The sequence below is a fragment of the Microbacterium sp. GQ128 genome (assembly GCF_059758615.1).
In genome coordinates this window covers 56279-280335 of record NZ_JCAXDY010000005.1, presented here as the reverse complement: position 1 = coordinate 280335, position 224057 = coordinate 56279, and the positions used below count along the sequence as shown (strand labels likewise).

227 protein-coding genes, 2 tRNA genes and 1 pseudogene (2 of these 230 running past the window's edge) are annotated in these 224057 nt (G+C 69.2%); 87 read left to right on the top strand and 143 right to left on the bottom strand.

Annotated features, from left to right (window positions below; all coding sequences use genetic code 11):
- Positions 1–239: the 5' portion of a TadE family protein gene (locus AC6CHX_RS17285; protein ID WP_498273814.1), read on the bottom strand. It extends 217 nt beyond the left edge of the window; only the first 239 of its 456 coding nucleotides appear in the window; its start codon is at positions 237–239; its stop codon lies off the left edge, out of view.
- On the bottom strand, positions 208–609 hold the full coding sequence (locus AC6CHX_RS17280; protein ID WP_136041712.1) for a TadE/TadG family type IV pilus assembly protein: 402 nt from the start codon (positions 607–609) through the stop codon (positions 208–210). The genes AC6CHX_RS17285 and AC6CHX_RS17280 overlap by 32 nt, the downstream gene beginning before the upstream one ends.
- Positions 610–728: 119 nt before the next feature.
- Here AC6CHX_RS17280 and AC6CHX_RS17275 point away from each other — a divergent pair, with 119 nt between their 5' ends.
- The 13 genes from AC6CHX_RS17275 (at position 729) to AC6CHX_RS17215 (ending at position 7912) form a co-directional block, all read left to right on the top strand.
- Positions 729–2198 carry a recombinase family protein gene (locus tag AC6CHX_RS17275; protein WP_498273813.1) on the top strand — a complete coding sequence of 490 codons (1470 nt, stop codon included), beginning with the start codon at positions 729–731 and terminating at the stop codon, positions 2196–2198.
- Between the two features lie 170 nt (positions 2199–2368).
- On the top strand, positions 2369–2587 hold the full coding sequence (locus AC6CHX_RS17270; RefSeq protein ID WP_498273812.1) for a hypothetical protein: 219 nt from the start codon (positions 2369–2371) through the stop codon (positions 2585–2587).
- A 119-nt stretch (positions 2588–2706) separates the two neighbouring features.
- A complete protein-coding gene (locus tag AC6CHX_RS17265; RefSeq protein ID WP_498273811.1) occupies positions 2707–3399 on the top strand; it encodes a helix-turn-helix domain-containing protein in 693 nt (230 codons plus the stop codon).
- Positions 3396–3584: a hypothetical protein gene (locus AC6CHX_RS17260; protein ID WP_498273810.1), complete on the top strand. Its 189-nt coding sequence runs from the start codon at positions 3396–3398 to the stop codon at positions 3582–3584. Before AC6CHX_RS17265 ends, AC6CHX_RS17260 begins: the two co-directional genes overlap by 4 nt.
- Entirely contained in the window at positions 3581–4690 is a 1110-nt protein-coding gene (locus AC6CHX_RS17255; protein WP_498273809.1) for an arsenate reductase/protein-tyrosine-phosphatase family protein, read from the top strand. The genes AC6CHX_RS17260 and AC6CHX_RS17255 overlap by 4 nt, the downstream gene beginning before the upstream one ends.
- A gap of 109 nt (positions 4691–4799) precedes the next feature.
- Complete coding sequence (locus AC6CHX_RS17250; protein WP_498273808.1) at positions 4800–5048, top strand: helix-turn-helix domain-containing protein; 249 nt, start codon at positions 4800–4802, stop codon at positions 5046–5048.
- On the top strand, positions 5045–5431 hold the full coding sequence (locus AC6CHX_RS17245; protein WP_498273807.1) for a hypothetical protein: 387 nt from the start codon (positions 5045–5047) through the stop codon (positions 5429–5431). The genes AC6CHX_RS17250 and AC6CHX_RS17245 overlap by 4 nt, the downstream gene beginning before the upstream one ends.
- Positions 5432–5544: 113 nt before the next feature.
- The gene (locus AC6CHX_RS17240; protein WP_498273806.1) at positions 5545–5808 is read left to right on the top strand and encodes a hypothetical protein; all 264 of its coding nucleotides are present in this window, start codon (positions 5545–5547) and stop codon (positions 5806–5808) included.
- Positions 5805–6050, top strand: coding sequence for a hypothetical protein (locus AC6CHX_RS17235; protein ID WP_498273805.1), 246 nt, complete (start codon positions 5805–5807; stop codon positions 6048–6050). Before AC6CHX_RS17240 ends, AC6CHX_RS17235 begins: the two co-directional genes overlap by 4 nt.
- A complete protein-coding gene (locus AC6CHX_RS17230) occupies positions 6047–6376 on the top strand; it encodes a hypothetical protein (protein WP_498273804.1) in 330 nt (109 codons plus the stop codon). Before AC6CHX_RS17235 ends, AC6CHX_RS17230 begins: the two co-directional genes overlap by 4 nt.
- On the top strand, positions 6373–6687 hold the full coding sequence (locus AC6CHX_RS17225) for a hypothetical protein (RefSeq protein ID WP_498273803.1): 315 nt from the start codon (positions 6373–6375) through the stop codon (positions 6685–6687). Before AC6CHX_RS17230 ends, AC6CHX_RS17225 begins: the two co-directional genes overlap by 4 nt.
- An 11-nt stretch (positions 6688–6698) precedes the next feature.
- Complete coding sequence (locus AC6CHX_RS17220) at positions 6699–6980, top strand: hypothetical protein (RefSeq protein WP_498273802.1); 282 nt, start codon at positions 6699–6701, stop codon at positions 6978–6980.
- A gap of 11 nt (positions 6981–6991) precedes the next feature.
- A complete protein-coding gene (locus AC6CHX_RS17215) occupies positions 6992–7912 on the top strand; it encodes a hypothetical protein (protein ID WP_498273801.1) in 921 nt (306 codons plus the stop codon).
- Positions 7913–7915: 3 nt separating this feature from the next.
- Here the strand turns inward: AC6CHX_RS17215 and AC6CHX_RS17210 are convergent, their stop codons facing one another.
- On the bottom strand, positions 7916–8089 hold the full coding sequence (locus AC6CHX_RS17210) for a hypothetical protein (RefSeq protein ID WP_490095783.1): 174 nt from the start codon (positions 8087–8089) through the stop codon (positions 7916–7918).
- A 32-nt stretch (positions 8090–8121) separates the two neighbouring features.
- Here AC6CHX_RS17210 and AC6CHX_RS17205 point away from each other — a divergent pair, with 32 nt between their 5' ends.
- Positions 8122–8373, top strand: coding sequence for a helix-turn-helix domain-containing protein (locus AC6CHX_RS17205; RefSeq protein ID WP_498273800.1), 252 nt, complete (start codon positions 8122–8124; stop codon positions 8371–8373).
- 1 nt (position 8374) lies between these two features.
- Here AC6CHX_RS17205 and AC6CHX_RS17200 read toward each other — a convergent pair whose 3' ends face one another.
- Entirely contained in the window at positions 8375–9232 is an 858-nt protein-coding gene (locus AC6CHX_RS17200) for a hypothetical protein (protein WP_498273799.1), read from the bottom strand.
- Positions 9233–9368: 136 nt separating this feature from the next.
- Here AC6CHX_RS17200 and AC6CHX_RS17195 point away from each other — a divergent pair, with 136 nt between their 5' ends.
- The 4 genes from AC6CHX_RS17195 (at position 9369) to AC6CHX_RS17180 (ending at position 12657) form a co-directional block, all read left to right on the top strand.
- On the top strand, positions 9369–10643 hold the full coding sequence (locus tag AC6CHX_RS17195; RefSeq protein ID WP_498273798.1) for a hypothetical protein: 1275 nt from the start codon (positions 9369–9371) through the stop codon (positions 10641–10643).
- A 352-nt stretch (positions 10644–10995) separates the two neighbouring features.
- Positions 10996–11682: a hypothetical protein gene (locus AC6CHX_RS17190; RefSeq protein ID WP_498273797.1), complete on the top strand. Its 687-nt coding sequence runs from the start codon at positions 10996–10998 to the stop codon at positions 11680–11682.
- A gap of 90 nt (positions 11683–11772) precedes the next feature.
- On the top strand, positions 11773–12090 hold the full coding sequence (locus AC6CHX_RS17185; protein WP_498273796.1) for a hypothetical protein: 318 nt from the start codon (positions 11773–11775) through the stop codon (positions 12088–12090).
- 291 nt (positions 12091–12381) lie between these two features.
- Entirely contained in the window at positions 12382–12657 is a 276-nt protein-coding gene (locus AC6CHX_RS17180) for a DUF4177 domain-containing protein (RefSeq protein ID WP_498273795.1), read from the top strand.
- 85 nt (positions 12658–12742) lie between these two features.
- Here the strand turns inward: AC6CHX_RS17180 and AC6CHX_RS17175 are convergent, their stop codons facing one another.
- The 48 genes from AC6CHX_RS17175 to AC6CHX_RS16940 form a co-directional block, all read right to left on the bottom strand.
- Complete coding sequence (locus tag AC6CHX_RS17175; protein ID WP_498273794.1) at positions 12743–13051, bottom strand: hypothetical protein; 309 nt, start codon at positions 13049–13051, stop codon at positions 12743–12745.
- The gene (locus tag AC6CHX_RS17170; RefSeq protein WP_498273793.1) at positions 13051–13314 is read right to left on the bottom strand and encodes a hypothetical protein; all 264 of its coding nucleotides are present in this window, start codon (positions 13312–13314) and stop codon (positions 13051–13053) included. Before AC6CHX_RS17170 ends, AC6CHX_RS17175 begins: the two co-directional genes overlap by 1 nt.
- Positions 13315–13440: 126 nt before the next feature.
- Positions 13441–13860, bottom strand: a complete 420-nt coding sequence (locus AC6CHX_RS17165; RefSeq protein ID WP_498273792.1) for a hypothetical protein — start codon at positions 13858–13860, stop codon at positions 13441–13443.
- Positions 13857–14507, bottom strand: a complete 651-nt coding sequence (locus tag AC6CHX_RS17160; protein ID WP_498273791.1) for a hypothetical protein — start codon at positions 14505–14507, stop codon at positions 13857–13859. Before AC6CHX_RS17160 ends, AC6CHX_RS17165 begins: the two co-directional genes overlap by 4 nt.
- The gene (locus AC6CHX_RS17155) at positions 14500–14817 is read right to left on the bottom strand and encodes a hypothetical protein (RefSeq protein WP_498273790.1); all 318 of its coding nucleotides are present in this window, start codon (positions 14815–14817) and stop codon (positions 14500–14502) included. The genes AC6CHX_RS17160 and AC6CHX_RS17155 overlap by 8 nt, the downstream gene beginning before the upstream one ends.
- A gap of 3 nt (positions 14818–14820) precedes the next feature.
- Positions 14821–15486, bottom strand: coding sequence for a hypothetical protein (locus AC6CHX_RS17150; protein ID WP_498273789.1), 666 nt, complete (start codon positions 15484–15486; stop codon positions 14821–14823).
- 13 nt (positions 15487–15499) lie between these two features.
- On the bottom strand, positions 15500–15715 hold the full coding sequence (locus AC6CHX_RS17145) for a hypothetical protein (RefSeq protein ID WP_498273788.1): 216 nt from the start codon (positions 15713–15715) through the stop codon (positions 15500–15502).
- Positions 15715–16407 (bottom strand): hypothetical protein, encoded by a 693-nt coding sequence (locus AC6CHX_RS17140; RefSeq protein WP_498273787.1) that lies wholly within the window; start codon positions 16405–16407, stop codon positions 15715–15717. Before AC6CHX_RS17140 ends, AC6CHX_RS17145 begins: the two co-directional genes overlap by 1 nt.
- Positions 16407–17423 carry a hypothetical protein gene (locus AC6CHX_RS17135; protein WP_498273786.1) on the bottom strand — a complete coding sequence of 339 codons (1017 nt, stop codon included), beginning with the start codon at positions 17421–17423 and terminating at the stop codon, positions 16407–16409. The genes AC6CHX_RS17140 and AC6CHX_RS17135 overlap by 1 nt, the downstream gene beginning before the upstream one ends.
- Positions 17420–20605 carry a fibronectin type III domain-containing protein gene (locus AC6CHX_RS17130; RefSeq protein WP_498273785.1) on the bottom strand — a complete coding sequence of 1062 codons (3186 nt, stop codon included), beginning with the start codon at positions 20603–20605 and terminating at the stop codon, positions 17420–17422. Before AC6CHX_RS17130 ends, AC6CHX_RS17135 begins: the two co-directional genes overlap by 4 nt.
- 55 nt (positions 20606–20660) lie before the next feature.
- Positions 20661–24044 carry a tape measure protein gene (locus AC6CHX_RS17125; protein ID WP_498273784.1) on the bottom strand — a complete coding sequence of 1128 codons (3384 nt, stop codon included), beginning with the start codon at positions 24042–24044 and terminating at the stop codon, positions 20661–20663.
- Between the two features lie 74 nt (positions 24045–24118).
- Positions 24119–24265 carry a hypothetical protein gene (locus AC6CHX_RS17120; RefSeq protein WP_167635032.1) on the bottom strand — a complete coding sequence of 49 codons (147 nt, stop codon included), beginning with the start codon at positions 24263–24265 and terminating at the stop codon, positions 24119–24121.
- A gap of 242 nt (positions 24266–24507) precedes the next feature.
- Entirely contained in the window at positions 24508–24885 is a 378-nt protein-coding gene (locus AC6CHX_RS17115; protein WP_167635033.1) for a hypothetical protein, read from the bottom strand.
- 80 nt (positions 24886–24965) lie between these two features.
- Positions 24966–25778 (bottom strand): phage tail tube protein, encoded by an 813-nt coding sequence (locus AC6CHX_RS17110; RefSeq protein ID WP_498273783.1) that lies wholly within the window; start codon positions 25776–25778, stop codon positions 24966–24968.
- An 81-nt stretch (positions 25779–25859) separates the two neighbouring features.
- Positions 25860–26231 (bottom strand): phage tail termination protein, encoded by a 372-nt coding sequence (locus AC6CHX_RS17105; RefSeq protein ID WP_498273782.1) that lies wholly within the window; start codon positions 26229–26231, stop codon positions 25860–25862.
- Positions 26232–26256: 25 nt separating this feature from the next.
- Positions 26257–26514 (bottom strand): hypothetical protein, encoded by a 258-nt coding sequence (locus tag AC6CHX_RS17100; protein WP_498273781.1) that lies wholly within the window; start codon positions 26512–26514, stop codon positions 26257–26259.
- Positions 26515–26523: 9 nt separating this feature from the next.
- Entirely contained in the window at positions 26524–26859 is a 336-nt protein-coding gene (locus AC6CHX_RS17095) for a hypothetical protein (RefSeq protein ID WP_498273780.1), read from the bottom strand.
- Positions 26856–27299, bottom strand: a complete 444-nt coding sequence (locus AC6CHX_RS17090; protein WP_498273779.1) for a hypothetical protein — start codon at positions 27297–27299, stop codon at positions 26856–26858. The genes AC6CHX_RS17095 and AC6CHX_RS17090 overlap by 4 nt, the downstream gene beginning before the upstream one ends.
- Positions 27300–27317: 18 nt before the next feature.
- Positions 27318–27758 carry a hypothetical protein gene (locus AC6CHX_RS17085; RefSeq protein WP_498273778.1) on the bottom strand — a complete coding sequence of 147 codons (441 nt, stop codon included), beginning with the start codon at positions 27756–27758 and terminating at the stop codon, positions 27318–27320.
- The gene (locus AC6CHX_RS17080; protein WP_167635039.1) at positions 27758–28672 is read right to left on the bottom strand and encodes a phage major capsid family protein; all 915 of its coding nucleotides are present in this window, start codon (positions 28670–28672) and stop codon (positions 27758–27760) included. Before AC6CHX_RS17080 ends, AC6CHX_RS17085 begins: the two co-directional genes overlap by 1 nt.
- Positions 28673–28695: 23 nt before the next feature.
- Entirely contained in the window at positions 28696–29136 is a 441-nt protein-coding gene (locus AC6CHX_RS17075) for a hypothetical protein (RefSeq protein ID WP_498273777.1), read from the bottom strand.
- Between the two features lie 66 nt (positions 29137–29202).
- The gene (locus tag AC6CHX_RS17070; protein WP_498273776.1) at positions 29203–29934 is read right to left on the bottom strand and encodes a VG15 protein; all 732 of its coding nucleotides are present in this window, start codon (positions 29932–29934) and stop codon (positions 29203–29205) included.
- A gap of 2 nt (positions 29935–29936) precedes the next feature.
- Positions 29937–31556 carry a hypothetical protein gene (locus AC6CHX_RS17065; RefSeq protein ID WP_498273775.1) on the bottom strand — a complete coding sequence of 540 codons (1620 nt, stop codon included), beginning with the start codon at positions 31554–31556 and terminating at the stop codon, positions 29937–29939.
- A complete protein-coding gene (locus tag AC6CHX_RS17060; RefSeq protein WP_498273774.1) occupies positions 31557–33080 on the bottom strand; it encodes a terminase large subunit domain-containing protein in 1524 nt (507 codons plus the stop codon). It lies immediately after the preceding gene.
- Positions 33034–33471 carry a transposase gene (locus AC6CHX_RS17055; RefSeq protein ID WP_167635044.1) on the bottom strand — a complete coding sequence of 146 codons (438 nt, stop codon included), beginning with the start codon at positions 33469–33471 and terminating at the stop codon, positions 33034–33036. The genes AC6CHX_RS17060 and AC6CHX_RS17055 overlap by 47 nt, the downstream gene beginning before the upstream one ends.
- Positions 33472–33577: 106 nt before the next feature.
- A complete protein-coding gene (locus AC6CHX_RS17050) occupies positions 33578–33784 on the bottom strand; it encodes a hypothetical protein (RefSeq protein WP_498273773.1) in 207 nt (68 codons plus the stop codon).
- A gap of 606 nt (positions 33785–34390) precedes the next feature.
- Positions 34391–34957, bottom strand: a complete 567-nt coding sequence (locus tag AC6CHX_RS17045) for a hypothetical protein (RefSeq protein WP_498273772.1) — start codon at positions 34955–34957, stop codon at positions 34391–34393.
- Between the two features lie 217 nt (positions 34958–35174).
- Entirely contained in the window at positions 35175–35450 is a 276-nt protein-coding gene (locus tag AC6CHX_RS17040; protein WP_498273771.1) for a hypothetical protein, read from the bottom strand.
- A gap of 23 nt (positions 35451–35473) precedes the next feature.
- Entirely contained in the window at positions 35474–35683 is a 210-nt protein-coding gene (locus AC6CHX_RS17035; protein ID WP_498273770.1) for a hypothetical protein, read from the bottom strand.
- Positions 35684–35700: 17 nt separating this feature from the next.
- The gene (locus tag AC6CHX_RS17030) at positions 35701–36261 is read right to left on the bottom strand and encodes a hypothetical protein (protein WP_498273769.1); all 561 of its coding nucleotides are present in this window, start codon (positions 36259–36261) and stop codon (positions 35701–35703) included.
- Positions 36239–36715: a single-stranded DNA-binding protein gene (locus AC6CHX_RS17025; protein ID WP_498273768.1), complete on the bottom strand. Its 477-nt coding sequence runs from the start codon at positions 36713–36715 to the stop codon at positions 36239–36241. The genes AC6CHX_RS17030 and AC6CHX_RS17025 overlap by 23 nt, the downstream gene beginning before the upstream one ends.
- Entirely contained in the window at positions 36715–36981 is a 267-nt protein-coding gene (locus tag AC6CHX_RS17020; protein ID WP_498273767.1) for a hypothetical protein, read from the bottom strand. The genes AC6CHX_RS17025 and AC6CHX_RS17020 overlap by 1 nt, the downstream gene beginning before the upstream one ends.
- A gap of 156 nt (positions 36982–37137) precedes the next feature.
- Positions 37138–37806 (bottom strand): hypothetical protein, encoded by a 669-nt coding sequence (locus AC6CHX_RS17015; protein ID WP_498273766.1) that lies wholly within the window; start codon positions 37804–37806, stop codon positions 37138–37140.
- Between the two features lie 336 nt (positions 37807–38142).
- The gene (locus AC6CHX_RS17010) at positions 38143–38466 is read right to left on the bottom strand and encodes a hypothetical protein (protein WP_498273765.1); all 324 of its coding nucleotides are present in this window, start codon (positions 38464–38466) and stop codon (positions 38143–38145) included.
- Complete coding sequence (locus AC6CHX_RS17005) at positions 38463–38861, bottom strand: HNH endonuclease (protein WP_498273764.1); 399 nt, start codon at positions 38859–38861, stop codon at positions 38463–38465. Before AC6CHX_RS17005 ends, AC6CHX_RS17010 begins: the two co-directional genes overlap by 4 nt.
- Positions 38862–39021: 160 nt before the next feature.
- Positions 39022–40470: a DNA methyltransferase gene (locus AC6CHX_RS17000; protein ID WP_498273763.1), complete on the bottom strand. Its 1449-nt coding sequence runs from the start codon at positions 40468–40470 to the stop codon at positions 39022–39024.
- A complete protein-coding gene (locus AC6CHX_RS16995) occupies positions 40467–40928 on the bottom strand; it encodes a hypothetical protein (RefSeq protein ID WP_498273762.1) in 462 nt (153 codons plus the stop codon). Before AC6CHX_RS16995 ends, AC6CHX_RS17000 begins: the two co-directional genes overlap by 4 nt.
- Positions 40925–41116, bottom strand: a complete 192-nt coding sequence (locus tag AC6CHX_RS16990) for a hypothetical protein (protein ID WP_498273761.1) — start codon at positions 41114–41116, stop codon at positions 40925–40927. Before AC6CHX_RS16990 ends, AC6CHX_RS16995 begins: the two co-directional genes overlap by 4 nt.
- Positions 41113–41577: a hypothetical protein gene (locus AC6CHX_RS16985; protein ID WP_498273760.1), complete on the bottom strand. Its 465-nt coding sequence runs from the start codon at positions 41575–41577 to the stop codon at positions 41113–41115. Before AC6CHX_RS16985 ends, AC6CHX_RS16990 begins: the two co-directional genes overlap by 4 nt.
- Positions 41574–42284 carry a hypothetical protein gene (locus tag AC6CHX_RS16980; protein ID WP_498273759.1) on the bottom strand — a complete coding sequence of 237 codons (711 nt, stop codon included), beginning with the start codon at positions 42282–42284 and terminating at the stop codon, positions 41574–41576. The genes AC6CHX_RS16985 and AC6CHX_RS16980 overlap by 4 nt, the downstream gene beginning before the upstream one ends.
- Positions 42281–43270, bottom strand: a complete 990-nt coding sequence (locus AC6CHX_RS16975; RefSeq protein WP_498273758.1) for a YqaJ viral recombinase family protein — start codon at positions 43268–43270, stop codon at positions 42281–42283. The genes AC6CHX_RS16980 and AC6CHX_RS16975 overlap by 4 nt, the downstream gene beginning before the upstream one ends.
- Complete coding sequence (locus AC6CHX_RS16970; RefSeq protein ID WP_498273757.1) at positions 43267–43626, bottom strand: DUF6085 family protein; 360 nt, start codon at positions 43624–43626, stop codon at positions 43267–43269. The genes AC6CHX_RS16975 and AC6CHX_RS16970 overlap by 4 nt, the downstream gene beginning before the upstream one ends.
- A 70-nt stretch (positions 43627–43696) precedes the next feature.
- Positions 43697–44590 (bottom strand): DUF2303 family protein, encoded by an 894-nt coding sequence (locus tag AC6CHX_RS16965; RefSeq protein ID WP_498273756.1) that lies wholly within the window; start codon positions 44588–44590, stop codon positions 43697–43699.
- The gene (locus AC6CHX_RS16960; RefSeq protein ID WP_498273755.1) at positions 44587–44976 is read right to left on the bottom strand and encodes a YfdP family phage-associated protein; all 390 of its coding nucleotides are present in this window, start codon (positions 44974–44976) and stop codon (positions 44587–44589) included. The genes AC6CHX_RS16965 and AC6CHX_RS16960 overlap by 4 nt, the downstream gene beginning before the upstream one ends.
- On the bottom strand, positions 44973–45296 hold the full coding sequence (locus AC6CHX_RS16955; RefSeq protein ID WP_498273754.1) for a hypothetical protein: 324 nt from the start codon (positions 45294–45296) through the stop codon (positions 44973–44975). Before AC6CHX_RS16955 ends, AC6CHX_RS16960 begins: the two co-directional genes overlap by 4 nt.
- Positions 45297–45361: 65 nt before the next feature.
- Positions 45362–46108, bottom strand: coding sequence for a phage antirepressor KilAC domain-containing protein (locus AC6CHX_RS16950; RefSeq protein ID WP_498273753.1), 747 nt, complete (start codon positions 46106–46108; stop codon positions 45362–45364).
- Positions 46105–46311, bottom strand: a complete 207-nt coding sequence (locus AC6CHX_RS16945) for a hypothetical protein (RefSeq protein WP_498273752.1) — start codon at positions 46309–46311, stop codon at positions 46105–46107. The genes AC6CHX_RS16950 and AC6CHX_RS16945 overlap by 4 nt, the downstream gene beginning before the upstream one ends.
- Positions 46308–46565, bottom strand: coding sequence for a helix-turn-helix domain-containing protein (locus AC6CHX_RS16940; RefSeq protein WP_498273751.1), 258 nt, complete (start codon positions 46563–46565; stop codon positions 46308–46310). The genes AC6CHX_RS16945 and AC6CHX_RS16940 overlap by 4 nt, the downstream gene beginning before the upstream one ends.
- A 56-nt stretch (positions 46566–46621) precedes the next feature.
- Here AC6CHX_RS16940 and AC6CHX_RS16935 point away from each other — a divergent pair, with 56 nt between their 5' ends.
- Genes AC6CHX_RS16935 through AC6CHX_RS16925 form a run of 3 tightly spaced genes read left to right on the top strand, consistent with a single transcriptional unit; the run spans position 46622 to position 48903 of the window.
- The gene (locus AC6CHX_RS16935; RefSeq protein WP_498273750.1) at positions 46622–46999 is read left to right on the top strand and encodes a helix-turn-helix domain-containing protein; all 378 of its coding nucleotides are present in this window, start codon (positions 46622–46624) and stop codon (positions 46997–46999) included.
- The gene (locus tag AC6CHX_RS16930) at positions 47000–47458 is read left to right on the top strand and encodes an ImmA/IrrE family metallo-endopeptidase (protein ID WP_498273749.1); all 459 of its coding nucleotides are present in this window, start codon (positions 47000–47002) and stop codon (positions 47456–47458) included.
- Positions 47458–48903, top strand: a complete 1446-nt coding sequence (locus AC6CHX_RS16925) for a recombinase family protein (protein ID WP_498273748.1) — start codon at positions 47458–47460, stop codon at positions 48901–48903. Before AC6CHX_RS16930 ends, AC6CHX_RS16925 begins: the two co-directional genes overlap by 1 nt.
- Positions 48904–48991: 88 nt before the next feature.
- Here AC6CHX_RS16925 and AC6CHX_RS16920 read toward each other — a convergent pair whose 3' ends face one another.
- The 4 genes from AC6CHX_RS16920 to AC6CHX_RS16905 form a co-directional block, all read right to left on the bottom strand.
- The gene (locus AC6CHX_RS16920) at positions 48992–49768 is read right to left on the bottom strand and encodes a toll/interleukin-1 receptor domain-containing protein (protein WP_498273747.1); all 777 of its coding nucleotides are present in this window, start codon (positions 49766–49768) and stop codon (positions 48992–48994) included.
- A gap of 277 nt (positions 49769–50045) precedes the next feature.
- Positions 50046–50984 (bottom strand): type II secretion system F family protein, encoded by a 939-nt coding sequence (locus tag AC6CHX_RS16915; RefSeq protein ID WP_498273746.1) that lies wholly within the window; start codon positions 50982–50984, stop codon positions 50046–50048.
- On the bottom strand, positions 50981–51838 hold the full coding sequence (locus AC6CHX_RS16910; RefSeq protein ID WP_498273745.1) for a type II secretion system F family protein: 858 nt from the start codon (positions 51836–51838) through the stop codon (positions 50981–50983). The genes AC6CHX_RS16915 and AC6CHX_RS16910 overlap by 4 nt, the downstream gene beginning before the upstream one ends.
- A complete protein-coding gene (locus AC6CHX_RS16905; RefSeq protein ID WP_498273744.1) occupies positions 51835–52977 on the bottom strand; it encodes a TadA family conjugal transfer-associated ATPase in 1143 nt (380 codons plus the stop codon). Before AC6CHX_RS16905 ends, AC6CHX_RS16910 begins: the two co-directional genes overlap by 4 nt.
- A 179-nt stretch (positions 52978–53156) precedes the next feature.
- Between AC6CHX_RS16905 and AC6CHX_RS16900 the strand changes: the two genes are divergently transcribed.
- From AC6CHX_RS16900 to AC6CHX_RS16890, 3 genes are all read left to right on the top strand, one after another.
- Positions 53157–53372 carry a hypothetical protein gene (locus tag AC6CHX_RS16900; RefSeq protein WP_498273743.1) on the top strand — a complete coding sequence of 72 codons (216 nt, stop codon included), beginning with the start codon at positions 53157–53159 and terminating at the stop codon, positions 53370–53372.
- Between the two features lie 85 nt (positions 53373–53457).
- Positions 53458–53539 (top strand) — tRNA-Leu (locus tag AC6CHX_RS16895).
- Between the two features lie 93 nt (positions 53540–53632).
- Positions 53633–54397 (top strand): DedA family protein, encoded by a 765-nt coding sequence (locus tag AC6CHX_RS16890; RefSeq protein ID WP_498273852.1) that lies wholly within the window; start codon positions 53633–53635, stop codon positions 54395–54397.
- A gap of 34 nt (positions 54398–54431) precedes the next feature.
- Here the strand turns inward: AC6CHX_RS16890 and ku are convergent, their stop codons facing one another.
- A complete protein-coding gene (gene ku / locus AC6CHX_RS16885; RefSeq protein WP_029262512.1) occupies positions 54432–55241 on the bottom strand; it encodes a non-homologous end joining protein Ku in 810 nt (269 codons plus the stop codon).
- Positions 55242–55299: 58 nt separating this feature from the next.
- Between ku and ligD the strand changes: the two genes are divergently transcribed.
- The gene (ligD, locus tag AC6CHX_RS16880) at positions 55300–57264 is read left to right on the top strand and encodes a non-homologous end-joining DNA ligase (protein ID WP_498273742.1); all 1965 of its coding nucleotides are present in this window, start codon (positions 55300–55302) and stop codon (positions 57262–57264) included.
- A gap of 22 nt (positions 57265–57286) precedes the next feature.
- Here ligD and AC6CHX_RS16875 read toward each other — a convergent pair whose 3' ends face one another.
- The 4 genes from AC6CHX_RS16875 to murI all read right to left on the bottom strand — a co-directional run bounded on the left by AC6CHX_RS16875 (position 57287) and on the right by murI (position 60530).
- Complete coding sequence (locus AC6CHX_RS16875; protein ID WP_498273741.1) at positions 57287–58207, bottom strand: cation diffusion facilitator family transporter; 921 nt, start codon at positions 58205–58207, stop codon at positions 57287–57289.
- Between the two features lie 106 nt (positions 58208–58313).
- Complete coding sequence (gene rdgB, locus AC6CHX_RS16870) at positions 58314–58907, bottom strand: RdgB/HAM1 family non-canonical purine NTP pyrophosphatase (RefSeq protein WP_498273740.1); 594 nt, start codon at positions 58905–58907, stop codon at positions 58314–58316.
- Positions 58908–58909: 2 nt separating this feature from the next.
- On the bottom strand, positions 58910–59647 hold the full coding sequence (gene rph, locus AC6CHX_RS16865; protein ID WP_091030304.1) for a ribonuclease PH: 738 nt from the start codon (positions 59645–59647) through the stop codon (positions 58910–58912).
- 52 nt (positions 59648–59699) lie between these two features.
- A complete protein-coding gene (murI, locus tag AC6CHX_RS16860; protein WP_498273739.1) occupies positions 59700–60530 on the bottom strand; it encodes a glutamate racemase in 831 nt (276 codons plus the stop codon).
- Between murI and AC6CHX_RS16855 the strand changes: the two are divergent.
- Positions 60528–61919: pseudogene (locus tag AC6CHX_RS16855) on the top strand (nicotinate phosphoribosyltransferase); the annotation flags it as partial. The gene murI and the pseudogene AC6CHX_RS16855 overlap by 3 nt on opposite strands.
- Positions 61920–61921: 2 nt before the next feature.
- On the opposite strand, the gene AC6CHX_RS16850 reads toward AC6CHX_RS16855, so the two are convergent.
- The 3 genes from AC6CHX_RS16850 to AC6CHX_RS16840 are packed head-to-tail and all read right to left on the bottom strand — an operon-like array spanning position 61922 to position 65560.
- A complete protein-coding gene (locus tag AC6CHX_RS16850) occupies positions 61922–62188 on the bottom strand; it encodes a DUF3039 domain-containing protein (protein ID WP_046013003.1) in 267 nt (88 codons plus the stop codon).
- A 40-nt stretch (positions 62189–62228) separates the two neighbouring features.
- The gene (locus AC6CHX_RS16845) at positions 62229–63794 is read right to left on the bottom strand and encodes a hypothetical protein (RefSeq protein WP_136041554.1); all 1566 of its coding nucleotides are present in this window, start codon (positions 63792–63794) and stop codon (positions 62229–62231) included.
- Positions 63770–65560: an ABC transporter ATP-binding protein gene (locus AC6CHX_RS16840; RefSeq protein WP_498273738.1), complete on the bottom strand. Its 1791-nt coding sequence runs from the start codon at positions 65558–65560 to the stop codon at positions 63770–63772. The genes AC6CHX_RS16845 and AC6CHX_RS16840 overlap by 25 nt, the downstream gene beginning before the upstream one ends.
- Positions 65561–65806: 246 nt before the next feature.
- On the opposite strand from AC6CHX_RS16840, the gene AC6CHX_RS16835 reads away from it, so the two are divergent.
- From AC6CHX_RS16835 to AC6CHX_RS16820, 4 genes are all read left to right on the top strand, one after another.
- The gene (locus AC6CHX_RS16835) at positions 65807–66499 is read left to right on the top strand and encodes a phosphocholine cytidylyltransferase family protein (RefSeq protein WP_091030288.1); all 693 of its coding nucleotides are present in this window, start codon (positions 65807–65809) and stop codon (positions 66497–66499) included.
- An 80-nt stretch (positions 66500–66579) separates the two neighbouring features.
- Positions 66580–67578 carry a hypothetical protein gene (locus tag AC6CHX_RS16830; protein ID WP_498273737.1) on the top strand — a complete coding sequence of 333 codons (999 nt, stop codon included), beginning with the start codon at positions 66580–66582 and terminating at the stop codon, positions 67576–67578.
- 88 nt (positions 67579–67666) lie between these two features.
- Positions 67667–69256 (top strand): acyl-CoA carboxylase subunit beta, encoded by a 1590-nt coding sequence (locus tag AC6CHX_RS16825; RefSeq protein ID WP_446724439.1) that lies wholly within the window; start codon positions 67667–67669, stop codon positions 69254–69256.
- Positions 69253–69495 carry an acyl-CoA carboxylase subunit epsilon gene (locus tag AC6CHX_RS16820; RefSeq protein ID WP_342589072.1) on the top strand — a complete coding sequence of 81 codons (243 nt, stop codon included), beginning with the start codon at positions 69253–69255 and terminating at the stop codon, positions 69493–69495. Before AC6CHX_RS16825 ends, AC6CHX_RS16820 begins: the two co-directional genes overlap by 4 nt.
- Positions 69496–69501: 6 nt before the next feature.
- Here AC6CHX_RS16820 and AC6CHX_RS16815 read toward each other — a convergent pair whose 3' ends face one another.
- The 5 genes from AC6CHX_RS16815 to AC6CHX_RS16795 form a co-directional block, all read right to left on the bottom strand.
- Complete coding sequence (locus AC6CHX_RS16815; protein WP_136041567.1) at positions 69502–70701, bottom strand: ROK family transcriptional regulator; 1200 nt, start codon at positions 70699–70701, stop codon at positions 69502–69504.
- A gap of 296 nt (positions 70702–70997) precedes the next feature.
- Positions 70998–72005 carry a hypothetical protein gene (locus AC6CHX_RS16810; RefSeq protein ID WP_240745029.1) on the bottom strand — a complete coding sequence of 336 codons (1008 nt, stop codon included), beginning with the start codon at positions 72003–72005 and terminating at the stop codon, positions 70998–71000.
- Positions 72002–73237: a sensor histidine kinase gene (locus AC6CHX_RS16805; protein WP_498273736.1), complete on the bottom strand. Its 1236-nt coding sequence runs from the start codon at positions 73235–73237 to the stop codon at positions 72002–72004. Before AC6CHX_RS16805 ends, AC6CHX_RS16810 begins: the two co-directional genes overlap by 4 nt.
- Positions 73227–73886 (bottom strand): response regulator transcription factor, encoded by a 660-nt coding sequence (locus AC6CHX_RS16800; RefSeq protein ID WP_136041549.1) that lies wholly within the window; start codon positions 73884–73886, stop codon positions 73227–73229. Before AC6CHX_RS16800 ends, AC6CHX_RS16805 begins: the two co-directional genes overlap by 11 nt.
- A 40-nt stretch (positions 73887–73926) precedes the next feature.
- On the bottom strand, positions 73927–75174 hold the full coding sequence (locus AC6CHX_RS16795) for a class I SAM-dependent RNA methyltransferase (RefSeq protein WP_498273735.1): 1248 nt from the start codon (positions 75172–75174) through the stop codon (positions 73927–73929).
- 23 nt (positions 75175–75197) lie between these two features.
- On the opposite strand from AC6CHX_RS16795, the gene AC6CHX_RS16790 reads away from it, so the two are divergent.
- Positions 75198–75836: a Maf family protein gene (locus AC6CHX_RS16790; RefSeq protein ID WP_498273851.1), complete on the top strand. Its 639-nt coding sequence runs from the start codon at positions 75198–75200 to the stop codon at positions 75834–75836.
- A gap of 78 nt (positions 75837–75914) precedes the next feature.
- Positions 75915–77681, top strand: a complete 1767-nt coding sequence (locus AC6CHX_RS16785) for an acetyl/propionyl/methylcrotonyl-CoA carboxylase subunit alpha (RefSeq protein WP_498273734.1) — start codon at positions 75915–75917, stop codon at positions 77679–77681.
- A gap of 114 nt (positions 77682–77795) precedes the next feature.
- Here AC6CHX_RS16785 and AC6CHX_RS16780 read toward each other — a convergent pair whose 3' ends face one another.
- Positions 77796–79244 (bottom strand): NAD(P)H-quinone dehydrogenase, encoded by a 1449-nt coding sequence (locus AC6CHX_RS16780; protein ID WP_029262532.1) that lies wholly within the window; start codon positions 79242–79244, stop codon positions 77796–77798.
- Positions 79245–79292: 48 nt separating this feature from the next.
- Here AC6CHX_RS16780 and AC6CHX_RS16775 point away from each other — a divergent pair, with 48 nt between their 5' ends.
- The 3 genes from AC6CHX_RS16775 to AC6CHX_RS16765 are packed head-to-tail and all read left to right on the top strand — an operon-like array spanning position 79293 to position 82062.
- Positions 79293–80126, top strand: coding sequence for a purine-nucleoside phosphorylase (locus AC6CHX_RS16775; RefSeq protein WP_452326949.1), 834 nt, complete (start codon positions 79293–79295; stop codon positions 80124–80126).
- Positions 80123–81796: a phospho-sugar mutase gene (locus tag AC6CHX_RS16770; protein ID WP_498273733.1), complete on the top strand. Its 1674-nt coding sequence runs from the start codon at positions 80123–80125 to the stop codon at positions 81794–81796. Before AC6CHX_RS16775 ends, AC6CHX_RS16770 begins: the two co-directional genes overlap by 4 nt.
- A gap of 2 nt (positions 81797–81798) precedes the next feature.
- Positions 81799–82062 carry an HPr family phosphocarrier protein gene (locus tag AC6CHX_RS16765; RefSeq protein ID WP_498273732.1) on the top strand — a complete coding sequence of 88 codons (264 nt, stop codon included), beginning with the start codon at positions 81799–81801 and terminating at the stop codon, positions 82060–82062.
- Positions 82063–82072: 10 nt separating this feature from the next.
- On the opposite strand, the gene AC6CHX_RS16760 is transcribed toward AC6CHX_RS16765, so the two are convergent.
- Positions 82073–83995 carry a BglG family transcription antiterminator gene (locus AC6CHX_RS16760; RefSeq protein WP_498273731.1) on the bottom strand — a complete coding sequence of 641 codons (1923 nt, stop codon included), beginning with the start codon at positions 83993–83995 and terminating at the stop codon, positions 82073–82075.
- 166 nt (positions 83996–84161) lie between these two features.
- Here AC6CHX_RS16760 and AC6CHX_RS16755 point away from each other — a divergent pair, with 166 nt between their 5' ends.
- The 10 genes from AC6CHX_RS16755 (at position 84162) to AC6CHX_RS16710 (ending at position 93702) form a co-directional block, all read left to right on the top strand.
- Positions 84162–84479, top strand: coding sequence for a PTS sugar transporter subunit IIB (locus tag AC6CHX_RS16755; protein WP_498273730.1), 318 nt, complete (start codon positions 84162–84164; stop codon positions 84477–84479).
- Complete coding sequence (locus AC6CHX_RS16750; RefSeq protein ID WP_136041541.1) at positions 84476–84757, top strand: HPr family phosphocarrier protein; 282 nt, start codon at positions 84476–84478, stop codon at positions 84755–84757. The genes AC6CHX_RS16755 and AC6CHX_RS16750 overlap by 4 nt, the downstream gene beginning before the upstream one ends.
- The gene (gene ptsP / locus AC6CHX_RS16745; RefSeq protein WP_498273729.1) at positions 84754–86439 is read left to right on the top strand and encodes a phosphoenolpyruvate--protein phosphotransferase; all 1686 of its coding nucleotides are present in this window, start codon (positions 84754–84756) and stop codon (positions 86437–86439) included. The genes AC6CHX_RS16750 and ptsP overlap by 4 nt, the downstream gene beginning before the upstream one ends.
- Complete coding sequence (locus AC6CHX_RS16740) at positions 86436–88070, top strand: PTS mannitol transporter subunit IIBC (RefSeq protein ID WP_498273728.1); 1635 nt, start codon at positions 86436–86438, stop codon at positions 88068–88070. The genes ptsP and AC6CHX_RS16740 overlap by 4 nt, the downstream gene beginning before the upstream one ends.
- Entirely contained in the window at positions 88067–88501 is a 435-nt protein-coding gene (locus tag AC6CHX_RS16735; protein ID WP_376107695.1) for a PTS mannitol transporter subunit IIA, read from the top strand. The genes AC6CHX_RS16740 and AC6CHX_RS16735 overlap by 4 nt, the downstream gene beginning before the upstream one ends.
- Positions 88498–89655, top strand: coding sequence for a mannitol-1-phosphate 5-dehydrogenase (locus tag AC6CHX_RS16730; protein ID WP_498273727.1), 1158 nt, complete (start codon positions 88498–88500; stop codon positions 89653–89655). Before AC6CHX_RS16735 ends, AC6CHX_RS16730 begins: the two co-directional genes overlap by 4 nt.
- An 86-nt stretch (positions 89656–89741) precedes the next feature.
- Positions 89742–91034: a flavin-containing monooxygenase gene (locus tag AC6CHX_RS16725; RefSeq protein WP_498273726.1), complete on the top strand. Its 1293-nt coding sequence runs from the start codon at positions 89742–89744 to the stop codon at positions 91032–91034.
- The gene (locus tag AC6CHX_RS16720; RefSeq protein WP_498273725.1) at positions 91031–91981 is read left to right on the top strand and encodes a bile acid:sodium symporter family protein; all 951 of its coding nucleotides are present in this window, start codon (positions 91031–91033) and stop codon (positions 91979–91981) included. The genes AC6CHX_RS16725 and AC6CHX_RS16720 overlap by 4 nt, the downstream gene beginning before the upstream one ends.
- Positions 91981–92946: an SDR family oxidoreductase gene (locus tag AC6CHX_RS16715; RefSeq protein WP_498273724.1), complete on the top strand. Its 966-nt coding sequence runs from the start codon at positions 91981–91983 to the stop codon at positions 92944–92946. Before AC6CHX_RS16720 ends, AC6CHX_RS16715 begins: the two co-directional genes overlap by 1 nt.
- A gap of 9 nt (positions 92947–92955) precedes the next feature.
- Positions 92956–93702 carry an alpha/beta hydrolase gene (locus AC6CHX_RS16710; protein WP_498273723.1) on the top strand — a complete coding sequence of 249 codons (747 nt, stop codon included), beginning with the start codon at positions 92956–92958 and terminating at the stop codon, positions 93700–93702.
- Between the two features lie 3 nt (positions 93703–93705).
- Here the strand turns inward: AC6CHX_RS16710 and AC6CHX_RS16705 are convergent, their stop codons facing one another.
- The 10 genes from AC6CHX_RS16705 to AC6CHX_RS16660 form a co-directional block, all read right to left on the bottom strand.
- Entirely contained in the window at positions 93706–94569 is an 864-nt protein-coding gene (locus tag AC6CHX_RS16705; RefSeq protein ID WP_498273722.1) for a carbohydrate kinase family protein, read from the bottom strand.
- Between the two features lie 27 nt (positions 94570–94596).
- Positions 94597–95664 carry a polysaccharide deacetylase family protein gene (locus AC6CHX_RS16700; RefSeq protein ID WP_498273721.1) on the bottom strand — a complete coding sequence of 356 codons (1068 nt, stop codon included), beginning with the start codon at positions 95662–95664 and terminating at the stop codon, positions 94597–94599.
- Positions 95665–95720: 56 nt separating this feature from the next.
- On the bottom strand, positions 95721–96836 hold the full coding sequence (locus AC6CHX_RS16695; RefSeq protein WP_498273720.1) for an adenosine deaminase: 1116 nt from the start codon (positions 96834–96836) through the stop codon (positions 95721–95723).
- Positions 96837–96886: 50 nt separating this feature from the next.
- Positions 96887–98179, bottom strand: a complete 1293-nt coding sequence (locus tag AC6CHX_RS16690) for a thymidine phosphorylase (protein WP_498273719.1) — start codon at positions 98177–98179, stop codon at positions 96887–96889.
- The gene (locus AC6CHX_RS16685; protein ID WP_029262551.1) at positions 98176–98574 is read right to left on the bottom strand and encodes a cytidine deaminase; all 399 of its coding nucleotides are present in this window, start codon (positions 98572–98574) and stop codon (positions 98176–98178) included. Before AC6CHX_RS16685 ends, AC6CHX_RS16690 begins: the two co-directional genes overlap by 4 nt.
- Positions 98575–98601: 27 nt before the next feature.
- Positions 98602–99885, bottom strand: coding sequence for an ABC transporter permease (locus AC6CHX_RS16680; protein WP_446724443.1), 1284 nt, complete (start codon positions 99883–99885; stop codon positions 98602–98604).
- Positions 99885–101204: an ABC transporter permease gene (locus tag AC6CHX_RS16675; protein WP_136041528.1), complete on the bottom strand. Its 1320-nt coding sequence runs from the start codon at positions 101202–101204 to the stop codon at positions 99885–99887. Before AC6CHX_RS16675 ends, AC6CHX_RS16680 begins: the two co-directional genes overlap by 1 nt.
- A complete protein-coding gene (locus AC6CHX_RS16670; RefSeq protein WP_498273718.1) occupies positions 101201–102715 on the bottom strand; it encodes an ABC transporter ATP-binding protein in 1515 nt (504 codons plus the stop codon). The genes AC6CHX_RS16675 and AC6CHX_RS16670 overlap by 4 nt, the downstream gene beginning before the upstream one ends.
- Before the next feature lie 107 nt (positions 102716–102822).
- A complete protein-coding gene (locus AC6CHX_RS16665) occupies positions 102823–103935 on the bottom strand; it encodes a BMP family lipoprotein (RefSeq protein WP_136041526.1) in 1113 nt (370 codons plus the stop codon).
- 160 nt (positions 103936–104095) lie between these two features.
- Positions 104096–105211, bottom strand: coding sequence for a mannose-1-phosphate guanylyltransferase (locus tag AC6CHX_RS16660; protein WP_029262556.1), 1116 nt, complete (start codon positions 105209–105211; stop codon positions 104096–104098).
- 177 nt (positions 105212–105388) lie between these two features.
- Here AC6CHX_RS16660 and sdhC point away from each other — a divergent pair, with 177 nt between their 5' ends.
- The 6 genes from sdhC (at position 105389) to AC6CHX_RS16630 (ending at position 111088) form a co-directional block, all read left to right on the top strand.
- A complete protein-coding gene (sdhC, locus tag AC6CHX_RS16655; RefSeq protein WP_074731658.1) occupies positions 105389–105823 on the top strand; it encodes a succinate dehydrogenase, cytochrome b556 subunit in 435 nt (144 codons plus the stop codon).
- Positions 105823–106269, top strand: coding sequence for a succinate dehydrogenase hydrophobic membrane anchor subunit (locus AC6CHX_RS16650; protein ID WP_136041524.1), 447 nt, complete (start codon positions 105823–105825; stop codon positions 106267–106269). The genes sdhC and AC6CHX_RS16650 overlap by 1 nt, the downstream gene beginning before the upstream one ends.
- A gap of 18 nt (positions 106270–106287) precedes the next feature.
- Complete coding sequence (gene sdhA, locus AC6CHX_RS16645; protein WP_136041523.1) at positions 106288–108114, top strand: succinate dehydrogenase flavoprotein subunit; 1827 nt, start codon at positions 106288–106290, stop codon at positions 108112–108114.
- Between the two features lie 2 nt (positions 108115–108116).
- Complete coding sequence (locus AC6CHX_RS16640) at positions 108117–108884, top strand: succinate dehydrogenase iron-sulfur subunit (RefSeq protein ID WP_105710885.1); 768 nt, start codon at positions 108117–108119, stop codon at positions 108882–108884.
- 145 nt (positions 108885–109029) lie between these two features.
- On the top strand, positions 109030–110238 hold the full coding sequence (locus AC6CHX_RS16635) for a YihY/virulence factor BrkB family protein (RefSeq protein WP_498273717.1): 1209 nt from the start codon (positions 109030–109032) through the stop codon (positions 110236–110238).
- Between the two features lie 10 nt (positions 110239–110248).
- Positions 110249–111088 (top strand): exodeoxyribonuclease III, encoded by an 840-nt coding sequence (locus tag AC6CHX_RS16630; RefSeq protein ID WP_498273716.1) that lies wholly within the window; start codon positions 110249–110251, stop codon positions 111086–111088.
- On the opposite strand, the gene AC6CHX_RS16625 is transcribed toward AC6CHX_RS16630, so the two are convergent.
- Positions 111076–111744 carry a DUF4166 domain-containing protein gene (locus AC6CHX_RS16625; protein ID WP_498273715.1) on the bottom strand — a complete coding sequence of 223 codons (669 nt, stop codon included), beginning with the start codon at positions 111742–111744 and terminating at the stop codon, positions 111076–111078. The genes AC6CHX_RS16630 and AC6CHX_RS16625 overlap by 13 nt on opposite strands.
- A 45-nt stretch (positions 111745–111789) precedes the next feature.
- Here AC6CHX_RS16625 and trpS point away from each other — a divergent pair, with 45 nt between their 5' ends.
- Both trpS and AC6CHX_RS16615 read left to right on the top strand, forming a co-directional pair.
- Positions 111790–112794 carry a tryptophan--tRNA ligase gene (gene trpS / locus AC6CHX_RS16620; protein ID WP_081859884.1) on the top strand — a complete coding sequence of 335 codons (1005 nt, stop codon included), beginning with the start codon at positions 111790–111792 and terminating at the stop codon, positions 112792–112794.
- A 22-nt stretch (positions 112795–112816) separates the two neighbouring features.
- Entirely contained in the window at positions 112817–113491 is a 675-nt protein-coding gene (locus tag AC6CHX_RS16615) for a hypothetical protein (protein WP_498273714.1), read from the top strand.
- Between the two features lie 37 nt (positions 113492–113528).
- Here the strand turns inward: AC6CHX_RS16615 and pth are convergent, their stop codons facing one another.
- Both pth and AC6CHX_RS16605 read right to left on the bottom strand, forming a co-directional pair.
- Positions 113529–114110, bottom strand: a complete 582-nt coding sequence (gene pth / locus AC6CHX_RS16610) for an aminoacyl-tRNA hydrolase (RefSeq protein WP_136041519.1) — start codon at positions 114108–114110, stop codon at positions 113529–113531.
- Between the two features lie 100 nt (positions 114111–114210).
- On the bottom strand, positions 114211–114822 hold the full coding sequence (locus tag AC6CHX_RS16605) for a 50S ribosomal protein L25/general stress protein Ctc (RefSeq protein ID WP_136041518.1): 612 nt from the start codon (positions 114820–114822) through the stop codon (positions 114211–114213).
- A gap of 223 nt (positions 114823–115045) precedes the next feature.
- Here AC6CHX_RS16605 and AC6CHX_RS16600 point away from each other — a divergent pair, with 223 nt between their 5' ends.
- Complete coding sequence (locus AC6CHX_RS16600) at positions 115046–115171, top strand: hypothetical protein (RefSeq protein ID WP_275087537.1); 126 nt, start codon at positions 115046–115048, stop codon at positions 115169–115171.
- A 43-nt stretch (positions 115172–115214) separates the two neighbouring features.
- On the opposite strand, the gene AC6CHX_RS16595 is transcribed toward AC6CHX_RS16600, so the two are convergent.
- From AC6CHX_RS16595 to AC6CHX_RS16565, 7 genes are all read right to left on the bottom strand, one after another.
- Positions 115215–115712, bottom strand: coding sequence for a gluconokinase (locus tag AC6CHX_RS16595; RefSeq protein WP_498273713.1), 498 nt, complete (start codon positions 115710–115712; stop codon positions 115215–115217).
- On the bottom strand, positions 115709–116749 hold the full coding sequence (locus AC6CHX_RS16590; RefSeq protein WP_498273712.1) for an alcohol dehydrogenase catalytic domain-containing protein: 1041 nt from the start codon (positions 116747–116749) through the stop codon (positions 115709–115711). The genes AC6CHX_RS16595 and AC6CHX_RS16590 overlap by 4 nt, the downstream gene beginning before the upstream one ends.
- A gap of 13 nt (positions 116750–116762) precedes the next feature.
- Positions 116763–117494, bottom strand: coding sequence for a fumarylacetoacetate hydrolase family protein (locus tag AC6CHX_RS16585; RefSeq protein ID WP_498273711.1), 732 nt, complete (start codon positions 117492–117494; stop codon positions 116763–116765).
- Positions 117494–118279, bottom strand: coding sequence for an SDR family oxidoreductase (locus tag AC6CHX_RS16580; protein ID WP_498273710.1), 786 nt, complete (start codon positions 118277–118279; stop codon positions 117494–117496). Before AC6CHX_RS16580 ends, AC6CHX_RS16585 begins: the two co-directional genes overlap by 1 nt.
- Positions 118276–119694 (bottom strand): MFS transporter, encoded by a 1419-nt coding sequence (locus tag AC6CHX_RS16575; protein WP_498273709.1) that lies wholly within the window; start codon positions 119692–119694, stop codon positions 118276–118278. Before AC6CHX_RS16575 ends, AC6CHX_RS16580 begins: the two co-directional genes overlap by 4 nt.
- Before the next feature lie 131 nt (positions 119695–119825).
- Positions 119826–120614: an IclR family transcriptional regulator gene (locus AC6CHX_RS16570; RefSeq protein ID WP_498273708.1), complete on the bottom strand. Its 789-nt coding sequence runs from the start codon at positions 120612–120614 to the stop codon at positions 119826–119828.
- 55 nt (positions 120615–120669) lie between these two features.
- On the bottom strand, positions 120670–121728 hold the full coding sequence (locus AC6CHX_RS16565; RefSeq protein ID WP_498273707.1) for a D-2-hydroxyacid dehydrogenase: 1059 nt from the start codon (positions 121726–121728) through the stop codon (positions 120670–120672).
- A gap of 99 nt (positions 121729–121827) precedes the next feature.
- Between AC6CHX_RS16565 and AC6CHX_RS16560 the strand changes: the two genes are divergently transcribed.
- A complete protein-coding gene (locus AC6CHX_RS16560; RefSeq protein WP_498273706.1) occupies positions 121828–122718 on the top strand; it encodes an NAD(P)-dependent oxidoreductase in 891 nt (296 codons plus the stop codon).
- Positions 122719–122774: 56 nt separating this feature from the next.
- On the top strand, positions 122775–124223 hold the full coding sequence (gnd, locus tag AC6CHX_RS16555) for an NADP-dependent phosphogluconate dehydrogenase (protein WP_376107606.1): 1449 nt from the start codon (positions 122775–122777) through the stop codon (positions 124221–124223).
- Positions 124224–124274: 51 nt separating this feature from the next.
- On the opposite strand, the gene AC6CHX_RS16550 is transcribed toward gnd, so the two are convergent.
- From AC6CHX_RS16550 to AC6CHX_RS16540, 3 genes are all read right to left on the bottom strand, one after another.
- Positions 124275–125525: an FAD-binding oxidoreductase gene (locus AC6CHX_RS16550; protein ID WP_498273705.1), complete on the bottom strand. Its 1251-nt coding sequence runs from the start codon at positions 125523–125525 to the stop codon at positions 124275–124277.
- Between the two features lie 68 nt (positions 125526–125593).
- A complete protein-coding gene (locus tag AC6CHX_RS16545; protein WP_498273704.1) occupies positions 125594–126238 on the bottom strand; it encodes a bifunctional 4-hydroxy-2-oxoglutarate aldolase/2-dehydro-3-deoxy-phosphogluconate aldolase in 645 nt (214 codons plus the stop codon).
- Positions 126235–127152, bottom strand: coding sequence for an SMP-30/gluconolactonase/LRE family protein (locus AC6CHX_RS16540; RefSeq protein ID WP_498273703.1), 918 nt, complete (start codon positions 127150–127152; stop codon positions 126235–126237). Before AC6CHX_RS16540 ends, AC6CHX_RS16545 begins: the two co-directional genes overlap by 4 nt.
- A 112-nt stretch (positions 127153–127264) precedes the next feature.
- On the opposite strand from AC6CHX_RS16540, the gene AC6CHX_RS16535 reads away from it, so the two are divergent.
- Together AC6CHX_RS16535 and AC6CHX_RS16530 are read left to right on the top strand one after the other, a co-directional pair.
- On the top strand, positions 127265–128182 hold the full coding sequence (locus AC6CHX_RS16535; protein WP_498273702.1) for a dihydrodipicolinate synthase family protein: 918 nt from the start codon (positions 127265–127267) through the stop codon (positions 128180–128182).
- Positions 128179–128898 (top strand): SDR family NAD(P)-dependent oxidoreductase, encoded by a 720-nt coding sequence (locus AC6CHX_RS16530; RefSeq protein WP_498273701.1) that lies wholly within the window; start codon positions 128179–128181, stop codon positions 128896–128898. The genes AC6CHX_RS16535 and AC6CHX_RS16530 overlap by 4 nt, the downstream gene beginning before the upstream one ends.
- Positions 128899–128967: 69 nt before the next feature.
- Here AC6CHX_RS16530 and AC6CHX_RS16525 read toward each other — a convergent pair whose 3' ends face one another.
- Genes AC6CHX_RS16525 through AC6CHX_RS16515 form a run of 3 tightly spaced genes read right to left on the bottom strand, consistent with a single transcriptional unit; the run spans position 128968 to position 132132 of the window.
- A complete protein-coding gene (locus AC6CHX_RS16525) occupies positions 128968–130284 on the bottom strand; it encodes a hypothetical protein (RefSeq protein ID WP_498273700.1) in 1317 nt (438 codons plus the stop codon).
- Between the two features lie 52 nt (positions 130285–130336).
- A complete protein-coding gene (locus tag AC6CHX_RS16520; RefSeq protein ID WP_051251218.1) occupies positions 130337–131194 on the bottom strand; it encodes a carbohydrate ABC transporter permease in 858 nt (285 codons plus the stop codon).
- Positions 131194–132132: a carbohydrate ABC transporter permease gene (locus AC6CHX_RS16515; protein ID WP_136041503.1), complete on the bottom strand. Its 939-nt coding sequence runs from the start codon at positions 132130–132132 to the stop codon at positions 131194–131196. Before AC6CHX_RS16515 ends, AC6CHX_RS16520 begins: the two co-directional genes overlap by 1 nt.
- Positions 132133–132359: 227 nt before the next feature.
- Between AC6CHX_RS16515 and AC6CHX_RS16510 the strand changes: the two genes are divergently transcribed.
- Complete coding sequence (locus tag AC6CHX_RS16510; RefSeq protein WP_136041502.1) at positions 132360–133163, top strand: IclR family transcriptional regulator; 804 nt, start codon at positions 132360–132362, stop codon at positions 133161–133163.
- An 82-nt stretch (positions 133164–133245) separates the two neighbouring features.
- Complete coding sequence (locus tag AC6CHX_RS16505; protein ID WP_498273699.1) at positions 133246–134406, top strand: mandelate racemase/muconate lactonizing enzyme family protein; 1161 nt, start codon at positions 133246–133248, stop codon at positions 134404–134406.
- A 72-nt stretch (positions 134407–134478) separates the two neighbouring features.
- On the opposite strand, the gene AC6CHX_RS16500 is transcribed toward AC6CHX_RS16505, so the two are convergent.
- Positions 134479–138489 carry a golvesin C-terminal-like domain-containing protein gene (locus AC6CHX_RS16500; protein WP_498273698.1) on the bottom strand — a complete coding sequence of 1337 codons (4011 nt, stop codon included), beginning with the start codon at positions 138487–138489 and terminating at the stop codon, positions 134479–134481.
- 123 nt (positions 138490–138612) lie between these two features.
- Between AC6CHX_RS16500 and AC6CHX_RS16495 the strand changes: the two genes are divergently transcribed.
- The 3 genes from AC6CHX_RS16495 (at position 138613) to AC6CHX_RS16485 (ending at position 141917) form a co-directional block, all read left to right on the top strand.
- A complete protein-coding gene (locus AC6CHX_RS16495) occupies positions 138613–139578 on the top strand; it encodes an acetylxylan esterase (RefSeq protein ID WP_498273697.1) in 966 nt (321 codons plus the stop codon).
- 75 nt (positions 139579–139653) lie between these two features.
- Entirely contained in the window at positions 139654–140382 is a 729-nt protein-coding gene (locus AC6CHX_RS16490; protein WP_136041498.1) for a response regulator transcription factor, read from the top strand.
- A 26-nt stretch (positions 140383–140408) separates the two neighbouring features.
- Positions 140409–141917 carry a sensor histidine kinase gene (locus AC6CHX_RS16485; protein WP_498273696.1) on the top strand — a complete coding sequence of 503 codons (1509 nt, stop codon included), beginning with the start codon at positions 140409–140411 and terminating at the stop codon, positions 141915–141917.
- A gap of 163 nt (positions 141918–142080) precedes the next feature.
- On the opposite strand, the gene AC6CHX_RS16480 is transcribed toward AC6CHX_RS16485, so the two are convergent.
- From AC6CHX_RS16480 to AC6CHX_RS16450, 7 genes are all read right to left on the bottom strand, one after another.
- On the bottom strand, positions 142081–142914 hold the full coding sequence (locus AC6CHX_RS16480) for an endonuclease domain-containing protein (protein ID WP_498273695.1): 834 nt from the start codon (positions 142912–142914) through the stop codon (positions 142081–142083).
- Between the two features lie 241 nt (positions 142915–143155).
- On the bottom strand, positions 143156–144730 hold the full coding sequence (locus AC6CHX_RS16475; RefSeq protein WP_498273694.1) for an FAD-dependent oxidoreductase: 1575 nt from the start codon (positions 144728–144730) through the stop codon (positions 143156–143158).
- Between the two features lie 15 nt (positions 144731–144745).
- Positions 144746–145627 carry an FAD:protein FMN transferase gene (locus AC6CHX_RS16470; RefSeq protein WP_498273693.1) on the bottom strand — a complete coding sequence of 294 codons (882 nt, stop codon included), beginning with the start codon at positions 145625–145627 and terminating at the stop codon, positions 144746–144748.
- 14 nt (positions 145628–145641) lie between these two features.
- Entirely contained in the window at positions 145642–146115 is a 474-nt protein-coding gene (locus tag AC6CHX_RS16465) for an FMN-binding protein (protein ID WP_136041492.1), read from the bottom strand.
- Positions 146116–146208: 93 nt separating this feature from the next.
- Positions 146209–147243 (bottom strand): ribose-phosphate diphosphokinase, encoded by a 1035-nt coding sequence (locus AC6CHX_RS16460; protein ID WP_136041490.1) that lies wholly within the window; start codon positions 147241–147243, stop codon positions 146209–146211.
- A gap of 7 nt (positions 147244–147250) precedes the next feature.
- Entirely contained in the window at positions 147251–148681 is a 1431-nt protein-coding gene (glmU, locus tag AC6CHX_RS16455) for a bifunctional UDP-N-acetylglucosamine diphosphorylase/glucosamine-1-phosphate N-acetyltransferase GlmU (protein WP_498273692.1), read from the bottom strand.
- A gap of 1 nt (position 148682) precedes the next feature.
- A tRNA-Gln gene (locus AC6CHX_RS16450) sits at positions 148683–148754 on the bottom strand.
- Positions 148755–148879: 125 nt separating this feature from the next.
- On the opposite strand from AC6CHX_RS16450, the gene AC6CHX_RS16445 reads away from it, so the two are divergent.
- Positions 148880–149377 carry a GNAT family N-acetyltransferase gene (locus AC6CHX_RS16445; RefSeq protein WP_498273691.1) on the top strand — a complete coding sequence of 166 codons (498 nt, stop codon included), beginning with the start codon at positions 148880–148882 and terminating at the stop codon, positions 149375–149377.
- A 7-nt stretch (positions 149378–149384) separates the two neighbouring features.
- Positions 149385–149879: a MarR family winged helix-turn-helix transcriptional regulator gene (locus tag AC6CHX_RS16440; protein ID WP_105710911.1), complete on the top strand. Its 495-nt coding sequence runs from the start codon at positions 149385–149387 to the stop codon at positions 149877–149879.
- 65 nt (positions 149880–149944) lie between these two features.
- Here the strand turns inward: AC6CHX_RS16440 and AC6CHX_RS16435 are convergent, their stop codons facing one another.
- The gene (locus AC6CHX_RS16435; RefSeq protein ID WP_498273690.1) at positions 149945–150421 is read right to left on the bottom strand and encodes an RrF2 family transcriptional regulator; all 477 of its coding nucleotides are present in this window, start codon (positions 150419–150421) and stop codon (positions 149945–149947) included.
- A 62-nt stretch (positions 150422–150483) separates the two neighbouring features.
- On the opposite strand from AC6CHX_RS16435, the gene AC6CHX_RS16430 reads away from it, so the two are divergent.
- Positions 150484–151233, top strand: coding sequence for an SDR family oxidoreductase (locus AC6CHX_RS16430; RefSeq protein WP_498273689.1), 750 nt, complete (start codon positions 150484–150486; stop codon positions 151231–151233).
- Positions 151234–151321: 88 nt separating this feature from the next.
- Entirely contained in the window at positions 151322–152260 is a 939-nt protein-coding gene (locus AC6CHX_RS16425; RefSeq protein ID WP_498273688.1) for a pseudouridine synthase, read from the top strand.
- Here AC6CHX_RS16425 and AC6CHX_RS16420 read toward each other — a convergent pair.
- The 5 genes from AC6CHX_RS16420 to AC6CHX_RS16400 all read right to left on the bottom strand — a co-directional run bounded on the left by AC6CHX_RS16420 (position 152247) and on the right by AC6CHX_RS16400 (position 158691).
- Positions 152247–152906 carry a methionine ABC transporter permease gene (locus tag AC6CHX_RS16420; RefSeq protein ID WP_136041480.1) on the bottom strand — a complete coding sequence of 220 codons (660 nt, stop codon included), beginning with the start codon at positions 152904–152906 and terminating at the stop codon, positions 152247–152249. The two genes, AC6CHX_RS16425 and AC6CHX_RS16420, sit on opposite strands and share 14 nt — an antisense overlap.
- A complete protein-coding gene (locus AC6CHX_RS16415) occupies positions 152906–153949 on the bottom strand; it encodes a methionine ABC transporter ATP-binding protein (protein WP_498273687.1) in 1044 nt (347 codons plus the stop codon). Before AC6CHX_RS16415 ends, AC6CHX_RS16420 begins: the two co-directional genes overlap by 1 nt.
- Positions 153950–154047: 98 nt before the next feature.
- The gene (locus AC6CHX_RS16410; protein ID WP_498273686.1) at positions 154048–154959 is read right to left on the bottom strand and encodes a MetQ/NlpA family ABC transporter substrate-binding protein; all 912 of its coding nucleotides are present in this window, start codon (positions 154957–154959) and stop codon (positions 154048–154050) included.
- Between the two features lie 104 nt (positions 154960–155063).
- Entirely contained in the window at positions 155064–156833 is a 1770-nt protein-coding gene (locus AC6CHX_RS16405; protein ID WP_498273685.1) for a Na+/H+ antiporter, read from the bottom strand.
- Between the two features lie 40 nt (positions 156834–156873).
- Positions 156874–158691 (bottom strand): ABC-F family ATP-binding cassette domain-containing protein, encoded by a 1818-nt coding sequence (locus AC6CHX_RS16400; RefSeq protein ID WP_498273684.1) that lies wholly within the window; start codon positions 158689–158691, stop codon positions 156874–156876.
- A gap of 59 nt (positions 158692–158750) precedes the next feature.
- Between AC6CHX_RS16400 and AC6CHX_RS16395 the strand changes: the two genes are divergently transcribed.
- Together AC6CHX_RS16395 and AC6CHX_RS16390 are read left to right on the top strand one after the other, a co-directional pair.
- The gene (locus AC6CHX_RS16395) at positions 158751–159599 is read left to right on the top strand and encodes a spermidine synthase (RefSeq protein WP_498273683.1); all 849 of its coding nucleotides are present in this window, start codon (positions 158751–158753) and stop codon (positions 159597–159599) included.
- A 78-nt stretch (positions 159600–159677) separates the two neighbouring features.
- The gene (locus tag AC6CHX_RS16390; protein ID WP_498273682.1) at positions 159678–161087 is read left to right on the top strand and encodes an HNH endonuclease signature motif containing protein; all 1410 of its coding nucleotides are present in this window, start codon (positions 159678–159680) and stop codon (positions 161085–161087) included.
- Between the two features lie 109 nt (positions 161088–161196).
- On the opposite strand, the gene AC6CHX_RS16385 is transcribed toward AC6CHX_RS16390, so the two are convergent.
- From AC6CHX_RS16385 to AC6CHX_RS16370, 4 genes are all read right to left on the bottom strand, one after another.
- The gene (locus tag AC6CHX_RS16385) at positions 161197–162315 is read right to left on the bottom strand and encodes a substrate-binding domain-containing protein (RefSeq protein WP_136041469.1); all 1119 of its coding nucleotides are present in this window, start codon (positions 162313–162315) and stop codon (positions 161197–161199) included.
- Positions 162316–162377: 62 nt separating this feature from the next.
- Positions 162378–163745, bottom strand: a complete 1368-nt coding sequence (mmsB, locus tag AC6CHX_RS16380) for a multiple monosaccharide ABC transporter permease (protein ID WP_136041467.1) — start codon at positions 163743–163745, stop codon at positions 162378–162380.
- Positions 163742–165283, bottom strand: a complete 1542-nt coding sequence (gene mmsA / locus AC6CHX_RS16375; protein ID WP_136041563.1) for a multiple monosaccharide ABC transporter ATP-binding protein — start codon at positions 165281–165283, stop codon at positions 163742–163744. Before mmsA ends, mmsB begins: the two co-directional genes overlap by 4 nt.
- A 132-nt stretch (positions 165284–165415) precedes the next feature.
- Positions 165416–166429 carry a LacI family DNA-binding transcriptional regulator gene (locus AC6CHX_RS16370; protein WP_136041465.1) on the bottom strand — a complete coding sequence of 338 codons (1014 nt, stop codon included), beginning with the start codon at positions 166427–166429 and terminating at the stop codon, positions 165416–165418.
- Between the two features lie 182 nt (positions 166430–166611).
- Here AC6CHX_RS16370 and AC6CHX_RS16365 point away from each other — a divergent pair, with 182 nt between their 5' ends.
- From AC6CHX_RS16365 to AC6CHX_RS16305, 13 genes are all read left to right on the top strand, one after another.
- Positions 166612–168096 carry an amidohydrolase family protein gene (locus AC6CHX_RS16365; RefSeq protein ID WP_498273681.1) on the top strand — a complete coding sequence of 495 codons (1485 nt, stop codon included), beginning with the start codon at positions 166612–166614 and terminating at the stop codon, positions 168094–168096.
- Between the two features lie 143 nt (positions 168097–168239).
- Complete coding sequence (locus AC6CHX_RS16360; protein WP_136041462.1) at positions 168240–169628, top strand: serine hydrolase domain-containing protein; 1389 nt, start codon at positions 168240–168242, stop codon at positions 169626–169628.
- The gene (locus AC6CHX_RS16355; protein WP_498273680.1) at positions 169625–170536 is read left to right on the top strand and encodes a serine hydrolase; all 912 of its coding nucleotides are present in this window, start codon (positions 169625–169627) and stop codon (positions 170534–170536) included. Before AC6CHX_RS16360 ends, AC6CHX_RS16355 begins: the two co-directional genes overlap by 4 nt.
- A gap of 65 nt (positions 170537–170601) precedes the next feature.
- Entirely contained in the window at positions 170602–172197 is a 1596-nt protein-coding gene (locus AC6CHX_RS16350) for an ABC transporter substrate-binding protein (protein ID WP_205820265.1), read from the top strand.
- Positions 172198–172218: 21 nt separating this feature from the next.
- The gene (locus tag AC6CHX_RS16345) at positions 172219–173217 is read left to right on the top strand and encodes an ABC transporter permease (protein WP_498273679.1); all 999 of its coding nucleotides are present in this window, start codon (positions 172219–172221) and stop codon (positions 173215–173217) included.
- Positions 173214–175160 carry a dipeptide/oligopeptide/nickel ABC transporter permease/ATP-binding protein gene (locus AC6CHX_RS16340; protein WP_498273678.1) on the top strand — a complete coding sequence of 649 codons (1947 nt, stop codon included), beginning with the start codon at positions 173214–173216 and terminating at the stop codon, positions 175158–175160. The genes AC6CHX_RS16345 and AC6CHX_RS16340 overlap by 4 nt, the downstream gene beginning before the upstream one ends.
- Positions 175157–176200 carry an ABC transporter ATP-binding protein gene (locus AC6CHX_RS16335; RefSeq protein WP_498273677.1) on the top strand — a complete coding sequence of 348 codons (1044 nt, stop codon included), beginning with the start codon at positions 175157–175159 and terminating at the stop codon, positions 176198–176200. The genes AC6CHX_RS16340 and AC6CHX_RS16335 overlap by 4 nt, the downstream gene beginning before the upstream one ends.
- A 19-nt stretch (positions 176201–176219) precedes the next feature.
- Positions 176220–179552: a serine hydrolase gene (locus AC6CHX_RS16330; protein ID WP_498273676.1), complete on the top strand. Its 3333-nt coding sequence runs from the start codon at positions 176220–176222 to the stop codon at positions 179550–179552.
- Complete coding sequence (locus AC6CHX_RS16325) at positions 179552–180667, top strand: M20 family metallopeptidase (protein WP_498273675.1); 1116 nt, start codon at positions 179552–179554, stop codon at positions 180665–180667. The genes AC6CHX_RS16330 and AC6CHX_RS16325 overlap by 1 nt, the downstream gene beginning before the upstream one ends.
- Complete coding sequence (locus tag AC6CHX_RS16320) at positions 180664–181539, top strand: GNAT family N-acetyltransferase (protein ID WP_498273674.1); 876 nt, start codon at positions 180664–180666, stop codon at positions 181537–181539. Before AC6CHX_RS16325 ends, AC6CHX_RS16320 begins: the two co-directional genes overlap by 4 nt.
- Positions 181536–182642 (top strand): o-succinylbenzoate synthase, encoded by a 1107-nt coding sequence (gene menC, locus AC6CHX_RS16315; RefSeq protein ID WP_498273673.1) that lies wholly within the window; start codon positions 181536–181538, stop codon positions 182640–182642. The genes AC6CHX_RS16320 and menC overlap by 4 nt, the downstream gene beginning before the upstream one ends.
- A gap of 116 nt (positions 182643–182758) precedes the next feature.
- Positions 182759–184429, top strand: coding sequence for a helix-turn-helix domain-containing protein (locus tag AC6CHX_RS16310; protein ID WP_498273672.1), 1671 nt, complete (start codon positions 182759–182761; stop codon positions 184427–184429).
- Positions 184430–184646: 217 nt separating this feature from the next.
- Positions 184647–185108, top strand: coding sequence for an Lrp/AsnC family transcriptional regulator (locus AC6CHX_RS16305; protein WP_136040833.1), 462 nt, complete (start codon positions 184647–184649; stop codon positions 185106–185108).
- Positions 185109–185118: 10 nt separating this feature from the next.
- Here AC6CHX_RS16305 and AC6CHX_RS16300 read toward each other — a convergent pair whose 3' ends face one another.
- Genes AC6CHX_RS16300 through rsmA form a run of 3 tightly spaced genes read right to left on the bottom strand, consistent with a single transcriptional unit; the run spans position 185119 to position 187983 of the window.
- On the bottom strand, positions 185119–186051 hold the full coding sequence (locus AC6CHX_RS16300) for a 4-(cytidine 5'-diphospho)-2-C-methyl-D-erythritol kinase (RefSeq protein ID WP_498273671.1): 933 nt from the start codon (positions 186049–186051) through the stop codon (positions 185119–185121).
- A 7-nt stretch (positions 186052–186058) separates the two neighbouring features.
- Positions 186059–187126 (bottom strand): L-glyceraldehyde 3-phosphate reductase, encoded by a 1068-nt coding sequence (gene mgrA, locus AC6CHX_RS16295; protein WP_498273670.1) that lies wholly within the window; start codon positions 187124–187126, stop codon positions 186059–186061.
- Positions 187123–187983 (bottom strand): 16S rRNA (adenine(1518)-N(6)/adenine(1519)-N(6))-dimethyltransferase RsmA, encoded by an 861-nt coding sequence (gene rsmA / locus AC6CHX_RS16290; protein ID WP_498273669.1) that lies wholly within the window; start codon positions 187981–187983, stop codon positions 187123–187125. Before rsmA ends, mgrA begins: the two co-directional genes overlap by 4 nt.
- Before the next feature lie 71 nt (positions 187984–188054).
- Here rsmA and AC6CHX_RS16285 point away from each other — a divergent pair, with 71 nt between their 5' ends.
- Positions 188055–189320 (top strand): MFS transporter, encoded by a 1266-nt coding sequence (locus AC6CHX_RS16285; RefSeq protein ID WP_498273668.1) that lies wholly within the window; start codon positions 188055–188057, stop codon positions 189318–189320.
- Here AC6CHX_RS16285 and AC6CHX_RS16280 read toward each other — a convergent pair.
- From AC6CHX_RS16280 to rsmI, 10 genes are all read right to left on the bottom strand, one after another.
- The gene (locus tag AC6CHX_RS16280) at positions 189299–190183 is read right to left on the bottom strand and encodes a TatD family hydrolase (RefSeq protein ID WP_498273667.1); all 885 of its coding nucleotides are present in this window, start codon (positions 190181–190183) and stop codon (positions 189299–189301) included. The genes AC6CHX_RS16285 and AC6CHX_RS16280 overlap by 22 nt on opposite strands.
- A 27-nt stretch (positions 190184–190210) precedes the next feature.
- Positions 190211–191803 (bottom strand): methionine--tRNA ligase, encoded by a 1593-nt coding sequence (gene metG / locus AC6CHX_RS16275; RefSeq protein WP_498273666.1) that lies wholly within the window; start codon positions 191801–191803, stop codon positions 190211–190213.
- A gap of 39 nt (positions 191804–191842) precedes the next feature.
- Positions 191843–193384 carry a molybdopterin-dependent oxidoreductase gene (locus AC6CHX_RS16270; RefSeq protein WP_498273665.1) on the bottom strand — a complete coding sequence of 514 codons (1542 nt, stop codon included), beginning with the start codon at positions 193382–193384 and terminating at the stop codon, positions 191843–191845.
- Positions 193385–193405: 21 nt separating this feature from the next.
- Entirely contained in the window at positions 193406–194575 is a 1170-nt protein-coding gene (locus AC6CHX_RS16265) for a glycoside hydrolase family 1 protein (protein ID WP_498273664.1), read from the bottom strand.
- A gap of 35 nt (positions 194576–194610) precedes the next feature.
- Complete coding sequence (locus tag AC6CHX_RS16260) at positions 194611–196338, bottom strand: ABC transporter ATP-binding protein (protein ID WP_498273663.1); 1728 nt, start codon at positions 196336–196338, stop codon at positions 194611–194613.
- On the bottom strand, positions 196335–197249 hold the full coding sequence (locus AC6CHX_RS16255) for an ABC transporter permease (protein WP_498273662.1): 915 nt from the start codon (positions 197247–197249) through the stop codon (positions 196335–196337). The genes AC6CHX_RS16260 and AC6CHX_RS16255 overlap by 4 nt, the downstream gene beginning before the upstream one ends.
- Positions 197246–198226, bottom strand: a complete 981-nt coding sequence (locus AC6CHX_RS16250; protein WP_021199908.1) for an ABC transporter permease — start codon at positions 198224–198226, stop codon at positions 197246–197248. Before AC6CHX_RS16250 ends, AC6CHX_RS16255 begins: the two co-directional genes overlap by 4 nt.
- Positions 198223–199872, bottom strand: a complete 1650-nt coding sequence (locus AC6CHX_RS16245; protein ID WP_498273661.1) for an ABC transporter substrate-binding protein — start codon at positions 199870–199872, stop codon at positions 198223–198225. The genes AC6CHX_RS16250 and AC6CHX_RS16245 overlap by 4 nt, the downstream gene beginning before the upstream one ends.
- A gap of 148 nt (positions 199873–200020) precedes the next feature.
- A complete protein-coding gene (locus AC6CHX_RS16240) occupies positions 200021–201127 on the bottom strand; it encodes a LacI family DNA-binding transcriptional regulator (protein ID WP_452326999.1) in 1107 nt (368 codons plus the stop codon).
- On the bottom strand, positions 201124–201951 hold the full coding sequence (rsmI, locus tag AC6CHX_RS16235; protein WP_498273660.1) for a 16S rRNA (cytidine(1402)-2'-O)-methyltransferase: 828 nt from the start codon (positions 201949–201951) through the stop codon (positions 201124–201126). Before rsmI ends, AC6CHX_RS16240 begins: the two co-directional genes overlap by 4 nt.
- 35 nt (positions 201952–201986) lie before the next feature.
- On the opposite strand from rsmI, the gene AC6CHX_RS16230 reads away from it, so the two are divergent.
- Entirely contained in the window at positions 201987–203540 is a 1554-nt protein-coding gene (locus AC6CHX_RS16230; protein ID WP_498273659.1) for a dolichyl-phosphate-mannose--protein mannosyltransferase, read from the top strand.
- A 4-nt stretch (positions 203541–203544) separates the two neighbouring features.
- On the opposite strand, the gene AC6CHX_RS16225 is transcribed toward AC6CHX_RS16230, so the two are convergent.
- Genes AC6CHX_RS16225 through hisC form a run of 3 tightly spaced genes read right to left on the bottom strand, consistent with a single transcriptional unit; the run spans position 203545 to position 206498 of the window.
- Positions 203545–204027: an Lrp/AsnC family transcriptional regulator gene (locus AC6CHX_RS16225; RefSeq protein WP_498273658.1), complete on the bottom strand. Its 483-nt coding sequence runs from the start codon at positions 204025–204027 to the stop codon at positions 203545–203547.
- A gap of 3 nt (positions 204028–204030) precedes the next feature.
- Positions 204031–205434, bottom strand: a complete 1404-nt coding sequence (locus AC6CHX_RS16220; protein WP_498273657.1) for an amino acid permease — start codon at positions 205432–205434, stop codon at positions 204031–204033.
- Complete coding sequence (gene hisC, locus AC6CHX_RS16215) at positions 205431–206498, bottom strand: histidinol-phosphate transaminase (protein ID WP_498273656.1); 1068 nt, start codon at positions 206496–206498, stop codon at positions 205431–205433. Before hisC ends, AC6CHX_RS16220 begins: the two co-directional genes overlap by 4 nt.
- Before the next feature lie 191 nt (positions 206499–206689).
- On the opposite strand from hisC, the gene AC6CHX_RS16210 reads away from it, so the two are divergent.
- Positions 206690–206908: a hypothetical protein gene (locus AC6CHX_RS16210; RefSeq protein ID WP_498273655.1), complete on the top strand. Its 219-nt coding sequence runs from the start codon at positions 206690–206692 to the stop codon at positions 206906–206908.
- Positions 206909–206910: 2 nt separating this feature from the next.
- Here the strand turns inward: AC6CHX_RS16210 and AC6CHX_RS16205 are convergent, their stop codons facing one another.
- The 4 genes from AC6CHX_RS16205 to AC6CHX_RS16190 form a co-directional block, all read right to left on the bottom strand.
- The gene (locus AC6CHX_RS16205; RefSeq protein WP_498273654.1) at positions 206911–208713 is read right to left on the bottom strand and encodes a thioredoxin domain-containing protein; all 1803 of its coding nucleotides are present in this window, start codon (positions 208711–208713) and stop codon (positions 206911–206913) included.
- 33 nt (positions 208714–208746) lie between these two features.
- Positions 208747–209316 carry an FMN reductase gene (msuE, locus tag AC6CHX_RS16200; RefSeq protein WP_136040848.1) on the bottom strand — a complete coding sequence of 190 codons (570 nt, stop codon included), beginning with the start codon at positions 209314–209316 and terminating at the stop codon, positions 208747–208749.
- An 89-nt stretch (positions 209317–209405) separates the two neighbouring features.
- Positions 209406–210242: an aldo/keto reductase gene (locus AC6CHX_RS16195; protein WP_498273653.1), complete on the bottom strand. Its 837-nt coding sequence runs from the start codon at positions 210240–210242 to the stop codon at positions 209406–209408.
- Positions 210243–210309: 67 nt separating this feature from the next.
- Complete coding sequence (locus tag AC6CHX_RS16190; protein ID WP_498273652.1) at positions 210310–211536, bottom strand: heparan-alpha-glucosaminide N-acetyltransferase domain-containing protein; 1227 nt, start codon at positions 211534–211536, stop codon at positions 210310–210312.
- A gap of 28 nt (positions 211537–211564) precedes the next feature.
- Here AC6CHX_RS16190 and hrpA point away from each other — a divergent pair, with 28 nt between their 5' ends.
- Together hrpA and AC6CHX_RS16180 are read left to right on the top strand one after the other, a co-directional pair.
- Entirely contained in the window at positions 211565–215527 is a 3963-nt protein-coding gene (gene hrpA / locus AC6CHX_RS16185; protein ID WP_498273850.1) for an ATP-dependent RNA helicase HrpA, read from the top strand.
- A 44-nt stretch (positions 215528–215571) separates the two neighbouring features.
- Positions 215572–216516 carry a quinone oxidoreductase family protein gene (locus AC6CHX_RS16180; protein ID WP_498273651.1) on the top strand — a complete coding sequence of 315 codons (945 nt, stop codon included), beginning with the start codon at positions 215572–215574 and terminating at the stop codon, positions 216514–216516.
- Positions 216517–216537: 21 nt separating this feature from the next.
- On the opposite strand, the gene AC6CHX_RS16175 is transcribed toward AC6CHX_RS16180, so the two are convergent.
- The 8 genes from AC6CHX_RS16175 to AC6CHX_RS16140 form a co-directional block, all read right to left on the bottom strand.
- Positions 216538–217146, bottom strand: a complete 609-nt coding sequence (locus AC6CHX_RS16175; protein ID WP_498273650.1) for an alkylhydroperoxidase domain protein — start codon at positions 217144–217146, stop codon at positions 216538–216540.
- A complete protein-coding gene (locus tag AC6CHX_RS16170; protein WP_498273649.1) occupies positions 217143–217760 on the bottom strand; it encodes a CMD domain protein in 618 nt (205 codons plus the stop codon). Before AC6CHX_RS16170 ends, AC6CHX_RS16175 begins: the two co-directional genes overlap by 4 nt.
- On the bottom strand, positions 217757–218809 hold the full coding sequence (locus AC6CHX_RS16165; protein ID WP_498273648.1) for a putative FMN-dependent luciferase-like monooxygenase: 1053 nt from the start codon (positions 218807–218809) through the stop codon (positions 217757–217759). The genes AC6CHX_RS16170 and AC6CHX_RS16165 overlap by 4 nt, the downstream gene beginning before the upstream one ends.
- Positions 218806–220443 carry a dipeptide ABC transporter ATP-binding protein gene (locus AC6CHX_RS16160; RefSeq protein ID WP_498273647.1) on the bottom strand — a complete coding sequence of 546 codons (1638 nt, stop codon included), beginning with the start codon at positions 220441–220443 and terminating at the stop codon, positions 218806–218808. Before AC6CHX_RS16160 ends, AC6CHX_RS16165 begins: the two co-directional genes overlap by 4 nt.
- Positions 220440–221333, bottom strand: a complete 894-nt coding sequence (locus tag AC6CHX_RS16155) for an ABC transporter permease (protein WP_498273646.1) — start codon at positions 221331–221333, stop codon at positions 220440–220442. Before AC6CHX_RS16155 ends, AC6CHX_RS16160 begins: the two co-directional genes overlap by 4 nt.
- Positions 221330–222298 carry an ABC transporter permease gene (locus AC6CHX_RS16150; protein ID WP_136040858.1) on the bottom strand — a complete coding sequence of 323 codons (969 nt, stop codon included), beginning with the start codon at positions 222296–222298 and terminating at the stop codon, positions 221330–221332. Before AC6CHX_RS16150 ends, AC6CHX_RS16155 begins: the two co-directional genes overlap by 4 nt.
- A gap of 16 nt (positions 222299–222314) precedes the next feature.
- Positions 222315–223949 carry a TIGR04028 family ABC transporter substrate-binding protein gene (locus AC6CHX_RS16145; protein ID WP_498273645.1) on the bottom strand — a complete coding sequence of 545 codons (1635 nt, stop codon included), beginning with the start codon at positions 223947–223949 and terminating at the stop codon, positions 222315–222317.
- A 107-nt stretch (positions 223950–224056) separates the two neighbouring features.
- Position 224057, bottom strand: partial view of an NtaA/DmoA family FMN-dependent monooxygenase gene (locus AC6CHX_RS16140; RefSeq protein WP_498273644.1) — a 1-nt sliver only. The gene runs 1397 nt beyond the window's last position; only 1 of the gene's 1398 nt is visible here; its start codon lies off the right edge, out of view; its stop codon straddles the right edge of the window (only 1 of its three bases is visible, at position 224057).

Sequence of the window (224057 nt, the reverse complement as noted above, 5' to 3'; positions counted from 1 at the left end):
TCGATCACGTCGGCGAGCACGACGTCGCCGCGTGCCGCCGCGGACGCGACGTCGGGAGCCTGCGCGATGGCACGGGCGATGTGGCGGGAGGCAGCCTCCGCGCCGAGCATCTGCTCCTGGATGGTGCCGAGTGCGACGACGAGGTAGATCAGCGGCACCAGCAGGATCACACCGACGGTGATGAACTCGAGTGCCGCGGAACCGGCGTCATCGCCCGCCGAACGCCTCCACCGGTGCATGTGCCTCCACCTCCATCGCGAAGGGCACGCCGATCAGCCCGAGCAGAGGAAAGGTCGAGCGCACTCGCACGTCGACGGTCTCCTGACCCCGAGCGCCCGAGGAGCCGATCCGGATGTCCTCGGAATACGACGCGCCGACCGCGCGGGTGATGACTTCCCTCGTGCGCTCGATCCCCTCCTCCTGCGTCGTGTCGGCGAGAGCCGCGTGATACGCACCCTCCACCGCCGCGTCGTGGACGACGTTGCGCACGTAGACCGCGAGTGCGAGCTGGAGGACTCCGAGCGTCAGTGCCGTCAGGAGCGTCCCGACCAGCAGGAACTCGACCGGGCTGGACCCTCGGTCGTCGGCGAGTGACCGCGCGAGGCGCATGTCAGAGCCCGGAGACGCGTTGGATCGCCTGCTCGAACAGCGCGGTCAGTGCGGGGCCGGCGACAGCCCAGATCAGCACGACCAGCCCGGTAGTATCCATACGAGGGTATTATTTGGACATGGCGACACGACGCAAGCGGCTGAACCCCCTCGACTCTCTCGGCCCCGAGACGGCGGTGATCTACTGCCGCATCTCGCAGGACCGCACCGGGGAGATGTTGGGAGTCGAACGGCAGGAGCCGAAGTGCCGCGAACTCGCCGCCCGGCTGGGGCTCCGCGTGGAGCGCGTGTACGTGGACAACGACATCAGCGCGACGAACGGCAAGGCCCGGCCTGAGTTCGAGGCGATGATCGCCGCCCGCCCCGAGGTCATCATCGCCTGGCACCAGGACCGGCTACTCCGCCTGACGAGCGATCTGGAGAAGGTGATCGACCTCGGCATCGATGTGCACTTCGTGGAGTCGTACAAGGGCGGGCTGGACCTCGCCACGCCCGCCGGGCGAGCCGTTGCCCGTACCGTCGCCGCGTGGTCGCAGTACGAGGGCGAGCAGAAGGCGATCCGGCAGTGGGAAGCGAACGAGCAACGAGCCCGCATGGGGCACTGGCAGTTCAGCCGCCGCCCGTACGGCTACGACCGCATCGGCGGCGAGATCGTGATCGTGGAGGACGAGGCCGAGATCGTGCGCGAGTGCTTCCGCCGGTACAACGCCGGAGAGTCGCTGTACGCCATCGCGAACGACCTCAACGAGCGAGGCGTGCCGCTCCACAGCGCCGAGGCCGACTGGTCGATGCGGCGCGTACAGCAGATGCTCCGAAACGAGCACTACGCGGGCATCGTGACGTACCTCGGCGAACGCATCGACGCCGAGCCGACGTGGGAGCCGCTGATCGACTCGCGGACGTGGAGCGACTACCTCGCCATGCGCGACGGACGCACCCGAGAGGGCGCGTGGAGCACGGCGACGAAGCACCTCCTCAGCGGCATGATCTTCTGCGGCGTGTGCGGTGCGCGGATGCTTGCCCGCCCCGATTACCGGCGCAACGCCGACGGCACCCGGCGGACGTTCCAGGCGTATGCCTGCCAGGAGCGGTGGTGCGTGCAGATCAAGGCCGAGGAGGTCGAGCCCGTGGTCAACGGGATCGTGCTCGCCCGGCTCGCCGACAAGCGCGTGCTGAAAGGGCTCCGCGACGAGCCCGACACGGCGCCGGTCGTGGCGGAGATCGCGGCCCTGCGCGACCGGCAGAAGGCGCTCATCGATCTTGTGGCGGACGGGGCGCTCCCGAAGGCAGAGGCACGCCAGCGCGGGCGGCAACTCGCCGAGAAGGTAGACGCGCTGGAGAAGCGGCTGAGCACGATGCGGCGTGAGTCGCCGCTGACCGACCTGGCGCTGTCGCGGGCGATCCCGACGAAGTGGAACCGGAAGATGCCGCTGCTGGAGAAGCGGCGCGTGATCGAGGACTTGGGGCTGGTCGTGACGATCGACAAGGCACGCCGCGGGCGCCGCCCGAACGGCCCCGACGGTAAACCCCTGCCGGACCTCGACCGCATCCGGTTCGAGTGGCGCGACGCCGAGGCCGACGCGCGCTAACTACGGTTAGGAAAGGGCCGGTCAGACCGTCTTTCTATTACTACCGGAACTAGGTAGGCTAGAAGCGCCAGACACCGGACAACTGAACAGACCAATCACGGCCAGAAAGCGAAATCGAAAGGATCGGCGGGCGCCCCCGATGCCACGCGGGCGCAGACAAGGCCGATCCCGTGTCTGGCACAGCACCGACCCCCACCCCGACGAAGGCGAGATCACTCCTCGCGACCGCGCACCGGCGCCACGACCCGCCCGAGGTCATCGAAGAACACCAGCGGAACCTCGCCGAGGCGAACATCAACGCCGCCATCGAGCGCGCGCTGGCGACCGCTCCCCCGCTGACCGACGCGCAGTGCGAACGGCTCGCCGCCCGGCTGAGGTCAGCGTCGTGACGGCGCAGAACGGCCCTCGCCGACAGGAGAGCGAGGGCCGAACCGATGACAACCGCCAAGATGTCACGGCCACAGTACCCCGCCCCTCTGACACGCGGTTCGTAAGCGTTCCCGCGTGGGTGTACACCGACGACCGACTGACCGGCATCGCCCGCGCCGTGTACGCGGCTCTGCTCTCGTTCGCCGACTGGCAGACAGGCCAGTGCTGGCCGTCCCACGCCGCACTCGCGCAGAGGTCCGGCTTCGGCGTCTCCTCCGTGCAACGAGCCCTCCGAGCGCTACAGGCGCTCGGCCTCGTCGCCCTGGAGCACCATATCGACGCGCGGGGACAGCGCTCGAACCGGTACACCGTGGGGCGCGCACAGCCCGCCGCCACGCCCGATCCCAGTGTTTCCGCGGTCGGTCAGAGGGACCGACCGGGCCGGTCAGAGGGACCGACCGGGGTAGTCAGAGGGACCGACGGAACGAGAACCAGAGAACAAGAACCAGAGAACGAGAACCACCCTGAAAGGCCCGGCGAGCCGGGCGCTCCAGGCGGTGAGCGGCGAGCATCCGAGAGGCAGAAGCGTTTTCTCCGTGACCTGCACCTCAACGGCGGAGGGCGGAGCCCCGACGAGATCGACACGTGGCTGGACGGGCTGACTGCCGACAGCGCCGACGCCGAGATCAGGGAAGCGCTCAGCGTCCTGCCCCGCGGCTCTGCCTACATCGGCCCCGTCGCGGGCGATCCCGCATACGCCCTCCTGAGCGACGACGGGAAGCGATGGGCCGACGCGCGAGGCGTCCCGAGCGCGATGGAGGCGGCGCGATGAAGTTCCCGGACCCGGCTACGCCCTCGTGGCGGTGGACGGCTGACGAGCACGCCGCGGTCGTCGCCTGCCGAGGTGAGCAGGCGCACGCTGACGCGCTCGCGGCGATCTTCGCACCGGCGGTCATCGTCGGCTTCGAAGCACTGCTCCGCGAGAACCGCGGCCCCTGCGACTGCGACGAACCGTGAGCCACCCCACCCCCGCTGACCTCCTCGGCCTGTACGAGCGAGAGCGCCGCGACCCGACCGCACCCGCAGTCGTCCGCGACCTGTTCGCAGACCCTTGGGGCATGCACCCCGACTACCTCGCCGTGATCCTGACCGCATCGTGGGCGCGCGCAGGCGCCGACGGCTGGCCGCTGATCGACCTCCCCCGAGGCGACTGGACCGCGATGTTCGAGGCCGTCGGCTACCTGCGCAACGGCTTCCGCGCCGAGCAGACACGCCCCCGCGAGCCCGTGTCCCTGTACCGAGGCGCCACGCCCGCCTACCGCGACGGGCTCAGTTGGACCACCCGCGAAGCCGACGCGCGGTTCTACGCCGAACGCCACCCCGGCGGACGCCTGTACACGCTGACCGCCGACCCGGCATGGCTCCTGGCACGCATCAGCGGCAACATGTTCGCCCCCGGCGGCGAGTACGTCGTGAACGCCCCCGAGCACGCCGTGACGCCGCTGGAGACGACCGAGCGAACTGCTCCCGTCCGCGTCCTGTTCGTGTGCCTCGGGAACGTGTGCCGGTCACCGCTGGCCGCGCTGATCCTGCGAGCGCGCGCCGCCGAGGAGCGCGTGCCGGTCACCGTCGCCTCCGCGGGGATGACCGCACGCGACGGCGACCCGATGGACCCAGGAACGCTGGCCCTCGCGGCCCGCCACGGGCTCGACGGCACCGCACACCGCGCCCGGCGCCTCACGCACCGCGACCTGACCCGCTTCGACCGCATCGTGGCGCTGGACACCCGAGCGGGCGCGCACCTCCAGTTCCTCGCGCACCACACGCCCGGACCACCCGAGATCGACGTGCGACCGGTCGTGAACCCGTGGCACCTGCCTGACCGCTACCAGGACCGCGCTCACGAGGAGATCGAGGCGATCTGCCGTGACGTGCTGGCAGGGCTACCGCGCGCGACTCCCGACCCCGAGCCGACGACGCACGGGAGGATCACCGCCGCCGACTTGGACCGCGCCCGCGCATCCCTCCGCCGCGGACGCCCTGCGCCACCGCCTGCGCGTCAGAACCTCCCCGGTGGACCGATTAACCCAGAACGCACCTTCGAGCCCGCAGATCGCCGCTGAGCGCCGCAGTCGAAGAAATGTAGGGCAAACCCGTGCGATCCCGTGCAGACGCGAGTACGCTTGGAGGTGCCGCTGGCGGACTCGGGCCGGGCTCCATCGAAGGAGACCCATGCCCACGCCACCCGCATCCCCAGACGCCGGAACTCACGAAAACCCCGTGCGCGCGCGTGAGGCTCGGCGGTCACCGATCCCCGAGCACGTACCGCTCCGCGAAGCCGCAGGCATGCTCGGCAAGGACGAGAGCACCCTACGCCGCTGGATCAAGCGCGGCGACCTGCCCGCCGCGAAGATCGGCGGACGCCTCGTCATCACGCTCGACGCCCTCGCCGCCGCGGTGAAGCCCGTGGAGCCACGATGAGCACCCCGACGTACGGCGTGATCCACCGCCGCCTACGGCAGGAGCGCGGCCCCGCCCGAGGGCTCCCCTGCGTGGAGTGCGGACGCGCCGCAGCCGCATGGCGATGCCGATGCAACGACTCCTCCGTGATCGCAGGCACGAACTCGTCCGGGCGCCGCGTGACGTACAGCACCGACCTGACCGAATACGAGCCCGCCTGCTGGAAGCACGCGAACGCCTACGACGCCCAACGCGCCCGCGAACGCCGCGACCGCGGGCACCTCGCCGTCACCCCACTGCCACCCAAGCCGCCGGGGCGGCGAGCCACCGGTCCGATACCGGTGGCCGTCTTGCCCGCCGCCCCGGCCCTGTTCGAACTCGACGCGGAAGGACGGATGCGATGAGCACCCCGGCACCCATCGAACCCGGCACCCAGGGAACCCCACACCCGCGCCGGTGCCGAGCACACAAGCGCAACGGCGACCCGTGCGCCCGGTGGGCTATCGCAGGCGGGACCGTGTGCCCCTCGCACGGCGGCAGAGCCCCGCAGGTGAAGGCATCCGCGCAACTGCGGCTCGCTGAACTGGTGAACCCGGCGCTCGCCACCATCGCCCGCGAGATGACGACGAGCCCGTTCAGCGCCGTACGCCTCCGCGCGGCACAGGACGTTCTCGACCGGGCGGGCATCGGACGCCAGGGCGGATTCATCGACGGGCGCGACGGCGCGTTCGAACTCGTCGCGGCGAAACTCGCCATCATCCGAGGGGAGATCAAGCAATGACCGCTGACCACGAGCACGGCGACCTGGCCGCGCTGTTCGCCACGATGACGCCGGAGGAGCAGACCGCGATCATCGCGGAACTGCCGCCACAGATCGTAGAGGCGATCCTGGACGCGCTACCGCCGGTGCCCGAGCCGGAGCCCCTGCCGATGAGCCCGCGAGACGAGTCGTGGGCGTTCCTGCGCACCCTGCACCCGGACGACCTGGCGTGGGCCGTGAGCGCACCCGAGGCCGACCGATGAACCGCGCGAACCGGCGTCCGAAGCGGCGACCGATCCCGACGCTCGCACAGCGCGAGGCGCGGGCCCGAGAGGTGACCGCCGACCGCCGCCGCCGTGAAGCCGCCGAGCAGACCCGAGCCCGCGCCGAACGCGCCCGGCTCCTGCTGTCCGACGCGCACGCGCACCGCCTGGAGCGCGCCGCCGCACGAGCCCGAGCCGACCGCGAACGAGAGGCCCGGCACGCGGCCCTCCAGCCCGTGCACGAACGACTTGTGGCGCTCGCCCGCGCTGACCTCCTCGCGGCCATACACGAGACATCCGACACCTTCGAATGGAGCCCAGCATGAGCGGTCGCAACCTCGACCCCCACCGCATCCACCACGCCCGACACGTCCTCGGAGACGCGGGGGTGAAAGCCTCGATGGCGGCGTACGAAGCCATCGCCCAGGGCGTCTACAAGAGCGACCTCGCGGGCACGACATCGCCCGAGGTGACGGCGGCGATCCGCGAGGCGCTGGAGGCGTCGCGGCTCGTACCGGCGGCGCTGTCGTTCGCGTGCGCACACGCCGCCGCGGACGAACCCTGCTGGACCGATTCGATCGTCCGCGGTGCCTGCGGCGAGCGCATCCATCACGCGATTCAGGCGAACGCGATCTGAGAGGAGCCGAAATGCCGATCCCATCCGGGGCGCGCTACCCCGGCGAATCCGACACGCACCGCGCGGCGCGACGCGCCGAGGAGGAACGTCAGCGAGCCGAAGCCGAACGCGCCGCACTCGCCGAGCGCGCACCGGCGCCGAAGCCGAAGCCTCGCCCCGCGCCGAAGCCTGCACCGAAGCCCGCATTCGCCGCGCCGCCCGCACCCGAGCCCCCGGCACCCGAGCCCCCGGCGCCAGAGCCGCCGCGCCGCACCTGGCGCGACCTCGACGCCACCGAGATCAACCGCTACTGACCGGAGACACCATGACCGCTACGACCAGCCTCCCCCTCGGCATCACACTGTGCCCTGACGGCACCGCCGCGTGCGCACACTGCGGCACACCCGCGACCGGCCCGACCATCCGATTCGACGTGTTCAGCCGAGAGGTGCCCGTCGGCTCCGGCCAAGGCACGCGCGTCCAGGAGATCATCAACGGCGGGATCGTGGACCTCGGGCTGTGCGGCACCTGCCAGGCGACCGCCGAGCACGCCGCCCGACTGCTCGACGCGAACCCCCGCATCGCCCGCGGCATCGGCTCACCAGCCCGGCATCAGGTGACGTGCGCCCTGAACGCCCTCCAGGTGATCGGCGCGGACCTGCCCGAGCAGACGACCGCCGAGGCACTGCGGGAACTGCTCGAACTGGCACCCCTCGGCGCCGCCGCGCGCTGGTCCGCGCGCTTCTCGCCAACGCAACGGCTCGGAAGCCGCGAGGAGCACGCCGCGAGTGAGCCGTGGCTGTTCGTCGGCACCGACCTACGAACCGACATCCGGCGCGGATACGCCCACTGGCTCGCGCGCCGCCTTCCTCCGCGACCTGCGGCGTGCCCGAGCGGCGGATGCCTGCTCTGCGGCGTCGGCGAGGTTATGGCCCGACACGGTGACAAGCCCTGGCGGGAGACGACCGTCAACGCCTCCGTGCTCAGCGGCGTTGGAGGCTCCGTCACCGGCCACCTGTGCCCGCCGTGCCAGGCCGCGCAGGACGACTCCGGGAGCCACATGCTCGACGCGGCGATCCTGGCCGTCGTGGACCCCGACCGAGCGATCCGCCGGAAGCGCCCCTACGCCCCGACCGTGAACGGCGCCCGAGGCTGGGCGGTGACGGGCCGGAAGCCGAATCGGAAGCCGTTCGGACACCTGAACCTCGACGGCCTGCGCAAGTCCCTCGTGAGCGGCGACTGGTGACGACTATCCCTTGAACTTCGGATTCGGGCGGCGCACGATCACCTTCGTGCGCTTGCCAGTGACCCATGTTCCGCTCGACGTGCTGGAGACGACTTCCCAGCCCTTGCGGATGTACTTCTCCGCCTCACGCTCGCTGTTCAGAGTCTTGGTTTCGTACTGATCGCGCTTGCTCGCCATGTGTGACCTCCGGGTGATGTGACTCATAGTCCGTGGACTCATCGTCAGCATACCGAGAACGTGGATCAGTGACCTTCCCGACCCATCGCACCGACTTCGGAGCACGAGTGCGTGCACTCCGGGAGGAGCGCGGCTTGTCACAGGAAAACTTCGCGCACATCGCCGGTCTGGACCGCACCTATGTGAGCGGCATCGAACGAGGACGACGGAATCCGACCCTCGACATCATCGTGCAGTTGGCCGCGGCGCTCGAAGTCCCACCCGCCGACTTGCTCAGCGCCTGAACTACAACTCGTCGCGGATCACAACGCCCGCGGAGAACCAACCCACGAGCGTCGCGGCGAGTTGGACGTGCCCGGTCGCCTCAGCCAACGAGTATCCGTGCCCCGAGTGTCGGTGCTGTTCAGCGAACGCGAGCGTTTCGAGCATGCCGATCAGCACGGCGAGATGGTCAGGGTGACCGTCGTCTCTCCGTGCGAACGCCAGCCCCCATCCCTGCTGTTGTCGGAGCGCGCCGACGATTTTCGAGAGTTGCGGCTTCTTGTCCTTCGGGATGACCTGGCTTCCAGCGGCGGCCTCGACCGCCTGGATACCTTCGCGGAGAATCTTGCTCGCGTCGGGGTCGATGCTCTGCATCTCCTGCCACGCCTTGACGAGATGCCGCCCGGCAGTGCCGTTGGCATCCTGCACCGCCATCTGCGCGGCCTCCTCCACGCCCTCCGGCAGGCGCCGAGCAAGCCTGTAGTGCCGGTCCTCCCCCACGATCATGACCGCCGAGCCGCTCCGTGCCATGTGCACGTTCAGCACCGCGACCTTCTCTGGCATCGACGCGTACGGCATCTCTGGCTCGAAGGTAGACAGGAGCAGGTCGATAACTCGAAGGGTGAACTGGTCGCCGCGGGCCGTGACCGCGGACGCGAGTTCATCTTGGGACGGGTGCGGCTGGTTGAGCCGCGTCCTGAGGGATGTCTCGATGAAGTGGACCATCCCCGGATTCACTTCGCCATACTGTGTCGCCTGATAGAAAAGGCTCCGCAACCACTCGAAGATTGGCCCTTCCAGGCTCTCCGGAATCTGCTCACGGATGACGTAGAGATCAGCGATCTCTTCTTCGGATGCGTCCCACGGTTCCCAAGGCTCCACGTTGTGGAGCATATTGGGTACTAACCGGCGTTAGACGGGGACACGCGAGCCTCCGCGACGGTAACGACGGTCGGGCGGTGCACCGGTTGCGCTATCGTGCGGCCTAAGCCACTTTCACAGACCGGAGCGACGAAGCGTGAAGCAGACCAAAGATGTGTTCGGGATCACGACCGAGGTTCGACCGGAGTCGTATGTCGATCGCGGGAAACTCGACGAGAAACTACGGCAGTATCTCGATCGCAATCTGCACTTGGCTCTCCGTGGATCATCCAAATCCGGTAAGTCCTGGCTCCGCCAACGCATACTGGGCGATGCGATCGTGGTGCAATGCCGCTACGGCCACACCGTTGTGGACCTGTACCGCCTAGCGCTCAATGAACTCGGACTCAGCCTGGAGGTGACCTCCACCAGCACCTCGTCGTTCGAGGGAAAGATCACCGCCGAGGCCGAGGGGGGAATCGGACTGCTCGCCAAGGCACGAGCGGCTTTGGGCCTTTCAGCCGGAAAGACGGAGTCTGTCACGAGCGCGCCTGCGATGACAGCAGTGAACGATCTTCAGGTCATCGCGCAGTTGATCAAGATGTCGGGTCGTCGTCTCGTTATCGAAGACTTCCACTACTTGACCATCCCCGAGCGGAAGTGGCTGGCTTCGGACCTGAAGGCGTTTTGGGAGTACGGCCTGTACATCGTGGTGATCGGAATTTGGAGCCAGAACAACATGCTTCTGCACTTCAACCCGGACCTACGAGGCCGCCTACGGGAGGTGCCGATCGCTTGGAGCGACGACGAACTGCGTGCAGTGTTGGAGAAGGGAAGCGCGGACCTCAATCTGGCTTTCTCGAAGGACATCGCGAGCAGAATCACAAAGGACTGCTATGGCAATGTCGGTATCCTGCAGGCGCTGGCCCTTGAGTATCTAGACGAACTCGGCATAAGCGAAGCCCCGGCGGCACTGACCCAAGTAGACGACCCGGAGGCGCTCGACTACGCCAGCATGGAGTACTCGGAGCAACTCGTCCCCGTGTTCCAAGCGTTCGCGAACAACGTTGCTACCGGAATCCGTAAGCGCAAGAACGCGACTGCGATCTATGCCCATGCGATGGCGGCAGTGATGGAACAGGATGACGAGAGTCTGATCGCCGGGGTGTCCGTCGACGCGATCTACGACATCGCGCACAGCCGCGAGGAACGCATTCAGAAGGGAAACCTCAAGTCCGCCCTCGGCAATCTAGAGAGCCTGCAAGTCGATGAAGCCGAGCGCGGGTTGGTGCTCGCGTTCAACCCAACCAGTTTCGAGGTCACTGTTGTAGACCGAGACCTCCTGTTCTACCGCAAGTACCAGACCGTCTCCTGGCCGTGGGAAGACCTCGTGAAGGAGTCTCGGGCGGGCTCTGACGAGGTCACCCCTTGATGGCGATCGCAGATTGAACCGCGCGCCCGCGCGCGGGGGGAAGAGAAGTCAGGGCCGGGAACCGTCTGGAGAGCAGGCCAGACGGCGCTAAAGCCCCCTCACCGATAGGACGGGTAGCCCGGCGGTCATCAATGTGACTGGTGCCCGATCCTCACGGGGCACGATGCGGGCTATACCGCTGCTCGCGCCGAGCAGCTTGCCTATCGAGGAGTGACGCCGAGCTCGCGGCGGATGCGTTCGTCCCGATCTGACGACGGACACGGGTGGTCGGATTCGAAGGCGAGGAGTCGTTCAGGCGTCACGGTTTCGATCCTCTCTCCCACCTCGGACACCCCTAGGTATAGTCGGCAGCATGAGCACCGTGATCGAACACAAGAGCGCCGACGGCAAGGCCGTCATCACCGATACTCACCTGATCTTCGAGTACAACCTGCTCGGTCGAGTCGGACGGATGACGAAGCGCTCTGAGATCCCGCTCGAGAAGATCACCGCCTACGACATCATCCCCGGCTCAGTCACGTACCTGCGGGTCGCGGCATCCGGCTGGTCAGCCACCCCCGACCCCGCAAAATCCGCGCTGGCTTTCGCACTGCACCCGAGAAACGCGCACGACGAGTTTGTGTCTGCACTCCGAGAGGCCACCGGCGCGGAGCGGCAGAGCATCGCCCCTCCGTCCGCACCTGAGGTCGTCCAGCCGATTCGCCTGCCGTCCGGGGACTTCGGCGGGTACAAGCTGCGCGATGGTGTGCTGAAGGGCGGGGGTAAGTCCGTCAGCGTGCAAGGCGCGGAAGCGGACGCGACGCAGGGCTCGCCTTCGCAGCGCTCGACGCTCACACGCATGGGTGCCGGCGCGCTCATCGCCGGTCCGATCGGGTTCGTCGTCGGAGCGGTCGCACGCAAGAACACGTCGAAGTGCTACGTGACGATCGGGGTTCCCGACGGTGTCGTCGTGATCGAGAGCAAGGCGAAGGACTTCCCCGACGCGGTCCGTTTCGCCGACGCAGTGAACCGCAGCGCACAGCAAATCGCGGCGTCATAGACGCGACCCCTCGGCGGCCGCGCACGACGGCGATGTCCGACGTCGCGACGTAGAATCGAACCTCTCGGCCGGAGGAAGGAATCACCGGTCATGGGGAACCCTGGGGCGACGCTCTCCGCGTACCGCGACATGCAGTCGCAGGCGCGATCGATCCTCGAGGCTGCGAAGCACGGCCCGCTGCAGTCGCTCACCGAGCGCGAGATGGATATCCGCGAGCAGCCGATGACGATCTACCCGCGACCGAAGCGCGTCCGCGCGTGGGTGCGGTTCGGCCCCGAGGCCGTGCGTGTCGATGCGAAGCTCGTCCGCTCCACCCCGCTCGCCGCCGGCATCGAGTTCCGCGCCGAGGATCAGACGTTCCGGTGCTGGGTGTGGGGCAACGCTGTGCAGCTCGACGACCGGACGTAGAAGGTGGTTGGCCTTCCGCTCCGTGCGGCTGTCGTGTGCACTCGGCGGAAGGCCTCAGCTCGGCGAACGGGACCTCCCCCGAACCGCGCTACCGCGTAACCGTGCTGACCTCGCACGATACGACAACGCGGCTCGGGCTGTCTATGGCCCACGTGGCGCCGGGTCCGTCGAGCACGCACGGGACACCTTCACAGTCGTCTCCGCGCGGTGTACGTTGGCCGTGCCGAGAACCCCGGACCTCCCCCTAACGTTCCGGGGTTCTCGCGTGCGTGGGAGGCCTAGGCTGGTCTGATGCTCATCGGACTCATCCGCCCTATCGAGACTCACACGATCACCCTGAAGGGTGAGGAGCTCGCAGACGTCCGGGCGCAGCTCGTCGCACAGGCACCCGAAGGCTGGGAGCTCGTGTCAGCGGTGCCGACCATGACGAACGGAACCCCGGTGCGCTCCGTCGAGGGCAGATTCGAGCGGCGCGACGGAGCCCGCGAGATCGAAGCCGATGATATGGCCGCGCTCGAGGCGCAGGTCCCCGAGGGGTGGCAGATACTCTCGGTTCGACGCGACTGATGCCGCCAACCGCGCTCGGATCGCGCCCAGACAAAAGAGCACCCGCGCGACATTCTCGCGCGGGTGCTCTTCCTTTGAGAGCTCTTTAGACGAACTCCTCGACAGGGCTCTTCAGCATCGTCGGCGGGGCCGCGGGAGCAGCGCCCGAGTCGGCGTCCTCAAACGCCTTTCCTAGGGCGTCCTCAGCAATGTCCTCGACGAAGCTGTCGGATGATGCGAGCGTGCAGTCGATGCCGAGGTGGAAGGAGATCGACAACTCGTCTTCGTTCACGAACATGTCGGCGCTGACGACCGCCATGTTGCGCTGGACGGAAGTGTAGACCGCTTCGAGCCACTCGTCGGTGAATGGCTTGGGCGCCTGGAACTGCGCCGTGATGTGAATGCCATTGATCATCACTTTCCTCCTTCTGGTTGTGCTTCTGGTTGATGGGACTGGATGTGCGCCGAAATTTCTTCGCGGCGGGGCGCATTGGCCGGATATCGAAGGTCGATCGTGAGCTGATGACCACGGCCTCCGTCGGGCCAAAAGCGCACGGATGTGTCTCCCCAACGGGAGCGCATGTACCAACCTGAACCGTGAAGCTCGTCGAACAATTCCGCGTGGCCGTTGGGGAGCGAGTCTTCGTCGATCATCTGACGCCAGTCGTTAGCCCCCACCTGTGCAGTATTGCACACGATCTGGGGCGTCTCATCGGTGCCTGCGGAAAGCACGGAGCGCCCCCGGACCGGTAGAACGACGAAAGGCCCCCACCCGGCCGGAGCCAGGTGGGGGTCGTCTCGGTATCAGAGTCCGATGCGGTCGTTGTGCTGAGAGATCGCGGTGCGGAGCTGCGTCGTGTCGTCGGTGCCGGTGTCTGCGCCGTCCATCATCGCGCGCCACTGGCGTCGGGTCAGTCCCGTGGCCTTGCCGTCGGGACCACGGTAGGCGACCGCCCCTGCCGGAGCGGAGCCGGCGCCGAAGTTGCGGAGCCACTCGTCGACTGCCGGGATGGCCATCACGCGCGCGACCGCAGCGCTGATCGCCGCGAGCGCTGCGATCGCGCCCGTGAGCCACGCCACGAACGGGCCGGGGAGCACGTCCTGGATCGCGGTGAGGATTTGCGGAGCGACGACGACGGTCGTCGCGAGGATTGCTGCAGCGGCGATGATGACCTGCACGGCTGTGCGGATCGCGCGCTGCAGCGGGAACCAGATCTTGTTCATGGTGTTCCTCCGGTTGGGGTCGGGATGCAGACGGTCGCCTGCTGTCTGTGGAAGTTGCCGGACTCGGTTTCGGCGACATCGAGCCACACGCTCGTGGCGGCGGCCCCGTCCGGGCAAGCAGGACCCGCAGGCCCCGCTGGTCCCGTCGGTCCGGCGGGCCCGGGGACGGTGGAGTCGGCACCGGGTGCGCCGTCCGTCCCGTTGGTCCCGTTCGTGCCGTTCTGCCCGGCCGGGCCGACGCACCGTCCGCCTGCGCAGTACGCAGCCACCGCGGCGGCTATCTGCTCGGTGGTGACGTCGCGGCCTGCTGCCCCGTCGCGGCCGTCCTTGCCGCGCTGACCGGTGGCACCGACGGGTCCAGGTGGGCCAGGCTCCCCCGGGTCGGCCGCCGGGGCGTCTTGCGCGACGTCGGAGGGCTCCGGCGCTTCCGGCTCTTCGCCCGTGGAGACCGTGAACTCGTCGTACAAGCTCACGTATTCGTCTTGCCACTGCAGAGCCTGGTCACGCCAGGAGTCCCCGCGTGCGCGTTCGAGCAGCCATGCGGTGGTGAGGATGCCGGCGACGACAACCAGGAGGATGGTGAACAGTGCCGTCAAGCGGCGGCGCTCACGCACAGACGCTTTCAATAGTGCTTCGGTATCAGTCATGCTTCTCCTCCGCGAGGATTCCGGTGCGCGCCGGCCAGGGTGGGTATTCGCCCCGTTCGACGCCGCTCATGAGTTGCGACTCGCGACGCTCCCACGCGACATCGCGGCGCTGATGCCAGACGAGCAACGGTTCGAGACGGTCGACGCGATCCTCGAGGGACTCGATACGTTCCTGCTGCTGGTCGATCATCTGGTGCTCGAGCGAGCCCTTCGTGGGGATGAGCCTCAGCAAGCCGGAGAGGAGCGCTCCGATCGCTATCCCAACGACGCCGAGGATCGCTGCCCCCAACGGTCCGTTGAGAAGCTCCACGGCTCAGACGGTTGCCTTGGAACCCGACAGGAGGTTCGCGTAGACCTGGTCCGAGACAGTCACGAACTGTGCCACGCCCCTGCCCTCGAGTGCCCGGTAGACGGCGTTCTCCGCGGGGGTGATCTCGCGGGTTCGCCCGGACGGGAGAAGCCGCCCCTTGGCGAGCTGCGAGTTCGCGCGCTGGATGATGATGATCATGTCTTCTTCCTCTTCTTCCTTCTTCTGGGGGGCCGGTGCGACGGAAGATCCGCCACCGGATGCAGCTGAGGGGATCGCGATCTGCTGGTCAAAGATCGCCTCCGACCAACCGAGGTAAGGCCGACCGATCTGCGCCTGACGCTGCGCGATCGTGCAGACGCCGACGACGCCGTATCGCGGGTAGTCGGTCGCGACGACCTTTCCGCCGCCGAGGCTGATGACGACGTCGCCGGCGGCGGATCCGGCCTTCGCGCCGAACCACACGGGAACGCCAGCGGGCGGGTTCCGGTCGCCGGGGTGTCGGCGCTCGGTCTTGTTCCACGCCTCGAGCGCGGTTCCCGCGTGGCGGCCGGTCGATGCGCCCTGCGCCTTGTACGCCTGCCAGACGTAGTGAAGGCAGGCGCCGTGGTGCGCGAGAGCGCCCTGCGCGCGCAGCCAAGCGGCCGCGGCAACGCCGTTGATCTTGCCCATCAGCTGTACCTCCTCAAAGAGAAACCCCCGGGAGATCCGGGGGTTCGGTGATGCTGTCCGCGTCGCCGTCGAGATCGGCCGGCGACTGCGGTGGTCGGTAGTCGAGCAGGGCTTGGGCGTGCCCCGGGTAGTGCAGCGCGAGGTGGAACGCGATCTCGTCGGAGGAGTCGGCAGGGAGCCCGGCCGTCGTCATGACGGCGGCGAGCAGCGTGCGCAGTTCTTCGTCCATCAGGCCCACCTCACTGGTCGCAGAGTGATCATCGAGTAGTTGCAGACGTTTGAGCCCGCGCTCGGGACGGCGTTGCGTCGAGCCCAGAAGGTGAACACCGTCTCGACGCCTCCGGGGAGCATCACGCGCTTCGTCGGATTCTCGATCGCAGTGTGCACGGGCGAGAACGAGAACCGGGTCCACTGCGATGCGACAGGCCCCCCGTCGGGCGGGGTGTCCGGTCCCAACGTGAGGCCGCCGGTGATGTTGACGCCGATCATCGTGTACGAGATCGTCGCGCCCGTTCCCCCGGCTACCTCCGCGCTGACTTCGACGTCGACCCAGAGATCTGCGGGTGGGGTGTACGCCAGCGAGAGCCCGACGTTCTGCCAGGAAGACGCGGCCGCGGTCACGGTGAAGCTGCTCGGTCCGATCGCGTACCTCGCGTTGGGCAGCGAACGCACGTCGCGCAGCCCGGCGGCTTGGATGATGGTGATCCGGCGATGCTGCTCCACGCACAGCACGCGATCGCCGACACTCAGCGAGGGCAACGTGCTCTGGGGGCTCAGCGCCAGCGGTTCGAGATCTCCGTCGAGCGTCACGCGAAGCGGGCTGGCCTGCACGACGGTGGCCCAGCGGATCACCGGCATGAGGTCGATGCGTCCCCAGAGTTTCGCGATCTGGTCGAGGACGGGGCGGAGGAGATCGACCATCAGGTGACCTCCCTCCACTCCGCGCGGACATCGGTGTCGAACTCGAAAGAGCACGACATGCGCTGCACCGTGGCTAGCCGCCGGCGTCCGTCCTCGGGGATGAAGGCGACGAGATCGTTCGGGTTCAGCGGCAGCATCGCGTGCGTGACCGCGAGGCGGGATACCGGGCTCATCGCGTCGGCGAGCTTGCGGGCCGCGTACTGGTCGATGATCGTCTGCGTCGTCGCCTCGACGCCTTCCTCGGTCGCCGTGATCCATCGGCCGCCGCGCGCCTGATAGGAGTACGGCGAGTTCGGGTCTTCGTTGGTGGCGACCCCGGCGAGTGGTGCCGCCGTCTCATCCCCTTGGCCAACGGCGACGAAGCGATTCGGAACGGAGGAGAGATCCTGCTCCCGGGCCCAGTCGGGGAAGTGCACGCTGGTTTCGCCGTGTTCGAACTCGAAGCTGACCGGGCGGGATGCGGGGTCGATGTACGGCTCGACTCGGAACAGCCCTGACCCGTCGCACCAGAGGCTCCAGTAGCCGGCGGCCTGCAGGAGGTCGTTGATGATCGTGAGCTTCGAGGTGCCCGCCTCCCAGGTGAGGCCCGAGGTGAGAGCCGCCTCGGATGCGGTGACCGCGATGCGTGTCTCCCCCGTGGACTCAATGAGCGCGACGACTGCCGGGATCACCGTGGTGCCCGCCGGCAGCGTGAACCGCTGCTCGACGGTGTCCTCGTTGATGACGTTCATCTTGGTGAGCAGGCCCACCGAGTACGACACCCCGACCTCGCTGTGGTTCTCGGTCGGAGAGCTCAGCAGGTACGTCCCGACGGCCCACGGTCGGACTCCGTCGGAGAACGTCGCCTGCACGCGGTGCGAGAGCCAGTCGATATCGCGGCGGTGGTCGAGAGTGAGAGACCCTGACCCGCCGAGGGCGCTCTGTGCGACGATCTCGGCCGACCCCCCGGTGACCCCGTCAAGGGCACCGAGGGGCCGGTCCTCGCTGTCGAGCAGCTCGAACGCCCATCCATTCATCGTGTCGCCTCCGTGAGGGTGAAGCTGTACCCCCAGACGCCTTCCCACCCATCCGGGTGTGGAGTGGACGACTGGCGGGGCAGCTGGATCTCGCCGATCGCGCCGTAAATGCGCCGGCCGTCGGGATCACGAAACAGGAACAGGTCCGTCTCGAGCTGCGCGATGCGGGTCAGGCGCTCGACGTCGGCCGTGTCGTCGTCACGGTCGGAGGTCCGCCCGGAGACGGCCACCGATCGCGAGAGCGCAGCGCCCGTCAGCGCGACGGGCAGCGACCGTCCGGCGTACTGCTTGAGCGCGCGCTGACGCCCCGCTGTGATGTTCACGGCGGGGTCTAGCGGCAGCCGTGCAGTCGCACCGAAACCGTCACCTCCGGAGAGCCACAGCGCCCCGGAGCGCGCCTCGACGATCACCTCCGTCGCCGCGGTGGCCCCCTCGGAAGAGAGAGCGGTGGCACGGTAGATGGTCTCGCCGAAGCTCAGCGACTCCCAGTCGATGAGCAACGCCGTGTCAGCGACGTCGGCCACCGACTCCCACGTCTCGCCACCGTCGACCGACCGCTCGACCTTGATGTTCACCGTCTCCGGGAACGCCGTGGTCGACGTCGTCGAAGCGTTGGCCGGACCGTTCCACACAGGGAGGCGAGGGACGTCGCCCACGAGCACAGACTTCGTGTCGCCGTCGAAGTACCCTCCGGTGTACACACCCGCCACGAGGGCGACCTCGTCGAACCAGACCGGCGTCGACAGCGAGCCGTTCATCAGGAACAGCGTCGCGGTCGTCGAAGACCCCAGCGTGAAGGTCACTCGGACCTCGGTTACGCCAGGCTCATTCGGTGCGGCGTTCGACAGCACGTTGTTCACGGGCATCCCCACGGACTGCGCCATGAGTCGCCTGAACCATGAGGCGTGCAGCGCGCCCGTCTGAGCAGCCGCGAGGCGCACCTTCGCGATCGCAGTGTACGTCTGTCCCGCCGTGAGTCCAGCGACGATCACCGACACGTACGAACTGCTGGAAGAGCCGTTCGGTTCGACCTTCACCGACCTCGTGCCCGACGCGGCCCACTCTGTCGATTGATAGACGTAGGCGGCGCTGACCGCGGGGTTCACGCCTGTCGCGCGCGTTCCGCTCAGAACCGACTCGGAGGTGTTGACCGCGCCGACGAATGTCGAGGTCAAGTCCGGGTTACCCGTGCCCTGTCCAGGTGAGAAGAACGGACCACCGATGGATCCCGCCTCGAGCATCGGACGGCCGATGTAGCCGCTGACACCCGCAGGTAGAGCGGATCCGACCATCTCGATGTAGACGCGGTTGAACACGTCCGTCGCGCTCAGGGTGAACTCGTAGCGGCTCACTCCCGAGACGAGAGGCACCTGACCCTGCGCGCGGATCACCGACCCGTTGGTGTCGAGCAGGTAGATCCGAGCGTGCGTGAGCGAGGCGTGCAGCGCCTGCAGGTTCACTGCGAGTCGATACGTTCCCGCCGCCTTCGTCGCGTCGAGCGTCTGGATGACGCCCAGCCGCGTCGCCCCTGCCGCCGTCCCGGTGACCAAGAATCGGTTCCCGGATGCAAGCGCAATCGAGCCGACCATCGACGCCGCCCACTGACTCGTGACCAGGAGGTCAGGGTCGCGGAGCAGGTTGCGCCGGAGCTCGACGCCGGCCGCTGTCGCCTCGAGGCCGGGGTTCGTGAACAGGTTCGTCACGTCGACCACAGGCACGTCCGGATCACCGGAGGCGACCGACAGTGAGACGCCGCCCTCGCTCTCATTCCACTCGCCGCTGATCGACGGCGGGGCGGGAGGATCGAAGACGACCACGAAGGACTGCGCGGCCCAGTCGGACCACACTTCTCCGGTCGCCGCCCGGACACGGACGGTCCAGTCCCCCTCGGTGAGGCGGGTTGTGAGCGTGAACGTCGTGGCCGCGCCAGATCCGGAACGCTCCTCGACGATGTCGCCAGCGCCGTTCAGGAGCTCGATCTGCCATGCCGACTGCGGGCGTCCTTGCGCCTGCAGCCATGACCACTCGACCGGGAGGGTCGATGCGTCCCACTCGGTCTCCGGCTGGGTCACCGCGACGCCGGGGCGATCGATCACCGAAAGCGTCGCCGTCGAGGACCAGGGCGACCAGTCCGGGTGCGAGCCCTTCGTGCGCGCTTCCCACTCCCATGCGCCGACGGCGAGGGCGATGTCCCGGAAGGAGGCGGTGGTTCCTGACTCGGTGGTCCACGTCGCGCTGCCTGCGGTCCGGTAGCGAAGCTCGTAAGCGGTCTGCGTCGAGGAGTCGACGGGGTTGTGAGTCCACGAGAACCGGACCGCCGCATCGTCCGGGCGGACGGCACCGTTCGGTGCGAGACCGGTCGGTGCGTTCGGCGGCGTGAGCAGCTGGACGGTGTTCGAGGGAGCCGAGTAGGCGCTCGCGAGTGAGGTCACCTTCGCGCGGACCGTGTATGTGTGAGGGGTTGCCGGGTTCGGGGACAGGTGCGTCCACGGGAGCGCGACGCTCGTGGCGACGACGGTGTCGCCGTCGCGCACGTCGTAGGAGGATGCGTACGGGGGCACGCCCGACGCGCGGACGACGATGTCGTTCCCGGTGCGCTCGGCAGAGATACCCGTCGGCGCGGCCGGCGTCGTGTAGACCGTCGCCAGGCCCGACCATCCGGACTGCCCCGCCGCGGTCTTCCCCGCGACGCGGTACTCGTACTTCCGGTTCGCTGCCGTGGTCGTGTCGGTGAAGGTGGCGACGTTCCCCGCAGGGTTGCCGATCTGCTGCCACGCTCCGCCGTTGGTTCGCCGCTGCACGACGACACTCGAGTAGGTCGCGTTCCTCGACCAGTTCAGCGCGTGCTGCGTGTCCGAGACTCGCGTCACCGTGAGCCCGGAAGGGGCGGCAGGGAGCGGGCGGTTGATCCCGACCTGCATGGATGCCGCGCCGCCGAGTCCCTGCGTCCCGGTGGCCTGCTGAGACAGGCTCGTCGTGCCGCTCGCGCCGTACGTGCGAGTGCCGAGCAGCTTGGTCCCGAAACCGGACGGGAGGGTCGTGGTGTAGTTCGTCCCGTTAATCGCGTACCGGTACGTGCCGACGGACGTCGCAGGGTCGGTGCAGATCACGTAGTACCGGACGACGGACCCGTCGTCTGAGATCCGCAGTGTTCCCGCGGTGCCTACGCTCTTGTCGACCATCTGCAACTCCTCAACGATGGCGGCCCCGCCACGAGGGCGGGGCCGCGGAAACGGGTCAGCGAGCGAACTCGGAGTGGACTGCCATTGCCGAGGGCACGGACTCCCGCAGCACCCGGCGCACCGTCCCGGTCAGTGGCGTGCCCTCGACGACGATCGTGATCTGGTCGCCGTCCTGCAGGCCGTTGCCGATGCCGTTCTTCAGAACGCCCCATTGGTCGTTCGTCAGCACGGGCTCCGGCTTCCCGGAGCGGTTGACGGCCATGCCGCCGTGCGGCAGCCAGCCGCCGGAGTCGTACAGCTTCGGGACGACGCCGCCGGATGCCATCGCGAGGTGCACATGGTTGTAGTGCTGGCGCTTCACGGCTTCCGACCAGCCCGCGAAGGGCTTGCCGTTTTGCAGCTGTCGACTGCCCGCGGGGGTGTAGATCAGCTCGGAGGCATTCGGGAACAGCTTCGCGATCGCGTTGAACGTCGCCATGCTGGCCGGCACGATATCGATCGCGCGCCCGAGGGCGTGGTACGACTGACCGCCGTTGACGGTCTTCGCGCCCGGCCGGAAGTTCGACGTCATCACTGCGCCGGGAAGTGATCCCCGCACGATGTTCCACATCGCTTCCCAGCCCATGCCCTTCGAACCGACACCCTTCGGCGCCGCCTTCTTGAACAGGTCGACGAAGCCCATCAGGGTCTTCTCGGCCATGCCCCCGACCGTCTTGCCGAAGATGTTCTGATCGCCCATCAGCGGCCGGATGATCCCGTCGATGACGTGCGACTTGATCGCCTGCGCGGGGTTCGTCATGAACTCCCACGCGACCGACGCGGCCTTCGTGATGTTGTCCCACACGTCGCCGAAGAAGTTGCCTTCTCCGTCCCCGAACGGCAGCTTGCCGTTACGAGCTGCGGCGTTCAGGGCATCGACGCCGGCCGACCCGCCCACGAGGCGGGTGAACTCCGGGCGCATGATCGCTTCACCGCCGGAGAGCGCGAGCCCTCCCGCGGTGGGTGACCAGAACTGGTGCACGTCGCGGCCGGGCGTGTAGCCGGGCATGACGCCACCGGATGCGAACTTCACCAGTCCGGCCTTCGGCAGCTTCATGTCCTTCAACCCGAGGGTGCCGACCATGTCGTTCCAGAACGACCGGAGGCCTTTGTTCCAGACGGTGTCGAGCACGAAGTTGATCGGGACCGCGGCGGCCTTCTTGATGCCGTCCCAGGCTGTGCCGATCGCTTTCGCGACGTTGTCGAACGCCTTCCCGATCAGGTCGATGCCGACCTTGAACGGGGCGAACACGTAGGCGTTGATCCAGTTCCAGGCGGCCTTCATCGCGCCGGAGATCCCGTCCCAGACCGGCTTCACGATGTTCTTGTAAAGCCACTCGAAGACCGCGCCGAGCGCCTGAATCGAGCCCGTGATCCAGCCGATGTAGACGCTGATGATGTTCTGCCAGATCCAGGTGAACACCGCAGCGATCGCATCGAACACCGGCTTGATGACGTTGAGCCAGAGCCAGTTGAAGACCGCGCCGATCGCCTCGAAGGCGGGCCTGATCGCGTTCGCCCACAGCCACGCCGCGGCCGCGCCGATGGCAGCAAACGCGGGCTGCAGGGCGTTCGTCCACAGCCATGCCGCGATCGCGCCGACGAGGCGGAACGCGTTGACGATGAGATCGAAGTGCAGTTTGAAAGCTGCCGCGACGAAACCGACGACCACGCCGATGCCGTCAAAGACCGGCTTCAGGATCGTCTCGTAGAGCCACACCGCGACGTCGCCGATCGCCTTGAAGACCGGCTGGATGACGTTCTCCCAGGCCGCTGTGAAGAAGCCCGAGATGTTCGCCCATGCCTCGCCGAGGAACCGCGTGAACTCCTGCCAGATCGCCTTGCCGAGCTCGGTCTGGGTGAAGAACCACACAAGACCCGCCACGAGCGCAGCGATAGCCGTGGCGACGAGCACGATCGGGTTCGCGCTCATCGCGGCCCGGAACAGGTTTGCCGCCCCGGTCGCGATGTTCTGAGCGGTCGTATAAACGGCCAGCCCAGCGGCGAACAACTTCGCCGAGGTGCCCGCCAGGAGCATCGCACCGTTGGCCCCGTAGGTCACTGCTACCGCGATGAGCTGCGCCGCCCGATAGGCGTTGAGAGCAACGACGACACCCGCGATCACCCCGGCCGCGATCGCGAGACCGGAAAGCCAGTCGGCGTTCGCGGCCACGAAACCGACCACAGCGGTGACCGCACCGATGAGCACAGGCGCGAGGAACGACACAGCGCCCGCGAGGCCCTGGATCAGGCCGACCACGATGGGCAGGGCGGCGACCAGGGCCGTGGTCAGCAGCGGCACCAGGGCGTTCATGAGCGACACGAGTGCGGGGAGCACCGGCACGAGCGAGGCTCCGATCGCGCTGCCGATGTCGGAGAACGCCTGCATGACGACGGGCAGGATGGGCTCGAGCGACCGGAAGAGGATCGCGACCGGGGAGAGCGTGGTCCACAGCTCGCCGATCCAGCTCACGTCGACGTCGCCTTGCAAGACGCGCACGAACCACTCGGCGGCCGGTGCGAGCACCTGGCCGATCCTGTCGCCCACCTGCCCGGCGATGACTTCGAGCGGAGCGAAGGCGGCGGTGATGGCCTGCAGTGCGGGGGCGATCTGGGGGAACACCCCGCCGAGGAGTCCGGCGCCGATGCGGCCGAGCGAGGCGATGAAGTTCGCCCACGATCCGCCGACGGTGTTGCCCATTTCGGATGCGACGGTGCCCGCGGCGGCGGTTGCCGCGGCGGCGAACTGGTCGAAGTTGATCTTGCCTTCGGAGGCGAGCTTGAAGACCTCGCCGGCGGTGACGCCCATCTGCTTGCCGAGGGCGGCGTAGATCGGGATGCCCTTGTCGGCGAGCTGGCTCAGCACGTCGTTCTGGATGCCGTTGGCCTGCGACATCGCCTTGGAGAAGATGGAGCCCATCTCGCCGAGATCCGTACCCGCGGCGGCCGCGGTGTTCGCCACCGTCTTGAGCACGCCCTCGAGCGCCTTGCCGGGCTTGATACCAGCGGCGACTGCCTGGGCGGCGACGGTGGCGGCGTCACCGAGTCCGAACGCGGTTCCCCGCACCGAGGTGAGAGCGTTCTTCATGATCTGCTCGACGGAGCCGGCGTCATTGCCGAGGCCGGTGAGCTTGGCGCGGGCGGTGTCGATGGCGTTGAGGCGTGAGAAGCCCTTCCACAGGGCTGTGCCGATTCCGGCGGCGAGGGTCGCGCCGAGAGTCGCGCCTCCGACCTTGAGAACCTTGGAGGCGCTGGCGACGAGCCGATCACCGATGGATCGCCCAGCGTTGTCCGCCGCGCCGGATGCGCTGCCGAGAGCCTTCTCGACCTCGCGCTTGACACCGGGCGCCTTGACGGAGAGGGCGACGTAGGCGTTCGCGATCTCGACAGCAGTTGCCACGGTGACCCCCTCGGGTAGAACGCGACGAGGCACAGCCGGTCGGCGGGTGCCGGGGCTGTGCCTCGTCGGTGCGGTCAGGCGCCGCGGCGGGCGGCGCGCGCTTGGTGGGCGCGCAGCTTCGCGTCCATCTCGGCGGCCTCGGCGCGCGCCTCGTGCGCGGGCTTCGGCAGCTCCAGCGGCTTCGGGGGCGTGCCCTTGCCGCCCGCCTCTTGAAAGGACACCCGGCGGATCGTGAACTCGACTTCTCGGAGCAGCTGTCCTTCGACCGAGAGCGCGCCTTCGCCGCCGAGCTCGCGGCCGAGCGCGCACCCGGATGGGAGGTGCTCGACGTAGTCGCTCAGTTCGGCGATGGACCGGGTGGGGTCAGTGCGGCCCTTCCCGTTCGGGAGGAGACGCAGGTTGTACTCGGATTGGAACGATGCCCGCAGAGCGCCCTCGTGGTGAGCGAGGGCGTTCGCGAGCTTCAGGAGGAAGGGTTGAGGGCCTCGAAGACCGCGAAGACGAACTCCGACGCGCGGCCGGCGGGCACGCGGCCCGTGTTCTTGTCGCGCAGCGCATCGAGGATGCTGCGGTAGTCGTCGCCGACGAGGCGGCGCAGGAGCGACGGCATGCGGGAGACGTCGTTGCTGTCCTGCACGCCGCGAATGTCGTCGAGGATCTCGAAGTCGTCGAGTGCCTCGTCGGGTACACGGACGTCGATGCCGTCGACGGTCACCTGCTTGCCGGGGACGGTGCGGGTGCGCTCAGGCTCCTCGGGCGTCGGGTCGGCGAGTTCGATGTCGACGACGATCGGCTTCTGCTTCTTCGGCTGGTGGTCCTGCGGCTTCTTCGGTGTTGCCATGATGGTTGACCCCTTTTCTGACCCCGGGGTGGATGGTGAGGTGGGCGGCGCTGGGGTCAAGAGCGCCGCCCACCGGTGGGTCACGCCGCGGAGGTGTCCGCGGCGGTGTTCTCGTCTGCCGTGTCGGTCACGGCATCCGCCGTCGGCGCTGCTTCGCCCGTGTCGGCCGCGGCCGGGCCGGACTCGACGGCGGCGAGGATGTCGGCCTTGAGCGATGCGCCCGCGAGGTCGATGTCGTTCTCGCTCGCGTAGCTCTTGAGCTGCGCGAGCGTCCACCTCTCGTCGGGTGCGGACGTCTCATCGGGTGCGGACATCGCGGCGAAGCCCTGCACGCCGGCCCCTTCGACCGCATCGAGATCCGTCTCGAAGTGGTCGTAGTCACCGATGATCTCCCCGAGGAAGGGGTACATGGCGATGTCGGCGTTCGTGGCGACGCGGTCACCGTTGGGGCTGATCTCGAGCACCTCGATGACGTCGCGCTCCTTGATCGTGATGTCATCGCTGTCGAACTTGTCGATCACGCAGGCCCGCTTGCTGACACGCTGGCCGGAGCCGCGCGTGGTCTTGCGGACGCCGGCGGTCGTGGCGGCCGACTTCTCGACGTAGCGCAGCTGGTTGGTCTGCGCCTTGGTCTCGAGCGCGACGAACGCGACGGTTGTGCCCGGCTCGCTGATGCGAGTGCGGACGACGCCGTTGCCCTGGTAGCCGCGGGACTTCTCGACGGAGCCGGTGAGGGACTCTGTGATGCCGTCGCCGTTGAGCCAGCCGACGTCCTCGAACGCGGGGTCGAGGGGTCCGTCGATGGTGGTCGGCAGCGTCGTGCCGATCGGGGCGAGGTAGATCGCGTCGTTGTCGGATCCGAAGATCCGCGCGTTGTTCGCGTTCACGGTCATGAGTGTGTCTCCTTGGGGTTGAGCCGGACATGACCGGCGCTGGTGACGATCGGCCTGGTGGCGGTCGCCGGGTTCTGGGTGTTATGCCCTGCGCGCGCGGACCGTGACTTGCACGGTCAGGCGGTATCGCGGGGTCTCCGTGTCGGGGTCGGGGGTCCAGTAGGGTCCGGTGATCTCCTCGACGCCGCGCACGAGCGGGAGCCGAGCGATGTCGTGGAGCAGCGCCTCGCGGCACCGGCTGAGGAGCTCGGATGCGGCGACGGAGTCAGCCGCCCACGCTTCGACGGTGACGAGCGGGCGATCGACGATCCGGTTCGACGCTGCGCCACCGTTGCGCCATATGCGCACGAAAGTCTCGGGACGCGACGCGGGGACGGTGACGACGACCTTGTGGGGTGCGGCGACCGGGAGCAGGAACTCGCGAAGCATCGCCTCCACATCGGGGAATGACATCGGCTCTCCCTCCGTCGTGGTGGCCTCAGCCGCCGTCCTTGACCTGTGCGAGCGCTCGCTCGAGCGCGGCGGTCTTGGCCTGCTCACGCATCGCGCGGGCGTTCTTGGGCTGGACATACCCTCGGGCGGTCCAGCGGTGGGGCGATGCGACGTACTCGAAGCCGTCACCTGCGGCCGCCGCCATGCGCCGCCCGGTGCTGTCGACGACCGCCTGTATCTCCGGGGACGTCATGATCTTGTTCAGGCCGTTCAGGTCGAGCTGCACGGGGATGCGTTTGGGCATGTCGATCACCTACCCGTCTGCGCGCGTGACCTCGACCGGCATCCACCAGCGGGTGGGGGTGTTGTCGGCGGTGAACGGTTGCGGGTCGCCGATCACCTTGCACGGCGCCTGCCCGCGGACGCGGATCAGCGCGCCACGGAGTGAACCGGTGAAGGTCTTCGGGAAGTGCAGGTTCCACGCGACGACGGTCCCGGCTGGTCGCGCGGTATCGGAGATGTCGGCGCGTGGTCCGGGTGCGACGAGCACGTCGTCGACATCGGTCTCGTCGATGGTGTGGGTCGGCTCGCCATGGGCGTTGTCGGGTCCGTCGATGCGGCGCAGCACGGTGACGGTCTCGCCGATCATCGGTCGACCAGTCCGAGTGCAGCGAGCGGGTCGTAGTCGACCTGGGGCGCCATGCTGACGGTGAATGCCTGCTGGGCGGCGTAGCCCAGGAGGCGGCGCTGCTTCTTGGTGAGGAACAGGTCGCCGGAGGGGTTGATGTACTTCACTGACTGCGAGTACGGCCCGGCGGCCATCTGAGAAGACTCGATGCCGTCGCCTGCCGAGGCGGCCGCGGTCTTAACCATCTCGCAGACGACGTCTGCGGCGAGGTCGGGGTCGATCGCGCCGTCGGCGGTCGGGTCGATGGCCCACAGCTGGATGCGACCATCGATGCCCGGGCACTCTGCGCGGAGGTACCGCGATGCGCGGGCCAGCTCCTTATCGAGCCGGCCCGCGATCGAGGCAGGGGGTGTGCCGAAGTTCTCCTCGTAGTACGCCGTGTCGGCGAACGGTTCGACCATTCGGCCCACCCCCTTCTGTCACTCGCCGGACTCGTCGCCGGCGTCGTCGAGCAGCTGCTCGACCTGTGCGCGAATCTCGTCGCGCTTGGTGGTGTCCTCGACGACGATCCCGAGCCCTGCGGCGAACTTCGCCCACTCGTCTCGGGTTGCGTTCCCCGCCGGGGGCTGGGTCGACTCCTCGGACTCCTCGGACTCGTCGGACTCGTCGGACTCGTCGGACTCGTCGGACTCGTCGGGATCGTCGGGTCCGTCGGAACCGTCAGACTCGTGAGAGCCGTCGGGCCGGTCAGAACCGTCGTCGCCGTCAGGCTCGTCGTCGTCGTTGCCGAGTTCGTTGAGCCACTCTTCGAGCTCCTCGCCCTCCTCGACCCACTCGCGATCGAGGAACGCGCGTGTGCCGGGGTCGACGTTGACGACGACCCCGGTGCGGCGGTTCGTGAGTCGGATCTGGTCAGCCATCAGGCGACCTTGTCCTCGACGACGGCGAAGCGGTCCGTGAAGACGTACCAGCCGTACACGATCTCCAGACGCAGGGCGATCTGGTTCTTCCGCTTCAGGTCGCCCTGGCCGTCCGGGTCACCGTAGCGGATGATCTCGACCGGCAGCTCGCGCTGCACGCCCCAGCGGATGCCGTTGCGGAAGTCGCCGACGATGGCGCGGACGCCGGTGTCGGGAGCCTCCGGGACGCCGGAGACGGTGTCGCCCTGGGCGGTGGGCACGCCCATGAAGTCGGTGACGTTTGTGCCGAAGCCGAGCTGCGGGTAACGCAGGTCCGAGGTGTCCCCCGAGCCGTCGCGACGCTTCAGGTTCGCGAGTGCCCACGCGAACTTCGGGTCGATTGCGGCGCCGTTGACCTGCTTGGACGCGCCGACCAGGAGGCCGACCGCCGCGCGGAAGTCGTCGTCGGCGTCGGCCGTGGCCTGCTCGACGCGCTTCGTGGTCGCGGTGACGTAGTTGTCCCACCCGGTGATGACCGACCCGCTGAGCGGGTTGATGCGGTGGAACAGGCCCAGGTCGAGGCCACGCGAGAGAGCGACCTGGCCAGCGTCCGCGACTTCGCGCAGAACGTTGAGCTGGTAGTCCTCGTCGGCCCATTCCACCTCATTGCTGAAGCGGAGGGTGACCTGGCCCTTGTGGGGCTTGGCGGTGACTGCACCGAAGCCGGTCGACGAGGAGGACTTGTTGCCGCCCTCTTCGACGTATTCCATCTTCGGGAAGTCGTTGAAGGTGATGTAGTCGACCTCGCCGAAGCGCATCGGCTCTCGACCAGAGAGCCGCGCCACGGTCGAAAGCGACTTCGACTCCTTGATCATGCCGTCCGCGATGTTGCGAGGCATGAGAACCTTCGCGTCCGCGGTACCGAATACTGCCATGATGGTGCTCCTTTCAGAAGCGATCAGTCCTCGCCGGAGCCGAAGAGCTGACGCACCGCAGCGCGCTCTGCTTCTTCTCCGCCCGAGGTGTTCTCAGGGGTCTTTCCGGGGTCCGGCAGAACCGGGCCGCGGGATTTGATGAGCGGCTTGATCTCTTCGGCGTGCGCCTCGAGCTCTTCCTTGGTCGTCCCCCGCAGCACGTCCGCGGGCACGCCCTTCGTCTTCGCGACGTCGGCGCGCCAGGTGTCCAGCTGCGTCTTCGACTCGAAGCCGGTGACCTTGGTCTGCAGTTCGCCGACCTCCGTCTGTAGGGCGTCGCGCTCCTGCTCGGCGGCCGTCTTCGCCGTCTCGGCGTCGGTGGCTCGCTGCAGGGCCTCGTCGACCTTGGTCTTCTCCCGCGTAAGGCGGTCCTTGACCAGGTCGTCGAACATGTCCTGGGAGTCGATGGTGATGGGGAATTCCATAGCCGTTCCTCTTTCGCCCCGATTGACCGCTCGGGTCGGCGTAAACCCGCCACGGCGGCGGGTGGTCTAGATGTCGTGCTCGTGCACGCCGTCGGTGAACTCGTCCGGGAACATGCGGCGCATGTAGGCGGCGATCACCTTGGGGTCGCCGCTGTCGGCCGCGGCGCGCGCTTGCGCATATCGGTCGAACAGCTGGCGGGGGTCGTAGCCCTCGATGTGGGCGGCGTCCGCGTCGAACAGCGAGACGATCTGGCAGTCGCATTCGTCGTGGAAGTGGTCGAGTTCTCCGGCCGTCGCCCGGGTCGCGTAGGTGAAGCCGCGCGAGGCGAGCATTGCGCACCAGGCGCAGGTGCGGGTTCCGCTGGGCACGCGGCCGAATCGGGGGCGCAGCGGGTCGCGCATCGAGTTCAGCGCGATCGTGGTGCGACCGGAGTAAGTGATGTGGCGCTGGACCGCGCCGGCGAGGCCACCGAGGACGGCCGAGGGGTCGTCGGTGAACAGCACCCCGGCCAGAGCGCGCGTCGATCCCTGGACCACCTCGGCCGCGACGGGCGGGGCGAGGCGGGCGTTGAATCCTGATCCGGGTCGGATCTGCTCGTACCACTCGGCGGCTGCGATCGAGGCGAGTTCGCCGTACTCGCGGACCAGCAGCGGAACGATCTCGAGGAGCGCGTCGCGGACGGCTTCGGGTCGGGTGAGGTCGAAGGTTGCGAAGTATCCGGTGAGCTCGTTCTGGGCGAGGGTGACCAGACGACGCTGCGCCGTGGACAGTCGAGTCACATCGGCGCGCGTCGTCATGGTCACCTCTCTTCGAGTTGGTCTGCGTCGTCCTTCGGCAGCCGCAGCGCGACGGGCGTAGCTCCGGTGAACCGGATACCGGCCAGGCCGACACGCGTTGCGGCGTCGTCGGGGTCGACGCCGGCGCGGATCGCGGTGCCGAGTGCGTCGAACTTCGCCTTGAGTGCGGCGGGGTCGTCGCCCGTCGCTTGTGGCTGGTCGACCCGGGCCTGCGTCTGTTCGGCCTGCGGCGTCTGCCCGGCGAGAATCCGCTCGAGCACGCCGCTGCCGCCGGCCTTGGCCCGATCGGACTTCATGCGCGCGATCTCGGGCTCCTCGAATCCGGCGTAGCGGAGGGCATCGTCGGTCTCGGCCAGCCAGGGGAACACGCCCACGAGCTGGCCGAGGGCGGCCGCGGCGGTCGTCGGCGAGGTGAACGCGGGGTTGACCCACGTCGGGCGTAGCCCGCGCAGCTCTTCGGTTGGCTCTTCCATCCCGTCGCGGAGCATGACTGCGCGTTGTGCGACCCGGCGGAGCGCGGCGCCGAGCACGCGATTGGATGCGCGGGCGGTGACGATCAGGTCTTTCTCCGCGGCGTACAGGGCCTCCGCGGAAGGCGGGTTGTCCTGGACGATGCCGAGCGCCGAGATCGGGAGGTCTGTCTCGCCCGCGAACTGCGACGCGTACATGCGGTAGTGCTCGATCAGCGGCTGCATGGTCATCTGCGGCAGCTGCTCCACCTTGGGCAGCTCGCCCTCTTCGTCTCGACCGATCGCGAACCACCGGTCGATCGCGGCCTGCCACTTGCCGGACTTGAAGGCGTCCTCGGAAACGCCGAGGGCCATCATGCGCGGGGCGGCGAAGAACTCGGCCGCGCCCTCGCCTCGCACGACGGAGCGGATCGCGTTGTCGGTGATCGCCATGACGGGGCGGGTGATGCGCGAGCGGCCGAACGGGCGGTCGAGCTGCGGGCTCCAGGTGAGTGGCTCTGCGAGTACTTCGCGGAGCGGGTTCTCCTGGCGGGAGGTGACCCATGCTCCGGATGGGCGGCGGCGGCAGATCAGCACGACATCGGGCAGCAGGACGTCCATGCCGGTGGGTCGGCCGTCCTGGTCGACATCGGTGATGGCGAGCATCGCCGAGACGAGGCGGCGCTTCTTGTCCCACGTCCCCGCCGACCACTCGGCCGAACGCGCCATGATCAGCACTTCCGGGTCGCCAGCTGCGGTGTCGCCGAGAGTGGTCGTCATGAATGCGCAGGAGTGCTTGTAGGCGGACTCGATGGCCTGCGGCAGTTCCAGGTCGAACCGGTTGTCGTCGAGGAGTCCGGAGATCTCGAACGGGTCGGTCGTGCTGGCCGGTGCGACGAAGGCGTCGAAGACGCTGCGTTCTGCGAGCTTGGTGACGGCCTTGGCGGGCCATCCGAGGGTGGCCTTGACCTTGCGGAGGATCTGCGGCGGGACGCCGATACCCAGGTCACGGAAGGGCATCTTGCCGTCGAAGTAGACGCTGCGCAGCACGTTGCGGGGGCGCTTCTTGGACCAGACGGCGACGAGGCCGCGGATGATGTCGAGTTCCTGGTCGGTGACGCCCTGCATGAACTGCGGGGTGATGTTGTCCAGGTAGGACGATGATGCGATCACTCAGATCACCTCCTGCTTCTTGCCTGGTCGGCGCTTCGTGGTGCGCACGCCCCAGAGGGCGAGGCTGATCGCTTCGGTCGGTGTCTCGTCGCCGTCGGCGGTGGTCGCCGCCCAGCCCCAGGAGCCGGCGGTGCCGCGGAACTTCTTGTCGCACACGGCGACCGACGCGTCCAGGAGGTCACCCTCCGGCGCCGCCGGGTGTGTGACGGTCTTGCCGCGAACCGCATCGGGGAGCATCGAGCACGCCGCGAAGTACTCCGGCGTGGACGCCACGCGGATCGCCTTCGCCGATACCTTCCGCTCGCGGAGAGCGAGCGCGAGCGCGTCGGCACCTGCCCGGCCGGAGATGGTGATCTGCGCGATCGTGTGGGCGCGCAGCGCGATCCAGTCGGCGAGCGGCCCGATGCCGTCCTCGAGGGAGCCGGTGTTGGCGTCGATGAGTTCGAGGTGGCTGCCGCCTGTGTGCTTGAGCGCTCCGGCGACGGCGACGCGGGTGCCGTCGGCGGAGAACGCGACGCCGAGAGCGCGCAGCCCCTCCTGGGGCACTGCGGTCACCTCGGTGGCCTGCCACTCTTCGGCGGTGATCTCGCGCGAGCCGCCGAGCTCCTCCTCGTCCCAGATGCCCAGGCCCTCGCGGGCCCAGTCGCTCGGGTCGGTGAGGTTCTCCCGCAGGCGCAGGATCGACTCCCACGGCGTGCGGTCGGGGAATGAAGGGTTGGCCTTTTCGAGCGTGGCGCGGTCTTCGATGTCGTCGCCGGCGTCCGCGCCGACCTCGACGTAGAGGGTGTCGTAGTCGACCGGGTCGCCTTTGGCGCGCTGTTCCTTGATGGCGAGCGCCTTCTTGCGGCGTGCCCGGAACACCTCGGCGGGGTCGTCGGGCTTGGGCGGTGTGCCCATGTAGATGATGAGCGGGTTCGTGGCGGTGTTGGCCGCCGGGATCATGTCGGACAGCGCCTTGGCCTTGAGGATCTGCGCCTCGTCGAACACCACGATCGTGACGCCGGGGATGCCTCGGCCGAAGCCGTGCTCGCGCGCGCCGAACATGATTCGGGAGCCGTTGGCGAACTTGATGCGCTGCTTGCCGTTGCCCTGCCGGATGCCGTTGTGGGCGATGTAGGGGGCGATGCGGCGGCGGCGAGCGAGGGCCGACAGGGTCTCGAAGGTCTCGTCGGAGGTCGCGGAGTGGTGCGCAGTCCACAGCACCTTGATGCCGGGGAACAGGATGCACAGCGCGAACACGATCGTGCCGATCGAGAACGTCTTGCCGACCTGGCGGCAGATCGAGATCAGCACGCCTCCGATACCGGCGGCGTAGAGGCCGTTCTCGCGCTTGGCGAGGATTGCCCGGCCGAGGCCCTTCTGCCAGGGATCGTGCTGAACGCCCATCTTCCGGCACTGAGCTTCGACCGCCGGGTACCCGGTGGTCTTGATTCCGGACGGGACGACGAGGTGCTTCGCGACGTCCGACAGCCTGCGCTCAGAGATCTTCCGGGTCGAGGTCTTCGTCTGGGGCGGCCGCGGCATCTGCTGCCTCCTCGGACTCACGCGCCTCGATCTCGTCGAGCTCGCGCATCGTCGCATCCAGGAGGCGCACGTTCGGTGGCAGATCCCGCGGCGCCATACCGGCCGCGATCTGCTCCGCGAGCTCGTCACGCAGCGCCTGCAGGAACGCCTTTCGATTGCCGGAGCGGGCAGCGTCGACGAGCGTCATGGGTGGCGGCGCGGCGGCGTCCATCCACTTCCGCAGCGTCGGCCGGGATACCCCGAGGGCAGTTGCCACTTGTGAAATCGACTTTGCAGCTCGGGCCTTCGCGACGGCGTCACGCTTGAAGGCTTCGGAGTAGGCGGGTTTACCGCGAGATCCCGCGGACTTTGGGGCGCCCACCGCGCGCAGCTGGGCGTTGGATGAGGCCATGTGGTGTCACCCCCTGGAAAGTGGAAAATCCCCGGGGAGAGATCGGCCCTATGCCTCCGGGAGGGCCGGGGACGGCGGGGGGAGGGGGTGGCCCCCGGGGTGGGCGTCAGCGGCGGCGGGTGCCGCCTCGGGTCCACACGCCGAGGGCGAGGTCCCATCGGGCGAGGCGTCGGCGGGCCTTCGTGGCGTGTGCTCGGAACATATCGGCGTGAGGGTGATGGAACGAGTCGAGCTGTCGTGCGGACCGGTCGCGGGCGAGCCACGTGGTCGCTGCGGCGTCTCGGTTACGGATCAGCCAGTCGGTGACGCGCATCAGGTCTCCTCCCCTACGTGAGTGCTACCAGGCCACGAGGTTCGTGATGACCCGGCTTGCTGCGCTCTCGGCGGCCGCGTGCAGCTTCCTGCGGGCCTCGGCGAGCGTCATCGTGCCCTTCCACCTGTTGCACTTGCGATGCATTAGACAGGTGTTCGCACGGTCATACGGTGACCCGCCTCGGGCGCGAGGGATGTCCTCATCGACCTCGGCTCGCATCGGGTGAGGTACGCAGCCGATGCAGCCCGCTCCCCCGCACCGAGGACCATGAGCACCGGCCATCATCGTGAGCGACTTGTCCACGAGCACCCCGCACAGCGCGCACACATGCTCCTCACGGAGGACACGGATGCGCACCTGTCGGCGTCGATGGCCGTTCGCGTTCGCCGGGGTGCTCGCCACTGGATACCCCCGAGCGTCTGGAAGCGGGCACCCCGGGCACCAGAGGTCATCCGAGGCACCCGCCTGGTGCAGTCGATGAGTCTTGGGCGGCGGCGCCCTCACTACCCAGAAACGCCGAAAGCCCCGCCGAGATGGGCGAGGCTTCCGGTCACAGTTCAGGTGCAAGCACAGCTTAACACCGACTGGCGACACACCGCAGAAGAATCACGACGGCGCGTCTACGGGCGCGAAGCGGGATGCCTGCTGCTGCTCCTGCATCAGTGCGGCCGCCGCATCCACCGCGGACGCGTAGACGTACTTCATCACCGAGCCACGCGGTCCCCGATGCTGAGCGACAACCGTCAGGATCTCCTTCTGTACCCACCTCTGCATCTGCCGCTGCGAGACCTTCGCGCGCTTCGCCGCCTGATCGAGCGTGAGCAGCGGGTCGTACCACTCGCGCACTGGAGCACTCTCGGGCTCGTCGTCCTCGTCGTCATCGGGGAACACGAACACGTCCGTACGACGCTCGAGGCCCCACTTCGCCATCGCGTCAGCAACCGACCACCCGTCACGTTCACCCCCGATCTCGGGATGCCGGTCGAGCACGACCTCGCCAAGCCACGTCACGACATCGAGATCGTTCGAGTAGTCGGACAGCGTGACATGCCACCACGGCTCGAGCTTCTCCAAGACGATCAGCGCGTCGACGAGATCCGCATCGATCGGTGCAGGCGGCTCAGACGCCGATCCCCGACCGCCCGGCGCCTTGTCCGTCGGCGTGGCCTTCATCGGGTCCGCCAGAGACCGAACCCGCCCGATCAGGTCCGGGCCGTCAGCGAGCAGCGCACGCATCCGGCCGAAGCAGCGATCGCAGATCAGGGAACCGTCACGGCACAACGTCGGCGCGCAGCCGGTGCACGGGAACGGGCCCGTGTAGTCCTCGCCATGACGGGCGCAGGCTGCGTAGTGCTCGCCGCGACGGACGCACCTACGGACGCAGTAGCGGTCAGACATCGTGTCCCCTCCTCTGGTCGAGCCGCGCCGCGGCGATGCGCTCCGCTGCCGTCCGGGCGACGTTCCCGAGCACGGGAGCACCGTCGGACGTGAAGCCGGAGATGCCGATGCGCATGACGCCTGGCGCGTCGTCCTGGATCATCGGCCGCACTGCGGGCTGCAGGGCGCTCTCCGGCTGCGACCTCGTCCACCCCCGCCGCGTGATCAGGAAGTCGGCGATCGCTTCGAGGTCACCCGGCACGCCGACATAGTGCAGATCTCTCGCCATTGCGCGTCGCGTCGCACGGTCAGTCATCGCTCTACCTGCCCTTCTCGAACGTCCGGCCAGATCTCCTCGACTACCGCCTGCACGAGCACGCGCACGTCGATCACGCCCTCGATCACATACATGTCGCCGTCTGCACCGTGAGGAACAACGTGCGTGACGATCTCGTCCTCGGGAGACTGGACGGCGGCGGGAATGAGGCTCTCGGTCAACGCATCCCAGACGCGGGTCTTCATCGCATCCTGTTCGAGGATCACCGTTCCTCACCCCCAGCAGCACGCAGAGCGCGGACCGTGGCGGCGTGCATCATCGCGGCTTTGAGGTGCGCGGACGAGCGCGTGAAGGGACGCAGCGCCTCGACCTGCTCGGCGTGCCACGCGATGAGATCGCCCTCGGTCGCGCCGGACGGTTCGCCCTGCGGCTCCCGAACGTCACAGCCCTCGCCATGCTGGACGAGATGGAACGGCACACCGCACGCAGAACAGACCATTCCCCGACCAGTCGGGTCGGGGACCTTCGCCGGCTCCGGTACCTCAGAACGACGGAAGCCAGAAGCCAGAATATGTTCAGCCAACGCGGTTGCGAAAACTGGCCCGTTCGCGTCCGCATTTCGAATGATGTGAGCTAGATCCTCCCGCTCGTCGTTGGTCGGGGTGTGTACCTCCTCCACGACCCTCGCCGCCGTCTCCGCAAGAGTGCGCACATAGTCGGTGAATCGCTCCGGCGGCAGAGCGCCGAACCCTCCGTCGTATGCTTCGTCACGGATGGCCTTCTCGAGCTCGTCGATCAGGTCAGAACGGTGTGTCGTCGCCATAGGTCCATCCCCCTTCCGCGGGCGGCTCGGGCGTCGCCCACTGCTCTTCGTTCGACGGCTGCGCCGCTGATCCCTTCGCGTCGGCGTTCTTGGCGGTGCGGGTGACCTGCGCCGTCGCGTAGCGGAGACTCGGGCCGATCTCATCGACTTCCAGCTCGATCGCGGTGCGCTGGTTGCCCTCCCGGTCCTGATACGAGCGCTGCCGGAGGCGACCCTGAGCGACGACACGCATGCCCTTGGTGAGGCTGCCGGCGACGTGCTCGGCGAACTCCCGCCATACCGACGCCCGGAGGAACAGCGCGTCGCCGTCCTTGTACTCGCCCGCCGCACGGTCGAAGATGCGCGGCGTCGAAGCGATCGTGAAGTTCGCCACCGGGAGGCCGTTCTGCGTGTACCTCAGCTCGGGATCGGCGGTCAGGTTACCCACGACGGTGATGATCGTTTCGCCGGCCATCAGTCGTTCACCTCGGCGTGCTCGCGCCCTGCTTCTTCGAGCCGGTCGATATCGAATGCGAATCGCCACCGGATCGATTCTCGAGCCTGCTCGCGCATCGCCTCGTGAAGCGGCAGCGAGGGGTCGAGGGTGAGCAGGAAGTCGCGTTCGGTCGCGAGCGCCAGGCCGTTCGCCATGACGTGCGACAGCAGGTCGACGTAGCGCTCGTACTCCTCGAGCGGCTTGCCGGTCACTGCGGTTACTGGGGTTTCGTTCGGCTCGGTCATGATGCTGTCCTCCTCTGAGCCGCGAGCATCGCGTCGCGGCGCATCTTGTGTGCTGTCTCTCGTGGTGTCTCATCGGCCTCGGCGAGCAACCGGAGCCGGAAGCTGCGGTCTCTCGCGAATCGGGCCGTGGTCAGGTCGATGAAGTCGATGAGTGCGTCAGAACGGTTCACCACCCCACCCCTCTCCTGCCTCTTGGGTCTGCTCGTACTCGGTCATCTGCTCGCCGTAGCGGGCTTCCTGGACCCAGCGATCGTGTCTGCGGCGCGCGGTGCCGCAGGGCCCGCAGTCCTTGAACCTGCCGAAGGGGTGATCGGGGCAGCCGATGGGCGGAGCATCCAGCAGCAGCGGTCGTCGAGGTGGCTGGGGCTTGCTCTCGTGCTCGTCCGACCAGCGCGCCCACTCCGACGTCCGCTCGGCCTGCTCGGCACGCACCCGCTCGCTCGCCCGCACCCCCGCTCCCCCCACAGCCGCGAACCTTCGCGAAGATTCGCGAACGGGCGGATCGGGGCAGTTCGACCACGCGAGCCGGGCGTCTAGCCTCAACGGCCGGCGCAGTGCCAGGTACTCGGTCCCCGCCTCGGTGTAGAAGTCCAGGAACCCGGACTCGTCCAGCATCAGCAGATGCTCGAGCACGAGCTCGGTCGCCGCCTCGCCGGGATAGATCGCGGCCGCGAGCAGTTCCGGCACTACCTCGCGGCGTCCGAGGCCGTCGGTGTGCAGCCACAGCCCGATCGCTGTCGGCTTCGCGGCCACCGGTGCTCGCAGGTAGCCCGCGAACTGCAGATCCTCCGCGCTGATCTTCCGTTGCACGTTCTTCGTTGACACCTTGATCGTTCCCTCTCGCGAATCCCTCGAAACACAGGTCGACGGCGAGCTGCAGGTGGTGCTCGTCGACCTCGAAGCACTCGGTCCACCCGCGGCCCATGAACAGCAGCTCGCGCGCCTCCTCCTCGTTGCGGAACGCCTTCGGGAACCAGCGGCGCAGAGTGCGCAGCGCCTCCGCCTCCCACGTCTTGTCCGTGCCGCGGGCGAGCACGATGATGTGCCCGCCCGAGCGGGTCATCATCTGCACCCGGTGGAAGCGCCACGCGCGCCCCACCTTCAGCACGCCGGCTTCGGGCCAGTAGACGACGTACGTCATCGCGAACTCGGGCATCGCGCTCATGACGTCACGTCCGGATCGGCCTCGTGCACGGCGTAGCGCTCGCCCGATGCCTGTTTCCACTCCACGACCTCGGTCGTCATCGCGGACTCAACGCCGCTCGCGAAGGCCGTTGCGAGGTCGACGATGGCGTTGAGCGCGAAGCCGAGCGCGGCGCCGAGCGCCGAGAACGACTCGCGGGCCTCGCGTGCACGCTCCTCAGCCTCCTCACGCTCCATCGCCTCCACGTCCACGCCGATGCGAATCAGCGCCGCGCGGGCGGATGCGTTAATCTGCTTGCGGATGCGGCGGTTGGCCGCGTCGATCTCTCTCTGCACGTTCATCGTGTTCCTACCTGTCCGCTCGTCATGAGGAGCGTCGCCGTCGACTCCGTGATCTCGGTCCACCACCGGCCGAAGCTGTCCGCCTCGGTGAGGTAGAGCACCCACCCGATGCCCCAGCGGTACGCCGGCCACCACTCGGGGCGTGCCCACCTCGGCACTGCGAAGCCCTCGGCGATCGCCGCTTCGGGGTGCTCCGTCTTCCACAGGTGGCAGATCGGGCACAGGCCCTGCAGGTTCGTGATGACCGTGTTGCCCGACTGGCGGTTCTGACGGTGGTCGCGCTGGATGCCGTACGCGCCGCAGCGGACGCACCGCTCCTTGTCGCGTTCGGTCGCGAGGTCGTAGGCGGCCTTCTCGTCGGTCGCCGACGGCTTTGGTGTCTTCGGGGCGATCATCGCTTCTCCTCTCGGTGGCAGCGGCATGCAGACGGGTCGGCGGTGGGAAGGTGGTCCCGGACGGTCGAGTGTCCGAGGGGTGTCCAGCAGCAGCGTCGCGAGCACGGTGTGCGCCGCTCGTGGGGGCGCGTCTCCGGGGTCGCACCGGAGGGCAGATGCTTCATGCCGCACCGCCTTCCCAGTCGCCGAAGATCGACGGCTGCAGGGGCTTGCGCACGCGGGCGAGGATCAGCGGCAGGTGGTCGTCTTCGAGTTCGATCAGGTCGACCTCCATGCCTTCGAGCAGAGCGGCCTCGCCTGTGGTCCCGGAGCCTGCGTAGAGGTCGAGCACTCGGCCGCCGCTGCGCGTGACGAGTCGGACGAGCCACTGCATCAGGCCAAGGGGCTTCACGGTGGCGTGCTCGACGCCGTCGACCTCGGGCCGCTCCGAGTCCTTCGCCTTCGCCTCGTACCGGAAGGCCGGGTAGAACCGAGCCGTGTCGCCGAGTTCAGCGACTGGGCATCCGTCTACGCATCCGGCGGCGCATGCGTCGCCGAGGATCTGGCCAGTTGCGGGGTCGACCGCGGCCCGGTGGCTGAGCACGATGTTGGTTGGCCACCGACCCCTGGTGCCGTCGTAGTCCTTCATCTCGGTCTGTGAGTAGTCGCCGTAGACCTTGTTCTGTCCGGGCTTCGTGCCGAACTTCGCGTGCTGGTTCTTCTCGGTCGATTCGCGACGGTCCGCGTCGGAGGCGAAAGGAATGCGGCAGGCGTCGACATTGATCGCGCTCGTGCCGTGCGCGAGGAGGTTCGCGGCGACCGTGCCCTTGAAGGGCTTGCGGGCGACGATGATCGGCTCGAGCGCGGGCTTCAGTGCGGTGCCCCACCCCTGCCATGCCTGTGCCTCCGGCGTGAATGCGCGATCGCGCTTCTCGCGCGCGGCCTTCACTTCTCCGCCGACGACGTTCGCGCGCCAGGCGTTCGCCGCTGCGGGCTTGTCGTGCTGGCCGGTGACCTCCCGTGCTGCCCAGTTCGCCGACTCGACGGTCCGCTCGGCGACGAGCTGCTCGATCTCCTCCGGCACTTCGGGAAGGTGCGGACGCAGCAGGTCGAAGAGGTCCGCGGTCGCGACGCTCGGCTGCTCCTTGTTCGTGACGTAGTGCGAGCCCATCGCCGTGCCGGTGAGCTCGTTGATTCGCTGGGCGGTGATGTGCTCGCGCATCCAGGCGGTGAAGGTGAGCGCGCGAGCACGACGTTCGGAGGCCGCGTCGAGCTTGTCGACGGCGGTTGCGACGTCCATCGACTTCGGGAAGCCCTGACCGTAGATCCAACCGATCGAGTCGCGGATCTCGAAGCCGGCGTCCTCGATCGCGACGGCGATGCGGTGGAAGGTACGAGTGCCGCCGAACGACAACAGGTGTCCTCCGGGCTTGAGCACGCGGAAGCACTCGCGCCACACGTCGACGTCGTATGCGATGCCGGTGGAGTCCCATCCTTTGCCCATGAATCCGAGCTCATACGGCGGGTCGGTGACGATCGAGTCGTACGAAGAGTCGGGCAGAGTCGGGAGGATGTCGCGGTTTGAGCCGTGAAACAGTCGGAGGCCGGCGTCCTCGTAATGGAGCGTCACGCCGAGACCTCCGGCTTCTTGATCGCGCGGATCTGGTCGAACGCCACACGATCGACCCACGAATAGCCGCTGTCGACAGACACCGACTTCGCGTTGACGCGGATGACTTTCCGCCACGAGATGCCGTCGTGGATCAGCACCGCGCCGAGTACGTCGTCTCGGGTGAGGCGCACGCGCTCAATCTCCGCGATTCGAGACTCGAGGCGCTTGACGCGATACGACCACTTTTCGATGCGCTCTGAGGCTTCTTTCCATGCTCGGTAGGCCGTCCCGTGCGCAGATCGAACCTGTTGCGCCGCGCGCTGATTGCCGGAGCCACCAAAGCCGAGGATGCCGCCGCCCATTTCGTGTGCGGCCTCGTCCTTGCGTTCTGCGGCTCGCATGGCTGCGTTCGCTGCTTCGAGTCGCTCCCGTGCGTGTGCGAGCTTTGCCTTCAGCTCGTCGAGCTCGGCGCTCATCGGTTCGCTCCCGCGTGCTCGGGGCAGAAGTCGCGGCGGTCGTCGCGCGACGCCACGTCCCATCCGGCTTTCTGCGCTGCGGCGCGCGTGGCGTTGGCTGAGGTGTGGTTGCGGCCGAAGGTAGCGATGCACGTGCCGTGGTTGCACATCAACCGGACGCGATCGGTGGTCCCCATGTGGGCGCTCATCGGTGCTCTCCTCGGAAGTTGGCGTTGATGGATCGGAGGATCTCGATGTCCTCTTTGATGGCGGCGGCGTAGTCCTTCGCGTACTCGAACTCGAGCCATGCGTCGTCCTCGGCGTCGAGGGTGGCGATCACCCGGTCGTCGGCGCCGTAGGCGAGGTCGCGTAGTTCGGTGAGGGTGGCGCGCGGGTAGTCCTCGCGGAGGTCTTTCACGGCGCGGCCGATCGCGATCTTCTTGTCGCGCTGCGCTTTGCGGAGCTTGGTCCGGTAGTCGCTCAGAGCCTTCGGTGCACGGGCGTTCGTCGCGCGGGCCCAGATGAGCGCGCCCGCTGCCTGCACTGGCGTCGGGAACATCGCGAGCAGCGCAGTCTCGTCGAGCGCTGCGAGGTTCAGCGGCACGAGCTCCATCGACTCTGCGACGGCGTCCGTTTCGAGCACCTCGCCCGTCATCGGGTCGGTGTTCACCGGCGGTGTCCCTTCTTGCGGGCGGCGGCGCGGCGGCCGGCGCGGTTCTGGGATGGCAGGTGGTCCTGTGGCTTCGGGCGAGTGGGTCGGTCGGGTTCGACCTCAGTGGTCTCCTCGGCGGCCGGCAGCTCCCACGCCGATGCGGCGGATGCGGTGAGCTCGGCGCGGCGCGCGTCGATCTCCTGCTTCAGCGTCAGCGTCACGGCGCGAGCGGCTCGCGCAGCTGCGCGCACTTCGTTGAGTGCGTCGACGGTCTCCGCGGCAGCGATGCGGGCCGACCAGTCGGTCGTCTCCGTGGACGCCGGCGCGGGTCGCCCGGGTGAGGCCTGGGCGTCGAGGTCATCGGGCTCGCGTCGCTCTCCGAGTACGTCGGCGAACGTCCTTCGCAGCGCCAGGCGCAGGGCGTGAGCCCCAAACAGGACGTGCGGGCGGGCGAACCACAGGTCTCGCCACCCGTCGATGGCGGGCACGACTTCTTCCCACAGCTCGGGTGCGTGGGTGGCTTCGGCCCAACCTTCGCGGTGCACGCGAGCACGCGCGGCGAGGGGGTGCTCGCCCTCGCCGAGGCCGAAGATCAGCGGATGCCATGTCTCGCCGTCGGCCGTGAACTCGACGTTCACGCCGCGCAGCTCGCCGGTCTTCGTCGCGACAGCGAGGTAGCTCTGCAGGGTCTGCTGCACTGCCTCTTCGGTGATCTCAGCGCTCACGCGGACACCACCTTCGGGAGCGCGATGCGCAGTGCGGGCTTCGCGAAGGTGACGTGCGGGTAGAGCTTGAGTGCGCTCTCCTCGGTCTCGTTGACCGCGGTGCGTGTGGCTTCGAACTCGGCGAATCCGGTCGGCTCTGCTGCCGCCCACGCGGTCTCGTCGATGGTGACCTTGCGGGCCGGGCGAGCGAGGATCACGGTCGAGTCGTCGCCGTGCTTCCAACCGGTCTTCGTCGCGTCGGGGAACTCGGCCTCGAGGAGCTTCGAGAACTCTGCGCGGGCGGCCGCCTTCGCCGCCTCTGCGGCCTTCGCCACCCGCTCGGCGGCGATCATCGTGACCTTCGCGGCTTCGAGCTCCGGGCTGATCTCCTCGACAGGGGCCCCGGCATCGATCCACGCGAGGAACGCGTCAGCGGCGGCCACGAGCTCGTCGATGCGGCCCTGGTCGCGCTCGACGACGCGATACTGCGGGTCCTCAGCCGGCGTTGCTCCGCCGTCGCCCATGACCTCCCAGCCATAGAGCCACTCGTCCAAGCCGAGGACCGCCATGCCGAACTGCATCTGGTCGAAGTGGTCCGAGGGGATGACCCGTTTCGGCATCTTCCAGCCGTGCTCGTGACTCTTCACCTCGACGCCGCGGACCCGGCCGTCGGCGAGGATCTGAAAGCCGTCGGGCGTCGCGAGGTGGCGGCGGTTGCGGTTGGACGCCCAGACGTGTCGGTTGGGGATGATCTTCGACTCGGTCACCCATTCGAGGTCGGTGAGGATCTCGGGCTCGCGGTCGTGGCCACGTCGTGTGTGAGCGTTGCCGCCGAAGGTGGAGCCGTTGAGCTTCTCGGAGAGAACGCTGCTCCACGTGGCGGGCGACAGCTTCGGCACTTCGGATGCCGTCGCGCCCTCGGCTCGCGCGTCGAGCCACTCGGTCTCGTTGTCCTGCGAGGCGACGCGCACGGCGGTGACGGCCTCGGCGATGATCTGCGGGGTCATGGCTGGTCCTTCGTGGGGATGAGTTCGAACGTGTCGGAGTCGGTGGCGATGACCTTGTAGCGGCCTGCGTCGATGGGCTCGCCGGCGGCGAGGTGGTCGAGGATTTCGCAGGCGAACAGGTCGTCGGTGAGGCGCTCGATGAGCGGGTGCTGCAGGGTGAAGGTGCCGTCGTCGTAGGCGCGGACGATGTGGTCGTGGCCTCCGGTGACGTCGACGAGCACGGCGAGCGCGACGGCCGCGTTGTCGGCGGCGATGGCCTGGCGCTCGGACGGTGCGAGGTACTTGCGGTGGGTGGTCATGTGCTTGCGCAGCCCCTCGGCGACGAGGGCGGTGATGACGTCGAGCGACTGGCTCACGGTGGGCTCCTGGGAGTCGAGGGGTGGGGGCCGCGGCGGAGGTTGGGGGTGCGCCGCGGCCCCGGTCGGGTTAGGCCGAGGGGCGGCCGTAGAAGATCGGCACGTCTCCGATGCCGTCGTGGATGCGCGTCTCGACGAGCGCCGAGGTGTCGCCGTTCGGGCGCTTGTCGGTCTTGCCGTCGCGGATCTCGGCGACGATGTCGGCGAACGCGGCCTCGAGGATCAGCTCGGGGCGTTCGAGCTTGAAGCCGAGCGACACGGTTCCGCCGCGCAGCCGGTACCGGAAGCTGGCCCAGATCGAGTAGATCGGGCCGCCGACGTACGGGCGGAGAGCGAGCTGGATGCGCGACGGGATCTCGACGTCGCCCTTCTGCCCGGCCTTCGCGGCCGTCTCCTCTTGGTAGGTGAGCTTGACCTCGCCGCTGGTCTCGCGGATCCCCGATTCGAAGTTGACCTTCGTCTTCGCCTGGAAGGTTCGGGCGATGTCGATCATCTGCGCGGGAGTCGGCTCGATGACGTCGAGGTAGCGGTCGTCGAGGAAGTCCGCGAACTCCTCCTGGGTCGCGAGCTTCCCGTCGGCGGCGGCCCAGGCGAGCCACGCCTTCGAGTGCTCCAGATCGAGGCTGACGCGGTGCTTCTGCCACCCGGGCTCGCCACCGGTCGGCTCGTGGGAGTCGATGACGGCGATGACCTTCGAGGTGTTGATGTGCGCGTACACCTCGGTGCCTTCGAGCGCGTGCCGGTTGATGTATTTCACGAACGACTCGGCGTCCGTGACGCTGCGCGCAGCTGCTTCGTGACGAGGGTGCTCGGCATACGCGTCGGTGTCGACGACGCGCGTGCCTCCCTCGTCGTCGGCGATGGCGTAGACGTCGCCGACGGAGAGGATCTCCGCGCCTGCCGCCTGATTGGCGAGGGCTGCGACGACTCCTGCGTCGGTGTGGGTGTCCTGGATGCTGGTCATGCTCCGGGTGCCTCCTTGATCTCGCCGGTTCGGAGGTCGACATGCGCGCCGGCGTCGCGGATGTCCTCGTCGTTGAACAGAGGGGTGGTGGTCGGGTCGTTGCGGTGGAGGGTGTTCCCCTCGCCGACGAATGCGATCGAGGTGGCCCGGCTCTTCTCCGGCCGCTTCGCGGTGATCTTGTCCGCGATCTCGACCGTGACGCCCGACGACCCAGCGGGTTTGACGGTGATCGTGTAGGTCAGCGATCCGGCCTTGCCGGTCGTGTTCACCGCCTCGACCAGCGCGGACAGTTCCTGCCCGAGCTCGGCGTCCGCGTTGGGGCGGACGGTGGCGAGGATCTCGGACAGTCCTTGCGGCCGCCTCGTCTCCTCCTTGTTGTCGTTCACCGTGTGTCCTTTCGTCGTGGTGAGCGGATGGCGAATGCGGCGACGAAGATCGCCAAGCTGATGAGCACCCCGAGGTCGGCTCCGTTGAAGCCCGTCGCGGGGTTGGCTGCGGGCGGCCCGCACACAGCGGCGGTGCCAAGTGCGACGAGCACGAGCACGAAGCGCCAAGGGGCGAGTGGCCAGAAGCGGCGGTCGGTGGCGATCGGTCCGGTGATGGCTGGCTCGGTGCGGTCGGCCACGCTGAGGTGCCGGGATGCTGGGCGCGGGGCGAATTCGCCCACCACGGTCACGGAGGTGTCGGTATCCTGTGCCTGAGGCATGTGCTTGCCTTTCGTTTTCAGTGGGGCGTCCGGTGCAACGGGCGCCCCGCTTTCTTATGTATGGGTCAGGGAGTAAGTGCGCCCGCGCCGAGGCGGACGCGGAGGCGTTCGACGCCCTTCGCGGTTACGCGCACCTGCGGGGCGGAAGGCACGAGGCCTCCTGTGTCGCGGTCGCGATAGGGAGCCATCGCGCGCACCTTGAGGAATCCGGCGTCGACTGCGCGTGCGTACGGCGTCCAGCGACGCTTCTCGCCGCGGTAGATCCAGCCGAGCTCGCGGAGCGTTTCGAACAGTCGCTGCGGGCCGGTCTCGATACCTGCACGGCTCAGCATCGGGGCGACGTCGCGCACGGCGTAGTCCGTGCCGGCGTCGGCGATCTCGTCCCATGCCTCAGCACGAGGCGCGAGCACGGCAATCTGCTCGTCCTTCCGGGCGATGATCTCCTGCGCCTGGACGACGGCGCGCGCCATCAGCTGCTCGGGCGACTCGACGGCGTACGTTCCGGTGCGACGGATCGCGGGGATGACCTCGTGCGTGACCCACCAGCGGAAGCGGCGAGCCTCGGGCTTGTCGGACCGGATGACGACCTCGTACATGCCGGACTCGGAGACGATCGTGACTGCGCGGCGCTGCCCGCCCGAGCTGACGTCCGTCTGGCGGATATCAGCTTCATCCAGGCGTGCGGCGACGTTGCCCACGTTCGAGACGCCAAGCACGACGCAGATGTCCGCGAGCACGAACCACACTTCGCCGTCGACTTGGACAGTGCGCACTTCGCGGTCCGCGTACTGAAAAACGTCGAGCGCGGTCATGCTGCGCTCTCCACCTGCACCGGGGCAACCGTCCCAACGGTGCCCCGGCCGGCGTTGCCGATATCCCCAGTCGGCATGTTCGCAGCAGCGGCGCGCGCGTCGCGCTGAGCGAGGTTTTCAAGGATGCGAGCTGCGATGTCGCCGGATCGCAGCCAGGCAGCATCCGACGGCTCGTTGCGGGCCTCGACGGTGACGGCGCTCACGATGCCGCCGCCAGGACTGGCTGCAGCTGGCGCGCCGCAGTAAGCAGCGAGACGAGGTCGCTCCCCAGCGCCGTTGCGATGACCTCAACCTCATCGAGAGGGAAGCTCGACGGGTTGACCTTGTGCAGTCGGCGAGCGAGTGTCCGCATCGGGATGCCGGTCTCTTCGGATAGCCACTCCTGCGTGAGTCCCCGCTCGTCGAGCGCCATACGAACGACTGCGGTCACCTTCGCGCTGATCGGTTGCGTTGCCATATGGCAATGATGCGATGAACATTGCCAAATGGCAAGTCACCTGCCACAATTGGCAGGTGCCCACCGGAACTCAACCGCTGCCCAGCCCCCTGAGCCAGCACGTCGGCCTGCTGCTCAGCGAGGCAATCTCCGACCGCGGCCTCGCGCAGGCCCGCGTCGCGGACGAGGCCGGGATCTCCCCGTCTCAACTGTCCAGAGCCTTGACCGGCAAGAAGGTCTTCACGCTCGACCAGCTCGACGCCGTGTGCGATGTCATCGGCGTAGACCTGATCGAGGTCATCGCCGCAGCGGACGCCGCTACGAAGGCGCGACCACGACGGAAGTCCGGCGAACTCATCCACGGCCAGTTCGGTGTCGGTGGATCACCAGAGGATATGCGAGCGGTCGCGAAGAAGAAGTCGCGCGACCCCGGAGGGGACGAGGGGGAGTTCTGAGTGGACTCGAAGATTCTTGAGTTGTACGAAATGCTCGACGCGCTTGGCGTGCGGGTCGAGTTCTGCGACCTGCCCGGCGATCGCGACGGCGAGTACCTGCACACCGAGCGCTTGATCCGCATCCAGCATGATCTGCTGCTGCGGCGTTACGTCAGCACGCTCGCGCATGAAACCTGTCACGCTGTCTACGGCGATAGTCCGACACGCTTCGGCCCTGTGAATGCGAAGCGTGAGCGGCGCGCCGATGAGTGGGCGGCGCTTCGCCTGATCGACCCCGACGACTACCGCCGCGAGGAAGCCCGTCACGACGGCCACCTCGAGGCGATGGCAATCGCTCTGCGCGTCACTACTGATCTCGTCGAGGCCTTCCGCCGCGTCCTGCTCCGCGTCGATCGAGACGTCTACGTCGCGCCGAAGATGGGCGCCGGGCAGTGGGCTCACCGCATCGAGGTCGGCTGATGGCCAACCCGCGGCGGCACCTCGCCGCGACTCCCGCGCACAGACGTGGACTCGGGATGATCCGCGTCTCGCGCGAGCGTGACGGCATGACCTCGCCTGACGTCCAGCGCCATGCAATCGAGAGCTACGCAGCTGCGAACGGCATCGACATCGTCGACTGGGTCGAGGGCATCGACGAGACCGGCTCCCGAGCGCGCTCAGCCTGGTGGCCGAGACTCGACCAGTCAATCGAACGGCTCGAAGCTGGCGAGTTCGAGGTGATCGTTGTCTGGAAGTTCTCGCGAACCGCCCGCCACCGCCTTAGGTGGGCGGTCGCTCTCGATCGCGTGGATGCTCTTGGCGGCGGACTACTCTCGGCGACTGAACCGATCGATGACCGCACCTCGCATGGAAGGCTCGCCCGCGGCATGGTCGGAGAGTTCAACGCCTACCAAGCCGACCTGATCGGTGACACCTGGCGAGAGGCACATGCTCGCCGCTTCCGCGAGGGGAAGCCGATCAACGGCAAGCCCCGCTTCGGGTACGCCTACTCCCCCGCCGATGGGTTCACTCCAGACCCAATCACGGGGCCGGTGCTCGCCGACGCCTACCGACGCTACATCGCCGGCGAGAGCGTCTACGCGCTCGTGCGTTGGCTCAACGACGGTCCCACTCGTCCTGTCGGCGGCTACGGCGGTACCGGCGACGGTCTCTGGTCCGAACGGACGCTCCGACGAGTGCTCGACTCGGGCTTCGCAGCGGGACTCATCACCTATCAGGGCGAGCAGAAGCAAGGGATCCACGCTCCGATCCTCACGGCCGCCGAGTGGGATGCCTACTGCGAGGCCCGTGGACGTCGGCGGGTTTACAGGCGATCCGAGCGGTCGACCTACGCCTACTCCGGCATGGTCTGGTGCGCATGCGGGTCGAAGATGCACGGCGGCGCCCACGGCCACGACCGAGCGCAATCGTACCGATGCAAGGACGGCAAGGAGAAGGGCACCCACGACGGCGGCTACGTCGCAGAAGCGCTCATCCACGAAGCGGTCAGGGCCTGGCTGGACGAACGCGAGATCCGGGTTCGAGCCGAAGCCGAGGCGGGCATACAACGCCGACCACGGCGACTTACCGCCGACCCAACAGCCGATCTCAAGCGGCGTCTCGCCGATCTCGCCAACCGCCAGGTGATGCTCGCAGAGCAACGCCTCACGATGGGCATGCCCCAGGCGGCGTATGAAACGCTGCGCGACCGATACGCGAGCGAGGCGGCTGCGCTCGAACAGGAGCTTCGGACAACAGAGGTGCAGCAGGCCGCGCCGATCCGCGTCCTTCCTGTACTGCTCGACCGGTGGGACGACCTCGAAGTGTCAGAACGCCGCGAGTATCTGCGGGCGCTGATTGCTCGCATCGTCGTTACCCCGGGGCGCCCCCGCGCGCAGATCGAGATCGTCGCGCACAGCTCATAGAAGCGCTGCGGGATCAGGACACAGTCACGAGTGTGAATGATGCCTGATCTCATCGTCCCGGACGATCCTTCACACCCAGCCTGCGAGATCAGAACGGAGTGAGATCCGCACTTTCCGCCGACATCCAAATGGGCACCGAGGCCTCTGGGGGGTGGATCAATACTTCGTCAGTATTAGGGTCGTAGTCCAGTACCTGCAGAGAGCGCCCATCAAGGTTGGCGACATCTCCCCCGTGGTGCCTAGTCATGTATGCGATACGGTTCTTCCGTTTTTGCTCGTCCTGCTCGTCAATCACGACGGGGCGCCGCAAGCGTCGCAGCGAGCGCACATGCTCTAGCACCTCTTCGAGCATGGAATCCGTCGACCGACTAGTGGTCGGACTCTCCATGCCCACCGCTCGCTCAATCACGCTTTCTAGCTCGGGCCACTTGACACCGAACAGCGCATCGACGGACTCTGCCGGGATGCCAGGACTCATCGCTGCGAGGTCACGGATGAACTGCCGCATGTCGTCACGGTCCGTCAGCAACGAGTTCTGAAACTGGGAGATGGGCCCTTCAACATCGGCACGCGTGATGTCCAACAGGACCGGAGCAACCTTCCCCACCCCAAGCGACTTGCCGAGCGCGCCGGCTTCGAAATTGATCCACGGTGACGTCATGTTGTCCTTCGTGAGAACAACGATGCCGAAATCACGATCCTGCAGCTCGCCCGCGATAACGTCCATGCCTCGATCACCGCGGCGGATATCCTGACTAGACACAAAGCACTCGACGCTTCCTGCGAGGACAGTAGGGAGCCAGGTGCGCAGCGCCTCAGCGACTTGACGCGACCGCTCTCCGGACCAGCTGATGAAGATCTTCACGCGATCAGCGTATCGATGAAACCGTTGCCCCTTCCCCTACCGGCACCCAGGGTGCAGACCCTGTTATCAGTGTGAATGGTGCTTGATCCCGCCCCGGGATCGGGACACAGTCACGAATGTCACGAGCACCCACCCGGGTACGTCTCCGGTCTCGTCGCGGGCGAACGCATCGAGACGGCTCACCACAGAGCGCCAAAGGCGTCGAAGGGTGCTCTGGCCGCGATGAGTGTCCTGCGGTGGTGCGATCATGGTCGTCCTTTCATAGCCGATCAGCCGATCAGCCGATGCCGAGTCGGAGGATGAACAGTCCCGGATAGACGGCGAACAACACCGACAACGGGAGGATGAGGAAGACGAGCGGCAGCAGCATCAGGATCTCCTTGCGCCCCGCCTGCTCGATCAGCGTTCGCTTCGCGTCTTCCCGTGCGTCTCCCGCCTGCGCGTGCAGCACTGCAGCGAGCGGCGCGCCATGTTCGAGGGCGGCGATCACCTGGTCGACGGCGCGCGACAGCGCGCTCAGGTCGAGGCGTCTCGCCATCTCGCTCAGCGCGTCGGACAGCGGCGACCCGGTGCCGACCGCGAGCACCACCCGGCGAAGCTCACCGGTCAGTTCGCCGGAGCCGACTGCGGCCACACGACGCAGAGCATCCAGGAATCCCTCGCCGGCCGACAGGCACAGGGCCAGGAACTCGAGAGTCGTCGGAAGCTCCTCGGTGAGACGCACGCGGCGCGCCTTGACTCGCGCTGACAGCTGCAGGTCATATGCGGTGGCGGCGGCCGCGCCGCACAGCAACGGCATCACACCGGTGGGAACGGAAAATCGTCCGATCAGGGCGAGCACGATCAGGACGGCCGCACCCGCACCGGTGCCGGCGAGCGCCCAGCCCAACTGCCTGCCGCGGAACGTCGCCGGTTCCAAGATGGCACCCGCTTGGGAGATTCGCTGTCGAAGCGCCTCTCCCCCACCCACCATGCGCGCGAACGCATCTCGCGATCGACCCCACAGCGTTCGGGCGCTCGCGGGCAATGTACCCGCGATCGGAAGAACTCCCCGCGGAAGGTTCTCATCCGCGACCACGTCACGGATGTAGGGCCCGATCCGCACGCTCAGCGAGGCGGCCCTCCAGCGCGGCAGGCCGGTGAGAATGCTCAGCACACCGGCGGCGAAGGCCCCACCGACGAGCACGGCACCGGCGAGTGCAGAGAACCCGCTCACCCGAACCACCGCCGAGGTTCCGGGAGCCGGCCGATACGGACCATGATCTGGAAGGCGATGACCGAGACCCCCGCGCCCATGCAGATGACGATCACGCCTTCCGGTGTGCCATACGCCGAGGCTCCCTCCGGACGCATGACCAGCAGGCCGAGGATGACCCACGGTGCGATGGCGCCGAGGACCGCCGCGCCACGGATCCATGACTGTCGCGCCTCGACCTCGCCCCGCAGCGCGGCGTCCGCGCGTACGGAGGGGGAGAGCGCTCGAAGCACACCGACCAGTTCGGTGCCGCCGACCTGACGTGCCATCCGCAGGGTCTCGACGATGCGATCGCCGATCGGATCCGCCAACGACGACTTCAGCCGGTCAAGGCTCGTCTCGAATCGACCACTCGCCTGCAGATCTCTGGCGAACACCGCGAATGCGGGTCGCAGCATCGAGGGCGCGGACTCGGCCAGGCTCGCCACGGCATCGGGGAGCGAGAGTCCGACACGGATCGACGCGATGAGGAGATCGCAGACGTCGGGCCACAACTGCCGACGCAGGCGGCGCAGTCGCAACCGTCGTCCGCGCAGGAACATCATCGGCGCCATCGCTCCGGCCGACGCGGCGAGCAGCACCAGCACCGGCAGCCCGGTCAGCAGCCATGCCGTGGAGGCGGCGATGAGCGCGGCGGCGGCGATCACGACGATGACCGCGCGGGACGCCACGTCGTCGTACCCCGCCTCGGCGATCAGCCGGACCAATCGCGCCCTGGGGACCGTCGGGGTGGCATCGGGCCGCGGCGGCCACATCCACGGTGACACGCAGAGGAGGACGCCGGCGGCGAAGACCGCCCCGATCAGGAACGTCACGACGCGACCCCGGCAAGGTAGACGCTGTCGGTGAGGATGCGTCCGTTCTCGACATCGCCGGTGGGCGCGACGATCTCGTGCACGCGCCGACCCCCGGCATGGTCGCGAACGCAGTGCACCACGAGATCCACCGATGCCGCGAGCGCGGGTGCGATGAACCCGCGGTCGATGTTGCGGCCGGCCAGCAACGGCAGGATGCTCAGCTTCTCGAGCGCCTCCGTGGCGGAGTTCGCGTGGACGGTGCACGCGCCCGGCACGCCGGTGTTGAGCGCGAGCACCAGGTCGAGGGCCTCGGCGTCACGCACCTCGCCGACGACCAGGCGATCCGGCCGCATACGCAGTGCCTCCTTGACCAGGCGGCGCAGGGTGATCTCTCCCGTGCCTTCCAGGCTGGCCTGACGACCCTGGAGTGCGACGAGGTCCGGGCCGTCCACGGCCAGCTCGAAGGTCTCCTCGACGGTCACGATGCGCTGAGATCCGGCGCACGAGGCCAGCAGCGCACCGAGCACGGTCGTCTTCCCGGCATGCGTCGCTCCAGAGACGATGACGCTGCGGCCGTCGTTCATCGCGATACGCAGCAGCTCCGCCACGTCGGCGGGCATCATGCCCTGCTGGGTCAACGCCTCGAGCGACCGGTACTTCGGCAGGAACTTGCGGATGTTGACTGCCCAGGACCCGCGCACGACATCGGCGATGGCCACGTGCAGGCGAGAGCCGTCGGGCAGCGACGCGTCGACGAACGGCTGGCTGATGTCGACGCGTCGTCCGCTGGACTGCAGCATCCGCTCCACCAGGTCGCGCACCGCGATCTCGTCGAGGCGCAGCCGGGTCCGTTCCGCCACGCCTTCCCGTGCCACGTGCACGTGCCCGGTGCCGTTCAGCCAGATCTCCTCGACCTCGGGATCGTCCAGCAGCGGCTGGAGCGCCCCGAATCCGCTCAGGGATGCCAGCACGTCGCGCACACATGCCGCCTCATCCTCGATCAGCGCCTCCCCACGCGCCAGGGCGAGGTCATCATGACGACGCACCTCCGCATGGGTGATCCGCCACGCCGAGTCCGGCTCGACGGTCGGATCGATCCCCTCGGACCGCAGACGCATCCGCACACGTTCGGCGACGAGGGCGGAAGGATGACTCACCCCGGCATCCTCGCAACAATCCGCAACCCGGGTCCGAAGTTATCCACAGTCGTCTTTAGCGGCAGGCGTGGATGACCCGCCTCACCACATCCCTCACCGCAGCGCAAGGGAGCAGACACCGCGGTCGCGCCCTGCTGAAATCGCCTGCACACGACGTGATTCAGCGAAAGGACACCGACATGACCGACACCTCCCCCTCCCCGTCGAACCCCGACGAGCCCTCACCGCTCTTCCCCGACGAGCCGCTCGCCCCGAACCCGGAGGAGCCGCTCGCCCCGAACCCGGAGGAGCCATTGGCCCCGAACCCGCAAGAGCCATTGGCGCCGAACCCCCAGGAGCCTCTCGCGCCGAACCCGTCGGAGTCCGGTATCCCGCCCTCGACCCCTCAGGCGTGACGGGAGGGCCGCCGGACGGCAGGCAGGAACTGCGGGCTGATCCTCAGATACACCGTTTCGGCGGTCACTAGAATGATTCCACCGCGCGGGAGTGGTGGAATTGGCAGACACGCAGGATTTAGGTTCCTGTGCCCCAGGGCGTGTGGGTTCAAGTCCCACCTTCCGCACGAGAGACGATGGGGCCGTCCTGCGACCGCACGCGTCGCTCAGCTGCACCGCCGACCAATCACGACCGACGGGACTCCCCTGTGCTCGAAACCATGCTGCACGCGCCGACCGCCCTCATCCCCTGGCTCGACCCCCAGACGATCATCGGCGCGGCCGGGCCGTGGGCGCTGCTCGTGGTGTGCTTCATCATCTTCGCGGAGACGGGACTGCTCGTCGGATTCCTGCTGCCCGGAGACACGCTGCTCATCATCGCGGGCCTTCTCACGCACACCAGCAACGTGTTCGGCGTGAACATCTGGGTCGTTTCGCTCCTGATCGCCCTGTCGGCGTTCATCGGCGGCGAGGTCGGCTACCTGATCGGCCACAAGGGCGGTCCGGCGATCTTCGAACGCAAGGAATCGGGACTCTTCAGCAGGAAGAACGTGGAGCGGACCAACGCGTTCTTCGAGCGTTTCGGCGGTCTCACCGTCATCCTGGCGCGCTTCGTCCCGATCGTCCGCACCTTCGCCCCCGTCGCGGCCGGCGTCGGACACATGCCGTGGCGGCGATACTCGCTGTACAACTTCATCGGCGCGATGATCTGGGGCTTCGGTCTCACGATGGTCGGCTACCTCATCGCCTACATCCCTTGGGTGCGTGATCTGGTCGTCGAGTACATCGATGTGATCCTGTTGCTCGCCGTCGGCGGCACGGCGCTCGTCACGCTCTGGCACTACTTCTCCGAGCGCCACAAGGCGAAGAAGGCGGCAGCGGCCGGTGAAGACGTCGTGACGGATGCCGAAGAGGCACAGGAGCTCGTCCTGGACGCCGACGTGTTCGACCGCGCGCCCGACCTCGACGGCGACGGCAAGCACTGATCTCGATCGGCGCCGCCACCGCGACGCCGATCTCTCAGCCGGCGTTCTTGGCGCGCTCCTCCTTGGTACGCGCGACGCTGGCGCGGAGCGCCTCCATCAGGTCGATGACCTCTCCACCCTCGGCGGCCTTCTCGGCCTCGCCGAAGGTCTCGGCCACGTCGAACGTGTCGCCCGCCTCGATCTTCGCGTCGATGAGCGTGCGCAGCTCCTTCTGGTATTCGTCGACGAACTCCTCGGGGTCGAAATCGGCCGAGTAGCTGTCGACGAGAGATGCCGAGAGCTCGAGCTCCTTCTTCGAGATGCGCACGTCCTCGTCCAGCGCGGGGAACTCGGCTTCGCGCACCTCGTCGGCCCACAGCAGCGTCTGCAGCACGAGCACCTTCCCGCGCACGCGGAGCGCGGCGAGTCGCGTCTTCTGCCGCAGTGTGAAGCGCACGATCGCGGTGCGGTCGGTCTGCTCCAGGGTCTTGCGCAGCAGCACGTACGCCTTGGGAGACTTCGAGTCCGGCTCGAGGTAGTACGGCTTGTCGAGCGTGAGCAGATCGACCTGATCCGAGGGGACGAACTCGACCACGTCGATCTCCCTGCTCTTCTCCGCAGGCAGAGCTGCGAGGTCGTCCTTGGTGAGCACGACCGTCTGGCCCTCTTCGACGTAGGCACGGTCGATGTCGGCGTATGCCACGGTCTCGCCGCACACCTCACAGGTGCGCTGATAGCGGATGCGCCCGCCGTCCTTCTCGTGCACCTGATGCAGCGGCACGTCGTGGTCCTCGGTCGCGGAGTACACCTTGACCGGCACGTTCACGAGGCCGAAGGTCAGCGCACCCTTCCAGATCGTTCTCATGTGACCAGTGAACACCAGCCGACGCCGTCGCGGCCAGACCCTTGACTACGCTGGCTGCATGGTCGGACAAGGGCAGGTGGTGCAGGTCGACGGTCGTCGTCTGCGCGTCACCAACCTCGACAAGGTCGTGTATCCCGAAACCGGCACCACCAAGGGCGAGATCATCGCTTACTACAGCGCGATCGCCCCACTCCTCCTCCCTCTGCTGGATCGACGTCCGGTGACCCGCAAACGCTGGGTGGAGGGCGTCGGAACGGCGGATGCGCCGGCCGATGCGTTCTTCACGAAGCAGCTCGAGCCCGGGGCGCCCGACTGGATTCCCCGTCAGGCCATCCAGCATTCGGACGGCCCGAAGGAGTACCCGCTGGTCGAGGACGTGCCGACCCTCGTGTGGCTCGCGCAGGTCGCCGCGATCGAGCTCCACGTGCCGCAGTGGCGCTTCACCGCGGAAGGCCTGCCCGGCCGTCCGGACCGACTCGTCCTCGACCTCGATCCGGGCCCGGGGGTGGGACTCGCGCAGTGCGCCGAGATCGCCCGGTTCGCCCGCGTCATCCTGACCGACATGGGTCTCGATCCGTTCCCCGTCACGAGCGGGAGCAAGGGCATCCACCTCTATGCCGCTCTTCCGGGCGAGCAGACCAGCGACGAGATCTCCGCCGTCGTGAAGGAACTCGCGCGCCTGATCGAGAACGATCACCCCGACCTCGCCACCAGCGTCATGTCGAAGGCGGTGCGCGGGGGCAAGGTCTTCCTCGATTGGAGCCAGAACAACGGCAAGAAGACCACCATCTCGCCGTACTCGCTCCGTGGTCGCGCGCGCCCCTGGGTCGCCGCCCCTCGAACGTGGGAGGAGCTCGATGACCCGTCACTGGCGCAGCTCGAGATCGACCAGGTCCTGGCCAGGGCCGCCTCAGGTACCGACCCCCTTTCGAGTCTTCGACCCCTGGCCGGCGGATCCACGCCGACGCCGCCCGCGGTGACGACGTCGCCCCGTCGGCCGTCACGCCATCCGCGCGGCGGCCCCGCACCGGCGGTCGACAGCACCGCTGCGACCCTCGCACCGATGCTCGCGGAGAACGGCACCCCCGGCGTCGCCCGCGCACTGAGCGATCCCTCGTGGGTCGAGGTGAAGTGGGACGGCATCCGCGCGATGGGCACCTGGACTGACGGGCGGATGCTGCTGCACGCGCGTCGTGGCACCGACATCACGGGCCGTTACCCCGAACTGACAGCCGACGGAGCACCGTTCCTCCCGATCACGGATGCCGTTGTCGACGGGGAGATCGTGGCATTCGACGCCCACGGGCGGCCGAGCTTCTCGCTGCTTCAGAACCGGATGCACCTCACACGACCGCGGGAGATCGAGCGCGAGGTCATCCGCACGCCGATCGTCTACATGCTGTTCGATCTGCTGCGCCTCGACGGCCATGACCTCACGGGTATGCCGCTGCGCGAGCGACGCACGCTGCTCGAGGACGTGATCGCCGACCTCGATGCTCCGGTCCAGCTCCCGCCGGTCTTCGACGACGTCGATGCGGCCCTGGCTGCGAGCCGGGAGTTCGGGCTCGAGGGGGTCGTGGTCAAGGATCCGCAGTCCCGCTACCGTCCGGGGCAGCGGAGCCCCTCCTGGCTGAAGCTCAAGCACACACGGATGCAGGAGGCCGTGATCGTGGGCATCCGCCCGGGAAAGGGCGATCGCGAGAGCACCCTCGGCTCGCTCCTGCTCGCGGTGCCCGATACCACCGGCGGATCGACGCAGCTCCGCTACGTCGGCCGCGTGGGCTCCGGATTCACAGACCGCATCCTGCGCGACCTCCTCGCTCGCCTCGAGCCCCTCCGAGTGAAAACCGCGCCCCTGGACGGCGTCCCGGCCCCGGACGCGTCCGACGCGCTCTGGGTGCGTCCCCAGCTCGTCGGCGAAGTGGAGTTCGCGAACTGGACCCCGGACGGGGTCCTCCGACACGCGCGGTGGCGCGGGCTGCGCCCGGACAAGGAGCCGGACGACATCGTCGTGGAGCTCTGACCTCGGCGCTCGTCGGGCCTGCTCAGGCGTGATGCGGCTCGCAGTCCGATTGCTCGGCCGGCTCGATCTGGAACGTCGAGTGCTCGACATCGAAATGATCCGCGAGACACGCCTGCATCTCGGAGAGCAGCCGCGTCGATCGTCCGTCGGCGAACAACTGCGGATCGACGCTCACGTGAGCCGTGAAGACGGGCGCCCCTCGGGTCAGTTGCCAGACGTGCACGTCATGCACCCCGACGACACCCGCGTACCCGAGCAGGTGAGTCCGGATGTCGCTGACGGTCGTCCCCTTCGGCGCGGACTCGGCGAGGACCGAGAAGACTTCGCGCAGGAGCGTGATGGCCCGCGGGATGATCATCGCCGCGATGAAGAGCGACGCGATGGCATCCGCCGGCATCCATCCGGTGAGGAGGATGACGATCGCCGCGATGATGACGGCCGCGGATCCGATCAGGTCGCCCATCACCTCGAGATAGGCGCCGCGCACGTTGATGCTCGTCCGCTGCGCGCGGCTCAGCAACCACATCGAGATCGCGTTCGCGAACAGTCCCACCACGGCGACGACCAGCATGAGCCCCCCGGCCACCTCGGCCTGTCCCGGGTTCACGAGGCGACCGATGCCCTCGACGGCGACCCAGGCGGCCAGGGCGATCAGGATCAGCGCGTTGATCAGCGCGCCGAACACCTCGGCACGCTGATAGCCGAAGGTGCGCCGGTCGTCGGCCGGGCGCGCGGCCACCGTCGCCGCGATCAGCGCGATCACGAGAGCAGACGCATCCGTGAACATATGGGCGGCGTCCGCGAGCAGCGCCAGCGATCCGGTCAGGATCGCACCGATGACCTGCACGACCATCACGGTCGCGGTGAGCGACAGCGAGATCGTCAGCAGGCGTCGGCTGCCGGCTGAGCGGATGCCGCCGGCGGCGGGTGCGTGATCGTGCATGCCCCCAGGGTAGACCGGGAAACCGGGCCGGAAGCCCGGTTCCGGCTAGTCGGGAAGGGTAACGATTCTCACCGTCATCTGCGATTCAGCGACGGACTCTCCGAGGTCAGAGTGCGCCGAGGAGCGGGAGCAGCTCAGCGAACGCGCGAGCGCGGTGCGACTGCGACTGCTTCTCCTCCGCGGAGAAATCGCCCACGGTCCGCTCCTGCCCCTCCGGCTGGCCGTCCGGGATGAATATCGGGTCGTAGCCGAAGCCGCCGCCCCCGGAAGCCGACGGCGCAAGTCGCCCCGGCCACCGCCCCTCCACGACGTGCTCGCGCCCATCCGGCAGCACGAGGGCGATCGTCGAGGTGAAGTGGGCGGCCCGGTGCGGATCGGCGATATCGTGCAGCTGATCGAGCAGGAGCTCGAGGTTCGCCGTCGCATCCTTCTTCTGTCCGGCCCAGTAGGCGGAGAAGACGCCGGGCGAGCCGCCGAGCACGTCCACGCAGATCCCGGAGTCGTCCGCCAAGGCCGCGAGTCCGGTATGCGCCGCAGCAGCGCGCGCCTTGATGAGCGCGTTCTGGGCGAACGTGACCCCGTCTTCGACCGGCTCAGGGCCGTCATAGCCGACGACCTCGAGATCAGGACGCGCCTGCGCCACGATCTGCTGGAACTCCGCGACCTTGTGCGCGTTGTGGGTCGCGAGGACGACCTGCATCGTCACTCCCCCGCCAGTGCGGCGAGCTGCTTGCCCTTCAGGTCCTCGCAGCCGGCCACACCGAGCTCGAGCAGAGCATCGAGTTCGCGCTTGTCGAACGGCGCGCCCTCCGCAGTGCCCTGCACCTCGACGAAGAGTCCGCGACCCGTGACGACGACGTTCATGTCGGTCTCGGCCCGGACATCCTCGGTGTATGCCAGATCGAGCATGGGCTCGCCGTCGATGATCCCCACCGACACGGCGGCCACGGAGTCGAGCAGCGGCGTGGAGTTCTTGCCGATGAACTTCTTCTCGCGACCCCACTCGATCGCGTCGGCCAGGGCCACATAGGCACCCGTGATGGCCGCGGTGCGCGTGCCGCCGTCTGCCTGCAGCACATCGCAGTCGATCACGATCGTGTTCTCTCCGAGCGCCTTCGTATCGACGACGGCGCGCAGCGCACGACCGATGAGGCGGGAGATCTCGTGGGTGCGACCGCCGATGCGGCCCTTGACGCTCTCGCGGTCGTTGCGGCTGTTCGTGGCGCGAGGAAGCATCGAGTACTCCGCCGTCACCCATCCCTTGCCCTTGCCGGTCAACCAGCGCGGCACCCCGTTGGTGAAGGATGCCGTGCACAGCACCTTCGTGCCGCCGAAGCTGATCAGCGCGGACCCCTCGGCGTGCGCGCTCCAGTTGCGCTCGATGGTGATCTCTCGCAGCTGATCGGTGGAACGGCCGTCGACGCGGACGATTTCGGACATGTGCTTCTCTCGGTCGGGGTGGGACGAATCGACGGACGATTCGAGGAGGGGCTTACTCGGAGACGATGTGAGGAAGAGCGATGACTCCGGTCTGCACGAGCTGCACGTCCCGCACCTCGCGGCCCATCAGTCGGTTGGCCAATGCCGTGAATTCGTCGGCCGAGGCACCGGTGGCCTCATAGACATAGGTCGCCGCCGCATCGGGCGACGCCAGGAGGTCGCCTCTGACCAGCTGGCGGTAGACATCGCCGGCGGTCTCGTCGTCGCTGGAGACGAGGGTGACGCCCTCGCCCATGACGTAACTGATGGCACCACGCAGGAAGGGATAGTGCGTGCATCCGAGCACGAGGGTGTCGACCTCCGCGTTCCGCAGCGGCGCGAGGTACTCCTCGGCGACCGCGAGGACCTCGGGAGTGCCGGTGATCCCCGCTTCGACGAACTCGACGAACCGCGGACAGGCCGCCGTGAAGACCTGCAGCCTCTCGTTCACCTCGAGCATGTCCTGATAGGCCCGGGACCCGATGGTGCCCACCGTGCCGATGACGCCGACCCGTCCGTTGCGCGTCGTGGACACGGCTCGGCGCACGGCCGGGCCGATGACCTCGACGACGGGGATGTCGTAGCGCTCGCGAGCGTCACGGAGCATGGCGGCCGACGCCGTGTTGCACGCGATCACGAGCATCTTGACGCCCTGGTCGACGAGCGTGTCGAGCACCTCGAGGGAGTAGCGGCGGACGTCCGCGATCGGCTTGGGCCCATACGGGGAGTGCGCGGTGTCGCCGATGTAGACGAACGACTCCCGGGGCAGCTGGGCGCGGATGGCCCGCGCCACCGTGAGCCCGCCGACACCGGAGTCGAAGATCCCGATCGGCGCGTCGTTCATGACTCCCCAGCCTACCCGCGTGCGACGCGTCGCGCGCATCAGCGCGCTCAGTATGCTGAGCGCATGACCACGTCGACGGCGCTGCTCACCGACCGCTACGAGCTGACGATGCTCGCCGCTTCCCTCCGGGACGGGACCGCCTTCCGCCCCAGCGTCTTCGAGCTGTTCTCCCGTCGATTGTCCGGAGGTCGTCGATTCGGCGTCGTGGCCGGCACCGGCCGTCTTCTCGGACTGCTGCGCGAGTTCCGCTTCGGCGAGGAGGAGCTGCGCTTCCTCCGCGACGCGCAGGTCGTGGATGCCGAGTCGCTGAAGTACCTCGAGGACTACCGTTTCACCGGCACGATCCGTGGCTACCGCGAGGGCGAGCTCTACTTCCCCGGCTCCCCCATCCTCACCGTCGAGGGAACGTTCGCCGATGCGGTGGTCCTGGAGACCCTGGCGCTCAGCGTGCTCAACCACGACTCGGCCGTCGCGACCGCCGCCGCGCGGATGAGCATCGCGGCGGGCGAGCGTCCGCTGGCGGAGATGGGTTCACGACGTGCGGCTGAGCGCTCAGCCGTGGCCGCCGCCCGCGCCGCCTACATCGCAGGGTTCGGCGCGACGAGCAACCTCGAAGCCGGGCGGAGCTGGGGCATCCCCACGATGGGCACGGCCGCCCACTCGTGGACGCTGCTGCACGACACCGAGGAGGAGGCGTTCCGCGCCCAGGTGGAGAGCATGGGCACCGACACCACGCTGCTCGTCGACACCTACGACATCCGCACCGGCGTAGAGACGGCGATCCGCGTCGCCGGCACGCGTCTCGGGGGTGTGCGAATCGATTCCGGCGACCTTCCGATCGTCGCCGCGGATGTGCGCGCACAGTTGGATGAGCTCGGGGCCGCCGACACGCGCATCACCGTGACCAGCGACCTCGATGAGTACGCCATCGCGGCACTCGCCGCGTCGCCGGTCGATGCCTACGGTGTCGGCACTTCCGTGGTGACCGGATCCGGCTACCCCACCGCGAGCATGGTCTACAAGCTCGTGGCCCGTCAGGATGGCGCCGGCTCGTGGATCGGCGTCGCGAAGGCATCTGCCGACAAGGCGTCGTACGGCGGCCGCAAAGCCGCGTTCCGCACGCTCGTCGACGGGGTGGCGACCGCCGAGACCGTCGTCGTCTCCGACGGCTTCGAGGAGCCCGACACTCCGGACGAGCACCCGGATGGTCGCCCGCTCCAGGTGACCTTCGTCGAAGCCGGCGATATCGACACCGCCCACGAGGGATCCGAGGGGACGGCGTCCGCACGGGCGCATCACCTGCGCGTGCGCGAGGAACTTCCGGTGCGCGCTCTCGCGCTCAGCAAGTCCGACCCGGCGATTCCCACCGTGTACGTCGAAGCCGACTGACGTCAGCTGATCATCGACTCGTAGATCTCCTTGCACGTGGGGCAGATCGGGAACTTCTCCGGGTCGCGACCCGGAGTCCACTTCTTGCCGCACAGTGCGCGTACCGGTTTCCCGGTGATCGCGGATTCGAGGATCTTGTCCTTCTTCACGTAATGCGAGAAGCGCTCGTGGTCGCCCGGTTCGAGATTCTCCTCGCGGAGAAGCTCTTCCAGTTCGCGATCAAGCGTTGCCACGCCGCCCTGATCGGGGCTGTCCAGCGGAGTACTCATCCCGTGAGTCTAGCGGCGTCGACAGCGCTGCGGGCGGTGGTCACGCGGTCTCGACGAACTCCATCAACCGCTCGCCGCTGCGCTCGAAGATGCGTCCGCCGATGACCGCTCCGGCCGCCAGCACGGCGAGCCCGACGAGAAGCCCGACCCAGAACGTCGCCGGTGCATAGGCCGAGCCCTCGAGGAGGGTGGCCGCGAACAGCCAGATCGTGGGGATGCTGACCACGATCGCTCCGAGGAAAGCCGCCGCCGGTCCGTACGTGCCCCGGGAGGTGGGCCGCTGCGGCTGCTGGAAGGGACTGTCGCCGGGACGGGAGACCGCATACGGGGCCACGACCGACACGATGCTGGAGATGCCGAGAGCCGAGAACAGGAGGCTCGCCGCCAGGCCGCCGAGCGGCAGCAGGAGACTCCAGTCGCCGACCAGGAGGAGTGACAGCGGTGTGGCGATCGCGAGGACCGGCACCGCCACCAGCAGCACCGGGATCAGGCGACCGAGGCGATCGGGAAGTCCGCGCACGCCGCTGGCCACATGGGTCCACAGGGCCGTCGAGTCGTAGGCGACGTCGTTGTGCGGCAACCAGCCGAAGAACAGTGCCATCACCGGGACGGGAACCAGCGCGGCGACCTCGACCGGTACTCCGGCGACGATGAGCGGCAGCACCGTCAGCACCCCGGCGACCGGGACGACGATGAGGTTCATGATGTATCGGCGGTCCCGGAGCCAGTAGACGAGACTCCGGGCGGCGATCGCGCCGAACGCGTTGGACGGCAGCAGACCGAACCAGCCGAGCCCGGTGCGCTCGCGCGCGGCGACCGGGCGTTCGGTCGTCGTGAGCAGGCGACGCACGAGCCATGACCACGCGAACCAGAGCAGGCCGACGGTGACGACCGCGACGATACCGCTGACCCATGCCGTCGCCGTCTCCCCCGCGGCCGACGAGAAGAGGAAGGCGGGCGAAGCTGCGAACGGACTGAAGCCGAGCACGGTCGACAAGGTCGCGAGCGAGTGGGGCACGAGGCCGTCCCACCGCAAGGATCCGAAGAACACGGCGACCGGGAAGGCGATGACGAGCAGCGCGAGGGCGAACAGCGCGGTGAGCTCGCGAGAGCGGCGCTCCGGCAGCAGGAGGGCGTTGAGCGCCATGCCGATCCGCGAGATGAGCACGGTCGTGACGACGCCGAGAAGGGTCATCAGGACGGCGAGGGGCCACGGCGTCCCCGCCCCGATCGCGACGATGCAGACGCTGATGTAGACGGCGAGCAGCGCCAAGCTGGGGACGCTGACGAAAGCAGCCAGGAGGAGCACCCACGGCATCTGGCGTTCGTCCACGCCGAAGACGGCGAACCGTCGGGGGTCCAGCTGGTCGATCGCGCCGACGAGGATGGGTCCCACGAGGAAGCCGAGGAGCAGGGCGGCACCACCGAGGACGGTGACAGCGCGTGCGACCGGAACTGGTGCATCCGCGAGGCTGAACACCGCGAAGCAGACGACGACGGTGACGGCGACGACCGCTGCGAGCAGAACGAGCATCCGAACCCGACGGTCGCTGCGCAGCGCTCCGATGAGGAGCGCGAATCTCAGTCGGAGAACGTGTGCAGCCACTCGAGCCCCTCCACCTCTCCGCTGGAACCCGCGAGTTCCACGAAGCGCGCTTCGAGGGTCTGCCCTGCGCGCACCTCGTCGATCGTTCCCTCTGCGAGGACCTCACCGTTGACGATGATGGCCACGCGCGAGCAGACGCGCTCGACCAGGTCCATGCCGTGGCTGGAGAGGATGACGGTGCCACCGTGCGAGACATAGGCGCGCAGGATGTCCAGGATCACGGCGGATGAGACCGGATCGACCGATTCGAACGGCTCGTCGAGCACGAGGACGCGCGGCGAGTGGATCATGGCCCCGGCGAGCATGATCTTCTTCGTCATGCCTGCCGAGTAGTCCGAGACCACCCGACTGAGCGCATCACCGAGATCGAAGGCACGAGCGAGGTCCGCCGCCCGCTTCTCGATGACGTCGGCCGTGAGCCCCCGCAGCAGCCCGTAGTAGTAGAGGAGCTGACGGCCGGTAAGCCGGTCGAACGTACGCAGCCGATCAGGCAGGACGCCCATCATGCGCTTCGCTGCCTGGGGCTTCACCGCCTGATCGATACCGCAGATCACGACGCTGCCCTCATCGGCTCGCAGCAGACCGGCGACGATCGAGAGCGTGGTGGTCTTGCCTGCACCGTTGGGCCCGACGACCCCATAGAACGATCCGGCAGGGACGGTCAGGTCGATCCCGGCGACGGCTCGATTGTCGCCGAACTGCTTCACGAGGCCGCGGATGCTGATGGCCTCGCCGCCCGATGCGCTGTCGATCGCGCCGACGGCGTCCGACGCCGCATCGTCGGAATCGACAGTGGCTTCGACGACCTCGACCGACGTCGCTTCCTGAGCGGGTTCGGCCTCGACGGCGACGGTCGCCACGGTGGCATCGTCATCGACGGTCACTGCGGGCGCGTCGGCCTCACCGAGCTTCGGGGACACGGAGGCGTTCTCGACCGCAGGGTCGGACGCCACGGGCGGCATCTCGGCGACGGCCGGCGATGCCTCGACGACGGGGGCCGCAGGGGTGACGGCACTCGTCTCGACAACGACCGCCTGCTCGGCCGCAGCAGCCTGCTCCGTCGCCGCTTGCTCGGCCGCTGCCTTGTCCGCCACAGCCTGCTCGGCCGCCGCCTCTGCCGCCACAGCCTGCTCGGCCGCCGCCTTTGCCGCCACAGCCTGCTCGGCCGCCGCCTTTGCCGCAGCCGCCTTCGCGGCGGCTGTCTTGGCTGCTGCCGTCTTCGCTGCCGCCGTCTTCGCGGTCGTCGACCGGGCTGTGGACTTGGCTGCCGCCGTCTTCGCCGCCGCGGTCTTGGCCGCCGCCGTCTTCGCCGCCGCGGTCTTGGCCGCCGCAGTCTTGGCTGCCGTAGTCTTGGCTGCCGCCGTCTTCGCCGCGGCCGTCGTCGAAGTCGGCGCTTTCGCCGCGGAGGCCCGTGCGGCGGTGTTCTTCGCTGCAGCAGTGCGAGCCGCCGCCGGGACCCGCCTCGGAGCCGTTTTCGCTGTCGCCCCGTCGAGCATCGCGTTCTTCAGCGGCTCGACGATGACGTCAGCGGTCGGCGCCGCCTTCTCCGCGGCGGACTTCGTGGTCGGCTTCTTCGGAGCGGCACGCTTCGCGGGGGCAGGCTTCGCCGGAGCGCGCTTCGCCGCGGCGGTCGTCTTCGCGGCGGTCGTCTTCGCGGCAGTCGTCTTCGCGGCAGTCGTCTTCGCGGCAGGCTTCGTCGATGCCTTCGGCAGCGCGGTTTCGGTATCGTCCACCTCGGCGGCGCGGTCGTCAGGGGAGGAAGTCACCGTCCTACGGTATCAATGGGGAGCCGCATGCCAAGGCCGCCGCGCAACATTCACCGCTGAACCCTCAGATCGGACACAATGGGCCGGAGGGCGAGCCTGTGCGTCCGGTGTGTACTCGATCACGAAATGACAACGGGAGGGTCCCCGACCCGGGGCTTCCCAGGCTGCCTCGCTACCATGAACTCGGCACGACGAAGTGTCTGGTCGGTGAATCGACCGTGAACACAACTTCCTTTAGGAGCACTCGTGACTCTTCAGACCGTCATCCTCGCCGCCGGCATGGGCTCGCGCCTCGGCCGCGCGCTGCCGAAGCCGCTCACCGAACTCAGCGACGGCCGCACGATCATGGGCCAGCAGCACGACAACATCCGCGCCGCCTTCGGCTCGGACGCGCGCATCACCACGGTGGTCGGCTACCGCGCCGAGACCATCATCGACGCCTTCCCCGCAGTCAACTACGTCCACAACGAGCGGTACGACGAGACGAACACGTCGAAGAGCCTGCTGCGCGCCCTCGGCGCGACCGGCAAGGGCGGCGTGCTGTGGATGAACGGCGACGTGGTGTTCGACCCGATGATCCTCGGACGCGCGGCCGCCTACATCGAGCGCGACCAGTCGTTCGTCACCGTCAACACCTCCAAGGTCAGCGATGAAGAGGTGAAGTACACGGTCACCGCCGAGGGCTTCATCAACGAGCTGTCCAAGACCGTCAAGGGCGGTCTGGGTGAGGCCGTGGGCATCAACTACATCTCGTCCACGCACAAGAAGGCGTTCATGCGCCAGCTGCAGCGCGTCGAGGACCAGGACTACTTCGAGCGGGGCCTCGAGCTCGCCATCGCCGAGGACGGCCTGCTGCTCGAGCCGATGGACGTCTCCGACCTGTACGCGGTCGAGGTCGACTTCGCCGAAGACCTGGAGCGGGCGAACCTCTTCGTCTGATCTCTCATCACGAAAGCCCGGTCCCTTCCGAGGGACCGGGCTTTCGGCGTTTTCGCGGCCGGGCTTCGTAGGATCACTGCATGGCCCCCAAGGTGCACAAGATCCACTCCCTGCCGGATGACGCCCCGTGGGACAAGGGCGTGCCGCCCACCGGTTCCCCGGAGCATCCGATGATGGTGCGCGGACTCGACCGCGTGCTGTCGATCCAGCGACCCCTCGTCCTGGCCCACATCCGCAGCATCCGCCTGCGCAATCCCCACGCATCGCCCGCCGAGATCATCCGCATCCTCGAGCGGCGCTACCTCGCAGCCGTGACCACGGGCGGCGCAGCGGTGGGCGCGACCGCCGTCGTCCCCGGCATCGGCACGGGCGTCACGCTCGCGCTCTCCGGAGTGGAGACCGTGGGCTTCGTGGAGTCGACCGCGCTCTTCGCGCAGTCCGTCGCAGAGGTGCACGGCATCGCGGTCGCGAACCCCGATCGCGCACGCGCCCTCGTGATGACGCTCATGCTGGGCAAGGAGGGCGTCGACCTCGTCGGACAGCTGGCCGGGCAGATAGCCGGACGCGGCGGAAGCAGATCGTCCTACTGGGGCGAGCTGGTCACGAAGTCCCTCCCCCGCGCCGCCGTCGGACCTCTGGTCGACCAGCTGAAGAGCATGTTCGTGAAGCAGTTCGCGGCCAAAGGCGGGGCCTCGGTCATCGGCAAGGCGCTGCCGTTCGGCATCGGCGCCGCGATCGGAGGCGCCGGAAACCACATCCTGGGTCGTCGCGTGCTGACCACATCGCACAAGGCGTTCGGGGCCGCACCGATCGATCTCCCCCGGGAACTCGAGCCCGTCGTCGGCGCGGAGAAACTCGAACTGCGGATGCTGCGCGGCGCGCGCTACGCCGGCTCCGCGGTGGCGGGCGCCGCCGGGACGACCGTACGCGGTGTCGAGTGGGTCGGTCGCAAGGCGCTCTCCCTCGGACGCACCCCGAAGACGGACCCCGCCCTGGAACAGGAGGAGGCCGGGAGCACGAGCGTCCCCGCTCCGCCGGAAGCGGCCTCGTCTTCCGAATCGGACGACGCGCCGCGCTGAAGTCCGCGCGCTCATCGCCAAAGGATCGGCCGACCCGTTGTGCCGAGCATCCAACGGAGCGCGTCGACCCGACGCTAGGGTGGAATCCGTGACGGACAAGCCCGACCTCTTTACCACCGCCGGCAAGATCGCGGATCTGCGCGCTCGCTATTCGGAAGCCGTCGTCGACGCGGAAGCGAAGGCGAAGGAGAAGCAGCACGCGAAGGGCAAGATGACCGCCCGTGAGCGCATCGAGCTGCTCGTCGACCCCGGGAGCTTCGTCGAGTTCGACGAGTACGTGCGCCACCGCACCACCGCGTTCGGCATGGACCGGTCCCGCCCCTACGGCGACTCGGTCGTCACCGGCGTCGGCACGATCAACGGGCGCACCGTCGCGGTGTACTCCCAGGACTTCTCGACCTTCGGCGGATCGCTCGGCGAGGTCGCCGGCGAGAAGATCGTCAAGATCATGGAGTTCGCGCTCTCCGGAGGCATGCCCTGCATCGGCATCCTCGATTCGGGTGGCGCCCGCATCCAGGAGGGCGTCGTGGCGCTCGGCAAGTACGGCGAGATCTTCCGCCTGAACACCCGCGCATCCGGCGTCATCCCGCAGATCTCGATCATCATGGGCCCGGCGGCCGGCGGTGCGGTGTACTCGCCGGCACTCACCGACTTCGTCATCATGGTCGACAAGACCAGCCAGATGTTCGTCACCGGACCCGACGTGATCAAGACGGTCACCGGCGAAGACGTGGGCATGGAGGAGCTCGGCGGCGCGTACACGCACAACACCCGCTCGGGCGTCGCGCACTACCTCGCGGAGGATGAGGACGACGCGATCGACTACGCGCGCACGCTCCTCAGCTTCCTCCCCGACAACAACATGGCAGAACTGCCCTCGTACGAGAGCACGTTCGAGTTCGAGACCACCGACGCCGATCGCACGCTGAACACGATCGTGCCGGACTCGACGAACCAGCCCTACGACATCCACACGGTGATCGAGCACATCGTCGACGAGGGCGACTTCCTCGAGGTCCAGCCGCTGTTCGCCCCCAACATCGTGATCGGATTCGGTCGCATCGAGGGACGATCGGTCGGGGTCATCGCCAACCAGCCGTCCCAGATGGCCGGAACGCTCAACATCGAGGCCGGTGAGAAGGCCAGCCGCTTCGTGCGCTTCTGCGATGCTTTCTCGATCCCGATCGTCACCCTCGTCGATGTGCCCGGGTACCTTCCCGGCACCGACCAGGAGTGGACCGGCGTCATCCGCCGCGGAGCCAAGCTGCTCTACGCATACGCCGAGGCCACCGTGCCGCTGGTGACCGTCATCCTGCGCAAGGCCTACGGCGGCGCGTACATCGTCATGGGCTCGAAGCAGCTCGGCGCGGATGTGAACCTCGCGTGGCCGACGGCGGAGATCGCGGTCATGGGCGGTCAGGGCGCCGTCAACATCCTGTACCGAGGCGAGATCAAGAAGGCCGAGGAAGCCGGCGAAGACGTTGCCGCCGTACGCACCCGTCTCGCCAACGAGTACACGTACAACGTGGCGTCGCCGTTCCTCGCGGCCGAGCGCGGCGAGCTCGACGGCATCATCGAGCCGGCGAACACCCGGGTCTCGATCGCCAAGGCACTGCGCGCATTGCGCGGCAAGCGCGCCGAGCTTCCGCCGAAGAAGCACGGGAACATCCCGCTGTGACCGCGCACGAGACGCCGAGCGGAGTGTCGGGGGATGCCGCCCCGATGCTCGAGATCACCCGCGGGGCGGCCACCGAAGAGGAACTCGCCGCACTCATCGCGGTGATCAGCGAGGCGTACGTCACCGAGGCGGCGGACGCCGTCGTCGAAGAGCCGTCCGTCTCGGCGTGGACCCGCACGCAGCGTCCCCTCCGCCGTCCGCTGCGTCGGGACATCCCCTGGGGAAGATTCTCCGGCTGATGGGGATCAGTGCCCGAGCAGCAGTGCCGACGCGCGCGGGCTGAGGAGCGAATCGAGCACCACGCAGCCGGCTCCCACGGCGCCCACATCGTCGCCGACGACCGTGCCGTCGACAGGCAGCGAGCGCACCGCGCGCGTGGCGCTCGCGGTGTCTAGCCGGCCGGGGATCTCACGCAGATAGACGTCGGACAGTCGCGACCAGAACGGGCCGCCGAAGACCACGCGGTCGACGTCGAGCATGTTCGTCAGCGCGGCCGTCAGCACCGACATGTGCGCCGCGGCCTGCCGCAGCACGCCGTCCGCGAGCGCGTCCCCCTCCGCCGCCCGGTCGCACAGATCCGTGAGACGCGCCTCGACGGCGTCGACATCGCTCACCCCCTGATCGTCGGGGAACACTCCCGCACGCGCCGCCTGCGCCACGATGGCCTGCGGCGTGCAGACGACTTCGACGCAGCCGCGGGATCCACAGGTACACGACGGTCCATCCGGGTCCACGATGATGTGGCCGACCTCTCCGATGTTGCGTGTGCTTCCGCGGACCGCCTCCCCCTGTCTCACCAGCGCCGCACCGATACCCGTACCCAGATACACGAACACGAACGAGTCATCGGCCGACGCCCTGCGCATCCAGAGCTCGCCCACCGCGGCAGCGGTCGTGTCCTTCTCCAGCACCACCGGGAAACCGGTCGCTTCGGCGAGGACTGCGCGCAGCGGCACCCGGTTCCAGCCCCGGAGCTTCGGCGGATCGATCACGGTCCCCTTCTCCGCATCGAGCGGCCCGGGGGCCGCGATCCCCACCCCGGCGATCGATGTCCGGTCGACCCCCGATCCCGTGATGAGCGCGTCGATCGTCGCCGCCATGGCCTCGACGATCCGCCGAGGCTCCATGTCGGGGGTATGCGCGCTCGTACGCCGCACGACCGCACCGGAGAGATCGAGCAGCACGAACGTCATGACGGCGGGGTCCAGGTGCACTCCGACCGCGAACCTGCTGTCCGGGACGAGCCGCAGCGTGACCCGGGGCTTGCCCGGCCCGTTGATCGTGCGCCCGGCCTCGCGGATGAGACCGTCGTCGAGCAGCCGCCGCGTGATGTTCGTGACGGTCTGGGCCGACAGGCCGGTGGCCGCGGCGAGCTCGATCCGGCTCGACCCCTCGCCGGACTGACGGATGGCCTCCAGCACGACGGACTGGTTGAAGTCGCCCATCCGTGGAAGATTCGTGCCCCGGCGCGTTCGCATCGTCCCATGATCCCCCATCGGAGGAGAAAACGTGTCCCCCAAAATACCTACAGACAACGATTGGAAGAACCTTCAGACTGAGTGAGACGCTTCGCGTTCGGCTGGTCTCTCTGTCCCAGGGTAGACAGACGCTGATCGGCCACCAGCGGACGGTTTTCGGGTAACTGTCCGCACGGCGAGGGGCAGGCGGATACGCCGCCCCTCGCCCACTCTCTACCGCCTCGACTCCGGTCCCCTCCCCCACCGGAGCCGAGGGGCGGCGATCAGCCCGCTGCGGAGACCCGCAGGATCTCGTGCCACAGGTCGACGGAATCGTCGTCTCCGGAGGCGCGCGTGCCGGCTCGGCCGACCACCGTCACCACGACGCGGGGATCACGTGCCGAGCGGATGATGAGGCGAGCGCTCTGCGCGCGGGTGAGCACGACGGCCAGTTCGTCGCGGATCTCGACCCGACGCTCCTCCGCGATGCCGTCGAAACCGCCCTCGTCGAACACCGTGACGACCGCGCCGCGCCGACGCGCGGCATCGATCGCGTTGCGCACGGCGTCGTTGAGCAGGTCCGCACCGCGGAGCTCGTCCCGGAGCCGCCCCTCGGCGAGGCGCGCGTCCAAGCGTTCCTTCTCGTTCAGGGCACCGCGAGACGCCACCACACGGCTCAGCACGGGACCCGCGACAGCCAGAGCGAACTGCGTGCGCAGACGCCGCTCGCGCTGACGCACGCGCTGTGTCGCGTGCCAGGCCGAGACCGCCTGCTGGATCTCGGCGAGGCGCTCGGTGTCGCGGACCGCACGATCCCAGAACATCACGAGCAGTCGGGCGACGACCACCCACATGATCGACCCCACCAGACCGAGGCTCAACGCCACCCCGAGGCCCAGATACGCGGATGCCTCCATCACGAGGACCGCGAGCGTCGCCCAGCCGACCAGGAACCGACGACGGACGATGCACACGACCCCGAGCAGGCCGAGCGCACCGATGTACCAGGTCGCGAAAGGCGCCGTACGGTCGGCGGGGTCGAGCGAGAACGTCACGAGCGCGGGGATCGCGGCGCTGGCCAGCAGCGCCAGCACAGCCGACCACAGAGGCATCCTTACCGAAGCGGCGCTGCCGAGGATCGCGATGTTGACCACGGCGAGGTACAGACCGATCGCGACGACCATCAGCAGCGGTGCGGTGGGCTGCTCGATCCACCAGATTCCGCGCGCGACGAAGTACAGCGCGAACCCGACGGCGAGCGAGGTCGCGACGCTGCGGACGGTGCGGTTCACGAGCGCTCCCATCCGAGGACCACGGTCGTGCCCCGCTCGTCCGACCGGATCTCCGCCGTGCCGGCGACACCGGCCATGCGAGCCAGGATCGACGCCCGGATGCCCAGGCGATCCGCGCCGATGCTCTCGACGTCGAAACCCGGTCCGGTGTCGGACACCGTCACGGCGATCCCCTCATCGCCATGGCCCTCGGCGATGATGTGCAGTCCGCGCCCGTTGGCGTGTGCGACGGAATTGCCGATGGCCTGACGCGCGGCGAGCACGAGGGCCCGGGCAGCGCGACCGGGGATGAGCCCGATCCCGCCGCGCTCCTCGACGATCGCATCGGCGCCCAGTTCGGAGAGCGCTCGACGGAGCTCCACCACGATCTGCGCCGTTCCGATCGGCTCGTCGCTGCCCTCCTGCGCCACGGCGGCCTCGGTGTTGGCGAGGCGGGTGAGCGCTTCCCGCGCCATCGCGACCGCCAGCTCCTTCGCCCGATCGCCCTCCGCGCGCTCGGCGGCGATCAGTGCAGCCAGAACGCTGTCGTGCATGAGTGCGGACATGGCCACCCGCTCCTCCTCCGCCGCGGCGGCAGCAGCAGCGGTCGAGTACGACGCGACGGCCTGCCCTCTGGCCTCATCGACGCCCGCCGCGACCGAGCGGAACATCCAGCCGAGCGAGATCATGACCACGCCGAGGATCAGCGTGAACGACACGTCGAAAGCGGTCGTGACCCAGAACTCCCGCGAGAACCCGCCCTGGACGAGCCGGACGTAGCCGTAGACGAACGGCATCCCGGCCGCCCAGGCGAACTGGAGCCGCAGCGGGAACGCGAGCATGGCCGCGACGACCCCGACGTTGACGAGGAAGAAGATCCACGGCTGATCGCCCGCGCTCTTGTCCGTCGGGTCGACGACGGTCGGCCATGCGGCGAGTGCGAGGACGTAGACCACGGCGAAGATGCCCGAGAAGAGGCGCACACCGCGGCCGATCAGACAGGCCGCGAGCATGGCCGCCAGGGGCACGAACACCACGGTCAGGATCATGACGTCCGCCGCGTCGGCCCGTGACGGAGAGCTCAACGCCGCGATCAGAGCCTGCACGCCGAGCGCGGCCGAACCGATCGCCACGACGATCGCGAGGATACGCTCCATGCGCTTGCCGGTGAAGCGCTCGAACTCGGTGTCCGCGCTGCCGGGCGAGGGGATCTTGCTCCAGGCATCGCGGATGCTGAGCGGATCAGCGGGCACTCGGCGCCCCGTCGGCCGCGACGATCCCGTCCTCCATCGCCCGACGGAGGAGGTCGACCTTGGTCGGTGCCGGGCGACCGACCTCGACGTACTTCACCCGGACGCGGGTGATGTTCTCCTTGGCCGTCGAGTACGCGACACCGAGGCGTTCGGCGACGGCCTTCAGCGGCAGCCCCGTGGCGTAGAGCCGGAGCACCTCGCGCTCGCGGGTGGAGAGCTGCGCGTCGGCGAAGGCCCGATCCCCGTCGACGGCACTGGCCCATTCGACGTTGTTGAGCGCTTCGCCCTGCGCGACGGTCCGGATCGCATCCAGGACGTCGTCGAGAGCGGACGACTTGCTGACGACGCCGGCGGCCCCGGCCGCGAGCGCCTCGCGCACCGCTGCGGGACGGTCCGCGACACTGTGGATGACGACGCTCGCCCCGTCGCTGACGAGCGAGGTCACGTTCTCCGTCACGGTCGATCCGTCGCCGAGCGTGAGGTCGAGCACGACCACGTCGGCCGGAGCGGACCCGGAGGCCACTCGCCACTCGAGGTAGGAGACGACCGTGCTGCCGGAGAAGACCACCGTCTGCGAATCACGCGCGCACGCGGCCTCGAGGCCGAGGCGAACGGACTCGTGATCGTCGATGAGTGCGACCCTGCTCATCCACCCAGCCTAGTGAGTACCTGGCCGCAGCCCGGATCGGTCACCTCGTGAGGAGGGCGACGACCTCGAAATGGTGCGAGTGCGGGAAGAGGTCGAAGCCGCGCAGGCGGTCGACCTTCCACCCGAGGGTCCGGAACGTCCCGAGGTCTCGGGCGAGCGCGACCGGATCGCACGCGACGTAGGCGATCGCCTCGGGCGCGAGGGCGTGCACCGCCTCGACGACCTGGCGACCCGCCCCGGCGCGCGGCGGGTCGAGGATGACGGCTCCGGTGCGCCCCGCACCCTTCTGCGTGGAGAGGAAGCGATCCACGCGCGCGGTCACGGCCTTCACGTCGAGCGGGGCGAGGTTCGCGGCGGCGTGCTGGGTGGCCCGGGCGCTCGACTCGACCGTGACGATGTCGGTGCCGCCGAGGTCGGCGAGGGTCGCCGCGAAGAGCCCGACGCCGCCGTAGAGGTCGTAGTGCGTCTTCTCCTCGTCGACGTGCCCCTCGAGCACGCCGTATACGGCGGCATCGAGCACGGATGCAGCCCGCGGGTGCACCTGCCAGAACCCCGTGGAGTCGACCTGGAAGCGGCGGTCGCCGACGACCTCCTCGATCACTTCCGGAGTCGGACGACGACGGAAACCGCGAGCGACCTTCGCCGGCCGCTCGGTCTCCTCCCGCCGGATGACGCGGACCCGGCCGTCTGCGGGCTCGACGAGTTCGATGCGTCCCGGTGCCTCGCCGTGCAGCGCGAGTGCGGCCTCGGCGATGGCGGGGCGCGAGAGCGGGTAGCTGCTGACGGGGATGACGCGGTGGCTGCGCGCGGCGAAGGGACCGACCTCGCCCGACTCGTCCACGTGCAGGGTGACGCGGGTGCGCCAGCCGGTGCCGTCACCGGAATCGACGGCCTCGATCTCCGGAGCGTCGAGCCCCTGACCCGCGAACCGGTCGAGGGCCTCCGTCAGCACCTGGCGCTTGAGCACCCGCTGGTGTCCCAGGTCGATGTGGCCGAGATCGGCTCCGCCCGGACGGTCGGCAGGGTCACGCGAGAGATCGGCTTCGGCCCAGATGTGCGGGCGGCGGTGCTCCGACGCGTCGAGGACATCGATCGTCTCGGCTCGCCAGAAGCTGCGCGTCGACGCGTCCGCCCCCTCCTGCGGGGCGATCACCCTGGCGCGCACGCGCTCCCCGGGGATCGCATCGGAGACGAAGACCACGCGGCCCTCATGGCGGGCGACGAAGGTGCCCCCGTGTGCGATGCCGGTGATGTCGAGCTCGAGCACGTCGGCTGGGGAGGAAGTCATCCTTCGAGGATACGGTGGTGGACATGCGCGTCTGCCTCGCCTCCACGTCTCCCGCCCGACTGATGCTGCTGCGGCAGGCGGGGATCGAGCCGCTCACCCTCTCTCCGGATGTCGACGAGGACGCCGTCGCCGCAGCCGCCGAGACCGAACGCGGCGCCCCGCTCGCCCCCGCCGAGCTGGTGCTGCTCCTCGCCCGCGCCAAGGCCGCTGCGGTCGCCCGGACCCTTGCCGAGGCGGGCGAGTTCGACGGTCTCGTGATCGGAGGCGATTCGATGTTCGCGCTCGGCGGGCGCGTCTACGGCAAGCCCTACACCGCGGAGGAGGCCACCCGGCGCTGGCGGGAGATGCGCGGCGCGACCGGCATCCTGCACTCCGGGCACTCGGTGTTCCGGATCATCCCCGGCGAGGAGCCCATCGAGGCGACGGCCGTCGCCGAGGCGTCGGTGACCTTCGCAGAAGACGTCAGCGATGACGAGATCGCCGCCTACGTCGCCTCGGGCGAGCCGCTGCACGTGGCCGGAGCGTTCACGGTGGACAGCCTCGGCGGCGCCTTCATCACGCGGGTCGACGGCGATCCCTCGACCGTCGTGGGCATGTCCCTCTCGACCGTGCGGCGCCTGGCGGCGGAGCTCGGCGTCCGGTGGACGGATCTGTGGTCGTAGACTCCCCTCCACGTTTCTCCCACTTTCTTGTGGGGAGTCGTCAAAGGGATCGAGGGCCTTCTCGCTAGGCTGGCAACCATGCCTGCTATCGCCAAGGTGCTCATCGCCAACCGCGGCGAGATCGCCGTACGCATCATCCGCGCCGCCCGAGACTCCGGGATCGCGTCGGTCGCCGTCTACGCCGACCAGGATCGTGATGCCCTGCACTCCCGACTCGCCGACGAGGCCTACGCGCTCGGCGGCTCGACCAGCGCCGAGACCTACCTGCAGATCGAGAAGATCCTCTCGATCGCCCGCCGCGCCGGAGCCGACGCCGTGCACCCCGGCTACGGCTTCCTCGCGGAGAACGCCGAGTTCGCCCGCGCCATCATCGATGCGGGGATGACCTGGATCGGCCCGTCGCCCGAGGCGATCGAAGCACTCGGCGACAAGGTGACCGCGCGTCACGTCGCAGAGAAGGTGGGCGCTCCCCTCGCCCCCGGAACGCCGGGTCCCGTGTCCGGAGCCGACGAGGTCATCGCCTTCGCGAAGGAGTTCGGCCTCCCGATCGCCATCAAGGCGGCGTACGGCGGCGGCGGACGCGGCCTCAAGGTCGCCCGCGAGCTCGACGAGGTCGCCGAGTTGTTCGAGTCGGCCACTCGCGAGGCCGTCGCCGCGTTCGGTCGTGGCGAGTGCTTCGTCGAGAAGTACCTCGACAAGCCGCGCCACGTCGAGACCCAGTGCCTGGCCGACTCCGCGGGCAACGTCGTCGTGATCTCGACGCGCGACTGCTCGCTGCAGCGCCGTCACCAGAAGCTCGTCGAAGAGGCTCCTGCTCCGTTCCTGACCGAAGAGCAGAACGACCTGCTCTACTCGGCGTCGAAGGCCATCCTCAAGGAGGTCGGCTACGTCGGCGCGGGCACCTGCGAGTTCCTGATCGGCGCCGACGGCACCGTCTCGTTCCTCGAGGTGAACACCCGTCTGCAGGTCGAGCACCCGGTATCCGAGGAAGTCACCGGCATCGACCTGGTGCGCGAGCAGTTCCGCATCGCGGCCGGCGGCACGATCGACTACGACGACCCGAAGCCGCAGGGCCACTCGATCGAGTTCCGCATCAACGGCGAGGACCCTGGCCGCGGGTTCCTCCCCCAGCCCGGCCCGATCCACGTCTTCAAGACCTTCGGGGGTCCCGGCATCCGTCTCGACTCCGGGGTCACCGCCGGCGACTCGGTCTCGGGAGCGTTCGACTCGCTGCTCGCGAAGATCATCGTCACCGGCAAGGACCGGGCGGAGGCGCTGGAGCGCTCCCGCCGCGCACTCGACGAGTTCGAGGTCGCCGGCCTCCCGACTGTCATCCCGTTCCACCGGAAGGTCGTCCGCGACCCCGCGTTCACCGCCGAGAACGGCGAGTTCGGCATCTTCACCCGCTGGATCGAGACCGAGTTCGTGAACGACATCCCCGCGTGGGACGGCGAGCTCGAGTCGCCGTCCGCCGGCGAGTCGCGCCACACCGTCGTCGTCGAGGTCGCCGGCAAGCGCCTCGAGGTGAGCCTGCCGGATCGCGTGGCGGTCGCACCGGGCACCGCGGGGCGTCCCGCCGTCGTACCGCCGTCGCGTCGCAGCCACGCCACCACGGCGAACGCCGGCGCATCCGGCGATGCCGTGAAGTCGCCCATGCAGGCCACCGTCGTCAAGATCGCCGTCGAAGACGGGCAACAGGTCGTCAAGGGTGACCTCGTCGTTGTGCTCGAGGCCATGAAGATGGAGCAGCCTCTGCAGGCGCACAAGGACGGCGTCATCGGCAACATCAACGCGGATGCCGGCACCACGGTCTCCGCGGGACACCAGCTGCTCACGATCAGCTGACGCCTCGCCTCCTCGCCTCGGCGAGACCCCCGACTACCGCCGAGACCCCGGGTCGCAGACACATGCGACCCGGGGTCTCGGCGTGAAGTCGGGGTTTCGGCGAAGACCCGCCCTTCAGGAGATGTTCACGAGGTGCATCGCGCGGCTCGCGTCGGTGATGCTGCTCGAGAGCGACGGGTATGCGGCGAAGACCCGCGAGACCTGATCGACCGTGAGGCGGCGCTCGACGGCCACGGCGATCGGGTAGATCAGCTCGGAGGCCTTGGGGGCCACGATCACGCCGCCGATGACGGTGCCGGATCCCTTGCGCGCGATGAGCTTGACGAAGCCGTCCTTGATGCCCATCATCTTCGCGCGCGGGTTGGCCGCGAGCGGGAGCTTGTAGACCATGCCGTCCGCGACGCCGTCTTCGACGTCCTTGACCCCGTATCCCACCGTTGCGATCTCCGGAGCGGTGAAGATGTTCGAGGTGATCTTGATGAGCTCCAGCGGGATCACGATGTCGCCGAGCGCGTGGAAGACGGCTGTGCGCCCCTGCATCGAGGCGACCGAGGCGAGCGGGAAGAAGTTCGTGCAGTCCCCCACCGCGTACACGTTGGGCACCGAGGTGCGCGCGACCTTGTTCACCCGCACGTGACCCGAGTCGTCCAGCTCGACGCCGGCCTCCTCCAGGCCGATACCCGCGGTGTTCGGGATCGAGCCCACCGCCATCAGGCAGTGGCTCCCCTCGACCGTGCGACCGTCGGACAGCGTGACGGTCACGCCCTCCTTCGTGGCTTCGACCTTGTCGGCGCGGGACTTCGAGAGCACCTGCATCCCACCGCGCTTGAACACCTTCTCCAGGACGCTCGCCGCGTCCTTGTCCTCGCCGGGAAGCACCTGCTCGCGGCTGGAGATGAGCGTGACCTTGGCGCCGAGGTTCATGTAGGCGGAGGCGAACTCCGCACCCGTCACGCCGGAGCCGACCACGATGAGATGCTCCGGCAGCGCCTTCATGTCGTAGAGCTGCGTCCAGGTGAGGATGCGCTTGCCGTCGGGCTTGGCCGAGTCGAGTTCACGCGGTGAGGCACCAACCGCCACGACGATCGTGTCGGCCTCGACGCGGTCGAAGTCGGTGCCTTTCTCGCCCGTCGACACCACGATCGCGGTGGGCCCCTCGAGGCGCCCGTGCCCGGAGAGGATCCGGACGCCGGCCTCGAGCAGTGTCGCCCGCATGTCCTCGGACTGCTGCCCCGCGAGCGCGATGAGACGCTTGTTGACAGCGGCGAGATTGATCGCGATCTCGGGCTTGAGCGGCTTGCCGTTCTCGCCCTTGGCGTAGAAGTTCACGCCGAGGTCGCTCGCCTCGGAGATGGCCACCGCCGCATCGGCCGTGGCGATCAGGCTCTTGGACGGCACGACGTCGGTGAGGACGGCCGATCCGCCGACCCCCACCCGCTCGACCAGGGTGACCTCGGCCCCGAGCTGAGCGGCCGCGAGAGCCGCCTCGTAACCGCCGGGACCGCCGCCGAGGACGGCGACGCGCTGAGTGCGCTCGAAAGTGGTGGAAGACATGCAACCCATTCTTCCGCAATCCTGGCCCCGGAGCCTGCACCTTCCTAGAGTGGATCCATGCCCGAAACGCACAGCAACCCTCTCGACGACCCGACCGCGAACCCGTTCGAGGTCGCCGCACAGGCCGCCGCCGACATCGCGCGTCTGACCGGAGTCGAGAATCACGACATCGCACTCACCCTCGGCAGCGGCTGGGGCAAGGCCGCCGACATCATCGGCGAGACCGTCGCCACGATCCCCGCCACCGAGGTGACCGGTTTCTCGAAGCCGGCGCTGGAGGGACACGTCGGCACGCTCCGCAGCATCCGCACGCCCGGGGGCAAGAACGTCCTCGTGATCGGCGCGCGCACCCACTACTACGAGGCCCACGGCGTGCGTCGCGTCGTGCACAGCGTCCGCACCGCCGCCGCCACGGGGGCGAAGATCATGGTGCTCACGAACGGTGCAGGAGGCATCCGCGAGACGTGGACGCCCGGCCAGCCCGTGCTGATCAGCGACCACATCAACCTCACCGCCGACTCCCCTCTCGAGGGCGCGACCTTCGTCGACCTCACCGACCTGTATTCGAAGCGACTGCGTGACATCGCGCGCTCCATCGATCCGATGCTCGACGAGGGCGTGTACACCCAGTTCCGCGGCCCGCACTACGAGACCCCGGCCGAGGTGCAGATGGCGAAGCACATCGGCGGACACATCGTCGGCATGTCGACCGCTCTCGAGGCGATCGCCGCCCGCGAGGCCGGCATGGAGATCCTCGGGTTCTCCCTCATCACCAACCTCGCCGCCGGGATCCAGCAGACCCCGCTCAGCCATGCCGAGGTGATCGAGGCGGGCCGTGAGGCCGAACCCGTGATCTCCGCGCTCCTGGCCAGGGTGGTCGAGGCCCTGTGAGCGAGGAGCGGCTCGCGCAGGCACGGGCCTGGCTGCGACAGGACCCGGATCACGAGACGCGCGACGAGCTGGCCGCCCTGATCACGCGGGCATCCGGCGGGGACGACGCGGCCCTGGCCGATCTCGACGACCGCTTCCGTGCACGCCTCGAGTTCGGCACCGCCGGCCTCCGCGGCGAACTCGGCGCGGGAAGCAACCGGATGAATCGGGTGCTCGTGGCACAGGCGGCCGCCGGATTCGCCGCGTACCTCCGCGAGAAGGCGGTTCCCGGGCACACCCCGACCGTCGTGATCGGCTACGACGGGCGACGCAACTCGCGTGTGTTCGCCACGGACTCCGCCGAGCTGTTCGTCGGCGCCGGTCTGCGCGCGATCCTGCTCCCCCGCCTGCTGCCCACGCCCGTGCTCGCCTTCGCCGTCCGCCACTTCGGTGCGGATGCCGGAGTGATGGTCACCGCGAGCCACAACCCCCCGAACGACAACGGCTACAAGGTGTACCTCGGCGGGGCAGACCAGGGCTCGCAGATCGTCGCGCCGGCGGATGCCGAGATCGCGGCGCACATCCAGCGCACGGCCGACTCCGGATCCGTGGCGGCGCTGCCGCGCTCCACGGCCTACGAGACCGCCGACGAGGATGTCGTCGACGCCTATATCGCGGCCACGGCGGCCGTGGCTCCCGCGCCGGCCGGATCTTCCGGGATGCGCTGGGTCTACACGGCCATGCACGGGGTGGGCTGGGAGACGCTGTCGCGCATCGTGCGAGAAGCCGGATACCCGCAGCCGTTCGTCGTCGACGAACAGCTCACGCCCGACGCGACCTTCCGCACGGTCTCGTTCCCGAACCCCGAGGAGCCGGGGGCGATGGATCTCGCCTTCGCACGGGCCCGCCGCGTGAAGGCGGACTTCATCCTCGCCAACGACCCCGACGCCGACCGCCTGGCGGTCGCTGTTCCCGACGACTCCGCCGCGGACGGCTGGCGTCGCCTGACGGGGAACGAGGTCGGACTCCTGCTCGGCGCGCGGGCCGCTCGCGCCGCCGCCGGGACGCCGGGAGCCTCGCTGGCCTGCTCGCTCGTCTCGTCGCCCGGCCTCGGTGCCGTCGCCGCCCACCACGGACTGGACTTCCACGAGACCCTGACCGGATTCAAGTGGATCTCCCGCGCCCCCGGCATCGTCTTCGGATTCGAGGAGGCACTCGGCTACCTCGTGAACCCCGAGACGGTGCGCGACAAGGACGGGGTCTCCGCGGCGATCGCCGTGCTGGGACTCGCGGCCGAGGCGCGCGACCGCGGAGCCACGCTCATCGACCTCCTCGACGAGCTGGGCGAGACGTACGGGCACTACGCGAGCGGCCAGGTGTCGGTGCGCGTCGAGGATCTCTCCATCATCGGCAACGTCATGCTCGCGCTGCGCTCGCTGCCGCCGACCCACATCGCCGGACGGACGATCACCTCGGCAGAGGACCTGCTGCAGGCGGCACCGGGACAGCCCTCCGGCGACGTGCTGCGGTATCGCCTCGGCGACGGCTCGCGCGTCATCGTCCGACCGAGCGGCACCGAACCGAAGCTCAAGGTCTACATCGACGCCCGAGCGGACTCCGCCGACGCGGCACGCGGTGCTGTGGCAGAGCTCGAGGCGGGAGTGCGCGCCCTGCTCGACGAGCGCTCCTGAGCATGCCCACGCGACGCCTGATCGTCAGCGCGCACAACGGCGCGCACGCCCGACCGGTGGCCGAGCTCGTGCGACTCGCGCAGTCGCACGGCTCCCCGGTGACCCTGCGCACGGCAGACGGCACCGCGGTCGACCTGAGCAGCGTGCTGGCGGTCATGGACCTCGGGATCTCGTCCGGCGACGCGGTCGTGCTCGAGACGGCGGCATCCGCCACCGCGGACGACGTGCTGGATCAGCTCGCCGAGGTGCTCGCGCCGCGGGAGTGAGACGCGCGGATCAGCCGTCGATCACCGCGACGAGCTCGTCGAGGAAGGCCTCGAACGTGGTGCCCCTGCGGACGATGCGCTGAACGCTCTCGCGCTCGCTGAACACCTCGACCAGCTGCTCGAACACCGTCTGGAACGCCGCCCGATCGCTCTCGCTGAACGCGGCGAGCGCGACGACCTGCACGCGCCCGTCGCCCCACGCGGCCGACCCGTCCGCCACGCCGATCGCGATGGCCGTGCGCGTCGCCGTCATCTGCAGCGCGTGCGGCACCGCGAGCGCATCCGTGAAGGCGGTCGACGACATCCGCTCGCGCACGATGGTGTTCTCGATGTAGTCCTCGCCGATGAGTCCCGCCTGCACCAGCAGCCCGCCGAGGCGTCTGATGATCGCCTCCTCGCCCTCATCCGGGAGCGGGAAGACGTAGGCGTCGGCCAGGAAGTAGCGTGCGAGCTCGCCGCGCAGACGGGTGAGGCGCCTCCCGCGGCGGACACGCGCCGCGGCCTGCTGGATGCGGTCGACATCGGCATCTGTCAGGAACGGCTGGATGCGGACGAAGCGGTCGCCCGTGTCCCCCGGCTCGATCGTGCTGAGCACCAGATCGGTGTCGAACGACGACCAATCGGGGTCCACGTTCGTGACCACGGTCGTGACCTCGATCGCAGAGCCGAGTGAGCGGTCGACGCTGGAGCGCAGCAGCTCGTGCAGCTCCTGGTAGCCCGGGCAGACGATCGTGGCGGTCAGGATCGACTCCGCCTTGCGACTGCGCTCGAGCCGCCCGCCCACGTGCATGGCGATATAGGCGATCTCGTCATCGTGGATGGGGGTGCCGACGCGATCGTGGAGTCCGCTCGCGATCGACACGGCCACCTCGAAGATCATCGGATACGTCGTCTTCAGCGAGCGCGTGAGCGGGTTGCGCGTGAGTGCGCTCTCCTCGGCGCGCCGCAGCAGGTTCTGCACGTGCAGGGCGAGTCGGAGGACGAACGTCTCGTCAACGAGATCGACCTGGAAGTCGTCGGCGGCTCGAGCGATCTCCGCCCGGACCGCCGCTTCGACGGCCGGCTCCACACCGCTGCGCGCGACCTCCCGCGTCGCATCCTCCCCCGGTGCGACGATGCGGGTCAGGACCAGGGAGGCGAGGTGACCGCTGTCGCCGTCACCGAGGACCACGTCGAAGTGCTCGGCGGCGAGGCGGGCGATGACGGCCCCCACCCGCGGGATCTCCTCCCGGGCACCCGCCGGCGAGGATTCGAGGGCGTGCCCCGCGGCAACCCGCTCGGCGGCGATCGCGATGTGCAGCAGGACGTCGGCGATCGCGAGCTCGTTCACGTAGTAGCCGAGCTCGCCGAGCTCCCGCACGAGCGATGTCTTGAACGGACCGACCGCACTGGCGGCCACGGCCGACCGCGACAGTGCGCGTCGGAACGTCTCGGGGTGGAAGGAGGCGTCATCCATCTCGTCGTGCGCGAGCCTGCTGAGCAGACGCCGCTGCGCTGCCTCATTCCCGCGCAGTCGCACCGTCTCCCGGTCGCGCTCCAGGGTGAGCTCGGTGCCGTCGAGCAGACTGCGCACCCGGACCAGATCCGCCTCGAGCGTCGCCTCGCTGACGTGCAGCTCGTCCGCAGTGTCGAACACGTCGATCCCGGCGGGTTCATCGAGCAGCCGCCGTACCAGGGTGTGCAGGCGGTCGCGGGGCGCGGATTCTCCGATCTGACGCATCCGCAGCGCACCGCGGGCACCGGAGCCCGCGCGATACCCGGCCGAGCCGGACTCGATCACCCCGGCGCCCGGAGTCCGTGCGTTCAGCGCGGCGACGTAGGACCGGATGCTGCGCGGCGTGACCCCGAGCAGATCGGCGAGGCTGGCAGCCGTCGCCCAGCCCTCCTGGCGCAGCAGAGCGGCGAGAAGCTGGTCCTGGCGCTGGCGCGACATGGTCCTCCCCTTCCCGCATGCTGACCGCACTGTCTCGACGTCGTCTCCATGATGTCAGCATGCCGGCATCCGCGGGCGGAAGGAGGTGTTCCGCGGGGGCGGAAAGGAACCTGTTGGTGCGGTGCCCCTCCCGGTTCCCAGACTGTTCTCAGGAAGGTGGGAGTCGATGAGGATCCTCGTGGTGTGCGGCGCCGGGGCGTCGAGCACGTTCGTCGCACTGCGGCTCCGCACTGCGGCAGCCTCGGCCGGTCTCGACTGGGACGCGGTGGCGGGCACCGAGAGCTCCGTCGCCGGCTCCGATCACGACCTCGTCCTCGTCGGTCCGCATCTCGGCGACCGGCTCGAGGCGTTGCGCGGCAGCGTGGAAGCGCCCGTGGCCGTGCTTCCGGATGACGTCTTCTCCGACCGCGACGGCTCCCGCACCCTCGACTTCGCCCGATCGATCCTCGCCGCCACCGGCGACACCCCGAAAGGAACATCATGACCGCCACCCGCACCGTCCGGATCGGCTCCTCCCACGGACTGCACGCCCGCCCGGCGAAGCTCTTCGCGCAGGCGGCGAAGGACTCGGGCATCGCCGTGACGATCGCCAAGGACTCGGGCAAACCGGTCAACGCCGCCAGCATCCTGGGTGTGATCGCGCTCGCGATCGAATACGGCGACTACGTGACCCTGACGGCCGACGGCGACGGAGCCGAGGGCGTGCTGGACACGCTCACCGAGCTCCTCACCACCGACCATGACCAGGACGCCGCCGGATGAGCGAGCTGCGCGGAGTGGGCATCGGTCTGGGCGTGGCCCAGGGACCGGTCGTCCGCATGGCCGAGGCGACGCCCGCTCCGGAGAACACCCCGAGCACGGCGGGCGCCGACGCCGAGCGCGCGCGTGTTCGCGAAGCGGTCGCGACGGTCGCTCGCGAACTGAACGAACGCGGTGCGGCGGCAGGCGGCGCAGCCCGAGAGGTGCTCGAAGCCCAGGCGATGATCGCCGAGGACCCGACGCTCCAGGACGAGGTGGACACCCGGATCGATGCCCGAGCGACGGCCGAATGGGCGGTGCACGATGCGTTCGCGGGGTTCCGCGCCACGCTCGAGGCCGTCGGCGGCTACCTCGGCGAGCGCGCCGCAGACCTCGATGACATCGCGCAGCGGGTCCTCGCGCACCTGCGCGGCGTCGATGCCCCCGGCGTCCCGAACCCCGGGCACCCGTTCGTCCTGGTCGCGCGCGACCTCGCTCCGGCCGACACCGCACTCCTCGACCTGGATCAGGTGCTCGCGCTGATCACGACCGACGGCGGGCCCACCTCCCACACCGCGATCCTCGCGCGGGAGAAGGGCATCGTCGCGATCGTCGGCGTCGGCGACGCCACGCCGCTGGTCACGGGGGAAACGGTGATCGTCGATGCCGCCAGCGGAGTGGTCACCCGCGAGCCCACGGAGGACGAGAAGGACCGCGCGGCTCAACGCGCCGCCGCTCGCCAGTCGGCCGAGGCCGCTCCCCCCACTCCCGGCGCCCTCGCCGACGGCACGCCTGTCGCGCTGCTCGCGAACCTGGGGAAGCCCGCAGACGCGGCCGATGCGGTCGTTCGGGGGGCCGAGGGCGTCGGGCTGTTCCGCACCGAGTTCCTGTTCCTCTCCTCGGCACAGGCACCGACCATCGCCCAGCAGCGGGAGTCGTATCGCGAGCTGCTCGCCGCCTTCCCCGGCAAGAAGGTCGTGGTCCGGATGCTCGATGCGGGAGCCGACAAGCCGCTGGCGTTCCTCAACGACGCGCACGAGGAGAACCCGGCGCTCGGGCTGCGCGGGCTGCGCGCGCTGCGCGCCAGCGAGGACATCCTGCGCGAGCAGCTGACCGCGCTGGCCGAAGCCGATGCCGAGACCGATGCCGATCTCTGGGTCATGGCCCCGATGGTCGCCACGGTCGAGGAGACGATCTACTTCACGGGGCTCGCGCGCGAATACGGGCTGCAGACCGCCGGGGTGATGGTGGAGATCCCGGCGAGCGCCCTGCTCGCCGACCGGGTGCTCGCGCACGCCGACTTCGCCTCGATCGGCACCAACGACCTCACGCAGTACACCATGGCGGCCGACCGCATGCTCGGCTCGGTCGCCGGCTTCCAGGACCCCTGGCATCCCGCCGTGCTGCGCCTCGTGCGCGAGGTCGGCGACGCCGGCGCGCGCCTGGGCAAACCGGTCGGCATCTGCGGCGAGGCCGCCGCCGATCCGCTCCTCGCCGTCGTGCTGGTCGGCCTCGGCGCCACCAGCCTCTCGATGGCTCCCTCGGCGCTCGCCGATGTGCGACACGCGCTCTCCGAACGCACCCTGTCCGAGGCGCGGAGCCTCGCGGAGGCCGCCCTGGCCGCCGACGACGCTCCCTCCGCCCGAACCGCCGCGGCCACTCTCGCCGCGGAACTCCCCCTCCACAAGAAAGAGACGACATCATGACGACGACGTCACCTGCCGCCACGAAACCCGGCGGTCTCCGCGTGGGCGTGCAGCGCTTCGGCACGTTCCTCTCCGGCATGATCATGCCGAACATCGCAGCCTTCATCGCCTGGGGCTTCATCACGATGCTCTTCATCCCGGCCGGATTCTTCGGCGCCAAGAGCCCCTTCGGCTGGCACTGGGCGGGTGTGGCCGAGATCATCGGCGGCGGCGGCGACTCCGCCGTCATCGGCTGGCAGGGCGCCATGACCGCGGTGGCGGAGGGCGATGGCGGCAACATCCTCGCGTACGTCGGCCTGGTCGGCCCGATGGTGACCTACCTGCTGCCGCTGCTGATCGCCAACACCGCCGGCCGCATGGTCTACGGCGAGCGCGGCGGTGTGGTGGCCACGATCGCCACGGTCGGCGTGATCGTCGGCACCAACATCCCGATGTTCCTGGGCGCCATGATCATGGGCCCGATCGCCGCGTGGATCATGAAGAAGGTCGACAGCATCTGGGACGGGAAGATCCGCCCCGGCTTCGAGATGCTGGTCAACAACTTCTCCGCCGGGATCCTGGGCATGCTCCTCGCGATCGTCGGCTTCTTCGCCTTCGGACCGGTCATGCTCGGCATCAGCGCCGCGCTCGGCGCCGCCGTCGACTGGCTCGTCACCCTGCAGCTGCTCCCGCTCGTGTCGATCATCGTCGAGCCGGCGAAGGTGCTGTTCCTCAACAACGCCATCAACCACGGCGTCTTCACCCCGCTCGGCATCGAGCAGGCGGCGGAGACCGGCAAGTCGATCCTGTTCCTCATCGAGGCCAACCCCGGCCCCGGCCTCGGTCTGCTCCTCGCCTTCAGCTTCTTCGGCGTCGGCGCGGCGAAGGGCTCCGCGCCGGGTGCAGCGATCATCCAGTTCTTCGGCGGCATCCACGAGATCTACTTCCCGTATGCGCTGAGCAAGCCCACCACGATCCTCGCCCTCATCGCGGGTGGTGCGGCCGGCGTCACGACGAACATGGTCCTGAACGGCGGTCTGGCTTTCCCGGCGGCGCCCGGCAGCATCATCGCGGTGACCTTCGCCGCCCTCGGCGCGGGTGTGCCGAACCTGCTGGTCGTGTACCTGTCGGTCATCGTCGCCGCCACCGTGACGTTCCTCATCACCGGTGTGATCCTGCGGGCTTCGCGCAAGCGCGACCTCGCCGCCGAGGGGGACGCCTTCGGTGCGGCGATCGCACAGACCGAGGCGAACAAGGGCAAGTCGTCGGCCGCGATGGATGCGCTGCGCACATCGACCGCGACTGCGGCTCCAGAAGCCGCCGCGACCCCGGGCACGACCGCCGTCGCCACGGCACCGATCGAGCGGATCGTGTTCGCGTGCGATGCCGGTATGGGGTCATCGGCGATGGGCGCCAGCGTCCTCCGCAACAAGCTCAAGAAGGCGGGCATCGAGGACATCACGGTCACCAACCAGGCCATCGCGAACCTCGACGGAACGGCCGACGTGGTGATCACGCAGCAGCAGCTCACCGAGCGCGCCGCGGCGAAGTCGCCGAACTCGGTCCACGTGTCGGTCGACAACTTCATGAACTCGCCCAAGTACGAAGAGGTCGTCGAGATGGTGCAATCCCAGCGAAAGGACACAGAATGAGCGTTCTCACCCCCGAGCAGGTCCGCATCCACCCCGGCGGGGCGACCCGCGACGAGGCGCTCCAGGAGGCGACGGACATCCTCGTCGCCGCCGGAGCCGTCACCCCCGCGTACGTCGATGCCATGCGGCAGCGTGAGGAGACCGTGTCGACCTTCATGGGCAACGGTCTCGCGATCCCGCACGGCACCAACGACGCGAAGGACGCCATCCTCGCCTCGGCCCTGTCGGTCGTCCGCTACGACGGCGGCGTCGACTGGTCGGGGGACCCCGCGACCTTCGTGATCGGCATCGCCGGCGTCGGTGACGAGCACTTGGAGATCCTCTCCCGGATCGCGATCCTGTTCTCCGAGGAGGACGACGTGGCACGGCTCTCCGCGGCGCAGACCCCGGAAGAGCTCTACGCCCTGCTGTCGGAGGTGAACGAGGGATGAAGGCGATCCACTTCGGGGCGGGCAACATCGGGCGCGGTTTCGTCGGGCTGCTGCTCCGCGAGGGCGGGTACGAGGTCGTGTTCTCCGACGTCGCCACGCCCCTCGTGGATGCGATCAATGCGGTCGACGCGTACACCGTGCACGAAGCCGGCCCCGGAGGGACCGATCACGTCGTCACCGGCTTCCGTGCTGTCAACAGCCGCACCAATCCCGCCGCCGTGGCGGAGGAGGTCGCGACGGCCGATGTGGTCACGACCGCGGTCGGGCCCACCGTTCTGCGGTTCGTCGCGCCATCGATCGTGGCCGGGCTCGCCCTCCGCTCCCCCGATGCCGCGCCCCTCCAGGTGATGGCGTGTGAGAACGCGATCGGCGCCACCGACCTGCTGCGGAACGAGATCGCGGCGGCGGCGGGGGCGGATGCCGAGACGCTGCTCACCCGCGCGGTGTTCGCGAACACCGCGGTCGACCGCATCGTGCCGGCACAGCCCGCAGACGGCGGCGTCGATGTGACCGTCGAGCCCTACTTCGAGTGGGCGATCGAGTCGGGGCCGTTCGGCGGCTCCCTTCCGAGCATCCCCGGCGCGCACTTCGTCGACGATCTGGCACCGTACATCGAGCGCAAGCTCTTCACGGTGAACACGGGTCACGCCGCCACCGCGTACTTCGGAGCACGCGCCGGCATCGAACGCATCTCGGACGCCCTGGCCGACCCGGGCATCGCCGCGAGCGTGTCGGCCGCGCTCGAGGAGACATCCGCGGTGCTGGTCGCCGAGCACGAGCTCGATCCCGCGGACCTCGCGGACTACCGCGCCACGATCCTCGATCGCTTCCGCAACCCGGCGCTGGTCGACACCGTGCAGCGCGTCGGACGCCAGCCGCTGCGCAAGATTTCGCGGCACGAGCGGTTCGTGGGACCGGCCGCCATCGCCGCGGAGCGCGGACTGCCGACCGAGGCTCTGGTGGCGGCGGTGGCAGCGGCGCTCGAGTTCGACGATCCGGCCGACGAGCAGTCGGTCGAGCTGCAGGAGCTGCTGCGCTCGGAGGAGTCCACCGCCTTCACCGCCCGCACCACGGGCCTGGATCCGGAGCATCCGCTGTTCCCTCGGATCCGGGAGGCCGTCGCGGCGCGTCAGCAGCACCTCGGAGCCGCCTGACCTCGCGGAACTCGACGCCCCCGCCCACCCATTACGATCGGTGAGCGGGGGCGTTTTTTCGAGCACACTGACGTGCGGGGAGCAGCATGAACAGATACGCCGTCATCGGCGCGGGTCCATCGGGGTTGGCTGCGGCGCGCGCGCTGCAGAAGCGCGGAATCCAGGTGGACGGCTATGAGGCGTCGCACGGCGTCGGCGGGCTGTGGGACATCGCCAATCCCCGCAGCACGATGTACGAGTCGGCGCACCTGATCTCCTCACGGACCACGACCGAGTTCGCCGAGTTCCCGATGCGCTCACGCGTCGACTACCCCGGCCACCGCGTGCTGAAGGAGTACTTCGACGACTTCGCCGACCACTTCGGGCTGACGGGCCTGTTCCGGTTCGACACGCGGGTCACGCGCCTCGAACCCCGCGACGATGGTTGGGACCTCACGAGCGCCGGGCCCGACGGCGAACACACCCGCTGGTACGCCGGCGTGGTGCTCGCCAACGGCACCCTCGCCGAGCCGAACGTGCCGGCGTTCCGCGGGGACTTCACGGGCGAGCTCCTGCACACCAGCGCGTACAAGTCCCCGGAGCAGCTGCGTGGCAAGCGCGTGCTGCTCATCGGCGCCGGGAACTCCGGCTGCGACATCGCCGTGGATGCCGTGCATCATGCCGCGTCCGTCGACATGAGCGTGCGGCGCGGGTACTACTTCGTGCCCCGCTACCTGTTCGGCAAGCCCAGCGACACCCTCAACCAGGGCCGTCCGCTGCCGGCGCGCCTCAAGCAGGCCGTCGACAGCCGCGTCCTCCGCGCGTTCACCGGCGACCCCGTGCGGTTCGGCTTTCCGAAGCCCGACTACCGCATCTACGAGTCGCACCCCATCGTGAACACCCTGATCCTCAATCACCTCGGGCAGGGCGACCTGCGCATCCGCCCGGACATCGACCGCTTCGACGGGCGGATGGTGCACTTCCGCGACGGCAGCGCGGACGAGTACGACCTGGTCCTGCTCGCCACCGGCTACACGCTGGACTACCCGTTCGTCGACCGGGAGCATCTGCACTGGCAGGGCGCCTCGCCGCGGCTCTTCCTCAACGTGTTCCCCGCCTCCTTCAACGGGCTCTACGTGATGGGCATGATCGAGGCGTCCGGCATCGGGTGGCAGGGCCGCTACGAACAGGCCGAGCTGCTCGCCGCCTACCTCGACGCGGCCGAGAACGCCCCGGTGCGCGCGGCCCGCTTCCGCGACAGGGTCACCGGCACCGCGTGGCCCGATGTCACGGGCGGCTATCACTACCTGGGCCTGGACCGGATGGCGTACTACGTCAACAAAGACGCCTATCGGGGCGCGGTTCGGCGCGAGAAAGACGCGCTGGAGGCCTCGGCATGAACGTCGACGACGTCGTCCTCTCGTTCACGCCCGGCACGCTCACGATCCTCAACGTGGTGCTCGGACTCATCATGTTCGGCATCGCGCTGGACACCTCGCCGAGCGACTTCCGGGTCGTGGCGAAGCATCCGAAGCCGTTCGCGATCGCGATCCTCGCACAGCTGCTCCTCCTGCCGATCGCGACGTTCCTGCTGACGCTCGTGCTCCCCGTGCCGCCGTCGATGGCGCTCGGGATGCTGCTCGTGGCCTGCTGCCCACCGGGGAACATCTCGCAGGTGCTGACCCATCGCGCCGGTGGCAACGTCGCCCTCTCGGTCTCGCTGACCGCGGTGGGGAACCTCATCTACATCGTCGCGATGCCGTTGAGCATCACTTTCTGGGCCTCGCTGCACCCGACCGCCCGTACGCTGCTGCGCGACATCACCCTCGACCCGTGGCGGATGCTGCTGGAGATCTTCCTCATCGTCGGTCTCCCCTTCGCCCTCGGTCTGCTTCTGCGCGCCAAGGCACCGGGGTTCAGCGCCCGCGTGCAGCCGTTCGTGAAGTGGTTCAGCCTGATCGCCCTGCTCGGCTTCATCATCGCCGCGCTGGTCGGCAACTGGGCGGTGTTCGTGCAGGTACTCGGCATCATCCTGCTGGTGGTCGCGGTGCACGACGCCGTGGCGCTCGCGCTCGGCTACGGCACGGCCGTGGTCGGGGGTCTCGGCACCCGTGAGCGCAAGGCGATGACCTTCGAGGTCGGCATCCGCAACGCCGGCCTCGGCCTCGGGCTGGTGTTCCTGTTCTTCGACGGACTCGGCGGCATGGCCATCGTGGCCGGCTGGTGGGGCATCTGGGACATCATCGCCGGGCTCGTCCTCGCTGGGCTCTGGGCCCGGCACACGAGGAAGCGCACGGGGTCCAGCACCGGCGACGCGAGCGGCCGCACCACCGTCGAGGCGGCCTGATGCCCCGGGTGCTGATCACCGGCGGCAGCGGTTTCCTCGGCTCGCACGTGGCGCTGGCCCTCGCCGCGCGAGACGACGTGGATGTCGTGGTCGCCGCGGATCTGCGAGCGGGTGCCTCCCGCGCAGGCGTCATCGATGCGCTCCTGGACGTGACGGATGCCGCCGCGATCGCTCCTGTGCTGCGGCAGCATCGCATCGACACGGTGGTGCACCTTGCGGCGATCGTGAATCCCGGCCACGACGTCGACCTGGAGTACCGCGTCGATGTGACCGGATCCGCGAACGTCCTCGCCGCGTGCGTCGAGGCGAGCGTGCAGCGCATCGTGGTCTCCAGCTCAGGTGCCGCGTACGGCTATCACTCCGACAACCCGGAGTGGATCGACGAGAGCCGGCCGCTGCGAGGCAACGACGCGTTCCCGTACGCCCGGCACAAGCGGCTGGTGGAGGAGATGCTGGCCGAGCACCGGGAGAGCCATCCGAACCTCGAGCAGGTGGTCTTCCGCATCGGCACGATCCTCGGCCCGACCGTGCGGAATCAGATCACCGCACTCTGGGACGGGCGGCGCATCCTCCGCATCGCGGGATCGGAGTCGCCCTTCGTGTTCGTCTGGGTGGACGATGTGGCGGCCGCGATGGTGCGAGCCGCCACCGACGGCCCGGCCGGCATCTTCAACGTCGCAGGCGATGGACGGATGACCGTGCCCGAGATCGCCGCTCGTCTGGGCAAGCCGCAGCTCGTGCTGCCCGCCTGGGCGCTGTCGGCCGCGCTGCGACTCGGACGGATGCTGCACCTCACCCCGCACGGACCGGAGCAGGTGCCGTTCCTGCGGTACCGACCGGTGCTGGCGAATCGCCGGCTGAAGGAGGACTTCGGCTATTCCCCGCGTCACACGACACGCGAGGCATTCGAGGAGTACCTCCGCACCCATCCCACCGTCGCGCGGACGGGCGGCGACGCGGGGTAGCGTTGAGCCGTGCAGAAGAAGCGTGGCCGCCGGGTCCTGAAACGAGTCCTGTGGAGTGTCGCGATCGTGCTGGTGCTCGCGGTCGTCGGCGTCGTCGCGTACACCCAGATCGGCGTCATGGCCGCGGAGCCGGAGCCCCTCGCGACCGTGCGGGAGAACCCCGCGATCACGGTCACCGACGCGGATGAGGGCATCGTGCTCGCCCCCGCCGACGGCGAATCGGATCTCGGCCTGGTCTTCATCCCCGGGGCCAAGGTGGACCCGTGGGCCTACGCCGCCATCCTCCAGGGGCTCGCCGAGGAAGGAACCACGGTCGTGATCACCCGCCCCTGGCTGAACCTGGCCTTCTTCGACCCACGCGGGCTCGACGCGTTCACCTCGGCCGCACCCGATATCGACGTCTGGGGTGTGGGCGGGCACTCGCTGGGCGGCGTCCGCGCCTGCCAGCTCGCAGCGGATGCCGACGCGCTCGTGCTGTTCGGCTCGTACTGCGCGACCGACGTGTCGGACAGCGGTTTTCCCGTGCTCAGCATCTCCGGCAGCGAAGACGGTCTCTCCACTCCGGAGAAGATCGCCGACGCGCGGGACCTGCTGCCCGCCGACGCCGAGATGGTGGAGATCGACGGGGCATCGCACGCCTCCTTCGGCGACTACGGCCCCCAGGCGGGCGACGGCACGCCGACGATCTCGACGGACGAGATGCACGACGAGGTCACGCGACTCACCGAGGAGTTCCTCGCGCCTCTCGCGCCCTGAGGGTCACTCCCCGGCGTCGATGACCTCGTCCAGCAGCGGATGCAGGTGTCGCGAACGGAGAACGGCCGCCGCCGTCCGCGCACCGGCCTCGAGTGCCGCGCCGACTCCCGCCCCGTCCAGGCGCGCATCGAGCACGCCCGCGAGGAAGGCGTCGCCCGCGCCGTTCGTGTCGATGACCTCGACGGGCACGGCAGCCACCCGATGCTCGATTCCCTCGGCATCCACGGCCACCGCGCCATCGGCCCCGAGCGTGCATACCGCGAGTGAGGCACCGGCGGCGATGCGCGCACGCAGGAACGCGACCGGGTCCGAAAGGCGATCCGCGTTGCAGAACACCGCGTCCGCCGCCGCCAGGAACGGGCGGTGGAACTCGGCCGCACCGTCGTAGTCGTGCACGTCGACCCAGATCGGGATTCCGGTCTCCCGCGCCATCGGCAGGAGCCGCAGCGGCTCGGCGGCGAGGTCGAGCACGATCGCACCCGCCTCTCCCATCCGTTCGCGCACCCAGGTATCGTCCTCGCCTGCGGTGGCGTCCGGCGACGACAGGTACAGCGAGACCCGTTCGCCGGCGCGGGTCATGAGGTTCAGATGCCGCTCGGTCACCCCTTCGCCCCAGTGCACCTGGACTCCCGCGGCGTGCAGGGCTGCTCGCACCCGTTCGCCCTCCGCATCGCGTCCGGCGAGAGCATGGAGCTGCGTCGCACGCCCCAGCCCGGTGAGACTCAGCGCTTTGCCGGCACTCGTTCCGCCGACGGTCGTCCAGGTCTCCTCGGCGAACTGCATGTGGGGCACGGGCTCGGGAAGTCGATCGAGCACGACGATCGTGTTCCAGGACGCTGGGCCGGCGATGAAGACGGAGTCGGGCATGCGACCATCCTGCCGCCTCGACGACGGTCAGCCGATGCGCGACACCAGGGCGTCCAGTCCCATGCCGTAGTCGATGCGCACGACGGGGAGGGCGAGCTTGTCGGTGCCGATCGTCACGAACCCGGGCTCGATCGTCCGTGCCATCTCGTAGCCGGCCTGCGTGACGCCCTGCTTGGCGGTGTCGTCGTAGTGCCCGAAGGGATAGGCGATGACTTCGCGAACGCCCAGGGTGTCGCCGGAGACGTTCACGTCGGCGGCGATCTGATCCGCGGTCCAGTTGACCATCAGGCCGTCGCCGTTGTCGCCCGCCTTGTGCATGTCGTGAGTGTGCGAGCGGCGCAGCACGTGGATCGACGGCGGCGGGTCCGACCGGTAGGCGGTCACCATGAAGGAGGTCGCGAGCAGCTTGTGCGCCGCCACCACGGGCGCCCCGAGGTCGAACCAGGTCTGGTCGGCATCGTCGTCGGTGATGATCACGCTCCGCGCGGGCAGCGAGAGCCGGCCGTCGATGAAGGCGCTCAGCTCGTCCCAGGTGGGCAGGTAGAAGCCCGTCGTCGCGATGTGGTTCATGTGCGCGTCGAAGTCGCCGATGTAGGCGTAGTTGCCGCGCAGCCAGCCGGACTCCCCCTCGGGATCCGCCGTGAACTGGTGGTACATGAGGATCGGGACCTGCACGCCCTCGGCGGTGTTCTGCTCCGGCGTCTTCCATGCGGCGAAGAGCTCGACCTGCTGCTCGTCGCAGACCACGGGGTCCGCGCCGTTCACTCGGACAGCGACCGTGTACGCCGCGGCATCCGCCGCCGTCGGGTACCAGCCGGCGAACACACGGCCGGCGAGGGCCGGGATCGGGAGCGCCTGGTACAGGCCGTCCTGCCGCTGAAGCTGCGGGTCGGCGGGAGCCCCCTCGCCGGTGAACGTCACCGCACAGGCGAGCGGATCGGCGGCATCCGCGATGAGCTGCTCCGCGGGCGTCAGCGGTGGCGGCGTCACCACCGGTGTCGGCGTCCGTGACGGCTTCGCTTCGGCCTCGGCCTCGGCCGGCGCATGGTTCAGCCAGACGTACGCCGTGAAACCGCCACCCACGACGACGATCACCGCAGCGATGATGATTCCTGCGACGCCCCCGCGCCGTCTCCCCCCGGAGGCCACGGTCAGATGTCGAATCCCTCGGCGATCAACTCGACGAGCTCCTCCCGCTCCTCGACGGGGAGGAACGCGGCCGCAGCCGCATTGAACTGGAAGGTCTCGAGATCGTCGAGGTCGTACTCGAAGGTCTCGACGAGCAGGGCGAGCTCGCGGGTGAGCGACGTGGCGCTCATGGTGCGGTTGTCGACGTTCACCGTCACCGAGAACCCGAGCTGATACAGCAGGTCGAACGGGTGGTCGGCCAGGGTGTCACCCCACGCGGCGATCGCGCCGGTCTGCAAGTTCGACGACGGCGAGAGCTCGAGCGGGATCTCGCGATCGCGCACCCAGCGGGCCAGGTCGCCGAACTGCACCTGCACCTCGTCGCCCTCCTGCGTGACGACCTGAAGGTCTTCGGCGATGCGCACGCCGTGGCCGAGACGCAGCGCGCGACCGTCGATGAGCGCGGAGCGGATCGACGCGAGACCCGCGGCCTCGCCCGCGTGCACGGTCACCGGGAAGAAGTTGTCGGCGAGGTAATCGAAAGCGGCGCGGTGGTTCGACGGCGGGAAGCCGTCTTCCGGGCCGGCGATGTCGAAGCCGACGGCACCGCGACCGCGGAAGTCGACCGCGAGCTCCGCGATCTCCCGTGCCCGGTCGGTCTGCCGCATGGCGGTGATGAGCTGGCCGACGCGGATGCTGCGTCCGTCGCGATCCGCCGCATCCTCGCCCTCCTCGATGCCCTGCTGCACGGCTTCGACGGTCTGCTCGAGCGTGAGGCCGCGCGCCTGATGCTGTTCCGGGGCCCAGCGCACCTCGCCGTAGACCACGCCGTCCGCTGCGAGGTCCTGCACGAACTCGCGCGCGACACGGGTGAGCCCCTCCTGGGTCTGCATGACGGCGGTCGTCAGGTCGAACGTCTTGAGGTACTCGACCAGCGAACCGGAATCGCTCTGCTTCGCGAACCACCTGCCGAGGGCGGCGGGGTCGGCCTCCGGGACCTCGAGGCCGATGGAGTCCGCGAGCTCGAGGATCGTCGAGGGGCGCAGAGCGCCGTCGAGGTGGTCGTGCAGCGACACCTTCGGCAGGCTCCGCAGGGAGACGCCCTGCAGCGTGACGTCGCCGTTCGCATCGATCGACATGGTGATCCTCTCGGTCGCGGATGTGCTCAGTTCAGGCTAGCGGTCGCGACTCACGCCGTGATGCGCTCGCGCACGATCGGACCGGTGGCCGGAGCCTCGTCGCCGATCTCCCACGAGCCGTCGAGGGCTTCCAGAGCACGACCGAATCGGGCGTCGTCGGCCGCGGACAGCGTGAACAGCGGCTGCCCCGCGACGACGCGGTCACCGGGCTTGGTGTGCAGGTCGATCCCCGCCTCGAAGATCACCGGATCCTCGGCCCTGGCGCGCCCGGCTCCGAGCCGCCAGGCGGCGATGCCGAACGGGAGTGCATCCATGCGTGTGATCACGCCGTCGGTCGGGGCCGTCACGACATGCGTCTCCCGCGCGGTCGGCAGCGCCGCGTCGGGGTCGCCGTCCTGTGCGCGGATCATCGCCTTCCAGCTGTCCATCGCACGACCGTCGTCGAGCGCGGCCTCCACGTCGGCATCCGGCTGGCCGGCGAGGGCGAGCATCTCCCGCGCCAGAGCGAGGGTCAGCTCCCGGACATCGGCCGGACCACCACCGGCGAGGATCTCGACGGATTCGCGGACCTCGTTGGCGTTGCCGATCGCGAGTCCGAGCGGCACGTTCATGTCGGTGAGCAGCGCGGTGGTCGCCACTCCGGAATCGGTGCCGAGCGCGACCATCGTGCGTGCGAGTTCCCGGGCGCGGTCGATGTCCTGCATGAAGGCACCGGAGCCGAACTTCACGTCGAGCACGAGCGCGTCGGTGCCCTCGGCGATCTTCTTGGACATGATGCTCGACGCGATCAGCGGAATCGCCTCGACCGTGCCGGTGACGTCGCGGAGGGCGTACAGCTTCTTGTCGGCAGGAGCGAGGCCCGAACCCGCGGCGCAGATGACCGCGCCGACGTCGCCCTGCATCTGCGCGAACATCTCCTCGTTGCTGAGCGCTGCTCGCCAGCCGGGGATCGACTCGAGCTTGTCGAGCGTGCCGCCGGTGTGACCGAGTCCGCGGCCGCTGAGCTGCGGGACGGCGACGCCGAACGACGCGACCAGCGGGGCGAGCGGCAGCGTGATCTTGTCGCCGACGCCGCCGGTGGAGTGCTTGTCGACGGTCTTCTTGCCGAGGGAGGCGAAGCTCATCCGCTCCCCCGACGCGATCATCGCGTCGGTCAGCACGCGGATCTCATCGCGCTCCATCCCGCGCTGGAAGATCGCCATCGCGAACGAGGCCATCTGCGCGTCGGAGACGTAACCGCGGGTGTACGCATCGATCATCCAACGCAATGCCGCCTCGGGGACCGCACCGCCGTCGCGCTTGGCGCGGATGACGTCCACCGCGTCGAAGGGCTCAACCGTCATCGTGCTTCCTCCAGGTCGCGTGGCCCGAACGCATCGGGCAGCACCTCGTCGATCGTGCGGATGCCGGAGACCGTCTCCAGGAGCATGCCCGGCATCGCGTGCTCGAACAGCAGCTGCCGGCAGCGACCGCACGGCATGATCGTCTGTCCGTCGTTGTTCACGCACACGAACGCGACGAGCTGGCCGCCGCCGGACATGTGCAGGTCGCCGACGAGGGCGCACTCCGCGCAGAGCGTCACGCCGTAGGAGGCGTTCTCGACGTTGCAGCCGGCGACGATGCGCCCGTCGCCGACGAGAGCGGCCGCCCCCACGCGATAGCGCGAGTACGGCGCGTACGCCTTCGTCATGGCATCCGTGGCGACCTGGCGCAGCTCGTCCCAGTCGATGTCCGTCATTGCGATGCTTCCCTCTTCCTGATCGGGCTAGGACTTGATGTAGGGCTTGCCGTCGGCAGCCGGCGCCTTGATCTGCCCGGCGAATCCGGCGACCGCGAGCAGCGTGACCAGGTACGGCAGCATGAGCATGAACTCGCCGGGGATCGGCGTCTTCAGGATCGACAGCAGATTCTGCAAGTTGGTCGCGAAGCCGAACAGCAGCGCGGCCAGCGTGGCGCGGATCGGGTCCCAGCGGCCGAAGATCACGGCGGCGAGGGCGATGAAGCCGAGCCCAGCCGTCATGTCCTTGCCGAACTGCGGCACCGAGACGAGCGTGAAGTACGCACCACCCATACCGGCGATCGCACCCGCGAGCAGCACGTTCCAGAACCGGGTCGGGTTCACCTTGATGCCGACGGTGTCGGCGGCCTGCGGGTGCTCGCCGACGGCACGAAGCCGCAGACCCCAGCGGGTGCGGTACAGCCCCCACGCCACCACGGCGACGGTGATGAACATCAGGTACCCGATGAACGTCTGGTTGAACAGCACCGGTCCGATGATCGGGATGTCGCTGAGCACCGGGATCTCGACCCGCGGGAACCGGACCGGAGTGTTCAGGGTCGTCTCGTTCGGTGCGAGCAGCGCCCCGTAGAGGAAGCCGGTGAGGCCCGTGACCAGCACGTTGAGCACGACACCGACGATCACCTGCTCGACGAGGTACTTGATGGCGAATGCGGCCAGCACGCTGGCCACCAGCACGCCGCCCACCATCGCGCCGATCAGACCCACGAACGGGTTGCCGGTGATGCTCGAGAGCAGCGCGGCGGAGAAGGCGCCGAGCAGGAGCTGACCCTCGATCGCGACGTTCACGACACCGGCACGCTCGCCGATGACGCCGCCCAGAGCACCGAACACGAGCGGCACCGACAGCGACACCGCTCCGAACAGCAGGCTCGTGACGGGCACGAGTCCCCCGGCGGATGCCCAGACGAGGAACGCGAAGACGGCGAGCACGCCGTAGGCGACCACGAGCCACAGCGAGGGCTTGCGATAGGTCCACGCCCGGAGGAAGGCTCCGACCGTGAGGACCACCAGGATCCCGAACACCACCCAGAAAGTCGAGGCGGTCGGCAGGGCCACGTCGGGCAGCGAGAGCGCCGACGACTGGTCGGAGAGTCGGAAGGTGCTGGTGCCCGTCCGCGGCACCGCGAGGAACAGCAGCGCCAGCAGCGCGGTCGCCGCGGCGAGGACGATCGGCGCCTTGAGGTGCCGCTCCTTGACCGTCGCGAGCTGCACCGTGCCGTCGGCGGCCTGGGTCTGAACGAGGGACATCATGCCATCACCGCCTTCTTCGCGGCCTTGGCTCTGGCCTTGGCCGCCTTCTCCGCATCGGTCTTCGGAAGGAAGAACACCGTGCGCAGCAGCGGCGGCGCCGCGATGAACAGCACCACGAGGGACTGCACGACGAGCACGATGTCGACCGGGATGTCCTGCGCCTGCATCGAGAACGAGCCCGCCTTGAGCGCCCCGAACAGGATGCCGGCCGCGAACGTACCCCAGGCGCGGCTACGTCCGAGGAGCGCGACCGTGATCGCGTCGAAGCCGATGCCGGCGTCGATCGTCTCGGTGACGCCGGTGGTGACGGCGCCCTGGATCTGGTTCATGCCGGCGAGACCCGCCAGTCCCCCGGCGAAGAGCATGGCGTAGACGTAGATGCGCTGCACGCTGATGCCGGCGGCGCGCGCGGCATGCGGGTTCTCACCCACGGCGCGCATCCGCATGCCGAGCGACGAACGCTCGATGAGCCACCAGACGAACAGGGTCGCCACGATCACGATCACGAAGCCGAGATCGAGGAGGGGGAACTGCGGGCCGAGCAGGGTCGGGAACTGCGCGCTCTGCGGCGTCGCCGAGCCGAGGGCCTGGTTGGTGCCCGGCTTCTGCAGCAGGCCCGGCGTGCGGATCATCCACAGCAGCAGGTAGTACGCGATGTAGTTGAGCATGATCGTGAGGATCACCTCGTGCGCACCGGTGCGCGCCTTGATGAGTCCCGCGATGGCGCCCCAGAGCGCACCGCCGGCGATGCCGGCGATCAGCGTGACGGGGATGTGCAGCCAGATCGGCAGATCGAGGGAGAACGTCAGCAGCGCCGCGACCGCGACACCGATGAGCATCTGACCACGGGCACCGATGTTGAACAGGCCGACGCGGAACGCGAGCGCGACGCCGAGACCGGCCGCGATCAGCGGTGCCGCGAAGCCGAGGGTGTTCGTCAGCGGGCGGATCTGAGCTGCGAAGTCCGCGCCGCGGGCGTTGAAGATCGCCCCGCGGAAGAGTGCCTCGTAGCCGTTGTACACCGCGTTCCAGGCGGCGACGAAGGTGTCGCCCGGCTGCGCGAAGAAGTAGACGGAAGCCGTCTGCACGTCTTCGTTCGTGAAGGCGATGAGGATGCCGCCCACGATGAGCGCCAGGACGATCGCGAGGATCGTGGTGACGGCGTTGCCGCGGAGGATCTCCTTGAGGATGACGTTCCCGCGCGGAGGCGGCGGCACGTCGGAGGGGTCGCGCGGGACCGTGCCGGTGCTCGTCGCGAGCTCCTGCGGCGGGATCCCCTTGGTCACATCTCCTGCGCCGGGCGTCGCTCCGCTCACGCGGCCACCTCCCCTTCGGCCGCTCCGGCCATCATGAGTCCGAGTGTCTCCCGAGGCGTGTCGCCGGGGACGATGCCGACGATGGTGCCGCGGTACATGACCGCGATCCGGTCGGCGAGAGCTGCGACCTCGTCGAGCTCCGTGGAGACGACGATCACGGGGATTCCCGCATCGCGCGTCTCGATGATGCGCTTGTGGATGAACTCGATCGAGCCGACGTCCACGCCGCGGGTCGGCTGCGCGGCGACGAGGAGCCGCAGGTCACGGCTCATCTCCCGGGCGATGACGACCTTCTGCTGGTTGCCGCCCGACAGCGTGCCCGCCGGAGTCTCCGGCCCCTGGGTGCGGATGTCGTACTCGGTGATGCGGGCGCGGGCGAACTCGTCGAGTGCCGAACGGCGCAGCGTACCGGCACGGCTGAAAGCCGGATCGTCCGAGCGGTCGAGGATGAGGTTCTCCGCGACGGAGAAGCCGGCGACCAGGCCGTCCTCCGTGCGGTCTTCCGGGACGAAGCCGACACCGGCGACGAGGATGGCGCGCACGCTCTTGCCCACGAGCTCCTTGCCGTCGAGCACGATGCTGCCCTCGACGCGCGCGGCGAGGCCGACGATGGCCTCCACCAGCTCGGTCTGGCCGTTGCCCTGCACACCGGCGATCGCGAGGACCTCGCCCGGTCGGACGGCGAGGTCGACACCATCGACGACGATCGCGCCCGTGGGCGTGAGGACGCGCAGCCCCTTGACCTCGAAGCCGCCCTCGCCGAGACGGGGCGGGTCCTTGTGCACGGTCAGCTCGACCGCACGGCCGACCATGAGGGAGGCGAGCTCGGCGTTGGTCGCGGTGGGAGATGCCTCGCCGACGACCTTGCCGAGGCGGACGATGGTGATCTTGTCGGCCACCTCGCGCACCTCGCGCAGCTTGTGCGTGATGAACACGATCGCCGTGCCCTCGTCGCGCAGCTGACGCATGATGTTCATCAGCTCGTCGGTCTCCTGCGGGGTGAGCACCGCCGTGGGCTCGTCGAACACGAGCACCTTCGCGTCGCGCGACAGAGCCTTGATGATCTCGACCCGCTGCTGCACGCCGACGGGCAGGTCGCCCACGAGCGCATCCGGGTCGATGTCGAAGCCAAACCGTGCCGCCACGGACCGCACGTGCTCTCGCGCCTTCGCGATGTCGAGCGTTCCGAGCGCCTTGGTCTGCTCGTGACCAAGCATCACGTTCTCGGCCACGGTGAAGACCGGGACGAGCATGAAGTGCTGGTGGACCATGCCGATCCCCGCAGCCATCGCGTCGCCGGGACCGCGGAAGCGCTGCACCTCGTCATCGAGGAGGATCTCTCCCTCATCGGCCTGGTACAGGCCGTAGAGGACGTTCATGAGCGTGGACTTGCCCGCGCCGTTCTCACCGAGGAGCGCGTGGATCTCCCCCGGCTCGACCACCAGATCGATGTGGTCGTTGGCCACGAGGCTACCGAATCGCTTGGTGATGCCGCGAAGTTCGAGCTTCATATCTGCACCTTATCCAGAAGAGTCATCCAGGAGAATCATCGTCCGTCCACGGCACGGGGCGAGTGGCCGCCTGCTCACCACTCGCCCCGTGCTGGACCGGTTACGACTTACGGGGAGTTCTCGGACTCCACCGTGATGTCACCGGCGATGATCTGCTTCTGCAGTTCGGCCAGCTCGTCGACCAGGCCCTCGGGCAGGTCGCCCTCGAAGTCGCCGAAGCCGGAGAGCTTGACGCCCTCGTTCTCGAGCGTGCCGACGTACGGCGCTGCGTCGAACTCGCCGCCGGCGGCCGCGACGGTCGCGTCGTGCACGGCGACGTCGATCGCCTTCATGATCGAGACCAGCGTCATGCCTGCCACGTTCGGGTCAGCCACAGCGAGGTCGCTGTCGACGCCGAGCATCAGCGTGTCCTTGCCGCTGTCGGTGATCGCGGCAGCCGCGCTCTGGTAGACGGGGCCGCCGACCGGGAGGATGACGTCGACGCCCTGGTCGAGCACGCCCTGCGCGGTCTGCTTGGCGGTGTCGTTCGCGTCGAAGCCGCCCGTGAACGAGCCCTTCTGCGTCGCGGCGTCCCAGCCGAAGACCTCGACCGCGGCCGACTTGTCCTCGTTGTACTTGTCGACGCCGAGCTGGTAGCCGTCCATGAACACGGCGACCGACGGGATCTGCATTCCGCCGAAGGTGCCGACCTTGTTCACGCCGCTCTGCGCGGACCAGGCTGCTGCGGCGTAGCCGCCGAGGTATGCCGCCTGCGCGGTGTCGAAGACGAGGGGCTTGATGTTCGGAGCATCCGTGGTGCCGTCGAAATCGTTGTCGGCGTAGTCGTCGATGATCGCGTAGTCGATCTCGGGGTTCGCGAGCGCGGACTCGACCGTGGCGGCGGAGAGCTTGAAGCCCACGGCGACGATGAGCGAGCAGCCCTCGGAGACCGCGGTCTCGAGGTTCGGCGCGTAGTCGTTGTCGTTCGCCGACTCGAACTCGAGGGGCTTGATGCCGAGCTCGTCAGCCGCGCTGTCCATGCCCTCCTTGGCCGACTGGTTGAACGACTTGTCGTTCCAGCCGCCCGCGTCGGAGATGAGGCAGGGAAGGAAGTCGGAGTCGACCGGCTTCTCGGAGCCCTCGGGCTTGTCGGTCGGCGCCTGGCCGCAACCGGCGAGCGCGAAGATGACGCCCGCGGCGACGGTCGCGCCGAGCAGCTTCTTGGTGGTGGAGATGGTCAACTGATGCCTCCCTCAACGAAACCGCGGCCATCGCGGATCGATCAAAGTTACCTACTGTTTCGTCTTTTGCGCACGTGCGCAGCGGATGCGCTGGCCAAAGGTTACAAAGCTGAAATCAAGCCACCCGATGAGCGTGACGTCCTGCTCATCGGCGCACTCCTCAGAGCACGTCCCCGCGACCGGTGAGCTTCAGGGACTCGACCACACCCTTCACCCGCTGCGCGTGCTCGACGGTGGTGACCAGGAGTGCGTCGGGGGTGTCGACCACGACGATGTCCTGGACGCCCACCAGACTGATCACCCGCGACGTCTGGCTGACGAGGATCCCGCTCGCGCCGTCGGTCAGGACACGGGCGTTCGGCCCGAGCACGGCGAGGTCGTTCTTGCGGCCGTTGTTGATGAGCTTGGTCAGCGAGGCGAAGTCGCCCACGTCGTCCCAGTCGAAATGGCCGGGGACGACGGCGAGGCGTCCGCGGCGGGCGGCGGGCTCGGCCACGGCGTAGTCGATCGCGATCTTCTTCAGGCGCGGCCAGATGCGATCGACTGCGGGTCCGCGCAGCTCGCGATCGTCCCAGGCCTCCGCGAGTTCGAGCAGACCGGCGTGCAGCTCGGGCTCGTTCGCGGCGAGTTCGTCCAGCAGGACGCTCGCCTTCGCGATGAACATGCCCGCGTTCCACAGATAGTCGCGATCGGCGAGGTACTCCTTCGCCGTCTCCAGGTCGGGCTTCTCGACGAAGCTCTCGACGAGCGCGGCCTCGCGCGCGCCGTCGACGACCAGCTCCGGACCCTTCTTGATGTAGCCGAAGCCGATCGCGGGCTCGGTGGGCGAGATGCCGATCGTGCAGATGTACCCCTCGCGGGCGACCTCCACGGCGTCGCGCACCGCGAACTCGAACACGCGCGTGCTGCGGATCACGTGGTCGGCGCTGAACGAGCCAATGATCACATCGGGCTCGCGCCGGTGCAGGATCGCGGCGGCGAGGCCGATCGCGGCGGCGGACTCCCGCGGCTCCGACTCCAGGAAGACGTTGAGGTCGGCGATGCCCGGCAGCTCGGCCTCGACCGCGGCGCGGTGCGCACGGCCGGTGACCACGGCGATCCGGTCGGATCCGCTGAGCGGCTCCAGCCGGTCCCAGGTGTCGCGGAGCAGCGAATGGCCCGACCCCGTGAGGTCATGCAGGAACTTGGGCGCGTCCGCACGGGAGAGCGGCCAGAGCCGACTGCCGATGCCGCCGGCGGGAATCACTGCGTAGAAATCCTTGATGGGTGCGCTCACCCTGCCAGGGTAGCCCGAGGAGACATCTCGACATCGAGATACTTAGGCTCCCCTTCGTCGCTCCCCGTCTTCGGACAGGAATAGGATGGACACCGATCGGGCGTGCCTGACTTCGACAGGCTCACACTTGCACGAGCAGCGCACGCGACCGACGCACATCGATCAGGGAGGACGACCGTGTCCACGAGCGCTCGCTTGACACCGTCGATTTCGGAAACCACGTCCAAGACCCCCCGCGGCACCCTTTATCGGGGCCGCGAAGGCATGTGGTCGTGGGTGCTTCACCGCATCACCGGAGTCGCCATCTTCTTCTTCCTGTTGGTGCACGTGCTCGACACGGCACTCATCAGGGTCTCGCCGGAGGCGTACAACGCCGTGATCGGCACGTACAAGAACCCCGTCATGGCGCTCGGCGAGGTCGTGCTCGTGGCCGGCATCGTGTTCCACGCGATGAACGGCCTGCGCATCATCGCCGTCGACTTCTGGTCGAAGGGCGCCAAGTATCAGCGGCAGCTCTTCTGGGGCGTGCTGCTGGTGTGGGGCATCATCATGGCCGGCTTCGTGCCCCGCCACCTGATGCTCGCGTTCGCCGGGTTCGGAGGGGGACACTGATGACCGCGCAGACCATCGCAGCTCCGGCTCGCCGCCGACGCGGAGTCAACCTCGAGAAGTGGGGCTGGGTCTTCATGCGCGCGTCGGGCGTCGTGCTCGTCGTGCTGATCTTCGGCCACCTCTTCGTCAACCTCATGGTCGGCGAGGGCATCCACGCCCTCGACTTCGCATTCATCGCCGGCAAGTTCGCCACGCCGTTCTGGCAGTGGTGGGACGTGCTGATGCTGTGGCTTGCCCTGATCCACGGCGCCAACGGCATGCGCACGATCGTGAACGACTACGTCACGAACACCACCGCCCGGAAGGCCCTCACCTGGGCCCTGGGGCTCGCCGCCGGCCTGCTCATCATCCTCGGCACGCTCGTCGTCTTCACGTTCGACCCGTGCCTGGGTGTGACCGAGGACAGCGTCCTGTGGACCGAATGCGCCGCCCTGGTCGGGAACTGAGAAGAAGGCTAAGAAGAAGTGACTACCGAGACGCAGGATTCCGTCGTCCGTGACGGCGTGCACTACCACCAGTTCGACATCGTGATCGTGGGCGCCGGTGGCGCCGGCATGCGGGCGGCCATCGAGGCCGGCCCCGGGGCGAAGACCGCCGTGATCTCCAAGCTGTACCCCACGCGCTCGCACACCGGTGCGGCGCAGGGCGGCATGGCGGCAGCCCTCGCGAACGTCGAAGAGGACTCCTGGGAGTGGCACACCTTCGACACCGTCAAGGGCGGCGACTACCTCGTCGACCAGGACGCGGCGGAGATCCTCGCGAAGGAGGCCATCGAGGCGGTCATCGACCTCGAGAACATGGGCCTCCCCTTCAACCGCACGCCCGAGGGCAAGATCGACCAGCGCCGCTTCGGCGGGCACACCGCGGAGCACGGCAAGACCCCGGTCCGCCGCGCCTGCTACGCCGCCGACCGCACCGGCCACATGATCCTGCAGACGCTGTTCCAGAACTGCGTCAAGCTCGGCATCAACTTCTTCAACGAGTTCTACGTGCTCGACCTGCTGACGGTGAAGGACGCCGACGGCAAGACCCAGATCGCGGGCGTCGTCGCGTACGACCTCTCCACCGGCGAGCTGCACGTGTTCCAGGCCAAGGCCGTGATCTTCGCGACCGGAGGCTTCGGAAAGATCTTCAAGACGACCTCGAACGCGCACACCCTCACGGGCGACGGCGTCGGCATCGTCTGGCGCAAGGGCCTCCCCCTCGAGGACCTGGAGTTCTTCCAGTTCCATCCGACCGGACTCGCCGGTCTCGGCATCCTCCTCACCGAGGGTGCGCGAGGCGAGGGCGCGATCCTGCGCAACGCCTCGGGCGAGCGTTTCATGGAGCGCTACGCCCCGACCATCAAGGACCTCGCCCCGCGTGACATCGTCGCCCGCTGCATGGTGCAGGAGGTCGCGGAAGGCCGCGGCGCCGGTCCGCACAAGGACTACGTGCTGCTGGACTGCACGCACCTGGGCGCCGAGGTCCTCGAGACCAAGCTCCCCGACATCACGGAGTTCGCCCGCACGTACCTGGGTGTCGACCCGGTCGTCGAGCCGGTCCCGGTGATGCCGACCGCGCATTACGCCATGGGCGGCATCCCGACCAACAACAACGGCGAGGTCCTGGCCGACAACGACACGGTCGTTCCCGGGCTGTACGCCGCCGGCGAGTGCGCCTGCGTCTCGGTGCACGGCGCCAACCGTCTCGGCACCAACTCGCTGCTCGACATCAACGTGTTCGGGAAGCGCAGCGGCCGCAACGCCGTCGAGTACGTCAAGACGGCCGAGTTCGTCCCGCTGCCCGAGAACCCCGCGGGCTTCGTCTCCGGGATGCTCGAGGACCTGCGCAACAACCAGGGCACCGAGCGGATCGCCGTGCTGCGCAAGACGCTGCAGGACGAGATGGACAAGGGCGCTCAGGTGTTCCGCACCCACGACTCGCTGCAGCACGTGCTGGGCGTGATCGCCGAGCTGCGTGAGCGCTACAAGAACGTGCACGTCGACGACAAGGGCAAGCGGTTCAACACCGACCTGCTCGAGGCCGTCGAGCTGGGCTTCCTGCTCGACATCGCCGAGGTCGTCGTCTACGCCGCGCAGAACCGCGAGGAGAGCCGCGGCGGCCACATGCGCGACGACTTCCCGACGCGCGACGACGAGAAGTACATGAAGCACACCATGGCCTACCTCACGGGCGACCCGCACTCGTCGACCCCGAGCGACCACATCAAGCTCGACTGGAAGCCCGTCGTCTTCACGAAGAACGATCAGGGCGAGTTGAACTACCCGCCGATGGAGAGGAAGTACTGAGCATGTCGAACGCCATCGCCGAAGCACCCGCGGACACGACCGCAGAGACCGGCATCCAGTCCTTCATCGTCACGTTCAACATCCGCCGGTTCGACCCCGAGGTCGACGCGGAGCCGCACTGGGTCGACTACGACGTGGAGCTGTACTCCACCGACCGCGTCCTCGACGCGCTGCACAAGATCAAGTGGGAGGTCGACGGCTCGCTGACCTTCCGCCGCTCGTGCGCGCACGGCATCTGCGGCTCCGACGCCATGCGCATCAACGGACGCAACCGCCTGGCCTGCAAGACGCTGATCAAGGACCTCGACATCTCGAAGCCGATCTACGTCGAGGCCATCAAGGGCCTGCCGCTCGAGAAGGACCTCGTCGTCGACATGGAGCCGTTCTTCGCGTCGTACCGCGAGGTGCAGCCGTTCCTCGTCGCCAGCTCCGTCCCGGAGAAGGGCAAGGAGCGCGTCCAGACGATCGCCGACCGCGAGATCTTCGACGACACCACCAAGTGCATCCTGTGCGCCGCGTGCACCTCGTCGTGCCCCGTGTTCTGGACCGATGGCCAGTACTTCGGCCCGGCCGCCATCGTCAACGCGCACCGCTTCATCTTCGACTCGCGTGACGACAACGCGGCTGTCCGTCTGGACATCCTCAACGACAAGGAAGGCGTGTGGCGCTGCCGCACGACCTTCAACTGCTCCGAGGCCTGCCCGCGTGGCATCGAGGTCACCAAGGCCATCGCCGAGGTCAAGCAGGCGGTTCTCCGCGGCCGTCCCTGACGCCCCGCATCAGGCCATCATCCGCGAACAGGCGGTTCCCTTCGGGGGCCGCCTGTTCTCGCGTCTCCCCCTGTTCTCACGCGCCCGGCCGCTCCCGCGAACCCGACTGCTCTCGCATCGCGCGGCGCTTGGATAGGGTGGGGACGTGTCTGAACCCGATGGCTCCGCGGCCGAGCCCGGTCGCCTCGATGCGGCCGTCGAGCGTGCGACCGCGCTGACGCAGCGCACCCTCGGCCTGTTCCCCGTGCGTGTCTGGCGACACTTCCTGCAGCACAACGGATTCCTGCTCGCTGCCGGCGTGAGCTATCAGGCGCTCTTCGCGATCTTCGCGGCGATCTACCTCGCGTTCGCCATCGCGGGCCTCTGGCTCGGCGGCAGCGAGGAGGCCGTCAACGGCCTGATCGACATGATCAACCGGTACATCCCCAATCTGATCCTCCCCGAGGGCGGCGTCTTCACGCCGGAGCAGGTGCAGGACGTCGCCGCGAGCACGGCCAACGTCCTCGGCGTCACCGGCCTGATCGCCCTCGGAACCGTCATCTGGACAGCCATCGGCTGGGTGACGTTCTCACGGCGCGCGACCAGGGACATCTTCGGTCTTCCACCGGACCGGCGCAGCTACGTGATCCTGAAGGCCCGTGACCTGCTCGCGGCGCTGATCTTCGGCGTCTCGCTGGTCGTCGGGTCTCTCCTCAGCTCCGCCAGCGCCGCCGTGCTGAGCTGGCTGCTCAGTCTGCTCGGGTGGGATTCCGGCTCGGACGGGCTGAACCTCGGCATCCGCATCGCGACCGTCATCGTCTCCTTCGTCCTGATGTCGACCGCGCTGGCGGCGATGGTCCGCTTCCTCACGGGAACGTCGCTGGAGTGGCGGACCATCTGGCCCGGCGCCCTTCTCGGCGGGGGCGCGATGACCGTGCTCCAGTACGGAGCCGGCTTCCTCCTCAGCTACACCCCGTCGAATCCGCTGCTCGCGACGTTCGCCATCTTCATCGGCCTCCTGCTCTGGTTCCGCGTGAACGGGGTCGTGATGCTGGTGGCCTCCTCCTGGATCGCGGTCGCCGCGCAGGACCGGGACCAGCCGCTGCTCGAGCAGACCGAGGCGGAGCGCCGATTGATCGAGTACGAGACCCTGCTCACCGCGGCCCGGATCCGCGTGCGAGAGGCTCGTGAGGCCCGCGACGCCGCACCCTGGATCGGTGCGTGGACTGCCGGACGAGCCCTGCGCGCTGCGGAGAACGAGCTCGCGGCTCTCGAAGCCTCTCCCCCTCCCCCCGTGGAATCGCCCACCCCCTTCGCGCAGCGCCTCATCGCCGACCTGCACCGACCGTCCCGGGATGTCGGCGACGCTCGTTAGGCTTGTTTCCATGCCCCATCTGCGTATCGCCACGGTCAATGTCAACGGGATCCGAGCGGCGGCTCGCAACGGGATGAGCAGCTGGCTCGACGAGGCCGGTGTCGATATCCTCACGCTGCAGGAAGTCCGCGGACAGGACGAGCACCTGGAAGCCGCGCTGCCCGGCTGGTCTTTCGTGCACGACGAGGCCACCGCCAAGGGGCGTGCCGGAGTCGCCATCGCGAGCCGCACGCCGGCACTCGCCTCGCGCACCGCGTTCGGGCCGGAGGACTTCGACTCCAAGGGCCGCTGGATCGAGGCCGACTTCGTGATCGGTGATCGTCCGCTGACCGTCGTGAGCGCGTATGTGCACTCCGGCGAGGCCGACACCCCGAAGCAGGACGAGAAGTGGAAGTTCCTCGACGCGTTCGGCACGCGGCTCGGCGAGCTCGGTGCCGACGGCGCACTCGCACTCGTGACGGGCGACCTCAACGTCGGGCACCGCGAGCTCGACATCAAGAACTGGCGCGGCAACCGCAAGAAGGCCGGGTTCCTGCCCCGCGAACGCGCCTACTTCGACCGCTTCCTCGGCGAGTCGGGTGCGGAGGTCACCGCCGTCGACGGCACCATCGGCACCGGCCTCGGCTGGGTCGACGTGGGCCGCCGGTTCCACGGCGAGATCGACGGCCCGTACACGTGGTGGTCGATGCGCGGTCAGGCCTTCGACAACGACTCGGGGTGGCGCATCGACTATCACCTCGCGACACCGGCACTCGCCGAGCGCGTCACGACCTATCACGTGGCCCGCGCGGCGGCCTACGATCAGCGCTGGAGCGACCACGCCCCGGTCGTCGTCGACTACTCGTACTGACGGCGTCCGGCGGCGTCTTCGGGAACCGCGGGGGAAGCCGCGTAGCGGTACCAGCCGCGGTACTCGAGGACCGTTCCGAGCACAGGACTCGTGGCCCGCATCGCTATGGTGCGACGCTTCTCGGCCTCATCCCAGCCGTCGACGAGGTCGACATCGAGGCGCAGGATGCCGCGGAGCGTGATCCGGCGCCCGCCGATCCGCAGGGCGACCGCGCGGGAGCGCATCCGCAGCGCCCCCTCCGCCGTGACGGAACACTCTTCGAGCATCTCGACCCGCCCGCGGGCCCCCAGCACGTTGTGCACGATCCCGGGGCGGGCGGTCGCCGTGAGCCGATCCGTGATGCGCTGAGTCGTGCCCGGAAACCGGAACTCCCGCGTGGCGGCCAGGGTCGCCCGCCCGGATCTCGACCGGCCGGTGACGGTGTGGATCCGGAACGGGACATCGCGGGCGAAACGCGTGACGACCAGGCCCGGGCCCACCACCGGGAGCGCCAGGGCGGTAAGTCTGCCGAACCGGCTGCCGGCCACGGCGAACACACCCTCAGCACTGTCGCTCTCGGCCTCGACCCGCATCTGCGCGAGGATCTCCGGGTGCAACCGCTCCGCGTCGTCGCCGAGCGCGGCGAGGAAGACGGCACCCCTGGATTCCGGCGTCATGCGCCCATCGTAGGGGCCGCGCACGCACCCCATAGGATTGGGGGTGTGACGAAACCTCGCCTTTACTCCGGAATGCAGCCCTCCGCCGACTCCCTCCAGATCGGCAACTACATCGGCGCGCTGCTCCAGTGGCGAGACCTGCAGAGCTCATACGATGCGTACTTCTCGGTCGTCGACCTGCACGCGCTCACGGTCGCTCAGGACCCTGCCGAGCTCCGAGAGAAGACGCGTCGCACCGCCGCGCAGTACATCGCCGCGGGTATCGAGCCGTCGCTGTCGACCCTGTACGTGCAGTCCCACGTGCGCGCGCACGCCGAGCTCGCCTGGATCCTCAGCACGATCACCGGTTTCGGCGAGGCCGGCCGGATGACCCAGTTCAAGGACAAGTCGACGCGATACGGAGCCGATGCCACCAGCGTCGGCCTGTTCACGTATCCGGTCCTCATGGCCGCCGACATCCTGCTCTACCAGACCGATGTGGTGCCGGTGGGCGACGACCAGAAGCAGCACGTCGAGCTCACCCGTGATCTCGCCGAGCGCTTCAACTCCCGCTTCGGCGAGACCTTCACGGTGCCGATGCCGGTCATCCAGAAGGAGACCGCGCGCATCTACGACCTGCAGAACCCGACCGCCAAGATGTCGAAGTCGGCGGAGAGCGACGCGGGGGTCCTGTGGATGCTCGACGACCCCGCGAAGTCGGCGAAGAAGATCATGCGGGCGGTGACCGACAACGAGGGCTCCGTGCGCTTCGACCGGGAGAACAAGCCCGGCGTCTCGAACCTGCTCACGATCTACGCGGCGCTCAGCGGTCGCCAGGTCGCGGCGATCGAGGACGAGTACGCGGGCCGCGGCTACGGCGACTTCAAGAAGGGTCTCGCCGAGGTCGTCGTCAACGAGTTCGAGCCGGTGCGCGCGCGTGCGCTCGAACTGCTCGACGATCCCGCCGAACTCGACCGCATCCTGGCGGAGAACGCCGGACGCGCGGACGCCGTCGCCGACGCCACCCTGTCGAACGTGTACGACCGCGTGGGGCTCCTCCGGCGCGTCTGAGCCGCGCCCTAGGATGGGGGACGTGACTGATCCGCAGCTGCCTCCCCCTTCCGGTGCCGCGCCCTCCGCGCCGCCGGCACCGCCCGCGACGACGGTTCCGCCGGTGCCGGAAGCTCCTTTCGGCGCAGTGCCACCTCCGGCAGCCCCCGGCTATCCCGCCGCAGCGCCGACGTATCCTGTCGCACCGCCCTACTCGACAGCGGCGAACGGACCGGCTACTGCGTATCCGGCAGCCCCTCCGGGCGCCTACCAGGTCCCCGTCGGCGGCTACGCCGCCCCGGCGGGCGCCTACACGGCCCCCGACACCACGGTCCGTCCCTCGGGGCTGCTCGGCACGATCTCGCTGGTCCTCGCGCTCCTCGCCGCGGTCGTCACCCCCATCGTCGTCGGCATCGCGGCCTTCGAGATCGGACGCGCCCTCCCGCAGGGTGTCACGACGACCACGACGGAAGATCTCAGCGTGCTCTCCCCCGCGCGCGATCAGGTTCTCTGGGCCGAGCTGTCCTTCTGGATCGGCACCATCCTCGGGATCGCCGCGATCGTGCTCGGCATCGTCGCCATCGCCAAGCGCCGGGGCCGCGGTACCGGCATCGCGGCAATCGTCGTCGCCGTGCTCGGCGCGGTCATCTTCTTCACCGTGCTGGTCGCCGCTCTTGCGGCAGGCGGCGCCGCCGGCTTCGCGACCTACTCGTCCTGACGACGCTCGCGGGCCTCAGAAGCGGGTCAGCGCTGCTTCAGCGCGGTGCGTGGTGCTTCTGCTGCGCCGCGAGGAGTCCTTCTCCGACGAGGAGTTCGACCGCGTCGGCCGCATCGTCGATGAGGATCGGCAGGTTCGGCCGCTCCTCCTTGCCGAAGGGTGACAGCACCCAGTCGGCGGGGTCCTGGCGGCCGACCGGACGGCCGATCCCCACACGCACCCGCGGGAAGTCGGCGGATCCGAGAGCCCGGGCGATATCGCGCACGCCGTTGTGGCCCCCGTGCCCTCCACCGATCTTGAGCTTGACCGTGTCGAAGGGGATGTCGAGTTCGTCGTGCACGACCACGACCTGCTCGGCGGGCACCGAGTAGAAGCGCGCCAATGCCGCCACCGGGGTGCCCGAGACGTTCATGAAGGTGTTCGGCTTGGCCAGCACGAGCTTGTCCGCGCCGGGACGCAGCCACGTCTCGACGACGCGCGCTCCGCCCTTGTGTTCGCGGAACGCCTCGCTGCGGCGCGAGGCCAGCTCGTCGACCACCATCTGCCCGATGTTGTGCCGGGTGGCCTCATATCGCGGGCCGGGGTTGCCGAGCCCCACCACGAGCCAGGTGGATGCCATGTCGTCGTCCTCTCACTCCTCGGGCCGCGAAGCCTCGGTCAGGATACGACAGAGGGGACGCGATCGGATCGCGTCCCCTCTGTGATGAATCAGCCGGAGATCACTCCGCGGCGGCCTCTTCGGCTGCCTCGGTGGCCTCGCCCTCGGCCTCGGCCTCGTCGTCCTCGGTCGGTGCGGCCGGGACGGAGATCGCGACGACGAGAACCTCGGGGTCGGAGAGCAGCGTGGAGCCCTTGGGGAGCTTCACGTCGGCACCGGTGATGTGCGCGCCCTCTTCCAGGCCCTCGACCGAGACCTCGATGTTCTGCGGGATGTGCGTGGCCTCGGCCTCGATCGACAGCGTGGTCGCGTCGAGGTTCACGATGGTGCCGGCAGCCGACTCGCCCGTGACGACGATCGGCACGTCGATGGCGACCTTCTCGCCCTTCTTCACGACGAGCAGGTCGATGTGCTCGATGATCTGGTGCACCGGGTCGCGCTGGACGTCCTTGACGAGGGCGAGCTGGCCCTTGCCCTCGATGTCGAGCTCGAGCAGCGCGTTGGCGCGACGGATGATGAGCGAGACCTGGTGGCCCGGCAGCGCGACGTGCACCGGCTCGGTGCCGTGGCCGTAGATGACGGCGGGGATCTTGCCGGCGGCGCGGAGGCGGCGGGCGAAGCCCTTGCCGAAGCTCTCGCGGAGCTCGGCCTGGACCTTGGTGTCTTCAGACATGGGGTTCTCCTTCGGGGCACGCAGCGAAGGCGCCGCGCGGTGGTCTTGGAATTGTCGAACTCGCTGACGCAGGAGGAAAGCCACCGGGCTTGCTTCGCCGCGTCGATAACGGATGAACGCGCACGCGCAGAAGCATCCCTCGCCGAGGTACAGCCTCAATGGTACCGGATGACCCGATAGGCTGAGGACACCGGTCCTTTTCTGCAGAACACGGAGAACCCCCATGCTCGACGGCGCCTTCCTCTCGCACGCAATCCTCTGGCTGATCGGCGCCATGACCGTGTGCGCGGCCGTCACGTCGTTCTTCGCGCTGTTCGCGATGGGGCGCTCGGGCTACCGCAAGGACTGACGGCGTTTCAGAAGGACTGACGGCGGCTCAGACCCCTGCGGTTTCAGACCGCCGTCGCCTGCACCGCATCACGGATGAGGCGCAGCTCCTCGTCCAGAGCCAGTGACGCCGAGACACCCATCCCGTTCTCATCGTCCTGCAGCGGCTCCAGGGTCTCCAGCTGCGAATCCAGCAGCGATGCGGGCATGAAGTGCTCCGCGCGCTGCGTGAGGCGCGCCTCCAGTGTGGCGCGCTCGACCACGAGCTCCACGAAGAAGGCGTCCGGCGCCTCCTCGCGGATCGCGTCGCGGTACTGACGGCGCAACGCGGAGCAGGCGATGACGATCCGGTCCGCGCCGTGGAGCGCCGCTCCGACGGTGCGAAGCCACGGCATCCGGTCCCCATCGTCGAGCGGGATGCCGGCGGCCATCTTCTCGACGTTCGTCAGCGGATGCAGGTCGTCGCCGTCGATGAAGCGCGCTCCGATGCTCTCGGCCACCGCTGCGCCCACCGTGGACTTTCCGCAGCCGCTGGGACCCATCACGACGATGCGCACGCTCATATCTCCAGACCGAAGTCGATGAGCACCTTGCAGGAGCTCGCGGGATCGGCTGCCAGCGCGAAGGCATCGTGAGAACGCTCGACGGGCAGCACCTCGCTGATGATACCGCGGACGTCCAGGCTGCCGTCGGCGAGCGCGGCGATGACGTCGTCGAGCTCGTCGCCGAAACGGAACGAGCCGCGAAGCGTCAATTCGCGGGTGATGGCCGTGGCCAGAGGGGCCGGCACGTCTCCCCCGCGCTGCAGACCGAGCAGCACGACGGTTCCGCCGCGGATCGCGGCCGAGACGGCGGCCGCGAGTCCGGGCACGGTACCGCTGGATTCGACCACGATGTCTGCGTGGAGCTCGGCGATCTCCGCCTCGGCCCTGGCATCGATCGCCCGGATGCCACGCGCCTCGGCGATCTCGCGCGGACGCTGCTGCAGGTCGGTGACGGTCACGGACGCCGCCCCACCGCGCTGGGCGACCGAGGCGACCAGCTGACCGATCGGGCCTGCGCCGAGGACGACGACTCGGCGCCCGTACACCTCGCCGGCTCGTTGCAGGGCATGCCAGGCGACAGACGCGGGCTCGGCCAGCGCTGCGGTTCTGAGATCGAGACCCGCGGGCAGGGGATGCAGCATGCGCGTGGGCAGCGCGACCCGTCGTGCGAATGCACCCTGTGTGTGCGGCAGGTGCATCGCCGAGCCGAGGTACGTCGAGGCCGGCGCGAGATTCGGCTGATCGGTCGGCCAGGGCGTGCGGCCGTCGCCGTGCGCGGTCAGGGGGTGCACGGCCACCGAGGTTCCGACGGCGGGGCCCGAGCCGTCCGCCGCGGCGACGGCCACGACACCCGAGACCTCGTGCCCCAGGACCATCGGCTCGCGCAGCACCGAGGCCCCGGCCGCGCCGTGCCGGACGTAGTGCAGGTCGGAGCCGCAGATGCCCCCGTACGCGACGGAGATGACCGCCTCGTCGGTGTGGGGCGCGGGAGCGCCGATGTCTTCGATCCGCAGATCATCGGCGGCGCGGGCCACCACGGCGAGATTGTCCACCATGTCTCCTCCTCGGTCAGACGAACGCCGTGACCAGCTCGACTCCGGCCACCCGGATCGTCACGCGCTGGCCGGATCGCACCGGCGCCTGCGAATGCGGAGCACCGGTCATCACCACGTCGCCGGGCCCCAGAACGGACCACGCGGCGACGTAGGCGAGGCATTCGCGGATCGCCATCGGCAGCTCCCTGCTCCCGGTCCGGGCGACGAGGAGCCCGTCGACCTCGACATCGAGGTCGACATCGTCGATCCCCACGGCGGTGTCGATCCACGGACCGAGGGGCGTGTACCCCTCCCCCGACTTGGACTCGAAGTTGCGGGGGTCGACGATCGCGCGGTCGGGGCTGGAGAGATCGTTCACGGCCGTGACGCCGAGCACGTACTCGTGCGCGTTCCGGGCCGTCAATCCGTGCGTCGCCCGGCCGATCACGACGGCGATCTCGCCCTCGGCCACCGGGGCGCCCGCATCGCGCCGGAGGGTGACCTCCGCACCGCTTCCGATCACGGTCCGCGGGCTCTTGAGCCATGCCTGCACCGGCGAGACATGCCCCGGACCGTTCTGGGCGATGCCGACGATGACGAGCGGATCGACGGGAGTGACCACGGTGCCCCCGATGGCGTCACCCTCATCATCCGGGGCGCGGCCCTCCGCGAACGCGAGGAACGGGTCGGAGACCGGGATGAGCCCATCGGGCGTCTCGCGCACCCAGCGGGGGCCTGCTGCGGACGCGACTCGACCGAGACGCATCAGACGACCGCCGTCATTCCGCCGTCGACGAAGAGCGTCTGGCCGTTGACGAAATCGCTCGCACCGCCGGCCAGGAAGAGCAGGGCACCGACCAGGTCGCGGGTGTCTCCCCAGCGTCCGGCCGGCGTGCGTCCGCGGACCCACGACGAGAACTCCTCGTCCTCGACGAGTGGCTGCGTGAGGGCGGTCGCGAAGTAGCCGGGAGCGATGGCGTTGGCCTGGATGCCGTGCGGGGCGAGGTCGGCGCAGAGCCCCTTCGTGAACATCACGATCGCGCCCTTGGTCGCCGCGTACGCGGCGATCGACGGACGGGCGAGTTGCGACTGCACGCTGCCGATCTGGATGATCTTCCCCGAACCGCGGGCGATCATGCCGGCCGCGACACGGCGAGACAGGTGGAACACGCTGGAGAGGTTGGTCTGCACGAGCGCATCCCAGTCCTCGTCCGCGAACTCCGCGATCGGCGCCCGCCGCTGGACGCCGGCGTTGTTCACGAGGATGTCGGGCGTGCCGAAGAGCTGCTCGACCTCGTGCATCCCCGCATCCACCGCCGCGGGGTCGGTGACGTCGAAGACGACGCTGTGGACCACGGCTCCCGTGGCCTGCGCGATCTCGCGCGCTGCCGCTGCCGCTTTCCCGGCGTCGCGCCCGTGCACCACCACGGTCGCACCCGCTCCGGCGAGTCCTTCCGCGAGCGTCCGGCCGATGCCCTGGCTCGATCCGGTCACGAGCGCCGTGCGGCCGCCGAGATCGAAGAGGGCGAGGCCCGCAGGCAGCGCACTCACCGTCCGACGGCCTTGATCGACACCGTCGTGGCGAAGACGTCGTCGCCGCCCTCTTCGCGGGAGACCTTGATCGCGTCGTCGACGCGGGTGAGATCGCGACGCAGTGTCTCGGGAGCGAGGAACGTCGATGCGGTCGTGATGAGGGCGAGCACGGCCATGTAGATCGCCAGGAGCACCCAGTTCCCGTCGCTCACCGCGATGAGGTATGCACCGAGCACACCGGCGAGACCGCCGGCGAGCACGGCCGAGATCTCGCGGGCCATCGCCACACCCAGGTAGCGGTGACGGTTGCCGAAGAGCTCGGGGAGCATGGCGCACTGCGGTCCGAGCATGCTGTTCACGGCCACGCCGATGCCGATCGCGATCACGCCGATGGCCACGGCGTAGTTGCCGAGCGAGAGCAGCCACCACGCGGGGAACGTGTAGACGAGCATGAAGACCGCTCCGAACCGGTAGACCGTGCGGCGCCCGAAACGGTCGGAGAGGTGTCCGGTGAACGGCACGGAGAAGACGCCGATCAGCGATCCGAGGGTGACACCCCAGGTGAGCAGGCTCTTGTCGGCACTGTCGCCGACCACCGTGACGAAGAACGCGAGACCGAGGGTCTGGAACATGTACGAGCCGCCGTTCTCGGCCATCCGCAGACCGATGCCGACGATGACGCCGGGGAGCCCGTGCGTGAAGATCTCCTTGATGGGGCGGTCAGCGATCTGCTCGTGCTTCTCGAGCTCGATGAACGTCGGCGTCTCGCGCAACCGCATCCGGATGAACAGGGCGAGGAGGATCAGCGCGAACGAGGCGAGGAACGGCACGCGCCATCCCCAGCTCAGCAGCTGGTCCTCGGGGAGCAGGGTGATCAGCCCGAAGACGACCGCGGCGAGCAGCGTGCCGGCCTGGATGCCGACGAACGGCAGGGCGGAGAAGAAGCCCCGGCGCTTGACCGGCGCGTACTCGGCCATCAGCACCGTCGCGCCCGCCTGCTCGGCTCCCGCCCCGAAGCCCTGCAGGAGGCGCATCAGCACCAGCAGGATGGGGGCCCAGAGCCCGATCGCCTCGTAGGTGGGCAGCAGACCGATCGCGGTCGACGCCCCGCCCATCAGGACGATCGTGGCGACCAGGACCCACTTGCGCCCGAGCTTGTCGCCCAGGACACCGAAGAACAGGCCGCCGAACGGCCGTGCGAGGAAGCCGACGCCGAAGGTTGCGAACGCGGCGACCGTGGCCATGGCGGGATCGTCTTGCGGGAAGAACAGGACGTTGAAGATCAACGCCGTCGAGAGCCCGTAGAGCGCGAAGTCGAAGTACTCGAGCGCGCTGCCGATGCTGGACGCGAGCGTCGCGCGGCGCAGATTCGCCGCGTACTCCGGGTCATCGGACACTGCTCGTGCTGAGGTGCGGTGGTCGGTCACTGCCATCTCCTTCGATCGGCTTCGCCTGCGGCGTGAGCACGACTGTACCAGCCCGTTGGATTGCGTTCAACCCTTTGGACCGGGTTTCGACGCACGAAAGGACACCCGCCCCGGAGGCGCGGCAAACACGAGACGGGTCAGCGACGAACGGCGGTGCTGAAGGGGTTCGTCAACGCCGCGGCGGCCGCACGCAGAGCCTCGCCCACGCGCTCGATGCGTTCGTAGTCCGCCTCGGCGGCACGGATGGCGACGCCGAGCGCCAGCGGCGGATCGGTGGGCGCCCAGCCCTCGAGCGGGACGGCGACGCCCACGATGCCGCGGAACGACTCCTCCGCATCCAGCGCCCAGCCGCGCCGACGGGCGGTGGCCAGCACATCCAGCAAGCCGTCCATGGTGGTCGCGCTCCGGTCCGTGAGCGCGGGGAAGACCGCGTCCTCCCCCAGGAGCTCGACCACTTCGGCATCGCTCATCGCCGCGAGCAGCGCACGCCCGGTGGCTGAGAGCGGAGCCGGGAGCCGCGAGCCCAGCGGGGTCCCCAGTCGCAGCGACCGCGACCCTTCGTGCCTGGCGAGATACAGCGCATCCGTGCCGTCGAGCATGGCGACCTGTACGAGCTCGGACGCCAGCTGCGGCGAGGCCTCGCACACGCTGTAGAACTCACGCACCTGGTTGAACTGCGCGGCGAACGCACCTCCGAGCTCGGCGGTGCGCACTCCCAGGCGGTAGCCCTGCGGCGTGCGGTCGACCATGCCCCCGGCTTCGAGCGCGAGACACAGATTCGCGGTCGACGACTTCGCCAGCCCGAGTTCACCGGCGAGTTCGGTCAGGGTCCGGGGGCCACCGGCGTCGGCGAGGAGGCCGAGTAGACGGATGCTGCGGGTGACGGCAGGCGCGGGATCGCGTCCCTCCCGGGTGTCGTCATCCATGGCTGCGCCTTCCGCCGTCAGTGGGGCCGCAGGTGCGCGAACACCCGCGTGCCGATCAGTAGAACTCGACCGTATCGACCACGGCGGTCAGCGGCTCGCCATCGAGCAGGCGCGCCGCATTCTCGGCGAAGCGACGCGCGATCCGCTCCTCTTCTTTCGAGCTGAGAGCGGCCGTGTGCGGACTCACGAGCACGTTCGGATGCGTCCACAGCGGCGACGCGTCATCGAGCGGCTCACGCTCGAAGACATCGAGGGCGGCGAACGCGACACGTCCGTCGTCGAGCGACGCGAGCAGGGCGGCTTCGTCGATCACCGTGCCGCGGCCGACGTTGGCGACGATCGCGCCCGGCTTCACCGCGTCGAGGATGTCGGCATCGATCAGATGGTGGGTCTGCGCCGTCCCCGGCAGCGTCACGACGATCGCATCGACGTGGGACACCGCGTCGCGCAGCTCGTCGAGACGCACCAGGCGATCGACGCCGGCGACCGGCTCCCCCGACCGGGTCGTGCCCCAGACTCGGGCACCGAGTGCGTGGAAGCGCCGCGCGCACTCCGAACCGATGCCGCCGAGACCGACGATCAGCACGGTCATCTCGTCGAGCTGACGCATCTCCCAGCGGTCGGGCCACGTGCGGCTGCTCTGATCGGCGAGGAGCCGAGGGAGGTTCTTCGCGCCCGCCATCACACCGAAGACCGCGAATTCGGCCAGAGGACCCCCGTGCACGCCGGCACTGGTGGTGAAGACGATCCGGTCGAGGTCCGCACGCTCCAGCTCTGCAGCCTTGATCGCGGCCCCGCCGCCTGCCGCGGTCGTCATGACCCAGCGCAGGCGCGGATTCGCCGCCACCGTGCGGGCGAGCGCCGCGGCATCCACATCGGGGATCCCGAAGAGCACGTCGGCGGAGTCGACCAGTTCGTCGAAGGCCTGCTGCGCGCTCGCGGTGCGCGTGAAGTCCGGGTCGCCGGACCAGTCGGCAGGCCCACGCATCGGCGGGAGGAGCGAGTGATCGCGGACCACCTCGACGCGAGGCTCGAGCTCTTCGATGAGCCGGCACAGGTCTTCCCGCAGCGGCACCGTCACGACGGCGCGCAGCTTCTTCTCGGTCCCCGTCATGCTGATCCCTTCCTCGGGAAGTCGTGGATCCCTCACTTTAGCTCAGATCCATCCGGTTGGACACTGTTCTATCCATTGGATTGTTGCTACCGTGTGCGCATGGACATCTCATCCGTCACCGTCGGGGCCGTCGGTCTCGGCGCCATGGGCCGCCCGATGGCCGACCACCTGCTCGCCGCCCACGGTCGACTCGTCATCCATGCCCGTCGCCCGCAGCCGGAGCTGCTGGCGGCCGGAGCCTCCTGGGCGGAGACGCCACGCGAACTCGCCTCCAGAGTAGACGTGCTCCTGATGATGCTCCCCGATCTGCCCCCGTTCGAGGCGATGCTCGACGGCCCGGACGGACTCCTCGCGGATGCCGGCGAACTGCTCATCATGATCGGCTCCACCTCGTCGGCACCGGCCGTGCGCGCGCTCGCGGAGCGCATCGGCGCCCAGACCGACGGACGGGTGCGGGTCGTGGACTGCCCCGTCTCGGGCGGCGAAGACGGCGCGATCGCCGGGTCCCTCTCGATCATGCTCGGCGGCGACCCGGAGGATGCCGCCCTCGCCGCCGAGGTGCTCGCCCCGTGCGGCACCCCCGTCCTGCTCGGGCCGCTCGGCGCCGGCGAGGTCGCCAAGGCGTGCAACCAGCTCGTCGTCTCGGCCACGATCCTCGCGCTCGGAGAGGCGACGGTGCTCGCCGACCGCTCCGGACTCGATCTCGACGCCCTCTGGTCGCTGCTCTCCGGCGGCTACGCCGGCTCCCGCCTGCTCGACAGCCGTCGCGAGAAGCTCGTCACCGGCGACGACTCCCCCAGCGGCGTCGCGCGGTACATGGTGAAGGATCTCGGCTTCGCCGCTGACATCGCCCAGGCCACCGGGACCGCACCGGTGCTGCTGCCCACCCTGCGCGCCGCGTTCGACGAGCTGGTGGCCGCGGGGCTCGGAGACCGTGACATCGCCGTGTCCCGGCGCTTCATCGCGTCGCGTGACACAGGCGAGCACTGACGTCCCGGACAGCGATACGCTGAAACCACCCCTTCTTCACCCTCGAGGAGCCTTCTGTGCCCGAAGCATCAGCGAATATCGGAGTCGTCGGACTCGCCGTCATGGGATCGAACCTCGCCCGCAACCTCGCCAGTCGCGAGGGGAACACCGTGGCGATCTTCAACCGCAGCTACGAGAAGACCCAGACGCTCCTCGACGAGCACCCCGAGGCCGGGTTCGTCCCCGCCCGCACCTACCAGGAGTTCGCCGACTCGCTGCAGAAGCCGCGCACCGCGATCATCATGGTCAAGGCCGGTGGCCCCACGGATGCCGTGATCGACTCGCTGGTCGAGGTCTTCGAGCCGGGCGACATCATCGTCGACGGCGGCAACGCCTACTTCCCCGACACGATCCGCCGCGAGAAGGCCGTCCGCGAGACCGGCATCAACTTCGTCGGCGCCGGCATCTCGGGCGGCGAAGAGGGCGCCCTGCTCGGCCCGTCGATCATGCCCGGCGGCTCGGACGAATCCTGGGTCACGCTCGGCCCGATCCTCAAGTCGATCGCCGCGGTCGCCGAGGGTGAGCCGTGCGTCACGCACGTCGGCCACGACGGTGCCGGACACTTCGTGAAGATGGTGCACAACGGCATCGAGTACGCCGACATGCAGCTGATCGCCGAAGCATACGATCTGATCCGTCGTGGCACCGGCAAGACCCCCGCGGAGATCGCCGAGATCTTCGCCGAGTGGAACCGGGGCGAGCTGGAGTCGTACCTGATCGAGATCACCGCAGAGGTGCTCCGCCAGGTGGATGCCGAGACCGGCAAGCCGCTCGTCGACGTGATCCTGGACCAGGCCGGCGCCAAGGGCACCGGCGCGTGGACCGTGCAGACCGCACTGTCGCTCGGCGTCCCCGTCTCGGGCATCGCCGAAGCGACCTTCGCCCGCTCCCTCTCCTCGCACCCCGAGCAGCGCGCGGTCTCCCGCGACCTGCCGGGACCGGAGGAGGAGTTCTCGGTCGAAGACACCGACGCGTTCATCGAAGATGTGCGCCTGGCGCTCTACGCCTCCAAGATCGTCGCGTACTCGCAGGGCTTCGACGAGATCCGCGCCGGTGCCGCCGAGTACGGCTGGAACATCGACCTCGGCGCGATCAGCAAGATCTGGCGCGGCGGCTGCATCATCCGCGCGCAGTTCCTCAACCGCATCGCCGACGCCTACGCCGAGACGCCGGAACTGCCCGTTCTGCTCACCGCCCCGTACTTCACCGAGGCGATCACCCGTGCCCAGGCAGCTTGGCGCCGAGTGGTCATCGCGGCAGCCGAAGCCGGCATCCCCGCCCCGGCGTTCTCGTCGTCGCTGTCGTACTACGACGGCATCCGCGCCGACCGCCTCCCCGCCGCCCTCGTGCAGGGACAGCGCGACTTCTTCGGCGCACACACCTACAAGCGCATCGACAAGGAAGGCACCTTCCACACGCTGTGGTCGGGAGACCGCACCGAGATCGAGGCGGAAGACACGCACTGACCTCTCGTCATCGAAAGCCCGGGAACCTCGTGGTTCCCGGGCTTTCGTGCATCACACGAGGATGTTGTGGTTGCGTCGGAACACGTTCTGCGGGTCCCAGTCCGCCTTGACCGCCCGCAGCCGGGTGAGCGCCTCCGCCGAGAACATCCCCGGCACGGCTTCGGGCCGCTCGGTGTCGGCGAAGTTGCCGTACTCGGCCAGCCGTCCGGCCCGGATGCTCTCCCCGTCGGCCTCGATCGCCGCACGAGTCTGCTCATCGAGCATCCCCGGGATGTCGAACGCCCCGGCCATCACGAACCAGTTCGCCGTGCGGGCAGGGAAGGCCGTCTCCTCCTGGGCGACATCGTGGAACGCACCGCCCAGCGAGCGGAGAAACACCACGGACGCCGGATACGCGCGCCGGAAGGCGACGAGCCGCTCGATCAGCGCATCATCGAGGTCGGCGTAGAGCCCGTTGCCGCCGAGGAAGCCGGGAGGGGCGGGAGCCTCGTCCCCTTCGGGCTGAGGCATCTCCATCAGCACCTCGCGATACGGCGGTGTCGTCACTTCCGTCTGCACGCCGGGGAGCGCGGAGATCGGCTCCAGCACGGCGCGCAGCCGATCGGGCTCCGGTGCCGCCCACACCGCGCTCAGCCGCGCTCCCGCCGGGGCGCTCGGGTCCATCGCCGGCACGTCCATATACGTGACGGTGAGCTCGCGGGGAGCGTCTCGGAGCAGATCACGCGCGGCACGGAGCACGGCGGCCGCATCGCCATCGATCACGCTCTCGGCGAAGGCGATGCCGGGCAGCGGGTGCGCCTCGAAGTCGAAGCGCGTGACCACGCCGAAGTTGCCGCCTCCGCCGCGCAGCGCCCAGAAGAGTTCGGAGTTCGTCTCGGATGACGCTTCGACCACATCACCGGAGGCGGTGACGACCTGTGCGCCGATCAGCTGATCGACGGCGAGACCCCAGGCCCGCACCATCCAGCCGATTCCGCCGCCGAGCGTGAGCCCGCCGACACCGACCGAGGCGGTGTCGCCCGAGCTGAGTGCGAGGCCGTGCGCGGCGAGCGCCGAAGCGACATCACCCCAGACGGCGCCGCCGCCGATGCGCACGGTGGTGCCATCCACCTCGATGCCGGACAGACCGCCGAGCTCGAGCCGGATCCCCTCGGCAGGGGCATGCGACCACGGGCCGTGCCCGCCGGCGACCACGGTCAAGGGGACGGCCTCGCGGGAAGCGAGTCTGACGATGTCGACGACCTCATCGACGGTGGAGGGGCGGTGGACGGAGGGAACGGAAGCAGCAGCGCTATCAGCCATGGCGACATGGTAGCCACGGCCGCCGACATCGCGCACCGGGTTCTCTGCGACGCCGGGGCGGACCTCGATCAGGCGGGGCTGGCGGCCCGCACGAACGACCGTGCGCGAACCGCGAGCGCCGCGAGATCTCCCCCGGGGGTCGCCGCATCGCCGACGAGCGGTCCCCCGACCCCGATCCCGAACGCCCCGGCCGCGAGGTACTCTCCCACGGTGTCGACGCTCACTCCGCCCACGGGGATGATCCGCGCGTCGGGGAACGGATCGCGCACCGCACGGATGAAGCCGGGTCCGAGCGCCGAGGCGGGGAACAGCTTGACCGCGGCGCTGCCGAGATCGTGACCTCTCTGAATCTCGGTCGGCGTGTACACACCCGGGAGCACACCGATCCCCTGGGCGACCGCGTATCCGACCGAGGCGCTGAGGGTGGGCGTCACCATGAACTGCGCGCCGGCCGCTGCTGCCCGCTCGACGTCGGCCTCGCTGAGCACGGTCCCGGCGCCGATCAGTGCCGATGCGGGAGCATCCTGCACGACCTGGGCGATCGCCTCTTCGGCATCCGGCAGGGTGAGGGCGATCTCCAGCGTCAGCACGCCGGCGTCGATCAGCGTGCGCGCCGCGGCGACCGTCGCATCGACATCCGTGCCGCGGAGGATCGCGACGAGCCGGGTGGCGCGCAGCCGCTCTTCGAGCTGCGCGTTGTCCACGGTGCTCACCGGGCTACCTCCGCGGCCGATACGGCCCCGCGCACGACGGGGGCCTCGCCGGCCCAGGGCCACGCGGGAATCCCGCCGACGTCGACCTGCACGCCGAGCAGCGCGCCGTCTGCTTCTCCCGGTTCGGCCAGTCCGACGCTCGCCGTCGTGATCACGAGCAGCGTGCCGACGAGGACGACCGCGGTCGGGCGCTTCGCGGGGAGCGAGATCGTCTCCACGAGTTCACCCTCAGGCGAGTAGCGGCGCACCGCGGCGGCGTCCCAGACCGCGACCCACAGCATGCCGTCGAGGTCGATCGTCATGCCGTCGGGGTTGCCGCCGTCGACCCGGCACACCGTGCGACGGTTCGAGAGCGTGCCGTCGGCGGCTACATCGAAGGCCTCGATGCTGCGGTGCGGAAGGGTGTCGATGTAGTAGAGCGTGGAGCCCGTGCGATCGAAGGCGAGACCGTTCGACACGGTGACCCCGCCGAGCCGTGCGACCGGGATGCCGTCGGCGCCGATGCTCCACAGCGTGCAGTGCGGATCGCGCGGCATCGACTGGCTGCCCACCCAGAAGCGCCCTGCGGGGTCGCCGCCGCCGTCGTTCATGTAGTCGCCGGGCGCGGCGATGTCGTCGGTGAGCGGGGTCACGACCGCGTCGTCGCCGACGTGCACCACGCGGCGGGCGACGCCGACCAGCCATCCGGCTCCCGGCTGGGCGAGCGGGATGGGGGCGCCGATCTGCGCTCCGACGACGACCGCGGTCTCGGGAACGACTCTGCCCTGTTCGAGCCGACCACGATGTAGCGACCCGGTGGCCATGTCGATCCACGCGAGGCTGCCGTCGCGCCCGTCCCAGCGCGGAGACTCGGCCTGCACGTAGCGGGCGTCGGAGAGGATCTCCACGGTTCGGGAGGGCGGGGTGTGCGACATCCGGATCATCCTTCGCTGGTAGCTCGTAACCGTTATGTGGCAGACTATCTCACAATATGCATAACACTTGCGAGAAATGTGGACCCACGATGATGAAGCGCGGAAACAGCTGATGGCTCAGACACTCCACGGCTTGATGCCCATTCTGGCGACCCCGTTCGATGAGACGGGGGCCCTCGACCGCGCGAGCCTGCGCCGACTGGTCGAGTTCCAGCTCGCGTCGGGCGTCAACGGCGTCGCCGTGTTCGGGATGGCGAGCGAGGGTTTCGCCCTCACGACGGACGAGCGGCGCACGATCCTGGACGACGTCGTCCGGGTCGTGGACGGCAGGATCCCCGTGATCGCCGGCGTCAACGGCACCTCCACCGCGACGTCCATCGAGCAGTCCCTCCTCGCCGAGGAAGGCGGGGCGGACGCCCTCATGGTGCTCCCGCCGTTCATGGTGAAGCCGCCCGCCGGCACGCTCGTGGACTTCTACGGCGACGTCGCTGCCGCGACCTCGCTCTCCGTCATGGTGCAGGACGCACCCGGCGTCACCGGCGTCGCGATGGCTCCGAGCCTGATCGCCGAGATCGCCCGCCTCGACGGCGTCGACTCCGTCAAGGTCGAGGCGCCGCCGACAGCACCCAAGGTCGGCGCCGTGGTCGCCGCGATCGAGGATCCCGACTTCGCGGTGCTCGGCGGCCAGAACGCCCAGTTCTGCCTCGAGGAGTACGCGAGGGGTGCCGTCGGCACGATGCCGGCCTGCGAGTTCCCCGACCTGCTCGGCCCCGTGCTCGCACTGTTCCTCGAGGGGCGCGTCGAGGAAGCCCGCGCCGAGTTCCGTCGTATGCTCCCTCTCGTGCTCATCGGTCTGCAGGGAGGCATCGCCTGGGCGGTGCACAAGGAGGTTCTCGTCGCGCGCGGTGTGATCGATCACGCGACGGTTCGCTACCCGGCGTCCCGCCTGGACGCGGGCAGCCGCGCCTCGGTCAAGCTCGTGATCGACGAACTCGCACTCCTGCCGATCCCCGCCACGGTGCGCGTGTGACACGCCGCGGCGTGCTGCTGATCGGCGGCAGCTCCGACATCGGACTCGCGATCGCCCGCGCCTTCGTCGACGGCGGAGACGCCGTCGTCGGCGTGGGGCTCGAGGACTCTGCCGACCCGGTCTTCGAGCGCTACCTCGTCGCGGACTGCAGCGCGCCCGAAGCCGCCGATCGCGCCGTCGCCGATGCCGAGCAGGCTCTCGGACGGCTCGATGTCGTGGTACTCGCCGCCGGCCGCATGCCGATCGCGCGCGCCGAGGCCACGAGTGACGACGACTGGCGCGGAGCGCTCGGCGCGACGCTGGACTCGGCGTTCTTCGTGGCCCGCGCGGCGCTCCCCCGCCTCTCCCGCGGGGCGTCGATCGTCGCGGTCACCTCGGTGAACTCGTCGCTCGCCGCCCCCGCCCTGCCCGCCTACGCGGCCGCCAAGGCGGGCGTGGACGGCCTCGTGCGCCAGCTCGCGCTCGACTACGGCCCCCGGGGCATCCGCGTCAACGCCGTGCAGCCCGGGAGCATCTCAGCCGCCGACACGGGCGAGAGCGAGGGCTACCCCCTCGGACGCATCGGGCGACCGGAGGAGGTCGCCTCGGTAGTCGCGTTCCTCGCCTCCGACGCCGCCTCGTTCGTCACGGGAACATCCATCGCGGTCGACGGCGGTCTCTCGATCTCGTCCCCCGCGGCCTGGCTGAAGCCGGTCCTGCGGGACCGCTGGCTCTGACCCCGCCCTGCGCCACACGATGAAGGCCGCGTCCCCTTTCGGGACGCGGCCTTCATCGTGCGAGGGGGCTCAGGCGTTGGAGTCGAGCAGCCCCTGGACTTCCTTCTTCAGCGCGTTGAGGCCTGCCTGGGCCTCGACCTGACCGGCGAGGATCGTCGCGACCCCGGCACCGATGGCGGTATCGATCTGCGCCGTCACCGCGACACGGTCCCACGCGGCACCGCGAGCGTGCTCGGAGACCTCCGTGCGGAATGCACCCTGGAACTTGTCGGCCGCGAGCGCGGGGATCTTGTCGGCGACGCTCTTGGCGGCCGGAGCCACGGCGGAGTTCTCGTAGAGCGCGGTGGCCGCCTCGACGTTGGTCGCCGCGTAGAGGATGAAGTCACGGCTGGTGAGCTCACCCTCGCCCGCTGTCGCGAACACGCCGCTGCCCCAGGCTCGGTTGAACGAGTCCTTGCCGCCGACGGTCGGACGAGAGATCGCCCCGATGTTGTCGATGATGTTCTGCGCGGCGCCGTTCGTCTTGACGAAGGTCGAGGCGAGCGGGGCGTCGTCGTAGATCGCCGCCCGGCCGCTGGCGAACAGGATGCGGGCATCGCTGCGGGCGACGTTCGTCTGCGTCAGGCCCTGGTCCTGCAGGGATTTGTACCAGGTGACGGCCTCGACGCTCTCGGCGTCTCCCAGCGTGCACTTGAGGTCGTCGGTGACCACGTCGCTGCCGAAGCCCCACATCCACGGGACGGCATCCTTCAGGTCCGGGTTCTTCGTGACCGCGGCGTACGGGATCAGCGACTTGTCCTGCTTCTTGATCTTCTCGAGGGCGGTGGCGAACTGCTCCACCGTCATGCCCGACTTGATGCCGACGCTCTTCGCGATCTCGCCGTTGGTGATGATGCCGATGCCGGCGGCCGTCAGCGGCAGCACGAGCAGCTTGCCGTCCATCGTGTACGAGTCGAGCACGCCCTGCGGGATGCCGAGACCCTTCGCGAGGTCGGTGAGGTCGGCGAGGATGTTCATCGGGGTGAGCACCTGCCACCCGCCCGACTGACCGACACCCATGAGGTTGCCGGAGCGTCCGGTGAGGGCGAGCTGCGTGGCCGCCTGGTCGTACGGGTAGATGACCGGGGCGACCTTGACGCCCTCCTTCTTCGAGAACCCGTCGAGGATCCCCTGCCACGCGGACTTCAGCGCCTCCTCGCCGAGCGAGTTGCCGTAGAAGTTGATCGTCTTCGCGGCCGTCGCGCCGCCCGCGGAGGCGCCTCCGGCACCGGCGCCGGGTGCGGCGGGCGTCGCACACCCGGCGAGCGCGAGTGCACCGAATGCGGCGAGGACGGTGCCGCCTCCGAGGAAGGCTCGGCGGCTCAGCTGTGAGTTCGAGATGGTCATGGAGACTGCTCCTTCGAGGTGATGGGGGTAGAGCATTTCGGGAGACGCATGGCTACCCCTTGACCGCCCCGGCGGCGAGACCGGAGACGAAGTAGCGCTGCAGGAGGACGAAGATGATGACGAGCGGGAGCGACGTGATGAGGGACGCTGCCATGAGGGCCGGCCAGTCGGCTGTGCCCTCGCGGATGAACGCCTGCGTCAGACCCGCCGGCAGCGTCTGCTTGTCGGGTCCGGCGAGGGTGAGGGCGAAGAGCAGGTCGCTCCAGCCGCGCATGAAGGCGAACATGCCCGCGGTGATGAGCCCGGGGACCACGAGCGGGAACACGATGCGGAACATCGTCCCGGTGCGCGAGAGACCGTCGACCTTGGCCGCCTCGAGGATGTCGTCGGGGAGGGCGTCGATGATGCCCTTCAGCAGGAACACCGCGAGCGGCAGCGTGAACGTCGTGAACGAGATGATCAGCGCCGTGTAGGTGTAGAGCAGTCCGGCCGAGCTCAGCATCAGGTACAGCGAGATGAGCAGCAGCGCGCCCGGGATGAGCTGACCGATGAGGAACATGAACATGATCGCGTTGCGGCCGCGGTAACGGAACTTCGAGAGCGAGTAAGCCATCAGACCGCCGACGAGGACCGCGAGCAGGGCGGTGCCGGTGGAGACGATGATGCTGTTCAGGAGGTTCTTCAGCAGGAGGTCGTTCTGGAAGAACCCGACGAAGTTCTCGATCGTCGGATTGACCGGGAAGAACGGACGATCCGCGGAGAAGACGTCCTCCTTCCTCGTGAACGCGGTCGCCGTGAGCCAGTAGACCGGCAGCAGGCCGAACAGGGCCAGCAGCAGGAGCAGGACGCGTCCCGGGATGGACAGGTGGGGGCGGATGATCGACTCCCCCACATCACGACTACGGCGCATCACTTCTCCAGCCGACGGTTGAGGAACAGGTATCCGCTCGTGATGATCGCGAGCAGGACGAGCCAGAGGGCGCCCATCGCGGAGGCCTTGCCGAGTTCGTAGCTGCCGAACGCGAGATCGTAGAGGCTGACCGCGAGCGTCGTGGTCGAGTTGCCGGGCCCGCCGCCGGTCATCACGAAGATGGTGTCGAAGTTGCCGAAGTTGTAGATGAACTCGAGCACCGCGACGAGGGTGACGGGGCCGGCGATGTGCGGCAGCGAGATGTGGCGGAACCGTTGGGCGCGCGTGGCGCCGTCGATCGTGGCGGCCTCGATCTGCTCGCTCGGCAGCGTCTGGAGGACGGCGAGGGCGACGACCATGATCCACGGGAACGAGTGCCAGGTCTTGGCGATGACCACGGCGGCCATGGCGCCGGTCGGGGTGCCGAGCATGCTGATCTCGGGAAGTCCGAACGTCGCGAGGACGTGGTTGACCACGCCGTAGCTGTCGTTGAAGATCCACGCCCAGAGGAAGGACACGACGACACCGGGCAGCAGCCACGGCAGCATGAGCGCGCCGCGGAGGATGTTCCGCCCGCGCATGCGGGCGTTCAGCAGCAGCGCCAGGGCGACGCCGAGGATGAGCGGGAAGACCGTCGCGAGCGAGGCGAACACGAGGGTGGTACCGAGACGGGCGAAGAACTCGTCCCAGACCGCCGCATAGTTGTCGAGGCCCACGAACGTGCGCTCGGGGCGCAGGAGCGATTGGTCGAACAGACTTGTGAAGATGCTCGACACGAGGGGGAAGATCGCGATCACGAGGAACAGGAGGACCGCGGGAAGTGCGATCATGAAACCGAAGGTGCGATCCTTCGCGCCCAGCGTGGAGCGTCGCCCGGAGCGGGGCTCGACAGCCTTCTGCTCGCTCTCCGCGGGCCGCTCGAGTATGGCTTGTTGCATTGCAGTCACTTTCCAGTAGAGACGACCCCGGAGGGCCCTGCGCGTCGTCGTCACAGTCGTCAACGTCGACGTGCGGCCAGTTAACCACAATGCGGATGCGAAATCCACAAAATGCATAAGACACCCACATTTGTGTTGCTCGAAGCCATTTCGCTGAATAGGATGACTGGCAGCGGCGTCGAGCCGCAGAGTCGCAGATGCGGCCACATCATCAAGGAGGAGTCACCATGGCGTCGGAATCGGTAGGCGGCACGCAGACCGTCGAACGGGCGATGTCGTTGCTCGCGTGCTTCACGGAGGAATCCGGCGAGCTGAGGGTCTCCGAGCTGTGCACGTTGACCGGCCTCGGCCAGTCCACCGTCTCGCGCATGATGTCGGCACTCGATCGCATGAAGTTCGTGGTGCAGGACGCCCGCACGGGCCTGTACCGCCTCGGTCCCGCAGCAGTGTCGCTGGGCACGGTCGCCATCAACGGCTCTCCCATCTTCCGCGCCTCGCGGCAGATCGCGCAGAACCTCGCACGCCGGATCGAGATCGGCGTGAACGTGGCCGAGCTCAGCGGCTTCACCTTCACCTATCTCTGCAACTTCGAAGGCGCCCTGGCACCGAAGTCGTTCGCCATGGCGGGTCGCACCGGGCCGCTGCACGCCACCGGCATCGGCAAGGCCCTGTTGTCGGGCATGTCCGACGCGCAGGTCGACGAGTACTTCGCGCAGACGCCGCAGCGCTTCACGCCGCACACCATCGTGGACCGCGCCGCCATGCAGACCGCTCTCGACGAGACGCGCAGCCGCGGCTACGCGACCGAGATCGAGGAGCTGGCCTTCGGCCGCGCCTGCATCGCCGCGCCGATCCGCAACCGGGCCGGTGAGATCGTCGCGGGCATCTCGGCCAGCGGCCCCCTCTCGGTGCTCGACCTGCACGCACCGCATCAGGAACTCGCCCTGCAGCTCATCGAAGCCGCCGACGAGATATCGGTGGCCCTCGGATACAGCCCTTCCCGGACCGCATCGGCGTTCGCGGCACTCTGACCTCGGCCGCGATGCGGCTTCCCCACCTCTGACGACGGCACCTGCCGCCGGCCGTTCGACCACCCGTCTATTGGAGACCCCTGTGAAGATCACGCGCGTCCAGACCTTCCCCCTCTACTTGTCGAAGGAGGATGCCAACAACTCGTATGCCGGTGACACCGCGGTCGACCACCGCGGCTACGTGATCCGCCCACCGTGGCGAAGCCTGTACTCCCCCGGCTACGAGACGCTGCTCGTGAAGATCGAGACCGATGAGGGTCTGGTCGGCTGGGGCGAGGCCCTCGCGCCCGTCGCCCCGGTCGTGGCCGCGGCGATCGTCGACAACCTGCTCACCCCGCTGATCCTCGGCGAGGACCCGCGCTCGGTGCGCACGCTCTGGCACCGCATGACGGAGTCCATGCGCGAGCGCGGGCACCTCACCGGGCACCAGGCCGACGCCATGGCCGCGGTCGACATCGCGCTCTGGGACCTCTGGGGCCACGCCACCGGCCTCTCGGTGTCCGAGCTCGCCGGCGGACGCTTCCACGAGGTGCTGCCGACCTACGTCTCCGGCATCCGCGGCGTCGACGACGTCGAGCGCGCCGAGAAGGCCGCAGAGCTCGTGGAGGGCGGCGTTCGCCGTATCAAGCTGCACCTCGGCGTCGACATCCGCACCGACCTGGCCACCTACGACGCGGTCCGCGGCGTGCACCCCGACCTCGACGTCGCGCTCGACGCGCACTGGACGTATCGCCTCGGCGAGGCACGTGCGCTCGGTCGCGAGCTGGACGACCGGCGGGCCTGGTTCTTCGAGGCGCCGCTCGCCCCGGAGGACGTGGAGGGGCATCACGACCTCGCCACCGCCCTCGCCACCCCGATCGCGATCGGCGAGGCGATGCGCAGCCGCTTCGAGTTCACGGACTGGCTCACCCGCCGCGCGGTGGGCCTCACGCAGCCCGACATCGGCCGCACCGGCATCACCGAGGGCCTCGCGATCGCGGCGGTCTCCGACGCCTTCCACGTGCCGGTCGCCCCGCACCACTCGGCCGCGTTCGGCATCGCGATGGCCGCCGGTGTGCATGTCGCCGCGAGCGCCGCGTCGCTGCTCGCGTTCGAGTACCAGCCGTTCACCCTCCCCGTCGCCAACCGTCTGCTGACGACCCCGCTCGAGGTCCGCGCGGACGGCGGGTTCGTGGTGCCGACCGGCCCCGGCCTGGGCGTGACCGTCGATGAGGACGCGATCCAGGAGTACGTGCGGCACTGACCCGCATCGACATCCGACGAAGAACGGGTGGGCGGGCCGGGATCTCTCCGGCCGGCCACCCGTTCTTTCGCGTCAGTTCCCGACGCGCACGAACTGCGCGGCGCTGACCCGGTGGATGCTGGTGTTGCGCACCTCGAGCCGCACCGTGCCGGTCGCTCCGGCGGCGTAGCGGAACGAGCCCAGCGAACGCCAGGCCGCCGCGCCCTGCGTCTGGTCCACGATGACCTCGGAGCTGCCGTCCTCATGCTCCACGACGTAGGCCGACGAGGTCGTGGTCGTCGAGTTCGTGGGGTACCAGACCGAGACCCGGTAGAGACCGGCCTCCGGCAGCTCCACGTTCCACGTCACCGTGCTGCCGACCGAGTCGGAGTCGCTGTACCGCGTGCGCGTGCCGTTCCATCCCGAGAGTCCGCTGGGGTACCAATTGCCGGACTCCAGGTAGCCCGGCCACGGGGACTGGGTGTGCGCGATGACGCCCTCGTCGGTCACGCGCACGAGCACGCCCCGGCGCAGGGTCTGATCGAGCCGCGCCTCGAACCGCGTCGATGATCCGGGCGCGACGCCGGAACCGGCGGTCACCGTCCAGGTGTGGGTGAGGTCGGATCGCGGGGGCACCGTGATGCTCGTGCTCTGCTGCCCCACGCTCCATCCGCTGACCCCGTACAGGGCGAGGGTGCCCTGCAGCGGCGTCACCCCGGTGTTGATGACGAGTGCGGTGAGCTTGGCGACCGCACCGGGCCCGCTGATGATCTCGACATCCGAGGTGAGGGAGACCAGTCGTCGCCGGTCGATCACCTCGATCGCCGCCGCGCGCAGCTTCACGGGGTCCTCCCCCGCGACCGTCAGGGTCGCCGCGACGTCGACCTCGCCGAGCGGTGCCGCGGTCGCGATGACCGCCGCCGATTCGACGCGTGCGGAGCCCTCTGCGGGAACCGTGATGGCCGGCACCGTCCCGTCGAGCTGCCACCCCGTCGGCAGGGTCACCGCGATGGCGCCGGTGATCGGATCCGCCGTGGAGTTGCGCACCTCGAAGGTCAACGGGACGCGGTCCCCGGCCGTGCCCGTCGCCTGCGCGATCACGTCGCCGACGATTCCGGGGTTGGCTCCGCTGATCCGGGCCGGCAGCCGCAGGGTCACCTCTTCGGTCGTCGTCCCGCCGGTGGTGATCGTGTACCGGAACTTGTCGGTGAGGTCGTCGACCGGGATCGTCCACTCGTACGGATAGGCCTTCGCGGGAGCCTGCTTCACCGGCCCGCCGCCGATCCGATACGACAGCGTCGCCTGCTGCTCGGTGTCGATCTGCACGTAGGCGTCGTATCCCTGACCGTCGGGCCGCACCAGAAGCATCCCGCGGGCGACGCCGTAGTCGGTGGCGGGGTCGGTGTCGACCTCGTGGAAGCTGTCGCGTCCGTGGTCGGCCACGTCGTCGAACGGCAGCCCCGGGCGCTGCACGTCCACGTTCCGGATGACGAGGGCGACGAGCCCGCGCGCCGGCACGCTGACGGTGACACGACCGCTGACGGCCGCGCCGGTGGACCGGCTGCCGTTCGCGGTCACCAGCTCGACCGCGCCCGAGAAACTCCGCGGGATGCCCGTGAGCTCGGTCGAGAGGTCGACGATCACCTGCTGCGCCTCACCGGCGGAGTTGGTGAGACTGACGTAGAGAGCATCGTTGCCGACGCCCCCGATCCAGTTGACGAGCGGGTTCGAGACCGAGATCAGCCCCGCGGGGAGATACGGCCAGACGCCGTCCTCGCCGAAGAACGTCCCGGGGGCGTGGCCGTAGGCGAAGAACTTGAAGTAGGCGAAGTCGGCCTCGAACACGTGCGGGAACTCGATCGCGCCGCCGCTGCGGTAGAAGCTCTCACTGAGCAGGTAGTCCATCGCGAGACCGAGCTGGGCGGGGGCGTGATGGAAGTAGTAGCCGGTGATGCCCACCGGGCCGCTCGTCGCGAAGTCGGGCTTCATGTGGGCGACCTGGAACTGTCGGCCGTAGTAGCCGGGGTATGTCGTGAACCGGCCGATCACCATGTTGTGGGCGATGTCGGCCAGCAGCTCGTCGCCGGTGTGATGCGCCAACCGCAGCAGAGCACCGGCCCAGCACGGGTTGAAAACGTAGCCCCCGCCCGGGTCGGTCAGCGTGCTGACGCCGAGCTTGAACGACGAGAGCGCCTCGAACGTGAGGCCAGAGGGAGACACGTACCAGGCCGGGACGGTCTCGGTCGGCACGTTCGTGGTCGGGTACGACGGCAGCGACGAACGCGACTCCCAGTCGTACTGCTGTTTGATCACGTGGCCGGCCGGCACCGTGACCGTGCCCCCGGGTACGGGGCGCACCGCCGTCTGCGTGATGAAGCGCTGGACCTCCCGATACGCACCGTCGAGGAACTCGTCCTCCCCCGTCGCCTCGAACATCTCGAGGAGGTCGACCCAGTACTTCGAGAAGCTGTATGCGAACCCGCCGGGCGGTTGACCGTTGCTCCGGTACGGCTCCAGGATCTGCTCCTGCGAGTAGCGGCGAGCGATCAGGGTCGCCTCGGCCAGGTATGCCGGATCCCCGGTGACCCGATACGTCGCGAGGGCGTTCGAGAACGGCGCCCTGCTCTGCCCGACGACGCCGGCCTTGGTCGCCTTCACCGCGAGCCGCTGGATGCCGGCGTTGCGGCCGTGCGTCAGCTGGTAGAGGGAGGCCAGATTCACAGCATCCGTGGGGATCCTGCCGATGCGGTACTGCGTGGTGTCGTTGTAGACCGGGCTGCCGATGACCGGAGAGTGACCGATCCCCTTCCGGGAGAGCTGGTACTCGACGAGCGGTCGGGCGCGACGGTCGTAGAGCGTGCCGTCGGCCGTGCCGGTGAGATAGTGCGCCGCGAGCACGACGCCGCTGGCCGCGGCGCGCACGGCATCCTCGTTCTCCACGTCGACGAACCCCTTGGCGCGGTTCCACCATCCGGAGTACGAGGGGATGTAGTCGACGGAGTCGTCACCGTCGGGCTCCACCGCGATCAGCGCCGCCATCGCGTGCACGGCGTCGGTGAGCGACCGATCGTAGACGTTGCGACGGTAGGCCGTCAGGCCGTACTCGTTGCGGCACAGCTGCGCGTACGTGCCGTACAGCGTGTCCGGGCGGGCCCCGAGACCGAAGGCGAAGCCGCGCTGCTCGCCGACGGCCATGGCCGTGCGCAGGCCCGGCTGCGGTGCGTACATGCTGGGCACGATGTCGAGGCTGTCGTTGCGCAGACTCATCCCGTAGGGCTGCCGGTCGGCCATCAGCTGCCGCTCGTGCACGAACTCGGCGACCTCGGCGGGCAGGTACACCCCCGAGGTGACGGCCACGTCACCCACCGCGTACTGGGTCAACGCCATCGGTGCGAAGAGCTCCCAGGCACCCAGGGGCGCGGATCCGTCGAGCACCGAGAGGGCATGCTGGTACGACCCGCACAGCACCTCGTCGAGATCGTCGAGCGACTTCGCGTCCTGGCTCTGGTAGCCCACGATGTAGTCGCCGGCGGTCTTGGCGGTCAGCACGTAGTGCGCCTCCGGGTGTGCTCCCTCCAGGCGCCAGCGCACGACGAGATCGACGTCGTCGGTGCTGGTGGTCAGCTCGATGGCCTGCGAGCCGAGAACCTGGTACGACGTGAAACCGAGCCAGCTCGGCGCCAGGGGTCCGTAGAGCTCGGGCGCGCTGCCCGACGGCAGCGTCCCCTCCAGCACGAGCCACTGCTCGTCGAAGCGGTGCGCCGGATCTGTGACCTGCAGCCATCCGCCGTTGTGCGCGACCTCGAGGTCGCGCACGATCGTGGCCCCGCCGTCCCACGTGGCCTGCAAGAAGGTCATCCGGTGGTTCTGCCCGACCAGCTGCGCGACCTGAGTGAAGGCCAGATTCGGCTTGTCGAGGCGCCGGAGGGCATCGGCGTAGGCGCCGGTCGTCGTCGTGAGCTCCGTCGCCGCCGCGGGGGCCGCTCCGAACGACGAGCCGAGCACCGGGGGAAGCACCCCCGCGATCACGAGCGCTCGCAGCACGGAGCGTCGGCTCCACAGCAGAGGATTGTCTTCGGCTCCATCGCCAGGCATTGAATCCATGATGCACATACTGCAATCCGTATGCGATCATGTCAATGCGTCAGCTTCACGGGCCGCGGCGCCGCCTCGTCGCGCCGCGCCGGTAACGTCGAGCAGGCAGAACCACCCGAAAGGACACGTGCGGTGCCCCAGGATCCTCCCGTCGAGCTGACCGAGTACTCACTGAGCGCGCTGCTGACCCCGCCCACGCCACCCCACGAGCCGGACGACTTCGACGACTTCTGGCGCGCGACCTTCCAGGAGTTCGGCACGGGTCCCGTGGCGTGGGAGCTCACCCGCGAGCTCGCTCCCACCCAGACGCATCGGATCTCGGAAATCCGCTTCCGCTCCTCGGCCGACGAGGCCGCCGCGGCATACGTCATGCTGCCGCACACCCTCGGGAATGCGCCTCGCGGGCTGGTCGTCGGACACGGCTACGGCGGCCGCACCGCGCCCGACCTCGACCGGGTGCCCGGCGACACCGCCGCGATCTTCCCGGTCGCGCCCGGCACGCACGTCGGTACTCCGAGCCGCTTCCCCGCCCTCCCGGACGAGCACGTCCTCGCCGGGATCGGCCACCGCGACACATACTCGCACCGCTTCAGCGCGGCCGACATCTGGCGCGCGGCCACCGTCCTGCTCGAGATGGTGCCCGCGGTGGCGGGCGCCCTCGACTTCAGCGGCGGGAGCTTCGGCGGCGGCATCGGCGCGCTCGCACTCCCCTGGGATGCACGCTTCCGCCGCGCCGTGCTGGACGTGCCGAGCTTCGGCGACCACGAGGTGCGGCTCACGCGCCGGTGCACGGGAAGCGGGGAGGCCGTGCGTCAGCATCTGCAGCGGCACCCCGAGGTGCGGCCGGTGCTCGACTACTTCGACGCAGCGATCGCGGCACGGAGGCTCCGGACTCCCGTGCACGTGACCGCGGCGGTGCAGGATCCGGCCGTCGATCCCCGAGGCCAGTTCGCCGTCTATCACGCGCTGACCGGGCCGTGTCGCCTGAGCGTCCGCGCCGCGGGGCACCTTCCCGGCGAGATCGGCGAGCTGTCGGACCGGCTCGCCGTGCAAGCCGGCATCGACTTCCTCGCCCTCCCCGACGAGCGGCTGGCGTGACCGCGCCCGGGGCCTCCCAGACAACACATAGCGATCTCCATAGAAATCACATAGGAGATTCCGCAGAATAGGGACATGACCAGCGACCTGCCCGAACTGCGCCGCCCCGACGGCACCCCCCTGCGCATCCTCGCCGTCGACGACGAGCAGATGCTGACCGACCTGCTCGCGATGGCCCTGCGCATGGAGGGCTGGGAGGTGCGCACGGCATCCTCCGGTCTGGAGGCGCTCCAGGTCGCGCGCGATTTCGAACCCGACGCGCTCGTGCTCGACATCATGATGCCCGACCTCGACGGCATGTCCGTGTTGAAGCGGCTGCGCGAGTCGGGGAACCTCGTTCCGGTGCTGTTCCTGACCGCCAAGGATGCCGTGGGCGACCGCGTCGCCGGCCTCACCGCGGGCGGCGACGACTACGTCACCAAGCCGTTCAGTCTGGAGGAGGTCATCGCACGGCTGCGCGCGATCATCCGCCGCACCGGCCACGCGACCACCGACGACGGACAGTCGATCCTGCGCGTCGCCGACCTCACGCTCAATGAGGACAGCCACGAGGTCGTGCGCGACGGCACCGAGATCGAGCTCACCGCGACCGAGTTCGAGTTGCTCCGCTACCTCATGCGCAACGAACGGCGCGTGCTGTCGAAGGCGCAGATCCTCGACCGGGTCTGGAGCTACGACTTCGGCGGCAAGTCCTCGGTGGTCGAGCTGTACATCTCGTACCTGCGCAAGAAGATCGACGCCGGCCGCACGCCGCTGCTGCACACCGTCCGCGGTGTGGGCTACATGATCAAGGCTCCGCAGTGAGCTCAGCGACGATGATGAGGCGGCCGATGAGCCTGCAGACACGGCTGATGACCGCCGTGATCGGGTTCGTGTCGCTGATCCTCATCATCGTCGCCGTCATCACCAGCGCCACGCTGGGCAAGACCATGGAGGACCAGCTCGACCAGAAGCTGAGCGGCTACGCGCACCAGTTGGCGGATCGGACCGGTGCCTTCGCACCATCTTCTGCCACGGCGCAGAACGTCCTCTCCGGCCCCACGGCGTCACCGCCGGCCGGACTCGTGTTCGTGGTCTCGAGCCCTGTCACCGGCTTCAGCGGGGTGGTCGCGAAGAACTCGTCGGGAGAGGAACTCACCGGATCCCTGGAGCCACTCAGCAGCACGCAGCTGGCGGAGATCGCACTGTCCCTGAAGGGCACGTCGGTCGCCACCGTGTCCCTCACCGACCTCGGCTCCTACCGGATCATGGCGATGCCCGCGACCAACGGCGTCGTCGTGATCACCGGGCTCCCCCGCGACGAGATCCAGAGCCAGCTCACGCAGCTGCTCACCGTGATCGCCCTCGCCACGATCGGCGGGCTGATCCTGCTGGCTCTGACCACCGCGATCACCATCCGGGTGAGCCTGCGCCCGCTGCGGGCCGTCGCGGTCACCGCGACCAGGGTCGCGAACCAGCAGCTCGATCGCGGTGAGGTGACCATCACCGAGCGTGTGCCGGCATCCGAAGCCGATCCGCGCACCGAAACCGGTCTCGTCGGCGCGTCGCTGAACAAGCTGCTCGATCACGTGAACGCCTCGCTCGCCTCGCGGCAGAAGAACGAGGAGCGGATGCGCCGGTTCGTCGCCGACGCGAGTCACGAGCTGCGCACGCCGCTCGCCTCCATCCGCGGCTACTCGGAGCTGTCGCTGCGCGCACTGCATCGGCATCCGGCCGCGGAACAGGGGCCCGAGGTCATCGAGAGCACGACCTCGTCGCTCGAACGCATCCAGGCGCAGTCCCTGCGGATGACCCGCCTCGTCGAGGACCTGCTGCTGCTCGCACGGCTCGACGAAGGGCAGGAGCTGGTCTACGGCACGGTCGACCTCACCCAGCTGGCACTCGAAGGACTCTCGGATGCCCGCCCGACGGCGGCCGACCACCACTGGAGCATCGAGGTGCCGGACGAGCCGGTGACGGTCGTCGGCGATGCCGGGCGGATGCACCAGGTCGTCGCGAACCTCCTCGCGAACGCCCGCACACACACGCCGGCCGGCACCACGATCACCCTGAGCGTCGCGAGGGAGGGCGATGATGCCGTGCTGCGCGTACACGACGACGGCCCCGGCATCGACCCCGCCATCCGCGACGAGCTCTTCGCGCGCTTCGCCCGCGGCGACAGCTCCCGGGCCCGCCAGACCGGGGGAACCGGGCTGGGCCTCGCGATCGTCAAGGCCATCGTCGAGGGCCACCACGGCGTCATCTCGGTGGCCAGCGAGCCCGGCGACACCACCTTCACGGTACGCATCCCGGTCACCCCCGCGACCGCGACCGCCGGAGATGTCGCGCCCGAGGCGTGAGCCGGATCCCCTCCGCTCGCGTACCCCGCGGCGTCCTGCGATCCCCGCGCTCCTGGCCGCGCACATGTCGGGAGGATGCACGGATGTCGGGGTGCACCACGGCGATCCGTCCGACATGCGTGCATTCTCCCGACGGATGCCCACCCGAGTGAACGCGACGACGTCAGCTGCGGGCACGCAGGCGGGTGATGGCGGCGAGCACGGCGGCCTCGACCGTAGGCCAGGCGTGGACGATCTGCGCGTACTCGAACCTCAGCGTCTCGTAGCCGAGAGCCGACGCCGCGGCGTCCCTCACGAGATCACGGTGGCGATGCGCGGGGCCATCATGGTTGCCTTTCCCGTCGGCCTCGAGGATCAGGCGCCCATCGAGCACGAAATCCACTCGCCCGACGGTCGGGATGGTCACCTGGCAGTCCAAGCTGATGCCGTGCAGGTGCAGACGCAACCGCAGGAGCGATTCGAGACCGCTGTCGGCATCCGATCGCGCGAGGTCCACGAGCCAGTGCGCGCGGGCCGGTAGTCGACGGCGAATCCGGCGCAGTGCCGCACCGCTGATCTTCTGCTGCACCAGTGCGGACTCCAGAGCGGCGAAGAACGCCTCGTCTCCGGCACAGCGGTAGACGTGGATCAGCACTTCCTCCAACGGGGCGAGTCCGACACCGGCGTGACCCGCGTCATAGTGCGCGACGCACTCACACTTCTCGTGATGCACGCGGCCCTTCGCGCCGAGCCAGACGTGAACGGGGCCGCCGGGGTCGAGTGCCCAGACGCCGTGCAGGCGCAACGCGTGGGCGCAGGTGAGGGCCCCGCCGTGCGCCGCTGCCTCGACGAGGCTCGTATCCGCATTCGGGCCGGCGAACACGCCCGCTCTCACGCGGATCAAGGTGTCGGCGCGAACAGCATCCGCCCGCATCCGACGGGTGATTCCGTACTTCTCGAGCAGTGTTCCCCGCACGACACCGCCGTGCCGGTCGGTCGCGGATTGAGCGCTGAGCATCCACCGATCCTGATGCTCCGAACGGACTGAGCGAGCTGGATGCCGCCGTTGTGGGGCGATCCGAGGCGAATCCGGGATGTGCAGAAGGGGATGCGCCGCACACTCGTCGGGAGGATGCGCAGATGTCGGGGCATCTCGCGGCGATTCGTCCGACATCCGTGCGCACTCCCGACAGGTGTACCGGGACGGGACGGATGGGAGGTACGGGCGGGGAGGGACGGGTGGGGTGGGACGGGACGGATCAGTAGCCGGCGAAGGCGTCGGTCGTGAGGGCGCGAGCCTTCTGCAGCGCGGGAGCGAGGTCGGCGATCAGGCGCGGAGGCCCGGAGATGAACGCATGGCGGGCGGCGAGATCGGGCACCGTGCGCTCGAGGGTCTCGGCATCCAGTCGCGCGCCCTGCGCCCAGGACCAGTGCGCGGGCAGGTCGAGCGGCTCGTCGCGGGTGAACACGACCGTGCGCACAGCCGTCGCGGCGAGCTCATCGCGGAAGGCGAGCTCGGACGCCTCGGATGCCACGTACACGAGCACCACGTCGCGCTGCTGCCCCGCGGCCTGCAACTGACGCAGCTGGGACACGAACGGCGTGACGCCGATCCCGGCCGCGACCATCAGCACCGGATGATCGCCGCGCGGCAGGATGAAATCGCCCCAGGTTCCGGTGACCGCGAACGTCGCGCCCGGCTCGGCGGCGGCCAGGGCCCGCTTGTAGCTCGACGGATGCTTCTGGTCGCCGTTCTTGTACGCGATGCGCAGGGTCGGCAGGTCGGCCGGCGCCGACACGATGCTGAACTCCCGCCGGGTGCCGCGCGCGTCAGGGCGGTGATGCGGGACGTCGAGCTCGAGGTACTGCCCCGGGAGGAATCGGACCCGACCCTTGGCCCGGAAGGTCAGCTCCTGCGCGGTCGGGGTGATGAAGTCCCGTCGCTCGAGCACGAGTCGCACCGACCCCCGCAGCGCGAACGCGAAAGCCACCAGGTTTCCGATCAGGAGAGCCCGCTCCTGGCCGAGCGTGAACAGTCCGGCCACCGAGATCGGCCACCCCGCGAGGAGACCCACCACGACGGCCACCGCGAACTGCTGGCGACGACGCGGCGGAAGCGTGAGCGGCTCGGAGAGCATGAACGCCCCGAGGAAGAGGAACGGCGACTGCAGCACCGCGAACTGCAGCGCGGTGAGAACGTCGAAGTCGATGTCGAACTGCGCGGCCTGCACGGCCTGGCGCACGACCGAGGTGGCGACGGCGACGAGCACGAAGATCAGGACCACCCGTACCTTCTCGGTGCGCCACAGCACGGCGAGGCCGAGGACGAGCACGGGGATCGTCAGCACGGGCGTCCCGACCCACCAGGACGATGAGGTGCCCAGCCACTCGAACGCCCCGAAGGCGCCGAGGATCGAGACGACCGCCGCACCGAATGCCGCCGGGTTGAAGATGTGTCGACCGCGCCACGCGATGAGGTACTTCGACACGCTCGCCACGGCACCGGCGAGAGCGAGTCCGAGGAGGGCGCCGAGCTCGAGACCGGGGCGGAGCACGAACAGCAGGATCAGCGCCGTGACGAGGGAGGATTCGATGCGCCACGGCAGCCGCAGGATGCGCTGGGCCGCGGCGTCGACGGCCGAGATCACGATCGCGAGCACCAGGAACGACGCCACCATCTCGAGGGGCGTGGGCGAGACGATCACGCCGAACAGCGAGAGCACGAACGCGATCACGGCGAGGGCGATCAGCGCGAACAGCACGAGGCGGTACATCGAGAGCGAGCCCAGAACCGCGAGGACCCGCTGACGTGCGGCGGCGAATGAGGTGATCACGTTCTCCACTCTTCCCTAATTCGTTGCTGCGGGGCGCGTCTTCGCCTCGGTGAGGAACAGTTCCGCGGGGCATCCCGGCGAGCGCTGCACCCGGCCGTCGGTGCTCATCCGCACCCATTCCACGCCCCACGCGGCGGCGAGCTCCGGTCCGCCGTCGAAGAACAGCGCGGTCGAAACCGCATCCGCCGTCATCGCGTCTGAGGCGAGCGCCCAGGTCGCCGCCCAGGTGCGCACCGGAAGCCCCGTGCGGGCGTCGAGCACGTGGTGCAGTCCGCTCCCCCACGCCCGCCGGTTCACCGCAGAGGCGCACAGTGCCCGGTCGCGCACCTCGACGACCCCGATCGCCTTCGTGGCGTCGTACGGATGCTCGAGCCCGATGCGCACGGCCGCACCGCGCACCCGGATGTCGCCGCCCGCATCGACCACCACGTCTCCGCGCACGTCCGCGAGCGCGCTCACCACGAGGTCGACCAGTCGCCCCTTGCCGAGCGCGCCGACGTCGAGGAGCGCCGGGACGGATGCCGTGACCTCGGCGGTCGTCCACGACACCTGCTCCTGCCAGGCGTCCGGAGCGCGCACCGGATCGCCGCCGACGAGCGAATAGCCCGCGTCGTACCCGAGGGCTTCGAGACTGACCGCGACGAGCGGGTTGACGGCGCCGCCCGTCGCCGCCGAGAGCTCGCGGTACGCGTCGAACATCGGAGCGGCGTCCGGTGAGGCGAAGGAGCCGCCCTCGCGTCCGAGCCGCGTCACCGCGGAGTCGCCACGGAACCGGGACCACTCCCGGTCGAAGCGCTCGATCTCGGCGTCGACCGCTGCGCGCACGGAATCCGCGAGCGGATCGGTCGTCTCGATCTCCCAGTGCGTTCCGATCGCCTCGAAGCGCCAGCTCGCCATGCGGCCTCAGGCGCCTAGGCGGCGGCCTGCTCCTTGATCGACTCGACGGCGTCGTTGAACCCGCCGCTGGTGAGCGACGAGCCGGCGACCCGACTGACGTTCAGCTCGTCGATCGACTTGCCCTCGACCTCGTCGGCGATGCCGTCGATGAACTGGCCCTGGTACTGCTCGGTCTCGGGCGCCTGCGGGTCGCCCGTGACCTCGACATCGGTCACCACGCCGTCGGCGAGGGTCAGCGTGACGGAGATCTGCTCGACCGTCTCGGGGGTCTGGTACGAGCCGTCGGCCGTGTAGGTGCCGTCTTCGTAGGTGGCGGTGGAGTCGCCACCCGACGACTCCGACGAACCGGCATCCGGCGTGCTGCCGGCGTCGTTCGATGAATCATCCGCGTCGGTGGCGCCGGAGCACCCGGCGAGGACGAACAGGCCCGCGATCCCGAGGATGGCGGATCCCTTGCGGACAGAGGTCGGTACGGTCGTGCGGATCATGCTGGTCCTCCCGGCGCGGTGTCGGTCGACGGGATCGTCGACCTTTCGACCGTAAGCACCGTGTCTATGCGCGGGCTGTGCCGTGACGATGCGTTACGCGTCGCCGCCGAACATGCTCGTCACGGAGCCGTCTTCGAAGACCTCGTGGATGGCACGGGCGAGCAGCGGCGCGATCGGGAGGATCGTGAGGCTGTCCCACCGACGCGACTCCGTGAGCGGGATCGTATCGGTGATGACGACCTCGTCGATCGACGAGTCCTGCAGGCGATCGGATGCCGGGTCGCTGAAGATCGCGTGGGTCGCCGCGACGATCACACGGTGCGCTCCGGCCGCCTTGAGAGCCTGGGCGGCCTTGACGATCGTGCCACCGGTGTCGATCATGTCGTCGACGAGGAGGCAGGTGCGCCCCTCGACGGTTCCGACGATCTCGTGCACCGAGACCTGGTTGGCCACCTTCGGGTCACGGCGCTTGTGGATGATCGCGAGCGGAGCACCGAGGCTGTCGGACCAGGTGTCTGCGACGCGGACACGCCCCATGTCGGGCGAGACGACGGTGAGGATCTCGCGGTCGGCCGGCGAGAGCGTGCGCTCGAAGTAGTCCAGCAGCACGGGCTTGGCGAAGAGGTGGTCGACGGGTCCGTCGAAGAAGCCCTGGATCTGCGCGGCGTGCAGGTCAACGCTCATGACACGGTCGGCGCCGGCGGTCTTCAGCAGGTCGGCGACGAGACGGGCGCTGATCGGCTCGCGACCGCGACCCTTCTTGTCCTGACGCGAATACGGATAGTACGGCGCGACGACGGTGATGCGCTTGGCGGATGCGCGCTTGGCGGCATCGATCATGATGAGCGTCTCCATGAGCCACTCGTTGACCGGCTCGCCGAACGTCTGGATCAGGAAGAGATCGACGCCGCGGATCGAGACCTCGAAGCGGGCGTAGATCTCACCGGACGCGAACGTGCGGTGCTCGACCGGGGCGATCTCCGTGCCGAGCGCTTCGGCGACCGCTGCCGTGAGCGCGGGGTGCGAACGCCCGCCGGCGACGACGAGTCGCTTCTTCGTCTTGGCGATGATGCCGGGAGCCACGCCGTTGTCGCGATCCAGATCGACCGTCTTCTTCTTGCGCGCCATGCTCCGCCTATTCCGCCGAATTCTCGCGGGACGCAGCATCCGCCGCGCCCGTGCCTGCTCTGTTCTTCGCGACCCAGCCTTCGATGTTGCGCTGGGGTGCGACGGTCATGGCCAGTGCGCCGGCCGGGACATCCTTGCGGACGACCGCGCCGGCGCCGGTCTTCGCGCCAGCTCCCAGCCTAACGGGCGCGACGAGCACCGTGTGCGAGCCGGTGTGAACCTCGTCGCCGATCTCGGTGCGGTGCTTGTTGACGTCGTCGTAGTTCGCCGTGATGGTGCTCGCGCCGAGGTTGACACCGCGGCCGATCGTGGCGTCGCCCACGTAGGACAGGTGCGGGACCTTGCTGCCCTCGCCGATCTCGGCGTTCTTCGTCTCGACGTACGCGCCGATCTTGCCCTTGGCGCCGAGGACGGTGCCGGCGCGGAGGAACGAGAACGGCCCGACCGTGGCCTCGGCCCCGATCACGGCGAGCGTGGCATCCGTACGACGGACGGTCGCGTCTTCGCCGACCTCGCAGTCGACGAGGGTCGTGTCGGGTCCGATCACGGCGCCTGCGGCGATGACCGTCGCGCCCAGGATGTGGGTGTTCGGGAGGAGGGTGACGTCGGGCGAGAGCTGCGCATCGTCGTCGATCCAGGTGGTGGTCGGGTCGATGACGGTGACGCCCTCGAGCTGCCAGCGGCGCACGATGCGCTGGTTGAGCAGGCGACCGACCTCGGCCAGCTGCGCGCGGTCGTTCACCCCGAACGTCACCGCGATGTCGGAGACCACGGATGCCGCCACCCGGTCGCCGTCGCGACGGAGCAGCCCGGGGACGTCGGTCAGGTACATCTCGCCCTGCGCGTTGTCGACGCCGACCCGCGGCAGGTACGTGCGCAGGGTCTCGGCGCGGAACACGTACATCCCGGCGTTGATCTCGCGGACGGCGGCCTCTTCTGCGCTCGCGTCCTTCTGCTCGACGATGCGGTCGACGCCGCCGTCGGCATCACGGACGACGCGTCCGTACCCCGTCGGGTCGTCGACCAGTGCCGTCATCAGCGTCGCGGGCGCACCCGATGCGCGGTGCTCCGCCACGAACGCGGAGAGGGTCTCGGCGTCGGCGAGCGGGCAGTCTCCGGAGAGCACGAGCACGTCGCCGTCGAAGTCCTCGGGGAGCGCGTCGACCGCCACCTGCACGGCTCGGCCGGTTCCCGGCACGTCATCCTGGTCGATGAACACCGCGTCGGGGTAGTCCTTCGTGAGGGCGGCGACCACCTGGTCGCGCTCGTGTCGCACGACCACCTCGATGTGCGCGGCCTGCAGCCGCCCGGCCGTGGTGAGCACGTGCCCCACCAGCGGGCGCCCGCCGATCGGGTGCAGCACCTTGGGCAGACGCGACTTCATGCGCGTGCCCTGACCTGCAGCGAGGACGATGATGGCGAGATTGTTCCCAGTCATGCTCCGCCGCCAGGACTCGAACCTAGACCTAACAGCTCCAAAGGCTGTCGTGCTGCCATTACACCACGGCGGACCGCGCCGCCCACGAGGGCGCCGCGGATCAAGTCTGCCATGCCCCGGCCTGTGTTCCGATGTGCACGGACGTCGGTCCTCCCGCCCCGTCATGATCCGGAAACACCACTCTGGAATGCTGACCCCATGAGCATCGTGATCGAAAGGGTCGAGTCGGCGACCCCCGCCCTCGCGGAATTCCTGGTCGCGCACCACGCGGAGTTGGAGCACACCGCGCCGGCGGAGAGCCGTCACGCACTGGTCTTCGAGCGCCTGCTCGCCCCCGGCGTGCGGCTGTTCGCGGGCTCCGTCGACGGTCGTCCGGTCGCCACCGGTGCGCTGGTCACGGTCGAGGACGACCATGAGGAGCTCAAGTCGATGCGCACCGATCCGGCGCTGCGCGGCCGCGGGCTCGGGAAGTCGATGCTGACCTTCCTCCTCGCCGATGCGCAGTCGCGCGGCATCCGCCGTCTCTCGCTCGAGACCGGCAGCGACGACTTCTTCATCCCGGCGCGCGCGATGTACGCGGCGGCCGGCTTCCGGGAATCCGGCCCGTTCGGTCGGTACCTCCCCGACCCGTACAGCTTCTTCATGACCCTCGAGCTGCCCGTGGCGTCCGTCGCGCACGAGCCGCACACGCGATAATGGGCGGATGAGCGAGGCGGATGAGGTCGACCGGATCGTCGGCGCGTGGAACACGCAGCGACCCGACCTCGATTTCTCACCCCTCGAGGTGCTCTCCCGGATGGACCGCCTCTCGCGCCACCTGGACCGCGCCCGCCGTGACGTGTTCCGCCGTAGCGACCTGGAGCACTGGGAGTGGGATGTGCTGTCGGCGCTGCGCCGTGCGGGCACGCCGTTCCAGCTCTCGCCCAAGCAGCTGCTGCAGCAGACCCTGGTGTCGAGCGGCACCATGACCAACCGCATCGACCGGCTCGTCGGCCGCCGTTTCGTGCGCCGCGAGGCCGACCCCGGCGACGGACGCAGCGTGCTCGTGACGCTCACCGACGACGGGCGCATCCGTGTGGACGCCGCCATCACCCGTCTCGTCGACGTCGAGGCCGATCTGCTGCAGGCGCTCTCGCGCTCGGACCGGGATCGCCTCGCCGGGCTGCTGCGCAAGCTGAGCCTCAGCTTCGACACGTGAGCATCGACGCCTGAGCATCGACGCCTGAGCATCGACACGTGAGAATCGACGCCTGACGTCGCGCTTCAGTCTGCGGCGTCGAGAAGCAGCCTGCGGTTCTTCTCCGGGACGCCGGCGGGGAGGCCGGCGACGATCTCGGCGACCGTGACACCGGCCAGCGACTCGCGCCACGCCTCGTGCGCCCGACGCATGACCGCCGCGAGCGCGCAGGGCCGCGTGCAGTCCTCGGGACGTGCCGCCCCGCGCCCCTGCTGCCGCAGCTCTCGGCAGACGTACGGGTCGGCGGCGCCGTCGACGGCGGTGACGAGGTCGAGGATGCTGATCCGCTCGGGCTCCCTGGCAAGACGGAACCCGCCGCGCGGACCGGTGCTGCCGGTGAGGATGCCGGAGCGCACGAGCTTCGCGAGCTGCTTCGACAGGTACGGGCCGGGAACGCCGAAGTGCTCGGCCAGCTGCGCGCCGGAGACGGTCGACCCCGCGGGGAGCTGCGCGATCACGGCGACCGTGTGCAGCACCCACTCGGATGTCTCCGGAAGTTTCACTTGCCCAGTGTATCCGCATCAGCCTATTGTGGACACATAATATCCATGATTAAGGAGCGGACATGCGCATCGCGGTGGCAGGTGGAACGGGTCGGATCGGACGGCTGGTCGTGGCGGAGCTGACGAGGGAGGGCCATGAGGCCGTCTCGCTGAGCCGCAGCGAGGGGATCGACCTGCTCACGGGCGTCGGCCTGCGCCAGCGGCTGGAGGGCGTGGATGCCGTGATCGACGCGACCAATCCCCCGGTCGCCGACATCGCGGAGGCCGAGCACGCCTTCGCCACGATCACCCGCAACCTTCTCACCGCCGAGGCCGAGGCAGGCGTCGGTCACCACGTCGCCCTGTCGATCGCCGCGCTCGACGCCGTCGCCGGAAATCCGCACTACTACGGCAAGCGTGCCCAGGAGCGCGAGGTCACCGCGGGCGCGGTGCCGTTCACGATCGTGCGAGCGACACAGTTCCACGACTTCCCGGCGATGATCGCCGAGTGGACCGTCGTCGACGGCGAGGCGATCGTGCCGCCGCTGCTGCTGCAGCCGATCGCCCCGGCCGACGTCGCCGCCGCGCTTGTCGCGACCGCCGCGACGGCACCGCTCTCGGCATCCTTCGACATCGCGGGACCCCGCACGGAGGACGCGGTCGACATGGCCCGACGCACCCTCGCCGCGCGCGGCCAGGATCTTCCGCTGCGGGCCGCGTGGCGGGATGCCGCTCTGGGCGTCGAGTTCGCCGGCGAGGTGCTCCTCCCCGCGCCCGACGCCCGCGTGGCGCCGACATCGTTCGATGACTGGCTCGCCGCGGGAGTCGACTGACCGACGGAGGCGGCGTCGCGGGTCGCTTAGGGTGGGAGCATCCCGTTCGCGACCCGCGACACTGTTCTCCGGAGGCCGATCGATGGGCATGCCCTCTCCCCTCCCGGTGCGCGACGGCGTCGGGGCGACCCGGCTGCACGTGCCACTCAGCGGCTCCTGGCCCACCGTCGCCGCGTACATGGTCGAGCGCTTCTTCCACCTCGATCCCGAGCGCCTGCTGGAACGGTTCGACCGCGGCGACATCGTCCGCGCCGACGGCTCGCCCGTCCCCCGCGACGCCCCGCTCGGCAGCGTCGAGTTCGTCTGGTACTACCGCGAGCCCGCCGTCGAGACCCGGATGCCGTTCGAGATCGAGATCCTGCACCATGACGACCACCTCGTGGTCGTCGACAAGCCGCATTTCCTGCCCACCACGCCCGGCGGGAAGTTCCTGCAGAACTCCGCGCTGGTGCGACTGCGCAACCTGCTCGACAACGCCGACCTCGCGCCGATCCATCGCCTGGATCGCGCCACGGCCGGGCTGCTGATGTTCTCGACGCGGCCCGCGACCCGCGGCGCCTACCAGCTGCTGTTCGAGAAGCGGCAGGTGCAGAAGGTCTACGAGGCGGTCTCCGCGCTTCCCGAGGACCGGCCTCTCCCCGCGTTCCCCCTCGTGTACCGCAACAACATCGAGAAGCTCCGCGGCCAGGTGCGCGTACAGGTCGACGACGCCAAGGAGCCGAACTCCGAGACGGCCGTGGAGTTGATCCGCACCGACGACCGCGTGGTGCACACGCTGCTGCGCCCGCACAGCGGCAAGATGCACCAGCTGCGGGTGCATCTCGCCGCCCTCGGCATCGGCATCCTCAACGACCGCTTCTACCCCGAGCTGCAGGACGACCTGCCGGACGACTACGACCGCCCGCTGCAGCTGCTGGCGCGCGAGCTGCGCTTGGTCGACCCGATCAGCGGGAAGGACCGGGTGTTCACCACCCGGCGCACCTTGCAGGAAGCGCCCGTCGAGGAAGCGCCCGTCAGCGACGCATGACCTTGCGGGCCAGGCGCGTGCCGAGCATCTGCACGAAGTGCACGAACACGACGATCAGGACGATCGCCGCCCACATCACGAGCGGCTCGAACTGCCGGAAGCCGTAGATCTGCGCGAAGGCACCGAGTCCGCCACCGCCGACGAGTCCCGCCATGGCCGTCATGTCGATCAGCGCCACGAGGATGAACGTGTAGCCGAGGATGAGCGGACCGAGCGACTCCGGGATGGCCACGGTGAAGAGGATGCGCCAGGGGCCCGCACCCATCGCCCGCGCCGCCTCGATGACTCCGGGAGAGACCGAGACGAGGTGCTGCTCCACGATGCGCCCGATCGCGAACGCTGCGGCGAGACCGATGATGAAGGCCCCGGCAGTCGTCCCGATCCCCACGCCCACGACCGCGCGCGCAAGCGGCTGGGCGACCACGAGGAAGATGATGAACGGGATCGGACGGAAGAAGTTCACCACGAGGTTCACGATCACCGAGATCACCCGGTTCTGCGCGAGTCCGCCGGGGCGCGTGACGTACAGGATGATGCCGATCGCGAGCCCGAGGATGCCGCCGAGCACGAGTGCGAACGACGTCATGTAGAGGGTCTCGAGCGCGGCCGCCCAGAACTCGGGCCACAGTTCGTTCAGACGATCCATCAGCGGGCCTCCTCTGCGGCGATCTCGGTCACTTCGACGCGTTCGGCGATGCGGGCCAGGGCACCGTCGATCGCCGCCGCGTCGCCGCGGATCGCGAGCGTCAGATGCCCGAAGGCCCGCCCGCGGATGTCGTTGATGCCGCCGAACACGAGCTCGAAGTCGAGGCCCGCCCCGGCGAGGTCGAGGAACACCTGCGCCTGCGACGAGTCGCCGTCACGGAACGAGAACGTCACCAGGCGTCCGCGATGGCGCTCGCGCAGGACGGCGAGCTCGGACGGCGACGGCACGCCCTTCACGACCGTGCCGACGAAGCGCTGGGATGCCGGGTTCTGCGGGGCGGAGAAGACGTCGAACACGTCGCCGTGCTCGATCACGCGGCCGTTCTCCATGACCGCGACCTTGGTGGCGATGGTCTGGATGACATCCATCTCGTGCGTGATGATCACGATCGTGACGCCCTGCTCCTGATTGACCCGCTTGAGCAGATCGAGCACCTCGTGCGTGGTCTGCGGGTCGAGGGCGCTGGTGGCCTCGTCGGCGAGCAGGATCGCCGGACCCGTCGCCAGTGCGCGGGCGATGCCGACACGCTGCTTCTGGCCGCCCGAGAGCTGTTCCGGGTAGGCCTTGGCCTTGTCGGCGAGACCGACGAAGGAGAGCAGCTCCGCGACCCGCTTCTCGATGTCGTCCTTGGACCAGCCCGCGAGCTTGAGCGGATAGGCGACGTTGGCCTTGACGCTCCGCGAGGAGAACAGGTTGAACTGCTGGAAGATCATGCCGATGCCGCCGCGGACCCGGCGCAGCTCGCTCTCCTTGAGCGCGGTGATGTCGACGCCGTCCACCGTGATGGTGCCGCTCGTCGCCGGCTCGAGGGCGTTGATCAGCCGCACGAGCGTGGATTTGCCGGCGCCCGAGTATCCGATGATGCCGAAGACGTCGCCCTTCTCGATCTCGAGGGTGACGTCGTCGACCGCGACGACCTCGGACCCGTCACGGGTGCGGGACGGGTAGGTCTTGGAGACGTTCGTCAGGGTGACGATCGGCATGTGCTGCTCCGGTCTGCTTCGGGAACGAAGAATCGGGTGACGCTTTTCGCGCCACCCGATTCTCCCTCATCGGACGAAGGTGGGATTCCCCCGACGTCCTACTTCTTCGACTCCGCGTCCTTCTGGACCTTCTCGAGCGAGGCGACGAGATCCTCGACCGGCGTCTGCAGAGCCACGGCGGTGTCGCCCGACGACTTCAGCAGGCCCTTCTGGACGTCCTCGTTCGTCTGGAAGATCTCGACCAGCTTGAGGTAGGTCTCGTTGTCGGCATCCTCGGCGCGCGCGGCGAAGATGTTCACGTACGGGAGGGCACTGGCGTCCTCGGGGTCGTCCTGGGCGATCGCGTCCTCGAACGTGAGACCGGCATCCTGCACGAAGTCGTTGTTGATGATCGCTGCGGCGACGTCGGGCAGCGACGTCGGGATGATCGCGGCCTCCAGCGCCTTGACCTTGACATCGGACTTCTCGGTGTCCACGTCGGCGAGGTCGGAGTACGGGGTGCCGCCGCTCTTCAGCTCGACGAGTCCGGCCTGCTGCAGCACGTTCAGCGCGCGGGCCTGGTTGGAGGCGTCATCCGGCACGGCGACGGTCTCGCCCTTCGGGATGTCCTTCACATCGTCGTACTTGGTCGAGTACAGGCCGAGCGGGTAGATCGCGGTCGACCCGATCGGGGTCAGATCCTCGCCGGAGGCGTTGTTGTACTCGGCGAGGTACACGATGTGCTGGAACTGGTTGAGGTCGATCTCGCCCTCGGTGAGCGCCGGGTTGGGCTGCTCGTAGGAACCGAAGTCGACCACCTCGACCGTGATGCCCTCGTCGGCCGCGGCCTCGACGAACGCCGGCCACTGCTCGTCGGCCTTGCCGACGACGCCGATCTTCACGACCTCGTTCTCGGTCGATCCCTCGCTGCCGGAGCCGGATTCGGACGAAGCCGTCGCGCATCCTGCGAGCGCGACGAAGAGCGGGACCGCGGCGAGCGCGGCGATGACGGAAGTGGTGCGGCGTGACATGGAAGGGGTTCCTCTCTTGGGGGACTCGAATACGTTAGGCAGGCACCCGCGAACCTGCGGAATCGAGTCGTCACACGGCGTCACAGCCCGGGAAGGTGCGCAGGTCAGTCGTATTCCTCGATGCCCTGCAGACGCACCTGCTCGAGGTCGAGGCGGGCCGAGATGCGGCGCACGACGATGTCGTCGACCGTGCCGGCGCCGCGCAAACCGAGGAGCACCTCGCGCTTGCGATCGATGAGCGCGAGCTTCAGACGCGTGTGCTCCTCGTGCCGGATCAGCGGCGAGCGCTGCGCGAGGTCGACGTCGGCCGAAGTCGCGATCATCTGCAGCACCGTTCCGTCCGTGGCATCGGGCACCGTGACCCGATCCACTCCCCCGGTCGGTGCCGGATCCTCTGCGGCAGCATCCGCGGTGCCGGCGCTCAACGGATCCGGTTCGTCGAGCATCTCGTCGAGCGCCTCGGCCTCGGCATCCACCAGGGCCTGCTCGCGCGCCAGCGTCCGCGCGTTCGCGAACTCCAGCATCGCGTAGCCCTCGGTGCGCACACGGTCGCGGACCTCCTGACCGATGCCGTGCTCGGCGGCGAGGTCGTCGAGAGCCGCGAGGGCTGCGCCGGAGATCGCCCGCTCGGCGAGCTCGTACTCCTCGTCCTCGACGTGATCGACGGGGAACCGCGCCCAGCGCACGAGTGCGGGGAGCATCGGACCCTGCACGAGCAGGCTCAGCAGGATCACCCCCGCCGTGACGAACACGATCTCATCGCGTCCGGAGACTGCACCGCCCTCGGCGATGCTGGCGGGGACCGACAGCGCGATCGCGAGCGAGACCGCTCCGCGCATGCCGGCCATGGTGGACACGACCCGAGCCCGCGAGCGTGCTCCCCGCGCCGGACGTCCGCCGCTCTGGCGCTGGAACAGCACGTTCAGCACCTGGAACACGTAGCGCACGACCAGGAGAGTCGCCCACACGGCGAGCGTGATGAGCACGAGGCGGCCGATCGCGGCCGCCGAGATCTCGTGCGCGACGTACTGCACCTCGAGCCCGATCAGCACGAACAGGGCGCCGTTGAGCAGGAAGACACCGAACGGCCACGCCGCATCGGCCTGTCGGCGAGAAGATGCCGTGGTGACCCGCGGCGACACGTAGGCGACGATGAGCCCCGCGACGACGACCGCGAGCACTCCGGAGGCGTGGATCATCTCGGCCGCGAGAAATGCCGTGAACGGGATCAGCAGCAGCGTGACGTTGATCACGATCGTCGAAGAGGTGCGCCGCAGCAGGAGGTAGCCCAGGCCGGCGATGGCGACCCCGGCGGCGACCCCGCCGACGTACGAGATGAGCACGTCGAGCGTGACGGAGAGCGGAGTGATCTGACCGCCGAGCGCGAGCGACACCGCGATCGCGTACAGCACGAGGGCCGTGCCGTCGTTCGTGAGGCTCTCGGCCTTCAGCTTCATGAACATGCGACGCGGCAGCAGCCGCCCGAGCGCCGCGACAGCCGTGGCATCCGGCGGGGCGACCGCGGCGCCGAGGATGAGCGCGATCTCCCACGGCATCCCGAACAGCACACCGATGCCGGCGACCGCGAAGGCCGACGCGACCACGAGGACCGTGCTCATCGGCAGGATGTACCGGAAGTCGCGGCGGATCGAGCGCAGCGACGTCGTGAGGCTCTCCCAGAACAGCATCACCGGGAGGAACAGCAGCAGCACCGCCTCCGGCGGCAGCTGCACCTCGCGCAGCTGCGGCACGAAGCCGAGCAGCAGTCCGAAGATGACCAGGACGAGCGGGAGCGCGAGACGCACGCGCGGGGCGATCAGGGTTCCGACGAGAATCGTGAGTCCGAGCAGGACGGTTACTTCGAGGCCTTCCATCTCTACCTCCCAACAGCGTTGGAAGAAGGATATTCCTCGCTCAGCCGATCTCCTCGGTGAGTTCGAACCAGCGCAGCTCCAACTCCTCGATCTCGGCCTGCTGGTCGCTGATCTTCTTCATACGATCACCGAGGCCCGCGTAGTCCGCCTGGTCGTGATCGGCGAGCGCGGTCTTGGCGGCGTTGACCTGCTGCGTCAGCTTCTGGATGCGCCGCTCGAGCGACGCGATCTCCTTCTGCGCGGTGCGCAGAGCCGCGCCGTCGAGCCCGGACGGGGTCGTCGTCGCGGTCGCCGCCGCGGTCGCGGTCTGCTTCGAGCCCGTCGATGCCTGCAGGTGGCGCAGTCGCAGGTACTCGTCGACGCCCCCGGGGAGGTGTCGCAGGTGCCCGTCAAGGATCGCGTACTGCTGGTCGGTGACGCGCTCCAGGAAGTACCGGTCGTGGCTGACGACCAGGAGCGTGCCGGACCAGGAGTCGAGGAGGTCTTCGATCGCGGCGAGCATGTCGGTGTCGAGGTCGTTCGTGGGCTCGTCGAGGATCAGCACGTTCGGCTGGTCGAGCAGCACGAGCAGCAGCTGCAGACGACGCTGCTGCCCACCGGAGAGATCCTTCACCGGGGTGGAGAGCTGGGCGGAGTCGAACCCGAGGCGCTCGAGCAGCTGCCCGGGCGTGAGGTCCTGTGCCTTGGAACCCGCACCCATCGTGTACGAGGTGCGCAGGCCCGAGATGATCACGCGCACCGGGTCCTTCCAGTGCTGGGTGAGCTCGTCGAGCCGCTGCGTGAGGGTCTGCACCTTCACGGTCGTGCCGCGCTTGACCCGGCCGACCGTGGGTTGCACCGTGCCGGAGATGAGTCCGAGGAGGGTGGACTTGCCGGCGCCGTTCACCCCGAGGATGCCGGTGCGCTCCCCCGGCGCGATGCGCCACTCGATGTCGCGGAGCACGACCTTCTCGCCGCCGTCGGCCGTCGGGTAGGTCACTCCGACGTCGAGCAGGTCGACCACGTCCTTGCCGAGGCGCGAGACGGCGAGTGACTGCAGCGACACCTTGTCGCGGATCTCGGGCACGTCGGCGATGAGCTCGTTGGCCGCGTCGATGCGGAACTTCGGCTTCGCCGTGCGGGCCGGAGCGCCGCGGCGGAGCCACGCGAGCTCCTTCTTGGCGAGGTTCTGGCGCTTCGCCTCGGTCGCCGCCGCCATCCGGTCGCGCTCGACGCGCTGGAGGATGTACGCCGCGTAGCCGCCCTCGAAGGGCTCGACGATGCGGTCGTGCACCTCCCAGGTCTCGGTGCAGATCTCGTCGAGGAACCACCGGTCGTGGGTCACGACCATGAGGGCGCCCGAGTTCGGCGACCAGCGCTTCTTGAGATGCGCGGCGAGCCAGGTGATCGCCTCGACGTCGAGGTGGTTGGTGGGCTCGTCGAGGGCGATGACGTCCCAGTCGCCGGTGAGCAGTTTGGCGAGGGACACGCGGCGCCGCTGGCCACCGCTGAGGGAGCCGATCTCGGCATCCCACGGCAGGTCGGTGAGCAGACCCTCGATCACGTCGCGGATGCGGGCGTCGCCCGCCCACTCGTACTCCGGGGTGTCGCCGACGACGGCCGCGCTGATCGTGAGGTCGTCCGGCAGGTTGTCGGCCTGGTCGAGCACGCCGATACGCGTGCCGCCGCGCACGGTGACGCGGCCGGAGTTCGGCTCCTTGATGCCGGCGAGCATGCCGAGGAGGCTGGACTTTCCGTCGCCGTTGCGGCCGACGATGCCGATGCGGTCACCCTCTTCGATGCCGAGGGTCACGGAGTCGAAGACGACCCTGGTCGGATATTCGAGATGCAGGGCTTCAGCCCCGAGAAGATGTGCCATGTTCCTTCAAGGGTAGTCGCGCGCGCGGTGGGTGCCGTCGTCCGACCTAAAATCGACGGGTGCCAAGTAAACGCCGGGTGTTCTCGCTCATGCTCGACGATCGCAAGGCGAAGCTGGTGCAATCGAGAAGGCGACCCGGTCGCTACGAGCTCAGCGTCGATGGGATCCCGCAGTCCGTCGTCTCGATGACGGACCCCACCGAACTCGAATACGCCTATACCCAGCACATCGCCCGGGCCATGGATGCCGCGGCCGAGCCCGGTGCACCGCTGTTCACCGTGCACCTGGGAGCCGGGGCGCTCACGCTGGCACGCTACGTCGAGGCCACGCGCACCGGATCACCGCAGCTGGTGGTCGAGTTCGAGGCCGCTCTCTATGAAGCCGTGATCGCTGCTCTGCCCCTGCCCCCCGGCGCGGATGTGCGCGTCATCTTCGGTGATGCACGAGCGGTCGCCGACGCGGAGATCTCGGACGATTGGGCGGATGCGCGCTTCACCGTCGTCGACCTCTGGGATGCCGCCGTCATCCGACATCACGTGGCGAGTCAGGAGTTCTACCGCCGGGTCGCCGCACGCTCCGCCGCAGACGGGGTGGTGGCAGTGAACCTGCTCGACGGGCATCCGTTCGAGTATTCGCGGCGACAGGCGGCCACGTTGCGCTCGGTCTTTGCTCACGTCGCCGTCGTGCTCGACGCGGAGCCGAACGACGACGAAGGACCGCTCGGCAATGTCGTCGTCTTCGCGAGCGACGAACCGCTGGCAGTGGTGACGAGCCCGGGTCTTCTCGGCGCGCCGCGACCGCACATGCTGCACGACGATGAGCTGACGTCGTGGATCGCCGACGCGCGCATCATGACCGACGCCGACGGCACGGACTCCCCCGACCCCGACGACCCGATCTGGGACTAGCGCTCGCAGCGACGAGCGGATGCCGGAATCCCGGTGAACATAGTTTCGAATGTCGGTGGTCCGTGATGGACTGAAGTCATGACCGCACTACTCGACGCGACCGACTCCCAGATGGCGATGCTCGCCGATCTGGTGGCGTCGCTCGAGGCGGCGGAGGCGACGCTGAGCAGCATGCAGGCCGCGCGCGACGGCCTGCTCGCGATGGCCGGTCGCCTGGCGATCGACATCGCCCGCGAGGCCGCACATCCCGATCATGGCGACATGGCGATCCGCACGGTGGCGGCCGAGATCGGCGCCGCACAGCATCTCAGCGACCGCACGATCGAGCGGCGGATGGCCGATGCCTCCTGGCTCGTCGAGCGCTTCCCGACGGTGTGGGAGGCGCAGGGCGCCGGGCGCATCAGTGGCGCGCATGCGCGGGTGATCGTCGATGCGGGCGCCCACCTCGACGATGCCGCCGACCGCGCCGCCTACGCCGCCGAGGCGGTGGCGATCGCCGAGACCGAGTCTCCGAACCGGCTGCGGCGTCTCGTGCGGCAGTTGGCCGAACGATTCCAGCAGCGCACGGTCACGGAACGGCACCGGGAGGCCCGCAAGGGGCGGCGCGTCTGGACGAGAGATCTCGACGACGGGATGGCCGAGCTCGGCGCCCGTGGGCCGGCCGCACTCATCCACGGCATGTTCGACCGGCTCTCGCAGATGGCGCATGCGGTGAAGAAAGACAGCGCTCAACACGAGAAGGCCGAAGCGGCTGAAGAAGCCGGTTCCGACGGCCATCCGGCAGACGACCGCACGATCGACCAGTTGCGGGCCGACCTCCTCGCCGACCTCCTGCTCACGGGAACGCCCGCGGGACACGACACGACCGACGGGCTGCTCGGCGAGATCCGCGCCCGCGTCGAGGTTTCGGTGCCGGTGATGTCGTTGATGGACGACGACCGGAAGGCTGCGGATGCCGCGGCTTTCGTGCGTGCGCCCGGTGATGCAGCATGCGGAATCTCCGGCGATTCCCTGCCACCCGCTCTGCTCGACGGCACGACGCCGATCGACATCACGACCGCCCGCAGGCTGGCAGGCTCCGCGGTGGGCTGGGATCGCGTGTTGACGCATCCGATCTCCGGCGCCTTGCTCGCGGTCGACCGCTACCGGCCGAGCGAGCAGTTGCGGCGGCATCTTCGCGCGCGGGATCAACGGTGCCGATTCCCCGGGTGCGGGATCGCGGCACGGAAGTGCGACCTCGACCACAATCACGCGGCTTCGACCGGGGGCGCGACGACCGATGTGAATCTCGCGGCGTTCTGCCGACGACATCACATGCTCAAGCACCACTCCCCCTGGCACGTAGAGCAGCGAGCGGGTGGCGTGCTGGAGTGGACGAGTCCGACCGGACGCACATACGTCGACCGACCGCCGCCCCAGAACACGGTGGTGTTCACGGAGTGCGTGGCAGATGCGGCAGACGCAGACACGGTGCCCGTTCCGTTCTGAACAGGTGCGGCTGACTCGACGACACAGCAAAAGGGCCGCCCGAACCCGAAGGTCCGGACGGCCCGTGGATCCGCAGCGACGAGCGCTGCAGGATCAGGTCACTGCGGGATTACTCGTACGACTTCACGATCTCGAGGAGGCTCGGGACGTTGGCGTATGCCTCGGCCGCGTTCTCCTTCGTGACGATGACCGGCGGCAGCAGGAAGGCGGGAACCACCTTCACGCCGTTGTCGTACTGCTCTTCGTCGTTCACGTCGACCTCTTCGCCCTTCTGGAGCTGGCCGACCATCTTGATCGACTGCTCGACGAGGAGCGTGGTGTCCTTGTTGATCGTGGAGTACTGGATGCCCTCCATGATCGACTTCACCGACTCGACCTCGGAGTCCTGGCCGGTGACGACCGGGACGTCCTTGCCCGCACCCTGCACCGAGGTGATGATGGCGCGAGCGAGCGTGTCGTTCGGGGACAGGACGCCGTCGAGCGCCTCAGAGCTGTACGTCGACGTGAGGATCGAGTCCATGCGGCGCTGTGCGTTCTCGGCCTTCCAGCCCTCGGTCGCCGTCTGGGCGATCTCGGTCTGTCCGGACACGACCTTCAGCGTGCCGTCGTCGATCTTCGGCTGGAGGACCTCCATGGCACCGTTGAAGAACACCGCGGAGTTCGCGTCATCCGGCGAGCCCGAGAACAGCTCGATGTTGTACGGAGCCTCGTGGCCCGCACGCTCGGCGAGACCGTCGAGGAGTGCCTGACCCTGGAGCTTGCCGACCTCGAAGTTGTCGAACGCGACGTAGTAGTCGACGGCCTCGGTGTTCTCGATCAGACGGTCGTACGCGATGACGGCGACGCCGGCGTCGCGTGCGGCCTCGACCTGCGTCGCGAGCTGCTTGCCGTCCTTGGCGCCGATGATGATGACCTTGGCGCCACCGGTGACCATCGCCTGGATCTGGTTCTGCTGCTCGGCGACCGTGTTGCTGGCCGGCGCGTACTGCACGTCGGCCTTGAACCCGGCCTTCTCGAGTCCGTCGGTGAACAGCTGACCGGCGAGGACCCAGTTCTCCGAGGTCTTGTCGGGGAGAGCGACACCGATCGTGGCGTCTGCGGCGAAGCCTGCTGCCGCCTCGTCGCCACCATCGGCTCCGGTGTCTCCGCCACGCTCCGAGGAGCAGCCGGTGAGGGCGAAAGCGCCCACGGCGACGATCGCTGTCGCCGTAAGAAGCATCTTCTTCATGTGATCTCTTTCTCTGGTGTGTGTGGGTCTCGACGCGTGTGCGGTGCGCGACTCGACCCCTACTATCCGCGCGTCTCGTCGACGGCGGGGGCTTCGTACTTCTGGTTGGTGGGGTAGTTCGCCTTCGGGTCGAAGGTGTCGGTCATCGGGTCTTCCTTGCGGCCGAAGCGACGCGTGAGGAATCCGATGATCGACGGGCGGCCCTGCTGCTTGTTCCAGACGTCGACACCGACGGCGAACAGGAGCACGAGGCCCTTGATCATCGACACCACGTCGGCGCCGGCGCCCAGCAGGGCGAGGCCGTTGTTCAGGAACGCCATCACGAGACCACCGATGATCGACCCGATCACGGTTCCGATACCGCCCGAGACGGCCGCGCCACCGATGAACACCGAGGCGATCGCATCCAGCTCCCAGCCGTTGCCGTCCTGCGGTCCGGACGCCGTCGCCCTGGCGACGTAGATCATGCCGGCCAACGAGGCGAGCACCGACATGTTCATCATCACGAAGAAGTCGACCCAGCGGTCCTTCACACCCGACAGGCGCGCGGCCTGCCGGTTGCCGCCGACCGCGTAGATGTGTCGGCCGAACACGGTGTTGTTCGTGATGAACGAGTAGAGGATGACGAGCGCGAGCAGGATGATGCCCGAGATCGGGAAGCTGGTTCCCTCACGGCCGGTGGCGAACAGCCATCCCGCGACGAGGATCACGGCGGAGATCAGCACGACCTTGGTGACGCTCACCCAGAGCGGCGCCATGTCGGCACCCATCTTGTGCTGGATGCGGCGGGTACGGATCTCCCAGAACACGATCCACGCGACGCCCAGCAGCGCGAGCAGCATGGTGAAGACGTTGAAAGGCACCGGGATGAACGGCAGCTCCGGCAGGTAGCCGGCGCCGATGACCTTGAAGCCCTGCGGCACCGGAACCGACTGCGAGTCGCCGACCCACTGGTTCGCGCCGCGGAAGAACAGCATGCCCGCCAGCGTCACGATGAACGCCGGCACCCCCACATACGCCACCCAGAACCCTTGCCAGGCACCCACGAGCACGCCGACGCCGAGGCCGAGGAGCACGCCGAGCGGCCAGGGGAGGTTCCAGTCGGCCATGGCCTTCGCGACCACGATGCCGGTGAACGCGGCTACCGAGCCGACCGAGAGGTCGATGTGCCCCATGATGATGACCATCACCATGCCGATCGCGAGGATCAGGATGTACGAGTACTGGTTGACGACGTTGATCAGGTTGCCCGACGAGAGCGTCAGACCGGTGCCCTTGAAGATCCAGGTGAGCACCTGGAAGACGACCAGGATCACGACGAGGCTGCCCAGGATGCCGAACTGACGGAGGGTCGACTGGCCGCCCCCGAACATCTTCGTGATGTCCTTGAAGTGGAAGCCGCGCTTCGTTGCGGTGGTGTCGGTGGTCATGCGGATGCTTTCTGGTTCGTGGAGGTCATGCTGCGCATGAGGTCCTCGGGTGTCGCCTGGTCGGCCGGGATGCAGTCGGTGACCCGACCTTCGAAGACGGTGTAGATGCGGTCGGAGATGCCGAGCAGTTCGGGCAGCTCGCTGGAGATGACGATGACGCCCTTGCCTTGAGCTGCGAGCTGGTTGATGATCGCGTAGATCTCGTACTTCGCGCCCACGTCGATGCCGCGGGTCGGCTCGTCGAGGATCAGCAGGTCGGGGTCGGTGAACATCCACTTCGCCAGCACGACCTTCTGCTGGTTGCCGCCGGAGAGCTTGCCGACCCCCTCCTCGACCGAGGGCGTCTTGATGCGCAGGGCCTTGCGGTAGTCCTCCGCCACGGCGAACTCGGCACGCGCATCGACCACGCCGCGCTTGGCGATCTTGGAGAGCTTGGCGGCCACGACCGACCGCTTGATGGTGTCGAGCAGGTTGAGCCCGAGCACCTTGCGGTCCTCGCTGACATACGCCAGGCCGTGCTTGATCGCCGACGACACGTCGTGGAGTGCGACCTCCTGGCCGTCCTTGATCAGGGTGCCGGAGAGGAAGGTGCCGTAGGAGCGGCCGAAGATGCTCATCGCGAACTCGGTGCGCCCGGCGCCCATGAGTCCGGCGATGCCGACGACCTCGCCCCGGCGGACGTTGATGCTCGAGCCCTTGACGACCATGCGCTCCGGGACGGTCGGATGCTGCACCCACCAGTCCTTGACCTCGAAGAACACCTCGCCGATCTCGGGCGTGCGGTCGGGGTACCGGCTCTCCAGCGAGCGGCCGACCATCCCGCGGATGATCCGGTCCTCGTTGATCTCGCCGCGCGAGATGTCGAGCGTCTCGACCGTGCGGCCGTCGCGGATGATCGTGATCTCGTCGGCGATCTGCTCGATCTCGTTGAGCTTGTGGCTGATCATGATCGACGCGATGCCCTTGGCCTTGAGTCCGAGGATCAGGTCGAGCAGGTGCTGCGAGTCGTTCTCGTTGAGCGCGGCGGTCGGCTCGTCGAGGATCAGGAGCTTGACCTCCTTGTTCAGCGCCTTCGCGATCTCGATCAGCTGCTGCTTGCCGACGCCGAGGGTCTTGATCTGCGCATCCGGGTCCTCGCTCAGTCCGACGCGGGCGAGGAGCTCGATCGTGCGCTCCTTCTGCGCCTGCCAGTCGATGCGGCCGCCGCGGGCGATCTCGTTGCCGAGGAAGATGTTCTCGGTGACCGAGAGCTCGGGGATGAGCGCGAGCTCCTGGTGGATGATCGCGATGCCGGCCTGCTCGCTGGCGACGATGTCCTTGAAGCGCTGCTCCTCGCCGTACAGCAGGATCTCGCCCTCGTAGGTGCCGTACGGGTACACGCCGGAGAGGACCTTCATCAGGGTGGACTTGCCGGCGCCGTTCTCACCGCAGATCGCGTGGATCTCTCCTGCGCGGACGGTGATCGAGACATCGGCCAGCGCCTTGACGCCCGGGAACTCCTTGGTGATGCTGCGCATCTCCAAGATCGGGCCTGACACGGTCGGCAACGTTGCTGTAGTGCTCACGGATCTTCCTCGCGACGTGCGGTCACCTTCGATGTGACCGTTCACATCGGTATATCGTCGTCTTCCGTCGGACCCATGTCAAGTCCGCGCGGCGATTTCGTGTCGCTACCGTGATGCGGCGGATTCGCGCGCACGCAGGATCGTCTGCAGCGGGCCGAACTCCGGCACCTGCTCACCCCTGATCTGGGCGAGCAGGATCCGCACGGCCCGACGTCCGAGCTCGGGGAAGTCCTGGTGCACGGTGCTGAGCGATGGAGCCACATGTGCCGCGACGGGAATATCATCGAAACCGATCACGCTCACGTCGTGCGGGACACGCATTCCGGAGTCGCGGAACCCGTGCATCAGCCCGATCGCCATGAGGTCGTTCGCCGCGAACACGGCGGTGAAGTCGCGGCGGAGAGCGAGCTCCTTGCCCGCGAAGTACCCGAAATCCGCGGTCCAGTCGCCGCGGATCGGCGGGAACGTCGGCAGATCCGCCTCGCGCAGCCCGTCGAGATAGCCGCGCATGCGCGACTCGGCCTCGATCCAGTCCTGCGGCCCCGCGAGGTGCAGGATGTCGCTGTGGCCGAGCGAGATCAGATGCTCCGTGGCCGCCCTGGCGCCGGCGACCTGGTCGGCGGAGAGACTCACCCCATCCGAACCGGAAGCCGTCTGCAGCGTGACGAACGGCATGTCGACGGACATGCCGCGCAGGACATGGAACACCCGCACCTGCGGCGCGAGCACCACGATCCCGTCCACCTGCTCACGCGACAGCTGCCGCACCGCGTTGCCGATCGCCTCCGGCGTGGTCGCGGGGAGGTTCAGGGTCGACACCGAGTACCCCTCCTCGCGCGCCGCATCCTCGATCCCCGCGATGGACGACGTCGGACCGAACTCGCCGATCGTCGCCGAGAGGATGCCCAGCATGTTCGACTTGCTGGTGACGAGTGCCCTGGCGGCGAGGTTCGGCCGGTAGTCGAGCACGGCGATCGCGTCGAGGACCTTGGCCTTCGTCTCGGGACGGATGCTCGGATGATCGTTCAGCACCCGGGACACGGTCTGATGGGAGACCCCGGCGAGACGCGCGACGTCGCGGATGCTGGGCAGGCGCGCGCGCTCGGAGGCGGTGGACATCACTTCGCCTCCTCGCGTGTGCACGGTCACATCGTCACATTCATTATGTCTGCTGGGACGCGCGGACGCACCTCTCCGCGCCCCGTCGAGCGCGTCTCCGGTTGTGCGGGGGCACGGGAAGGTTCGCGGGGTTTCGTCGAACTGCACCGGAACCGCCTCCGCCCGCGTGGCATCGTGACAGCGTGGACACTCTGCTGCGCGGCGGGCGCGTCATCGACCCGAAGAGCGGATCCGATCGGATCGCCGACCTCCTGATCGCGGACGGACGGGTGGCCGCCGTGGGCGACGACCTCGCCGCACCGGCCGGTGCCGACATCGTCGACGCCACGGGTCTCATCGTCGGCCCGGGGTTCGTCGATCTGCACAGCCACGTGCACTCGATCGCCGGACAGCGGCTGCAGGCGATGGACGGCGTCACCACCGCACTCGACCTCGAAGCCGGCCTCATGCCGATCGCCGAGGCCCTCGCCCGCGCCGCCGCCGACGGACGCCCCTTGAACTACGGGTTCTCCGCATCCTGGTCGCAGGCGCGAGCGTACGCCCACCTCGACCGGGTGCCCGTCGCCGACTTCACCGCGTCGATGGACCTGCTCGGCAAGCCGGAGTGGCAGCGGGCGTCCTCCCCCGCCGAGCGTCGACGCTGGCTGGGCCTGCTCGAGGACGAGCTCGGAGCCGGCGCCCTCGGGATCGGTGTACTCATGGGCTACGCGCCCCGCTCCGATCCGGACGAGTACCTCGACCTCTCCCGGCTCGCCGCCGCCGCGCACGCTCCCACCTTCACGCACGTGCGGGAGCTGATCGAGGCCGATCCCCGCACCCCGATCGACGGCTCGGAGGAGCTGGTCCGCGCCGCCGCCGAGACGGGTGCCGCGATGCACCACTGCCACGTGAACAGCACATCGCTGCGCCACATCGACCGCGTGCTCGCCCTGCTCGACCGCAGCCGCGCCGCCGGCTCGCGCGTGACGGTCGAGGCCTATCCCTACGGTGCGGGCAGCACGGCGATCGGCGCGTTCTTCCTCGCTCCGGAGAAGCTCAAGGGCCTCGGCATCACCCCGTCCTCGCTCGTCCTCGTGGACACGGGCGAGCGCATCGCCGACGAGGCGCGGCTGCGCGAGGTGCGGGCGACCGACCCCGGCGCCACGTGCATCGTGACCTTCCTCGACGAGGCCGACCCCTTCGACCGCGCGCACCTGCACCGCGCGCTCGCCTACCCCGACTCGATCGTCGCGAGCGACGCGATGCCCGTCTCATGGGTGGAGGCCGGCGGACGCACCGTGTACGAGCAGCGAGAATGGCCCCTCCCCTCGGGCGGGCACACGCACCCGCGCACGGCGGGGACGTTCACGAAGTCGCTGCGTCTGATGGTCGTCGAGAGCGGGACCTGGAGCTGGGTCGAAGCATTCCGGCGCTGCGCCTACCTGCCGGCGCGCGTGCTCGATGAGGTCTCCTCCGGGATGCGGGGCAAGGGACACCTGTCGGTCGGCGCGGATGCCGACATCGTCGTGCTGGACCCGGCGACGCTGACCGACCGCGCGACCTACTCCGACCCGACCAGACCCTCCCGGGGCATCCGCCAGCTCTACGTGCACGGCACCCCCGTCGTGCACGCCGGGGAGATCGTGACCGATGCCCTGCCGGGGCGTGCCGTCCGAGGAGACGCATGAAGCGCTGATCCTTCGTCCTGGCGAACCAAGGTGCGCGCAAGTCTCGTCGCCGGGCACCAACGGCCCGGCGGAGCACGCGAATAGTCTCGGCCCCATCGCCGTCGCCCCGAATGCGACGACCCACTCGATGTAGAGGAGCGCACGTGTCCGACCTGAACGAAATCGGCAGCTGGGTGCGGGAGAACCTTCCCACGATGCTGGCCGACGCGCACATCCCCGCGGCATCCGTCGCGATCCTGTCCGGAGGCGAGATCTTCACCACCGCCGCCGGCATCCTGAACCGCAACACCGGTGTCGAGGCCGACGTCGACTCGGTCTTCCAGATCGGCTCGATCACGAAGACCTGGACGGCGACGCTCATCATGCAGCTCGTCGACGAGGGCCTGCTCGACATCGACGCCCCCGTGCGCGACACCGTGCCCGCGTTCGCGATCGGCGACGACGCGGCGGCCAGCGCGATCACCGCTCGACAGCTGCTGAGTCACGTGAGCGGTTTCGAGGGCGATCTGTTCAACGACACCGGAGTGGGCGACGACGCGGTGGAGAAGTACCTCGCCACGATCGCCGACGCCCCGCAGCTCTTCGCCCCCGGCGAGCGCTTCTCGTACAACAACGCCGCGTTCGTGGTGCTCGGCCGCATCGTCGAGGTGCTGCGCGGCACGTCGTACGACCAGGCCCTGCGCACCCACCTCGCCGGTCCGCTGGGGTTGACCCACGTGGCCACCACGGCGTCGGAGGCGATCATGTTCCGCGCCGCGCTCGGGCACATCCCCGCAGAGGGCAGCGACGAGCCGGTGCCCGCTCCGGTGTGGAGCCTCGTGCGCTCCAACGCTCCGGCCGGATCGATGCTCGCCATGACGGCGCACGACCTGGTGAGCTATGCCCGGATGCACCTCGACGGCGGCGTCGCCTCTGACGGGACCCGCGTGCTCTCGGAGCAGAGCGTGCGGGCGATGCAGGAGCGGCAGGTCGACCTTCCCGAGCTCGGTCTGATGGGCGACGCCTGGGGCCTGGGCTGGGAGATCTTCGACTGGGAAGGCGGCCCGGTGATCGGCCACGATGGAGGCACGATCGGGCAGAACGCGTTCCTGCGGATGGTCCCCTCCGCAGGGGTAGCCGTGGCGGTCCTCACCAACGGCGGGCAGACGGTCGACGCCTACCACGCCATCACCTCCCGGGTGCTCGAGGCGCTGGCCGGGGTCACGATGCCCGCCCTGCCCACGATCCCCGAGACGCCGGTCGAGATCGACGTGGACCGCATCCTCGGCACGTATTCGTCGTCGGTCTCCGACTCGACCGTGCGACTCGATGACGACGGCCGCATCTGGCTGGAGCGCACCATGAAGGGGATCTTCGCCGAGCTCGGCCCGGCACCGGAGCCGGTCGAGCTGGTCGGCTGGACGAGGGACACGCTGCTCCCCCGCAAGCAGGAGCACGGGATGCGCATGCCGCACGCCTTCGTCGGCGACGACGGCACCGGACGCGCCCTGTACCTGCACACGGGACGCGCCGACCGCCGGGTCGACGCGTGAGCACGGTCACGGCGCCGGAGTCGGCGATCTCGTCCGACATCCAGGAGATCTTCACGGATGCCGGCGCCACCGGTTTCCTGCACGCACGGGAGATCGGCGTCGAGGGCGGCGCGGAGGTGAGCGTCGGCGCCGACGAGCCCGTGGTGCTCGCCTCGGTGTTCAAGGTCCTCGTCCTCACCGCCTACGTCCGCGCGGTCGCCGCCGGTGAACTCGACCCGACCGAGCGGACCACCGTGACGGCGCGCTACCGCATCGGCGGCGTGGGCACGGCCGGCTTCGCGGACGACGTCGTGGCCAGCTGGCGCGACCTCGCGCTGAACATGATGACGATGAGCGACAACGCCGCGACCGACGTCATCTACCACCGCCTCGGCACGGAGGCCGTGAACCGGGTGATCAGCGATCTGGGGCTCAGGCAGACGCGACTCATCGGATGCTGCGAAGACCTCTTCGCCTCGGTCATCGCCGATCTGGGCGGTGCAGCTGACAGCGATCTGGACGAGCTCTTCGAGGGCGCGACGGCCGAGCAGATCCTCGCGCTCGACGCCGTGCACCCTGTCCGGACGTCGCACTCCACGCCCCGCGACGTCACCACGCTGCTGAACGCCCTGTGGACGGACACGGCGGCGTCGGCCGAGGCCTGCCGCCAGGCTCGCGAGATCATGGCGCTGCAGATCTGGCCGCACCGGCTGACCTCCGGCTTCCCGTCCGGTGTCCGCATCGCGGCGAAGACCGGCACCCTCCCCACCTGGCGCAACGAAGCCGGTGTCGTCACCTATCCCGACGGGCGGCAGTACGCGGTCGCCGTCTTCACCCGCGCCGCGTCCCTCGCCGACAGGCAGCCGCTCGTGGACGCCTCGATCGGTCGTGCGGGCTTCGCCGCCGTCGAGCACCTGCGCGCACTCTGACCTGCACCCGCCCCACCCCCTGCACCATCCACCTGCACCATCCCGAACACTGCTGGAGGCTTCTGATGCGTTCTCGTACCCCGCTGATCGCGCTGCTCGGCGCTGCGGCGCTCGCCCTGACGTCCTGTGCCGCAGGCGCTTCCCCCGGCGGCGGAGACGCTCCCGAGGGCGTCCTCGCCGACGGCAAGACCTTCACCTCGGTGATCTCGACCGACCCGGGCAGCCTGGATCCGTTCGTGACCGTGATGTCCGTCGCCCGCTCGATCGACCGCTTCCTTTACGCGCGCCTCGTGGAGGTCTCGGAAGACGGCAGCATCGCCTCCGGCCTGGCCGAGAAGTGGGAGGCGGACACGACGACCGCGACCTTCACGCTCCGAGACGACCTCTCGTGCGAGGACGGCACTCCCCTGACGGCGACCGACGTCGCAGCGAACATCACCCACATCGGGGACCCCGCGAACGGCTCGCCGCTCATGGGCCTGCAGGTGCAGCCCGGAACAGCCGCGGTCGGCGACGACGACGCCGGCACGGTCACCGTCACCAGCGGACGACCGGACTCGTTCCTCATCGAGAACATCGGCAGCATCTCGATCGTCTGCGGCACAGTGATCGATGACCCGGATGCGCTCGCGAAGGGTGAGGGCTCGACGGGGATGTTCACCATGACCGAGATCGCACCCAACAGCCAGTACACCCTCACCCGCCGGGACGACTTCGCCTGGGGCCCGGGCGACTGGGACCCGGAGCAGAAGGGCCTGCCGGACACCGTCGTGTTCCGCGTCGTGCCCAACGAGACCACCGCGACCAACCTGCTGCTGTCTGGTGAGGTCAACGCGGCCCTGGTGATCGGCCCGGACACCGCACGAGTGGAGGACGCCGGGCTCTTCCACACCTCGATCGAGACCCCCGGCGGGTCCTTCACCTTCAACCAGGCGGAAGGGCGCCCCACGGCCGACCAGGCGGTGCGCGAGGCGCTGATGCAGGCGGTCGACCTCGAGCAGATGCGCCAGGTCATCGGCAGCGGCAAGGCGACGGTGCCGACCGGACTCGTCACGGTGTCGCCGAACCCGTGCCGGGCGGACACCGTCTCGGGGCACCTCCCCGAGCTGGACGTGAAGGCAGCCGCCGCGGCACTCGACGACGCCGGGTGGGAAGCCGGCTCCGACGGGGTGCGTGCCAAGGACGGCGAGACGCTCACCCTGCGGATGATCTACTCCTCGCAGCTCGGAGATGCCGGCAACGCCGCCGCCGAACTCGCCCAGGCGGCCTGGAAGGACCTCGGCGTCGACATCAGCGTGACCGCCGTCGACTCGCCGACCCTCAGCGAGGTGCTTTTCTCCACCGGCGACTGGGACATCTCGGCGGCGCCGCTGACGGTCTCGCTGCCGAGCATGCTCGTGCCGTTCTACTCCGGACCGACGCCCCCGAACGGCACCAACTACGCCTCGATCGACAACCCCGACTACACCGCCGCCGTGACCGCGGCATCCGCCGAGGCCGGGAACGAGGGCTGCGACGACTGGGCCGCCGCGGAGGAGGCGTTGTTCGAGACGACCAGCGTCGTGCCGTACGCGAACATCACGCGGTCGACCTTCGCGACCAAGGCGACATTCACCGAGGGCGACGGCATCGACCCCACGTCGATCCGCATGTACGAGTAGATCCGGGACCGGAGGCAGCCGATGGCCAGCACCACCGCCACGCAGGCGATACTGATCAGATCCGCACGGTCGGACAACCCGTGGGTGTCCTTCCTGGTCCGTCGCGGAGGGCAGTTCCTGCTCTCGGTGTGGGTGCTGGTCACGGCTGCCTTCCTCATGATCCACCTCGTGCCGGGCGACCCGGTGCGAGCGGCCCTCGGGATGAACGCCCCGACCGAGCTGGTCGAGGCCAGACGTGCCGCGCTCGGGCTCGACCAGCCGCTGATCGTGCAGTACTTCCGCTACATCGGCGGTCTGTTCACCGGCGACATGGGCACGTCGATGATCACCAGCCAGCCGGTGTCGGAGATCATCGCCACCCGCCTTCCGGCCACCCTCCAGCTCGCCCTCCTCGCGGTGCTCCTCGTGCTGCTGGTCTCGGTCCCGCTCGGGGTGACGATGGCCGTCCTCACCAGAGGCGGGCGGCGGCGCGGCCTCGAGCTGGCGTTCGCGACCGGGTCGGTGATCCTGGCCGCGATTCCCGAGTTCCTCCTCGCGGTCGGACTCGTCTACGTGTTCGCGGTCTCCCTCGGCTGGTTCCCGGTCGCCGGCAACACCGCGCCGTTCGCGCTCGTCCTCCCCGTGGTGGCGCTCGCGGTCGGACCCATCGCGGTCTTCTCGCGCATCATCCGCGTCGAGGTGCTCTCGGTGCTCGGCCAGGACTTCATCCGCACCGCGCGCGCCAAGCGGCTCGCTCCGCACCGCATCTACTCGCGCCACGCGCTGCCGAACGCCATGACGGCGACCCTCACGCTCACCGGCCTGCTCCTGACGGGCATGGTCGCCGGGACCGTGCTGGTCGAGAACGTCTTCGCCTGGCCGGGCCTGGGCACCATGATCGTGCAGTCGATCCTCACGAAGGACTACTCCGTGGTCCAGGGGATCGTGCTCGTCTACGGCGTCGGCGTCCTCGTCGTGAACCTCGTGATCGACGTGATCCTCGCCCTCCTCGACCCTCGATCCACCATCCGGGAGGCATGATGTCGGCACGTACGGCCTGGTCGGGCATCGTCCGGTCACCACTGGGCATCACCGCTCTCAGCCTGATGCTGCTCGTCACCCTGGGCGCGATCTTCGCCCCGATGATCTGGGGCGCTCAGGCCGAGCAGGTGAACCCGACCGAGATCACGCAGGGACCGAGCGCCGCGCACCTGCTGGGCACCGACACGCTCGGACGCGACGTGCTCGCCCGCGTGCTGGTCGCCACCCGGCTCTCGGTGGTGCTCGCCGTGATCGCCGTGATCATCGGCGTCGTCGCCGGCACGCTGCTGGGCACCGCGCCATCCGTGCTCCCGCGGTGGCTCGGCCGACCGATCGTCGGCTTCGTGAACATCGCGGTCGCTTTCCCCGGTCTCCTGCTCGCCCTGTTCTTCGCGGTCATCTTCGGTGTCGGCTCCACGGGCGCCGTGCTCGCGATCGGTTTCGCCATGGCCCCGCAGTTCGCCCGCCTCACCCAGACGCTCTCGGCCGCGATCGCCGGCCGCGACTTCATCTCCGCCGCGCAGGTGGCCGGAGTCTCGCGCATGCGCATCCTGATCCGGCACATCCTGCCGAACATCGGCGAACCGCTCATCGTGAACGCGACCGTGGCGGCCGGTTCGGCACTGCTCGCCTTCGCGGGTCTGTCATTCCTCGGGCTGGGCGTCCAGGTGCCCGAGTACGACTGGGGTCGCCTGCTCGGCGAGGGTCTGAACCGCATCTACCTCAACCCGGCGGCAGCGCTCGGACCCGCGGTGGCCGTGGTGATCGCCGGCCTCGCCTTCAACCTCCTCGGCGAGACCGCCGCGGCGGCGCTCGGCGGACGTTCCGCTCGACGCCGTCGGCCCCTCCCCACGATCGCGCGTCCCGGCGGCGCTCAGCCCGCGCCGGTCGACGGCGGCGAGGCGGTGCTCGTCGTCGACGACCTCCGTGTCTCCTTCCCGACGCCGGCCGGCTGGGTCACCCCGGTGCGCGGCGTCTCGTTCACGGTGTCGCGGGGAGAGGCCATCGGCGTGGTCGGCGAATCCGGGTCGGGCAAGAGCCTCACCGCCCTCGCCGTCGCCCGCCTGATCGAGCGACCGGGCGATGTCACCGCCGCGCACCTGGACTTCTGCGGCACTCCGCTGCTGACCACCTCGGACCGCGCTGTGCGGAGCCTGCTCGGCACCTCGCTGGCGATGGTCTTCCAGGACCCGATGACCTCGTTCAACCCGACCAGGAGGATCGGATCGCAGCTCGCCGAGGCCGCCTCCGAACACCAGGACATCACCCGGAAGCAGGCGATGGACCGCGCGGTCGAACGCCTGCAGTCGGTGCGCGTGCCCGCTGCGTCACGACGCGCCCGCCAGTACCCGCACGAGTTCTCCGGCGGTATGCGGCAGCGGGCGATGATCGCCATGGGCCTCATGAACCATCCGCGCCTGATCATCGCGGACGAGCCGACGACGGCTCTCGACGTGACGGTGCAGCGACAGGTGCTGCAGCTGCTGGCGGGAGTACGGCGCGACACCGATGCCGCGATCCTGCTCATCAGCCACGACATCGCGGTCGTCGCGCAGACGTGTGATCGCGTGCTGGTGATGTACGCCGGTCGCATCGTGGAGGACCTGCCGGCGGCCACCCTCCACACCGACGCCCGGCACCCGTACACCCGCGCACTGCTCGAGGTCGTGCCCGAGCTCGACGCCGACCGCCGGGAACCGCTCAAGGTGATCCCCGGCCGACCACCGGCACCGGGTGCCTTCCCCGCGGGATGCGCGTTCGCCGCCCGCTGCCCGCTCGCCACCGACCTCTGCCGGGAGACCGATCCCGAACTCGTGGCGGATGCCGAGGGGCATCGGGTCGCCTGCTGGCATCCGGTCAGCGGCGAGGCGCCGGTGCCGGTGGCCATCGCGACAGTTGCTGATGAGACGGCCGCGGAAGAGGAAGAGACGGTCCTGCGATGAGCGAGCTGCGTTTCGATCAGGTCAGCGTCCGGTACGGCACGCATCGATCCGGCCTCACGGCCGTCGACGACGTGAGCCTCACGGTGCCGTCGGGTTCCGTCGTCGGGCTCGTGGGCGAGTCGGGATCCGGCAAGTCCACGCTCGCCCGCGCCGCGATCGGCCTCGCGCCCATCAGCGAGGGCTCGATCACCCTCGACGGCGTGGACGTGCGCAGCTTCCGCCGACGTCGCCCGATCCAGATGGTGTTCCAGGACCCGTTCTCCTCGCTCGACCCGCGCATGACGATCGGCGAATCCATCGCCGAGTCCCTCCCCCGTGGCATCCGCGGAGCGACCGCCCGCCGTGCCGAGGTCGCCCGCCTGCTCGACCTGGTGAGCCTCGACGCCGACCGCGCGCAGTCGCTCCCGGCGGCGCTCTCCGGCGGGCAGCGTCAGCGCATCGCCCTGGCCCGCGCTCTCGCCGCCCGGCCCGAGGTCGTGATCGCCGACGAGATCACCTCGGCGCTCGACGTGTCGGTGCAGGGTTCCGTCCTGAACCTCGTGCGGGAGCTCCGCAGCGAGCTCGACCTGACGATGCTGTTCATCTCGCACAACCTGTCGGTCGTGCGCTACCTGAGCGACCACATCGCGGTGATGTACCTCGGCCGCATCGTCGAGTTCGGGCCGACCGAGCAGGTGCTCGCCGACCCGCAGCACCCGTACACGCGGGATCTGCTGCAAGCGGCGCCGACCCGGCACGGGAACCTCCTGGCGGTCGATCCGCTGGCCCCCGTCGACGTGGAACCCGCCGATCCGCATGCGCCGCCGAGCGGATGCCGCTTCCACCCGCGGTGCCCGATCGGACCGGCGGCACGCCCCGATCGCCAGATCTGCGTGATCGCGGAACCTCCGCTGCCCACGGGCGCCGCGGGCGCGGCCTGTCATTTCGCGGGGCTGCCCGCGGACGCGCCGCTCGGAACTGTGCCCATCTCCCAAAGCACCGCCACGGTTTCGGCCGCGCAGACAACACCAGCCGCGCTCACAGCGGACACAGTGAACTGACCATCCGATTGGAGCTCCCATGAACCGTGTCACCGTCGACGACCTGCTCTCCGTCCGCACCCCCGAGCAACCGGCTCTGTCACCCGACGGCGCCCGCATCGCCTTCGTGCTGCGGACGACGGATCGCGACGGCGACCGGGACACGCGCGCCCTGTGGCAGGTGCCGACGACCGGCGGTGACCCCGTCCCGCTCACACACGCGACAGCCGACTCGACCCCGGTGTGGAGCCCCGACGGGTCGCAGCTGGCGTTCCTGCGCGCGCAGGACGGCCCGGCGCAGATCTGGCTCCTCCCGGCCGGCGGCGGCGAGGCCCGCGGGCTCACGACCCTTCCGCTCGGCGCCGGCGCGCCGATCTGGAGCCCCGACGGGTCGCGCATCGCCTTCACCGCCCCCGTCGACAGCGCCGCACTCCCCGGCGAGACCGCGGAGACGATCCTCGCCCGGCGCTCGGCGCCGGCCAGCACCGACCGGTTGGGCTACAAGGCCGACGGCGCGGGCAACCTCGGCACCCTCGTGCAGCAGCTGCACGTTCTGGACGTCGCCTCGGAGAAGGTCACCGTGCTGACCCACGGGCGCTCCCACGCGTCCGACCCGTTCTGGTCGCCGGACGGCACGCGGATCGCCTACTCCGCGAGCGTCGAGGACGACGCGGACCTGACGATGCGGGTCCCCGTGTTCGTTCGCTCCTCCACCGACCCGAACCGGGAGGCGGTGCAGGTGAGCGCCGCCGACGTGCAGGCGACGGCCGTGGGCTGGACCCCGGACGGCCAGTATGTCGTCGCGGCCGGGCGCACCGACACGGAGGTCGGCAACGCGGACCTCCTGCTGTTCCCGGTCGACGGCGGCGAACCGCGGAGCATCACGGGAAGCCTCGACCGCAACGTCATGCCGGGTGGTCCCGGCTACCCCGGTGGCATGCCGCAGTTCGCGGACGACGGGGAGATCGTGTTCTGTCTGCGTGACAACGGCTACACGCACGTGTACCGCGTGGCGCCGGACGGCACGGGCGCCACAGCCCTCGTGGACGGCACCGCGAACGTGTCAGGACTCTCGGTGGCAGCATCCTCCGCCGCGATCGTGCTCGCGACGCCGGAGTCGTTCGGCGACGTCGCGCTCCTCGACCTCGCTGACGGCACGACGCGGGTGCTCACCGACTACGGCACGCCCGACCTCGACCTCGTCGTCGCCGAGGAGCGCCGCTTCACGATCTCGGACGGCACGGTCGTGACCGGATGGCTGCGCCGCGACCCCGATACCGCCGGTCCGCAGCCGCTGCTGCTCGACATCCACGGCGGTCCGCACAACGCCTCCAACGGCGCTGCCGACCTCACTCACCCGTACCACCAGGTGCTCGCGCGCCGCGGCTGGACGATCCTCACCCTCAACCCGCGCGGGAGCGACGGCTACGGCGACGAGTTCTTCTCCGCGGTCTCCGGCGGCTGGGGTGTGAACGACGCGAACGACTTCCTCGAGCCGATCGACCAGCTCGTCGCCGAGGGCATCGCGGACCCGGCCCGGCTCGCCGTCACCGGCTACAGCTACGGCGGCTACATGACCTGCTTCCTCACCTCGCGCGACGACCGTTTCGCGGCGGCGGTCGCCGGCGGGGTCGTCACCGATCTCCTGTCGATGGGCGGCACCTCCGACTTCGGTCACTACCTCTCGGCGAAGGAGAACGGCGGCCTGCCCTGGCGCGACGCAGAGCGCATCGCGGCGCAGTCCCCGTACACGCAGGTCGACCGGGTCACCACTCCCACCCTGATCCTGCACGGCGCGGCCGACGACCGCTGCCCCGTAGGTCAGGCCGAGCAGTGGTTCTCGGCGCTGCGCGAGCGCGGTGTGCCCACCCGACTGGTGCTCTACCCCGGCGGATCGCACCTGTTCCCGCTCTCCGGCAAGCCCTCGCACCGGGCCGACTTCTCGCAGCGCGTGATCGACTGGGTCGAGCAGTACGCCCCGCCGGCCGGAAAGCCCGTGCGCGCCCGCCTCGACGCCCGGCACTGGCAGCAGCGACTGAGTGCGCTGGCCGAGGCGCACAAGGTCCCCGGTGCGACGCTCGGCATCCTGCGCCTCGGCGAGGAGCCGGTGCATGCGCATCACGGCATACTCAACGTCCGCACGGGCATCGAGACGACCGACGACTCCGTGTTCCAGATCGGCTCGATGGGCAAGGTGTGGACGGCGTCGGTGGTCATGCGGCTGGTCGACGAGGGAAAGCTCGACCTCGACGCCCCGATCGTCGACTACGTGCCGGAGTTCGCCTCGTCCGACCCCGAGGTCACGCGCACCGTGACCATGCGCCACCTGCTCAGCCACACGAGCGGCATCGACGGCGACGTGTTCACCGACACCGGACGCGGCGATGACACGCTCGAGAAGTACGTGGCGCTGCTCGACGGCGTCGCGCAGAACCACCCGCTCGGGGCGACGATGTCGTACTGCAACTCGGGCTTCGTGCTCGCCGGGCGGGTGATCGAGAAGATCACCGGGACGACCTGGGACCAGGCCATGCGCGATCAGCTGTTCACCCCGCTGGGTCTCACCCACTCCTCGACTCTTCCGGAGGAGGCGATCATGTTCCGGGCCGCGAGCGGCCACACCGTGGTCGGCGACGACGGACCCGAGCTCGCCCCGGCGTGGATGCTGCCCCGCTCGATGGGCCCCGCGGGGCTGATCAACTCCACGACCGCCGACATCCTCGCGTTCGCCCGTATGCACCTCACCGGCGGACTCGCGGCCGACGGCACCCGGGTGCTCTCGGAGGCGAGCGTGAGCCGCATGCAGCAGCACGAGGTCGATGTGCCCGACCCATACTCCCTCGGCGACAGCTGGGGCATCGGGTGGATCCTCTTCGACTGGGACGGCCGCAAGCTCATCGGCCACGACGGCAACACCATCGGGCAGTCGTCGTTCCTGCGCATCCTCCTGGATGAAGGCGTGGCGGTGACGCTGCTGAGCAACGGCGGCAACACCCGGGACCTCTACGACGCACTGTTCGGCGAGATCTACGCCGAGCTCGCCGACCTCACCATCCCCGCGGGGCTCGTACCGCCGGAAGAGCCCTTCTCCGACGACTTCAGCGAGTTCGAGGGCGTCTACGACCGTTCGGGCGTGCGCACCGAGATCTTCCGCGACGAGGACGGCCTGCGCATGCGCACGACCCTCAACGGGCCGCTCGCCGCGATGCTCCCCGACCCCGTCCAGGAGCATCCGCTGGTGCCCGTCCGCCGCGGCGAATTCGTCATGCGACCGGAGGGCGAACAGGCCTGGCACGCCGTGGTGTTCTACTCCCTGCCCAGCGGCGAGCGCTATCTGCACCACGGCGTCCGCGCGGCGCCGAAGGTGTCGTGATGACGGTGCAGGCGGACGTGGACCTCGACCTGGTCCTCGCCGACATCGAGACCCTCGTCTCCTGCGAGTCGCCGTCCGACGACCTCGACGCCGTCGCCCGCAGCGCCGACGTTCTCGCCGCGCTCGGCGAGCGACTGCTCGGCGCGGCCCCCGAGCGGATCGTCCTCGACGGTCGCGCGCATCTGCGGTGGCGGTTCGGGGAGCCCCGGGTGCTGCTCCTCGGACATCACGACACGGTCTGGCCGCTCGGATCGCTGCGGCGGTATCCCTTCCGGATCGATGACGGTATGCTCCGCGGCCCCGGATGCTTCGACATGAAGACCGGCGTCGTGATGGCGCTGCACGCCGTGGCGGCGCTGCCCGACCGCATGGGCGTCAGCATCCTCATCACGGGCGACGAGGAGCTCGGCTCCCCCAGCTCGCGTGCGCTGATCGGGCAGGAGGCGATCGGCTGCACAGCGGCTCTCGTCCTCGAGGCAGCTGCCGACGGCGGAGCCCTGAAGATCGCGCGCAAGGGCGTGTCGCTGTACCGGGTGCACGCCTCGGGTCGCGCGGCCCATGCGGGCCTGGAGCCGGAACGCGGTGTCAACGCCGCGGTCGAGGCCGCGCATCTGCTGCTCGCGGTCGATGAACTCGGCGACCCGGTGGCCGGCACCACCGTGACCCCCACGCTGGTGCGTGCGGGCAGCACCACGAACACCGTGCCCGCCGACGCGGAGTTCGCGGTCGACGTGCGGGTGCGGACCGTCGCGGAGCAGGAGCGCGTGGACGCGGCGATCCGGGCGATCCCGACGAGACTCCCCGGATCGTCCGTGCGCGTGGAAGGCGGACCCAACCGCCGTCCGATGGAGCGGGAATCCTCAGCCGGCCTGTTCGCTCAGGCCGTCGCCATCGCCGAGCGGTCGGAGCTGACACCGTTCGAGGGGGTCGCCGTCGGCGGCGCTTCCGACGGCAACTTCACCGCGGGGCTCGGAGTCCCGACGCTCGACGGCCTCGGCGCAGTGGGAGGTGGCGCGCACGCCGACGACGAGCACGTGATCGTCGCGATGATCCCGGAGCGCATCCGGCTCCTGCGGGGACTGATCTCCGCGGCGCTGGCCGGTGAGAGGGCATGAGCATGACGGACGCGGCGGCGCAGAGCGCCTCACCGGAGGAGGCCGCCGATGCAGCGACCGCGGCCGCCGCGACGGCGGGGGTGGAGATCCGGCTGCTGAACGACGTGGACGATTTCACGCGGGTCGCAGAACTGTTCCAGAGCATCTGGACCAAGCAGGGCGAGAACTCCCCCGTGAACGTGGAGACCCTGCGGGCGCTTTCGAAGGCGGGCAGCTACGTGGGCGGGGCCTTCGAGGGCGATGAGCTGGTGGGAGCCTGCTTCGGGTTCTTCGCCGCCCCGGAGCAGCGCGCGCTGCACAGCCACATCGCCGGGGTCTCCTCGCGCATGCGGGGGCGCAGCGTCGGCTTCGCACTGAAGGTGCATCAGCGCGCATGGGCGCTGCAGGAGGGACTCGACGAGATCTCCTGGACGTTCGATCCGCTCATCAGCCGGAATGCGCACTTCAACCTCGTGAAGCTCGCTGCCGCACCCACTTCGTATCACCGCAACTTCTACGGGCACATGGCCGACGCGCTCAACGGCGCGGACGACACCGATCGGATGCTGGTGACCTGGTACGTGCGCGACCCTGAGGTTGTCGCGGCCAGCCACGGGGAGTCGGCCGCGGTCGGCCACGAGGCCGCGGAGGCCGAGCCGCTGCTCAGCGTCGGCGAAGACCTCGGACCGCTGCGGCATCGCACCGAGGCACGATTCGTGCGGGTGGCGCTGCCGCGCGACATCGAGTCCCTGCGCCTCACGGAGCCTGCCCGAGCGACCGCCTGGCGCCTGGCACTGCGCGAGACACTCGGATCTGCGCTGGAGGGCGGAGGGCGCGTGCTCTCGTTCGACCGCTCCGGCGCGTACACCATCGACAGAGGAGAACAGGGATGAAGCTCACCGGATTCGAGCTGCGTGTGATCGAGATGCCGCTGGTGTCGCCGTTCCGGACGTCGTTCGGCGTACAGACCGTGCGCGAGGCGCTGATCGTGCGCGCCGTCACCGACGAGGCGGAGGGCTGGGGCGAGGGCGTCGCGATGAACGATCCGCTGTACTCCTCCGAGTACGTGGAGGCGAGCGTCGACGTGATCACCCGGTTCCTGCTGCCGGCGCTCGCGCAGGTGAAGGACCTGGATGCCGGCGGTGTGGCTCCGGCTCTCGCGAAGTTCAAGGGGCATCGCATGTCGAAGGCCGCCGTCGAGCTGGCGATCCTCGACGCCGAGCTGCGGGCCACGGGCGTGCCGCTCTCCCGCGAACTGGGCGCCGTGCGCGATCGGGTGGACTGCGGTGTCTCGGTCGGCATCATGGACTCGATCCCCGAGCTGCTCGACGCGGTCGACGGCTACCTCGACGAGGGCTACGTGCGCATCAAGCTGAAGATCGAGCCGGGCTGGGACATCGACCCGGTCCGTGCGGTGCGGGAGCGCTTCGGTGACGACGTGCTGCTGCAGGTCGACGCGAACACCGCCTACCACCGGGGCGATGCACGGCATCTCGCCAAGCTCGACCCGTTCGACCTGCTCCTGATCGAGCAGCCGCTGGACGAGGAGGATCTGCTCGGCCACGCCCAGCTCGCGAAGGCCATCACGACGCCGGTGTGCCTCGACGAGTCGATCGTGTCGGCGCGCGCCGCAGCCGACGCCATCGCCCTGGGCGCCTGCTCGATCGTGAACATCAAGCCGGGGCGCGTCGGCGGCTACCTCGAAGCCCGTCGCATCCACGACGTGTGCGTGGCCAACGACATCCCGGTGTGGTGCGGCGGGATGCTCGAGACCGGGATCGGCCGTGCGGCGAACGTCGCACTCGCGGCGCTGCCCGGCTTCACGCTCCCCGGCGACACGTCGGGCTCCGGCCGTTACTACTCGCGCGACATCACCGAGCCGTTCGTCGTGGAGGACGGCACGCTCGCGGTGCCCACCGGGCCGGGGATCGGCGTCACGCCGGATGCGGCTGCTTTGGACGCGGTGACGGTGCGCACGGAGTGGATCACCTTCTGAGCTGATGCAATGCGGGGCACGACGAGCCTGTCGAGATCGACCAACTGTCGCTACGATTTCGTCGTGCCCCACAGATCGCTCCCCGCTGGTCGCGGCCTAACCTGGGCCCTGTGCTCATGTCCGTGACGACAAGGCCCCGCGCCAGCCTCGGCCGGGTCATCGAAGACCTCGGCAACACCCTGCTCGAGGTGGTGAGCGGCGCGGCCGACGTCGACGCCGAGATCGAGACCGTCGTGATCCACGATGTCCTGGACGACACGATGCCCATGCGCGGGGCGCTCGTGCTCGGCGTCGGCCTGAGCAATCCGGACGAGATCGCCGAGCTGCTGCAGGCCCTCGCCGCCCAGCACGCCTCCGCGCTGGTGCTGCGCGCGCCGGTGCGAGCGGAGCAGCCGGTGCGCGATGCCTCCGAGGCCACGGGGATCCCGGTCCTGGCGCTCACCCGTGGAGCCTCGTGGGCGCAGTTGGCGGCCATGCTGCGTTCGCTCATCGCCGAGGGCGATGTCGGCGATCAGGCGGCCACGACACTGGGCGGGATGCCGTCGGGCGACCTCTTCGCCCTCGCGAATGCGATCGCCACGCTGCTGAACGCCCCGGTCACGATCGAGGACCGCAACTCGCGGGTCGTCGCGTTCTCCGGCCGACAGCACGAGGCGGATCCCGCCCGCATCGAGACGGTGCTGGGTCGGCAGGTGCCGGAGCGGTTCGCGCGACAGCTGGAGGAGCGCGGCGTCTTCCAGGAGCTGTACCGCAGCCAGGACCCGATCGACGTCGGCCCGGTGCACAACACCGAGGGGCTGCCCTCGTTCCCCCGCGTCGCGCTGGCGGTACGCGCCGGCGACGAGATCCTCGGCTCGATCTGGGCGGCCGTGCAGGAGCCGCTGTCCCCCGATCGCGTGCGCGCGCTGAAGGACTCCGCCGGGCTCGTCGCCCTGCACATGCTGCGGCTGCGCGCCGGCGCCGATGTCGAGCGCCGGCTCCGCGCCGACCTGCTCGCCACGATCCTCGAAGGCGGCCCCGGTGCCGCGGATGCCACCGGCCGGCTGCGCCTCAGCGACCATCGCTGCGTCGTGCTCGCGCTGTCGGCGGCGGAGGAGACCGATGACGAACCGTCCGCCGGCGCCCGCGGGGTGGCCGAACGGCAGCGCATCGCCGACGCCTTCGCCGTGCACCTCGGTGCCGTCTACCTCCGCTCCGCGGTGGCCGTGATCGGCAACGTCGTGTACGCGGTCGTCGGCATCCGTCCGGAGCAGGACGACTCGGATTCCCGCCCTGAGCACAGCGATGCGGACAGCCGCGCCGCACGCGTCGCGACCGACTTCCTCGGGCGCCTGGGGGCGACCAGCGAGATACGGATCGGTGTGGGCACCGTCGCCGGCGATGCCGCCGGCATCCCGTCCTCGCGGGCGAACGCCGACCGCGCCCTGCGGGTGGCCCGGCAGGCGCCGTCGCGCGAACCCGTCGCGCGCTTCACGGCGGTGCAGATGGAGGCCCTGCTGGTCGAGCTCGGCGACCTGGTCCGCGCCCGCGGCGACCAGCCGACCGGCCCCGTCGCACAGCTCCTGGCGCAGGACCGGGAGAAGGGCACTCACCTGGTGGAGACGCTGCGAGCCTGGCTGGACGCCTTCGGCGACGTGGCGGTGGCGGCCGGCCGGGTGTACACGCACCCCAACACGTTCCGGTATCGGCTGCGCCGGCTGTCGGAGATCAGCGGGCTGGACCTGACCGACCCGGAGGCGCGGTTCTCCGCGATGGTGCAGCTGCGGCTGCTCGTGCCCGGCGACTGAGGAGACGGGGCCGGCTGAGGCTCGTGGCCCGTCGCCGTCGACACCCGGCGTGTGCGGCTTGTGGCCTTCCGTCGAGTGCGCGTGATGCCCGCTCGTGGCCGGCATCCTGCGTTCTGACAGATATCTCACCACGAGATGCGCATTCAGACCATAGAGTGATTTCCGATTGATCGATCCGATCAATATTGACCGCGCAAGGAAGGCGACGGTGATCGAAATGGCCACTCTCGATGAGACCGACCGGAGGATCCTCGGGGTCCTCGACACGGACCCCCGGCGTCCGGTCGCCCTGATCGCCCAGGATCTGGGCCTCGCCCGCGGCACCGTGCACGCACGGCTCGATCGACTCGAGTCCGGCGGGTACCTGCGCGCGCACAGCTCCCGCATCCTCCCGCAGGCGCTGGGCCGTGGCGTCGCGGCCTCGATCCTCGTCGAGCTCGATCAGCACAAGATCACCGCCGCGATCGACGCGCTCAGTCGCGTACCCGAGGTTCTGGAGTGCTTCGCACCCGCCGGCGACACCGATCTGCTGCTACGCGTCGTCGCGAAGGACCCGGACGACCTCTACCGCGTGGCCGAGGTGGTACGCCTGTGCCCCGGGATCCTCCGCACCTCGACGAGCCTGTTCCTGCGCGAGGTGATCCCCTACCGGGTGAGCGCACTGCTGAACGCGGAGTAGTGCGCGGCGGTCAGCCGATGATGCGGGCGCCGGGCACCGGACCGTGCACGTGCAGCGGATCGAGGCCGATATCGCGCAGGGAGGACTGCACGTCCTGCGCCGTCTCGGGGTTCGGGCAGAGCAGCGCGACCGTGGGGCCGGATCCGGACACGATGCCCTGGAGCGCCCCGGCGGCGACTCCCTGACGGATCGTCTCGGCGAGGTCGGGCCGCTCGTACAGCGCGGCGGCCTGCAGGTCGTTGTACAGGGTCTCGGCGAGCTGGGCGGGGTCGCCCGTCCGCAGGGCCTGGAGCACCGGGATCGGCACATCGAGTGACAGCGGCGGGTCGTCGGCGAGAGCGCCCTCTTCCTCCCGCATCAGGTCGAGGCGCTCATAGACCACCGGCGTCGAGAGTCCCTGGTCGCTCGGGACCAGGATCCAATCGAAGCGGCCGCGTGCGAGCGCCGGATTGAGCTGATCGCCACGGCCGGTGCCGACCGCCGTGCCGCCGTGCAGCGCGAACGGCACATCGGCGCCGAGACGGGCGGCGAGGTCGTGCAACCGCGCCGGCGAGAGCCCCGTGCCCCACAGCGCGTCGCAGGCGACCAGAGCGGCAGCGGCATCCGCCGACCCTCCGCCCATGCCACCGGCGACGGGAACGCTCTTGCGGATCTCGAGCGCGACGCCGCCCCGATGGTCGACGGCGAGCGCGAGGAGCTTGGCGGCGCGCATCGCGAGGTTGCGGTCGTCCAACGGCACGGAGCCGATGTCCTCCACACCGGAGACCGTCACCGAGAAGTCGTCGGCCGGCCGCGCGATCACGTCCTCATACAGCGAGACCGCCTGGAAGACCGTCGCCAGCGCGTGGTAGCCGTCGTCGTGCCGCCCGCCGACCCCGAGGTAGACGTTGATCTTCCCCGGGGCGCGCACGTGCACGGAATCGGTGAACGCGGCGTGGCTCATGATCGGATCACAGCTCCGAGGACTTCGCCCACAGGTTGACGTCGATGGCACCCGCGAGCTCGTCGATGCGGGCCAGCTCCTCGGTCGTGAAGGCCGGACCGTTCACGGCCGCGATGTTCTCGTCGAGCTGTTCCGGACGCGAGGCCCCGATCAGCGCCGATGCGACGACCGGATTGCGCAGCGTCCACTGCAGCGCCAGCTGCGCGAGAGACTGGCCGCGCCCCTGCGCGACCTCGTTCAGCGACCGCAGGGTCTGCACGGCCTCGTCCGTGAGGCGGCCGTCCGGCAGCGAGCCGCGCTTCTGCGCACGCTCGGCCGTGCCGTCGCCGAGGTACTTGTCGGTGAGCAGCCCCTGTGCCAGCGGCGTGAAGGCGATCGCGCCCAGTCCCGACTGCTCGAGGGTGTCGGTCAGGCCGTCTTCGACCCAGCGGTTCAGGATCGAGTAGGCCGGCTGGTGGATGACCAGCGGCGTACCCAGCTCCTTCGCGACGGCGACGGCCTCGGCCGTGCGCTCGGCGCTGTAGGAGGAGATGCCCACGTAGAGAGCCTTGCCCTGGCGCACGAGCGTGTCGAGCGCGCCCACGGTCTCGGCGATCGGCGTGACGGGGTCGACACGATGGGAGTAGAAGATGTCGACGTAGTCGAGGCCCATCCGGGTCAGCGACTGCTCGGCGCTCGCGAGGATGTACTTGCGGCTGGCGAAGTCGCCGTAGGGGCCGGGCCACATGTCCCAGCCGGCCTTCGACGAGATGATCAGCTCGTCGCGGTACGGGCGGAAGTCCTCGGCGAAGATGCGGCCGAAGTTCTTCTCGGCCGAACCGTAGGGCGGGCCGTAGTTGTTCGCCAGGTCGAAGTGCGTGATGCCGCGGTCGAACGCGTGCCGCAACAGGGCGCGCTGGTTGTCGAGCGGGATGTTGTCGCCGAAGTTCCACCACAGGCCGAGCGAGATCGGGGGCAGGTACAGACCGGACGTGCCGACCTGGCGGTAGGAGAACTGCTGATAGCGGCTCTCGTTCGCCGCGTACGGGCGGTGCAGCTCGGGGACATCGGGACGGAAGCGGGGGGAGTCGGTCACGGTGCCAGATTAGTCCCTGGTGCCTGCTGAGCGATGCGCTGGTAGTCCTCGACCGTGAGGTCTTCGCCGCGGGCCGTCGGCGCGACGCCGGCGGCGATCAGCACCTCGGAGGCGGCTGCCGAGCTGCCGAAGATGCCCGACAGCGCCTGGCGGAGCATCTTGCGACGCTGGTTGAAGGCCGCATCGACGATCTGGAACGTGCGACGCCGCTCCTCCTCCGTGCCGCGCTCCCCCTCGGAGCGGTCGAAGCCCACGAGCAGGCTGTCGACGTTCGGCACCGGCCAGAACACCTGGCGCGAGACGTTGCCCGAGAGCTTCCACTCGCCGTACCAGGCGGCCTTGACGCTGGGCGAGCCGTAGATCTTCGAGCCCGGCTTGGCGGCCAGCCGCTCGGCGACCTCGGCCTGGACCATCACGACGCCGCGCTGCAGGTACGCGAAGTTCTCGAGGAAGTGGAGCAGCACCGGGACCGAGACGTTGTACGGCAGATTCGCCACCAGCACGGTGGGCTCCCCCGGCAGTTCGGTGATGCGGAGGGCATCCGCGTCGACGACCGTGAGCCGGTCGGCCTCGACACCGTGCTCGGCGGCGGTCTGCGCGAGGCGTGCCGCGAGGCGGTGGTCGATCTCGACGGCGGTGACGGATGCCCCGGTCTCGAGGATCGCGAGAGTCAGGGAGCCGAGCCCCGGACCGACCTCGACCACGCGCTCGTGCGGCTGCACACGGGCCGCCTGCACGATCTTGCGGACGGTGTTCGCGTCGGTGACGAAGTTCTGGCCGAGCTTCTTGGTCGGAGTGACGTCGAGCTCGGCGGCGAGTCGGCGGATCTCGGTGGCGCCGAGCAGGGTGACGGTCATCCTGCCATTGTCCCCTACTCTCGCGGTGTCCCCCGCCCGCCGATGTCCCCCGCCCTCTGTATTGTTCTCTGGTGCCTTCTCTCGGTGAACTCGTCGCGCCCCGCCGCATGGGCCGCGATTTCCGCTGGCTCCTCGCGTCGTCGTGGACCAGCAACATCGGCGACGGCGTGGCACTCGCCGCGGCCCCCCTGCTCATCGCCTCGATGACCTCATCGCCGATCCTGGTGGCGGCCGGCGCGATCCTGCAGTTCCTCCCCTGGCTGCTGTTCGGCCTGCACGCCGGGGCGATCGCCGACCGCTTCGACCGACGCCGCCTGGTCATGTTCGCCAACGCCGCACGAGCCGTCGTGCTCGCGGCGCTCTGCGTGTTCCTCGTCACGGGCGTCGCGAACATCTGGATCGTGCTCGCGGTCGCATTCCTCTACGGCACCGCCGAGGTCTTCGTCGACACAGCGGGCAGCACGCTGCTGCCGATGCTCGTGAAGCCCGCCGACCTCGGCATCGGCAACGCCCGCCTGCAGGCCGGGTACCTCGTCGCGAATCAGTTCGCCGGCCCGCCGCTGGGGGCGTTCCTGTTCGCCGCGGGCTCCGCGTGGCCCTTCCTGCTCGAGGTCGTGTGTGTGAGCTTCGCCGTCGTCCTCATCTCGCGCATGGCGAAGACGCCCGTCCCGCCTCGCGAGACCGACACCCACCCGCCCGTGCACACCGACATCGCCGAGGGCATCCGCTGGCTGTGGCGCAACCCACCGGTGCGCATGCTGGTGATCATCATCCTGGTCTTCAACATCACCTGGGCGGCGCCCTGGGGCGTGCTCGTGCTGTACGCGACCGAACACCTGCACATGGGCGCGGTCGGCTATGGTGCGCTCACGACGGCATCCGCGGCGGGCGGCATCCTCGCCACCCTCAGCTTCGGCTGGCTGGAGCGGCACGTGTCGTTCGCGACGCTGATGCGGGTGGTGCTCTCGCTCGAAGTGCTCATGCACCTGTCGTTCGCGCTCACCACGACCGGCTGGGTGGCCCTGGTCATCATGTTCTTCTTCGGCGCCTACGCGTTCGTGTGGGGCACGATCTCCACGACCGTGCGGCAGCGGCTGGTCCCCGCCGAGCTGCAGGGCAGGGTCGCCTCGGTGAACATGGTCGGGGTGTTCGGCGGCATGGTCGTCGGCCAGGCGCTCGGCGGCGTGATCGCCCAGGTCTGGGGGCTCACGGCACCCTGGTGGTTCGCCTTCGTCGGCGCGGCGCTCACGCTGCTGCTGGTGTGGAAGCCGATCTCGCAGATCGTGTCGGCGAAGCCCGTGGACGAACCGGAGAGTCAGTCGGCGAACGAGCCGTAGACCCGCAGGGTGTTCTCGGCCAGCTGGGCGCACAGCTCATCGACCTCGATGCCGATCTCGGCTGCCATGAAGCGCACGGTGATCGGCACGAGGTAGGGCGCGTTCGGGCGGCCGCGCAGGGGTACGGGAGTGAGGAACGGCGCATCCGTCTCGACGAGGATGCGGTCGAGCGGGGTGACCTTCAGCGCATCCCGCAGGTTCTGCGCGTTCTTGAACGTCACGTTTCCCGCGAAGGAGAGGTGGTACCCGGCATCGGCGCAGATGCGGGCCATGGCGTCGTCGCCCGAGAAGCAGTGGAACACCGTGCGCTCCGGGGCGCCGACGCGGTCGAGGGTCTCCAACACGGCATCGTGCGCGTCGCGGTCGTGGATCTGCATCGCGATGCCGTGCTTCTTCGCCAGCGCGATGTGCGCCTCGAACGACGCGAACTGCGGCGCCTGGCGCTCGGGCTCGGTGCGGAAGAAGTCGAGTCCCGTCTCGCCGATCGCCCGCGTGCGCGGGTGCGCCGCGAGCTCGTCGATCACCTCGATCGCCTCATCCAGGCGCCCTTGCTCGGCATAGGTCGGCGCGTCGTTCGGATGGATGGCGACGGCGGCGAGCACGCGCGGATCGGATGCCGCGGCCTCGACCGCCCACCGCGACGACTCGATGTCGCCCGAAGCCTGGATGACGCCGGCGATGCCCACGGCCGCCGCCCGATCGAGCTGCTCGGTCAGCGACAGCGGGTCATCGCCGTCGACGATCTCCAGATGCGCATGGTTGTCGTACACCGGGACCGTGAGCGGCTCAGGAGCGGCCGGATACTTCAGATCCTTGCGTCCGTCGCCGTCACGGCGCTGCACATACGTGCCCGACATAGACATGCCCGACCTCTCCGTCCCCGACCTGGCTCAGGCCGTGGACTCCACCCGCGGGAACAGCGGTGCGAGGCCGTTGACGCTGGTGCCGGGGCGCAGCACGCCCCAGGCTCCGGCCTCGCGGAGCGGCTGGTCCTGCAGACGGCCCAGGGTCTCGGCGGCGCCGAGTGCGACCCACAGCTTCTCGGTCGATTGCGGCATCACGGGCGAGAGCAGGACAGCGAGAGCGCGCAGTCCCTCGGCGCAGGTGTACAGCACGGTGCCGAGGCGCGCGCGCTGGTCCTCGTCGCCGCTGTTCGCCTGCTTGGCCAGCGCCCACGGCTCGTTCGCGGTGATGTAGCCGTTGAGCGCGTCGACGATGGTCCAGATCGCCGAGATCGCCTCGTCGATGCGGAACTGCGCGATGGCGGCATCCGCATTCGAGGCCGCGTCCGCGACGATCTTCTGGATCGCGAGGTCTTTCTCGGTGTACTCGGCCGCGGGCGGCACGACGCCCTCGAAGTACTTCTCGATCATCGCCGTGGTGCGCGAGGCGAGGTTGCCGAAGCCGTTCGCGAGCTCGGCCTGGTAGCGGGCCGACAGGTCTTCCCACGAGAACGAGCCGTCCTGGCCGAACGCGATCGCGGAGAGGAAGTAGAAGCGGTACGCGTCGGAGCCGAACACGTCGGTGATCTCGGTCGGCGCGATGCCGGTGAGCTTCGACTTCGACATCTTCTCGCCGCCGACGAGCAGCCAGCCATGCGCGAAGACGCCCTTGGGCACGTCGAGCCCGGCCGCCATCAGGAGGGCGGGCCAGATCACCGCGTGGAAGCGCAGGATGTCCTTGCCGACCACGTGATACGCGGGCCAGCGGCGCTCGAACGTCTCGTCGTCGGAGCCGTAGCCGACGGCCGTGGCGTAGTTGAGCAGGGCGTCGACCCACACGTAGATGACGTGCGACTCGTCCCACGGCAGCGGGATGCCCCAGTCGAAGGTCGAGCGTGAGATCGACAGGTCCTTGAGCCCCTGGCTCACGAACGACACGACCTCGTTGCGCGCCGAGTCCGGGCGCACGAAGTCGGGCTGCGTCTTGTACAGCTCGAGCAGACGGTCCTGGAACTCACTGAGCTTGAAGAAGTAGTTCTTCTCCTGCAGCAGCTCCAGCGGCTTCGAGTGGATCGCGCACACCTTCAGCCCCTCGAAGGGACCGGTGCCGTCGACGATCTCCGACTCCGGCTTGAACTCCTCACAGCCCACGCAGTAGAGCGCCTCGTACTCGCCCGCATAGATGTAGCCGCGGTCGTACAGCCGCTGGAAGAACGTCTGCACGTTCGTCTCGTGGCGCTCCTGCGTCGTGCGGATGAAGTCGTCGTTCGCGACGTCGAGGGTCTTCAGCAGCGGGAACCAGCTCTCGCTGACCAGCTTGTCGACCCACTCCTGCGGCGTGACGCCGTTCGCCGCCGCGGCGCGCAGCATCTTCTGACCGTGCTCGTCGGTGCCCGTGAGCATCCAGGTGTCATCCCCCGCCTGGCGGTGCCACCGTGCGAGCGTGTCGACGGCCACCGTCGTGTACCCGTGGCCGATGTGCGGCACGTCGGACGGGTAGTAGATGGGCGTGGTGATGTAGAAGGATTCGCCTGCGGGCATGGAGCAATTCTAGGTGTCCGGGCACCGGTGGTTACGCGCTCAGGCCACCGAGACGTCGATGCGATGCCATCCCTGTGCACCGTCGGGTGCAGGCGGCGCCGGATCCGACGTCTGGGTCTCCCCCTCGACGCTGAGCGCCCGGCACTCGATGGTGTGCGATCCGCTCTCCGCCGTCCAGCCCAGGCTCCACTGCACCCAGGTGTCGGCGGAGATGGCGGTCGCGAGCTCGGCACGACGCCACGGCCCGTCGTCGACACGAACCTCGACCCCCGCGATGCCGACCTGCTGCTGCCACGCCATCCCCGCGATCACCGTGTCACCGGCCGGGACCGACTGGCCGCGACGCGGCACGTCGATGCGCGACTGCAGCTTGATCGGCCCGCGCTCAGACCATCCGCGTGTGGTCCAGTACGCGGTGGCGCGGTCGAAGCGGGTGACTTCCAGCTGGGTGACCCACTTCGTGGCGGACACGTAGCCGTAGAGCCCCGGGACCACGAGTCGCGCCGGGAAGCCGTGTTCCATCGGCAGCGGCTCGCCGTTCATGCCGACGGCCAGCAGGGCGTCGCGGTCGTCGGTGAGGGCCTCGATCGGTGTGGATGCCGTGAAGCCGTCGGACGAGGTCGACAGCACCATGTCCGCGTCGGGGTCGACACCCGCGCGGGCGAGCAGCTCCCGCACCGGCACGCCCAGCCAGCGGGCGTTGCCGATCAGCGATCCGCCGACCTCGTTCGACACGCAGGCGAGCGTCACGTCCGACTCCTGCATCGGCAGGGCGAGCAGCTCGTCCCACGTGAGGCGCACCTCGCGCTCGACCATGCCGTGGATGCGCAGCGACCAGTCGGCCGGATCGATCCGAGGGACGATCAGCGCGGTGTCGATGCGGTAGAACTCGGCGTTCGGGGTGACGACCGGAGCGAGGCCGGGAATCTTCAGGTCTGCCCCCGCGGGGATCGGTGCCGCCGTTCGCGCGGCCTTCGGCAGCCGCAGCGCATCGCGGACCGCTTCGATCGAACGGGTGGCCCCGCGCGCGACGTTCCCGACGATCAGGAACACGAGTCCCGCCGCCGCGGCACCCGTCGTCCAGATCAGGAACCGGCGCCGGTCGACGTCATCAGGGGCCAGTCCGGCGACGGGCCGGAGCCGCTGCACCAGCATCCGCAGGGCGATCACCGCGACGAGACCGGCGACGAGGCCGGGGAGCCAGGCGAACGGCCCGGCGCCGGGGCGGATCATCGCGGCCACCACCGCGAGCGCGCCGAGGGCGGCGAGGATCACGGCCCCGATCGGGGGGCGCCGCAGCTCCAGGATGCCGGCGAGCGCGGCGACGACCGCGAGGACGAAGGCGACGCCCACGATCAAGGCCACCTTGTCGCCGGTGCCGAACAGCGCGATCGCCGTGTCCTTCGCCCAGCTCGGCGCGAGATCGATGAGTCCGCTGCCGATCACGGCGAACGGGCTCGCGCTCGGCTCGACGATCGCCGCGACCAGCTCGGCCAGGCCGACCGCGACGAGGGCCGCGACCAGACCGGCGGCCGCGGCCCGGAGCGTATCCGATCGCCTGGCGTGCATCGCGGGGGTCATGTCCCGAGGGTAACCCCGAACTCAGAGCGCGTTGCGGCGCGCGACCTCCCCGAGCCAGGCGAGCGACGGCTTCGGCGAGCGCTCGAACGTCTCGCGGTCGAAGCCGATCAGGCCGAACGTCGGGGCGAAGCCGCTGGCCCACTCGTAGTTGTCGAGCGCACTCCAGTGCTGGTACGCGCGCACGTCGATGCCGTCGGAGATCGCGCGGTGCAGCCCCTCGAGCGCACCCTGCGTGTAGGCGATGCGGCGGGTGTCGTCGGCGGTCGCGATGCCGTTCTCGGTCACGAGCACCGGCACACCGCCGCTGCGCTCCCACGCGCTGCGCACACCCAGCTCGAGCGCCTCGGGGAAGAACTCCCATCCGGTCAGCGTCGTCTCCACATCGGGCGACACCGGGCGCGGGCCCTCCGGACCGATGAAGGTGCGCGTGTAGGCCTGCACACCGACGAAGTCGTCGCCGGCCGACTGATCCAGGTACCAGTGGTCGCGCGGGTCGCCGTACTCGGCGAGCATCTCGTCGGCGCCGGGCTCACCGGTGGAGAGGAAAGCCTGGGTGGCGATCGTCCAGCCGGCCTTGACGCCCGGCACCGAGTGCAGGATCTCGGAGGCGCGGTGGTGCGCATCGAGCAGGGTGTCGGCCACGGCGAGGTCGGGGTTCGGGAGGCCGAAGGCCACGAGGTTCGCGGCATCCTCTCCCCCGGCGAGCATCGCGGCGATGTTCGGCTCGTTGATGGTGCACACGTACTCGACGCCGTCGAGGATCGGGAGCACGGTCTCGACGTACCGGGCGAACAGGTCGACCGCGTCATCCGCGCGCCAGAAGCCGTCTTTCTGGAACCACTGCGGCACCGTGAAGTGCATGAGCGTGACCGTGGGGTCGAGCCCGTTCTCGCGGGCCGTGTCGATCATGCGGCGGTAATGGTCGAGCATCGCCCGGGAGACGAAGCCGCGCTCGGGCTCGATCCGCGCCCATTCCACCGAGAACCGGTAGGAGTTCAGCCCGGCCGCGGCGAGCAGCCGCATGTCCTCCGGGTAGCGGTGGAAGTGATCGGCGGCGTCACCGGAGGGCTCCACCATGGGCGAGCCGGGCGCATGTTCCATCGCCCACCAGTTGCTCGTGGTGTTGTTGCCCTCCACCTGGTGGGCCGCTGTCGCGGCACCCCACAGGAAGCCGTCGGGGAATGCGAGCACGAGTGCTCCTTTCTTTGTGGATGTCGTCGGGAAGATCAGTGAATTCGTGCCGGGTTGGGCACGGCGTCCAGCAGCTGGATCGTGTACGGATCCTCCGGATGCTGCAGCACCTCGGCGGTCTCGCCGCGTTCGACCACGCGGCCGCCGTTGAGCACCAGGATGTTCTGCGTGACCAGTCGCGCGCTGAGCAGATCGTGCGTGATGTAGAGCATGCTGATGCCCCACCTCTCGCGCAGATCCTCCAGCAGCGCCAGCACACCCGCGCGGAGCGAGACGTCGAGCATCGACACCGGCTCGTCGGCGATCAGCACCTGCGGGTCGCTCGCGAGCGCCCGGGCGATCACCACGCGCTGCCGCTGTCCACCCGAGAGCTGATGCGGCAGCTTCGCCGCGAACTGCTCGACGGGGGTGAGACCCACCGTCTCCAACAGCTCGAGCACCCGAGCCCGCGCCTCCTGCCCGCGCAGCTTCGTGTAGTTCATGACCGGGCGGGTGAGGGCGTACTCGACGGTGTGCAGCGGGTTGAGCGCCGCATACGGATCCTGGAACACCATCTGCACGTCCTTGCGCAGATCACGGAGTCCTCGTCGCTTGAGCGTGGCCACGTCGGTGTCGCCGAAGCGGACCGTGCCGGACGTCGGCTTCTCGACGCCGGTGAGCATCTTGGCGATGGTCGACTTTCCCGAGCCGGACGCGCCGACGAGCGCGAGCGCCTCCCCCGGTTCCAGTCGGAACGACACGTCGTCGACCGCCGTCACCGCTTCCTGCCCACGGCGCGGAGCCGCGTAGTGCTTCGACACCCCGTCGACCACGATCGCCGCATCCGCACGGCGCGAATCACGCGACGACACGGTCGGCAGGGTCTCGGTGACATCGGTGCGCGCACGGCCTTCGCTGCGCCGTGTGCCGAGGTCGACGAAGCCGGGGATCGACAGGGTCTTGGCCCGCGGGTCGGCGTAGTGGCTCAGGAGCATCCGCGTGTACTCGTCCTGCGGCCGCTGCAGGATGTCGATGCTCGGCGCGTCTTCGACGATGCGTCCCTCGTGCATCACCATCACCCGATCGGTGGCCTCGAGCACGATGCCGAGGTCGTGGCTGATCAGGATGGCCGTGAACTGCTCGGCCCGCTGCAGCTCCTTGATCGTGTCCATGACCGCGTGCTGCACGAGCACGTCGAGCGCGGTGGTCGGCTCGTCGAACACCATGAGCTGCGGTTCGAGCGAAAGCGCGAGCGCGATCGAGGCGCGCTGGCGCATACCGCCGGAGAGCTCCCCCGGGTAGCGGGCGAGCACCGATGCATCGAGCCCGACCTTGCCGATGAGCTCGCGGGCCCGGGCATCCCGGTCCCCCTTGGGCACGTGGCCGTGGGCGGCGAAGATGTCGCGGAAGTGGTTGCCCACCGTGCGCACCGGGTTCAGTGCGTTCATGCCCGACTGCAGCACCATGGCGAAACCGCCCTGACGCTGACGACGCAGCTCCTCGGCATCCAGCTCGCGGATGTCGCGCCCTCCGAAGAGGATGCGGCCTCCGCTGATGCGCGCCGGCGGTTTCTGCAGCCGCGTCAGCGCGAAGCCGAGGGTCGACTTGCCCGACCCCGACTCGCCGACCAGTCCGACGAACTCCCCGCGACGCAGCGAGAACGAGACGTCGTGGACGGCGGCGACCGGCGTCGCTCCCGGTGACGCGTATTCGACCGATAGCCCCTGCACGTCGAGCAGGATGTCGTGGCCCGTGGTTGTCGTCTCGGGTGCCATGGCGGTCATCGGCCCTTCCCCTCTCGCAGGCGCGGATTGGAGATGCCGTCCACGCCGAAGTTGATCAGTGTCAGGCTCAGAGCCAGCAGTGCGATGCACAGACCCGGGGCGAACAGCAGCAGCCACTGCCCGGTGAGCAGGGAATTGGAGTTCTGCGCCCAGTAGAGCATCGTGCCCCAGCTGACGATGCTGGAGTCGCCGAGTCCGAGGAACTCCAGCCCCGCCTCGGCGAGGATCGCCGCCGTCGCCGCCCCGAAGAGCGTTCCGGCGATGATCGACGTCATGTTCGGCAGGATCTCGCGGAACACGATGCGCGTCCGGCTGTCGCCCGAGAACTGCGCCGAGGTGACGAAGTCGTTGCCGCGCAGCGACTGGGTCTGGCTGCGGAGCACGCGAGCGCCCCACGCCCAGCCGGTCACCACGATCACGGCGATGATCATCAGGATCCCGCCGTTCTGCAGGTAGGCGGCGATCACGATCATGAGAGGCAGGCCCGGGATCACGAGGAAGAGGTTGACGATGAAGCCGACCACCTCGCCGAGGAAACCGCGCATGTACCCCCAGCTGAGGCCGATCAGCACGGCCACGATGGTGGAGAGGATGCCGGCGGCGAAGCCGACCACGAGGCTGACCTGCGCGCCGAAGATGAGCTGGCTGAGCACGTCCTCCCCCGCGGCCGTCGTCCCGAGCCAGTGCTCCCAGGAGGCGTCGGCGTTGCGTTCGAAGCCGTTGTCCTTCGCGCCGTAGGGAGCGAGCACCGGAGCGAACACCGCCACCAGCACGAAGAAGGCGAGGATGCAGAGGCCGAGTCGGGCCTTGCCGTTCGACCAGAGGGTGGCGACCATGCGCCCGAAGGCGCGCCACGGGCTGGGCGCGGCGATGCGCTCGGCGGGGATCTTGACGTTCATGGTGGAAGTCATCGGCGTGTCCTCGGGTCGAGAACCCCGTAGAGGATGTCCACGAGGAAGTTGGCGATGAGCACGCTCACGGTGATCATCAGGAAGAGCGCCTGCATGAGCGGGTAGTCCTGCCCGATCACGGCGTTGAAGAGCAGGTATCCGATTCCGGGATAGCCGAAGACCTGCTCCACGAGGATCGATCCGCCCACGACACCGCCGAGCGTGAGCCCGAAGCCGGTGAGGTTCGGCAGGATCGCGTTGCGCGCGGCGTAGCGGAGGGCGATCGTGCGACCGTGCAGCCCGTTCGCCTCGCCGAAGGTGATGTAGTCCTCACCGAGCGTGTTGATCATGGCGTTGCGCATCCCGATGATCCAGCCGCCGAGGGAGGTGAGCAGGATCGTGAGGGCCGGCAGGAACGCGTGGCTCAGCAGGTCGCCGAGGAACTCCCACGTGAATCCGGGCGTCGTCGTCGCGGAGTAGGCGCCCGTGGTCGGGAACCAGTGCAGCACGTAGCCGAAGAAGAACAGCAGCAGCAGCGCGGTCCAGAAATAGGGGAACGTGCTGAGGAACGAGCCGGTCAGCGTCGGCAGCGTGTCGAGCCAGGTGCCTCGACGCCACGCGGCCGCGACGCCGATCAGGGTGCCGATCACGAACGCGAGGATCGTGACGATGCCGACGAGGCCGATCGTGTACGGCAGCGCGGTCGAGACCATGCTCGACACCGACTGCGGATAGAAGGTGTAGGAGACGCCGAAGTCGAGTCGGACGACCTGGCCGAGGTAGGCGATGTACTGATCCCACAGCGAACCCGTCGGCACACCCAGCTGGGCTTCGATGGCGGCGCGCGTGGCATCCGACACCGGCCCGTTCTGGGACAGCTTGGCGATGGCGGCATCCGCCGGGGAGCCCGGCATCATGCGCGGGAGGAAGAAGTTCAGGGTGACCGCGGCCCACAGGGTGAGCACGAACAGGCCGAACTTCTGGAGCACGTACTTCACTTGTCGTCCTCCTTCACTCGCTCGAGCCGCGTGAAGATGCCCAGCGGCGCGGAGTCGTAGTTCTGGGGAATCATGTACGGGTCTTCCTCGCTGGGCCAGCCGGTGAACTTGGCGTCGTTGAACAGACCCCAGATGCCGCCGTAGTACAGGCCGATCACGGGCAGTTCGTCGTAGACGACGCCCTGCAGTTCCTTCACGATCTCCGCCTGGCGGTTCGTGTCGACGGTCTCGCGGTATTCGGCCAGCAGCGCATCGACGTCATCCGAGCGGTAGCGCTCGAAGTTGTTCGCGGTCGGTTCGCCCGACGGCACGTAGAACTCGCTCGAGAGCAGGTTGTTGTAGGCCTGGTAGACGTCGCCGTTGCCCATGCCGCCGATCGCCATCTCGAAGTCGCCGTTGCTGATCGCGCTCTGGTAGCCCGCGGGCTGCGGGAGCTTGAGCGTGACCTTCACACCGACCTCGGCGAGCTGGCTGCGCACGGTCTGCGCGGCCCTGGTCCAGTCGGTGAAGCCGTTGGCCGTGGTGAGGGCGAATTCGAGCTGCTCGCCGTCGGCGTCCACGAGCCGGTCGCCGTCGAGGGTGTAGCCGGCCTTCTCGAAGGCCTCGAGGGCGGCGTCCGCATCCTGGGTGATCATGCCGCCGTCGGGGATGCTCGGGTCGAGGTACTCCTCCTGGTTCGGGAGGATGAGTCCGGTCTGACCGGCCGGCTTCATGTAGCCCTCGGAGGCGGTCTCGGCGATCTCCTCGCGATCGAGGGAGAGCGCGATGCCTCGGCGCACGTTCACGTCGTCGAACGGGGCGACCTCGAGGTTCGGCATCAGGGCGATCACACCGCCCGGCGGGAACCACCACTTGTTGTCCGGACTCGCGGCACCCCAGGTGCCCTCAACATCCGAGATGAACGAGTAGGCCCAGTCGTACCCGCGGCTGACGGTGTCGAGCTGCGAGTTGGTGGCGGGCAGGATGATGTGCTCGATCTCGATCTTGTCGGCCTGCCAGTAATCGGGGTTGCGGTCCATCGAGTACTGCTGGTCGTTGTAGTTGCCCAGCACGAACGGCCCGGTCCCGACCGGTGTCTCGTTGCGGTACGTGGCAGGGTCCTTCACGTCGGACCAGAGGTGCTCCGGCACGATCATGGTCTGGCCGAGGATCGGCAGCGACGGCGCATCCTCGGTCTGGAGGTGCATGATCACGTCGTCGCCCTCGGTCTCGACGCTCTCCAGGTGCTGCCACGCGCCCTTGATGTCGAGCGCGGGGTTGTCCTTCAGGAGCTGGAACGTGAAGGCCACGTCGTCGGGAGTCAGGTCCTCGCCGTCGCTCCACTCCACGTCGTCGCGGATCGTCATGACGATGGTGCGGGCGTCGGGCTGGGTCCATTCGGAGGCGAGCCAGGGGTTCTGGGTGCCGTCGAGCGGGTTGACCAGGATCAGCGGCTCGTAGATCCACCGCGACGCCGTGCGCGTGTTGGTGAGATACGGGTTGAAGTTCTTCGTGAAGAACGGGTTTCCCTTGTCGGCGTTGATCAGCATCGTGTCGTCGCCGATCGACGGATCGGGTTGCGACGTGATCTGGATGCTGCAGCCGCTCAGTGCGACCGCTGCTGCCGCGAGGCCCACGATCGCCGCTCTGCGCCAGCGCTGGATCACGCGCCCTCTCGGTGTTCTGCCACCGGACATCTGCCACCTCATGTCGTCTCTGTCATGACCGGCGGCCCGCGCCGCCTCAGTGATTGTAAGCGCATACATTTTTCGAAAGCAACCCCTTGACACCGGCGTGGCGCCGTGCCGCGGGGCGTCAGGAAGGGCGCTGCGAGCTCTCGCGCAGGATGATCTGCAGCGGCAGGCGGGCCAGCACCGGCTCGGCATCCACGCTCTCCAGACGCCGCGCGAGCACCTGCACCGCCGCGCGCCCCAGGTCGATCATGGGCTGGCGGATCGTGGTGAGCGGGGGGCGCGACAGCGCGGCCGCCTCGATGCCGTCGAACCCGGTCACGAGGACGTCTTCTGGCACGCGGATCCCGGCGCCGCGGAACACGTCGAGCGCGCCGAGCGCCATCTGATCGTTCGCGGCGATCAGCGCCGCCGGTGCAGCGGATGCGGCGAGCTCCTCGGCCGCACGACGGCCGGATCCGCGCGTGAAATCGCCGCGGAGGACGCTCACGTCGTCGAGGGATCGGCCCGCAGCCGTCACCGCCGCCGCGAACCCCTCCCACCGCTGCTGGCCGTCCGGCGAGTCCGCGGGTCCCGCGAGGAAGGCGAGCCGCCCATCCCCCACCTGCGCCAGGACATGCCGGGTCAGCTCGGCCATCGCCTCGGCGTTGCTCACGGTGACGTGGTCGTAGTGGTCGCCGCGCGGCGGGCCGGAGAGGACCACGACCGGGATGCGCCGCGCGAGGCGCGCCAGCACGTCGTCGGGCACACTGCTCGCGAGCACCATCAGACCGTCGACGCGGCCGGCCATGTCTCGCACCGTCGACCGGTCGGGATCGTCGCGTCCGACGCCGACCATGAGCACGAAGCCCTGCTTCCACGCCTCCAGCTCCGCACCGCGGAGCACCTCGTCGAGGAAGAGCATGGAGGTGTGCCCGTCGTCGGCATCCGCGTCATCACGGACGAGCGCGAACGGCGGTGCATCGGCGGCGGAGAGCGCGTCCAGCGGCGGAGCGTCTTCGGCGGCGTCGAAGCCGGGGAAATACAGCCCGAGCACCCCGGTGCGGCGCTCCGCGAGCCCGCGGGCACTGCCGCTGGGCACGTAACCCAGTGCGGCCACGGCATCGAGCACGCGCTCCCGCGTGACCGGGCGCACCGCGTCCGGCGAGCGCAGCACGCGCGACACCGTGGCGATCGACACGCCCGCCCGATCGGCCACGTCGTACACGGTCGCCGCCTTGCTCACGGTCATGCCCCTCCGGAACGGGCGGCGAGCGCGGCCTGGTAGAGGTCACGGGAGGAGAGACCGGTGAGGGCGGCCACCTCGGAGGCGGCATCCTTCAGGCGGATGCCGTCGGCGACGAGCTTCTGCACCTGGGCGAGCGCGTCCTCCGGCGAGGCATCGCGACGGGCTGCGCCCTCGACGACCACGACGATCTCGCCCTTCACGCCGTTCTCGGCCCAGGCGACGAGCTCGGACGCCGTGCCGCGACGCACCTCCTCGTACAGCTTCGTGAGCTCGCGGCACACCGCGATCCGGCGCTCGTCTCCGAACGCCGCCCCCATGTCGGCGAGCGCGCTCGCGAGGCGGGTCGGCGACTCGAAGAACACCATGGTCCGCGGTTCGGCGGCGAGAGCGCGAAGGGTCGAGCGGCGCTCCCCCGGCTTGCGCGGGAGGAAGCCCTCGAAGGTAAAGCGGTCGGTGGGGAGACCGGAGATCGCGAGCGCCATCAGCACGGCGCTCGGACCGGGGATCGCGGTCACCGTCACGCCCTGCGCCACCGCCTCGGCGACCAGCCCGTAGCCGGGGTCGCTCACGGTCGGCATCCCCGCGTCGCTCATCACCACGATGTCGGTCTCCGCGGCGAGGGCGGCGAGCTCGGCGGCCTTCTGCTTCTCGTTGTGGTCGTGCAGCGCGATCAGGCGCGGACGGTTCTCGATCTGCAGCGCCTTCAGGAGTCGCACCGTGGTGCGGGTGTCTTCCGCGACGACGACCTCGGCGTTCTCCAGCACCTCCACCAGGCGGCGAGACGCGTCGCCGAGATTTCCGATCGGAGTGGCGGCGAGGATGATCACCCGCCCAGCTTAGGCGCGTTGTCTAGGCTGGACCGGTGACCGCGCCCGTGCCCCTGCTCCCCGCCCCCGAGGCACGGCTGACGCGCTACGGACGACTCCGCGATCGCGTGCTCCTCGACCCCGACTGGGGCCGCGCGATCCGCTGGCTCGCACCGCTGGTCATCACCGCCGTGGCCGCCGTGCTCCGCCTCATCGGCGTCGCCCATCCGCACGAGTTGGCGTTCGACGAGACCTACTACGTCAAAGACGCCTGGTCGCTGTGGACCCTGGGCTACGAGGGCACGTGGGGCGATGGCGCGAACCAGGCGTTCCCGAGCGGCGAGGATCTTCCGCTCTCCGATCAGGGCGCGTTCATCGTGCATCCGCCGCTGGGCAAGTGGCTGATCGCGCTGGGCATGGCGATCGGCGGCCCGGAGAACAGCGGCGGCTGGCGGCTGGCCACGGCCCTGTTCGGCACGGCATCGGTCTTGCTGGTGTATCTGATCGCCCGACGCCTCAGCGGCTCGGTGGTCGTCGCGAGCGTGGCCGGCACCCTGCTCGCGATCGACGGGCTCAGCATCGTGATGAGCCGGATCGCCCTGCTCGACGGCATCCTCACCTTCTTCATCCTGCTCGGCGTGCTGTTCGTGCTGATCGACCGGCAGCGGACGATCCCGGTGCTCGAGCGACGCGACCCCGACGCACCCGACCCGTTCTGGGGACCCGTCCTGTGGCGGCGTCCGTGGCTGATCGCCGCGGGGCTCGCCCTTGGCGCAGCCTGCGCCGTGAAATGGTCGGGACTGTACGTCCTCGCCGGCTTCGGGCTGTACGTCGTGGTCACGGACGCCCTCGCTCGGCGCCGCGCCGGGGTGGTGCTGTGGCCGACCGCCGCCGCTTTCCGCCAGGGGCCCGTCTCCTTCGTGCTGCTCGTCTTCCCGGCTCTCGCGGTCTATCTCGTCAGTTGGACGGGCTGGCTCGTGACCGCGGGTGGCTACGACCGCAAGAGCGACGCCAACCCCCTGCTCGCCCTGTGGAAGTACCACGAGTCGATGCTCGGATTCCACGTCGGCCTGAGCCGCGGGCACCCCTATGCGAGCCCCGCGTGGGAGTGGCCGCTGCTGCTGCGCCCGACCGCCGTCTGGGTCGACCCCTCCCCCTCGGGATGCGGCACGGATCACTGCATCGGCGTGATCTCCGCCGTCCCCAATCCACTCATCTGGTACGGCGGGGTCGCGGCGGCCGTGTATCTGATCTACCGGCTGGTGCGCAGCTGGATCACGCGGCAGCCGGTCGGGCCGGAGTTGACCGTTCCGCTCGTGGGCCTCGCCGTCACCTACCTGCCGTGGCTGATGTTCCCCGAGCGCACGATCTTCCAGTTCTACACGGTCGTGATGATGCCGTTCCTCGTGCTCGCCCTGGCGATGACGCTGCGGATCATCGCCGGCAAGCGGGAGGATCCGCTGTACCGGCGGCAGTCCGGCGAGCGCACCGTGATCATCTTCCTGGTATTCGTGGTGCTGGTCTCGGCGTTCTTCCTGCCGCTGTGGACCGGGATGAGCGTGCCGTACGAGTTCTGGCTGCTGCACAACTGGCTGCCCGGCTGGGTGTGAGGCGCTAGGCGGGATCGTCCGTCGCGACGTGATCCACCAGCGGGAGCACGCGCCCGGAGAGGTGCGTGCGCATCGCGATCGATGACGCCGTGCGCGCGACTCCGGGCACCAGCGCGACCCGGTCGAGCACCTCCTGCAGCCGGGTGGCGTCCCGTGCCACCAGCCGCAGCTGCATGTCGCTCGCACCCGTGACCGTGTGCATGTCGACGATCTCGGGCACCGCGTCGGCGAGGGCCGTCGCCACGTCGTCGTGCCCGATCTTCTGATCGATCTCGACCAGGCAGAAGGCGACCACGCCGTAGCCGAAGCCGGCCGGGTCGACGCGCGGCACGATCGCCTCGATCACCCCGCCCTCATGCAGGCGCGCGAGACGGCTCGTCGCGGTGCCGCGGGCGATCCCGAGCCGCCGCGCGACCTCGAGGATCGGCAGCTGCGGCGACTCGGTGAGCAGCCGGATGAGCTGGGCGTCGAGGCGATCGATGCGCATCGGCTACTCCCGGGGCACGCCGGGCCGGGCGACTCCCCTGGTCGCACGGGCGACGAGGAGCAGCACACCGGTGAGCGCGAGGGTCAACAGCAGCTGGATGCGCGCTGCCGGATCGATCATCGCGAGCGCGATCACCGCGGCGAGCAGCACCAGGCAGAGCCAGGACAGCCACGGGAAACCCCACATCCGCATCGGCATCTCCTCGCCCGCGCGGTCCGCGCGAGTGCGGAGGATGATCTGCGCGATCGCCGTGGCCGTCCAGATCACGAGCAGCGTCGAGCCGACGACGTTGAGGAGGGCCGGAAGGACGACGTCGGGGAAGGCCCAGTTGAGTCCCACCGTCACGAAGCCGAAGGCGACCGAGGCGAGCACGGCGACGAACGGCACGCCCTTGAGGCTCGTGCGAGTGGCGGCCAGCGGAGCGAGTCCGCGCTCCCCCAGCGAATACGCCATGCGGGAGGCGCCGTAGATGTTCGCGTTCATGGCCGACAGCAGCGCGATGATCACGATCAGGTCCATCACCAGGCCGACGCCGGGCACGTTCAGGGTTTCGAGCACCGCCGAGAACGGGCCGTCCTTGACCGCGGGGTCGTTCCACGGCAGCACCGAGACGATCACGAAGATCGACCCGACATAGAAGACGAGGATGCGCACGAGCACCTCGCGCACGATGCGGCGGATGTTATGCGCGGGGTCGTTCGACTCGGCGGCGGCGATCGCGACGACCTCGGTGCCTCCGAACGCGAACACCACGATGAGGAGCGCGCCCGCGATGCCGGCGATGCCGTTCGGGGCGAAGCCGCCGTTGTCGACGAGGTTCGCGATGCCGGTCGCGGGCACACCCGGGATGAGTCCGATGATCGCGCACACCCCCACCACGAGGAAGGCGATGATCGCCGCGACCTTGATCGCCGCGAACCAGAACTCGAAGCGACCGTAGTTGCGCACGCCGAACAGGTTCACCGCGGTGAGCGCCACGACGAAGATCAGCACCCACACCCAGGCGGGGATGCCGGGAGTCCAGTTCGCCACGATCGCCCCGGCGCCCGTCGCCTCGGCGGCGATCACGACGACCAGCTGGATCCAGTAGAGCCAGCCGACCGCGCTGCCGGCGCTGCGGCCCATCGCCTTCTGCGCGTACGAGCTGAAAGCGCCGGAGCTGGGTCGCGCCGCGACCATCTCGGCCAGCATCGCCATCACGAGCACGACGATGCCGCCCGCGACGAGGTACGAGACCAGGACGGCGGGACCGGCGATGCTGATCGCCTGTCCGGACCCGACGAACAGGCCGGCGCCGATCGCGCCGCCGAGCCCCATCATCGAGATCTGACGACGGGTGAGCCCCGGATGCAGACCCTTGGTGGTCGTGGTGGTGGGCGGGATCTCGGTTCCGCGTTCAGCGGTCATGCGCCGACCTCCACACGAGCGACGGTGAGCGCCTGCTCGACGCGATCGATGTCGGTCGGGGAACCGGAGGAGATGCGGATGCCCTCCCCGGCGAAGGCCCGCGCGATCACGCCTCCTGCCTGCAGCAGCTCCTCGAGCTCCGCGGTGCGATCGCCGGACGGAACCCAGACGAAGTTCGCCTGCGAGCGGACGGCGGGCCAGCCGGCTGCGGTGAGCACGTCGTGGAGGCGCTCTCGTTGCTCGATGACCTCGTCGATGCGTGCGGCCAGCTCGTCCTCGGCATCCAGCGAGGCGAGGGCGGCGGTCTGGGCGAGGTCGGTCACGCCGAACGGCACGGCGACCTTGCGCTGGTTCTCGGCGACGGCGGCCGGAGCGATCGCATAGCCGATGCGGAGCCCGGCGAGCCCGTAGGCCTTAGAGAAGGTGTGCAGCACGGCCACGTGCGGGTGGCGGCGGAACAGCTCGATGCCGGCACCGCGGCTCTCGGTCGTGTCGAAGTGCACGTACGCCTCGTCGATGACCACGAGCACGTCGTGCGGCACGGCGGCGACGAAGCGCTCCAGCTCGTCGGCGCCGACCACGGTCCCGGTGGGGTTGTTCGGGTTGCACACGAAGATCAGGCGGGTGCGCGGGGTGATCGCGGCGAGCATCGCTTCGAGGTCGTGCACGTGGTCGGCATCGAGCGGCACGGCGACCGGCGTGGCCCCGGCGATGCGGACGAGCGAGGGGTACGCCTCGAAGGACCGCCAGGCGAAGACGACCTCGTCGCCGTCGCCCACCACCGCGTGGATGAGCTGCGCGGCGATCTCGACCGAACCCGCACCGACGGTGACCTCGGCGGGATCCACGCCGTAGCGGGCGGCGAGGCGCTCACGAAGGGCGGCGGCACTCATGTCCGGGTAGCGGTTGATGCCGTCGATCCGGTCGCGCACGGCCTGTGCGACCGAGGCGAGCGGCGGATGCGGCGATTCGTTGGAGGAGAGCTTCGAGGCACCGGCCGGGGCGGAGCGCCCCTGACGGTACGCGGGAACGGCGTCGAGTCCGGCGCGGGTGGGGAGGGGCATCGTCAGAGCATCCTTGCTGTGATCGCGGGTGGGGTCGCGCAACAGTAGAACGGATGCCGGGCACTGGGCAATCGGTTCATCGGATGCTGCGCAACCCGCGCAACCGGACGGTGCCTGCGGGGGAATCGCTGTGCAGATTGTGCAGGCGTCCCGGCGACGCCGAAGGCCGCAACCCCCGCTACGCTCGCCGTATGGGCACACCCTCCGGATTCGAGTTCGCGGTGCGCGGTGACGACGTCGTCATCCGCCATCACGGGATCACCGCGACCGTGCTCCGTGGTGCTCGGGCGCAGGAGTTCCTCGCCGAGGCCGCGGAGGGCGATGCGCAGCTGCTGATGGCACGACTGACCGGGAACTACCGCCGCGGCAACGAGCGCACTGCCCGTCGGCATCCGCGCAACCAGGGCTGATCTCAGCGCGCGGGCGAGACCTCCGCCGGGTCGCTCACCGGTAGCCGGCACACGAACGCGCGGCAGTCGTAGGCGCGTTCTGCGGCCGCATCCTTGCCCTCGAACAGCTCGAAGCCGGCTTCGGCGAACGCCTGCGCCTGCGCGGGAGTGACGACGGCGATGACCTCGGCATCCGCGGCCCGGGCTGCTGCGGCGAGCGCACCGTCGCGGTCGGCCGTCGTCACCACGAGCTGCCGGGGAGGAAGGGCGAGGCCCGCAGCCACCCGCAGCAGCGTGCCGTGGGCGAACGGCTGCTCGATCGCGCGCGACGCGAGGGCGCTCACGGTCGCAGCAGCGGCCTCGCGATAGCGGTCTCCTGCACCCAGCCACCAGGCGGTGAGCGCGGCCCCGGCGACCGCTGCGGCATCGGACGGCAGGTCGCCGTCGGTCTGGTCAGGAGAGGTCGCGATCCCCTGCGCTGAGAGCAGCGGATCGTCGCCACCGGTGCCGGCGAGAGCGTCGTCGAGGATGCCGCGTGCGGTCACGGCCCACTCCGCGTCCCCGGTCGCCAGGGCGAGCGCGAACAGGCCGTCGGCGAGGAGTCCGAGGTCCGCGGCGGTCGCGACGGCGGCGGATGCGCGGCCGTCGAGCGACGTGCGGACGAGAGCGCCCGCGGGGTTCCGGTTGACCCGCAGCACGTGGTCGGCGGCCGCAGCGGCGGCATCGATCCAGGCCTGCTCCCCGATTGCCACCCCCGCCCGGGACAGCGCGCCGATCGCGAGGCCGTTCCACCCGGTGATCACCTTGCCGTCGATGGCGGGCGGTTCCAGCTCGGCGCGCTCGGCGACCGGGCGGAGGTAGTAGCCGCCCTCGTTGCGGGCACCGTCGATCATGGACTCCGAATCCTGCGCGGCTCCGAATCCGCCGCCGTCGCGCCGAAGCACGTCGATCAGGAAGGCCGCGATCCCCCGCACCGTCGGCTCGTCCCCGGCGTCCCGCGCGATGTCGAGCAGCTGCGCGTTGTCGGTGAGCATCCGCTCATAGTGCGGCACCGTCCAGTCGCGCTGCGTCGCGTATCGGAAGAAGCCGCCGTCGGCGTCGCGGAGATCGGACCCGGCCATCGCGGCGAGCGCCCGTGCCGCCGAAGCTGCAGCCTGCGGAGCGCCCTCCCGCACCAGCGGATGCTGCAGGAACCGCAGCGTCGTGGCGACGGGGAACTTCGGGGCACCGCCGAAACCTCCGTGGACCCGGTCCTCCCGTTTCGCGATCGTCTCCGCCGCCGTCGCGATCGCCACCACGTCGGGCAGGTCCGAGCATGTGGACTCCGCCGCGCGGGCAAGGGCGTCGGTCACGGCATCCGCCGACTCCTCGGCCTGTTCCCGCCGCACCGTCCACGCCTCGAGCACCGCGGCGAGCACATCGCGGAAGCCGGGCATCTGGCCACGGGCCTCCGGGGGCCAATAGGTGCCGGCGTAGAACGTGCGCCCCCGCGGCGTGGTGAACACCGTGAGCGGCCAGCCCAGGTTCTGCGTGAAGGCGGATGCCGCGGCCATGTAGGCGCCGTCGACCTGCGGATGCTCCTCGCGGTCGACCTTCACCGCCACGAAACCGTCGTTGATGAGAGCGGCGGTGTCGGGGTCGGCGAACGACTCCCGCGCCATCACATGGCACCAGTGGCAGGTCGAGTAGCCAATCGAGATCAACAGCGGAACGTCGCGGCGCCGGGCCTCGGCGAACGCCTCCTCACCCCACGGGTACCAGTCGACGGGGTTGTCGGCGTGCTGGCGGAGATAGGGGCTGAGCGTGTCGGCGAGCCGGTTCGTCATGCCCTCACGCTACGCCGTGGGGAGGGCGCGCGGTCAGCTGACGAGAAGCTCGACCGGGCGCGCTGCCGCGTAGCCGACCAGCGGCAGGGCACGCTCGGCGGCCAGCGCGATGCGCGCCTGCAGCACATCCGAGGCGATCTCGTACCCGTCGAAATCGGTGTTGCTGGCGTAGACCCCGACCGGGAGGGTGAGCGCCTGGAAGAATGCGAACAGCGGCCGCAGCTGGTGCTCGATGATCAGCGCGTGCTTCTCCCCGCCGCCGGTCGCCGCGAGCAGCACGGGCTTTCCCACCAGGTCGTACTGGCCGACGAAGTCGAAGAGGTGCTTGAAGAGTCCGGTGAACGAGGCCCGGTAGACGGGGCTGCCCACGATCAGCAGGTCGGCCGACTCGATGGCCTGCAGCTGCGCCTCGACCTCGGGCGGCAACTGGTCGCGCTGGAGCGCGCCGGCCAGTCCCGGCCCGATCTGCGTGAGCTCGATGAGCTGCGACTCGACCTCGGCACGATCGGCGATCGCGTCCGTGATCGCGCGGACGAGGGCGGTCGTCTTGCTCGGCTCGTGCAGGGATCCCGACACGGCCACGACGCGGAACGGAGCTGTCATGCCTCGAAGCTACTCACGACGACGCCCCGTGTCGCGCGGAGCGACACGGGGCGTCATGTGGGCCCGAGGGCCGGAATGGGCGACCGGGGTCAGTTGACCTCGTCCGGGTGCGAGCCGACACGACCCGAGCCGTCGAGCGGGTCGAGGGCGTCGATCGCCGAGATCTCGGCGTCGGTCAGCTCGAAGCCGAAGACATCGAGGTTCTCGCGCAGGCGCTCCGCGCGCACCGACTTCGGGAACACGATGATCCCCTTCTGCAGGTGCCAGCGCAGCACGGCCTGCGCGGGGGTGACCCCGTGCGCGGCTGCGGCATCGGCCACCGCGGGGGTGCCGAACAGGTCGTACTTGCCCTGACCGAGCGGACCCCAGGCCTCGATCTTGACGCCGTTCGCGTCGGCCCAGGCGACCACGTCGCGCTGCTGGTAGGCGGGGTGCAGCTCGATCTGGTTCACCGCCGGCACCACGCCGGTCTCCTTCACCGTGCGCTCCAGGTGCGGCACCAGGAAGTTCGAGACGCCGATGCTGCGGGTGAGACCCGCCTCACGGAGTTCGATGAGCTTCGCGAAGGCGTGCACATAGTCGTCCTTGGCCGGGGTGGGCCAGTGCACCAGGTACAGGTCGACCTCCTCGAGGCCGAGCTTGTCGAGGCTCTCGCCGATGGCCGCGCGCGGCTCGTCGTCGTGGTGGCGGTCGTTCCAGAGCTTGGTCGTGATGAACAGCTCGTCGCGGGCGATTCCGGAGGCCGCGATCGCGGCGCCGACGCCCTCTTCGTTGCCGTAGATCGCGGCGGTGTCGATGTGGCGGTAGCCGATCTCGAGCGCCTCGCTCACCGCGCGCTCGGTCTCTGCCGGCGGCACCTTGAAGACGCCGTAGCCGAGCTGCGGGATGGAATTGCCGTCGTTCAGTTCGAGTGCAGGAATGCTCATTGCTCCAGCCTATGACCGGCATCCGACGTCGAGGCCGCCGGGTGAAGAAAGAATTCAGCGCAGGCAGTCAGCGCCGCGGGACGGCCGCCATCGCAGCCGCCCCGCGACCGACGAGTCGTTCCAGCGGCCCTCGACCGAAGAACATCGACCAGAGCGTCGTCGCCACCAGCAGCCCGACTGCGGTCACTGCCCACAATGCGTTGCTGGAGAAGAACCCTCCGGGGCCGCCGACGAGGACGATCGAGAGCACGTGCGCACTGTATGCCGTCAGCGGCATGGAGCCCAGCGCACCCAACGGCAGCAGCAGCCACCGCAGCGGTCGGCTCAGCAGCAGGCACAGCGCGATCACCGTGAGCGCGAAGCCGCCGGAGCCGAGCACCTCGGCGGTTCCGCCGCTGTGCGGCTCGACCGCGAACACGGCAGCGAGCACCGCGCCCAGTGGATCCGACGCCGACAGCGCCTGCGGATACCCCTCCCACCCGCTCGGCGTCGACACCGCGCCGCCATCGCTCTCGGGGAACGACCCCTCGCTGAATGACGAGCTGTCGACGAATGACAAGCTGTCGACGAACGATGAACTGCTGTCCTCCGCAGGCGTGCTGAAACCCGCTGCCTGGCCGATGCCCCCGAGCCCGTAGCCGACGACCGCGAGCACGACGCCGACCACGAGCGCGATCACGGCGGTGCGCACTCGTTCGACGTGCATCCGCCCCAACGCCATGCCGCCGAGCACGAGGGCGAGCCACACCGTGATCGGGTAGGTGCCGTAGAGCACGAAGCCGATCCCGGTGCCGAACGGATGCAGCATCACGGCGCCGAGGAACGCGAGTAGCGCGGGGCCGAGGAGAGCGAGCACGGCCGCGGCGAGCAGCAGCTGCCACGGACGCCACCGGAGGAACGGGATCACCGCGACATAGAGGATGCCGTACAGCGTGAGGATCACCGCGATCGGGGTGTTCAGCATCTCCAGGGCAAGTCCGATCAGGAAGATCACGGCGCCGCGTCCGACCAGGTTCAGGCGGATGCTCGGGAGGCGCTCGCGCTCCGGCAGCGCGCTGCGTCCGGTCATCAGGGCGATGGACACCCCGGCGAGGAGCGCGAAGAGGATCGACGACCGCCCGTGCACGAGGTCGGTCCACGTCGTCGGGTCGAGCCACTCGAAGGCCTCGGTCTCGCCGACGTGCGCGCCGGCCATGCCGAGGATCGCCAGTCCCCGAGCGACGTCCAGACCGAGGATGCGCGGCGGGCGCCCGAACTCGCGGAACCAACGGACGGGGGCGAGCGCGGTGATCACCAGATGATCGTAGAGGGCGATTCCCGTCATACGATGGAGGGCTATGTCCTCCCCCGTGATCTCCTATCCCCCGGAGCTGCCCGTCAGCGCTGCCAGGGGCGAGATCGGCGACGCCATCCGCGACCACCAGGTCGTGATCGTCGCGGGCGCCACGGGCTCGGGGAAGACGACCCAGCTGCCGAAGATCGCGCTCGAGCTGGGTCGGGAGCGCATCGCGCACACCCAGCCCCGCCGCCTCGCCGCGCGGACGATCGCCGAGCGGGTCGCGGAAGAGCTGCAGGTCGAGCTGGGGACGCTCGTCGGCTACAAGGTGCGCTTCACCGACAAGGTCTCCGATGCCACCCGCATCGCTCTGATGACCGACGGCATCCTGCTCAACGAGATCCACCGCGATCGACTGCTCACGCGCTACGACACGATCATCATCGACGAGGCGCATGAGCGCTCCCTCAACGTCGACTTCCTGCTCGGCTACCTGGCCCGCATCCTGCCGGAGCGCCCCGACCTCAAGGTGATCATCACCTCGGCCACGATCGATCCGGAGAGCTTCGCGAAGCACTTCGCCGCCCCGGACGGCACACCGGCGCCGATCATCGAGGTCTCGGGCCGCACCTACCCCGTGGAGATCCGCTACCGCGGTCCGGTCGAGGATGCGGACGACGAGAGCGCACCGGCCGAACCGGAGGACGAGGTGTCGGCGATCGTCGCCGCCCTCCGGGAGCTCGACCGCGAGGCGCCGGGCGACGTGCTCGTGTTCCTCCCCGGCGAGGCCGAGATCCGGGATGCGGCCGACGCCGTGCGGGGCGCCTACGCGAACGACCGCGCCCCCACCGAGGTGCTGCCGCTGTTCGGACGCCTCTCCGCCGCCGATCAGCACCGCGTGTTCGAGCGCAGCCGGGTGGCGGGCGTACGCCGCCGGGTGATCCTCGCCACGAACGTCGCCGAGACGAGCCTCACGGTCCCCGGCATCAAGTACGTGATCGACACGGGCACCGCGCGCATCTCCCGCTACAGCAACCGCTCCAAGGTGCAGCGGCTGCCGATCGAGGCGGTCTCGCAGGCCTCGGCGAACCAGCGATCCGGGCGCGCGGGCCGCACCAGCGACGGTATCGCGATCCGCCTCTACTCGGAGGAGGACTACGACCGGCGCCCGGAGTACACCGAGCCCGAGATCCTCCGCACTTCCCTCGCCTCCGTCATCCTGCAGATGCTGTCGCTCGGCTTCGGCGACATCACCGCGTTCCCCTTCCTCACCCCGCCCGACTCCCGAGGAGTGAAGGCCGCGTTCGACCTGCTCACCGAGCTCGGTGCGGTCGAGCCCTCGCGTCGCGACGGATCCCCGCACCTCACCCGCACCGGCCGCGACATCGCGCGGATGCCGATCGACCCGCGGTTCGCGCGGATGCTGATCGAGGCGGGGCGCCCTTCGACGGGCTCAGGGACCCAGGGCGGAGGCTCAGGGACCCACTCGTCGGTGACGCGCGACGTGCTCGCGATCGTGTCGGGCATGACGATCCAGGATGTGCGGGAGCGGCCGGAGGAGCGCCGCGAGGAGGCCGACCGCCTGCACGCCCGCTTCGTCGACCCGACCAGCGACTTCCTGACCCTGCTGAACCTCTGGAACCACCTCCGCGAACAGCAGCGCGAGCTCGGATCGAGCGCGTTCCGCCGGCTGTGCCGCTCCGAGCACCTGAACTACGTGCGGGTGCGCGAGTGGTTCGACGTGCACCGTCAGCTGCGCACGCTCGTGAAGACGTCTGGCCGCGAGGGCGACGCCGGTGGCACGAGCGACCCCGACGCCATCCATCGCGCCCTGCTGTCCGGCCTGCTCTCGCAGATCGGCATCCTCGACGAGCGCACCGCCCCTGCGGGCAAGTCGCACTCCCCGGCGAAGGAGCCGAAGGGTCGACGCATCGCGGAGTACCGGGGCGCCCGCGGCATCCGCTTCTCGATCTTCCCCGGCTCGGGCCTGCGCAAGAAGAGCCCGCAGGCGGTGATCGCAGCCGAGATCGTGGAGACCTCCCGCACGTTCGCGCGCACGGTCGCCGCGATCGACCCGGCCTGGGCCGAGTCCCTCGCCGGCGACCTCGCCAAACGGCAGGTGACCGAGCCGCACTGGTCGAAGGATGCCGGTGCCGCCGTCGCCTTCGAGAAGGTGACGCTGTTCGGGCTCGAGATCATCCCGCGTCGCCGCGTGCAGTTCGCGCGCATCGACCGGGCGGCCTCGCGCGAGCTCTTCGTGCGCCATGCACTGGTCGAGGGCGAGTGGGATCCGACGCGGATCGACAAGCGGGTGAGCGCGTTCTGGCGCAGCAATGCCGAGCTGCGCAAGCGCCTCGAGAAGCTGGAGGAGCGCGAGCGCCGCCGCGACATCCTCGCCGGCGACGAGGCCGTGTTCCGGTTCTACGACGAGCGCATCCCCGCCGACGTGTTCGACGTGCGCTCCTTCGAGAGCTGGTGGCGCGAGGCCATGGCGACGACGCCGAAGCTGCTCGTCATGCGCGAGAGCGACCTCATCGACGACGAGGAGCGGGCGGACCAGCGCGAGTTCCCGACGCGATGGACGCAGGGCGACCAGGTGCTGGGACTGGCGTACCGGTTCGAGCCGGGTGCCGACGACGACGGCGTGAGCGTGGTCGTGCCGCTGCCCCTGCTCGCGCAGCTCGAGGACCGCGGATTCGACTGGCAGGTCCCGGGCCTGCGCGCCGAGCTCGTGACGGGTCTGCTGCGCGCCCTCCCCAAGGCCATCCGCCGCCACGTCGTCCCCGCCGCGGACTGGGCCGAGAAGTTCGGGGCCGAGCTGGCCGAGCAGGGGCCCGAATCACACGGCGGCCTGCCACCGCGCACGCTCAAGGAGGCGCTGGCCCGACTCATCCAGCCGCTCGCCAACCAGCTCGTATCCGCCGCCGACTTCGACGACGAACGCGTGCCGCCGCACCTGCGCATGAACTTCCGCGCGGTCGACGAGCGCGGTCGGGTGGTCGGATCCGGGCGTGACCTGCGGGCACTGCAGACGCAGCTGTCCGACCGTGCGCGCAGCAGCGTGGCGCGCTCGATCGCGGCGCCGCCGAAGTCAGGGCCCGCGAAGCCGGGGGCTCTGAGCGCGCCGAAGCGCCCGCAGCTGGAGCAGACCGGCCTCACGGCGTGGACCTTCGGAGAGTTGCCCGAGGTGCTCGACACCCGCGTCGCCGGCGGCGTCGTGCGCGGCTACCCGGCGATCGTCGATCAGGGCAAGAGCGTGTCGGTGCGGGTCGAGTCGACCCCGGATGCCGCGGTCGCCGCCACCCGCGATGGCGTGCTGCGGCTCGTACTGCTGGGCGTCCCCTCCCCCTCCTCGTACGTGCAGGAGCACCTGACGAGCCAGGAGAAGCTCGCGCTCGCCGCCTCGCCCTACCCGTCCGCCGCCGCCCTCATCGAGGACTGCCGGGCGGCCGTGGCGCGGCAGGTCATCGAGCAGACGGAGCCGGGCGGCATCGTGCGCAGCGAAGCGGACTTCGCGCGGGTGCGCGATGCGGTCTCAGCCGTCCTGGTGGATCAGCTCTTCGCGTGCGTCTCGCTGGTGGCCCGCATCCTCACGAAGTCCCGCGACGTCGAACGCGGCATCAAATCGCAGAACTCGCTCGCCCTGCTCGGCCCGCTGAACGACATCCGCACGCAGTTGAGCGGACTGCTGCATCCGGGCTTCGTCTCGGCCGCCGGCGTCGACCGTCTCGCACACTTCCCGCGGTACCTCGAAGGCATGCTCGACCGGCTGAAGACGCTCGCGAGCGAACCGGGCAAGGACCGCGCGCGCACGACCGAGTACGAGCGGATGGCGAAGGCGTTCGAGGATGCCGGGGGCACGATCCCCTTCCCCCGCGACGCTCCCCCCGCGCTCGTCGAGGTGCGCTGGCTGCTGGAGGAGTACCGCGTCAGCGTGTTCGCGCAGCGTCTCGGCACCGCGCAGCCGGTGTCGCCGCAGCGAATCATGAAGGTGCTGTCCGGGCGCTGATCCGCGACGGCGTGCGCGCGGCGCGGCGCGGGTAGCCTGAATCCATGGCACGCGCGATCGTCTACACCGAGCTCGGCTCCCCCGATGTCCTGCACCTGATGGAGATCCCCGATCCCGTCGCGGCCCGCGGCGAGGTCGTGGTCCGCATCGAGGCGGCGGGGGCGAACCCCATCGACGCCAAGCTGCGCAGCGGCAAGCGGCCGTCGCCCCCGATCACCGAGCCGCGTCCGGTCGGCTTCGACGGAGCAGGGGTCATCGAGCTGCTCGGCGAGGGCGTCGACGACTTCGCGGTCGGCGACCGCGTGGCGATCCGCGACGGCCACGGCACCTATGCGTCGGCGCTCGCCATCTCGACCGAGAAGCTCGCGAAGCTCCCCGACTCCGTCACCACAGCCGAGGGCGCGGCGATCGGGATCCCCGCGGGCACCGCCTACCAGGCGCTGCGCTCGCTCGGGGTGACCGAGGGCGACGTGCTGCTCGTGCACGGCGGCTCCGGCTCGGTCGGTCAGGCCGCGGTGCAGTTCGCCGTCGCCTGGGGCGCGACCGTGATCGCGACGGCGAGCCCCGCCCGCCACGACCAGCTGCGCGAGCTGGGTGCCATCCCCGTTGCCTACGGCGACGGCCTGCTCGACCGCGTGCGCGACGCCGCCCCCGAGGCCGTCACCGTGGCGCTGGACTGCGCCGGCACCGACGAGGCCATCGAGACCTCGCTCGCCCTCATCTCCGACCGCGACCGGATCGCGACGATCGTGCGCGGACCGGATGCCGCATCCTTCGGCATCCGCGCCTTCTCCGGCGGTTCACCCGTTCCCCTGACCGAGGAGGAGCTCGCCTGGCGCGCCGAGGCGCTGCCCGAGACGATCGACCTCCTCGATGCCGGCGACTTCGTGATCGAGCTCGGCCCCCAGCTGCCGCTGACCGAGGCGGCGCAGGCCCATGAGCTCATGGAATCCGGCGCCGCCTCGGGCAAGATCATCCTGGTCCCCTGACAGCGGGGCCGGAGAGCTCGATCAGGCCGGGGCCACCGGCCGTCCGATCGACAGCATCAGCCGGTTCGCCCAGTTGAAGAACGCGGCGCCGTGGATGAGGTCCGAGATCTCCAGGTCGTCGAGTCCGGCGGCACGCAGCCGCACGATCTCGTCCTCGCCGAACGCGTTCGGGGTGTCGGTCAGGGCGACGGATGCCGCGACGATCGCGTTCCAGCGCTCGCCGAGGTCGGCGTCCACCCCCTCGTCGAGAAGCAGGTCGACGTCGTCGACACGCTTGCTGTGGTGCGCGGCGAAGCGCGAGTGCACCGAGGCACAGAACACGCAGCCGTTGCGGCGGGAGGCCGCGGTCGCCGCGAGCTCCCGATCGGCGCGGGGCAGACCCTCCGTGGCGTTGTAGAAGATGTCCTTGTCGACGAGCGTGCGCGCCTTCAGCACCTCGGGGTCGCGGGCCAGCAGGCGGAAGTAGTCGTTCTTCGCACGAGCGGCGTCGACGAGACCGTCGTAGTGACGCTCGGTCAGCTCGTCCTCGGCGAGGGGCTCGAGGTGCGGGACCCAGCCGACCTCACCGCGGGTGAACGCGTGCGGGTGCGGAGCGTCGTCGTGCTGCAGCACGCTCTGTTCGGCGGTCATGCGGCCTCCTCCTCGGAGTTTTCGGCGGTCAAGCCCACAGCGGTGAGCACACGGAGCCCGGTGATGACGCGCTGCTGGAAGGCGAGGAACGACACCAGCTGCGACAGCGTCACGATGCCGTCCGCCGACCAGCCCGCGTCGAGCAGGCGGCCGAGGTCGGCCCCCGAGGCCTCGCGGGGGCGGAACACCAGCAGGTGCGTGTGGGCGAGAGCGGCGGCGAGACGCTCGCCCACGCTCGCGATGACGGCGTCGGACGGCACGTAGCGCACGCCATCGGTGTTCTCGGCCTGCAACCCCAGCTCGGTGTAGGTGCCGAACGGTCCCTGGGTCGCCGCCGCAGCGGCCTCAGCGATCACGACTGCAGCCGGCTGCGGGTCGGCCTCCTGCGCACGCGCGGCGTAGAACACGGCGGTCGGGTCGTCGGCACCGGCGAGACCGGTGGCGAAGGCGGCCACGAGCTCGCGTTCGGCCTGCGACACGTGCTCCACGCTCACCGGACGGAAGAGGGCGTCGAAGCTCGCCTGCAGTTGCTCCCTGGTCACCGGACGGCGGCGGCGCAGGGCATCCAGCTCCGGCGTCACCTCCGCGATCCGGTCCACGATGTCGTCGGTCATGCGTTCTCCTTGAGGGTGAGGTTCTGGTCGGTACTGATGCGGTGCGGGGTCGGGGCGAGCGCGTAGCCGAGGGCCGGGGCGACCTCGTCGGCGAAGAGCGCGATCGAGCGCAGCACGTGCTCGTGCGGGGCGTCGACCGAGTGCACCTGGAAGGCGACCTCGGTCGCCCGGGCGAGAGTGGTGTCGGCGGCGAGCGACTCCGCCACCTGCTCGGGTGTGCCCAGGTGCGTGTCGAGTGCGGAGATCAGCTCGTCGATGCTGTCACCGGGGATCGTCTGGCCCTGACGGCGGAAGCCCTCTGCCGCCCGGCGCAGACCGACCTCGGCGAAGCGCAGCGCCTCGGCACGGTCGTCGGCGACGAACACGGTGCGCGAGGCGGTGATCCGCGGCGCCACCCCCTCCGGCAGCGCCTCGAGGTAGGCGTCGATGATCGGATCCTGCAGTGCGGAGAGCGGCGCGTGCAGCCGGTCGGCGCCGCGCGGCTGCGTGCGCGAGAGCAGCAGACCGTGCCCGTGGATGCCGGCGCGATGCCCACCCGGAGCCGAGAACGTCGCCTGCCACACGCGGTCGGCGAGGTCCCCGGCATCCGGGTAGAGGGTGTTGCCCGCACCGACGTCACGCCCGGCCAGACCGTCGAGCAGGGTCCGCAGCTTCCGGTCGTAGGTCGGCGCCTTGTCGCGCACGTCCTCCCCGAACGGCACGAACGACGACGGGGTGCCGCCGCTGCCGAGTCCCAGATCCACGCGCCCCCCGGAGAGCAGATCGGCGACCACGGCATCCTCCGCCACCCGCACCGGATCCTCCAGCGGCAGCGTGATCACGCCCGTGCCGAGGCGGATCGCGGAGGTCACGGCCGCGACGTGCGCGAGGAACACCAGCGGCGAGGGCAGCCCGCCCTCGGCCGCGTGGAAGTGGTGCTGCGCGACCCAGGCCCGCCCGATGCCGTGGCGCTCGGCCTGCTGGATCTGCGCGGTCGCGAACGCGTACCGTTCGGCGGGGGCGGCATCGTCGAGCAGACGGGTGAAGAAGGCGACGGTGGGTGCGGTCATGCGGGTACCTCTCTGGTGCCGGAGACTTCTCTGGTTCCGGGCACTGCGGCCAGCAGCTCCCGGGTGTAGTCGTGCTGCGGGTCGCGGAAGAGGTCTTCCGTCTGCCCCTCCTCGACGATCCGGCCGCGGCGCATCACCGAGACCGTGTGGCTGATCCGCCGCACCACCGCGAGGTCGTGCGAGATGAACAGGTAGGTGAGCCCGAGCTCGGCCTGCAGCGAGGAGAGCAGCTCGAGGATGCGGGCCTGCACCGTGACGTCTAGCGCCGACACCGCTTCGTCGAGCACCACGATGTCCGGATCGATCGCCAGCGCGCGGGCGATCGCGACGCGCTGCCGCTGACCGCCCGAGAGCTCGCGCGGAGTGCGCCGTGCGACATCGGCGGGGAGTGAGACCCGATCGATGAGGGCGAGTGCACGCTCCCGCCGCTCGGCGCGGTTCCCGACGTCGAAGTTCACCAGCGGCTCGGCCACGATGTCCGCGATCTGCTGGCGCGGGTCGAGCGATGCGAACGGGTTCTGGTAGACGAGCTGGATGCGCCGGCGGAGCACCCGCAGGTGCTCGCGCTTCGCGTGGGTCACGTCGTCGCCGTCGACCTCGATGGTCCCGGCATCCGGCTGGTGGAAGCGGGTGACGAGCCGCGCCGTCGTGGTCTTGCCCGAGCCCGACTCCCCCACGAGAGCGTGCGTGGTGCCCTTGCGCACCCGGAACGACACGTCGTCGACGGCGCGGAAGCGCTCGCGCCCGGCCACGCGGAACTCCTTGACGAGTCCGTCGGCGACGATCGCCCAGGGGTTCTCGGCGGCGACGGCGGCGGCATCCCGGAGGAACGGCGGGGCGTCGGGGCGACGGAAACCCGTCGCGAACGCCGGAGCGTCGGCGAGCAGCTGCTTCGTGTAAGGGTCGAACGGAGCCGCGAGCACCGCCTCGCTGGAGCCCTGCTCGACGATCCGCCCGTCTTTGAGCACGACGAGCCGCTCCGCCCGGTCGGCTGCGACGCCGAGATCGTGGGTCACGAGGAGGATGCTGGTGCCCTCCTCGCGCTGCAGCTCGTCGAGCAGGTCGAGCACCTTGCGCTGCACCGTGGCATCGAGGGCGCTGGTCGGCTCGTCGGCGATCAGCAGCCGGGGCCGCAGGGCGATCGCGGTGGCGATGAGCACGCGCTGGCGCATACCGCCGGAGAGTTCGTGCGGATACTGGCGCGCCCGCAGGTCGGGGTCGTCGATGCCGACGCGGTCGAGCAGCTCGATGGCGCGTGCACGCCGCGACCGTCGATCCCGGTGGCCGTGCAGGCGGAGGATCTCCTCGACCTGCGCGCCGATCGTGCGCACGGGGTCGAGCGAGGTGGTCGGATCCTGCGGCACGAGGCCGATCGCGGGCCCGCGGATGCCGCGCAGCGCACGGTCGGACCACCCCGAGATGTCGAGGTCGCCGAGGAGCACGCGTCCGCCGTCGACGCGCCCGCCCTCGGGCAGCAGCCCGAGCAGGGCGTGCGCGGTGGTGGACTTGCCGGAACCCGACTCCCCGACGAGCGCCAGGGTCTCGCCCTCGGCGATCTCGAACGAGACGCCGTGCACGACCTGCTTCCCGGCGTACGAGATCCGCAGATCGGTGGCGCTGATCACGGCACTCACTTCGCGCTCCTTCCGATGCGGTGGCTGATCCTGTTGGCGCTGAGGACGACGATGACCACGACGAGACCGGGGAGGGCGGTGAGCCACCACGCGGTTCCCACGTAGTTGCGGCCGTCGGCGATCAGCAGGCCCCACTCCGGCGTGGGCGGCGGTGCCCCGTAGCCGAGGAATCCGAGTGTCGAGATCGCGAGGATCGCGGTGCCGAACTGCAGCGCGGCGAGCGCCACGATCGGCGTCAGCGAGTTCGGCAGCACGTGCCGTCGCAGGACGGTGAAGAACGTGCCGCCGCTGCCGAAGGCGGCCTCGACGTACTCGGTGCGCCGCACACGGGCGACCTCGGCACGCATGAGGCGGGCGAACGCGGCGACGCTGCCGAGACCCACCGCGATCGCGGCGTTCACGGTGCCGAAGCCGAGCAGGATGATGACGGTGAGGGCCAGGAGCAGCCCGGGGATCGCGAGCAGCACGTCGACGACCCGCATCAGCACATCGTCGACCACACCGCCGACGGCCCCGGCGACCGCACCGATCAGCGTGCCGAGCGCGAGGCCGACCGTGACGGCGATGAGCGCTCCCGAGAGCGAGTGCACCGCGCCGTGCACGACCCGGCCGAACAGGTCGCGGCCGAGGGTGTCGGTGCCGAACCAGTGCGCGGCACTCGGCGGCAGCAGCTTGTCGGCCGGGACGCCGGTGAGTGGGTCGCCGGGGGCGAACACCCCCGGGATGACGGCCCAGAGCACGGCGACCGTGACGACGGCGAAGGCGAGGTACAGGCCCCAGGAGCGCCCGCGCAGTCGGCGGCGGCGAGTGGATCCGCCCTCGGTCGCGACGGGTGGGTCGGGATCGAGCTCAGGCCCGACCACGGGGTCGATGATCACGGGAGCGGTCATGCGGTCGCCTCCTGGAGCGTGCGCCGCGTCGACGCGCGGGCGACGGTGCGTTGGCGGGGGTCGATGAGCGGGGTCACGAGGTCGACCGCGAAGCTGATGATCACGAAGCCGAGGGCCGAGAGCAGCACGACGCCCTGCAGCACCGGGATGTCCTGGTTCGCCACGGCCTGCTCGGTGAGGCGGCCGATGCCCGTGCGGCCGAACACGGTCTCGGTCACCACGGCACCGCCGACGAGTTCGCCGAACAGCACGCCGGCGATGGTCAGGGTCGGCACGGCGGCGTTGCGGGCCACCGAGCGGGTGAGCACCCACAGCGGCGGGGCGCCCTTCGCCCGCACCACCGTGACGAACGGCTGCGCCTGCACCTGGTCGATCGAGCGCACCAGCACCTGTGCGAGCGGTGCCGAGATCGGCACGGCGAGGGTGAGCACCGGCAGGACGAGTCCGCTGACCGGGTCGGCTCCGACGATCGGCACCCAGCCGAGCCCGAACGAGAACACCTGGATGAGCAGGATGCCGAGCCAGAAGACCGGGACCGCCACGAACAGCCCCGGCACCTGGCGCAGCCCGTCACGCAGCCACGCGAACGGGGCGAGGGAGGAGAGCCCCGCGATGAGGACGGCGAGGATCAGTGCCACGACGAGTCCGAGCGACGCGAGCAGCAGGGTCGCGGGGAGGGCTTCGCCCAGCATCGTCAGCACCGGAGTGCCGAACTGGGTCGAGAACCCGAAGTCCCCGGCGAGGAAGCCGAGGCCCGCGTGCACGTACTGCTCCCACCACGGCAGGTCTGCGCCGTAGGTGGCCCGGATGCTGTCGAGCTGGTCCGGCGACAGCCCGAGGCTGGGGTCGGAGAACTTGATCAGGATCGCATCGCCCGGCAGCAGCTGCAGCAGGAAGAAGGTGGCCGTGAAGGCCGCGATCAGAACGATCGCGGCCTGCCCGGCTCGTCGGAGGACGAAGCTCATCGTGTCACCGGCGCTCTCAGTGCTCGGCGAGCCAGACGCCGGAGAACGTCGGCCGCCCCACCGACTCGAAGGCGACGCCGTGCACGTAGGTCGCGGTGCCGTACACCTGCGGCTCCTCGAACAGCGGGATCACGTACGCCTGCTCGGCGATGTAGTCCTGCACGGCCTGAGAGGCGGCGATGCGCTTGTCGGCGTCGGGCTCGGAGGCCACGGCGAGCAGCAGCTCGTCGAGCTTCGGGTCCTTCGAGATCAGCACGTCGCGGTTCTTCGTGAAGTACTGGCTCTTGATGACGTCGAGATCCGCACGGCCGACCATCGAGTGGTAGAAGCCGGTCTTCAGCGGATCGCGGGTGTCTTCGGCCGCGCTGCCGGCATCGCCGGGCTTGACCGAGAGCTCCACGCCGACCTTCGCCAGCTGCTGCGCCACGAGCTCGAGCGTCTGCTTCGACAGCGGCTGCGGCTTGGCCTCGTAGACCGTGATCGACAGGCGCTCGCCGTCCTTCTCACGGATGCCGTCGGCCCCGGGCTCCCAGCCCGCCTCGTCGAGCAGCTCCTCGGCCTTGTCGGGGTCGTAGGCGTAGTGCGCGGACTCGTCCTTGTAGCCGACGGCCTGCGACGAGAGCACCGACGTCGCCGCCGGGTAATTCTCGGTGAAGAGCGTGTCGACGACCTCCTGCGCGTCCACGGCGGCGATGAGCGCCTGGCGCACGCGGATGTCGCCCAGCAGCGGGTTCTCCGGGCGCAGGGCGATCGAGTTGTTCACGCCGCGGGTCTGCGGCGCGTAGAGCGTGAAGCCGGCGCCTTCGACGCGGTCCTCGTCGAACGCCTGCACGTAGCGCACGTAGTCGGCCTGACCGGCGAGCAGCGAGCCGATGCGCACCGAGTCCTCGGGGGTGATGAGCACATGCACGGCGTCGAGGTAGGGGCGCCCGGCGTTGTCGACGCTGTCCGGGCCCCACTCGTAGTCGTCGCGTGCGGTGAGTGTGTACTCGGTGCCGAGCTTCTCGTCCGTGACGGTGAACGGGCCGGAGCCGATGATCTCGGCCGCGTTGCCCGCACCGAAGTCCTCGATCGTGCCGTCGAGCGTCTCCGGCGACAGCAGACCCGAGTTGATGGTCGAGGTCGCCTGCAAGAAACCGGGCGACGGTGCGCTGAAGCGGAACGTCACGGTGTCCTCGTCGACGACCTCGCTGCTGGCGTAGTTGTTGATGGCTTCGGAGACCGTCAGGCCGCGGTCTGCGTCGCCCAGACCGTACGTGTCGAAGTTCTTCGCGACGGCCGCCGCGTCGAGCACCGTGCCGTCCGAGAAAGTGACATCGGGGTTCAGGTCGAACGTGTACTCGGTGGCATCCGCGTTCACGGTCCAGTCCGAGGCGATCCACGGCTCGATCTCGAGCGTCTCCGGGTTCTGCCAGGTCAGGCGGGCGGCGATGTTGTTGACGATGCCGCCGTTCGGGTAGAAGCCGGCCTGCGGCGGGTACAGGTTCGTGTACGCCTGGTGCTCGAGGTAGGTGAGCGTGCCGCCGGTGACGGGGTCGCCGCCCTCGGCGGGGGCGTTCCCGGTGGCGGGCGAGGATGCGCAGGCGGCGAGGCTGCCCGCGAGGACGAGCGGGACCGCGATGGCGGCGGCACGGATGAGACGGCGGTTCATGCGGAGGGTCTCCTGGGCTTCGGGTGTCGGGATGTGTTCACGGTAGGAATCGGAGCGGCCGTGCCGCGAGGCAGCGGACACCGTGTGTCGCGCGACGACACGTGTGGT

Coding starts and splice junctions, on each gene's coding strand:
- AC6CHX_RS17280 (WP_136041712.1), bottom strand. CDS start 609: ATGCGCCTCGCGCGGTCACTCGCCGACGACCGAGGGTCCAGCCCGGTC.
- AC6CHX_RS17275 (WP_498273813.1), top strand. CDS start 729: ATGGCGACACGACGCAAGCGGCTGAACCCCCTCGACTCTCTCGGCCCC.
- AC6CHX_RS17260 (WP_498273810.1), top strand. CDS start 3,396: ATGAAGTTCCCGGACCCGGCTACGCCCTCGTGGCGGTGGACGGCTGAC.
- AC6CHX_RS17250 (WP_498273808.1), top strand. CDS start 4,800: ATGCCCACGCCACCCGCATCCCCAGACGCCGGAACTCACGAAAACCCC.
- AC6CHX_RS17245 (WP_498273807.1), top strand. CDS start 5,045: ATGAGCACCCCGACGTACGGCGTGATCCACCGCCGCCTACGGCAGGAG.
- AC6CHX_RS17235 (WP_498273805.1), top strand. CDS start 5,805: ATGACCGCTGACCACGAGCACGGCGACCTGGCCGCGCTGTTCGCCACG.
- AC6CHX_RS17230 (WP_498273804.1), top strand. CDS start 6,047: ATGAACCGCGCGAACCGGCGTCCGAAGCGGCGACCGATCCCGACGCTC.
- AC6CHX_RS17225 (WP_498273803.1), top strand. CDS start 6,373: ATGAGCGGTCGCAACCTCGACCCCCACCGCATCCACCACGCCCGACAC.
- AC6CHX_RS17220 (WP_498273802.1), top strand. CDS start 6,699: ATGCCGATCCCATCCGGGGCGCGCTACCCCGGCGAATCCGACACGCAC.
- AC6CHX_RS17215 (WP_498273801.1), top strand. CDS start 6,992: ATGACCGCTACGACCAGCCTCCCCCTCGGCATCACACTGTGCCCTGAC.
- AC6CHX_RS17210 (WP_490095783.1), bottom strand. CDS start 8,089: ATGGCGAGCAAGCGCGATCAGTACGAAACCAAGACTCTGAACAGCGAG.
- AC6CHX_RS17190 (WP_498273797.1), top strand. CDS start 10,996: ATGAGCACCGTGATCGAACACAAGAGCGCCGACGGCAAGGCCGTCATC.
- AC6CHX_RS17185 (WP_498273796.1), top strand. CDS start 11,773: ATGGGGAACCCTGGGGCGACGCTCTCCGCGTACCGCGACATGCAGTCG.
- AC6CHX_RS17180 (WP_498273795.1), top strand. CDS start 12,382: ATGCTCATCGGACTCATCCGCCCTATCGAGACTCACACGATCACCCTG.
- AC6CHX_RS17175 (WP_498273794.1), bottom strand. CDS start 13,051: ATGATCAATGGCATTCACATCACGGCGCAGTTCCAGGCGCCCAAGCCA.
- AC6CHX_RS17165 (WP_498273792.1), bottom strand. CDS start 13,860: ATGAACAAGATCTGGTTCCCGCTGCAGCGCGCGATCCGCACAGCCGTG.
- AC6CHX_RS17160 (WP_498273791.1), bottom strand. CDS start 14,507: ATGACTGATACCGAAGCACTATTGAAAGCGTCTGTGCGTGAGCGCCGC.
- AC6CHX_RS17150 (WP_498273789.1), bottom strand. CDS start 15,486: ATGGGCAAGATCAACGGCGTTGCCGCGGCCGCTTGGCTGCGCGCGCAG.
- AC6CHX_RS17145 (WP_498273788.1), bottom strand. CDS start 15,715: ATGGACGAAGAACTGCGCACGCTGCTCGCCGCCGTCATGACGACGGCC.
- AC6CHX_RS17140 (WP_498273787.1), bottom strand. CDS start 16,407: ATGGTCGATCTCCTCCGCCCCGTCCTCGACCAGATCGCGAAACTCTGG.
- AC6CHX_RS17135 (WP_498273786.1), bottom strand. CDS start 17,423: ATGAATGGATGGGCGTTCGAGCTGCTCGACAGCGAGGACCGGCCCCTC.
- AC6CHX_RS17130 (WP_498273785.1), bottom strand. CDS start 20,605: ATGGTCGACAAGAGCGTAGGCACCGCGGGAACACTGCGGATCTCAGAC.
- AC6CHX_RS17115 (WP_167635033.1), bottom strand. CDS start 24,885: ATGGCAACACCGAAGAAGCCGCAGGACCACCAGCCGAAGAAGCAGAAG.
- AC6CHX_RS17110 (WP_498273783.1), bottom strand. CDS start 25,778: ATGACCGTGAACGCGAACAACGCGCGGATCTTCGGATCCGACAACGAC.
- AC6CHX_RS17105 (WP_498273782.1), bottom strand. CDS start 26,231: ATGTCATTCCCCGATGTGGAGGCGATGCTTCGCGAGTTCCTGCTCCCG.
- AC6CHX_RS17100 (WP_498273781.1), bottom strand. CDS start 26,514: ATGCCCAAACGCATCCCCGTGCAGCTCGACCTGAACGGCCTGAACAAG.
- AC6CHX_RS17095 (WP_498273780.1), bottom strand. CDS start 26,859: ATGATCGGCGAGACCGTCACCGTGCTGCGCCGCATCGACGGACCCGAC.
- AC6CHX_RS17090 (WP_498273779.1), bottom strand. CDS start 27,299: ATGGTCGAACCGTTCGCCGACACGGCGTACTACGAGGAGAACTTCGGC.
- AC6CHX_RS17085 (WP_498273778.1), bottom strand. CDS start 27,758: ATGGCTGACCAGATCCGACTCACGAACCGCCGCACCGGGGTCGTCGTC.
- AC6CHX_RS17080 (WP_167635039.1), bottom strand. CDS start 28,672: ATGGCAGTATTCGGTACCGCGGACGCGAAGGTTCTCATGCCTCGCAAC.
- AC6CHX_RS17075 (WP_498273777.1), bottom strand. CDS start 29,136: ATGGAATTCCCCATCACCATCGACTCCCAGGACATGTTCGACGACCTG.
- AC6CHX_RS17070 (WP_498273776.1), bottom strand. CDS start 29,934: ATGACGACGCGCGCCGATGTGACTCGACTGTCCACGGCGCAGCGTCGT.
- AC6CHX_RS17060 (WP_498273774.1), bottom strand. CDS start 33,080: ATGCCGCGGCCGCCCCAGACGAAGACCTCGACCCGGAAGATCTCTGAG.
- AC6CHX_RS17055 (WP_167635044.1), bottom strand. CDS start 33,471: ATGGCCTCATCCAACGCCCAGCTGCGCGCGGTGGGCGCCCCAAAGTCC.
- AC6CHX_RS17050 (WP_498273773.1), bottom strand. CDS start 33,784: ATGCGCGTCACCGACTGGCTGATCCGTAACCGAGACGCCGCAGCGACC.
- AC6CHX_RS17045 (WP_498273772.1), bottom strand. CDS start 34,957: ATGAAGGCCACGCCGACGGACAAGGCGCCGGGCGGTCGGGGATCGGCG.
- AC6CHX_RS17040 (WP_498273771.1), bottom strand. CDS start 35,450: ATGGCGAGAGATCTGCACTATGTCGGCGTGCCGGGTGACCTCGAAGCG.
- AC6CHX_RS17035 (WP_498273770.1), bottom strand. CDS start 35,683: ATGAAGACCCGCGTCTGGGATGCGTTGACCGAGAGCCTCATTCCCGCC.
- AC6CHX_RS17030 (WP_498273769.1), bottom strand. CDS start 36,261: ATGGCGACGACACACCGTTCTGACCTGATCGACGAGCTCGAGAAGGCC.
- AC6CHX_RS17025 (WP_498273768.1), bottom strand. CDS start 36,715: ATGGCCGGCGAAACGATCATCACCGTCGTGGGTAACCTGACCGCCGAT.
- AC6CHX_RS17020 (WP_498273767.1), bottom strand. CDS start 36,981: ATGACCGAGCCGAACGAAACCCCAGTAACCGCAGTGACCGGCAAGCCG.
- AC6CHX_RS17010 (WP_498273765.1), bottom strand. CDS start 38,466: ATGAACGTGCAGAGAGAGATCGACGCGGCCAACCGCCGCATCCGCAAG.
- AC6CHX_RS17005 (WP_498273764.1), bottom strand. CDS start 38,861: ATGATCGCCCCGAAGACACCAAAGCCGTCGGCGACCGACGAGAAGGCC.
- AC6CHX_RS16995 (WP_498273762.1), bottom strand. CDS start 40,928: ATGAGCGCCGAGCTCGACGAGCTGAAGGCAAAGCTCGCACACGCACGG.
- AC6CHX_RS16990 (WP_498273761.1), bottom strand. CDS start 41,116: ATGAGCGCCCACATGGGGACCACCGATCGCGTCCGGTTGATGTGCAAC.
- AC6CHX_RS16975 (WP_498273758.1), bottom strand. CDS start 43,270: ATGACCCCGCAGATCATCGCCGAGGCCGTCACCGCCGTGCGCGTCGCC.
- AC6CHX_RS16965 (WP_498273756.1), bottom strand. CDS start 44,590: ATGACCAGCATCCAGGACACCCACACCGACGCAGGAGTCGTCGCAGCC.
- AC6CHX_RS16955 (WP_498273754.1), bottom strand. CDS start 45,296: ATGCCTCAGGCACAGGATACCGACACCTCCGTGACCGTGGTGGGCGAA.
- AC6CHX_RS16950 (WP_498273753.1), bottom strand. CDS start 46,108: ATGACCGCGCTCGACGTTTTTCAGTACGCGGACCGCGAAGTGCGCACT.
- AC6CHX_RS16940 (WP_498273751.1), bottom strand. CDS start 46,565: ATGGCAACGCAACCGATCAGCGCGAAGGTGACCGCAGTCGTTCGTATG.
- AC6CHX_RS16925 (WP_498273748.1), top strand. CDS start 47,458: ATGGCCAACCCGCGGCGGCACCTCGCCGCGACTCCCGCGCACAGACGT.
- AC6CHX_RS16900 (WP_498273743.1), top strand. CDS start 53,157: ATGACCGACACCTCCCCCTCCCCGTCGAACCCCGACGAGCCCTCACCG.
- AC6CHX_RS16890 (WP_498273852.1), top strand. CDS start 53,633: ATGCTGCACGCGCCGACCGCCCTCATCCCCTGGCTCGACCCCCAGACG.
- ku (WP_029262512.1), bottom strand. CDS start 55,241: ATGAGAACGATCTGGAAGGGTGCGCTGACCTTCGGCCTCGTGAACGTG.
- ligD (WP_498273742.1), top strand. CDS start 55,300: ATGGTCGGACAAGGGCAGGTGGTGCAGGTCGACGGTCGTCGTCTGCGC.
- AC6CHX_RS16875 (WP_498273741.1), bottom strand. CDS start 58,207: ATGCACGATCACGCACCCGCCGCCGGCGGCATCCGCTCAGCCGGCAGC.
- rdgB (WP_498273740.1), bottom strand. CDS start 58,907: ATGCAGGTCGTCCTCGCGACCCACAACGCGCACAAGGTCGCGGAGTTC.
- rph (WP_091030304.1), bottom strand. CDS start 59,647: ATGTCCGAAATCGTCCGCGTCGACGGCCGTTCCACCGATCAGCTGCGA.
- murI (WP_498273739.1), bottom strand. CDS start 60,530: ATGAACGACGCGCCGATCGGGATCTTCGACTCCGGTGTCGGCGGGCTC.
- AC6CHX_RS16850 (WP_046013003.1), bottom strand. CDS start 62,188: ATGAGTACTCCGCTGGACAGCCCCGATCAGGGCGGCGTGGCAACGCTT.
- AC6CHX_RS16830 (WP_498273737.1), top strand. CDS start 66,580: ATGGCCCCCAAGGTGCACAAGATCCACTCCCTGCCGGATGACGCCCCG.
- AC6CHX_RS16815 (WP_136041567.1), bottom strand. CDS start 70,701: ATGGGCGACTTCAACCAGTCCGTCGTGCTGGAGGCCATCCGTCAGTCC.
- AC6CHX_RS16800 (WP_136041549.1), bottom strand. CDS start 73,886: ATGAGCAGGGTCGCACTCATCGACGATCACGAGTCCGTTCGCCTCGGC.
- AC6CHX_RS16795 (WP_498273735.1), bottom strand. CDS start 75,174: ATGACTTCCTCCCCAGCCGACGTGCTCGAGCTCGACATCACCGGCATC.
- AC6CHX_RS16790 (WP_498273851.1), top strand. CDS start 75,198: ATGCGCGTCTGCCTCGCCTCCACGTCTCCCGCCCGACTGATGCTGCTG.
- AC6CHX_RS16785 (WP_498273734.1), top strand. CDS start 75,915: ATGCCTGCTATCGCCAAGGTGCTCATCGCCAACCGCGGCGAGATCGCC.
- AC6CHX_RS16780 (WP_029262532.1), bottom strand. CDS start 79,244: ATGGGTTGCATGTCTTCCACCACTTTCGAGCGCACTCAGCGCGTCGCC.
- AC6CHX_RS16775 (WP_452326949.1), top strand. CDS start 79,293: ATGCCCGAAACGCACAGCAACCCTCTCGACGACCCGACCGCGAACCCG.
- AC6CHX_RS16765 (WP_498273732.1), top strand. CDS start 81,799: ATGCCCACGCGACGCCTGATCGTCAGCGCGCACAACGGCGCGCACGCC.
- AC6CHX_RS16760 (WP_498273731.1), bottom strand. CDS start 83,995: ATGTCGCGCCAGCGCCAGGACCAGCTTCTCGCCGCTCTGCTGCGCCAG.
- AC6CHX_RS16755 (WP_498273730.1), top strand. CDS start 84,162: ATGAGGATCCTCGTGGTGTGCGGCGCCGGGGCGTCGAGCACGTTCGTC.
- AC6CHX_RS16750 (WP_136041541.1), top strand. CDS start 84,476: ATGACCGCCACCCGCACCGTCCGGATCGGCTCCTCCCACGGACTGCAC.
- ptsP (WP_498273729.1), top strand. CDS start 84,754: ATGAGCGAGCTGCGCGGAGTGGGCATCGGTCTGGGCGTGGCCCAGGGA.
- AC6CHX_RS16740 (WP_498273728.1), top strand. CDS start 86,436: ATGACGACGACGTCACCTGCCGCCACGAAACCCGGCGGTCTCCGCGTG.
- AC6CHX_RS16735 (WP_376107695.1), top strand. CDS start 88,067: ATGAGCGTTCTCACCCCCGAGCAGGTCCGCATCCACCCCGGCGGGGCG.
- AC6CHX_RS16730 (WP_498273727.1), top strand. CDS start 88,498: ATGAAGGCGATCCACTTCGGGGCGGGCAACATCGGGCGCGGTTTCGTC.
- AC6CHX_RS16725 (WP_498273726.1), top strand. CDS start 89,742: ATGAACAGATACGCCGTCATCGGCGCGGGTCCATCGGGGTTGGCTGCG.
- AC6CHX_RS16720 (WP_498273725.1), top strand. CDS start 91,031: ATGAACGTCGACGACGTCGTCCTCTCGTTCACGCCCGGCACGCTCACG.
- AC6CHX_RS16715 (WP_498273724.1), top strand. CDS start 91,981: ATGCCCCGGGTGCTGATCACCGGCGGCAGCGGTTTCCTCGGCTCGCAC.
- AC6CHX_RS16705 (WP_498273722.1), bottom strand. CDS start 94,569: ATGCCCGACTCCGTCTTCATCGCCGGCCCAGCGTCCTGGAACACGATC.
- AC6CHX_RS16695 (WP_498273720.1), bottom strand. CDS start 96,836: ATGTCGATCGATGCGAACGGCGACGTCACGCTGCAGGGCGTCTCCCTG.
- AC6CHX_RS16690 (WP_498273719.1), bottom strand. CDS start 98,179: ATGACGGTTGAGCCCTTCGACGCGGTGGACGTCATCCGCGCCAAGCGC.
- AC6CHX_RS16685 (WP_029262551.1), bottom strand. CDS start 98,574: ATGACGGACATCGACTGGGACGAGCTGCGCCAGGTCGCCACGGATGCC.
- AC6CHX_RS16680 (WP_446724443.1), bottom strand. CDS start 99,885: ATGTCCCTCGTTCAGACCCAGGCCGCCGACGGCACGGTGCAGCTCGCG.
- AC6CHX_RS16670 (WP_498273718.1), bottom strand. CDS start 102,715: ATGAAGCTCGAACTTCGCGGCATCACCAAGCGATTCGGTAGCCTCGTG.
- AC6CHX_RS16650 (WP_136041524.1), top strand. CDS start 105,823: ATGACCGCGCAGACCATCGCAGCTCCGGCTCGCCGCCGACGCGGAGTC.
- AC6CHX_RS16640 (WP_105710885.1), top strand. CDS start 108,117: ATGTCGAACGCCATCGCCGAAGCACCCGCGGACACGACCGCAGAGACC.
- AC6CHX_RS16630 (WP_498273716.1), top strand. CDS start 110,249: ATGCCCCATCTGCGTATCGCCACGGTCAATGTCAACGGGATCCGAGCG.
- AC6CHX_RS16625 (WP_498273715.1), bottom strand. CDS start 111,744: ATGACGCCGGAATCCAGGGGTGCCGTCTTCCTCGCCGCGCTCGGCGAC.
- pth (WP_136041519.1), bottom strand. CDS start 114,110: ATGGCATCCACCTGGCTCGTGGTGGGGCTCGGCAACCCCGGCCCGCGA.
- AC6CHX_RS16605 (WP_136041518.1), bottom strand. CDS start 114,822: ATGTCTGAAGACACCAAGGTCCAGGCCGAGCTCCGCGAGAGCTTCGGC.
- AC6CHX_RS16600 (WP_275087537.1), top strand. CDS start 115,046: ATGCTCGACGGCGCCTTCCTCTCGCACGCAATCCTCTGGCTGATCGGC.
- AC6CHX_RS16595 (WP_498273713.1), bottom strand. CDS start 115,712: ATGAGCGTGCGCATCGTCGTGATGGGTCCCAGCGGCTGCGGAAAGTCC.
- AC6CHX_RS16590 (WP_498273712.1), bottom strand. CDS start 116,749: ATGGTGGACAATCTCGCCGTGGTGGCCCGCGCCGCCGATGATCTGCGG.
- AC6CHX_RS16585 (WP_498273711.1), bottom strand. CDS start 117,494: ATGCGTCTCGGTCGAGTCGCGTCCGCAGCAGGCCCCCGCTGGGTGCGC.
- AC6CHX_RS16575 (WP_498273709.1), bottom strand. CDS start 119,694: ATGGCAGTGACCGACCACCGCACCTCAGCACGAGCAGTGTCCGATGAC.
- AC6CHX_RS16570 (WP_498273708.1), bottom strand. CDS start 120,614: ATGGATGACGACACCCGGGAGGGACGCGATCCCGCGCCTGCCGTCACC.
- AC6CHX_RS16565 (WP_498273707.1), bottom strand. CDS start 121,728: ATGACGGGGACCGAGAAGAAGCTGCGCGCCGTCGTGACGGTGCCGCTG.
- AC6CHX_RS16560 (WP_498273706.1), top strand. CDS start 121,828: ATGGACATCTCATCCGTCACCGTCGGGGCCGTCGGTCTCGGCGCCATG.
- AC6CHX_RS16550 (WP_498273705.1), bottom strand. CDS start 125,525: ATGGCTGATAGCGCTGCTGCTTCCGTTCCCTCCGTCCACCGCCCCTCC.
- AC6CHX_RS16540 (WP_498273703.1), bottom strand. CDS start 127,152: ATGTCGCACACCCCGCCCTCCCGAACCGTGGAGATCCTCTCCGACGCC.
- AC6CHX_RS16535 (WP_498273702.1), top strand. CDS start 127,265: ATGGCTCAGACACTCCACGGCTTGATGCCCATTCTGGCGACCCCGTTC.
- AC6CHX_RS16525 (WP_498273700.1), bottom strand. CDS start 130,284: ATGACCATCTCGAACTCACAGCTGAGCCGCCGAGCCTTCCTCGGAGGC.
- AC6CHX_RS16520 (WP_051251218.1), bottom strand. CDS start 131,194: ATGCGCCGTAGTCGTGATGTGGGGGAGTCGATCATCCGCCCCCACCTG.
- AC6CHX_RS16515 (WP_136041503.1), bottom strand. CDS start 132,132: ATGCAACAAGCCATACTCGAGCGGCCCGCGGAGAGCGAGCAGAAGGCT.
- AC6CHX_RS16510 (WP_136041502.1), top strand. CDS start 132,360: ATGGCGTCGGAATCGGTAGGCGGCACGCAGACCGTCGAACGGGCGATG.
- AC6CHX_RS16500 (WP_498273698.1), bottom strand. CDS start 138,489: ATGGATTCAATGCCTGGCGATGGAGCCGAAGACAATCCTCTGCTGTGG.
- AC6CHX_RS16490 (WP_136041498.1), top strand. CDS start 139,654: ATGACCAGCGACCTGCCCGAACTGCGCCGCCCCGACGGCACCCCCCTG.
- AC6CHX_RS16485 (WP_498273696.1), top strand. CDS start 140,409: ATGAGCCTGCAGACACGGCTGATGACCGCCGTGATCGGGTTCGTGTCG.
- AC6CHX_RS16480 (WP_498273695.1), bottom strand. CDS start 142,914: ATGCTCAGCGCTCAATCCGCGACCGACCGGCACGGCGGTGTCGTGCGG.
- AC6CHX_RS16470 (WP_498273693.1), bottom strand. CDS start 145,627: ATGGCGAGCTGGCGCTTCGAGGCGATCGGAACGCACTGGGAGATCGAG.
- AC6CHX_RS16465 (WP_136041492.1), bottom strand. CDS start 146,115: ATGATCCGCACGACCGTACCGACCTCTGTCCGCAAGGGATCCGCCATC.
- AC6CHX_RS16460 (WP_136041490.1), bottom strand. CDS start 147,243: ATGGCGCGCAAGAAGAAGACGGTCGATCTGGATCGCGACAACGGCGTG.
- glmU (WP_498273692.1), bottom strand. CDS start 148,681: ATGACTGGGAACAATCTCGCCATCATCGTCCTCGCTGCAGGTCAGGGC.
- AC6CHX_RS16445 (WP_498273691.1), top strand. CDS start 148,880: ATGAGCATCGTGATCGAAAGGGTCGAGTCGGCGACCCCCGCCCTCGCG.
- AC6CHX_RS16440 (WP_105710911.1), top strand. CDS start 149,385: ATGAGCGAGGCGGATGAGGTCGACCGGATCGTCGGCGCGTGGAACACG.
- AC6CHX_RS16430 (WP_498273689.1), top strand. CDS start 150,484: ATGCGCATCGCGGTGGCAGGTGGAACGGGTCGGATCGGACGGCTGGTC.
- AC6CHX_RS16425 (WP_498273688.1), top strand. CDS start 151,322: ATGCCCTCTCCCCTCCCGGTGCGCGACGGCGTCGGGGCGACCCGGCTG.
- AC6CHX_RS16420 (WP_136041480.1), bottom strand. CDS start 152,906: ATGGATCGTCTGAACGAACTGTGGCCCGAGTTCTGGGCGGCCGCGCTC.
- AC6CHX_RS16415 (WP_498273687.1), bottom strand. CDS start 153,949: ATGCCGATCGTCACCCTGACGAACGTCTCCAAGACCTACCCGTCCCGC.
- AC6CHX_RS16410 (WP_498273686.1), bottom strand. CDS start 154,959: ATGTCACGCCGCACCACTTCCGTCATCGCCGCGCTCGCCGCGGTCCCG.
- AC6CHX_RS16405 (WP_498273685.1), bottom strand. CDS start 156,833: ATGGAAGGCCTCGAAGTAACCGTCCTGCTCGGACTCACGATTCTCGTC.
- AC6CHX_RS16400 (WP_498273684.1), bottom strand. CDS start 158,691: ATGGCACATCTTCTCGGGGCTGAAGCCCTGCATCTCGAATATCCGACC.
- AC6CHX_RS16390 (WP_498273682.1), top strand. CDS start 159,678: ATGACCGCACTACTCGACGCGACCGACTCCCAGATGGCGATGCTCGCC.
- AC6CHX_RS16385 (WP_136041469.1), bottom strand. CDS start 162,315: ATGAAGAAGATGCTTCTTACGGCGACAGCGATCGTCGCCGTGGGCGCT.
- mmsB (WP_136041467.1), bottom strand. CDS start 163,745: ATGACCACCGACACCACCGCAACGAAGCGCGGCTTCCACTTCAAGGAC.
- AC6CHX_RS16370 (WP_136041465.1), bottom strand. CDS start 166,429: ATGTCCACCGCCTCCGAGCGCGCGCGCCTGCCCAGCATCCGCGACGTC.
- AC6CHX_RS16350 (WP_205820265.1), top strand. CDS start 170,602: ATGCGTTCTCGTACCCCGCTGATCGCGCTGCTCGGCGCTGCGGCGCTC.
- AC6CHX_RS16345 (WP_498273679.1), top strand. CDS start 172,219: ATGGCCAGCACCACCGCCACGCAGGCGATACTGATCAGATCCGCACGG.
- AC6CHX_RS16340 (WP_498273678.1), top strand. CDS start 173,214: ATGATGTCGGCACGTACGGCCTGGTCGGGCATCGTCCGGTCACCACTG.
- AC6CHX_RS16335 (WP_498273677.1), top strand. CDS start 175,157: ATGAGCGAGCTGCGTTTCGATCAGGTCAGCGTCCGGTACGGCACGCAT.
- AC6CHX_RS16330 (WP_498273676.1), top strand. CDS start 176,220: ATGAACCGTGTCACCGTCGACGACCTGCTCTCCGTCCGCACCCCCGAG.
- AC6CHX_RS16325 (WP_498273675.1), top strand. CDS start 179,552: ATGACGGTGCAGGCGGACGTGGACCTCGACCTGGTCCTCGCCGACATC.
- AC6CHX_RS16320 (WP_498273674.1), top strand. CDS start 180,664: ATGAGCATGACGGACGCGGCGGCGCAGAGCGCCTCACCGGAGGAGGCC.
- menC (WP_498273673.1), top strand. CDS start 181,536: ATGAAGCTCACCGGATTCGAGCTGCGTGTGATCGAGATGCCGCTGGTG.
- AC6CHX_RS16310 (WP_498273672.1), top strand. CDS start 182,759: ATGTCCGTGACGACAAGGCCCCGCGCCAGCCTCGGCCGGGTCATCGAA.
- AC6CHX_RS16305 (WP_136040833.1), top strand. CDS start 184,647: ATGGCCACTCTCGATGAGACCGACCGGAGGATCCTCGGGGTCCTCGAC.
- AC6CHX_RS16300 (WP_498273671.1), bottom strand. CDS start 186,051: ATGAGCCACGCCGCGTTCACCGATTCCGTGCACGTGCGCGCCCCGGGG.
- rsmA (WP_498273669.1), bottom strand. CDS start 187,983: ATGACCGTCACCCTGCTCGGCGCCACCGAGATCCGCCGACTCGCCGCC.
- AC6CHX_RS16280 (WP_498273667.1), bottom strand. CDS start 190,183: ATGTCTATGTCGGGCACGTATGTGCAGCGCCGTGACGGCGACGGACGC.
- metG (WP_498273666.1), bottom strand. CDS start 191,803: ATGCCCGCAGGCGAATCCTTCTACATCACCACGCCCATCTACTACCCG.
- AC6CHX_RS16270 (WP_498273665.1), bottom strand. CDS start 193,384: ATGACCCCCGCGATGCACGCCAGGCGATCGGATACGCTCCGGGCCGCG.
- AC6CHX_RS16260 (WP_498273663.1), bottom strand. CDS start 196,338: ATGACCGCCATGGCACCCGAGACGACAACCACGGGCCACGACATCCTG.
- AC6CHX_RS16255 (WP_498273662.1), bottom strand. CDS start 197,249: ATGACTTCCACCATGAACGTCAAGATCCCCGCCGAGCGCATCGCCGCG.
- AC6CHX_RS16240 (WP_452326999.1), bottom strand. CDS start 201,127: ATGACCGTGAGCAAGGCGGCGACCGTGTACGACGTGGCCGATCGGGCG.
- AC6CHX_RS16225 (WP_498273658.1), bottom strand. CDS start 204,027: ATGCGCATCGATCGCCTCGACGCCCAGCTCATCCGGCTGCTCACCGAG.
- AC6CHX_RS16220 (WP_498273657.1), bottom strand. CDS start 205,434: ATGACCGCTGAACGCGGAACCGAGATCCCGCCCACCACCACGACCACC.
- hisC (WP_498273656.1), bottom strand. CDS start 206,498: ATGCCCCTCCCCACCCGCGCCGGACTCGACGCCGTTCCCGCGTACCGT.
- AC6CHX_RS16210 (WP_498273655.1), top strand. CDS start 206,690: ATGGGCACACCCTCCGGATTCGAGTTCGCGGTGCGCGGTGACGACGTC.
- AC6CHX_RS16205 (WP_498273654.1), bottom strand. CDS start 208,713: ATGACGAACCGGCTCGCCGACACGCTCAGCCCCTATCTCCGCCAGCAC.
- msuE (WP_136040848.1), bottom strand. CDS start 209,316: ATGACAGCTCCGTTCCGCGTCGTGGCCGTGTCGGGATCCCTGCACGAG.
- AC6CHX_RS16195 (WP_498273653.1), bottom strand. CDS start 210,242: ATGAGCATTCCTGCACTCGAACTGAACGACGGCAATTCCATCCCGCAG.
- AC6CHX_RS16180 (WP_498273651.1), top strand. CDS start 215,572: ATGGCACGCGCGATCGTCTACACCGAGCTCGGCTCCCCCGATGTCCTG.
- AC6CHX_RS16175 (WP_498273650.1), bottom strand. CDS start 217,146: ATGACCGCCGAACAGAGCGTGCTGCAGCACGACGACGCTCCGCACCCG.
- AC6CHX_RS16170 (WP_498273649.1), bottom strand. CDS start 217,760: ATGACCGACGACATCGTGGACCGGATCGCGGAGGTGACGCCGGAGCTG.
- AC6CHX_RS16165 (WP_498273648.1), bottom strand. CDS start 218,809: ATGACCGCACCCACCGTCGCCTTCTTCACCCGTCTGCTCGACGATGCC.
- AC6CHX_RS16155 (WP_498273646.1), bottom strand. CDS start 221,333: ATGACCGCTCCCGTGATCATCGACCCCGTGGTCGGGCCTGAGCTCGAT.
- AC6CHX_RS16150 (WP_136040858.1), bottom strand. CDS start 222,298: ATGAGCTTCGTCCTCCGACGAGCCGGGCAGGCCGCGATCGTTCTGATC.
- AC6CHX_RS16145 (WP_498273645.1), bottom strand. CDS start 223,949: ATGAACCGCCGTCTCATCCGTGCCGCCGCCATCGCGGTCCCGCTCGTC.